General features: G+C 44.4%; 175 protein-coding genes, 4 tRNA genes, 1 other RNA gene and 2 pseudogenes (1 of these 182 only partly in view). 61 read left to right on the top strand and 121 right to left on the bottom strand.

All coding sequences use genetic code 11. The annotated features are described in order from the left end of the window. The first annotated feature begins 259 nt into the window (after positions 1-259). From AOC33_RS09035 to AOC33_RS09015, 5 genes are all read left to right on the top strand, one after another. On the top strand, positions 260-1,639 hold the full coding sequence (locus AOC33_RS09035; protein ID WP_089516677.1) for a hypothetical protein: 1,380 nt from the start codon (positions 260-262) through the stop codon (positions 1,637-1,639). A 7-nt stretch (positions 1,640-1,646) separates the two neighbouring features. Then, positions 1,647-2,270, top strand: coding sequence for an energy transducer TonB (locus AOC33_RS09030; protein WP_089516676.1), 624 nt, complete (start codon positions 1,647-1,649; stop codon positions 2,268-2,270). Position 2,271: 1 nt separating this feature from the next. Beyond that, positions 2,272-2,910, top strand: coding sequence for a MotA/TolQ/ExbB proton channel family protein (locus tag AOC33_RS09025; protein ID WP_089516675.1), 639 nt, complete (start codon positions 2,272-2,274; stop codon positions 2,908-2,910). A gap of 12 nt (positions 2,911-2,922) precedes the next feature. Then, complete coding sequence (locus AOC33_RS09020; RefSeq protein WP_219349925.1) at positions 2,923-3,339, top strand: ExbD/TolR family protein; 417 nt, start codon at positions 2,923-2,925, stop codon at positions 3,337-3,339. 198 nt (positions 3,340-3,537) lie between these two features. Then, the gene (locus AOC33_RS09015; protein WP_089516674.1) at positions 3,538-3,957 is read left to right on the top strand and encodes a bactofilin family protein; all 420 of its coding nucleotides are present in this window, start codon (positions 3,538-3,540) and stop codon (positions 3,955-3,957) included. A gap of 297 nt (positions 3,958-4,254) precedes the next feature. On the opposite strand, the gene AOC33_RS09005 is transcribed toward AOC33_RS09015, so the two are convergent. The 6 genes from AOC33_RS09005 to AOC33_RS08980 all read right to left on the bottom strand — a co-directional run bounded on the left by AOC33_RS09005 (position 4,255) and on the right by AOC33_RS08980 (position 9,331). Continuing rightward, positions 4,255-5,592 carry an NAD(P)H-dependent oxidoreductase gene (locus AOC33_RS09005; protein ID WP_089516672.1) on the bottom strand — a complete coding sequence of 446 codons (1,338 nt, stop codon included), beginning with the start codon at positions 5,590-5,592 and terminating at the stop codon, positions 4,255-4,257. A 107-nt stretch (positions 5,593-5,699) separates the two neighbouring features. Continuing rightward, on the bottom strand, positions 5,700-6,506 hold the full coding sequence (locus AOC33_RS09000; protein ID WP_089516701.1) for a peptidylprolyl isomerase: 807 nt from the start codon (positions 6,504-6,506) through the stop codon (positions 5,700-5,702). A gap of 51 nt (positions 6,507-6,557) precedes the next feature. Then, positions 6,558-6,821, bottom strand: a complete 264-nt coding sequence (locus AOC33_RS08995; RefSeq protein ID WP_089516671.1) for a BolA family protein — start codon at positions 6,819-6,821, stop codon at positions 6,558-6,560. A 4-nt stretch (positions 6,822-6,825) separates the two neighbouring features. Continuing rightward, entirely contained in the window at positions 6,826-7,374 is a 549-nt protein-coding gene (locus AOC33_RS08990; protein ID WP_089516670.1) for a septation protein A, read from the bottom strand. 66 nt (positions 7,375-7,440) lie between these two features. Further along, positions 7,441-7,827 (bottom strand): peptide-methionine (R)-S-oxide reductase MsrB, encoded by a 387-nt coding sequence (gene msrB / locus AOC33_RS08985; protein ID WP_089516669.1) that lies wholly within the window; start codon positions 7,825-7,827, stop codon positions 7,441-7,443. A gap of 58 nt (positions 7,828-7,885) precedes the next feature. Continuing rightward, positions 7,886-9,331, bottom strand: coding sequence for a protein adenylyltransferase SelO (locus AOC33_RS08980; RefSeq protein ID WP_089516668.1), 1,446 nt, complete (start codon positions 9,329-9,331; stop codon positions 7,886-7,888). 90 nt (positions 9,332-9,421) lie between these two features. On the opposite strand from AOC33_RS08980, the gene AOC33_RS08975 reads away from it, so the two are divergent. From AOC33_RS08975 to AOC33_RS08965, 3 genes are read left to right on the top strand one after another with little or no spacing between them, the layout of a single operon-like run. After that, complete coding sequence (locus AOC33_RS08975; RefSeq protein ID WP_245835652.1) at positions 9,422-9,865, top strand: PaaI family thioesterase; 444 nt, start codon at positions 9,422-9,424, stop codon at positions 9,863-9,865. Beyond that, a complete protein-coding gene (locus AOC33_RS08970; protein ID WP_089516667.1) occupies positions 9,865-11,685 on the top strand; it encodes a sensor histidine kinase in 1,821 nt (606 codons plus the stop codon). Before AOC33_RS08975 ends, AOC33_RS08970 begins: the two co-directional genes overlap by 1 nt. Continuing rightward, positions 11,670-12,356 (top strand): response regulator transcription factor, encoded by a 687-nt coding sequence (locus tag AOC33_RS08965; protein ID WP_089516666.1) that lies wholly within the window; start codon positions 11,670-11,672, stop codon positions 12,354-12,356. Before AOC33_RS08970 ends, AOC33_RS08965 begins: the two co-directional genes overlap by 16 nt. Before the next feature lie 13 nt (positions 12,357-12,369). Here AOC33_RS08965 and AOC33_RS08960 read toward each other — a convergent pair whose 3' ends face one another. Both AOC33_RS08960 and ygfZ read right to left on the bottom strand, forming a co-directional pair. Continuing rightward, complete coding sequence (locus tag AOC33_RS08960; protein WP_089516665.1) at positions 12,370-13,218, bottom strand: NRDE family protein; 849 nt, start codon at positions 13,216-13,218, stop codon at positions 12,370-12,372. A gap of 14 nt (positions 13,219-13,232) precedes the next feature. Next, positions 13,233-14,243, bottom strand: a complete 1,011-nt coding sequence (gene ygfZ, locus AOC33_RS08955) for a CAF17-like 4Fe-4S cluster assembly/insertion protein YgfZ (RefSeq protein ID WP_089516664.1) — start codon at positions 14,241-14,243, stop codon at positions 13,233-13,235. A gap of 50 nt (positions 14,244-14,293) precedes the next feature. Here ygfZ and mltG point away from each other — a divergent pair, with 50 nt between their 5' ends. The 7 genes from mltG to gloA all read left to right on the top strand — a co-directional run bounded on the left by mltG (position 14,294) and on the right by gloA (position 19,724). Then, the gene (mltG, locus tag AOC33_RS08950) at positions 14,294-15,328 is read left to right on the top strand and encodes an endolytic transglycosylase MltG (RefSeq protein ID WP_089516663.1); all 1,035 of its coding nucleotides are present in this window, start codon (positions 14,294-14,296) and stop codon (positions 15,326-15,328) included. Between the two features lie 50 nt (positions 15,329-15,378). Next, complete coding sequence (gene tmk / locus AOC33_RS08945) at positions 15,379-16,050, top strand: dTMP kinase (RefSeq protein ID WP_089516662.1); 672 nt, start codon at positions 15,379-15,381, stop codon at positions 16,048-16,050. A 58-nt stretch (positions 16,051-16,108) separates the two neighbouring features. Beyond that, positions 16,109-17,215, top strand: coding sequence for a DNA polymerase III subunit delta' (holB, locus tag AOC33_RS08940; protein ID WP_089516661.1), 1,107 nt, complete (start codon positions 16,109-16,111; stop codon positions 17,213-17,215). A 29-nt stretch (positions 17,216-17,244) separates the two neighbouring features. Beyond that, a complete protein-coding gene (locus AOC33_RS08935; RefSeq protein ID WP_089516660.1) occupies positions 17,245-18,024 on the top strand; it encodes a TatD family hydrolase in 780 nt (259 codons plus the stop codon). A gap of 56 nt (positions 18,025-18,080) precedes the next feature. Further along, a complete protein-coding gene (locus AOC33_RS08930; protein ID WP_089516659.1) occupies positions 18,081-18,794 on the top strand; it encodes an ankyrin repeat domain-containing protein in 714 nt (237 codons plus the stop codon). Between the two features lie 73 nt (positions 18,795-18,867). Then, complete coding sequence (locus tag AOC33_RS08925; RefSeq protein WP_089516658.1) at positions 18,868-19,287, top strand: DUF3293 domain-containing protein; 420 nt, start codon at positions 18,868-18,870, stop codon at positions 19,285-19,287. Between the two features lie 50 nt (positions 19,288-19,337). Next, positions 19,338-19,724 (top strand): lactoylglutathione lyase, encoded by a 387-nt coding sequence (gene gloA, locus AOC33_RS08920; protein WP_089516657.1) that lies wholly within the window; start codon positions 19,338-19,340, stop codon positions 19,722-19,724. 17 nt (positions 19,725-19,741) lie between these two features. On the opposite strand, the gene AOC33_RS08915 is transcribed toward gloA, so the two are convergent. Then, complete coding sequence (locus AOC33_RS08915; RefSeq protein WP_089516656.1) at positions 19,742-20,404, bottom strand: SprT-like domain-containing protein; 663 nt, start codon at positions 20,402-20,404, stop codon at positions 19,742-19,744. Between AOC33_RS08915 and AOC33_RS08910 the strand changes: the two genes are divergently transcribed. Both AOC33_RS08910 and AOC33_RS08905 read left to right on the top strand, forming a co-directional pair. After that, positions 20,403-20,714, top strand: a complete 312-nt coding sequence (locus AOC33_RS08910) for a hypothetical protein (protein ID WP_089516655.1) — start codon at positions 20,403-20,405, stop codon at positions 20,712-20,714. The genes AOC33_RS08915 and AOC33_RS08910 overlap by 2 nt on opposite strands. A 25-nt stretch (positions 20,715-20,739) precedes the next feature. Continuing rightward, a complete protein-coding gene (locus AOC33_RS08905) occupies positions 20,740-20,979 on the top strand; it encodes a DUF1289 domain-containing protein (protein ID WP_089516654.1) in 240 nt (79 codons plus the stop codon). Positions 20,980-20,987: 8 nt separating this feature from the next. Here AOC33_RS08905 and AOC33_RS08900 read toward each other — a convergent pair whose 3' ends face one another. From AOC33_RS08900 to AOC33_RS08855, 10 genes are all read right to left on the bottom strand, one after another. Further along, on the bottom strand, positions 20,988-22,595 hold the full coding sequence (locus AOC33_RS08900; protein ID WP_089516653.1) for an ABC-F family ATPase: 1,608 nt from the start codon (positions 22,593-22,595) through the stop codon (positions 20,988-20,990). Between the two features lie 91 nt (positions 22,596-22,686). Beyond that, a complete protein-coding gene (locus AOC33_RS08895; protein WP_089516652.1) occupies positions 22,687-23,610 on the bottom strand; it encodes an LD-carboxypeptidase in 924 nt (307 codons plus the stop codon). 44 nt (positions 23,611-23,654) lie between these two features. Next, positions 23,655-24,119: a tRNA adenosine(34) deaminase TadA gene (tadA, locus tag AOC33_RS08890; RefSeq protein WP_089516699.1), complete on the bottom strand. Its 465-nt coding sequence runs from the start codon at positions 24,117-24,119 to the stop codon at positions 23,655-23,657. Beyond that, complete coding sequence (queD, locus tag AOC33_RS08885; protein ID WP_089516651.1) at positions 24,112-24,564, bottom strand: 6-carboxytetrahydropterin synthase QueD; 453 nt, start codon at positions 24,562-24,564, stop codon at positions 24,112-24,114. Before queD ends, tadA begins: the two co-directional genes overlap by 8 nt. Before the next feature lie 12 nt (positions 24,565-24,576). Next, entirely contained in the window at positions 24,577-25,230 is a 654-nt protein-coding gene (gene queE / locus AOC33_RS08880; protein ID WP_089516650.1) for a 7-carboxy-7-deazaguanine synthase, read from the bottom strand. A gap of 50 nt (positions 25,231-25,280) precedes the next feature. Continuing rightward, a complete protein-coding gene (locus tag AOC33_RS08875; protein WP_245835651.1) occupies positions 25,281-27,149 on the bottom strand; it encodes a B12-binding domain-containing radical SAM protein in 1,869 nt (622 codons plus the stop codon). Between the two features lie 53 nt (positions 27,150-27,202). Beyond that, entirely contained in the window at positions 27,203-28,810 is a 1,608-nt protein-coding gene (gene guaA / locus AOC33_RS08870; protein ID WP_089516648.1) for a glutamine-hydrolyzing GMP synthase, read from the bottom strand. A 19-nt stretch (positions 28,811-28,829) separates the two neighbouring features. Then, the gene (gene guaB, locus AOC33_RS08865) at positions 28,830-30,293 is read right to left on the bottom strand and encodes an IMP dehydrogenase (RefSeq protein ID WP_089516647.1); all 1,464 of its coding nucleotides are present in this window, start codon (positions 30,291-30,293) and stop codon (positions 28,830-28,832) included. 43 nt (positions 30,294-30,336) lie between these two features. Further along, positions 30,337-30,687 carry an RnfH family protein gene (locus tag AOC33_RS08860; protein WP_089516646.1) on the bottom strand — a complete coding sequence of 117 codons (351 nt, stop codon included), beginning with the start codon at positions 30,685-30,687 and terminating at the stop codon, positions 30,337-30,339. Then, positions 30,687-31,124, bottom strand: a complete 438-nt coding sequence (locus AOC33_RS08855) for a type II toxin-antitoxin system RatA family toxin (RefSeq protein ID WP_089516645.1) — start codon at positions 31,122-31,124, stop codon at positions 30,687-30,689. Before AOC33_RS08855 ends, AOC33_RS08860 begins: the two co-directional genes overlap by 1 nt. 27 nt (positions 31,125-31,151) lie before the next feature. Here AOC33_RS08855 and smpB point away from each other — a divergent pair, with 27 nt between their 5' ends. Continuing rightward, on the top strand, positions 31,152-31,610 hold the full coding sequence (gene smpB / locus AOC33_RS08850) for an SsrA-binding protein SmpB (protein ID WP_089516644.1): 459 nt from the start codon (positions 31,152-31,154) through the stop codon (positions 31,608-31,610). A 25-nt stretch (positions 31,611-31,635) separates the two neighbouring features. On the opposite strand, the gene ppsA is transcribed toward smpB, so the two are convergent. Continuing rightward, the gene (ppsA, locus tag AOC33_RS08845) at positions 31,636-34,017 is read right to left on the bottom strand and encodes a phosphoenolpyruvate synthase (RefSeq protein ID WP_089516643.1); all 2,382 of its coding nucleotides are present in this window, start codon (positions 34,015-34,017) and stop codon (positions 31,636-31,638) included. 118 nt (positions 34,018-34,135) lie between these two features. On the opposite strand from ppsA, the gene ppsR reads away from it, so the two are divergent. Beyond that, entirely contained in the window at positions 34,136-34,960 is an 825-nt protein-coding gene (gene ppsR / locus AOC33_RS08840) for a posphoenolpyruvate synthetase regulatory kinase/phosphorylase PpsR (protein ID WP_089516698.1), read from the top strand. Positions 34,961-34,974: 14 nt separating this feature from the next. Here the strand turns inward: ppsR and AOC33_RS08835 are convergent, their stop codons facing one another. The 16 genes from AOC33_RS08835 to rpsB form a co-directional block, all read right to left on the bottom strand. Further along, on the bottom strand, positions 34,975-35,793 hold the full coding sequence (locus AOC33_RS08835; protein ID WP_089516642.1) for a TrmH family RNA methyltransferase: 819 nt from the start codon (positions 35,791-35,793) through the stop codon (positions 34,975-34,977). After that, a complete protein-coding gene (gene rnhB, locus AOC33_RS08830) occupies positions 35,790-36,428 on the bottom strand; it encodes a ribonuclease HII (RefSeq protein ID WP_089516641.1) in 639 nt (212 codons plus the stop codon). Before rnhB ends, AOC33_RS08835 begins: the two co-directional genes overlap by 4 nt. Continuing rightward, a complete protein-coding gene (gene lpxB / locus AOC33_RS08825) occupies positions 36,421-37,629 on the bottom strand; it encodes a lipid-A-disaccharide synthase (protein WP_089516640.1) in 1,209 nt (402 codons plus the stop codon). The genes rnhB and lpxB overlap by 8 nt, the downstream gene beginning before the upstream one ends. Next, a complete protein-coding gene (gene lpxA / locus AOC33_RS08820) occupies positions 37,589-38,389 on the bottom strand; it encodes an acyl-ACP--UDP-N-acetylglucosamine O-acyltransferase (protein WP_089516639.1) in 801 nt (266 codons plus the stop codon). The genes lpxB and lpxA overlap by 41 nt, the downstream gene beginning before the upstream one ends. A 1-nt stretch (position 38,390) precedes the next feature. Further along, positions 38,391-38,840 (bottom strand): 3-hydroxyacyl-ACP dehydratase FabZ, encoded by a 450-nt coding sequence (gene fabZ, locus AOC33_RS08815; RefSeq protein ID WP_089516638.1) that lies wholly within the window; start codon positions 38,838-38,840, stop codon positions 38,391-38,393. A gap of 24 nt (positions 38,841-38,864) precedes the next feature. Further along, on the bottom strand, positions 38,865-39,932 hold the full coding sequence (gene lpxD, locus AOC33_RS08810) for a UDP-3-O-(3-hydroxymyristoyl)glucosamine N-acyltransferase (protein ID WP_089516637.1): 1,068 nt from the start codon (positions 39,930-39,932) through the stop codon (positions 38,865-38,867). A gap of 16 nt (positions 39,933-39,948) precedes the next feature. Next, positions 39,949-40,485 (bottom strand): OmpH/Skp family outer membrane protein, encoded by a 537-nt coding sequence (locus AOC33_RS08805; protein ID WP_089516636.1) that lies wholly within the window; start codon positions 40,483-40,485, stop codon positions 39,949-39,951. 18 nt (positions 40,486-40,503) lie between these two features. Beyond that, positions 40,504-42,756, bottom strand: a complete 2,253-nt coding sequence (gene bamA, locus AOC33_RS08800; RefSeq protein WP_089516697.1) for an outer membrane protein assembly factor BamA — start codon at positions 42,754-42,756, stop codon at positions 40,504-40,506. 68 nt (positions 42,757-42,824) lie between these two features. Beyond that, a complete protein-coding gene (locus AOC33_RS08795) occupies positions 42,825-43,895 on the bottom strand; it encodes a M50 family metallopeptidase (RefSeq protein WP_089516635.1) in 1,071 nt (356 codons plus the stop codon). After that, on the bottom strand, positions 43,892-45,091 hold the full coding sequence (ispC, locus tag AOC33_RS08790; RefSeq protein ID WP_089516634.1) for a 1-deoxy-D-xylulose-5-phosphate reductoisomerase: 1,200 nt from the start codon (positions 45,089-45,091) through the stop codon (positions 43,892-43,894). The genes AOC33_RS08795 and ispC overlap by 4 nt, the downstream gene beginning before the upstream one ends. Before the next feature lie 3 nt (positions 45,092-45,094). After that, on the bottom strand, positions 45,095-45,937 hold the full coding sequence (locus AOC33_RS08785) for a phosphatidate cytidylyltransferase (protein WP_089516633.1): 843 nt from the start codon (positions 45,935-45,937) through the stop codon (positions 45,095-45,097). 6 nt (positions 45,938-45,943) lie between these two features. After that, positions 45,944-46,720 (bottom strand): undecaprenyl pyrophosphate synthase, encoded by a 777-nt coding sequence (locus tag AOC33_RS08780; protein ID WP_089516632.1) that lies wholly within the window; start codon positions 46,718-46,720, stop codon positions 45,944-45,946. A 22-nt stretch (positions 46,721-46,742) separates the two neighbouring features. After that, the gene (gene frr / locus AOC33_RS08775; protein WP_089516631.1) at positions 46,743-47,303 is read right to left on the bottom strand and encodes a ribosome recycling factor; all 561 of its coding nucleotides are present in this window, start codon (positions 47,301-47,303) and stop codon (positions 46,743-46,745) included. 11 nt (positions 47,304-47,314) lie between these two features. Next, the gene (gene pyrH / locus AOC33_RS08770; protein ID WP_089516630.1) at positions 47,315-48,025 is read right to left on the bottom strand and encodes a UMP kinase; all 711 of its coding nucleotides are present in this window, start codon (positions 48,023-48,025) and stop codon (positions 47,315-47,317) included. 96 nt (positions 48,026-48,121) lie between these two features. Continuing rightward, complete coding sequence (tsf, locus tag AOC33_RS08765; RefSeq protein WP_089516629.1) at positions 48,122-49,003, bottom strand: translation elongation factor Ts; 882 nt, start codon at positions 49,001-49,003, stop codon at positions 48,122-48,124. After that, complete coding sequence (rpsB, locus tag AOC33_RS08760) at positions 49,003-49,752, bottom strand: 30S ribosomal protein S2 (RefSeq protein ID WP_089516628.1); 750 nt, start codon at positions 49,750-49,752, stop codon at positions 49,003-49,005. The genes tsf and rpsB overlap by 1 nt, the downstream gene beginning before the upstream one ends. A 156-nt stretch (positions 49,753-49,908) precedes the next feature. Here rpsB and map point away from each other — a divergent pair, with 156 nt between their 5' ends. The 3 genes from map (at position 49,909) to AOC33_RS08745 (ending at position 54,103) form a co-directional block, all read left to right on the top strand. Beyond that, positions 49,909-50,757, top strand: a complete 849-nt coding sequence (gene map / locus AOC33_RS08755; RefSeq protein ID WP_245835650.1) for a type I methionyl aminopeptidase — start codon at positions 49,909-49,911, stop codon at positions 50,755-50,757. A gap of 12 nt (positions 50,758-50,769) precedes the next feature. After that, a complete protein-coding gene (locus AOC33_RS08750; protein ID WP_089516627.1) occupies positions 50,770-53,334 on the top strand; it encodes a [protein-PII] uridylyltransferase in 2,565 nt (854 codons plus the stop codon). A gap of 160 nt (positions 53,335-53,494) precedes the next feature. Further along, on the top strand, positions 53,495-54,103 hold the full coding sequence (locus tag AOC33_RS08745; protein ID WP_089516626.1) for an alternative oxidase: 609 nt from the start codon (positions 53,495-53,497) through the stop codon (positions 54,101-54,103). Here the strand turns inward: AOC33_RS08745 and ligA are convergent. The 3 genes from ligA to smc are packed head-to-tail and all read right to left on the bottom strand — an operon-like array spanning position 54,100 to position 60,689. Next, positions 54,100-56,103 carry an NAD-dependent DNA ligase LigA gene (ligA, locus tag AOC33_RS08740; protein ID WP_089516625.1) on the bottom strand — a complete coding sequence of 668 codons (2,004 nt, stop codon included), beginning with the start codon at positions 56,101-56,103 and terminating at the stop codon, positions 54,100-54,102. The genes AOC33_RS08745 and ligA overlap by 4 nt on opposite strands. Before the next feature lie 6 nt (positions 56,104-56,109). After that, on the bottom strand, positions 56,110-57,174 hold the full coding sequence (locus tag AOC33_RS08735) for a cell division protein ZipA C-terminal FtsZ-binding domain-containing protein (protein WP_089516624.1): 1,065 nt from the start codon (positions 57,172-57,174) through the stop codon (positions 56,110-56,112). After that, positions 57,174-60,689 (bottom strand): chromosome segregation protein SMC, encoded by a 3,516-nt coding sequence (gene smc / locus AOC33_RS08730; RefSeq protein ID WP_089516623.1) that lies wholly within the window; start codon positions 60,687-60,689, stop codon positions 57,174-57,176. The genes AOC33_RS08735 and smc overlap by 1 nt, the downstream gene beginning before the upstream one ends. 122 nt (positions 60,690-60,811) lie before the next feature. On the opposite strand from smc, the gene dapD reads away from it, so the two are divergent. From dapD to prmB, 3 genes are read left to right on the top strand one after another with little or no spacing between them, the layout of a single operon-like run. Continuing rightward, positions 60,812-61,645 (top strand): 2,3,4,5-tetrahydropyridine-2,6-dicarboxylate N-succinyltransferase, encoded by an 834-nt coding sequence (dapD, locus tag AOC33_RS08725; protein WP_089516622.1) that lies wholly within the window; start codon positions 60,812-60,814, stop codon positions 61,643-61,645. Between the two features lie 22 nt (positions 61,646-61,667). Next, positions 61,668-62,825 (top strand): succinyl-diaminopimelate desuccinylase, encoded by a 1,158-nt coding sequence (gene dapE, locus AOC33_RS08720; protein WP_089516621.1) that lies wholly within the window; start codon positions 61,668-61,670, stop codon positions 62,823-62,825. A 23-nt stretch (positions 62,826-62,848) separates the two neighbouring features. Continuing rightward, positions 62,849-63,730: a 50S ribosomal protein L3 N(5)-glutamine methyltransferase gene (gene prmB, locus AOC33_RS08715; protein WP_089516620.1), complete on the top strand. Its 882-nt coding sequence runs from the start codon at positions 62,849-62,851 to the stop codon at positions 63,728-63,730. A 20-nt stretch (positions 63,731-63,750) separates the two neighbouring features. Here the strand turns inward: prmB and radA are convergent, their stop codons facing one another. The 4 genes from radA to AOC33_RS08695 all read right to left on the bottom strand — a co-directional run bounded on the left by radA (position 63,751) and on the right by AOC33_RS08695 (position 68,616). Further along, positions 63,751-65,115, bottom strand: coding sequence for a DNA repair protein RadA (gene radA / locus AOC33_RS08710; protein ID WP_089516619.1), 1,365 nt, complete (start codon positions 65,113-65,115; stop codon positions 63,751-63,753). Beyond that, positions 65,115-65,567, bottom strand: a complete 453-nt coding sequence (locus AOC33_RS08705) for a hypothetical protein (protein ID WP_143744037.1) — start codon at positions 65,565-65,567, stop codon at positions 65,115-65,117. Before AOC33_RS08705 ends, radA begins: the two co-directional genes overlap by 1 nt. Before the next feature lie 84 nt (positions 65,568-65,651). After that, positions 65,652-67,553 carry a potassium transporter Kup gene (locus tag AOC33_RS08700; protein ID WP_245835655.1) on the bottom strand — a complete coding sequence of 634 codons (1,902 nt, stop codon included), beginning with the start codon at positions 67,551-67,553 and terminating at the stop codon, positions 65,652-65,654. A 97-nt stretch (positions 67,554-67,650) separates the two neighbouring features. Further along, positions 67,651-68,616, bottom strand: a complete 966-nt coding sequence (locus tag AOC33_RS08695) for an MBL fold metallo-hydrolase (RefSeq protein ID WP_089516616.1) — start codon at positions 68,614-68,616, stop codon at positions 67,651-67,653. A gap of 139 nt (positions 68,617-68,755) precedes the next feature. Here AOC33_RS08695 and AOC33_RS08690 point away from each other — a divergent pair. The 8 genes from AOC33_RS08690 (at position 68,756) to AOC33_RS08655 (ending at position 75,250) form a co-directional block, all read left to right on the top strand. Further along, a tRNA-Met gene (locus AOC33_RS08690) sits at positions 68,756-68,832 on the top strand. Positions 68,833-68,928: 96 nt separating this feature from the next. Further along, a complete protein-coding gene (locus AOC33_RS08685) occupies positions 68,929-69,480 on the top strand; it encodes a peptidylprolyl isomerase (RefSeq protein ID WP_089516615.1) in 552 nt (183 codons plus the stop codon). A 3-nt stretch (positions 69,481-69,483) separates the two neighbouring features. After that, the gene (locus AOC33_RS08680; RefSeq protein ID WP_089516614.1) at positions 69,484-71,307 is read left to right on the top strand and encodes a bifunctional chorismate-binding protein/class IV aminotransferase; all 1,824 of its coding nucleotides are present in this window, start codon (positions 69,484-69,486) and stop codon (positions 71,305-71,307) included. Between the two features lie 14 nt (positions 71,308-71,321). Next, positions 71,322-71,894: an NUDIX hydrolase gene (locus AOC33_RS08675; protein ID WP_089516613.1), complete on the top strand. Its 573-nt coding sequence runs from the start codon at positions 71,322-71,324 to the stop codon at positions 71,892-71,894. Between the two features lie 5 nt (positions 71,895-71,899). Then, positions 71,900-72,640, top strand: coding sequence for a leucyl/phenylalanyl-tRNA--protein transferase (gene aat / locus AOC33_RS08670; RefSeq protein WP_089516695.1), 741 nt, complete (start codon positions 71,900-71,902; stop codon positions 72,638-72,640). After that, the gene (locus AOC33_RS08665; RefSeq protein ID WP_089516612.1) at positions 72,637-73,374 is read left to right on the top strand and encodes an arginyltransferase; all 738 of its coding nucleotides are present in this window, start codon (positions 72,637-72,639) and stop codon (positions 73,372-73,374) included. Before aat ends, AOC33_RS08665 begins: the two co-directional genes overlap by 4 nt. 21 nt (positions 73,375-73,395) lie before the next feature. Next, positions 73,396-74,430, top strand: a complete 1,035-nt coding sequence (locus AOC33_RS08660; RefSeq protein ID WP_089516611.1) for a quinone-dependent dihydroorotate dehydrogenase — start codon at positions 73,396-73,398, stop codon at positions 74,428-74,430. 52 nt (positions 74,431-74,482) lie between these two features. Next, positions 74,483-75,250, top strand: coding sequence for an IclR family transcriptional regulator (locus AOC33_RS08655; RefSeq protein WP_089516610.1), 768 nt, complete (start codon positions 74,483-74,485; stop codon positions 75,248-75,250). A gap of 34 nt (positions 75,251-75,284) precedes the next feature. On the opposite strand, the gene AOC33_RS08650 is transcribed toward AOC33_RS08655, so the two are convergent. The 3 genes from AOC33_RS08650 to AOC33_RS08640 are packed head-to-tail and all read right to left on the bottom strand — an operon-like array spanning position 75,285 to position 78,151. Continuing rightward, positions 75,285-76,304: a serine hydrolase gene (locus tag AOC33_RS08650; RefSeq protein WP_089516609.1), complete on the bottom strand. Its 1,020-nt coding sequence runs from the start codon at positions 76,302-76,304 to the stop codon at positions 75,285-75,287. Between the two features lie 59 nt (positions 76,305-76,363). Further along, positions 76,364-77,245, bottom strand: a complete 882-nt coding sequence (locus AOC33_RS08645; protein WP_089516608.1) for a DMT family transporter — start codon at positions 77,243-77,245, stop codon at positions 76,364-76,366. Further along, positions 77,246-78,151, bottom strand: a complete 906-nt coding sequence (locus AOC33_RS08640) for a histone deacetylase family protein (RefSeq protein ID WP_245835649.1) — start codon at positions 78,149-78,151, stop codon at positions 77,246-77,248. 116 nt (positions 78,152-78,267) lie between these two features. Between AOC33_RS08640 and AOC33_RS08635 the strand changes: the two genes are divergently transcribed. Beyond that, entirely contained in the window at positions 78,268-78,804 is a 537-nt protein-coding gene (locus AOC33_RS08635; protein ID WP_089516607.1) for a phasin family protein, read from the top strand. 184 nt (positions 78,805-78,988) lie between these two features. On the opposite strand, the gene lpdA is transcribed toward AOC33_RS08635, so the two are convergent. The 3 genes from lpdA to aceE are packed head-to-tail and all read right to left on the bottom strand — an operon-like array spanning position 78,989 to position 85,123. Continuing rightward, the gene (gene lpdA / locus AOC33_RS08630; protein ID WP_089516606.1) at positions 78,989-80,767 is read right to left on the bottom strand and encodes a dihydrolipoyl dehydrogenase; all 1,779 of its coding nucleotides are present in this window, start codon (positions 80,765-80,767) and stop codon (positions 78,989-78,991) included. A gap of 11 nt (positions 80,768-80,778) precedes the next feature. After that, entirely contained in the window at positions 80,779-82,416 is a 1,638-nt protein-coding gene (gene aceF / locus AOC33_RS08625; RefSeq protein WP_089516605.1) for a dihydrolipoyllysine-residue acetyltransferase, read from the bottom strand. A 10-nt stretch (positions 82,417-82,426) separates the two neighbouring features. Next, complete coding sequence (gene aceE, locus AOC33_RS08620; protein WP_089516604.1) at positions 82,427-85,123, bottom strand: pyruvate dehydrogenase (acetyl-transferring), homodimeric type; 2,697 nt, start codon at positions 85,121-85,123, stop codon at positions 82,427-82,429. Positions 85,124-85,359: 236 nt separating this feature from the next. Here aceE and AOC33_RS08615 point away from each other — a divergent pair, with 236 nt between their 5' ends. From AOC33_RS08615 to AOC33_RS08600, 4 genes are all read left to right on the top strand, one after another. Continuing rightward, positions 85,360-87,858, top strand: a complete 2,499-nt coding sequence (locus AOC33_RS08615) for a PAS domain-containing sensor histidine kinase (protein ID WP_089516603.1) — start codon at positions 85,360-85,362, stop codon at positions 87,856-87,858. Between the two features lie 4 nt (positions 87,859-87,862). Continuing rightward, the gene (locus AOC33_RS08610; protein ID WP_089516602.1) at positions 87,863-88,486 is read left to right on the top strand and encodes a response regulator transcription factor; all 624 of its coding nucleotides are present in this window, start codon (positions 87,863-87,865) and stop codon (positions 88,484-88,486) included. 1 nt (position 88,487) lies between these two features. Next, the gene (gene folD, locus AOC33_RS08605; RefSeq protein ID WP_089516601.1) at positions 88,488-89,339 is read left to right on the top strand and encodes a bifunctional methylenetetrahydrofolate dehydrogenase/methenyltetrahydrofolate cyclohydrolase FolD; all 852 of its coding nucleotides are present in this window, start codon (positions 88,488-88,490) and stop codon (positions 89,337-89,339) included. A 65-nt stretch (positions 89,340-89,404) separates the two neighbouring features. Further along, the gene (locus AOC33_RS08600) at positions 89,405-91,501 is read left to right on the top strand and encodes a M3 family metallopeptidase (protein ID WP_425439830.1); all 2,097 of its coding nucleotides are present in this window, start codon (positions 89,405-89,407) and stop codon (positions 91,499-91,501) included. Here AOC33_RS08600 and xth read toward each other — a convergent pair. The 4 genes from xth to glnA all read right to left on the bottom strand — a co-directional run bounded on the left by xth (position 91,493) and on the right by glnA (position 96,433). Then, positions 91,493-92,323, bottom strand: a complete 831-nt coding sequence (gene xth / locus AOC33_RS08595) for an exodeoxyribonuclease III (protein WP_089516693.1) — start codon at positions 92,321-92,323, stop codon at positions 91,493-91,495. The genes AOC33_RS08600 and xth overlap by 9 nt on opposite strands. 69 nt (positions 92,324-92,392) lie before the next feature. Continuing rightward, positions 92,393-93,838, bottom strand: coding sequence for a nitrogen regulation protein NR(I) (ntrC, locus tag AOC33_RS08590; RefSeq protein WP_089516599.1), 1,446 nt, complete (start codon positions 93,836-93,838; stop codon positions 92,393-92,395). A gap of 18 nt (positions 93,839-93,856) precedes the next feature. Continuing rightward, on the bottom strand, positions 93,857-94,984 hold the full coding sequence (gene glnL / locus AOC33_RS08585; RefSeq protein ID WP_089516598.1) for a nitrogen regulation protein NR(II): 1,128 nt from the start codon (positions 94,982-94,984) through the stop codon (positions 93,857-93,859). A 30-nt stretch (positions 94,985-95,014) separates the two neighbouring features. Further along, the gene (gene glnA, locus AOC33_RS08580) at positions 95,015-96,433 is read right to left on the bottom strand and encodes a type I glutamate--ammonia ligase (protein WP_089516692.1); all 1,419 of its coding nucleotides are present in this window, start codon (positions 96,431-96,433) and stop codon (positions 95,015-95,017) included. On the opposite strand from glnA, the gene AOC33_RS09135 reads away from it, so the two are divergent. Next, the gene (locus AOC33_RS09135) at positions 96,432-96,569 is read left to right on the top strand and encodes a hypothetical protein (protein ID WP_180738130.1); all 138 of its coding nucleotides are present in this window, start codon (positions 96,432-96,434) and stop codon (positions 96,567-96,569) included. The two genes, glnA and AOC33_RS09135, sit on opposite strands and share 2 nt — an antisense overlap. Before the next feature lie 68 nt (positions 96,570-96,637). Here AOC33_RS09135 and AOC33_RS08575 read toward each other — a convergent pair whose 3' ends face one another. The 7 genes from AOC33_RS08575 to hrpA form a co-directional block, all read right to left on the bottom strand. Next, on the bottom strand, positions 96,638-97,462 hold the full coding sequence (locus AOC33_RS08575; protein ID WP_089516597.1) for a competence/damage-inducible protein A: 825 nt from the start codon (positions 97,460-97,462) through the stop codon (positions 96,638-96,640). Next, complete coding sequence (locus AOC33_RS08570; protein ID WP_219349923.1) at positions 97,452-98,264, bottom strand: EI24 domain-containing protein; 813 nt, start codon at positions 98,262-98,264, stop codon at positions 97,452-97,454. Before AOC33_RS08570 ends, AOC33_RS08575 begins: the two co-directional genes overlap by 11 nt. A gap of 34 nt (positions 98,265-98,298) precedes the next feature. Next, complete coding sequence (locus AOC33_RS08565; protein WP_089516596.1) at positions 98,299-99,270, bottom strand: sterol desaturase family protein; 972 nt, start codon at positions 99,268-99,270, stop codon at positions 98,299-98,301. Further along, positions 99,267-100,064, bottom strand: a complete 798-nt coding sequence (locus AOC33_RS08560) for a polysaccharide deacetylase family protein (RefSeq protein WP_089516595.1) — start codon at positions 100,062-100,064, stop codon at positions 99,267-99,269. The genes AOC33_RS08565 and AOC33_RS08560 overlap by 4 nt, the downstream gene beginning before the upstream one ends. A 3-nt stretch (positions 100,065-100,067) precedes the next feature. Next, positions 100,068-101,069, bottom strand: a complete 1,002-nt coding sequence (locus AOC33_RS08555; protein ID WP_089516594.1) for a YVTN family beta-propeller repeat protein — start codon at positions 101,067-101,069, stop codon at positions 100,068-100,070. Positions 101,070-101,153: 84 nt separating this feature from the next. Next, a complete protein-coding gene (locus AOC33_RS08550; RefSeq protein WP_089516593.1) occupies positions 101,154-101,405 on the bottom strand; it encodes a CCDC90 family protein in 252 nt (83 codons plus the stop codon). A gap of 67 nt (positions 101,406-101,472) precedes the next feature. Beyond that, the gene (hrpA, locus tag AOC33_RS08545; RefSeq protein WP_245835647.1) at positions 101,473-105,396 is read right to left on the bottom strand and encodes an ATP-dependent RNA helicase HrpA; all 3,924 of its coding nucleotides are present in this window, start codon (positions 105,394-105,396) and stop codon (positions 101,473-101,475) included. A 16-nt stretch (positions 105,397-105,412) separates the two neighbouring features. Here hrpA and argA point away from each other — a divergent pair, with 16 nt between their 5' ends. Continuing rightward, a complete protein-coding gene (argA, locus tag AOC33_RS08540; RefSeq protein WP_089516591.1) occupies positions 105,413-106,750 on the top strand; it encodes an amino-acid N-acetyltransferase in 1,338 nt (445 codons plus the stop codon). A 32-nt stretch (positions 106,751-106,782) separates the two neighbouring features. Beyond that, positions 106,783-107,055 carry an oxidative damage protection protein gene (locus tag AOC33_RS08535; protein WP_089516590.1) on the top strand — a complete coding sequence of 91 codons (273 nt, stop codon included), beginning with the start codon at positions 106,783-106,785 and terminating at the stop codon, positions 107,053-107,055. A gap of 86 nt (positions 107,056-107,141) precedes the next feature. Here AOC33_RS08535 and rpiA read toward each other — a convergent pair whose 3' ends face one another. Beyond that, positions 107,142-107,834, bottom strand: coding sequence for a ribose-5-phosphate isomerase RpiA (gene rpiA / locus AOC33_RS08530; protein WP_089516589.1), 693 nt, complete (start codon positions 107,832-107,834; stop codon positions 107,142-107,144). A 70-nt stretch (positions 107,835-107,904) separates the two neighbouring features. Between rpiA and tal the strand changes: the two genes are divergently transcribed. Then, entirely contained in the window at positions 107,905-108,864 is a 960-nt protein-coding gene (gene tal / locus AOC33_RS08525; protein WP_089516588.1) for a transaldolase, read from the top strand. Positions 108,865-108,965: 101 nt separating this feature from the next. Here the strand turns inward: tal and rlmB are convergent, their stop codons facing one another. The 15 genes from rlmB to ndk all read right to left on the bottom strand — a co-directional run bounded on the left by rlmB (position 108,966) and on the right by ndk (position 126,122). Beyond that, positions 108,966-109,697: a 23S rRNA (guanosine(2251)-2'-O)-methyltransferase RlmB gene (gene rlmB, locus AOC33_RS08520; RefSeq protein WP_425439829.1), complete on the bottom strand. Its 732-nt coding sequence runs from the start codon at positions 109,695-109,697 to the stop codon at positions 108,966-108,968. Between the two features lie 62 nt (positions 109,698-109,759). Continuing rightward, on the bottom strand, positions 109,760-112,234 hold the full coding sequence (gene rnr / locus AOC33_RS08515) for a ribonuclease R (RefSeq protein WP_089516586.1): 2,475 nt from the start codon (positions 112,232-112,234) through the stop codon (positions 109,760-109,762). A gap of 124 nt (positions 112,235-112,358) precedes the next feature. Then, positions 112,359-113,705 (bottom strand): adenylosuccinate synthase, encoded by a 1,347-nt coding sequence (locus AOC33_RS08510; protein ID WP_089516585.1) that lies wholly within the window; start codon positions 113,703-113,705, stop codon positions 112,359-112,361. 43 nt (positions 113,706-113,748) lie between these two features. After that, the gene (locus AOC33_RS08505; protein ID WP_089516584.1) at positions 113,749-114,915 is read right to left on the bottom strand and encodes an ATP phosphoribosyltransferase regulatory subunit; all 1,167 of its coding nucleotides are present in this window, start codon (positions 114,913-114,915) and stop codon (positions 113,749-113,751) included. Next, complete coding sequence (hflC, locus tag AOC33_RS08500; protein ID WP_089516690.1) at positions 114,915-115,814, bottom strand: protease modulator HflC; 900 nt, start codon at positions 115,812-115,814, stop codon at positions 114,915-114,917. Before hflC ends, AOC33_RS08505 begins: the two co-directional genes overlap by 1 nt. 15 nt (positions 115,815-115,829) lie before the next feature. Next, positions 115,830-117,167 (bottom strand): FtsH protease activity modulator HflK, encoded by a 1,338-nt coding sequence (gene hflK, locus AOC33_RS08495; protein ID WP_089516583.1) that lies wholly within the window; start codon positions 117,165-117,167, stop codon positions 115,830-115,832. Continuing rightward, the gene (hflX, locus tag AOC33_RS08490; protein WP_089516582.1) at positions 117,160-118,383 is read right to left on the bottom strand and encodes a GTPase HflX; all 1,224 of its coding nucleotides are present in this window, start codon (positions 118,381-118,383) and stop codon (positions 117,160-117,162) included. Before hflX ends, hflK begins: the two co-directional genes overlap by 8 nt. 6 nt (positions 118,384-118,389) lie before the next feature. After that, on the bottom strand, positions 118,390-118,635 hold the full coding sequence (gene hfq, locus AOC33_RS08485) for an RNA chaperone Hfq (RefSeq protein WP_089516581.1): 246 nt from the start codon (positions 118,633-118,635) through the stop codon (positions 118,390-118,392). 118 nt (positions 118,636-118,753) lie between these two features. Continuing rightward, positions 118,754-120,106, bottom strand: coding sequence for a ribosome biogenesis GTPase Der (gene der, locus AOC33_RS08480; RefSeq protein WP_089516580.1), 1,353 nt, complete (start codon positions 120,104-120,106; stop codon positions 118,754-118,756). 64 nt (positions 120,107-120,170) lie between these two features. Beyond that, positions 120,171-121,307, bottom strand: coding sequence for an outer membrane protein assembly factor BamB (gene bamB / locus AOC33_RS08475; RefSeq protein ID WP_089516579.1), 1,137 nt, complete (start codon positions 121,305-121,307; stop codon positions 120,171-120,173). Continuing rightward, complete coding sequence (locus tag AOC33_RS08470; RefSeq protein ID WP_089516578.1) at positions 121,307-121,951, bottom strand: YfgM family protein; 645 nt, start codon at positions 121,949-121,951, stop codon at positions 121,307-121,309. The genes bamB and AOC33_RS08470 overlap by 1 nt, the downstream gene beginning before the upstream one ends. Positions 121,952-121,961: 10 nt before the next feature. After that, positions 121,962-123,269 carry a histidine--tRNA ligase gene (hisS, locus tag AOC33_RS08465; RefSeq protein ID WP_089516577.1) on the bottom strand — a complete coding sequence of 436 codons (1,308 nt, stop codon included), beginning with the start codon at positions 123,267-123,269 and terminating at the stop codon, positions 121,962-121,964. A gap of 4 nt (positions 123,270-123,273) precedes the next feature. Beyond that, complete coding sequence (gene ispG, locus AOC33_RS08460; protein ID WP_089516576.1) at positions 123,274-124,530, bottom strand: flavodoxin-dependent (E)-4-hydroxy-3-methylbut-2-enyl-diphosphate synthase; 1,257 nt, start codon at positions 124,528-124,530, stop codon at positions 123,274-123,276. Beyond that, entirely contained in the window at positions 124,527-125,684 is a 1,158-nt protein-coding gene (gene rlmN, locus AOC33_RS08455; RefSeq protein WP_089516689.1) for a dual-specificity RNA methyltransferase RlmN, read from the bottom strand. Before rlmN ends, ispG begins: the two co-directional genes overlap by 4 nt. 12 nt (positions 125,685-125,696) lie before the next feature. Then, positions 125,697-126,122, bottom strand: a complete 426-nt coding sequence (ndk, locus tag AOC33_RS08450; protein ID WP_089516575.1) for a nucleoside-diphosphate kinase — start codon at positions 126,120-126,122, stop codon at positions 125,697-125,699. Between the two features lie 272 nt (positions 126,123-126,394). On the opposite strand from ndk, the gene AOC33_RS08445 reads away from it, so the two are divergent. Then, positions 126,395-127,096: a Bax inhibitor-1 family protein gene (locus tag AOC33_RS08445; RefSeq protein WP_089516574.1), complete on the top strand. Its 702-nt coding sequence runs from the start codon at positions 126,395-126,397 to the stop codon at positions 127,094-127,096. Between the two features lie 71 nt (positions 127,097-127,167). Here AOC33_RS08445 and rlmD read toward each other — a convergent pair whose 3' ends face one another. From rlmD to dnaX, 9 genes and pseudogenes are all read right to left on the bottom strand, one after another. Then, complete coding sequence (rlmD, locus tag AOC33_RS08440; RefSeq protein ID WP_089516573.1) at positions 127,168-128,526, bottom strand: 23S rRNA (uracil(1939)-C(5))-methyltransferase RlmD; 1,359 nt, start codon at positions 128,524-128,526, stop codon at positions 127,168-127,170. Then, entirely contained in the window at positions 128,523-129,356 is an 834-nt protein-coding gene (locus AOC33_RS08435) for a 3'-5' exonuclease (protein WP_089516572.1), read from the bottom strand. Before AOC33_RS08435 ends, rlmD begins: the two co-directional genes overlap by 4 nt. Before the next feature lie 37 nt (positions 129,357-129,393). Then, positions 129,394-130,353: an RNA polymerase sigma factor RpoS gene (gene rpoS / locus AOC33_RS08430; RefSeq protein WP_089516571.1), complete on the bottom strand. Its 960-nt coding sequence runs from the start codon at positions 130,351-130,353 to the stop codon at positions 129,394-129,396. Positions 130,354-130,355: 2 nt separating this feature from the next. Then, positions 130,356-131,159, bottom strand: coding sequence for a peptidoglycan DD-metalloendopeptidase family protein (locus AOC33_RS08425; RefSeq protein WP_089516570.1), 804 nt, complete (start codon positions 131,157-131,159; stop codon positions 130,356-130,358). A 41-nt stretch (positions 131,160-131,200) separates the two neighbouring features. Further along, positions 131,201-131,833 (bottom strand): annotated as a pseudogene (locus tag AOC33_RS08420) (protein-L-isoaspartate(D-aspartate) O-methyltransferase); the annotation flags it as partial. A 39-nt stretch (positions 131,834-131,872) separates the two neighbouring features. Further along, a complete protein-coding gene (surE, locus tag AOC33_RS08415; protein ID WP_089516568.1) occupies positions 131,873-132,655 on the bottom strand; it encodes a 5'/3'-nucleotidase SurE in 783 nt (260 codons plus the stop codon). Positions 132,656-132,668: 13 nt separating this feature from the next. Further along, a complete protein-coding gene (gene recR, locus AOC33_RS08410) occupies positions 132,669-133,295 on the bottom strand; it encodes a recombination mediator RecR (protein WP_089516567.1) in 627 nt (208 codons plus the stop codon). A gap of 21 nt (positions 133,296-133,316) precedes the next feature. Next, positions 133,317-133,640: a YbaB/EbfC family nucleoid-associated protein gene (locus AOC33_RS08405; protein WP_089516566.1), complete on the bottom strand. Its 324-nt coding sequence runs from the start codon at positions 133,638-133,640 to the stop codon at positions 133,317-133,319. A gap of 39 nt (positions 133,641-133,679) precedes the next feature. Beyond that, complete coding sequence (gene dnaX / locus AOC33_RS08400) at positions 133,680-135,338, bottom strand: DNA polymerase III subunit gamma/tau (protein WP_089516565.1); 1,659 nt, start codon at positions 135,336-135,338, stop codon at positions 133,680-133,682. Positions 135,339-135,377: 39 nt separating this feature from the next. On the opposite strand from dnaX, the gene ffs reads away from it, so the two are divergent. After that, positions 135,378-135,475: signal recognition particle sRNA small type (gene ffs / locus AOC33_RS08395), an RNA gene on the top strand. 43 nt (positions 135,476-135,518) lie between these two features. Here the strand turns inward: ffs and AOC33_RS08390 are convergent. Both AOC33_RS08390 and AOC33_RS08385 read right to left on the bottom strand, forming a co-directional pair. Then, entirely contained in the window at positions 135,519-138,914 is a 3,396-nt protein-coding gene (locus AOC33_RS08390; protein ID WP_089516564.1) for a UvrD-helicase domain-containing protein, read from the bottom strand. Beyond that, positions 138,911-141,739 (bottom strand): PD-(D/E)XK nuclease family protein, encoded by a 2,829-nt coding sequence (locus AOC33_RS08385; protein ID WP_143744036.1) that lies wholly within the window; start codon positions 141,737-141,739, stop codon positions 138,911-138,913. Before AOC33_RS08385 ends, AOC33_RS08390 begins: the two co-directional genes overlap by 4 nt. A 103-nt stretch (positions 141,740-141,842) precedes the next feature. On the opposite strand from AOC33_RS08385, the gene trxA reads away from it, so the two are divergent. From trxA to AOC33_RS08360, 5 genes are all read left to right on the top strand, one after another. Further along, entirely contained in the window at positions 141,843-142,169 is a 327-nt protein-coding gene (gene trxA, locus AOC33_RS08380; RefSeq protein ID WP_089516562.1) for a thioredoxin TrxA, read from the top strand. A 176-nt stretch (positions 142,170-142,345) separates the two neighbouring features. Further along, the gene (gene rho / locus AOC33_RS08375; protein WP_089516561.1) at positions 142,346-143,608 is read left to right on the top strand and encodes a transcription termination factor Rho; all 1,263 of its coding nucleotides are present in this window, start codon (positions 142,346-142,348) and stop codon (positions 143,606-143,608) included. A gap of 151 nt (positions 143,609-143,759) precedes the next feature. Beyond that, positions 143,760-144,026 carry a type B 50S ribosomal protein L31 gene (locus AOC33_RS08370; protein ID WP_089516560.1) on the top strand — a complete coding sequence of 89 codons (267 nt, stop codon included), beginning with the start codon at positions 143,760-143,762 and terminating at the stop codon, positions 144,024-144,026. Positions 144,027-144,127: 101 nt separating this feature from the next. Then, complete coding sequence (locus tag AOC33_RS08365; RefSeq protein ID WP_089516559.1) at positions 144,128-145,864, top strand: ArnT family glycosyltransferase; 1,737 nt, start codon at positions 144,128-144,130, stop codon at positions 145,862-145,864. Further along, on the top strand, positions 145,854-147,233 hold the full coding sequence (locus tag AOC33_RS08360) for an MATE family efflux transporter (protein WP_089516558.1): 1,380 nt from the start codon (positions 145,854-145,856) through the stop codon (positions 147,231-147,233). The genes AOC33_RS08365 and AOC33_RS08360 overlap by 11 nt, the downstream gene beginning before the upstream one ends. A 53-nt stretch (positions 147,234-147,286) precedes the next feature. Here AOC33_RS08360 and AOC33_RS08355 read toward each other — a convergent pair whose 3' ends face one another. Continuing rightward, positions 147,287-147,754, bottom strand: coding sequence for a hypothetical protein (locus AOC33_RS08355; protein ID WP_089516557.1), 468 nt, complete (start codon positions 147,752-147,754; stop codon positions 147,287-147,289). Positions 147,755-147,915: 161 nt separating this feature from the next. Between AOC33_RS08355 and AOC33_RS08350 the strand changes: the two genes are divergently transcribed. Beyond that, positions 147,916-148,788, top strand: a complete 873-nt coding sequence (locus AOC33_RS08350) for a transporter (RefSeq protein WP_089516556.1) — start codon at positions 147,916-147,918, stop codon at positions 148,786-148,788. Between the two features lie 2 nt (positions 148,789-148,790). Here the strand turns inward: AOC33_RS08350 and AOC33_RS08345 are convergent, their stop codons facing one another. Continuing rightward, positions 148,791-150,794 carry an ABC-F family ATP-binding cassette domain-containing protein gene (locus AOC33_RS08345; protein WP_089516555.1) on the bottom strand — a complete coding sequence of 668 codons (2,004 nt, stop codon included), beginning with the start codon at positions 150,792-150,794 and terminating at the stop codon, positions 148,791-148,793. 270 nt (positions 150,795-151,064) lie between these two features. Between AOC33_RS08345 and AOC33_RS08340 the strand changes: the two genes are divergently transcribed. Next, a complete protein-coding gene (locus AOC33_RS08340) occupies positions 151,065-152,429 on the top strand; it encodes a DEAD/DEAH box helicase (protein ID WP_089516554.1) in 1,365 nt (454 codons plus the stop codon). Between the two features lie 92 nt (positions 152,430-152,521). Continuing rightward, positions 152,522-152,620 carry a DUF5670 family protein gene (locus tag AOC33_RS09250; protein ID WP_425439828.1) on the top strand — a complete coding sequence of 33 codons (99 nt, stop codon included), beginning with the start codon at positions 152,522-152,524 and terminating at the stop codon, positions 152,618-152,620. 148 nt (positions 152,621-152,768) lie between these two features. Here the strand turns inward: AOC33_RS09250 and AOC33_RS08335 are convergent. The 5 genes from AOC33_RS08335 to AOC33_RS08315 form a co-directional block, all read right to left on the bottom strand. Beyond that, positions 152,769-152,845: transfer RNA gene (locus tag AOC33_RS08335), tRNA-Asp, on the bottom strand. 7 nt (positions 152,846-152,852) lie between these two features. Further along, positions 152,853-152,928 (bottom strand) — tRNA-Glu (locus AOC33_RS08330). 56 nt (positions 152,929-152,984) lie between these two features. After that, positions 152,985-153,060 (bottom strand) — tRNA-Ala (locus AOC33_RS08325). A gap of 50 nt (positions 153,061-153,110) precedes the next feature. Then, positions 153,111-154,520: a glutamate--tRNA ligase gene (gene gltX / locus AOC33_RS08320; RefSeq protein WP_089516553.1), complete on the bottom strand. Its 1,410-nt coding sequence runs from the start codon at positions 154,518-154,520 to the stop codon at positions 153,111-153,113. A 27-nt stretch (positions 154,521-154,547) separates the two neighbouring features. After that, positions 154,548-155,768 (bottom strand): YbfB/YjiJ family MFS transporter, encoded by a 1,221-nt coding sequence (locus tag AOC33_RS08315; RefSeq protein ID WP_089516552.1) that lies wholly within the window; start codon positions 155,766-155,768, stop codon positions 154,548-154,550. A gap of 36 nt (positions 155,769-155,804) precedes the next feature. On the opposite strand from AOC33_RS08315, the gene hslO reads away from it, so the two are divergent. After that, positions 155,805-156,785 (top strand): Hsp33 family molecular chaperone HslO, encoded by a 981-nt coding sequence (gene hslO / locus AOC33_RS08310; RefSeq protein ID WP_089516551.1) that lies wholly within the window; start codon positions 155,805-155,807, stop codon positions 156,783-156,785. 6 nt (positions 156,786-156,791) lie between these two features. On the opposite strand, the gene ftsB is transcribed toward hslO, so the two are convergent. The 11 genes and pseudogenes from ftsB to AOC33_RS08255 form a co-directional block, all read right to left on the bottom strand. Beyond that, the gene (gene ftsB, locus AOC33_RS08305) at positions 156,792-157,112 is read right to left on the bottom strand and encodes a cell division protein FtsB (protein WP_089516550.1); all 321 of its coding nucleotides are present in this window, start codon (positions 157,110-157,112) and stop codon (positions 156,792-156,794) included. A gap of 33 nt (positions 157,113-157,145) precedes the next feature. Beyond that, positions 157,146-158,432, bottom strand: a complete 1,287-nt coding sequence (gene eno / locus AOC33_RS08300) for a phosphopyruvate hydratase (RefSeq protein ID WP_089516549.1) — start codon at positions 158,430-158,432, stop codon at positions 157,146-157,148. Between the two features lie 18 nt (positions 158,433-158,450). Beyond that, the gene (gene kdsA / locus AOC33_RS08295; RefSeq protein WP_089516548.1) at positions 158,451-159,308 is read right to left on the bottom strand and encodes a 3-deoxy-8-phosphooctulonate synthase; all 858 of its coding nucleotides are present in this window, start codon (positions 159,306-159,308) and stop codon (positions 158,451-158,453) included. A 33-nt stretch (positions 159,309-159,341) separates the two neighbouring features. Next, positions 159,342-160,991, bottom strand: coding sequence for a CTP synthase (locus tag AOC33_RS08290; RefSeq protein WP_089516547.1), 1,650 nt, complete (start codon positions 160,989-160,991; stop codon positions 159,342-159,344). A 97-nt stretch (positions 160,992-161,088) separates the two neighbouring features. Continuing rightward, positions 161,089-161,805 (bottom strand): annotated as a pseudogene (locus AOC33_RS08285) (proteasome-type protease); the annotation flags it as partial. Positions 161,806-161,857: 52 nt separating this feature from the next. After that, positions 161,858-162,817 (bottom strand): alpha-E domain-containing protein, encoded by a 960-nt coding sequence (locus tag AOC33_RS08280; protein WP_089516545.1) that lies wholly within the window; start codon positions 162,815-162,817, stop codon positions 161,858-161,860. Between the two features lie 20 nt (positions 162,818-162,837). After that, complete coding sequence (locus AOC33_RS08275) at positions 162,838-164,265, bottom strand: circularly permuted type 2 ATP-grasp protein (protein WP_245835653.1); 1,428 nt, start codon at positions 164,263-164,265, stop codon at positions 162,838-162,840. Between the two features lie 69 nt (positions 164,266-164,334). After that, positions 164,335-166,731: a DNA internalization-related competence protein ComEC/Rec2 gene (locus tag AOC33_RS08270; RefSeq protein WP_143744035.1), complete on the bottom strand. Its 2,397-nt coding sequence runs from the start codon at positions 166,729-166,731 to the stop codon at positions 164,335-164,337. 86 nt (positions 166,732-166,817) lie between these two features. Next, a complete protein-coding gene (locus AOC33_RS08265; RefSeq protein ID WP_089516688.1) occupies positions 166,818-167,648 on the bottom strand; it encodes a TatD family hydrolase in 831 nt (276 codons plus the stop codon). Positions 167,649-167,655: 7 nt separating this feature from the next. After that, complete coding sequence (gene lolD, locus AOC33_RS08260; protein ID WP_245835646.1) at positions 167,656-168,333, bottom strand: lipoprotein-releasing ABC transporter ATP-binding protein LolD; 678 nt, start codon at positions 168,331-168,333, stop codon at positions 167,656-167,658. A gap of 10 nt (positions 168,334-168,343) precedes the next feature. Continuing rightward, positions 168,344-169,615, bottom strand: a complete 1,272-nt coding sequence (locus AOC33_RS08255) for a lipoprotein-releasing ABC transporter permease subunit (RefSeq protein ID WP_089516541.1) — start codon at positions 169,613-169,615, stop codon at positions 168,344-168,346. A gap of 59 nt (positions 169,616-169,674) precedes the next feature. Between AOC33_RS08255 and AOC33_RS08250 the strand changes: the two genes are divergently transcribed. The 4 genes from AOC33_RS08250 to lysS all read left to right on the top strand — a co-directional run bounded on the left by AOC33_RS08250 (position 169,675) and on the right by lysS (position 175,017). Beyond that, positions 169,675-170,586, top strand: coding sequence for a hypothetical protein (locus AOC33_RS08250; RefSeq protein ID WP_143744034.1), 912 nt, complete (start codon positions 169,675-169,677; stop codon positions 170,584-170,586). After that, complete coding sequence (gene recJ / locus AOC33_RS08245; protein ID WP_089516539.1) at positions 170,583-172,328, top strand: single-stranded-DNA-specific exonuclease RecJ; 1,746 nt, start codon at positions 170,583-170,585, stop codon at positions 172,326-172,328. The genes AOC33_RS08250 and recJ overlap by 4 nt, the downstream gene beginning before the upstream one ends. Before the next feature lie 9 nt (positions 172,329-172,337). After that, a protein-coding gene (gene prfB, locus AOC33_RS08240) for a peptide chain release factor 2 (RefSeq protein WP_143744033.1) occupies positions 172,338-173,442 on the top strand; the annotation gives its coding sequence in 2 pieces (ribosomal slippage) (positions 172,338-172,418 and positions 172,420-173,442; 1,104 coding nt in all). A gap of 45 nt (positions 173,443-173,487) precedes the next feature. Next, positions 173,488-175,017 (top strand): lysine--tRNA ligase, encoded by a 1,530-nt coding sequence (gene lysS / locus AOC33_RS08235; RefSeq protein WP_089516538.1) that lies wholly within the window; start codon positions 173,488-173,490, stop codon positions 175,015-175,017. Positions 175,018-175,126: 109 nt separating this feature from the next. On the opposite strand, the gene fdx is transcribed toward lysS, so the two are convergent. The 9 genes from fdx to uvrB all read right to left on the bottom strand — a co-directional run bounded on the left by fdx (position 175,127) and on the right by uvrB (position 184,798). Continuing rightward, the gene (fdx, locus tag AOC33_RS08230) at positions 175,127-175,465 is read right to left on the bottom strand and encodes an ISC system 2Fe-2S type ferredoxin (RefSeq protein ID WP_089516537.1); all 339 of its coding nucleotides are present in this window, start codon (positions 175,463-175,465) and stop codon (positions 175,127-175,129) included. 12 nt (positions 175,466-175,477) lie between these two features. After that, a complete protein-coding gene (gene hscA / locus AOC33_RS08225) occupies positions 175,478-177,343 on the bottom strand; it encodes a Fe-S protein assembly chaperone HscA (RefSeq protein WP_089516536.1) in 1,866 nt (621 codons plus the stop codon). A gap of 25 nt (positions 177,344-177,368) precedes the next feature. Then, on the bottom strand, positions 177,369-177,902 hold the full coding sequence (hscB, locus tag AOC33_RS08220) for a Fe-S protein assembly co-chaperone HscB (RefSeq protein WP_089516535.1): 534 nt from the start codon (positions 177,900-177,902) through the stop codon (positions 177,369-177,371). Further along, positions 177,868-178,191 (bottom strand): iron-sulfur cluster assembly protein IscA, encoded by a 324-nt coding sequence (gene iscA / locus AOC33_RS08215; protein WP_089516534.1) that lies wholly within the window; start codon positions 178,189-178,191, stop codon positions 177,868-177,870. Before iscA ends, hscB begins: the two co-directional genes overlap by 35 nt. Before the next feature lie 2 nt (positions 178,192-178,193). Beyond that, positions 178,194-178,577, bottom strand: a complete 384-nt coding sequence (gene iscU, locus AOC33_RS08210) for a Fe-S cluster assembly scaffold IscU (RefSeq protein WP_089516533.1) — start codon at positions 178,575-178,577, stop codon at positions 178,194-178,196. Positions 178,578-178,637: 60 nt separating this feature from the next. Continuing rightward, on the bottom strand, positions 178,638-179,858 hold the full coding sequence (locus tag AOC33_RS08205) for an IscS subfamily cysteine desulfurase (RefSeq protein WP_180738133.1): 1,221 nt from the start codon (positions 179,856-179,858) through the stop codon (positions 178,638-178,640). Positions 179,859-179,942: 84 nt separating this feature from the next. Beyond that, positions 179,943-180,512 (bottom strand): Fe-S cluster assembly transcription factor, encoded by a 570-nt coding sequence (locus tag AOC33_RS08200; protein WP_089516531.1) that lies wholly within the window; start codon positions 180,510-180,512, stop codon positions 179,943-179,945. A gap of 135 nt (positions 180,513-180,647) precedes the next feature. Then, on the bottom strand, positions 180,648-182,693 hold the full coding sequence (locus AOC33_RS08195; protein ID WP_089516530.1) for a hypothetical protein: 2,046 nt from the start codon (positions 182,691-182,693) through the stop codon (positions 180,648-180,650). Positions 182,694-182,695: 2 nt separating this feature from the next. Beyond that, positions 182,696-184,798 (bottom strand): excinuclease ABC subunit UvrB, encoded by a 2,103-nt coding sequence (uvrB, locus tag AOC33_RS08190; RefSeq protein WP_089516529.1) that lies wholly within the window; start codon positions 184,796-184,798, stop codon positions 182,696-182,698. A 49-nt stretch (positions 184,799-184,847) separates the two neighbouring features. Here uvrB and AOC33_RS08185 point away from each other — a divergent pair, with 49 nt between their 5' ends. From AOC33_RS08185 to rsxB, 3 genes are all read left to right on the top strand, one after another. Beyond that, positions 184,848-186,044 carry an amino acid aminotransferase gene (locus tag AOC33_RS08185; protein WP_089516687.1) on the top strand — a complete coding sequence of 399 codons (1,197 nt, stop codon included), beginning with the start codon at positions 184,848-184,850 and terminating at the stop codon, positions 186,042-186,044. A 168-nt stretch (positions 186,045-186,212) separates the two neighbouring features. Next, complete coding sequence (locus tag AOC33_RS08180) at positions 186,213-187,544, top strand: polyhydroxyalkanoate depolymerase (RefSeq protein ID WP_089516528.1); 1,332 nt, start codon at positions 186,213-186,215, stop codon at positions 187,542-187,544. Then, on the top strand, positions 187,537-188,223 hold the full coding sequence (gene rsxB / locus AOC33_RS08175) for an electron transport complex subunit RsxB (RefSeq protein ID WP_089516527.1): 687 nt from the start codon (positions 187,537-187,539) through the stop codon (positions 188,221-188,223). The genes AOC33_RS08180 and rsxB overlap by 8 nt, the downstream gene beginning before the upstream one ends. Before the next feature lie 26 nt (positions 188,224-188,249). On the opposite strand, the gene AOC33_RS08170 is transcribed toward rsxB, so the two are convergent. Genes AOC33_RS08170 through AOC33_RS08160 form a run of 3 tightly spaced genes read right to left on the bottom strand, consistent with a single transcriptional unit; the run spans position 188,250 to position 189,768 of the window. After that, positions 188,250-188,675, bottom strand: a complete 426-nt coding sequence (locus AOC33_RS08170; protein ID WP_089516686.1) for a DUF1841 family protein — start codon at positions 188,673-188,675, stop codon at positions 188,250-188,252. Positions 188,676-188,677: 2 nt separating this feature from the next. Further along, a complete protein-coding gene (gene nth, locus AOC33_RS08165; RefSeq protein WP_089516526.1) occupies positions 188,678-189,316 on the bottom strand; it encodes an endonuclease III in 639 nt (212 codons plus the stop codon). A 23-nt stretch (positions 189,317-189,339) separates the two neighbouring features. After that, a complete protein-coding gene (locus tag AOC33_RS08160) occupies positions 189,340-189,768 on the bottom strand; it encodes an HIT family protein (protein WP_089516525.1) in 429 nt (142 codons plus the stop codon). 88 nt (positions 189,769-189,856) lie between these two features. Here AOC33_RS08160 and maiA point away from each other — a divergent pair, with 88 nt between their 5' ends. Further along, a complete protein-coding gene (gene maiA / locus AOC33_RS08155) occupies positions 189,857-190,510 on the top strand; it encodes a maleylacetoacetate isomerase (protein ID WP_089516685.1) in 654 nt (217 codons plus the stop codon). Positions 190,511-190,588: 78 nt separating this feature from the next. Here the strand turns inward: maiA and aceA are convergent, their stop codons facing one another. From aceA to clpB, 4 genes are all read right to left on the bottom strand, one after another. Then, positions 190,589-191,887: an isocitrate lyase gene (gene aceA / locus AOC33_RS08150; protein WP_089516524.1), complete on the bottom strand. Its 1,299-nt coding sequence runs from the start codon at positions 191,885-191,887 to the stop codon at positions 190,589-190,591. Between the two features lie 242 nt (positions 191,888-192,129). Then, positions 192,130-192,624, bottom strand: a complete 495-nt coding sequence (gene rraA / locus AOC33_RS08145) for a ribonuclease E activity regulator RraA (protein ID WP_089516523.1) — start codon at positions 192,622-192,624, stop codon at positions 192,130-192,132. A gap of 21 nt (positions 192,625-192,645) precedes the next feature. Continuing rightward, positions 192,646-193,857 (bottom strand): MFS transporter, encoded by a 1,212-nt coding sequence (locus AOC33_RS08140; protein WP_089516522.1) that lies wholly within the window; start codon positions 193,855-193,857, stop codon positions 192,646-192,648. A 61-nt stretch (positions 193,858-193,918) separates the two neighbouring features. Continuing rightward, a protein-coding gene (gene clpB / locus AOC33_RS08135; protein ID WP_089516521.1) for an ATP-dependent chaperone ClpB crosses the window boundary here: on the bottom strand, positions 193,919-196,361 show its 3' portion. It continues 152 nt past the right edge of the window; 2,443 of the gene's 2,595 nt are visible here — the last part of the coding sequence; its start codon lies off the right edge, out of view; it ends in the stop codon at positions 193,919-193,921.

The following is a 196,361-nucleotide window of genomic DNA, read 5'->3' as shown; positions in this document are numbered from 1 at the left end:
TTTAACCGTATCGACAGGTTCGGGCAATATCAGACTCAATGCAGTTGGAACACCAATATCTTATGTCGGCGACCTTTCGCTTAATAGCTCTGGTGTTATAACGCTTGATGGTGAAATTTATGCAGCAAGTATTAGAGCAAATTCAACTGGTGATGTAGTTGTTAATAGTGGAATATTAGCTACTACTGGGTCACAAACGTATCAAGATCAAGTAACTTTGACAATAAACACCATAATTAATGCAAGCTCACTAAATGTTATGCAGGAATTAATTGCTCAAGGTAACTTAGTTCTCAATACAGGATCTAATGGAACAGATCAAGCCGATCCTATTCTAGGTAACATAAATATTAGTGGAACATTAACGCTTAACGGCACCTTGAACGCCAACACAATTTCCGTGATTGGTGATGTGATGCTGAACGGAACAATCAGAACTACTGGCAACCAAACATGGACTGGTCCAAATTCAATCATCCTCACAGGTAATAGTTCTTTAATAGCCGGTCAGAATTCAAACGGTGTTGACGTTCCAGGTGGTGATTTAGATATTGGTAGAAAAATTTATAGTTATATTGAGACTACCGCTGTGAATGGTGTTGTTACAGTTATTCCTACTGGAACCAGAAGAGGTATTTATGTTGGCACTAAAGAAGGTAGTGCTCAGCACGATTTAAGTCTGCAGGCATCCAATGATGTGACTATTGCAAATGATATTGGTTTGGCACCGGGTGTTAATCGCACTATTAATTCGAATCTTGATGCACATGGCTTAATTTATGATTTAAATGTTGTAGCTGGTAGAGATATAAATATCTACGCAGATATATCAACACAATTTGAGCAACAGTATCAGGCGGGACTAGGGCGCAGCATTAACATCGGAAGTATTCCTGCTACATCTATTCATAATCAGGTGAACTGGAACTTGTCTGGCGCAACTGGTTATAGCGCTTTCGATCCTGCTTATGTAAAAGAAAATAATGCTAGCTTGGTCAGAACTTTGATCTCTGTGGACCCAAAGATTCAATTTAATAGCCCAGTTAATGACCAAGTTGAGGGTACTCACTCATTGGTAACAATTGCCATCGCAAGAGACAGGGCCCAGAATGCAGAAGTTATATTTAGCTCAACAGTTGGTGCCCAACGCAAACTTTACTCAGTCAGCGCGAGAACTCTTGAGTATCTAGAGGGTGAGCAGGCTCCTAGCGTCAGAGGTACGGTTTCATTAGGTGGTAGTGTCAACACAGTAGCCAATCAAACCTATGAATCTAAGATTTTTGAGATTTTAGGTAATGCGGGCATTGCCTTGTCATCTGATAGCGGTAAGATCAGAGTATTGGCTGCTTCTTATCAGATGACTGTTGGTATGAGTTTGAGTTACTCATTCTCAAACCCACCAGAAATTTCTACTGGTCCAGGCTTAATTAGATTAGCAGATGTTCTTCGTGATGTGCCATCAACAGATGTTTCAGCTGGCGTACTCTCTGGTAAATTGATGCGCATGGCAGTATTCTCAGATGAATCCAATAATTCAGCAGTCGAAGCTCAAGTGAGCGTTGGAGAAATTGAGGACGGTAAATCTGCTAATTGTGCGCCAAATTCAACTGCAGATGAATGCCAAGTTACCTGGCAATAATTAGCTTATGAGTCAATTACTCATCTCATTTAACTATGCCAATGACTTTAAAAAAGTCATTAAATGGGTTGTTGGGATTCATGTGCTGATTGCTTTGATTGGTATCTTTGGGTTACCTAACTTTCGATTAAAGAAAATCCCCGATTTGACTATTGAGCTATCTGTTCTAGCTCCTTCCTCTGGCGGCGAGCAAAGAAGCATTGCGCAGCCGCCCACACCTCAAAAGGTGGAAAAAAAAGAGCAAGTGTTGCCCAAAGATAAAGATGGCACGCAGACCAAACAAACACCTCAAACACTGTCTACCAGTTCTGCTAGCTCTGCCTTGGGGCCAGCAGCAGCACCTACGACCGATGCTGATTACAAAGCATCTTATTTAAAAAATCCAAAACCTCCTTATCCACCCTTGGCTGTCAAAATGCGCCTAGAGGGTAAAGTTTCTTTACTGGTAGAAGTATTGGCTAATGGTCGTGCTGGTAAAGTAGCCATTGAATCATCCAGTGGTCACGACCTCTTAGATCAATCAGCTTTGCAAACTGTTAAACAATGGCAATTTACACCTGCCAGAAAAGATGGCGTTATAGTCACTCAAGTTGTTCGTATACCTATCAATTTCAACCTCAAGAGCCGATAACATGAACTCTTTTATCATCAATGCTGTATTAGTAGTTTTGATTGCTTTGTCTATTTTTACTTGGACCATCGCCGTAGTAAAAATGAAGCAATTCAAAAGACTTGCCATTAACAATCAATCTTTCCAAGATCAATTTTGGGCCGCCAAGAGTTGGGAAGAGGGTATCTCTGTGGCGCAAGGCAACTCTTCTGAGTTGGCGCAAATTGCCAATGCTGGCATTCTTGAATACAAGGAATGCCAACAAAGCCCTGACTCACTCAAATACAGTGGTGAGATACACGACATCCTAGAAAGACCGATGCGCCAAGAGATTCAGAAAATCTTGCGCATACAAGAAAAAGGCTTGGCTGAACTTGCATCGATTGGTTCAACAGCGCCATTCATTGGTCTTTTTGGAACAGTCTGGGGCATCATGGTAGCTCTTCAGGAAATCAGTGCCAGCGGACAAGCCAGTATTGATATTGTTGCTGGCCCTATAGGTGAGGCCTTGATTGCAACTGCGATTGGTATTGCAGCGGCTATGCCAGCAGTGCTTTTTTATAACTTCTTTTTACGCAAAATGAAGGTCTGGATCACAGAAGTGGATGGGTTCTCAGAATCATTCTTGCGCTTGGCTTCAAAACAAGCTTCAAAAAAGTAAGGGGAGCTCATCATGGCCATGACATCGCAAAAAAGTGAAGACAGCTTGATGGCTGAACTGAACGTCACACCATTGGTGGACGTGATGTTGGTACTGCTCGTGATTTTTATTGTTACAGCCCCATTGATTGTTCCTCAATCGATGAAAGTTAACTTGCCAAAAACACAAGCTGTGGCGCAACAAGACAATGCTAAAAATGCTCAGCTCATCGTTGAATCTAATGGCCAGGCTACTTTTGAGGGGCAGCAGGTATCCGATAAGGACCTGGGACAGCTTTTAAAGGATAAGTCTTCTACGCCACAATTTCAGCTTCAAGTCAGCGCTGATAAAGCAGTTCCTTATGGGCGAGTGGCTGAAATCATGGCCATTGCCCAAGCCAATGGTGTTACTAAGATGTCTTTTGTGAGTGTTCCCGTCACAAAGAAGTAGCTTTTTCACTCTTATCGCTCACTGATCAGCTAACTAGTTCTAATAACTATAATCTTGCTGCATAGCATCATAAGCTATTGATTTAATTGACTCTATAGCTAATTGCTAAAAAACCTACATAGCCCTACATTGTCTGTACTTCATTAAATATGATGGTATCGAGGACAGATTTTGGGGCTTTTCAATAAAACAAAAAAAATGCATTCATCGGACTCACAAGAGTCCTTTGATACATTGATTGGCTCTGCCACCAGAATAGAAGGTCGCATGGTGGTGAATAAAAGCATCCGCCTGGATGGAACCATTGAGGGTTCAATCGAATCATCTAATGAAAATCAGGTAACAGTGGCCATCGGTCACACCGGTTTAGTTCATGGTGATGTCAGGGCCCATCGAGTACTTGTTAACGGACAAGTTGACGGCAATATCTACGCACGCGAAAAATGTGAACTCCATGAAACATCAAAAGTTAAAGGAGATATCCACTATGGTTTATTAGGTATTGAACATGGGGCCGAAATCTTAGGACTCATGGTCAAGAAAATCGAAGCCACTGGTGCGGTGGAAAGTGTCACTGAGGCAAGAAATCTGATTGATAAGATCAGCAGGCCAGACTAATCAGCTAGCAAGACTATCCTAAAAACCACTCCAAGCCATATGCTAACCAAAACCTTGCTCAACGAACCCTCCATCAATGGGGATAAGCTAAAACAGGCAAGAATAGATAAAAATTTATCAGAAGCGGAACTGGCTCACGCGTGTGTCTTAGCACCCAAACACATTATTCAATTAGAGAATGGCGAAACCTCTAACTTCTTTTCAGCGCACCATAAAGTACAAGTATCAAGAAAAGTAGGGCGTTATCTTGGTCTCCAAGAACACGATTATCTAGACTCAAGTTCCCAATAAAAAGTCTTACTTGAACTTCGTCTCTAACTCTTGTCTGATCTTATAAGCGTGGGTGTTCTTATCCACCGCGACATCATTCCAACAAAGTGATTGACCTTTTTTAACTGGACGAACCACCTTGATGTCATGAGCCAATCCTAAAGGAAGGCCGCCCATGGCTAGAGATTTATTGGCAGGCAAGAGCTTGCCCCAAACCGTATAACCACCTTCACCATCCAATAGCTCACCAGCTTTGAGATCACGTTTAGCGGTGGCGACTACATCGGCATTCCAACAATGAGCAACACCAGTCGCTTCTTTACGCAACGCAACGCTGGCCACTGACATACCGACTTCTAAACCGATCAAGTGCCAACGTTTATAGAGCGTAAAGTACCTCCCACTTGGATCAGTGTGAGCGTTGTACTCTTCAAAACAATTCTTGATGTAATCAGTTTCTGCTTCAACAGTCACCCAAACACCCATGCGGATGTCATACGGAATTTTTCTGCCATTAGCTTCTAATGAAGAGATCACCTCCACCATACCTTTTTTCTCGAGCACGCCACCTTCAGCAATTGGACGCGTCACAAATGGAATATCTTCGACGCTTGCAGGTGGGTAGAGCAGACCATTACTAGGCACTGATAGTCCTGTGGCATTTGCCACAGCCGTGCTCTCAATCGATGGCTTAGAGCCATCCAAAAAACTATTGAACATCTTTGGATTAAGGCCACCACGACTGGCTTGTTCAGGTGTTAAACCATAATTGCCCCAAACAGTCTCTGGGGTCGATTCTGAAAAATGAGGCAACCATTTATGACCACGACCAGCAGCCACCACCGGAAAGCCACAGGTTCTGGCCCAATCGACCAAGTCACAGATCAAAGCGGGTTGATCACCAAATGCCAATGAATACACAACCCCAGCTTCTTTGGCTTTCTGAGCCAATAAAGGACCACAAAAGGCATCAGCTTCAACGGTCACGTTCACAACATGCTTACCGTTGGCAAAGGCTAATAAGCAATGATCAACTGCAGCAATCGGATGACCTGTGCATTCCACAATCACATCAATGGCTGGGTGAGAAACCAAGGCTTGCCAGTCTTCAGAAATATGAGTTTGACCAGTTTTGATCGCATCATCCAAAGACTTTGCATTGGATTGTTCATTCGTCCAGCCTACACGCTCGAGATTCCTCTTAACACCCGCAGGAGATAAATCTGCAATACCCACCAATTGAACACCGGGGGTTGTGGGTATTTGAGACAAATACATCGAACCGAATTTACCCGCACCAATCAAACCCACCTTGATACTCTGATGGTTGGCAGCTAATTGTTGTAATTGATGATGCAAGCTCATGACAAATCTCTTTCAAATGAAACAAACAAAAAAGCCATCTTATTTTAAAAAGATGGCTTTGTACTTTTTTATTACGGTAGTGGGACTTTAACTAAACAGCTCAGAGCTTATTGAATTTTTGCCTTGGCTTTCAGATTTTTGAGCATTTCTTCAAATTTAGCTCGTTGCCAGTTTTGATCTTGGCTCATCATCTGAATTAATTGAGGCTTGAGCTCAGCCAAATCAGGAACCTTGGCTTGACGCATATCATCAACGCGAATCACATGGAAACCAAACTGTGATTTCACAGGTTTCTCAGTCATTTGACCTTTTTGCAAGGCCACCATCACTTTAGAGAACTCTGGGACCAGCGCCTGCGGCGTCATCCAATCCAAGTCACCACCATTGGCAGCAGAACCTGGATCTTTAGAATTGGCTTTGGCCAAATCTTCAAATTTTTCACCGGCTTTGATTTTTGCGATCAATGCTTTGGCATCGGCTTCTTTTTCAACCAAAATATGGCGAACTTTGTATTCAGTGCCTTCAAATTGAGTCTTGATCTGCTCGTAAGATGCCTTTAACTCTGCATCAGATACGCCGCCACGCGCAATGTAATCTTCAAATACAGCACCTACCAAGATATTCAAGCGAGCTTGCTCAAGTTGTTCTTGAATATCGTCATTGGTCAGCAAACCGCGTTTGATAGCCTCTTGATTGATCAACTCACGGGTGATCAACATATCGCGAGCACGCTCACGCAACTCAGGATTACTGCCTTGACCAGAATTAGCGATTAATTTATCTAATTTTGCTTTTGGAATGGCTTTGCCGTTCACAACCGCTGCATTTTGTGCCAAAGCAGGGGTGCTCAAAGCACCCGTGATGGTCATGGTGGCTGCAACAGAAAGGGCCAAAGTCGGGAGTAATTTCTTCATGATGTTTAGATATTTTGAATAAGTTAATAAAGCCAATTAGTTACTGCATAACTACTGGATCACAATCGCTAAAGCATGGATTTCATGGGGCATCCAAGCTGATAGAGCATCATACACCAGACGGTGTTGCTGTACCCTAGATAGGCCATTGAAGGCATTGGATTTGATATTTATGCGGTAATGTCCTGCACCACCCTGGGCACCGGCATGACCTGCATGTAAATGACTTTCATCATCAATCTTCAATGCGTCAATCGGTAATGCTTGTTTTAAGGCAAGCTCGTATTTCTCGATACGGGGATTTGGAGTGCTCATCGAGTCAAACTTCCTCGTGATCAATGAATTTATTCAACCAAAAGCCTTGGGCCACCACAAAGGCAAATAACAAACCCATACCGCCGAATAACTTAAAGTTCACCCAAGTGTCTTCATCAAATTGATAAGCCACATATAAGTTCAGTAAACCCATGAACAAAAAGAACAAACTCCATGCCAAGTTCAATTGAGGCCAAAGTTGTTTTTCAGCCTCTGGCTTGAAACGTATTTGTTTGCCCATGGCCATCTGAATCAGATTCTTATTCCAGAAAGTGACGCTGGCCCAAAGACCCACTGCAAACAACCAATACAAAATGGTTGGCTTCCACTGAATAAAGGTCTTATCTTGCAAACCGATGGTTAAACCGCCGAAGACCACGATCAGACCTAAGCTGGCCCATTGCATCGGTTCAACTTTGCGGTATTTCAAACCTAGCCAGCCAATTTGAGCAATCGTGGCAATGATGGCCACAGCAGTAGCGACATAAATGTCCGCCATCTTGAATGCAACGAAAAATAAAATAACCGGCAGTAAATCAAATAAAAATTTCATAAATCACTTTTTAATCATTAATTCTAAGAATTATTTCTAAAGATATGACAAGTCAGAAAACGCTGATCAAGCCTTATCCTTGAATTTTAACGAAGCTGAGTTGATGCAGTACCTCAAACCAGTTGGGGCAGGACCGTCCTCAAACACATGGCCTAAATGAGCGTCACAGTTTTTACAACGTACTTCCATACGGATCATGCCATGTGCCATGTCCTTGTGTTCAGCAATCACATCCGCTTCTAAAGGCTGAAAATAACTTGGCCAACCACAACCAGCATCAAACTTTGTATCTGAGGCAAACAAAGGGGTGCCACAGCAAACACATTCATACTTTCCAGCTTCCCAATGATCCCAGTAACGGCCACTGAAAGGATGTTCTGTGGCTGCTTGGCGTGTGACGCGGTACTCAATGTCACTGAGTGTGGCTTGGTACTCTTGATCAGTTTTCTTCATGGCTTGATTGTACGAGTGATTGTCAGATAAGTAGTGTGCGGAAAACAGTCGCAAGATCCTAAGAAGAGCAACTGATGGACACATGGGCTAATTCGGGAGGAGGACCCATGGCATAGTCTTCAGAAACTGCTTGAGATTCATAGGGATTTTCTAGAATCTTCAATAAACGTGCAACTTCAGAGAAATCCTTCTTTTGTGCTAATTCAATCGCGTTTTGTGCCAAATGATTACGCAAAACATACTTGGGATTGATTTGTCGCATTTGTTCCAAACGCTGATCTTTAGAGTGCTTTTCAAGACTTAAGCGTTCTTGGTATTTCTTTGCCCATGCATCTAATGACTTTGGTACATCTTGACCTTCAGAAAGGTTTCTAAAAAACAAGGTGTAATCAAGTTGATTGTGATGCAGTCCTTGCAAGAGTTCTTCGAGTAAAGCCACGTCTTCTTGATATTGGATGCTTAAACCTAATTTTTGTCTGAATAAACTTTGCCAATGGTTGGCGTACTCGCGGTTGTAATGATCCAAGGTGTCTTTGATTTTTTGAATCGACGCTTCTTGTTCTAAGCCTAATACTGCCTGCAATTCTTCTTGTAAAGCCTCTAGCATGGCGCTGGCCAAACAATATAGATTCCAATGCAAGACTTCAGCTTGGCGGTGATAAGCATATCGACCACCGTGATCAGAATGATTGCAAATGTGATCTATCTGAAAAGTATCTAAAAATCCAAACGGACCATAGTCCAAGGTCAGCCCCAACAAACTGGTGTTATCCGTATTTAGAACTCCATGACAAAAGCCCAAAGATTGCCATTGGGCAACCATGCGAGCAGTCCGGAAAGCTATCTGTTCTAGAAGACTCAAATAGGGCGTGGGGCTATTAGCGCATTCAGGGTAGTAATGCTCAATCAAATGATTGAGGGTCAGGCGCAATTCTTCATGCATGTGATTTTGGCCGTAGTGCTCAATGTGGCCAATGCGCAAAAAGCTAGGGGCTACTCGTGCACATACAGCTGCCGTTTCTCTGGTTTCACGAAATACGGGCATATCTGAACCAACCACGGCTAAAGCACGTGATGTGGGCACGCCCAAAGCGTGCATGGCTTCACTGCATAAAAACTCTCGGATTGATGAGCGCAAAACAGCTCGCCCATCGCCCATTCTTGAATAAGCTGTTTTGCCAGCCCCTTTTAATTGAAGCTCTTGTCCATTCACATCGCCCAAGTGGATCGCGCGACCATCACCCAATTGACCTGCCCAAACTCCAAACTGATGACCGCTGTAGGCAGTGGCATAGGGAATAAAGTTATGCTCGCCAACATGTGTTTGGTTGCCAGCCAAGACTTGGAGCCAAGCGGAATCATTTGGCAATCCATCTTGGGTGGGTATGGCAAGAGATTTGGCAAGACTTTCAGAGAAACCAACCCAATATGGGTCAGGAATAGGGGTCGGCTGGAGGTTTTGAGCCAGGGCTAGAGAGTCGCTGGCAGGTAATTGAAAGGGCATAAGTGTTCTTTTTTCTAATGCCTCATTCTAGGTAGCTTTTGAAATATTTGCAGAAAAGTTCTTTAAGGCCTGGATAACCCCGATTAATATATGGCTATGGATCAAAAACAACTGAAAGAACTGGGTGTGGAACTGGATGTTCCCTTTTTAAAACTGCTGGGTGTGCGCTGTTTGCGTGCTGAATTGGGCGAAGGCGAAGTCGTTTTATCTCTTAAGCCTGAGCACAATAACAGTTGGGAAGTGGCCCATGGTGGGGTTTTATTGACCTTGATGGATGTGGGCATGGCTGTTGCTGCAAGGGCTTCTGATGAGGCCGGACGTGGTGTGGTCACGATTGAATTAAAAGCTAATTTCATGCAAGCCGCTCAGGGCATTATTAGGGTGGCTGCAAAAACAGTCCACGCAACACCGACCATGGCGTTTGTAGAGGCCAAACTCTACGATGAACGCGATCGCATCTGCTGTATGGGTAGTGCCACCTTCAAGTACTTTAAAGAATTGCCTTCAAAACGAGCTTCCAAAGAAGAAAAATAATGCGTTTGAGTAAATTCATTGCCCTGGTATGGCTTGGCTTGATCAGTTATCAAGCATCAGCTAATCAGGGTATCAATTTAATCCAGAACCAAGCTCATTGGATTGATCACTCAGGTCAGGCAGTGATCGAGCAGGTCACGCAATCACCTTTTGAACCATTTCAGCATTTATTGGCCAAAGGGTATTCTAAGCATCCCATTTGGCTCAAGGTATCTTATAAGAAAGAAGCCAAAGAAAGTTTGGTCTTACGCATCTTGCCAACGTATTTGGATGATGTCACTTTGTACCAGCGAGTGGAACAGCGTTGGGTGAGCTCAAGCACGGGCGATCGCTATCCTTTTGCTGATCGCGACAATCAACACACGGCACTGAGCTTTAATCTTCATCCACAGGCTGAGAATGTCATTTACTTAAGACTTCAAACCACCAGCACCAGTTTGATGAGTTTGGAAGTTGTGTCACAGAAGCATTTTTCTCAACTTGAGGGTCAACGCGACACCTTACTGGGAATCTATTTCGGCTCATTGATTATTTTGATGTTGATTTCAACCACGATTGGTTGGCTTAGCAAGCAAACCCATTGGCGCCTATTTGCTTTGTTTGAATTTTTCGAATTGCTCTACGCCAGTGCGTTCACAGGTTATATGCCGCGCTTCATTTTACCGGGTCACCCTTTATTGATGGACTTATTATTCGGTCTTTTTGTGATCAGTCATATTTTCACAGGCGTTTTGTTTCACCGCAGTCTACTCAAGAACTTGTTTAATAATCGCATCATCAACTGGACGTTTAATCTAGTGACATTGCTTTATTTAGGCCTGTACGCTATCTATCTGTTCTATGACCGTCAGATCGCTTTGTCTTTATCTTTGTTATTGATGATGCCAGCCACTTTGATATTTGCTTATTTGGCTCTCTTTATTTTTATTAAAAAGCCAAAAGTCCCAAACAAATATCCAATTGCTTTTGTTTACTCTGCCTTGGTGGGAAGTATTTTATTTGCAGTGGCACCACCATTGGGTTTGATTGACGGAGTGGCAGTCAGCTTGTACGCCAGCCTCCTGAATGGTTTTGTATTTTCGATTTTGATGTTCATCTTATTGCTATCTGATTTGCGCTATCAAGAAAAGCAATTGCTTGAGTTGGAAAAGACAGCTTTGGTTTCAAATCAAGAGATTGCTTTCCAGAGGGCTGAGAATGAGCGTCAGTCAAAGTTCATGGCGATGTTGTCCCACGAATTAAAAACGCCTCTTGCGGTCATCAAGTTGGCTGTTGACTCGGGGTTGAAAAATAACCGCTATGAGTCCCACGCGAATAAAGCCATCACCGATTTGAATCAAATCATTGATCGCTCGGTACAAATGAGTCGTTTGGACCAAGGATCTTATCCAATACAAAAAACTGAATTAGATGTGAGTGAGTTACTTCAATCATTGCTGGGCACTCAGATCCATCGCTTTGAAATAGACATGCCTTCAAACTTGAAGATTCAGTCTGATTCATTTTTAGTTCAGATTATTTTGGGTAATTTGATTGAAAACGCTTTGAAGTACTCAAAAGAAGAAAGCATCATTTCGATTGAATGCAAAGAAAGTGATGAACAAGTCATCATGACCATCAGTAATTTACCCAATATTGCTGGTATGCCTGCCAGCGATGTGGTCTTTGATAAGTTTTATCGCAGCTCGAACGCCCACCACATCAGCGGCTCTGGCTTAGGCCTTTATTTAGTCAAAGCCTTGGCAGAGATGCTCAAGGGTTCAATCACCTATCAACCCAAGAGCGGTTGGGTAAAATTCATCTTATGCCTTCCAAAATAAATATCGCCGTGGTTGAAGACCACGATGTACTCCGCGAAATGTTACTCGACGCCCTCTTAGAGAAGGGGTATTTAGCGCAAGGATTTCGTGACGCATATGAACTCGATGCAGCATCACCAAAGACTATTTTTGAATTATTGATTTTGGATTTAAATCTTCCTGGCGAGGATGGTCTCAGTATTGCTAAGAGAATCAAAGAAAGTTATCCAGACACCTTCATCATCATGATCACTGCCAGATCCTCTGAGCTGGATAAGATACAAGGGTATGAAGCTGGCGCTGATATTTATCTGCCTAAACCGATTGCGATTACTGAATTTCAGGCGGCAGTTTCAAGCTTGTCTAAGCGCATTTTGAGGTACAAAGATCTGGGTGGCAACTTGATCTTGAATGAAAAGAATGTCACTTTGAAGGGTACTCAAACAGTTTCTTTGAGTAAGATCGATTTGGATATTTTATTGGCCTTGCTTCAAGCAGATCAGCAGCGTTTGGATTTTGAATCTTTGCTTCAACAAGTCAGCAGCAATACATCTAATACGCCTAAAGCTACTTTAGAAGTTCAGATTGTGCGTTTGCGTAAAAAGATGGCTGAAGCGGGTGCTGAAGGTGTGACCATCAAGGCACTCTACAAATACGGCTATCAGTTGGTGCAGGGCATTGATTTAGCCTAGAGCATTAAGAGTATTAAACCCGGGTGCTTAGGAAATTTTCAAGGCGCCCCTCAAAGGATTGAGTGCCAATTTCTTTGTCAGCATCAAAACGCTTTTCTATCACTTCAAAATGACCATCTTTGCGCACCCGAATCAATGAACTTGATCGCGTGCCGTAGTTCGGGGTTCTGATGAAGGCTGAAGACAGAACTTTTTCCCATTCATAAGAAACCCCGGTTTGAGGCAAGTATTCATCCTGAGCTTGGGTCATGTCTTCCATCATGCGCAAATAGTGTTCAGCGCGTTTAAATTGCCCGGTGTCCATCGCTAATAATTGAGCAAAAGCACCCACGCGATGCTGAACTTTTGGCCAAGGTGTATCAAGCATGCCATTGGATAAACCATAAATGCCAGGCTTCAGTGCTTGAGGATTCATGGTTTTTCTTGGGCGCAAAGATTGACCCATTTGCACTCGGTTACTGAACCAAACCAAGGAGGGCGTTTCTTTTGATAAGTCCGTTGCAAGTAAATTGAAGCCGTTGTATCGCCCAAAGCTTGAACCTTGGGAGGTGATGAACTGTGCGGGTGCCTGATCACTTTTCAAAAAGCTGGCGGTGATTTCTCCTCGGGTTGGAGTGTCAGGATTTTTTTCACTGGGGGCTCGAACATTAGTAAGAGCTGCAAATCGACCCGTTTTACTGAAGCCCATCCATGTACCAGCTTCCCCTTTGACATCAGCAAGGTCGCGCCCGGCTAATATATGAGGATGATCTCGCCACCAATGCATGGCATCTGTGGCCCGCTCATAAAACTCATCGCGATTTGCCAAAACCACCAAAGGGTAGTCTGGGTGTGATTGCCATGAGGTCAGAACTAAACACATCCTATTGCTTTAACTTATATTTCAATCAAAGGATAGGGCAATGCTGCGAAGCTCAATGCAGGACCAGTGGCTGAACCTAAATGCACTGATCCAGATTGAAGTGCTTCTAATTTGCATTCCACCTGGATATCCATGCGGTCATTGATCGAAGGATGAGAAGCGGCCAAAACAACCATACCGCAGGGTTGAGATGGATCATCACTATGGAAAATTTCAGCGCCTGGCAAGATCTCTTCACAATGAATCAGATGAGCCACCTGCAAGCGGCGCTTGATCGTGCCCCGGTACTGGCTTCTTGCCACAACTTCTTGACCTGGGTAACAGCCTTTCTGAAAATCAATGCCTTTCAAAGATTCCATATTGATCATTTGTGGCACAAATTGCTCAAAGGTTGCTTGGGTGATGCGTGGAATGGCACTTTGGATCTCCAGCCAATTCCAAGCTTGCAGAGCCCCATCTTGAACATTGCTCATGGCTTGATTTTTTGGAACCGCTAAAAGATATCGTTTGGTTTGCATTTGGTTGATGGTAACGGCTGGTAGTTCAGCGGTGATGACACCTGAGATGGCCACCATTTTTGCTAGCTCATCCCGTGACTCGCTCGCTTCTAAAGCGTAACCGTAGATATCAATGGATTCGGTTAAATCAAGTACCTTCACCTTGGAGCGCAAGACAAACATGCTCAAGCGCTTGGCTAAAGTAGCTGCCAAGTCTTTTGATATAAATAAATAAAAAGCGGGCTGTGATTCTGTAGCTTCAACATTCGCGCCTCCCACAGAAGTGTCTTGGCGAGCAATCCAAAAGCTCGCCATCAAACGACCCTTGGCAGAGCAATAACCCGCAAAGCGATTCTGTTGATGAGGGCTTGCAATTGAAGCTGCTGGAGTATTAGTGATGGATTTCACACTGTTGGTGAGTTGATTTTGTAAAAAATCCACAGCGTCTGGACCAATCACACTGATACAAGACCAGTCTTTGAGTGGTGTGAAGCAGGTATTTGAGTTGTTATTACTGGTGTGCGCCATATTATGGTTTTTTAGTTGTCTTCATCAATAAGCTTTTATCATATAGCTCTATGAACTTTGTTTATATACCTAATTTTATTAAGTTTTTACTCAAGCTAACCCTGATAGGTGGATTGGCCGTTGCACTCATGATTTCTTATGTGGCTTTCATGGCGCTTGCCGTTCCTAATGATGCCCCGCAAGCCAGTGCTCAAAATGTTGTCAGAGTCAAAATCAATCCAAAATCGAACGTGACCAGTGTTGCCAATCAAATGGCTGCTCAAGGTCTTGAGGTGTCTGTTTGGCGAGTTCAATTGGTAGCCAGGTCATTTTTCTTGGCAAAAAACTTGAAGGCTGGCGTTTATGACTTCCCCAAGGGTGCTAGTTTGGCCTCTGTCCTTGCTCAAATGGCTAGAGGGGACAGCGTCAAACTTGGCGTAACATTGGTTGAAGGGTGGACCTTTGCGCAATTCAAGGCAGCCATTGATGCTCAGCCTGAGTTAAAGAAAGAGACCAAAGGATTGTCGAGTAAACAGTTACTGGCTAAGTTGGAAGCCAAAGAAGCTCATCCTGAGGGTTTGTTTTTCCCCAATACATATGTGTATGAGCCCGGTGATACCGATACATCAATCTACCAAAAGGCATACCGAGCCATGCAGGATCATTTGAATGATGCTTGGAGCAAGCGCCATGAGGGCTCACCCTTAAAGTCACCTTACGATCTTTTGAAGTTGGCCTCCATCATTGAGAAGGAAACGGGCCACCCGGATGATCGCGGTTTGGTGTCAGCCGTATTCAATAACCGCATGAAAATAGGCATGAAGCTGCAAACCGATCCCACCATCATTTATGGCATGGGTGCATCGTTTGATGGCAACCTCAGGAAAAAAGACCTCTTAAAAGACGGCCCTTACAATTCTTATACGCGCTATGGTTTGCCGCCCACCCCGATCGCAATGCCAGGTAAAAACTCTTTAATAGTCGCAGCTCAGCCAAGCAGCTCAAAAGCCATTTATTTTGTTTCCAAGGGTGATGGCAGAAGCGCTTTTTCAGAGACCCTGGTAGCGCATAATGAAGCTGTTAGAAAGTATCAGTTAAAAAAGTAATCACCCAAAATACCTATATTCACGCTTAAACGCTCAGACCTTATTTGCCCATGTCTCTTTTCACTCAATCCAACAATGCGCCAGGCTTATTCATTTCCTTTGAGGGCATTGATGGGGCTGGAAAAAGCACGCACATTCAGGCATTTGCCGCTGAGTTAGCTAAAAAATACCCCAAGCAAGAGATTGTTCTAACGCGTGAGCCGGGCGGTACTGCTTTGGGTGAGAAGCTTCGCGAGATTCTCTTGCATCACCCTATGCACCTTGAAACAGAGGCCTTGTTGATGTTTGCAGCCCGCAGGGAGCATTTGGCCACAGTGATTGAACCTGCATTGGCGGCTGGCAAGATTGTTATTTCTGATCGTTTTACCGATGCTAGTTTTGCCTACCAAGGCGGTGGGCGTGGTTTGGATTTGGCTAAGTTGTATGAACTTGAGGTGTGGGTTCAGATGCGTTTATCTCAGGATGGGGCAGGGAAGCGTTATGTTCTGCAACCAGACCTGACTTTCTTATTCGATCTACCTAGCCAAACTGCAGAATCTCGTCGCAGTGCTGCTCGTGATCCAGACAAGTTTGAACAACTGAACACTGATTTTTTTGAAAAGGTCAGACTTGAATATCTGCGTCGTGCTCAAGATGATGCAACAAGATTTCATTTGATTGATGCCAGTAAGAGTAAAGAAGTTATCTGGAAGATACTTCAAGAAGCTATTTCAAATATATGATTTATATAGATATATTGATCATTAATTTTAACTATAACACCCTATATAAACATTGCCTATGAAGCAATCCCTTCATCCCTGGTTCGAGCAAGCATGGTCTGAGTTGAATCTGACCAACATGCCGCATGCCATCCTGTTGCATGGACAGACCGGGATTGGAAAGATGGACTTTGCTCTTCATTTGGCAAAAGCTTTGATCTGCGAAACCAGCCAAGCGACAAAACCTTGCTGTCAGTGTGAAGCTTGTCATTGGTTTGATACAGGCAATCACCCTGACTTTTTGGGGATTGTTCCAGAGAGCCAAGCCCATTTATTGCCCCATGAAGAGATGGCAGGGGACGATGGTCTGGATGAAAAGCCCAAAAAAGGCAGGAAAAAGGTAGAAGACGATTCCGAAAAAGCGGATAAGAAAGCCAGCTCAGTGATCAAAGTGGAGCAAATCAGAGAGGCTTTGGACGGCATTACAACCTCACCGCATCGGGGCATTCAAAGAGTGGTTCTGATCAATCCAGTTGAAACACTGAATCCAGTTTCAGCCAATACTTTATTAAAGACTCTCGAAGAACCCCCAGAAAGCACTTTATTTATTTTGGTCAGCGATCGATTGGATCGCATCATGCCAACGATTCGCTCTCGTTGTCGATTGCTTGCTTTAGGTAGACCTTCAGCTGACCTGTCTTTGCCGTGGCTGGCAACAGAATTGGCATCTGCAGGCATCAAAACCAGTCAAGCAGAGATTGAAAAAGTTTTGAATGAAGCGGGTGGAGCGGTCATGGATGCCAGAGATCGCTTATTGGGTCTATCTGGAGCAGGGGAATCAGCTCAAGACATTGCTGAACCACTCCTCAAAGCGTTGGGTGAGGGATCTCAAATCAATTGGCTTCAAACGGCAGAAGTCATTCATAAAGCCCCCATGTCGGAGCTCTTGGTCACCTTGGAGCGTTGGACGGCTGATCTAATGAGTCAGCAAAATGCTGGGCAGATTCGTTATTACCCATCGAGAAGATCATCCTTAGAACAATGCTCTAAGAGCGCTAGAAGTCATAAGCTATCGGATTATTGGAAGATCTTGTTGAATGCCAGACGCCATGAGCTGCACGCTTTGGCGAATCGAGTTCAAATAGAAGCACTCTTGATTCGTTATCAAGAAATATTTAAAGATTGATTTAAAGATTAACTGGAAGTTCTCACTATATGTTCGTTGATTCTCATTGCCATTTAGACTTCCCGGAGTTCACTGAAAACTTGCCGGGTATTTTGGCGCGCATGAAAGAAGCCAAAGTACAAAACGCTTTGTGCATCTCAGTGGATATGCCTGATTTTCCGAATGTCTTGGCTTTGGCCCAAGCGCATGATCATCTGTTTGCCACGGTTGGTACTCATCCTGATTACGAAGACACTCCAGAGCCCACAGTAGAACAATTGGTTGAATTGGCTCAGCACCCGAAGATCTTGGCCATTGGTGAAACTGGTCTTGATTACTATCGCATGGGCGACAAAACCTATGAAGAGATGGAATGGCAAAGAGAGCGCTTTCGCACGCATATACGCGCTGCTTTGAAGGTCAATAAGCCTTTGATCATTCACACACGCTCTGCCTCTGAGGACACCATCAAGATTCTGAAAGAAGAGGGTGCTAGCAAAGTAGCAGGGGTGATGCATTGTTTTACTGAGAGTTGGGAGGTTGCACAAGCAGCCATGGAGCTTGGGTTTTACATCTCTTTTTCAGGCATTGTGACTTTTAAGAGTGCCAAAGATCTTCAAGAAACGTGCAAACGTGTTCCTTTAGAGAGAATCTTGATTGAAACAGATTCCCCATATTTGGCACCTATCCCGCACAGAGGTAAAACCAATGAACCTGCCTGGGTATCTCATGTAGGTCAATTTGTGGCAGATTTGAAGGGCGTCAGTGTTGAGGAGCTTGCCAAAGCCACCACCCATAACTTCAAAACACTCTTTAAAGCTCCGATTTAAAGCTTTTTTGAAGCCCCTATTTATCCTATTTGCACTTAACTTAAAGTTAAACCTGAATGTATAAAAATATTGTAACTTACTGTTTTATTTCGGTAATTTCATTTACTACTTTATCAACTAATGCTCAAACACCTGGGGCTACATTGCCGCAAGCTCAGCAATACCAAGTGGATAGTTTTTTGCGTGACGTGAAGTTCAATGATGCTAAAGCCGTTAAAAAAGCCTTGGCCAGTGGCATGAGCCCTAATGCCATGGACGACAAAGGCAATTCAGCTTTGACCATTGCGATCACTGAAAAGTCCCTTGATGTTGCCAAATTACTGATTGATACGCCTTCAATTGACCTAGAAAGACCCAATTTAGCTGGTGAAACACCTGTGATGTTGGCTGCATTTACAGGTTCAGAGGTATTGGTCCGCTATTTGGTCGAGAATCGCCAGGTAGAAATCAATAAACCTGGTTGGTCAGCGTTGCATTACGCAGCCACCAATGGTCATTTAAAGATCGTGGCTTATTTGCTCGATAAGAATGCTTATGTGGATCCAGAAAGCCCAAATCGAACAACCGCATTGATGATGGCTGCTCGTGGGGGTCATATTGAAGTTGTGAAGTTATTGCTTGATCATGATGCTGATTTATCTAAGATGAATAACGTGAAGATGACAGCGATTGATTTTGCAGAACAACATAACCAGACTGAGATTGCCGAGGGGCTTAAATCAAGATGGCTAAAGCTCTATAAGAAGCCATTCAAGTCTCAAATTAAGTGATCGGGTAGATTGATCATTTATTCGCATAATCATTATTATGTTAAATAAGATATTTTGGCCTAAGTAAAAGAAGATGAATTTCCAAAGAATCTACCAAAAAGCCCACTACTCAGTCCTGGTACCGAGTGTGTCAGGCCAGGATATTGAGCTGGGTTTTAGGATCGATGAATCCAATCAACAAATAGAAGAACTATTGACCAAGCATCAAAGATCAACTGCATGTTTCATCACGGCGAGTAATCCAAACGGGCAGCGCATTGATGAGCAAAAGAATGAGGCACGGATGAAGGAGCTAGAAACTTTCATCCAGGAAAAGCAACTACCCTATTACTTTGGTCAAGGTGGAGATCCAAAGGGCGCTTGGATAGAAAAGAGCCTATTAGTGGTGGGCATTGAGCTTGGTGATGCAGATCAATTGGCTCGTCATTTTGAGCAAAATGCCATTGTTTGGCTCCAAAGAGGATTGGCACCTGCCTTGCGCTGGTATATTTAATTACGACTTTTGAAATAAAAGAAATAAGAATCAAAAAAGAAAGATTAACCATGCAATTACTACACACCATGCTTCGAGTTGGCGATCTACAGAGATCAATCAAGTTCTACACAGAAGTGATGGGCATGAACTTGTTAAGAACAACAGAGCGCCCTGGCATGGATTATTCATTGGCTTTTGTAGGCTACGAACAAGGCAATATCTCAGGACAGGCTGAAATAGAACTCACCTATAACCATGGCGTTAGCAATTATGAGATGGGTAGTGCTTATGGCCATATTGCCATTGGCGTGAAAGATATCTATAAAACCTGTGAAGACATCAAAGTGGCTGGTGGCAATGTCACTCGTGAAGCTGGACCTGTCAAAGGAGGCAATACACTGATCGCCTTTATTCAAGATCCTGATGGCTACAAGATTGAATTGATCCAGCGCTAATCACCAGCTCGTTTGCACTAGCAAACAGCGCGCTTGATCTCTTTTTCTTTCTCTTTGCGAGCAAACTCTTCTTCTGGAGTTTCAGAGATCAAATCTGTGACAACTTCTTCCATTCGAATATTGTCTTTAGGGCATATTGGCGCACCCATGCTGGCCCACTTCTTGAGCAAACTCACCTCATAACCACACTGCCCGCATTTGGCTTTGGCCTTCTGTGTATTGTTGGCTCTTGGCGGCGGGAAGACGATTGCTTTGTGTGGGTACTGCCCTAGTCTTTCTGCAATCATCATCAAGCGCACTGTCAATTCTTCAGTAGCATGCGCACTTCTTGCTGGACCTTCGAGACCAACGCAATGAGCGATTTCTTTAAAGTCTTCACCGTGACCACTGTGACAATCATCCACCGCATGACAAAGCTCATGAACCAAGGTATCTAAAACTTCGACAGGATCCTCTAGCTTTGGAGAAACAAAAATCTCATTGACCATATCACCTGAGCGCTCTTTTGGCCAACACTGACCAAGCGTTGTTCTTGGGCTGCTGGAAGCTGGCCAACCACAAGACACCTTGACTGGTGGAATCGCAAAACCAGCCTTTGAAAAAATCGGCTCTAGGGAATGAACGGCAGATTGCAGCCAAGATTCACGGGTTGTATGAGATTGAGCTATATTCGTGGACATGTTTTTAAAAAAATTACCTATTTATCTGCTTGTATCACTGGCCATCACAGCCTGCGATAGAAATGATTATGTTACTTGGCACTGCAAAAAAGACCCGAGTAATGCAGATGAAAAACCACTCACGATGATTTTAGAAGGCTCATCGATGAAGCTGAATCAACTGAACTACAACTTCTGTGGCAGTTTAGGTCCAATCAGTTATTTTGATCTAAACTGCTCAGGTAAGGCCGAACTATCTGCTATCAGTTTTATTCCTAAAACTGGTGCTTGGACAAGAGGAAATGAAACTCTTCAATGCCTAGCGTTATAAATACGGCAGCTAAATGTAAAACCCAATGACAAACTCAAACAATCCTGATTCAAGCCCTGCTGTGCCCTTAGCCATTAATTCAGATAATCTGGACTCTCCTTGCATTGGCATTTGCTCAACTTTGTTTGACGAAGTCTGCCAAGGATGCGGTAGAACAGCTCTTGAAGTTTGCAACTGGGTTTTCATGACTCCAGAAGAAAAGCAGGCCACTTGGACCCGCATCACTCATGAAGCCACTGCTATGCGCTTCGTTAGAAAAAATTAACTTAGTTATTAACCTTCGATTGATTGGCTCGCCAAGTACTCTTCATAAGAGCCCTCAAAGTCTGCCACCGTTCCATCTGTTCTGATTTCTAAAATTCTTGTTGCCAAACCTGTGATGAATTCACGGTCATGAGAAACAAAGATCACTGTGCCATCATATTTTTCTAATGATGTTTGCAAGCTTTCAATAGATTCCATGTCCATGTGGTTGGTTGGCTCATCCATCGCTAAGATGTTGTGCTTCTGAAGCATGAGCTTACCCCAAATCATGCGCCCTTTTTCACCACCAGAAATCACACGAACTGACTTACCAATATCATTTCCAGAGAACAGCAAACGGCCCAAAGTACCCCTGATAATTTGATCGTCATCACCTGGCTTACCCCACTGCCCCATCCACTCTAGAAGCGTCATGTCTTCTGGGAAACATTCGCTGGTGTCTTGAGGCATGTAACCCACATCAGCATTCTCAGACCACTTCACCGTGCCTGAATCAACTGCGATACCGCCAAACTTTTCACTCAAAATTGATTTCAATAATGTTGTTTTACCAGCACCGTTTTCACCAATGATGGCCACTTTTTCACCAGGGCGAATCATCAACTTGAAGTTCTTGAAAATATGGCGTTCATACGTTTTGCTCAAAGCATCACACTCAACCACGATGTTGTGTAATTTCTTTTCAAACTCAAAACGAATGAATGGATTCTGTCTTGAAGATGGTTTGATTTCAGCCACTTCAATTTTCTCTAACTGACGTTGACGAGATGTTGCTTGACGTGCTTTAGAAGCATTCGCAGAGAATCGGCGCACAAAGGCCTGAAGCTCTTCAATCTTTTCTTTGGCCTTGGCATTGTTTGCCAACTGTTGGCTTCTAGCTTGCATCGAAGCCAACATGTATGAATCGTAGTTACCTGGATAGACAGTCAATGTACCAAAGTCCATGTCGGCCATGTGCGAACAAACAGCATTCAAAAAGTGGCGATCGTGAGAAATGATGATCATCGTGCTGTTTCTGGCATTCAGAATATCTTCTAACCAATGAATCGAGTGAATGTCCAAGTTGTTGGTTGGCTCATCAAGCAACAAAACATCTGGATCAGAGAACAAGGCTTGGGCCAAAAGTACACGCAACTTCCAGCCAGGAGCCACTTCACTCATCGGGCCATTGTGTTGCTCAGTCGGAATACCAATACCTAAAAGTAACTCCCCTGCTCTGGCTTCTGCTGTGTAACCACCGTACTCAGCAAACTTAGTTTCTAGTTCTGCAGCACGCATGTAATCTTCATCTGTGGCATCTGGGTTGGCATAAAGCGCATCACGCTCAGCAGCTGCATTCCACATATCTTCATGGCCCATCATCACCACATCCAAGACACGCTTATCTTCATAGGCGAATTGATCCTGGCGCAACTTACCCAAACGAATGTTTGGCTCTAAGGAAACGTTACCGGCTGAAGGCTCTAAATCTGAACCGAGGATCTTCATGAATGTGGACTTGCCACAACCATTCGCACCGATCAAACCATAGCGATTACCGCCACCAAATTTGACTGAAATGTTTTCAAATAAGGGCTTCGCCCCGAACTGCATGGTGATATTTGCTGCTGAAAGCACGTTATTAGCCTGTAAAAGTGTGAGAGGACCAAAGTCGTCTATTTTAACCAATCCATGGGGGTAAAACCGAGAATCTACTGCAAGCGCTGAATCAGGCGCAATTTGCCTTCAAAATGAAAGCTTCTGATGAGGCCGAGAGGCTGGCATATCGACCTAATGGCAGAGTCAGCTTGTCAGGACAATGTCCGAAGGCCAAGCCAGTCAGTATGGGAGTTTGTTTGCCCAATCGCTGTCTGATCGAGTCAATGGCTGCATTGAGGTCATAGCCACGATCCACATCACTTAAGCGATAGGATGAAACATCACCCATCAACACAGCTTTTTGTTGCCCTAAATAACCAGCATCCATCAGTTGATGGAGCATGCGCTCAATTCTGTAAGGATGTTCATTCACGTCTTCGATGAACAGAATGCCGCCTTTGACTTGATCTTTGGAAGGAAAGAACTCTGTGCCCAAGAGTGAGGTCAGCATCGTGAGATTGCCCCCCCATAGAACAGCTTTGTCATCAGCGGTAATGCCAATAGATGAAGACATGACTTGCGGACCAACCACTTCAATCTCAATTGAAGACTGTGTCATCGCTTCTTGAAAATGTTTCCAGGTCAGATCAGACACATCACCACAAAAATCATAGCTGAACATCGGACCAGCAAAACTAGGAGCCCCAGTTTTGGCAAACAAGCCTAAATTAAAAGCTGTGAAGTCACTATGGCCAACAATTTTCAAACCTTGTTTGACTTGCTTAGCAATCCCCTGCCAATCGATTCGATCTAGCAAGCGGCTTAATCCATAGCCGCCACGCAAAGACATCGCAACATGATCGGGCGAAAGATTCGACAACTGATTGATCTCATCCAAACGCTCTTGATCAGTACCTGCAAATCGTTGAAATTGTCTTTTGCCGCAAGCAAGATTTTTAACCTCAATGCCCTGCTTTTTGAACCAAGCATCACCATTGGCCAAAACCTGAGGGTCTGGCAATGAACCTGAAGGAGCAATAAGGTGAAGTTTCATAAAACGTATTTATCTGTCTAAATTTACTTATTGAATTTTTTTAATCAAGCTTTAGTTCTACGTTCTTTAAAAAAGTCTTTTAATACTTGGGCGCATTCGTCTGCCAACACGCCACCTTCAACCATTGTATGGTGATTTAGCTGGGTATTGTCAAAGAGCTTCATGACGCTGTGCACACAACCTGTTTTAGCATCAGATGCTCCATAAACTAATCGAGACACCCTGGCGTGCATGATGGCACCACAACACATCATGCAGGGCTCTAAGGTAACGTAAAGGGTTGTTTCAGGCAATCTGTAATTGCTTAAGGCCGCACCAGCAGCTTTCAAAGTCACAATCTCAGCGTGGGCGCTGGGGTCATGTTGACCGATGGGCTGATTATGGCCAGTGGCAATGACTTGCTGGTTTGCCACAAGAACAGCACCGACTGGAACCTCGCCAGCATCGCGACCAAGATGAGCTTGCATCAGAGCCATCTTCATGAACTCTGCATCTTGCTCATTAGGCATGAACATCTGCCCAGCAATTAGGAGTTTCGTATAGGCGCAAACGACTGAGATTCAAGCGACCGCCAAATTTGTCTTTAAAAATCGGATCTAAAGTGGCAAATGCTTCTTGGGCCAAATTTTCAACGGTAGGAATGGAGTTCAAAACAATGGTTTTATGTCCCGGGATGGTGGCCAAGAAATTAACCAAGGTCACATCCTCTTTAGCAACTAAAAATGCATGGTCCCACTGCTGAACAATGGCTTCATTGGTGATTTTTTTGATATCGCCAAAATCCAAAACCATGCCATCATCACCGTGACCTTGATGATTCAACACATTGCCCATCAAAGTGACTTCAATCACATAGCGATGCCCATGAATATGACGGCAATGACCGTCATGATGCGGTATACGATGACCGGCGTCGAACTCTAATTTGCGGGTGATTTCAATTTTCTTATTCATGATCGCGCTTGCCTAGCGAATACCTAACAACTTGTGTGTTTGAGTGCTTAAACGCCATAAGGGGCGTGACTGACAGATTTTAATGGCTAAATCAGTATTGGCTTCTTTATTTGGGCCATCCAGAGCTTGTAAAAAATGATGCTTAAAAGACATCTTTTCAAAACGTGCCAATAATTGAGGCAACTGCCCTGCATGTCCAGCTTGAGGGATGACCAATTTAAGTTCATCGCCTTGCACCTGAACCAAGTCTGCGCCATGCTTGGGGCTCACGCAAATCCAATCTATGCCGGCCGGCACTCGGATCGTGCCGTTGGTTTCGATGGCAATCTTAAAACCATGTGAATGAAGAGCTTCGATCAAAACGTCATCTAGTTGCAGCAATGGCTCGCCACCTGTGAAAACAACATACTTGTGATGTGGATCACCCAAACCCCACATTTGATCGATGGCCCAAGCTAAGAGCTCTGCCGATTCAAATTTGCCACCACCCTCACCATCAGTACCAACGAAATCGGTATCGCAAAATTGACAAACAGCCGAAGCGCGTTCTTCTTCACGACCAGACCAGAGATTACATCCGCTAAAACGGCAAAATACTGCCGCACGACCAGCGTGAGCACCTTCGCCCTGAAGCGTCAAAAAGATCTCTTTAACACTGTAAGTCATTCAATCCTAAAGGTTTTGCAATATTGCTTATTGTAAAGAATATCTGGGGGTCACAGTTGTAAAGCTTTGGCAATAAATTGCCTTGAAACTGTGCTCTTAGGTACAGGCTCTTGCAAATCAAACCAGCTTCTGATGTCGGCTTCAAAGCCAACACCATGCATGTAGTTATAAATAGCCTTTTTTAAGCCCTGACCTAAAGCATCATGATCAGTGCCGGTTGGATCTATGAAGCCAATGTCGTTTTTGGCAAAAGTAATCTCTGGCAGTGGAATTAGCTTAATGCCATAGGCCTCGGGATTTTTGCCTACCGGTGAATGTACCGTGCAAGTGAATCGATGAAAGAAGCCACTCTGGATGCAGCCATTTTCAAATAACTGACGCACATACTCCAATGAATCAACGGTCTCTTGAACAGTTTGAGTTGGAAAGCCATACATCAAATAGGCATGAACCAAGATACCAACATCCGAGAAGCTCTTGGTGACCCTTGCCACCTGTTCAACAGTCACACCTTTTTCCATCAAAGCCAATAAGCGATCAGATGCAACTTCCAAGCCACCTGACATCGCAATACAGCCACTTTCAGCCAACAACTCAGCTAGCTCTGGCGTGAAGGTTTTTTCAAAACGAATATTGCCCCACCAAGAAATCACCACCTTGCGTCGAATCAACTCTTCTGCCAAAGCTTTCAGTATCTTTGGTGGTGCCGCCTCATCCACAAAATGAAAACCTGTTTGCCCTGTTTCAGCCACAATTTTTTCAATTCGATCTACCAGCAATGATGCTGAGGCAGTTTCATAGCGGGAGATGTAATCCAAGGTGACATCACAAAAGCTGCATTTTTTCCAATAGCAACCATGGGCTACGGTTAACTTATTCCATCGGCCATCACTCCATAAACGATGCATGGGATTGAGCATGTCCAAGAGTGATAGATATGATCCCAAAGGTAAGCCATCCCAAGTGGCTGTACCAACCTCTTCAAAAGGCACGTCAGGTTCAGCCCACTGTATGTATTGAACCTGTCCTGTCTCATGACGGATAAAAGTTCTAACCAAACGATTGATGCCACGCTTGCCATTCAAGTGCTCGATCAAAGCCAATAACGGGCGCTCACCAGAATCTAATGTGATGAAATCAACATAATCAAATACTCTAGCTTCAGTTAACTCTCGTAATTCAGTGTTGACGTAGCCACCCCCTAAAGCAATTTTGATCGATGGGTATTTCTCTTTGATCACTTGAGCAATTCTCAAGGCTGCATAAACCGATCCGGGGAAAGGTACTGAAAGCAACACCAGATTAGGCGTGTGCTTTTCAATTTGCTCGATGGTCAAAGATCGCAAATGCTCATCCATCAAGGTTGGCTTTGCTTCCAAAGCATTTGCTAATGGGTCAAAACTTGGTTGACTACCCGCCAAAGATTCAGCATATCGGACAAACTCAAAGCGATCATCAACGGCATCACGCAAGACATCTGATAAATCATTCAAATAAAGCGTGGCTAAATGGCGCGCTCGATCTTCAGCACCTAAGGCACCGAATGCCCAAGAAAGAGAATCTCCAGAACCATCATCCTCATAAGAATCCAAAGCTTGAAATCTTGGACCCTCTGGCAAGAATGAACGACTGTTGATGCGATGACTCAGCGTGCTGTCACCACCTTGCAAATATTTGATGGTGGGTTCAATGCTGCTTTGATAATTTTCAAAATAATCTAGGAAGAAGTTAATCGTCGCACTGCGATTTTCTTCAGGAATTGAAAGAGCTGCTTCATGAACTTCAGCCAAACCTTCTTTGGAGAAGAAGCTTAAGACCAAAGACAAAGCCAAGTCATCTTGATGAGCGTCAATACCACGTGAACGAAGAAAACCAGTGATGTACGCCGTTGAAGGATACGGCGTATTTAATTGCGTCATGGGTGGAATGAGACTGAGAACCCTCATGCCAAAATCAGGGAAATGATTCCCTGTTATTCCCACTCGATTGTTGCTGGTGGCTTGCCGCTGATGTCGTACACCACGCGATTGATGCCGCGTACTTCATTGATGATTCGATTAGATACGCGTCCTAATAAATCATGAGGTAAGTGTGCCCAATGAGCAGTCATGAAGTCTTGAGTTTGAACAGCACGCAATGCAACAACATACTCATACGTTCTACCATCTCCCATCACACCGACTGACTTCACTGGCAAGAACACTGCAAAAGCTTGGCTGGTTAAGTCGTACCAAGACTTGCCGCTGGTTTCATCAATGGTTGAGCGCAGCTCTTCAATAAAGATGGCGTCCGCTCTACGCAATAAATCAGCAAAGTCTTTTTTAACTTCGCCCAAAATACGCACACCCAAACCAGGACCTGGGAAAGGATGACGATAGACCATTTCTGGAGGAAGGCCTAATTCAACACCTAAGGCACGAACCTCATCTTTGAATAGTTCACGCAAAGGTTCTAGCAATGAAAGCTTCATGTCATCAGGTAAGCCGCCCACGTTGTGGTGACTCTTAATGGTATGAGCGCCCTTCTTGCCTTTGCCTGCAGACTCAATCACGTCTGGATAAATGGTGCCTTGAGCCAACCATTTAGCATTCTTAATCTTGCCTGATTCAACTTGGAAAACTTCAACAAATTCTTTACCGATGATCTTGCGCTTGGCTTCGGGATCAGAAACACCAGCCAACTCGCCCATGAACTGAGCAGTCGCATCCACATGGATCACCTTCACACCCAAGTTCTTGGCAAACATCTCCATGACCATCTTGCCTTCGTTCAAACGAAGCAAACCATGATCAACAAACACGCAGGTCAATTGCTGGCCAATGGCACGATGAATCAAAGCTGCAGCAACACTTGAATCAACGCCACCAGATAAACCTAGAATCACTTCATCACTACCAACCTGTTTGCGAATACTCTCAACAGCTTCAGCGATGTAATCACCCATCACCCAATCAGTACCGCAGGCACAAATCTGATGCACAAAGCGCTCAATGATCGCTGTACCTAAAATGGTGTGAGTTACTTCTGGGTGGAATTGAACGGCATAAAAGTGACGGGTCTCATCAGCCATGCCTGCAATAGGACATGAGCCTGTGGATGCCATCAATTTAAAGCCTACTGGTAACTCAGTCACAGAGTCACCATGACTCATCCATACTTTCAACATGCCATGACCTTCTGGCGTTGTGAAGTCTTGAATATTTTCTAATAACTTGGTGTGGCCACGGGCACGCACTTCAGCATAACCAAACTCTCGAGACTTACCCAAAGATTCTGCAGTAGCAACCTTGCCGCCCAATTGAGCAGCCATGGTTTGCATGCCATAACAAATCCCTAAGACTGGAACACCAAGATTGAACACGATATCTGGAGCACGAGGTGTATCACCTTCTGTCACAGAATTTGGGCCACCAGACAAAATAATGCCTTTGCAACCCTGCTCTTTGACAAATTTTTCAATGAAGCTTGGATCAACATCATACGGATGGATTTCAGAGTAAACGCGTGAATCACGCACCCGTCTTGCAATCAATTGGGTCACTTGGGACCCAAAGTCCAAAATTAAAATCTTGTCGTGCACAGTAATCCTAAGTGGCTAATTAGTCGATGTGGTAGTTGGGAGCTTCTTTGGTGATTTGCACGTCATGAACGTGAGACTCACGCATACCGGCTGAAGTGATCTCAACGAATCCTGCTTTTTCATGCAATTCAGCAATCGTCTTGCAACCACAGTACCCCATAGAAGAACGAATGCCACCGGTTAACTGATGAACAATCGCTAACACGCTACCTTTATAAGGCACACGACCTTCAATACCTTCAGGAACGAGTTTATCGACGTTGGCACTGTTATCTTCTTGGAAATAACGATCCGCTGCACCATCTTTCATAGCGCCCACAGAACCCATGCCGCGATAGCTCTTATATGAACGACCTTGGTACAAGAAAACCTCACCGGGTGCTTCTTCAGTACCAGCAAACATGCCGCCCATCATTACGCAATGAGCGCCTGCCGCCAAAGCTTTAGAAATATCACCAGAGTAACGAACACCACCGTCAGCGATCAAGGGAACGCCTGTCCCTTTTAAGGCTTCTGAAACATTCACAACCGCAGTGATCTGAGGAACTCCAACACCCGCAACAATACGAGTCGTACAAATTGATCCAGGGCCAATACCTACTTTGACGCCATCAGCACCGTGAGCAACCAATGCTTTAGCTGCTTCACCAGTTGCAATATTGCCGCCAATCACTTGGATTTGAGGGTAGTTCTTTTTAACCCACTTAACACGGTCTAAAACACCCTGACTGTGGCCATGAGCGGTATCAACCACGATCACATCCACACCAGCCTTAGCCAGAAGCTCAATACGCTCATCATTGTCTGGACCAACACCTACAGCGGCACCAGCAATCAATTGACCACGACCATCTTTACTCGCCAATGGATGCTCTTTGGCTTTCAGAATATCTTTGACAGTGACCAAACCACGCAATTCAAAATTATCGTCAACCACCAAGACTCGCTCTAAACGATGTTTGTTCATCAAACGCTTGGCTTCCTCCGGAGGGGAACCTTCTTTGATGGTGACCAAACGATCTTTAGGCGTCATTTTTTCGCTGACTTTAGCGTCCAAGTCTTCTTCGAAGCGCAAGTCACGGTTAGTGATGATGCCAACAACTTTCTTGCCTTGCAAAACCGGGAAACCTGAAAAACCATGTTCTTTGGATAGATGAATCACATCACGAACCGTCATATCGGGTGAAATCGTGATCGGATCTCTTAAAACACCTGATTCATAACGTTTGACCTTGGCAACTTCACGCGCTTGCTCAGCAGGCGTTAAGTTTTTGTGGATGATGCCAATACCGCCCTCTTGGGCCATCACAATGGCTAAACGGCCCTCTGTGACTGTGTCCATGGCAGCTGATACCAAAGGAATATTGATCGAAATATCGCGTGTCAGTTGAGTACCCAACTGAGTATCACGTGGAAGAACCGCTGAATAAGCGGGAACGAGAAGCACGTCGTCAAATGTGAGTGCTTTTTGGATGAGCCTCATGCAAAACCCCTATGCGCAAAAGCGAATTATAGAGGTTTTATGATTATTTGCCCAAAAAACGGCCTTTTCGGTCAGCAGCTTTGGCTTGTAATTTGGCATCTTGGTTCTGATGAGCCTTTTTTCGCCTTGCTGCCATTGGGTCAATCAACAGCGGACTGTAAAGTTCCAAGCGATCCCCCTCGTAAATAGGACTGTCCCAATCCTTGCGCTTGCCAAATACCCCAAAACACCCTTTTCTGGCAATTTCAGGATCTTTTGGAGAGGATGCGATACCTAGCTGAATCAGGGCCTGTCCAACAGTCACGGGCTGATCAGGGGGAAAAGTAACCTGAACCTCCCTTAAGACAGGTTGTCCTGAGCGACTATCGCAAAGCAATAATCCGAGACTCGGCATCAGGGAGCTCCGTAGACTTGATCAGCACGCTTTACAAAGCCATCCACAAAGGTGCCGGCAATAATGCCAAAAACAGGCCCAATGATCTTTTCGAGTAAAAGGCTCTCAAACTCATAATGTAGTTGGAACTCAATCTTGCAAGCATTCTCTTTTAAGGGGGTGAAGCGCCAATTGCCATGAAACTTCTTGAAAGGCCCATCCACAAAGCTCATATCAATGGAGCTTGGTCGAATATTGGTGTTTCTGGTGTGAAAGAATTGATCCAAACCCTTAAATTTGATGTGTATTTTTGCATCCATAATTTCTTCGGTTTGCTCAAAAATCTCAACACCACCGCACCACGGAAGAAACTCTTGATACTTGGCCACATCAATCACCAAGTTATACATTCTCTCTGCGGAGTGCCCAATGAGTACTGTCTTAAATACGTCTGCCATAATCTCGTATTCTAACGATATAAATATATGAGCATCATAGACAACAAAAAAGCTTTCTTCGATTATTTCATTGAAGAACGATTTGAAGCAGGCATGGTCTTACAAGGATGGGAAGTAAAAGCCATCCGGGAAGGTCGCGCCCAAATCAAAGAGGCTTATGTTGTGATCCGTAATGCTGAAATCTATCTGATTGGCTGCCACATCAGCCCTTTAATTTCAGCTTCAACTCATGTTTTAGCTGACCCAGGCAGAACTCGTAAGCTCTTGCTCAATGCCATTGAAATTAAAAAGCTCATCGGTAAAGTGGAGCAAAAAGGTTATACCTTGGTACCTATCAACCTTCACTTCTCAAAAGGTCGAGTGAAATGTGAAATTGGTCTTGGCCGAGGTAAAAAGCAACACGATAAACGTGACGCAACGAAAGATCGGGATTGGCAAATAGAAAAAGCCCGAATCATGCGTTCGGGCTCCAAAATCGCGGACTGATCACAGTCCGCTTTTTTCTACTCAATTATTTCTTAGCAAGCATAGTCCAAGTATCAACCACGCTGTCAGGGTTCAATGAAATTGAGGTAATACCCTTATTCATTAACCACTCTGCAAAGTCTGGATGATCAGAAGGTCCTTGACCGCAGATGCCGATGTATTTGCCTTTTGCAAGGCAAGTTTCAATAGCTCTGGCAACCAAGAATTCAACTGCAGGATCTCGCTCATCAAAGTCAATCGCTAGCAACTCCATACCAGAGTCACGATCCAAGCCCAAGGTCAATTGAGTCAAATCGTTTGAACCAATTGAGAAGCCATCAAAATGCTCCAAGAACTCTTCGGCCAAGATAGCATTGGACGGAATCTCGCACATCATGATGACGCGCAAACCATTCTCGCCACGCTTCAAACCATGCTGACCTAAAAGACCAATCACCTTTTCAGCTTGGTTCACTGTTCTAACGAATGGAATCATGATTTCAACGTTGGTTAAACCCATGTCATTGCGAACACGCTTCATAGCTTCGCATTCCATCGCAAACGCTTCAGCGAAATCTTCTGAGATATAGCGTGAAGCGCCGCGGAAACCAAGCATCGGATTTTCTTCATCTGGCTCGTAACGTGATCCACCAATCAACTTCTTGTACTCGTTTGACTTAAAGTCAGACATTCGAACAATCACTGGCTTTGGATAGAAAGCAGCAGCAATTGTGGCAATACCTTCAGCTAACTTATCAACATAGAATGCTTTAGGGCTCGCATGACCACGAGCAACACTCTCAACAGCCTTCTTCAAATCCAAATCAATGTTCGGGTATTCCAAAATGGCTTTTGGATGCACGCCAATGTTGTTATTGATGATGAACTCTAAACGGGCCAAGCCCACACCACCGTTAGGAATCTGGCAGAAATCGAAAGCCAATTGTGGATTACCCACGTTCATCATGATTTTCACTGGAATCTCAGGCAAGGCGCCACGACTCACTTCAGTGACTTCAGTTTCAATCGGACCGTCATAAATTCGACCTTCATCACCCTCAGCACATGACACTGTGACCACCGCACCATCTTTTAAAACCATCGTGGCATCAGTACAACCCACAACAGCAGGCACACCTAACTCACGAGCAATGATCGCAGCGTGACAAGTGCGACCGCCACGATTTGTCACAATCGCAGCAGCCCTTTTCATGACTGGCTCCCAGTTAGGGTCTGTCATATCAGCAACCAATACATCACCTGGTTGAACGCGATCCATTTCACTGGCGTCTTTCACAACACGCACGGTACCTGTACCAATCTTCTGACCAATTGCACGACCAGTTGTTAAAACTGTTGAGTGACCTTTGAGCTTGTAACGCATTTCAACTTTGCCTTGAGCCTGGCTCTTGACCGTCTCAGGACGCGCTTGCAAGATATAGATCTTGCCGTCAATACCATCTTTGCCCCACTCAATATCCATTGGACGCTCATAGTGCTTCTCAATGATCATGGCGTATTTGGCCAACTCGGCCACATCATCATCGGTGATCGAATAGCGGTTGCGCTGCTCAAGTGGAACGTCGATTGTTTTCACACGACCAGGTTCACCTGGAGCCGTGAATTGCATCTGAATTAATTTGGAACCCAAACTGCGGCGAATGATCGCGTATTTCCCTGCAGCCAAAGTAGGTTTGAATACATAGAACTCATCTGGATTCACTGCACCCTGAACCACTGTCTCACCCAAACCATAACTGGACGTGATGAATACAGCATCTTGGAAACCTGACTCAGTATCCAAAGTGAACATCACTCCAGACGATGCCTTATCAGAACGAACCATGCGCTGAATACCTGCTGACAAAGCAACCTCAGCGTGAGCAAAGCCTTTGTGAACACGATAAGAAATCGCACGGTCGTTGTACAAAGATGCAAATACCTCACGAATACGATGCAACACATCTTCAATACCAACAACGTTTAAAAATGACTCTTGCTGTCCAGCAAATGAAGCATCTGGTAAATCTTCAGCAGTTGCTGAAGAACGAACCGCAAAAGAACCTTTACCATCAGCATCCAAAGTTTTGAATGCCTGACGAATTTCTTGTTCTAGGCGATCTTGAAAAGGAGCCTCTTCGACCCATGAGCGAATCTCGGCGCCAGCAATCGCCAACTCTTTCACATTATCAACGTTCAATCGATCTAAACGATCATTGATACGTTCAGTTAGTTTGTTGTGGACAAGAAAATCTCTGAATGCCAAAGCAGTTGTAGCAAAACCTGTTGGCACTCGAACGCCAGAGGCGTTAAGCTGAGAAATCATCTCGCCTAATGAGGCATTCTTACCGCCGACTGACTCAACATCAGACATGCGCAGGTCCTCAAAGGGTAAAACGTATGCATTTGCATGGTTTGGATTGGACATAACTACTCTCTAAGTAATGGAAAACTGGTCATGCAAGCGACTGATGGCAAAGGCCAAAACCTGCCGCAAGTTCAATGGTTCTATTGTATCCTTTGCACATTACTTTCTTCAAAAAATTATGAGCTCAAAACCACGCATTGTTTTCATTGTTTCTGACGGCACTGGCATCACGGCCGAGACTTTTAGCCAATCCATCTTGGCTCAATTTGAACTTCCATTTAGACAAATCAGGATGCCTTTTATCAACACCGTGGATAAAGCGCATCAAGCAGTTCGAGAAATCAATGAATACGCCAAATCATCGGGTCTTGAACCAATCGTTTTTACCACTTTGGTTGACTCAGAAGTTAATGCGATTGTCTCTGAAGCCAATTGTGTGATGATGGACATGTTCCAAACCTTTATTGTGCCTCTCGAGCAAGCTCTTGGAGTTAAATCGACCCACGCGATTGGCCGCTTTCACAATAACGCTGACACTGAATCTTATAAAAATAGGATTGAAGCGATTAACTTTTCGCTCGCACATGATGACGGTCAATCCAATCAAAACTTGGCGGATGCTGATGTTATTTTGGTGGGTGTTTCTCGCAGTGGAAAAACGCCGACCAGTCTTTACTTGGCCATGCAGTACGGCCTTAAATCGGCAAACTACCCATTGATTCCTGATGACTTTGAAAGAAATCAAATGCCATCTGATTTAATGCCATTTCGTAAAAAGTTGTTTGGCTTGACGATTGATCCGATGCGCCTATCTGAAATTAGAAATGAACGAAGACCAGGAAGTAATTACGCTAAGATTGAAAATTGTCGTTATGAGGTCAGTGCTGCTGAAGCAATGATGCGCAAGCAAGCGATTCCTTGGCTATCTACCACTAATAAATCCATTGAAGAAATTGCCACGACCATCTTGCAAGAGATTAATCCTGATCGCAGTAATTACTGAAGAAACACCGATTTTTATTTAAGGTCTCTGCGAACCCTGCGCATTTCAAATAAACAAACTGCGGCAGCAGCTCCAACATTCAGCGACTCAATGCAGGGATCTTGAGGAATTAACACAGATCTTGAAATAGCTAAAAGTTCTGGGTGAATCCCCCCTCCCTCATTACCAAAGACCCAAGCATGGGGTTCAAGTAACTCATCACCTAAGTCATAAAGATCATGATCAGCCATCAAGCTGGTTGCAATCAAGGGTAATTTGATTTTTTCTCGGATATTGTTGAGAGTCCACGCTTCAAATATTTTCAAATGACGATGAGCTCCCATGGCAGCCCTTAAAACTTTGGGCGACCAAGCTTGTGCAGTACCTTTTAAACACACCACATAACTTAAGCCCGCTGCAGCTGCAGTTCTCATCATTGAGCCAACATTACCAGCGTCCTGAATGCCGTCCAAAATCAAAATATCCTCACTTTGATTCATAGGAAAGTCATATTTTGGAATCCTGACGCATGCCATGAGTGGCGGACCATTTTCTAAATCAGAAATCTTCTTCCATAAAGCATCGTCTAGGATGTATAGATCAGTGTTCGGCACTACTGCCAATTGCATATCAATGACAGCAGCAATTTCTGCTTGCTGAAGACCTGATTCGGTCGTGAATAACTCCACCAAATCCTCAGATCCCAACCAAGCTTGCGCTAAATGTACCCCTTCCAAGACGGCCAGACCAAGTTCTTGTCTGGTTTTATTGGCTTTAGCTCCCCCTTCTAGCAAGACTTTAAGTCTCTTGATCAAGGGGTTATCGGCAGAACTTAAATGTTTGGCGTCTTTCATAGGAGCTTAGTTTCCCCTAAGTTGCCTTTGGTTTCAATCACCAGCCTTACTGGGCCGAATGTTTTACGATGCTCTGGACATGGACCGTGAAGTTTTAAAGACTCAAGATGAATAGGTGTTGGATACCCCATGTGTTGATTAAAACCATAAACAGGATAAGCATCATGCAAAGCTTGCATATCTCGATCTCTGGTGACCTTGGCCAAAATCGATGCGGCTGAAATAGCAACCACTTTGCTATCGCCCTTAACAATCGCTTCCATGGAAATATTAACTTTGGGACAACGATTACCATCAATCAATGCCCTATCAGGCAAGCGACCCAAGGTTTTCTCTAATCCTTCTATAGCGCGCTTCATGGCCAGCATCGTGGCTTGCAAAATATTGATTGAATCAATTTCTATAGCACTCGCTTCTGCGATGCACCAGGCTTTTGAATCTCTGATGATGATGTCATATAACTCTTCACGAACTTTGGCTGTGAGCTTTTTTGAATCTTTTAATCCAGTAATGGGTTTTGCTGGATCAAGCACCACTGCTGCAGCAACGACAGAGCCAGCTAAGGGGCCTCGACCTGCTTCATCCACACCACAGGTCCACTGATAAAGCGGGTTGGGTGCATTCCAATCAGTCATTGATGATTTCCGCTATGACCTTGGCTACCAAGGCCCCTGTTGGCATGAGCAATGATTGATGCATTTCAGTAAAACGCTCTTTCAAACGAGCCGCTTCTTGTGGCTTATCGAGCCAATTCAAGGTGGCTGTTGCTAAAGCTTGAGGTGTGGCGGCTTCTTGCAACAGCTCTGGAACAATGAACTCTTGTGCCAAGATATTCGGCAATCCCACATAAGGTAAATAAGCCTGACGCTTCATGATCCAAGCAGTAATAGCTGGGACCTTATAAGAGATCACCATGGGTTTTTTCCATAGAGCTGCTTCCAGGGTCGCGGTACCACTAGCAATTAAAACCACATCAGCAGCTTCTAACGCCAAGCTTGCTTGGCCATCTAACAAGTGCAAAATAATGCCGGGATGTTGCTCTAAAAGTTTCTTGGCCATGGCTTGAATGGCTGGCTTTAAAGCAGGAGTTGCCACCGGCACCACAAATTCAATGCCCTGCTTGTATTGAATGAACATCTGCGCAATGGCATCAAAGAATCCAGGTCCAATCAAATTAATTTCTGATTGACGACTACCTGGTAAAACTGCCACCAAAGCATTTCCTGTTTGAATATTTAACTTTGCCTTAGCCCCTGATGAATCGGGCACCATCGGAATACTCGACGCCAAAGGATGACCAACATAAGTCGCTTTGATACCAGCCTTTTCATAAATAGCTGTTTCAAATGGAAAGATGCAAAGCATATGGTCTACAGACTCTTTGATGCCTTTGATGCGACCACCACGCCAAGCCCAAATAGATGGGCTGATGAAATGAATCGTTGGAATACCTGCAGCCTTGAGTTTCTTTTCAACACCTAAATTAAAGTCTGGTGCATCAATACCCAAAAATGCTTTGGGTGGATGCAAGCTTAACTCTTTGATCAAAGCATTTCTGACTGAAAGAATTGCTGGTAATTGCTTGATGGCTTCAACGTAACCACGCACAGCCAAAGTTTCCATCGGCCACATTGCTTCAAAACCAGTGGCCACCATTTTGGGGCCACCAATACCGCGAGTCTTAAGCCCTGCTAATTCTGAAGATTCTTGAATTGCTTGCAGAACACTGGCAGCGAGCATATCCCCCGATGGCTCTCCAGCCACACATGCAAGATATGCGTTTTCTGTCAAATGATTAGCGGGCAATGCCGCGCTGTGAAGCGGCGATAAAGTCATGGAATATGTTTAGTTTCTCTGCCGTCTCAGCTTCTGTTGATTGTTTTTCTGCAGCCAAGTCTGCAATGGCTTTTTTAGCATCTTCAAAACTCAGATTTTGCTTGTATAACAATTTATAAGCTTGTCTTAAAGCAGTGATCGACTCATGGCTAAAACCTCGGCGCTTTAAGCCTTCAGCATTCAAACCATGAGGCTCTGCAACTGCACCAGATGCAATCACATAAGGCGGAAGATCCTGTACTAATTTGGATGCGCCACCAATCATTGAATGCTCACCAATTCGCACAAACTGGTGCACGCCACACATACCCCCCAAAATAGCCCAATCACCGACATGAACGTGACCAGCAATTTGTGCATTATTGGAGAAGATTGTGTTGTTACCAACCACGCAATCATGGGCAATATGAACATAAGCCATGATCCAATTGTCATTACCAATCTTGGTGATGCCTTGATCTTGGATGGTGCCAGTGTGTAAAGTTGTGAATTCACGAATTAAATTACGATCACCAATCACTAACTTGGTTGGCTCGCCTCGGTATTTCATATCCTGAGGTGCGCCACCCACAGATGCGAAGTGACCAATTCTGTTTTCAGAACCAATGCTTGTATGGCCCTCAACCACTGTGTGAGCACCAATTTGAGTTTTACGCCCAATAACGACGTTTGGACCAATCACTGCATAAGGACCAATCTCTACATCTTCAGCAATTTCTGCTTTTGGGTCGATGATTGCGCTAGGGTGAATCAAAGCCATCTTAGGCTTCCTTTTTACGAATTGTGCACATCAAATCTGCCTCAGTCACAACCACATCATTGACTGTGGCAAATGTCTTGAATTTCCAAATGCCGCCCTTGAATCTTTCAATCGATGCATTCAAAATCAATTGATCACCTGGTGTCACTGGTCTTTTAAAGCGGGCGTTATCAATACCGACAAAGAAATAAACTGAATCATCGACTGAATCTTGACCAAATGTGAGCAATGCAGCTGTTTGGGCCAAAGCTTCCAGAATCAAAACACCTGGCATCACTGGAAATTCTGGGAAGTGACCTGTGAAATGAGGTTCGTTCATGGTCACATTTTTCAGTGCCTTCACACGTTGGCCAGCCTCTAATTCAAGCACACGATCAACCAATAGAAATGGGTAGCGATGCGGAAGCATCTTCAAGATTTGGTTGATATCAAAATTTACTAGCTCGCTCATGAATGGCCTTTTCTCTTTTTACGTTTATTTCTTATCAGCAGTGATACTTTGAATCTGCTTTTCTAAATCTTTGATCTTTTGCCGCATTTTATCCAAGCCGCGCAAAATAGCAGCATTCTTTTCCCAATCTGCATGAGGCAACATGGGGAAAATGCTGGTGAAATGCTGACCTGGGGTATCAATCGAACGAATGATAGTTGTGCCCCCTGAAATAGTGCTTCGATCAGCGATGTTCAAATGCCCAGCGATACTGCTTGACCCACCGATCATGCACATCTTGCCAATGGTCACACTGCCTGCCACCGCAGTATTACCTGCGATCACTGATAAAGCACCCACATGAACGTTGTGCGCAATCTGAACCAGGTTATCAATCTTGCAACCATCATCAATTTTTGTATCAGCCATGGCACCACGGTCGACCGATGTATTCGATCCAATTTCTACATCGTGACCAATGACCACGCGACCAGTTTGTGGCACTTTGACCCACTCACCGGCAGCAAGATCTGGCGCAAAACCAAAACCATCCGAGCCAATCACTGTGCCACTGTGGATGACATTACGATCACCCAATTGGCAATTTTCATAAATTGAAACGTTGGGGTAAATCAAGGCATCAGTGCCTATAGAGACATTGGCGCCAATATGAACTTGTGACACAAGCACTGATCTTTCACCAATCGTAGCGCCTTTGACCACATGACACAGAGGTCCAATATGGGCTGAAGGAGCCACTGTTGCACCAGCCTCAATCACTGCGCTTGGGTGGATGCCAGGTAAATAGCTGGGGGCTGTAGATTTTGCAAATTCTTGGGCAATCCGCGCAAACAAGGCGTATGGATTCTTTGTGACCAAATAAGTTCTATTTTTATCTGCTGAGTGTTCTTGCAAGAATGCATGATCAACTTCTGAAACAATCAACCCGGCGGCTTGACTGATAAGCGCGTCGTTGCGATACAGAGGGTTTGCAAGAAAAGCCAGTTGAGAGTCATTGGCTTGAGTGAGAGGCGCTAAGCCAGAGACAAGCCGATCTCCCTTGCCCGCTAAGCGAGCCGAATAGCGTTCGGCTAACTCAGCAATCGATGGCATATGAATCTCTTAATAATTAACGTAAGTTATTAAGCGCTTTGATCACGTCTTCTGTGACATCAATCTTTGGATTCACATAAGCAGCTTCTTGAACAATCAAATCAAGCTTTCTTTGCTCTGCAACGGCTTTAAGAGCTTGATTGGCTTTTTGTGCAATCTTTGAGCGCTCTTCAAAACTTCTCTGGTTCACATCTTCCGTGAACTCTCTTTGTTTGCGTTGAAGCTCGCGATCAGAATCAGCTAATTCACGCTGACGACGGACACGATCCGTATCTGACATCACTGCCGCATCTTTATCTAAGCGCTCTGCCGCTGTTTTAATCTTCTGAGCCTCATCACGCAAATCTTTTTCACGCTTTGCAAACTCACTTTGCAATTTTGTTTGACTGGCTTTTGCTAGGTTAGAGTCTTTAAAAATTCTTTCAGAATTGATAACACCAATGCGGCCACTGAAATCTTTATCATCGGCAGCAGCTACTTGGGTTGAAAAAGCGCCCAATGCCAAGCCTGAAATGACAGATAGTTGAAAAAACTTTGTAGTAAGACAATTCATAAATACATCCTTCAAGTATTAAAAAGCGGTACCAATTTGGAACTGAAATCTTTGCAACCTATCTTCAGGCTTACTGTTGAGCGGTAATGCATAGCTAAATTTTAGCGGTCCTAGTGGAGAGATCCAAGATAGACCAAATCCGTAAGACTTTCTTAACTGAGACAACTCAATTGTGCCATCGAATACGTTACCGGCATCAACAAACCCAAATAAACGTAAAGTTTTATCAACGCCAGAACCAGGAACAGGGAATGTGTATTCGCCGTTGAGAACTAACTTAGATGAACCTCCAGTTGGACTAGTCACACCAGTTGGTATGCTTGTTCCTGGATAAACTTGAGAGGTTTGAGGTCCAAGTGATCCTGGTTCATAACCCCTTACAGAACCGATACCACCCACATAATAATTTTTCGTGATTGGGAAGGTTTTATTGTTATAAGTGTCACCATATCCAACCTCACCGTTCAATGCAATCACGTTGCCCTTAAAGACCGGGAAAAAGTATTGATGTTGGTAGAAAGCTCTGTAAAACTGTAAGTCTCCTAAGCTTGTACCTAACTCCACACTCACTTGTTGGTATGTTCCGCGACTTGGTATTAAGGCACTGTCACGACCGTCTCTGGCCCATCCAAGCGTTAATGGAACGTTAAGACTTGTTTCGCCGTACTCTCTTAGATACTCCTGATATGCAAGTGGAGTATTGACAGAGGATGTCATTTTTAATTGTTCAACACCTATGCCAAAGAAAACACGGTCCACTTCTGAATAGGGAACGCCTAGCTTGAAGTTGGTACCGGTTGATTGAACTTTATATTGAGTATCACCTGCGTAATAAAGTGGCATGCTACTTCTGGTATAGATATCAGTAAATCGACTAATACCATCTTCAGTAAAATATGGGTCATAGCTAGAAATTGCTAAAGTTCTAGCTGTTTTGCCGGTATTTAAATTAAGTCCAAGACTGGTGCCGGTACCAAAAACGTTTTCTTGAGAGATACCTGCGCTCAAAATTAACTTGTCTGTGGATGAAAATCCAGCGCCCAGACTCAAAGATCCAGTCGGTTTCTCTGCAACTTTGACATTGACATCAATTTGATCTGTTGAATTTGAAATTTCCTCGTTACTGATATCAACTTCTGTGAAGTGACCAGTTCTATTAATACGGTCTTTTGATAGCTTTAATTTCTCACTGTCATACCATGAGCTTTCTAACTGTCGAATTTCTCTTCTGATAACTTCATCACGTGTTTTGTTGTTACCTGTGACATTGATTTTTCTAACGTAGATTCTTTTTCCAGGATCCACAGTTAGAGTTAAGTCGACAAGCTGAGCTTCTTTATTTAGATCTGTACTTGGAGTCATCGCAGCAAACGCGTAACCATAGGCACCTAATTTATCAGCCATGGCAATGGTAGAGGCTGTTAATTTACTCGAGGAGAATATATCGCCAGGCTTTAACTGTAAGAGTTTATTGAGATCATCTTCTTTACCGAGTAACTCGCCCGCCAGCTTGATACTTGAAACCTTGTATTGAACACCTTCTTTTACGTTGATGCTCAGATAGATACCAGTTTTATCGGGGGAAATAGATACTTGAGTTGACTCTATGCTGAACTCCAAGTAACCCCTGGTCAAATAGAAAGATCTAATTGATTCTAGATCGGCCACCAACTTTTGTTTTGAATACAAATTGTTCTTTGTGTACCAAGACAGCCAATTACCTTGGGACAATTGCATTTCATCAAGCAATGCAGATTCTTTAAAGTTTTGAAGTCCATTAATGCTGATAGATTTAATCTTAGAGATTTCATCTTCCTCGACATTAAATACTACTGCCACTCTATTTCTATCAACGGGAGTAACTGTTGTTTTAATTTCGGCTTTATAAAAACCTCTTGAAACATATTGTTTCTTTAATTCCTGTTCTGCTTTTTCAATAATGGACTTGTCAAAATAACGTCCATCAGCAACGCCTGCTGCTCTCAGCGATTTTTTTAGAGCATCTTTGTCAAACTCTTTAAGACCAGTAAAGTCAACTGAAGCTAAGGTTGGTCTTTCCTCAACCCTAACAACCAAAACTTGGCCATCAGATTCAACTTTCACATCTTTAAAAAAGCCGGTGTTATAAAGAGCACGAATTGCATCAGCACCCTTGTCATCAGTAAAAGTTTCGCCAACTCTCACCGGTAAATAACTAAAAATTGTGCCTGGTTCTACGCGCTGCAAACCTTCAACGCGGATATCTTTCACCACAAATGGATCAGCCGCCATTAAAGGAGCAGAAAGCAAACTGACAGCGATAGCAGCCAATGGCGTCTTAATAAATTTATTATGTATTTTCAACGTAAAAACAATCTAGAAATATCGTTAAACAAAGCCAATATAGTCAAAAATAGAAGGCTACCCATACCAACTCTTTGCAATACATTTTGAACGCCATCTGAAACACGCTTACCAGACAGCAATTCCCATGCATCATACAGTAGCTGACCACCATCTAGCATGGGTAATGGAATCAAATTCAAGATACCAAGGCTGATACTGATCATCGCCAAAAAGCCCAAATAAGACTGCCAGCCAACTTGAGCTGTTTTACCTGCCATATCTGCAATGCTCAGAGGGCCCCCAATCTGCTTGATCGAGGATTCACCGGTGAATATTCCCACCAACATCCGCACTGAAATAGTGCTGATATCCCAAACCCGCTCACTTGCGACGCCAATCGCCTCAAAAATATCTAATTTGAGCTCAAAAATGCCTATTGGCTCACTAACGTCAGGTTTGATACCCAATTTTGCTAATGGATCAGTATCTGGGGTCAGAATTGGCATTTTTTCTGTTTTAAAAACAACATCTTGCGTAATACCTTGGGAAGTTTTTACCTTAAGAATAAAGCCTTCAGAGCTGGTCACAGCGTCCATCAAGCGCCATCTGAGCTGATTCCAGCTAGCAATAGACCGAAATGAGTCATCTCCCTCCGATTTCCAGCCAACCACCGTATCTCCACCAAAAACACCCGCTTCATAGGCAACGGTGGCTTTGTCAGGCTCCACCAATTTAGAAGGTATTTGAGGAACGCCAGAGGCAAACAAGATGGTCAAAAAGATGATCGCAAGAATAAAGTTGGCCAACGGACCAGCAGCCACGATGAAAGACCTCTTCCACAGTTTTTGGCTTCTAAATGAATCTTCATCCATTTTGACGTAACCACCCAAAGGCAAACTACTCAATGCCCACTCTGTGGAATCTGGTGTTTTTTGATAAGTCCAAATGGTTTTGCCAAACCCAACAGAAAATCTCAATACTTTGACGCCGCAGATTCTGGCGGCACTGTAATGGCCATACTCATGAAAGCTCACCAATAAGCCCAAAGCCACCAAAAATGCTAATAAACTCCAAATCACGGTCATATGTTCAACCCTTTGACCATCAATTGCGCATGCTGACGAGCCGTTTTATCAGCTTCAAGAATCCCCTCAAGGCTCATTGCGCCAATCACCTGTGTTTGATCTAAAACTCGCTCAACCAATTCAGCAATCTGTGTGAACCGAATCCGATGGTTCAAGAAAGCATCAACCGCAACCTCATTGGCAGCATTCAATATGGTTGGTGACAAGCCACCAACAGCTAAAGCTTGGTAACTCAGAGACAGGCAAGGAAAACGCTGCAAATCCACAGGCTCAAAACTCAAGTCATGAGCCGTTGCAAAATCTAATTCTTTGACACCAGCATCGATTCTTAAAGGCCAACCCAAACCATAAGCGATGGGTGTTTTCATATCGGGTTGACCAAGTTGTGCAATCACCGATCCATCGATGTATCTGACCATCGAATGAACCACGCTTTGCGGATGAATTAAGACCTTGATCTGTTCAGAAGGTAACCCAAATAGATGATGTGCTTCAATCACCTCTAAACCTTTGTTCATCATGGTGGCTGAATCAACAGAAATTTTTCGTCCCATGACCCAGTTTGGATGGGCGCAAGCCTGATCAGGCGTCACTTCTTTCAATTGATCCAAAGAATGATTTCTGAATGGGCCACCTGAGGCGGTCAACAAAATCTCTTTAACGCCCAAGGATGCGTATTTACCTCGAGAGCCACCATTAGAAGTGTTTGCATCAGGCAAACATTGATAAATTGCATTGTGCTCACTGTCTATTGGCAAGAGCTCAGCACCGCTGCTAGCTACTGCCGACATGAAGATATCGCCGGCCATCACCAAAGCTTCTTTATTCGCCAATAAAATTCGCTTACCTAATTTGGCCGCTTCAATGGTTGGTAGCAAACCTGCTGCTCCAACAATCGCCGCCATCACCGTATCAACGGAGGTCAGTGTTGAGGCAGTGACCAAGGCCTCTGCTCCATGTTCAACCGAGATATTGAGGCCCATGGTCTTCAATAGAGCATTCAAACGATTAGCAACATCTGCCGAACCAAGCACCACCATTTTGGGTTTGAATTCTTCGCATTGCTTTGCGAGTAATTCGATATTTGAATGGGCTGTTAAAGATTCAACTTTGAACAAATGAGGGTGAGCTCGGATCACATCCAGTGTGCTGACCCCAATCGATCCTGTTGAACCAAGAACGCAAATATGTCTCATGGTTTAGCTCGCCATCAAAATAATCAAGCCTGCCAAAGGCAACACTGGCAAAAGAGCATCAATTCGATCTAAAAAACCACCATGACCGGGCAACAACGCGCTGCTATCTTTGACTCCGGCGACACGTTTCATTTGTGACTCAAACAAGTCGCCCTGAATACTCATGGCAACACACAGAGCCGTCACAAGAATCATCCCTGGCCAACCCCAAGAGGATTGAATCAAAGCAAAGAAATTACCTTGGGTGTAAGGATGATCAGCAAATAAAGTAGCGCCCAGAATACCGAGGACCATCACCAATAAATAACCGCCCACAGCACCTTCAATCGATTTTCCAGGGCTTAAATTCTTGGCCAGTTTGTGTTTACCAAATGCTTTCCCAGCAAAATAAGCGCCAATATCAGCAGCCCAAACCAAAACAAGTACTGATAAAAATAATGCCATGCTCACAGCACGCAAATGCATCAGTGCAAACCAACATGCTGGCAGAATAAATAAGCCAATCGCGGCCAAAGGCCAGCGCCAAGAAACAAGATTCAATTGAAGTGATTGTTTCATGATGAATGGCACAACGAGCAACCAAAACGCCAAGGTCAAGCAAAGAAGAACTTTGACAGCTTCAATGTCGGCATACATCAACCAAGCCAATAAATTGAGCAAACACAATCCCGCATATGAAAATGCTCTGCGATGATTATCTGGGAACAGTAATCTCCACCACTCCCATGCTGCCAAGGTAATCACAAGTGCAATCAAAGCACCTAAATAAATCAATGGAGCAAACCAGAGAACCGGTAAAAAAATACCTAAAAGGACAATGGCGGTGATGACTCTGGTTTTTAACATGCTCTTCTATTTTTCCGCATCAATCACTTGAGCACTGGTGCGGCCAAAACGTCGCTCACGCTCTCGGTACCAAGCAAAGGAAGCTTGAAGCGCCTTGACATCAAAGTCAGGCCACAGCAAGTCGGTGAAGTAAAGCTCTGTATAAGCCAACTGCCAAAGTAAAAAGTTGCTGATTCTTTGTTCGCCACCCGTTCTGATGAACAGATCAGGTTCTGGTGCATACGACATGGATAAATGAGGTGTTAATAAAGCTTCCGTCACACCATCAGGGGTGATGTTCGGATTTGCCTTTAAACAAGCCGATACAGCTTGTAACATGTCCCAACGCCCACCGTAGTTGGCAGCGATGGTGAGATTAAGACCTGTGTTGTGCGCAGTCTTTTCTTCTGCCTGAACCACTCGCTCCTGGATCTGTTGATCAAACTTGGTGAGATCACCCACCACTCTTAAGCGCACATTATTTTTATCAAGACGAGAAACTTCTTTTTCTAATGCAGTTAAGAATAACTTCATTAAAAAACCAACTTCTTCGGCGGGTCTACGCCAGTTTTCAGAACTAAAGGCGAAAAGAGTCAAATACTCAACGCCTAGATCTCCACATTCTTTGACGATCTCTCTGACTGTGTTGAGCCCCTGTGAATGCCCTGCAACTCTTGGTAAAAAACGCTTGGTCGCCCATCGACCATTGCCATCCATGATGATGGCAAGGTGTTTGGGAATACTCGCCACATCAGGCACAGCCAAAGTTGTGCTGATGTGTGAGGGATTGGTTTTTTTGACCATATAGAGACTATTTAAGCTTGGCTTAAACGGTCATGATCTCTTTTTCTTTATCAGAAATGATCTTATCAATTTCCGCAACAAAACGATCTGTCATTTTTTGAACTTCATCTTGTGAACGACGCTCATCATCTTCTGAGATCTCTTTATCTTTTGCTAACTTTTTCAAAGATTCATTCGCATCACGTCTTAGATTACGGACAGCAATTTTTGAATCTTCGCCTTCACCCTTGACCACTTTGGTCAATTCTTTGCGGCGCTCTTCAGTCAATGCCGGCATTGGCACACGAATGATATTGCCTTGAGTGGCAGGATTAAGCCCTAAATCAGATTCACGAATGGCTTTTTCAACTGCGCCCATCATGTTTTTCTCCCAAGGCTGAACGGTCAACGTTCTAGCATCCGCCAAACCTAAGTTGGCTACTTGAGCTAATGGTGTTGGATTGCCATAGTAATCAACGTTGATCTGCTCCAAGATACCTGGGTGAGCACGACCAGTTCTGATTTTTTGCAAATTCGATTTCAATGACTCAATCGATTTGGTCATCTTTTGTTCTGTATTTTTTTTAATTTCATTAGCAGACATGATGTTTCCTTTTAAACGTGTACCAAAGTACCTTCACTATCACCCATCACAACGCGTTTCAGTGCGCCAGGCTTGAGGATTGAAAAAACTTTGATGGGTAATTTTCTATCGCGACACAAGGCAAATGCTGTGGCATCCATGACCTGTAGATTTTTGATGATGGCTTCATCAAAAGTGATGGTGTCGTAACGAGTGGCTGTTGGATCTTTCTTAGGATCACTGGTGTAAATACCATCTACCTTGGTTGCTTTCAAAACAACTTCAACGCCCATTTCTGCACCACGCAAAGCAGCGGCAGTGTCCGTGGTGAAGAAAGGGTTACCAGTTCCAGCAGCAAAAATCACCACTTTGCCCTCTTCCATATGACGGATGGCTTTGGGGCGAATGTAGGGCTCTACAACTTGATCCATTCTTAAAGCTGATTGAACACGGGCTTCAACACCCTTTTGGCGCAGTGCATCTTGCAATGCCAGTGCATTCATCATTGTTGCCAACATGCCCATGTAGTCAGCGGTTGCGCGATCCATACCGGCCGCACCGCCAGCCACACCTCTAAAGATATTGCCGCCACCAATCACGATGGCTAACTGAATACCGGTTTGCACCACCTCAGCGACATCAGCGACCATGGCATCAATGGTGCCTGGGTTGATACCGTAAGAGTCATCGCCCATTAAGGCTTCACCTGATAGTTTGAGCAAAACTTTTTTATAAGCTGGCATGGTCAGTCTCTCTCTTTATTTAGCATTCATCAAGTTACAAAAGTATAAAAGGCACGAAGGTTTTAGCCCCGTGCCTTTTTGAACTACAAGAACTACTTAGGCCGTGGCTTTTGCAGCAGCTACCTGAGCAGCAACTTCAGCAGCAAAGTCATCTTGACGCTTTTCAATACCTTCACCTACAACATACATCGTAAAGCTCTTGATGGTTGTGTTAGCAGCCTTCAACATTTGCTCTACAGTTTGTTTGTCGTTTTTAACAAAAGTTTGATTTAACAAAGAAACTTCTTTCAAGTACTTCTGAACTGAGCCTTCAACCATCTTAGCGATGATTTCTGCTGGCTTACCTGATTCAGCAGCCTTTAGTTCAGCAACACTCTTCTCTGTAGCGATCTTGTCAGCAGGTACATCTGCAGCAGACAAAGCAATCGGCTTCATCGCAGCAATGTGCATAGCAACGTCTTTAGCAGCTGTATCGTCACCAGTGTATTCAACCATCACACCAATACGTGTACCGTGCAAGTAAGACACCAACTTGTTCTCACCTGAAAAACGTGTGAAACGGCGCAATGACATGTTTTCACCGATACGGCCGATCAATTCAGCACGAACTTCTTCAACTGTCTTGCCAGAGTATGGCAAAGCAGACAAGGCAGTCACATCGGCTGGGTTCTTTTCAGCAACCAATTGAGCGCAAGCATTGCTCAATGCTAGGAAGTCATCATTCTTAGAAACAAAGTCTGTTTCACAGTTAACTTCTAGCAATGCGCCAGTTGTACCATTGATGAAAGCAGTGATCACGCCTTCAGCTGTAACACGTGAAGCAGCTTTACCAGCTTTGCTACCAAGTTTTACACGCAGAATTTCTTCTGCTTTAGCCATGTCGCCATTAGCTTCGGTTAGAGCTTTTTTGCACTCCATCATTGGAGCATCTGTTTTGGCGCGTAGTTCGCCAACCATTGCAGCAGAAATTGCAGCCATTACTCGCCCTTTCCTTCTTCAACGAACTCATCAGCATCGCCTTTAACAGCTTCTAACACTTGGTTCACTGCGTTTGCTTTGCCTTCCAAAATAGCATCAGCCATTGCACGAACATACAAAGCAACCGCTTTGCTTGAGTCGTCATTACCTGGGATGATGTAATCAACACCTTCAGGTGAGTGGTTTGTATCAACCACTGCAATCACTGGAATACCTAATTTCTTGGCTTCTGTTAAAGCAATCTTGTGGTAACCAACGTCCACCACGAAAATCGCATCAGGTGTACCAGCCATATCTTGAATACCGCCCAATGATTTCTCTAATTTTTCGATATCACGGCTGGTTGTCAAAGCTTCCTTCTTAGACAAACGCTCCCAATCGCCATTTTCGCGAGCAGCAGTCATGTCTTTAAGACGCTTGATGGAACCTTTAACAGTTTTGAAGTTAGTCAATGTACCGCCCAACCAGCGAGCATCTACGTAAGGCATACCAGCACGAGTTGCTTCTTCAGCAATGATCTCTTTTGATTGACGCTTTGTACCAACGAACAAAATGGTGCCGCGGTTAGAAGCTACTTGACGCACGAACTTTTGCGCATCCAAGAACATAGGAAGCGTTTTTTCGAGGTTAATAATATGAATTTTGTTGCGATGACCGAAAATATAAGGGGCCATCTTTGGTGACCAGAAGCGAGTTTGGTGCCCAAAATGGCAACCGGCTTCTAGCATTTGACGCATAGTCACTGACATGTAAATCTCCTAAGGGTTGTGTCTAGAACCAAGTCCTGACTGCACTAAAAAGTGCCACCCTGGACGGCTTGGTTCGTGATTCTGCTCCAGACCATCTGAAACAGTGTGAGTATTCTACCCTAAAAAACGTATTAAAGCCATGAAAACAATGAATTTATGCTGGATAATCAGGGTATGTTGACTGAAACTAAAAAACCCACTTCTCAAGAATTCATCGCCGGTATGCGTGAAGCTGGCCGCTTGGCCAGCGAGGTACTGGACCATGTGACCCCATTTATCAAGGCCGGCATTACCACCGGGGAATTGGACCAGATTTGCCATGATTACATGGTGAATGTCCAAAAAACCGTCCCAGCGCCCCTTAATTACCAACCACCAGGCTATCCACCCTTCCCTAAGTCCATTTGTACCTCGGTCAATGATGTGATTTGCCATGGTATTCCAGGCGACCGAATTTTGAAGGATGGCGATGTCGTCAATCTAGACATCACCGTGATCACTCAAACAGGCTACTTCGGCGATACCAGCCGGATGTTCGCAATTGGTGAACCGTCGATTTTGGCTAAAAGGCTGTCGCAAATCACTTATGAGTGCATGTGGCTGGGTATTGCACAGGTCAAACCAGGCTGTACTTTGGGTGATATTGGCCATGCGATCCAAGCTCATGCTGAAAATGCAGGCTATTCGGTGGTGAGAGAGTATTGCGGTCATGGCATTGGACAAGTGTTCCATGATGAACCTCAAATCGTGCATTACGGCAAACCAGGTCTGGGTGAGCAACTGCATGAGGGTATGACCTTTACGATTGAACCCATGATCAATGCCGGCAAACGAGATATCAGAACCATGCCAGATCAATGGACTGTTAAGACCAAAGATCGTAGCCTCTCAGCTCAGTGGGAACATACCTGCTTGGTGACTCCAACCGGTGTTGAAGTATTGACCTATTCAGCAGGCAGCCCACCGCCACCGGCGTGCGTCAGTAATCTCAAGTTCAGACCGTAAATCCAGCAAGACATGGACACCCTTGCAACTCTAAAAACTCGTCGCGAGGCTCGCTTTGAAGAGTTCAAAAAAGATTTAAACGTCCACAAGTTAACCAAAGATATCTGTCACCTAATAGATCAACAATTGTTGTTGGCTTGGCAAGAAAATGGTTTGAATGAGTACGCAGCCCTTGTGGCCGTGGGTGGATTTGGTCGCGCCGAGCAATATCCTTATTCAGATGTTGATATCTTGGTGCTACTTTCTGAAAAGCTCAGTGCTGATCAACTGGCCATAGCTACTCCAAAAGTAGAAAGCTTCATTACTCGCTGCTGGGATCTTGGCATTGAGATTGGTTCATCAGTTCGCAATATCGAGGAATGTTTGCAAGAAGCTGCGGCTGACATCACCGTTAGAACTGCTCTTCTAGAATCTCGTTTGGTTGGCGGAGATAAAAAACTCTACCGACGATTCTTGCTGCAATTTGATGCGGCCATGGATGCAAAGGCCTTTTATCAAGCGAAGTTACTAGAACTTCGTCAGCGACATCACAAATACAACGACACACCCTATTCCTTAGAACCCAACTGCAAAGAGAGTCCAGGTGGCTTGAGAGATTTACAAGTGATTCTATGGATGACCAAAGCGGCTAAGTTAGGAAATAGCTTTTCTGATCTACATAAAAAAGGTCTTTTGACCAAGCGTGAATCTTTAGAGATCAACAGGAATCTAAAACTATTGCAAACCTTGCGCACTCAATTGCACTTGGTTGCTAAGAGACGTCAAGATGTCTTGGTGTTTGATCTACAGACTCAGTTGGCTGAATCATTTGGTCTGACTTCAGAAAATGGCACACGTGCCAGTGAAAAAATCATGAAGCAGTATTACTGGGCCGCTAAAGCTGTGACTCAGCTCAATGAAATTCTTCTGCAAAATATTGAAGCGATTCTTTTTCCCAAAGAATCCAGAATCACCAGACCAGTCTCGGAGCATTTTGTTGAGAGGCAAGGTTTACTGGATATTGTTGACCCTAATTTGTTTGAAAAGCATCCCAATCAGATATTGCGGGCTTTTTTGCTTTACACAAAAACACCTGGCGTCAAAGGATTTTCAGCTCAAATACTCAGAGGTTTGTATAACGCCAGAAATCTCATGAATGCCGAATGGCGCAAGCAAGCAGAAAACCGAGAGTATTTCATGGAGATTGTGCGCCAACCTCACGGCGTCACAAATGCATTCCGCATGATGAACCAAACCAGTGTTTTGGGTCGTTACTTGCCAGCCTTTAGGCGGATTGTGGGGCAGATGCAACACGATTTATTCCATGTGTATACGGTTGATCAACACATCCTGATGGTGCTCAGGAATGTTCGACGTTTCTGGATTGTCGAGCACACGCATGAGTTCCCATTCTGCAGTCAACTGGCTGCGAACTATGACAAGCCATGGCTTTTGATTCTGGCGGCCTTATTCCATGACATAGCCAAAGGACGTGGTGGCGACCACTCAGATCTTGGTAAAAAAGATGCTCGTTTATTTTCTAAACAGCATGGCTTAAATAAGGAAGATACTGATCTATTGGTGTGGTTGGTTGCTGAACACTTGACGATGAGCCAAGTAGCGCAAAAACAAGATATCAGTGATCCAGATGTGATCAAGGCATTTGCCAAAAAAGTGAAAACTGAAAGACGCTTAACGGCACTTTATTTATTGACCGTAGCTGACGTCAGAGGAACAAGCCCCAAAGTATGGAATGCCTGGAAAGGCAAACTATTGGAAGATTTGTACAAGCTTACCTTGAGAATTTTAGGTGGCGAACAACACGATCTTAGCTCTGAGTTAGAACAAAATCAGTCAGAAGCAAAACAAATGCTTCGTCTATTTGGTCTTCAAACAGATGCTCATGAGAATCTTTGGAAACAATTGGACATCTCTTTCTTTTTAAGGCACGAGCCCAGTGATATTGCTTGGCTCACCAAACATTTGCATGGCCGCGTGAACCACCCCGAAGCAATCGTTCGGGCTCGCTTATCTCAAATTGGTGAAGGTTTGCAGGTTGGAGTTTATGTGAAGGATCAAGTGGATCTGTTTGCAAGGATTTGCGCCTACTTTGATCAACAAGGGTTTTCAATTTTAGATGCCAAGATTCATACAACACAGCATGGCTATGCTTTAGATACATTCCAAATTTCTGGTACGAATTTATTGCGTGAAGGCGGTCACTATCGCGACATCATTCAACTGGTTGAGCATGACTTGGCTGCCATGCTTCAACAAAGCGCGCCACTACCAAATCCTAGCAAGGGTCGCTTATCTAGACAATCAAGAAGCTTTCCCATTCAACCTCGTGTCAGTCTCAGGGCTGATGAGCGCGGTCAATACTATGTCTTATCAGTATCTGCCAACGACAGAACAGGACTTCTCTACGCCATAGCCAAGATCTTGGCTGAGCACCAAATATCGCTTCATACTGCAAGAATCAATACCTTGGGCGAACGCATCGAGGACGTATTTTTGTTGGATGGCCACAATCTATCAAAAGATTCAAAAATACAAGTTCAATTGGAAAAAGAAATCTTGGACGCTTTAGCGGTTTAGCCGACTCAGCAATTGCTTGTTTTATATGCTACAGTGGTTTAGCTCCATTCTTAAGCACAGCGCTGTTTGTCGCATTTTTTCACTAGTTTGATTTGTCAGTGTTTGGTTAACGGCTTGAATCATGCAAGCCTTTCTTAAATACCTTATTAGGAAGCAAGCAATGAGACACACCCCTTCAAATATGAGCGATCAAGTGGCAAAAAGATTTACCTTGCTACTGAGATGGACTGCAGATACATTTTTCAGCGGCAGATATGGTCATAGAGCTGTGGTTCTTGAAACAGTTGCAGCCGTTCCAGGCATGGTTGCGGGTATGTGGACACATCTTAAAAGTCTGCGCCAAATGAAAACAGGTTACGGCCCAAAGATTCGTACATTATTGGCTGAAGCCGAAAATGAACGCATGCACCTCATGACATTTTTAGAAGTCGCCAAGCCAAACTGGCTTGAGCGGATGATTGTCCTAATAGCCCAAGCAGTGTTTTGGCATTTGTTTTTCTTTATCTACGTATTTTTTCCAAGAACAGCCCACCGTATCGTGGGTTACTTTGAAGAAGAAGCCGTGATCAGTTACACAGATTACCTTGCGCAAATTGATGCCAATCCTGAACTAAACATCCCTGCGCCAGCCATTGCAATCGAATATTGGAATTTGCCTGCTAATGCCATGCTACGTGATGTTGTGATTGCGGTGAGAGCTGATGAACAAGGCCACAGTGATGTCAATCACGCTTTTGCGGATGATTACGATAAGGGTATTGCTGGCTAATTAGATTGAAGTAAAGCTAACATCTGAGCCTCATCAATCACAGCGACACCCAACTCTTGAGCTTTCTCAAGCTTGCTTCCAGCATCTGCGCCAGCAACCACATAATGTGTTTTGGCAGACACAGATCCTGCCACCTTGGCTCCTGCTTTTTCTAACAGAGCCTTTGCTTCATCACGCGACATGGTGGGCAATGTTCCAGTCAAAACAAATGTTTTACCAAGTAACTCTGGATTGATTGTTGAGGTTTCTACCTCAAGCTCAATACCTGATGCTAACAATTGCTCTACAACTTCTCTGTTGTGAGCTTCACTGAAGAAACTGAGCAAGGATTTAGCCACCACAGGACCAACATCATTGACTTGAAGCAAGTCTTCTTCATTGGCCACCATGAGCTTATCAATCTGCCCAAAGTGTTTAGCTAAATCCTTAGCTGTGCTCTCGCCGACGTGACGTATACCTAGAGCAAAAATAAATCTGGCCAAAGTATTTTTTCTGGACTTCTCTATGGCCTGAAGTAAGTTCTCAGCGGATTTTTCACCCATTCGGTCTAGATTGGATAAAGCCATCAATCCTAGGCGATACAAATCAGCTGGCGTTCTTACAATGGATTGATCTACTAACTGATCAACGATTTTTTCACCAAGGCCATCAATGTCCATGGCTCTGCGATGAGCAAAGTGCAAAAGCGCTTGCTTGCGCTGTGCTGGGCAAAATAAACCACCACTGCATCTTGCAACAGCCTCTTCCTCTGGCTTCTCAATATGAGAGCCGCAAATCGGGCAGGATGTCGGCATCACAAAAGCAATCGCTGAAGATGGCCGTTTCTCTTTGATGGATGAAACAACTTCAGGGATCACATCCCCTGCGCGACGAACCACCACGGTGTCACCAATATGCACATCTTTGCGACGAACCTCATCTTCATTGTGCAAAGTGGCATTGGTGACAGTCACACCTCCGACCACCACTGGTGAAAGTCTGGCAACAGGAGTAATGGCACCTGTGCGACCTACTTGGACGTCAATACCAAGAACAGTGGTCAGAGCCTCTTGGGCTGGATATTTATGGGCAACCGCAAATCGTGGGGCTCTTGAGACAAATCCCAAATCTTCTTGCAGTTCTCTTGAATTAACTTTGTAAACCACTCCGTCAATGTCATAGGGCAATTGATCCCGCAAGGCACCAATAGATTCGTAAAACCCCATCAAGCCGTTGATTGATTGAACCACGGCACGGTGTTCACAAACTGGCAAACCCCAAGATGCATAAAGATCTAATAATTCAGAATGTGTTTTAGGAACAAAGTTTGATGGTTCACATTGACCGATGCCATAGGCATAAAAAGACAAGGTGCGTTGTGCGGTGATTTTGGGGTCTAGTTGACGCAGACTTCCGGCGGCAGCATTTCTGGGATTGGCAAAAGTTTTTTCAGATTTACTGATGGCTGCTTGATTCAAACTCTCAAAGTCTTTATGACTCATGAAGACTTCGCCTCGCACATCTAAAACTTTGGGATGTGATGCACCCTTCAATCTCAAAGGAATCGCTTTGATTGTTCTGATGTTGGCCGTGACATCTTCACCACTATAACCATCACCACGCGTGGCAGCTTGTGTCAAAAGACCGTTTTCATAACGCAAGGATATCGCTAAACCATCAAACTTAAGTTCAGCGGCATATTCAACAGAACTTAAATTCAATCCCTCACGACAACGCTTATCAAAAGCCTCAGCCTCTTTGTCTTCCAATGCATTATTCAATGAAAGCATCGGAACCACATGTTTGACTTCAGAAAAAAGATCGCCGGCTTGTCCACTCACTCGCTGTGATGGCGAATCAGAAGTGATCCAATCAGGATGTTCCTGCTCGATCGCCAATAACTCTCGGTAGAGCTTATCGTATTCAATATCTGGGAGTTTGGGGTCATCAAGAACGTAGTAGGCATGATCTAAGCTTGCCAACTCGTCTTTCAGCCAGGCATATCGGGCCGAATCAGCCATAAGAACCTAGGAATAGAGTCTGCTTGCAGCAGCAGATCCTGCAGGAATACCCTGAACCGTCATCGCTTGATAAATCTCTTCAAGCTGACCCTTGATGGCAGTGATAGCTTCATCAACCAATGGTCTTCCTGCATCATCCACCAAATGACCGTTGAGTGCTTCAGCCAATAGTTTTGCATCATCGAGCATCAATTGAAATGGTGTCATCTCATAAGAAACGTGAGGTAGGTTCAACAGCAATGTTACATATTGAACATTTGATTGGCTCAAATCGTCGCGCAAGAAATTGGCTTGATCAGCGATCAATTTGTAGATAGTCGTATCTGCAGCAACGCGCTGATACTCACGACCATCACGTGATAACAAGAATCCTGCCTTGTTTGCAACATTCTGAATAGTCATCAGGTTCCACAAACCATCTTTTGGAACAACGGTGATGCCCAACTGAATATCACACTTTGCTGCAAAATCATCCAAGCTCTTAGCGGATTCAATGATGTCATTGTGAGGGGCTAAATCCAACTCAGCATCTAAGGCATTAGATAGCAACTGCACTTTTGAGACAAAGTCTGATAAATCAACCATGCCAATCGGGCCAGATCTGTTGGCTAACTGAATAGCCAGTTGAAGTTCTGTGAAGCTTTGCTCTGGCGTGATTGATTGCCAAACAGAATCCGTAGTCAAGCCTTCATGCATCCAAGTAAATTGGGTATTTTTTGGCCAATCAGACAACTGACTCAAAATTTCTTGGCCAGTGATGGGTTCAGGCAAGCGCAAGGTTGCAACACAATCAATCAAGGGATCGATCTTTGCTAAAACGGGATGAGCATGCGTTGAGCTTGTAATACCGCCAAAGCTTGGTTCAGATTTGTTGAGAGCTGCATCGACTGCAGAAAAGCTTGGTTCTGATGACTCGCTGGAATCATCCATCGATTCATTCTTATCAAGCTTGCGTATACGCATGGCGTTATAAATCATGACAAGGACTAACAAGCTAAAACCAATTAGTCCAAGAGATAACTGAAGATCCGACAACCCTAAGGATGTAGCAAGTTCAGTGAACCAAATCATTAAGCAGCCTCCACCATCGTTGCCGCAGCCTCTAAGTCAACAGCAACAATTCTAGAAACACCCTGTTCTTGCATCGTGACACCAATCAATTGGCTAGCGATTTCCATGGTGATCTTATTGTGTGAAATAAAGACAAATTGAGTGTTTTTAGACATTCTAGAAACCATGTCTGCATAACGACCCGTATTCGCATCGTCCAATGGAGCATCAACCTCGTCTAGCAAACAGAACGGTGCTGGGTTCAATTGGAATAATGAGAAGACCAAAGCAATCGCTGTCAAAGCTTTTTCACCACCTGATAACAAGTGAATGGTTGAATTTTTCTTGCCTGGCGGTTGAGCCATCACTTGAACACCAGAATCCAAAATCTCTTCACCAGTCATCACCAACTTGGCGTTACCACCACCGAAAAGATCTGGGAATAATTTTGCAAAGTGTTCGTTGACCTGATCAAAGGTGCCTTGTAACAATTCACGAGTTTCAGCGTCAATTTTTGAAATAGCATCCGTCAATGTATTGATCGCTTCATTCAAGTCAGCTGATTGAGCATCCAAGAACGTCTTACGCTCTTGCGCGCTGGCCAACTCTTCAAGAGCTGCCATGTTCACAGGACCTAAACCTTGAATTTCTTGATTGAGCTTATTCACTTCAGATTGCAAAGTGCTGACCTTCATATCAGGCGTTAAGCGTGCTTGCAATTCTTCCACATTGGCTTCCGCATCCATCAACATGGTTGCAAATTGCTCAACGTTCAAGCGGGCTGCTTGCTCTTTGAGCTGAAGCTCCATGGCTTTGTCACGCAAAGGTTGCAAACTGCGCTCAATCGTCAAGCGACCCTCATCACCCTCGCGCAAACGATGGGAGATGGCATCCATTTCTGTTCTGGCATTCGCCAAAGCAGCTTCGCGAGCACTTCTTTGAATCAATAAGTTTTGTAAAGCATCTTGGGCAGCTTCATCAGACAAACCATGCAACTCTTCTTGAGAATTACCCAAGCTCACCTGGATATCACCCACCTGTTGTTGTGCAGATTGTTGATCACGAGTCAGATCACTGATTCTTTGGACCAAGGTTCTTGTATTAAAGGATGCTTCACTAGCTTCACGCTCAGACAAACGCAACGCTTCACGAGCTTGCTCAAGAGCATGTTGTGCTGATTGATAAGCATCTTGTGCAGTCGTCAAACTATCTCCGTGCACACCTTTTTCATCTTGAACACGATCTAGTTCGCCCTGACCTTCGTCTCTGATCGATTGAAGTTCAGCAGATTGCTGAGTGAGCTCATTAAGTTCAAAATTGATTTGGTCTGCTCTGCTTCTGTATTTCTCATCAGCCTGCGCAAGTTGCAAACGCTCAACTTCTAGGTTGTGTGCTTCTCTCACAGCTTGTTCAGCTGTTTGACGAGCTTGCTGGGCCAATTGATGCGCTTGATGATAAGCAGACTGAGCTCTGTTGGCCTCACTCTGAGCTTCATCAAGAATTAATTGCTGAGCTTTTAACTGTAAATCTAAGTTTTCAATTTCTTGGCCACGCGCCAATAAACCAGCTTGTTCAGAATCCTCTGCATATAGTTGCAAACTCACGCGACTGACAATATGGCCTTCTTTGACCAAGAGAACACCACCTTGAGGCAGTTGTTCACGACGACGCATCGCATCATCTAAGCTATCTGCAATGTAAACATTGCCCAACCACTCTTGGATCACAGCTTTGATGCCAGAGTCTTTGACCTGAACACGGCTCATCAAGCTGGTCAAACCATTGACGCTTGAGTCAGAATTAGAAACACCGTTACCAGAATAGAAAGCCAAACGAGACGGCGGCGCATCTTGAGCAAGACGAACGGCCTCGTTCAAATCACTTGCTTGTAAAGCAGTGACACGTTCACGCAACACTGCTTCAAGTGCGGTTTCCCATCCCTTTTCAACTTGTAAATCTTGCCACAAACGTTGTTTTTTATTGAGACCCTTTTGCTCTAACCATGGACCAACCTTGGCTTGAGCTTGAACTTTTTCTTGTAAAGCTTGCAAAGCACTCAAGCGAGCCTGAGTTTGACTCAATGCTGTAGAAGATTCTTGCAAGGTTTGTTGGGCTTTTTGTCTTGTCGCATCAGCTTCTGGAACACTCACATTGGCTACTTCAGAAACCTCTTGCGCTTCATCAGCCTTGCGCTGAGCCATGGTTTGGCGATCAGTCGCCAGGCTAAGAGCTTCAGCATCAGGCTTCACCAAGCTTGATAAATCGGCCTGTAAGCGTTCTTGACGTTGATGCAACTGATCTAATTGACGACCTGCAGCCAATACTCTTTCAGCCAAACTTGCTAAGCGCTGATCAGTTGAAGACACAGCTTCACGCGCTTGATCTAAAGCTTTTTGTGTTTCTAAATAAGTTACTTCATGCGCTGGCAACTTCTCTTGTACCTGATGAAGAGCCTCCAAGAAACGCTCTTCGTTTTCGCGAGCAGACTCTAAATCAATATTGGTTTGACGTAAGGCATCAGCAGCAGCGACTTCTTGTGAAGACCAACGGGATAACTGCGCTTGTAAATCTGAAATCTGTTGCTGTAGGCGTGCGCGTGATTCTTGAACATAACGAATCTCATTCTCAAGCTTGCCTACTTCAGCATTCACTTCATACAGCTCACCTTGAGCTGTTGATACCAAATCTTGCGATGCGTAATGAGAGCTTCTTAATTCTTCTAATTCAGCTTCTGCATGGCGTAATTTGGCAGTTTGCTCTTCAAGCTGAACTTGAGCATCTCTGATCGCATTCGCATGACGCTCTTGCTCTTTGCCTGCTTCAGTCTGACGTACCAACCACAACAACTGTTGTTGCTGTGTCATCTGAGTATTCAGGTCTTTGTATTTTTCAGCAACTTGAGCTTGACCTTCTAGCTTGGTGAGATTCTGCGTTAACTCACGCAAGATATCTTCTACACGCGTTAAGTTCTCTCTGGTGTCTTCCAAACGAGATTCAGTTTCTTTGCGGCGCTCTTTGTACTTAGATACACCCGCAGCCTCTTCCAAGAAAATACGTAACTCTTCTGGCTTGGCTTCAATGATTCTAGAAATCATTCCCTGGCCGATGATCGCATAAGCACGAGGACCTAAACCAGTGCCCATGAACATATCATGAATGTCTTTGCGTCTGACTGTTTGATTATTGATGTAGTAGCTAGAAGCTCCATCACGAGTCAACACGCGTTTGACTGACAATTCAGCAAAAGTGCTCCATTGGCCAGCGGCACGACCATCGGTGTTATCAAAAATCAGCTCAACACTTGAGCGCCCAGCCGGTTTTCTTTGCCCAGAGCCATTAAAAATAACGTCCTGCATGGATTCGCCACGCAGCTCACTGGCCCTAGATTCACCCAAAACCCAGCGAACAGCGTCAATGATGTTGGATTTACCGCAACCGTTGGGGCCCACAACACCAATTAATTGGCCTGGAAGCTCGAAATGAGTGGGGTCTACGAAGGATTTGAACCCTGAAAGTTTGATAGATTTAAGTCGCACGGCTAACTTCTTTTAATGGAATCATTGTGATGATACCAAGGTAGGAATAGAAAGAGCACTTCCTGAAGTCGACAGATATAATCTAGGCTTATTACTTGTTATTTTTAAAGGAAAAAGAGTTTATGGCAACGCTACAGAACATCATTGATCAAGCCTGGGAAGATCGTGCCAGCCTATCACCTTCAGCAGCCCCAAAAGAGGTTCGCGAGGCAGTGGCTACGGTATTAGCGGGCTTAAATGACGGCTCTATTCGCGTTGCTGAACGTCACTCAGTGGGCAAGTGGAATGTGAATCAATGGGTTAAAAAGGCTGTTTTGATCTCTTTCCGCCTAGAAGACAATCAGGTGATGTCAGCCAATGGCACCAATGGCTTTCCGCAGTTTTACGACAAAGTTCCAACTAAATTTGCCAATTACACGGCTGAGGACTTTGCCAAAGGCGGTTTCCGCGTAGTTCCGCCTGCAACGGCTCGTCGTGGTTCATTTATTGGCAAAAATGTGGTTTTAATGCCCTCATACGTCAATATCGGTGCTTATGTTGATGAAGGCTCAATGGTTGATACCTGGGCCACAGTTGGTTCATGTGCCCAAATTGGTAAAAATGTTCACCTCTCAGGCGGTGTTGGTATTGGTGGTGTTCTAGAACCAGTTCAAGCCGGTCCTGTGATCATTGAAGATAACTGTTTCATTGGCGCACGTTCAGAAGTGGTTGAAGGTGTTGTGATTGAAGAAAATGCTGTTTTATCAATGGGCGTTTACATTGGTCAAAGCACCAAGATTTATGACCGTGAAACTGGTGAAATTCACTATGGCCGCGTACCAGCTGGTTCAGTGGTTGTTCCTGGCTCATTACCATCAGCCTGCGGCAAATACAGTCTCTATGCAGCAATCATCGTTAAAAAGGTAGACGCTCAAACCAGAGCTAAAACAGCCATTAACGATCTATTACGAGACTAAGCTAACTCATTAAAGATTATCTGTGACTACAAACTCAACCTTAGCCCTAACAGAACAACTGATTTCTCAGAACTCGGTAACGCCTGCTGATGGTGGTTGCCAAGATCTGATAGCTGATCGACTCAAAGCAATCGGTTTTGAATGCGAAACAATGATGAGTGGTCCTGATCACTTCAGAGTGACAAATCTATGGGCCGTTAAAAGAGGCGCTCTAGGTAAAACAGGTTCTCTGTTGAGTTTTGCTGGACATACGGATGTGGTGCCAACCGGTCCACTCGATAAATGGTCTTCGAATCCATTTCAACCGACACACCAAGATGGTTTTTTATATGGTCGTGGTGCCGCGGATATGAAAACCTCATTGGCTGCTTTTGTGGTGGCCACTGAAGAGTTTGTAGCTCAGAATCCTGATCACAAAGGCTCGATTGCCTTTTTGTTGACCAGCGATGAAGAAGGTCCGGCGCATGATGGCACTGTGATTGTTTGTAATGAATTAAAAAAACGTGGCGAACGTCTTGATTACTGTGTGGTTGGTGAGCCAACCTCAGTTGATCAATTAGGAGACACGATTAAAAATGGTCGCCGGGGATCTTTATCTGGCAAATTAAAAGTGATTGGTGTTCAAGGTCACATTGCTTATCCTCATTTATCAAAAAATCCGATTCACCTCATGGCCCCTGCTCTTGCTGAACTTGCTGGAGTGACATGGGATCAAGGTAATACTTATTTCCAACCAACCGCATGGCAAGTTTCTAATATTCACTCTGGAACAGGTGCCACCAATGTGATTCCTGGTGAGGTGGTCATTGATTTTAATTTCCGTTTCTCAACCGAAAATACAGCTGACAAACTAAAAGAGAAACTTGAAACAATCCTGAAGAAACATCAACTGAATTTCACGATTGAATGGAATCTCAGTGGGGAACCATTTTTGACGCAACCAGGTAACTTATCCGAAGCCATGCAAGCGTCGATCAAAGCAGAAACAAATGTAACTGCAGAGCTTTCGACAACTGGCGGCACCAGTGATGCTCGCTTTATTGCAAAGATCTGTCCTCAAGTGGTTGAATTTGGACCGCGCAATGCAACCATTCATCAAATCAACGAACGTGTTGAGCTTGCAGACATAGAGCCGCTTAAAAATATTTACAAAGGTGTTTTAGAAAAGTTAATTGCTTAAGCGTTAACTCTTTCAACACATTTATGAACACTGATTTAACTTTAGAAGTTTGTTGGCAAGAACTGACCGAAAAATTAGATCTTGCAGGACTGAGTTATGGCCATGGCGCCATTGATGCGCAAAGCGAAGCACTTTGGATCATAGCTACAGCCTTGGGTTTTCCGCCTGAAGATGCTGCAGAAGCTCTCGACACAACAATCACGCCTGAATTACTCACCCAAATCAACGCTTGGGCACTTGAGCGCATCACTACTCGCAAACCTTTGGCCTACATCTTGGGCGAAGCCTGGTTAATGGGCATTCCGTTTTATTGCGATGAGCGCAGTATCGTGCCTCGCTCATTCATCGCAGAATTAATTGTGGATGGTCATTTAGAGCCTTGGTTGCCTCCGAGCGCCAAAGTCTTAGACCTCTGCACAGGTAATGGCTCATTGGCGATTTTGATGGCTCTATCTTGCCCAGATGTAGAAGTGTCCGGATCAGATATCAGCATGCAAGCATTGTCTTTAGCAGCCAAGAACATTGATCGCCACAATCTGAGTGAACAAATTGAGATTCACCAAGGTGATTTATTTGAATCATTGCCCTCACCCAATGAAGAAAATTTATTTGATTTGATCATTTGCAATCCGCCATATGTGAATGCAACATCCATGGCTACTCTTCCACCTGAATATCACGCTGAACCAGAAATATCTTTAGCTGGTGGAATTGATGGCATGGACATCGTTCGAAAAATCATTGCAAACGCTAAAGATTATTTAAAACCTGAGGGTGCTTTGGTGCTTGAGATTGGCAATGAAGCTAAAAACTTTTCAGATGCATTTCCAGAAATACCAGTCACATGGCTAGAAGTTTCTGCTGGCGACGATCAGGTCTTACTGATTCAAGCAGAAGACCTTTAATCTATAAAATTATAGATTTGTCACTCTAGATTTCTGGCTGCTTGAATCGCTTGATCAATCCTATCAACAGCAAAAATAGTTAAGCCAGGAATGTTTGTTTTAGGGGCATTGGCCTTTGGAACAATGGCCTGCTTAAAGCCCAGCTTAGCAGCTTCTTTGAGGCGTTCTTGGCCCCTTGGACATGGTCTGATTTCTCCTGCCAAACCAACCTCGCCAAAGACAATCAAGTTCTTGGGCAATGCTTTATTTTTCATCGACGACTGAATCGCTAATAAGACAGCCAAGTCCGCTGCAGGCTCAGTGATTTTGACGCCGCCCACCGCATTCAAGAAAACATCTTGATCAAAACAAGCAATGCCTGCATGACGATGAAGTACGGCTAAGAGCATGGCCAAACGGTGTTGCTCTAGACCCAAAGCCAATCTGCGTGGATTGGGCACATGTGCAGCATCCACCAATGCCTGAATCTCAACCAACAATGGTCGACTGCCTTCTTGCGTGACCAACACACAAGAACCGGGAACGATTTGATCGTGCTGTGACAAGAATAAAGCTGATGGATTAGCCACGCCTTTGAGACCCTTATCAGTCATGGCAAAGACACCTAATTCATTCACAGCCCCGAAACGATTTTTAAAGGCTCGAACCAATCTGAACGATGAGTGCGTATCACCCTCAAAATACAAAACTGTGTCAACGATATGTTCTAAAACCCTTGGCCCTGCCAAGTTACCTTCTTTGGTGACATGACCCACCATGATCATACAAACACCAGTCGTTTTAGCCAAACGAGTCAGTTGAGCTGCGCATTCTTTCACCTGCGCCACTGAACCAGGCGCCGAACTCAAAGCTTCTGAGTAAACCGTTTGTATCGAATCAACGACCACCACAGTGGGTCTTGCTGATTCAATGGTGGCTAATAATTTCTCTAACTGGATTTCTGCTAATACTTCTAAATCCGGAGCTTGTATTCCCAAACGTTTTGCTCTCAAGGCAATTTGCGCACCCGATTCCTCACCACTGATATAAAGAACCGAGTCACCTCGAGCACTCATTGCTGCCAGTGCTTGCAAAAGCAAAGTAGATTTACCGATACCGGGGTCGCCGCCAATCAATGCAACTCCACCGGTGACCAAGCCACCACCCAATACTCGATCAAACTCATCAACACCGGTGCTAATACGAGGTAAATCTTCGGCTTCTATAACGGATAGTTTTTGTTTAGGAGCAGCTTTAGCCAAGCTTTGAAAGCGATTAGTTGAAGGCTTGTCTTCCACGGTTTCTTCCATGGAATTCCAAGCCTCACAGTTAGGGCATTGACCCTGCCACTTTGCTGATAAGCCACCACATGCTTGGCAAACATAAACAGATTTAATTTTTGCCATTAGAGCGGATTGGCCTTTTTATTTTCCTGAGCGCGCTTTTCTGAGTCAGCGCGTTTTTTTACAAGGTCTTGTTCACGTTTAGCTTGATCCAATTGCTTTTGCTCATAATCTTTGACATTATCAGCGCGCTGTTTTGCCTTAGCTGGATCGTTGCGCTCTTTGATTCTTTGTTCATCTTGCTCATCTTTGATGATAGCTTTGAGAACGCGCTCCCTCTCTCGCATAGGTATTTCTTGAGCACGCACTTCTTTGATTTCTTGACGATGTTCTAAACGAGCTTTATCAAGACAACGGGTCGTGAAAAATTGATCATAACAATCGTGCTGTTTTTTTTCTAAGCGGTATTTAGCCCAATCTTTTTGTAGATTGAGATTATTTTGACTCTTTTCGATTTCCGCGAGCTCTGCCATCTCCGCTGGACCAGCAAGAACCACCGTTGTCAGCAAAGACAACGAGGTGAAAATGACTCCTAGTGAAATTCTGTAATAACTCATAACCTTAAGCATAAAGCCATTAGTGTTTTATGCCTAAAAAACTTAAATTTCTATCTTGGCGCCAAGCTCCACCACCCTATTTGTAGGGATTTGGAAGAAATCTGATGGTTTTGCAGCATTTTGGAACATCCAAGCAAATAGCCTTTCACGCCACAAAGCCATACCAGGTAATTTTGAGGACACCACGGTGTCACGCGCCAAAAAGAAGGATGTATCCATCAGATCAAACTTCAATTGGTATTGAGCTTCAATTTGCGCCAACACTTTATTGATATCTGGTGTCTCTTTAAAACCATGCACCGAGCGAACCAAATACACTTGGCCACCCATGTCTTTGAGTGTGAGACGCTCCTCATCATTCACATAAGGCACATCCCAGATACTCAACTTCAAAAAGAATACGCGTTCATGTAACACGCGATTGTGTTTGAGGTTATGCAGCATCGCAACAGGAACGTAATCGATGTGAGCAGTTAAAAAGATACCCGTGCCTTCAACTCGATGTGGGGGATGGGCTAAGAGTCCAGCTACAAATGGCTCCAAAGGAATGGATTCATTAATAATGCGATCGCGCAGTAATTTTCTACCCTTGTACCAAGTCATGAGACAAGTAAAACAAATAACGCCAATCAATAATGGGTACCAACCACCATCTTTTAGTTTAATTAATGTTGCAGTCCAAAATGCCAAGTCAATGATCAAGAAAGCTGTGATCAAACAAACAATGACAATTGGATTCAAGCGCCACTCACGACGCATCACAATGGCCAAAAGAATGGTGGTGATCAGCATCGTCGTCGTGACTGATATACCGTAAGCCGCCGCCAAATTACCGGATTCCCTGAATTCAATCACCGTGAAAAGTACCATGATCAAGAGTGACCAGTTCACCACAGGGATATAAATTTGACCTCTTTCATTATCTGAGGTGTGACGAATACCCATGCGGGGTAAGAAACCCAACAAAATAGCTTGGTTTGCTAAGGAGAATGCGCCTGAAATAACCGCCTGAGAAGCAATCACTGTGGCAGCGGTGGCCAAACCAACCATGGGCCACAGAGCCCATTCAGGCACCATCAAGTAAAAAGGATTTTTAATGGCTTCAGGGTTTGATAGCAACAAAGCACCTTGACCAAAATAATTCAAAAGCAAACTTGGCAACACTAAAAACAACCAAGCATAGCGAATCGGTTTACGACCGAAGTGTCCCATATCTAGATAGAGAGCCTCAACACCAGTCACCACAAGAACCACAGAGCCCATCACGATATAGGCCATCAAAGTATGTTCGGAAATGAAATTTATCGCGTAAATGGGATTGATCGCGTTAAAAATTTCAGGTGCTTTGATGACGTTATAGAGCCCCAAAGCAGCCAATGAAATAAACCATGTAATTGTGATGGGGCCAAATAGTTTGCCAACAGCAGCTGTGCCATATTTTTGAATCACAAACAGAGCGACTAAGATAGTGATTGTGATTGGAATCACAAAGCGCTTCATTTCTGGTGTGGCAATTTCTAGACCTTCCACCGCTGATAGAACAGAGATGGCTGGGGTAATGACTGATTCACCATAGAGCATGCAAGCTCCAAACATACCCAACATCATCACCGTTAAATAGGATTGGCTTCCAGATTGAAGTGATCGAAGTGCCAATGCCATCAAAGACAGCACACCACCCTCACCCTTATTGTCAGCTCGCATCACAAAGAGAACATATTTAAATGTCACAACCAGCAAGATTGTCCAAAACATCATTGAAATGATGCCAAAGACAGCCATTTGACTGAATGGAATACCGTGACTTGGACTGAAGGATTCTTTTAATGCGTATAGAGGGCTTGTGCCGATATCACCAAAAACAACACCAATGGCTGCAATCGCCAAAGTGACCGTACTTGCTTTCTGATGACCATCTTGACCATGAAGCTCAACTGGCTTCAGTAAAGATGATTGTGAATTTTCCGGATTACTGATGGACACCGGTTACTCCCTAATAAATGATGTTTTTATTATATGCCGACCATATTGCAACGCAACATTAATTAAGCCCAGGTTCTAATTTATCGAGCCAATGGCAAATTCCCAATGCATTGAGCTCCAAATCAATCTGAAGAAAAGTGATAATTTCAGCAGTAGATAGTTTGCACTTCATTGTTTTTAAATGATTTATATGAATCTTAGCCATTCCGTCTTTCAGTAGAGCATGTCGATTTGAATCATTTTTTAATTGTTTCGCTAAAACAACAATTTCATCTAATTGTTCTAAGAAAAGACGTTTTAAGCGCTCAACACCATTAATTCGGCTGAAATGAGTCGGAAACAAGCACTCAGGATTGAGCGCTGCAATACGTAATACTGAGTCCTTCAGAGCATCAGGGTCAAACTGAATCGGTGTGGTGGTCGGCATGATGTATGCACCCTCTTCAGTATCAAACTCACGGTATGAGAGGCCAAAGGTATCACCCGTGAAAGCACCACGACTGATAGGATCCCAAATAGCGATATGGTGCTTGGCATGACCAGGCGTATCTAAACAATGGAGTATTCTGCTACCCAAAAGGATTTGATGACCTTCGCCAACTTCCACAACTCTTGCAGCATCGATTGGCAACAATTGGCCATAGGATTGCTCAACAATGTCTTCGCCATAAACGCCCACGGCTCCAGCTCGAAGAGCACTCGGGTCAATCATGTGGCGAGCGCCTCGGGTATGAACCAGTAATTGGGCTTGTTCGCATATCCGCATCATCTCGCCTGCACCACCTGCATGGTCTAAGTGAACGTGTGTCAAAACAATGTATTTGACCTGTTGAGAACTTAAGCCAAGTTCATCAAGGGTGGTTAAAAATCTGGGAATCGAGTAGTTGGTGCCAACGTCGATGAAAGCAACTTCATCGCCATCAACCACCATATAACTGGCATCAAACTGCTCTCTTACAAATCCGGTATCAACACAGTAAATGCCAGGAGCGACTAATTGGGCATAAGTCAGATGTTTTTGCATGTGCGGATTTTCACATAACCAATATGAGAAATAAGCTACTTAGTCTAATTTTTTCTTTAAAAGACATGGCATTACTGGATAGAAAGACAGGTTGTCCTTGCTATTTAGGGTTTAACCTGATATAGTTTCATTCTTCAGACGCGGGGTGGAGCAGTCTGGCAGCTCGTCGGGCTCATAACCCGAAGGTCATAGGTTCAAATCCTATCCCCGCAACCAAATATTAGACTAAAGCCCTTCATGTACTTGAGGGGCTTTTTTATTACCCCAATATCTTTGGCATACTTAGGGTTTCCAACAATGAGCATCCATCCCATGAAAAAATTATTAGCTGCCCTTCTCGTGACCTTATCCACGCTGAGCTTTGCAGGTCCGAAAGTTGAATTCAAAACAACCATGGGCGACTTCGTTGTTGAACTCAACCCTGAAAAAGCCCCAAAAACTGTTGAGAACTTCTTAGGCTATGTGAATAGTGGTTTTTATAACGGCACTATTTTTCATCGAGTGATCAACAATTTCATGGTGCAAGGTGGTGGTTTTACCCCGGACATGCAACAGAAAGCAACCAAAGCGCCGATTTCACTTGAATCTAATAATGGCTTGAATAATGTTGTGTACTCCATCGCTATGGCAAGAACCAATGTGCCTGATTCAGCAACAGCACAGTTTTTTGTGAACGTGGTGAATAACAAGAACTTGGATTACCCTCGTCCCGATGGTCATGGTTATGCTGTTTTTGGCATGGTGATCAAAGGCACAGAAACAATCGACAAAATCAAAGCCGTGAGCACCACTAGCAAGCGTCCTTTTGCTGATGTACCAAGCACAACGATTGTGATCAATAGCGCAAAAGTTATTGGCCAGTAATCGATGAGTGACTTTGAGCATCTCACTTGCACCATCCTGCTTGATGATGCTCAAAGTTCCAGTGACAAGCCAAGTAGCAGACTCTATCAGTCTCCATTAAAAACAATACAAGCCAGCAAAGCTGATGAACTTGAGGCTGCTCTTGAAGAAATTGAACAAGCAATCCATGACCAACAATATGTTGTCACTTGTCTTAGCTATGAGCTTGGCGAATACCTTGTAGGCTTAAAGCCAAAAAAATCTGAAACACCTTGGGTACAAGCTTGGGTTTTTAAAGATGTTCAAAAACTCAGTAAAGAACAAGTCAATCAATGGATTCAAACTCAACTCACTCAATCAGTCAAACAAACAACAGATGCGCCAGCTATCACGAACACAAGTAATAGCGTCACTCAACAACAATTTGAAGAAGATATTTCTAAGATTCAAGAATGGATCAAGGCTGGCGACACATACCAAGTCAATCACACGTATCGCATCGCCGGTAAATTAAGCGGATCACCTTTAGCTGCCTACGAGATACTCAGACAAAAACAACCAGGTCCTTACGGTGCCTATATAGATCATCCGAATGGCTGGGTCTTATCATGCTCCCCCGAATGGTTTTTGCAAAAGACAAGCGATACCTTGATGACCAAACCCATGAAAGGCACCGCCAAGGTTGGTGAGAGTAGTTCTGAAGAACTTCACGGTGATGCAAAAAATCGTGCCGAAAATGTCATGATTGTTGATTTACTGCGCAATGATTTAAGCAAAATATCGATGCCAGGCTCAGTCAAAGTGCCACATTTATTTGAAGTTCAGCAGCATGGTGATGTTTTACAAATGACATCAACCATCAGCTCAATATCAAAAGAAAATTTAAGGCTCAAAGAATTGCTGCAAGCGATTTTTCCTTGTGGCTCAGTTACTGGCGCACCCAAGAAAAGAACCATGGAGTTGATTCAGGGGTTAGAGTCAGAACCAAGGAATCTTTACTGTGGCGCTATTGCCTGGTTTGATCCAAGCTCAAAAACTGGACTGGGTGATCTTGGGATGAGCGTTGTGATCAGAACCTTGGGGCTTGCAAAAGATCAAAGTTTTCAAATGGGCGTTGGCGGTGGCATCACCATTGATTCCGAGAGTGTTGATGAGTGGCATGAGTGCCAAACCAAAGCTGGATTTTTATACGCTTTACAAGATCAATCAGAACCCATTGGATTGTTTGAAACGATTCGCATAGAACAAGGACAAGCTTGCCACGTTGACATTCACATTGAACGAATCTCTAAATCTGCCAGTGAATTAAAAATTGAATTTGATTCAGACAGAGCTAGAAGCTTGATTCAAGTTGCTTGTTCACAACTTGATGCGAAATTAATTTACAGACTTCGTTTAGACCTGTCAGCAGAAGGACTGCTCAGCATTAAAACTGCCTTGATACAAGATCTTCAACCAGGCCCCATCCTATGGGCCAGTGATCTTTTGCTAACTGATGTAACGATGTCCTCGACTGATCAATTATTGGGTCATAAAGTGACACGTCGCAAACTGTATGACCAAGCATGGTTGGCCGCTGAAAAATTGGGTGCATTCGATGCTTTATTTATTAATGAACAGGGATTTGTTACAGAAGGTGGCAGATCAAACGTCTTTATTAAAAAAGATGGTCGATGGCTAACCCCACCACTTGCATCTGGATGCTTACCTGGCGTGATGAGATCAATCATTTTGAAAGATTCAAAATATCAAGCGATTGAACAAAATATCACGCGCGCCGACGTCTTGAGTGCGGAAGAAGTGATTTTCACCAACGCCTTGCGCGGCGTCGTGAAAACCACAAATTAAACGATAATGACGAAATGAAATATTGCCCAACATGCGGTTCAACCGTGATCTTACAAACTCCTGAGGACGATACCCGGGAGAGGCATGTTTGTTCCGGCTGCAAAACGATTCATTATGAAAATCCTCGCAATGTCGTTGGGACTATCCCTGTTTGGCAAGATAAAGTTCTTTTGTGTAAACGAGCCATACATCCTCGCCTTGGATACTGGACATTGCCGGCAGGATTTTTGGAGATCGGGGAAAGTACCGAGGATGGCGCTAAACGAGAAACGCTTGAAGAAGCAGGTGCAAGTGTTGAGATCGGCCCTTTGTTTTCTTTATTGAATGTCACACACGTAGAGCAAGTTCATTTGTTTTATTTGGCCAAACTCATTGAGCCTAATTATCAGGCAGGCGTTGAGAGTTTAGAAGTTGAGTTGTTTTCTGAAAAAGATATTCCTTGGAATGAGTTGGCATTTCCGACGGTTCGAAAAACGCTTGAATGGTATTTTCAGGATAAAAAATTGGGTCGACTCAATGAGACAGATAAGATCGTGACTCATCTTGATGATGTTGGCTACGATGAACGCATTGATCGGAAACATTGATCAACATGGGTCTGTCTTGGCTTCAACCGCATGATCCTTTTCCATCGCCTTGGAATGATGCCGATCCTGATCCAGAAGTTCCTGGCTTATTAGCCATCAGCGAGGACATCAGCGCTGAACAATTGTTGCGCGCTTATCACCAAGGTATTTTTCCATGGTATTCCGATGGACAACCCATTTTGTGGTGGTCCCCCAACCCCAGGATGGTGCTTAGACCCAAAAACTTCAAAGTAAGTAAAAACTTCAAAAAAGAAATTAAAAATGTCTTGATGGACCAAGATTGGGAAGTAAAGGTCGACGAAGATTTTCATGCAACCATTCTGTCCTGTGCAACACAAGCAAGACCAGACCAAGATGGGACTTGGATCACGCATGCAATCATGCATGCTTACAGTCAAATACACGAGCAAGGACATGCGCACAGTATTGAAGTTTTTCATCAAGGCCAACGGGTTGGCGGTTTATATTGCGTTAATTTAGGGAAAATGGTTTTTGGTGAATCGATGTTTTCCAAAAAAACAGGCGCCTCTAAAATTGCCTTGGCAAGCCTGTGTGCCTGGGCTATTGCCCAAGACATCGAGATGATTGACTGCCAGCAGGAAACAGCGCATTTAAGTTCAATGGGTGGATATCCCATTCCACGGGATGAATTTTTAAACCATGTGCGCGAGAAAACTACTGCAATTAATCCCATTTGGCGTTTTAATAAGAGTGTTTTGCAACATTGGCTAAGCCAACCGACATGAGTAAATTAAAAGAACTCCCATTCACCACCCTTCAGTTCTATGCAACTGCTCCCTATGAGTGCAGTTACTTGGCGCATCATCAAGCTCGCTCGCAAGTTGCAACGCCAACACATTTGATTCATGCGGATGTTTATGGCGAATTGGTTGCCAGTGGTTTTCGTCGCAGTGGTTTGTACACCTATAGACCTTACTGTGATGGCTGTAAGGCGTGTATTGCTTGTCGCGTTGATATTGAACGCTTTAAGCCGAAACGCTATCAACAGCGAGCGCTTAAAAAGCACCAAGATTTAGAAGTGAAAATTGGTCATCTGGAATTTTTTCAAGAACACTACGATCTTTATATGTCATACCAACACGATCGCCATCTTCACGGCGGCATGGATGGTGATGATCAAGATCAATACAAACAATTTTTACTGCAAAGCAAGGTGAATACTCGTTTGATTGAGTTCAGGGATGGTCCCGATAGCGAAGAACCAGGCAAGTTGAGAATTGTGAGCATCATTGACGTGGTTCAAAGTGGCTTGTCGTCTGTTTACACCTTCTTTGATACCAGCAATCAAAGTGCCAGTTATGGAACTTTCTCCATCATGTGGCAGATAGAACAAACTAGGAAACTTCAGCTGCCTTACTTGTACTTGGGCTACTACATTGAAGAAAGCCCTAAAATGTCTTACAAAGCACAGTTCGAACCATTAGAGGTTTTGGTCGATGATGTGTGGCAACGCTATTAATAATTTAAAGATCCAACACTGATGAATCTCTACCCTCTCGTCAAGCCTTGTTTATTTGCCATGGATGCAGAACGTGCGCATAACTTGACTTTGAGCACCCTCGATAAAGTTCATGCCATGGGCTTGGGGTTTTTAACGCAAGAAAAGATTGCTCGCGATGAGCGAATTTTTTGTGGCTTGAAAATACCGAATCCGGTTGGTTTAGCCGCAGGGTTAGATAAAGACGGTAAACACATTGATGCTTTGGCTGATTTAGGTTTTGGTTTTATTGAGATTGGCACGGTGACACCCAAAGCACAAGCCGGCAATCCTTTACCAAGAATGTTTCGACTGCCAGAAGTATCAGGCCTGATCAATCGCATGGGTTTTAACAATGATGGGGTTGATGCATGCGTGGCACGAGTCAAACAATCTGATTTTTGGCAAAACGGCGGCATCCTCGGATTGAATATTGGTAAAAATGCCACGACCCCGATTGAATCAGCTGCTGATGACTATTTGATTTGTATGAAAAAGGTGTATGACATCGCTTCGTACATCACTGTCAATATCTCCTCACCCAACACCAAGAATTTAAGACAGTTGCAAGGTGCTGATGAATTAAGTTCATTGCTAAGCGCTATTGCCGAAGAAAAAAAGGTGCTGAGTGATTTGCACAAAAAAGAAGTGCCACTGTTCCTAAAAATTGCCCCTGATTTAGATTTAGAGCAAATTCAGACCATTGCAGAATTGCTGATCAAATACAAGATTGATGCGGTCATCGCCACGAACACCACAATTGCTCGTGATTCAGTTGCCCACTTACCGTTTGGTCATGAAGCTGGCGGCCTTTCTGGTTCACCAGTGAAACAATCATCAGACCGCGTAATCCAGGAGCTGCGCCGTACTCTTCATGGTCAGCTGCCAATCATTGGTGTTGGCGGGATCATGTCTGGCCAGGATGCCAAAGACAAGATCAATGCTGGCGCCAGCTTGGTTCAGCTCTATAGTGGCTTGATTTATAAAGGCCCTAAGCTGGTTTCTGACTGTGCAAAGGCCTTAAAAGGTGGTTTTTAAGCTTCTCTTTTCATAATGTGCAATTTGGCATTTTTAGAGCTAAAATGACAACATGACAAGCAGAACAGCTATCCAGGTTTTGGACCGCATGATGAGTCTTCTGGATGCCCTCGCAGATAGTGATGAAGCCCAGAGTCTTAAAAGACTGTCTGAGCTGACTGATTTGCACCCATCAACTGCTCACCGAATTTTGAATGATATGGTTGCCTGTCGCTTAGTTGAGCGAGCAGACAGTGGCACTTATCGCTTAGGCTTAAAACTCCTTGAATTAGGTAATTTAGTGAAAGCACGACTTTCAGTCAGAGATGCTGCTCAATTGCCAATGAGAGCTTTACATAAGCTCACCGGCCAAACAGTTAATTTATCTGTGCGCCAAGGCGATGAAATTGTTTACATTGATCGTGCTTATAGCGAAAGATCAGGGATGCAAGTGGTTCGCGCCATTGGAGGCAGAGCCCCACTTCATTTAACTTCAGTAGGTAAACTATTTTTGGCTGATGATGACTCAGTGAAGTTGAAAAATTATGTGAGCAAAACTGGCTTGAATGGCCATACACAAAATAGCATCAGTGATTTGGCTCAACTTGAAAAAGAATTGGATTTAGTGAAAAGCCTTGGTCATGCCAGGGACGATGAAGAATTAGAGTTGGGTGTGAGTTGCATGGCTGCAGCTATTTTGGATGACACCGGCAAGTTAGTTGCTGGACTATCTTTATCAGCACCTACTGAGCGCATGCAAGATGAGTGGCTCAAATCGCTCAAAGATACTGCAATGCAGATCTCGAAAAGCTTGGGATACAAACCAAGCCTTAAGCCTTAAGTTTTCTTAATTTAATCTGCTTAATTAAATCTACTTATAGCTTTCTGATTGACTCAGGGTTTGGGTTGGCTTCCAACCATTCTCTGACACGCACTGCATCAGCAAAACGAGATTGAGTGCCAACAGAATCAAGGAATACCATCACCACATCACGACCAACGACTTTGGCCTGCATGACCAAACAACGGCCAGCAGCAGAAATATAGCCAGTCTTCTGCAAACCAATATCCATATCACTGGCTCTAACCAAACGATTGGTATTAACAAACTTTTGCTCACGCTTACCAATCATGATGCTGTAGTCAGGTCTTGTTGAGAACTCTCTAATCACTTGATATTGATATGCGGCCTCAACCAAACGAGTTAGATCTTCTGGACTAGAAACATTGTCACTGGATAGACCCGTGGGATCTGCAAATTTAGATTGACTCATGCCGAGTAACTTTGCCTTGGCATTCATCGCATCCACAAAGGCTGGTATACCACCTGGAAAATTTCTACCCAAGGCCTGTGATGCTCGGTTCTCAGAAGACATCAAAGATAAAAGCATCGCTTGCTCGCGCGTCATCTTAGCTCCTTGGGTCACTCTAGAGCGAGTACGGCCAGGATACGCATTGACATCTGATTGCTCAATCACGATTGTTTCTTCCAATGGAAGTTGAGCTTCAAGAATAACCAATGAAGTCATCAATTTTGTGATGGATGCGATCGGCAAGGCAGCATGCGCATTTTTCTCAAACAACACTTCATGTGTTTGACGATCAACAATCAACGCCACACTTGATTTTAGATTGAGATCATCTTGATTACCGCGCAGACCCATCGCTGCGGCAAATGATGGGCGCTTTTCATCAGGAGCTTTTGATGACTTAGCTCGAGTAGTTGATGTTCTAACTTGTTTTTGAGTTTTGGGGGCTACTTTTTTCTTGGCCGCCTGCTGGGTTGTTTGTTTATTGCTGGTACTTTGAGCAAAAGACACTTGTGCTCCAAGCAACAAAGAACTGCTCAATATACCCACAATCATTTTGCGCAACAAATTACTTCTCAATATCATCAGTCTCTTCTAAGCTATTTAATTAGTTAGTTTTAGTGAATAAATGACATGATAAGGTATTACTTGCCTGATGAGGCTTTATTGACCATTAAAACTGCCCCCATGGTCAGAGCTATCCCAAGGCCAATTGCCCATGTGATGGGCTCATTGAATAAGAACCAGGCCATCAAGGCAGTGGTGGGTGGTGTCAAGTACATCAAACTGGTGACCTTGGTAGCTGCTCCATGACGGATCATCACAAATAACAGAGAGCTGGCCCCGATCGACAAGGCGAATATCGACCATAATAAAGAAAATATCAATTCTGGAACCCAAGCAACCTCTCTGGTTTCGAACATCATCATGAGTGGCACACAAACAATGGCTGAAGCAGCAAATTGAATCACCGAGCCCGTGCGTAAGTCAAACTGAGGGCAATACTTCTTTTGATAAAGAGTACCTGCTGTGATTGATAGCAAAGCAATGATGATGAAGATAAAACTTAAATCACTGAAACCAATCATGACAATCTTGGCCCAAACAACCAATCCAACACCCAATAGACCAATCACCAAGCCAAGCCATTGAACAGGTCGTACCTTTTCAGCTACCCAAGATGCTAATAAAGCGGTCAGAATTGGTTGAAGACCCACAATCAAGGCTGTTAGTCCTGCAGACATTCCTTCACGAACGGCAGCCCATACGCCACCTAAATAACCAGCTTGCAGAAGTATGCCGGCAATCGCAATGTGGATGATTTGTGACTGTCTTGGCCAAGGAGCTTTCCAAAGTAAAACGATTGGGATCATGCAAATCAGCACACCCAAAAAGCGCATACTCAGAAATGTCATGGGCTCAGCATGAGGCATACCGTAACGAGCAATGATGAAACCCGTGCTCCAGATGATCACAAAAATTGGCGCAATCCATGGCGTTAAATATCGAATCCATGAATTGCTCATTTATTGTTTGACCTTTAATTCTTTGAATAGTTGAAGGGCTAATTGTACGGTTTGAGCATGCACTTCAACCGTAGTTTCAATATTGATGCCATACCCTCCTGCCATCGCTATGGCGATTGGTAGATCATGTGTTTTGGCAAAGTCCAAAACCATTTGATCTCGCAGGCATAAACCTTTGAGGCTTAATTTCAAACGTCCCAATCGATCACCCTCATGAGGGTCAGCCCCAGCCAAATAAATCAGCATATCTGGCTTGAACTCAGACTCCATCTGATTCAAAGCATGAGCAAGATGAAGCAAATATTCATCATCGGAACATCCGTCACTCAATCCCACATCTAAATGACTTGATTCTTTTCTAAAGGGAAAATTCTTCTCTCCGTGAAGTGACAATGTGTAACAGCTGGGGTCTTTGCCCAAAATCGCTGCTGTGCCATTGCCTTGATGAACATCCAAATCAATGATGGCAACGTTCATGTTTCTTAAGTTCTGAAGATACTTTGAGGCCACTGCTGCATCATTGAAGACACAAAAACCACTCCCTTTATTAGCATATGCGTGATGGGTACCACCCGCCAGATTCACTGAAACCCCATCTTCTAAGGCGCTGATACATGCTGAAATGGTTGCCCCCGCAGACCTTTTGGATCTTTCAACCATGAGTTCACTCCATGGAAAACCGATTTCTCTGATTTCTGCAGTACTTAACTTCCCCTGAGTCACCCGTTTGACGTACTCCTGATCATGTACTCGGATCAAATCCTCATCACTGGCAGCTGGTGGTTCTTTGAGCTCCAAACCATCCAATAAGGCCACTTGATCCCTCAATTGACGGTATTTTTGCATCGGAAATCGATGCCCATCAGGTAATGGGAGGACAAAATGATCGGTATAAAAGGCTTTCACCTCCTGATTTTGCCTTTTTTTCACATTGTGGTCTTGACTTAGTCTATTTAAGACCTATACTTATATTTGTGCAGTGCAACATTTATTGTTCACCCTTTAATTTACTTGGAGAAATCATGACATTAACCCCAGAACAAATCGCAGCAGCAAACAAAGCTAACTTGGAAACATTGTTGAATTTAACGAACAAAGCCTTTGAAGGTGTAGAAAAGCTTGTTGAATTGAACATGGCAGTAGCAAAAACTGCAATGACTGAGAACGTACAAAATGCTAAGCAAGCACTTTCAGTGCGTGATGCTCAGCAATTAATGGCTATGCAAGCAGGTATGGTTCAGCCTTTAGCTGAAAAGATCATGTCTTACAGCCGTCATCTTTACAACATTGCAAACGAAACTCAAACAACTTTCACTTCAGTTGCTGAGTCACAGTTAAAGAAAAGCACTGGCAACGTGAACGGCATGGTTGAAGAGCTTTCAAAGAATGCTCCAGCTGGTTCAGAAGCTACTATCCAGGCGATCAAACAAGCCATGGCTGCAGCAAACAATGCATATGAAACAACACAAAAATCTATCAAGCAAGCGGTAGATTTAGCTCAAAATAACTTCAATGCTGCAGCTAACACAGCAGTTAAAGCTGCTCGCGGCAAGAAGTAAGCAAGATGCAAGCCATTTGAATCATCATAATGGCATGAAAGAATTGAAGTAGTAACAGTTGTCTCCTCGGTACCCAGTTAGATCTAATCTACAAGTACCTTTTAACCCCCGCCTCGTGCGGGGGTTTTTTTATGTCTGGAGACCTGAAGGCTTTGAGGCTTTAAGACACAGAGCTAATAGCTAACTATTTTTTCTTGGTTGGAGGTAAGTCAGTACAAGTGCCATGCGCCACTTCAGCAGCCATACCAACAGATTCACCAAGGGTTGGATGTGGATGAATTGTCTTACCAATATCAACAGCGTCAGCACCCATCTCGATGGCCAAACAAACTTCACCAATCAAATCACCCGCATGGGTACCAACAATGCCGCCACCAATGATGCGATGAGTTTCTTTATCAAATAACAACTTTGTAAATCCTTCATCACGACCATTCGCAATTGCGCGACCACTGGCTGCCCATGGGAACAAACCTTTTTCATAAGCAATGCCTTGAGCTTTACATTGCTCTTCTGTAAGACCCGCCCATGCAACTTCAGGATCTGTATAAGCAACAGAAGGAATTTGCTTGGCGTCAAAGAAAGCCTTGTGCCCTGCTGCAACTTCTGCGGCGACGTGTGCTTCATGAACAGCTTTGTGAGCCAACATAGGTTGACCGACCAAATCGCCAATTGCAAAAATATGACTCACATTCGTACGCAATTGTTTATCAACCGGAATAAAGCCGCGCTCATCAACCGCCACCCCAGCTTTATCAGCATCCAACTTCTTACCATTCGGAGTACGGCCAACGGCAACTAAAACAAGGTCATATACCTGAGGAGTTGCTGGAGCCTTTTCACCTTCAAAGGTCACATGGATACCATCTGGTTTTGCCTCAGCTTTACTAGCACGTGTCTTCAACATGATGTTGTCAAAACGTGGAGCGTTAACCTTCTCCCATACCTTTTCCAAATCACGGTCTGCACCAGCCATCAAACCATCTAACATTTCAGCAATATCAATTTTGCTGCCCAAGGTGCTGTAGACAGTCGCCATCTCTAAACCGATGATGCCGCCACCAATCACCAACATTCTCTTAGGCACCTTCTCAAGCTTTAATGCGCCAGTACTATCAACGATTCTTGGATCCTTGGGCAAGAAAGGCAACATCACAGCTTGGCTGCCGGCAGCAATGATCGCCTTTTGAAAACGAATCACTTCCTTTTGACCATTGGTTTTCTTAGAATCACCTTCAGTGACTTCCACCTCAACGTGATAAGCATCTAAGAATCGACCAATACCACGCACTGTTTTAACCTTACGAGCTTTGGCCATACCAGCAAGACCGCCCGTTAACTTACCAATCACGGTTTCTTTATGAGCCCGTAATTTATCAATTTCAATCTTTGGTGCACCGTATGAAATACCATGTGCTACCATGGCTTTAACTTCATCCATGATGGCAGCTGTGTGCAACAAAGCTTTTGATGGAATACAACCCACGTTCAAGCAAACACCACCCAGGGTTGCGTAACGCTCAACGATGATGGTGTTCATCCCCAAGTCAGCGCTTCTGAAAGCGGCGCTGTAACCTCCAGGACCTGCGCCCAAGACCAACATGTCGCATTCATGGTCAACTTTTCCAGCGTATGAACCTGGTGTAGGAGCACTTAATTTCGGAGCTTCAGTTTTTGGAGCTGCCTCTTTGATTGGTGCTGATGCTGCTAGTTTAGCAGCATCGGTAGCCACATCGAGAGTAGCAATGACCATGCCTTGATTGATCTTGTCACCAACCTTGACGCTGATAGAAACAATTTTGCCAGCTTGCTCACTCGGCACTTCCATGGTGGCCTTGTCAGATTCCAACACCAATAGTGCTTGCTCTTTTTCAACCTGATCACCTGGTTTGACCAAAACTTCAATCACAGGCACATCATGAAAATCACCAATATCAGGAACTTTGATTTCTACTGTAGGCATATCAATATTCCTTAAAGAACAACACGACGGAAATCAGCCAATAACTCAGCCAAATACACGTTGAATCTTGTCGCTAAGGCACCATCAATCACGCGATGATCTGCAGTGAGTGACAATGGGCAAATTAATTTTGGTACAAACTGTTTCCCATCCCAAACAGGCTTCATGCTGGCTTTATTGACACCCAAAATAGCCACCTCTGGTGCGTTGATGATTGGCGCAAAGTAAGTTCCACCAATACCACCCAAAGATGAAATCGTGAAAGAAGCGCCCTGCATTTGATCAGGCTTCAATTTACCCTCTCGTGCAAGTTTGGCCAACTCACCAGTTTCTTTTGCGATTTCAAAAATACCTTTTTTGTCAGCATTTTTTACGACCGGCACCACCAAACCGTTTGGTGTATCTGCGGCAAAGGCAATGTGGAAGTATTTTTTCATCACCAAGTTATCACCATCCAAGGAACTATTAAATTCTGGATACTTCTTCAAAGCATTCACCGCCGCCTTGATCAAGAAAGCCAACATCGTGACTTTGATACCTTGTTTTTCATTGTCCTTATTGGTCATCACGCGGAACGCTTCTAGGTCTGTGATATCAGCATCTTCGTGATAAGTCACGGCTGGAATCATGACCCAATTGCGAGAGAGATTGGCAGCAGATAATTTCTGAATGCGAGATAAGGGCTTGGTTTCTGTTTCACCAAATTTGCTGAAATCAATTTTTGGCCACGGCAAGAGATTCAAGCCACCAGAGGCTGCTACTGGAGCACCCGCTGGAGATGCTGCCTGTCCAGTCATGATGTTTTTCACATAGGCCTGAACGTCTTCTTGAGAAATTCTGCCTTTAGGTGCAGTACCAATCACCCTCGTCACATCAACGCCAAGTTCTCTGGCGTACTTACGAACAGATGGACTTGCATGACTGATTCCACCCGCTGATGGAATAGATTCATTGCGCGTTGCTGATGCTTGAGGCGCACTCTGAACTGGTGCTGGAGTACTGACTTGAGGGACTGCTGCAGGAGCCGCAGTTGGAGCTTTACTTGCTGCTGCAGTTGGTGAAGCACCTGCTGATGAAGATTCTAGAATCACCACCAAATCACCTTCAGAGATACTTTCCCCTACTTTTACTTTGACTTCCTTCACAACGCCAGCGTGTGAAGAAGGCACATCCATGGTTGCTTTGTCTGATTCCAAGGTCACCAAAGATTGCTCTTTTTCAACCACATCACCAGGCTTCACATGGACCTCGATCACAGGAACGCCTTTGTAATCACCAATATCAGGAACAGTCACATTCACCAAACCACCAGCAGCTTGAGCGGCTGCTGGTACTACTGTTTTTTGTGGAGCTACTGAAGCAGTCGCTGCAGGTGCAGCTACTGGGGCTGCCTGAGCTGATGCGGAACCTGATTCTTCCAAAAGAATCACCACATGACCTTCAGAAATGTTGTCGCCTACTTTAACTTTGACTTCTTTGACCACTCCAGAATGAGACGAAGGTACATCCATGGTGGCTTTGTCTGATTCCAAGGTCACCAAAGATTGCTCTTTTTCAACGACATCACCAGGCTTCACATGGACCTCGATCACAGGAACGCCGTCATAATCTCCAATATCAGGAACTTTGATTTCTATCACTTGGCTCATCTTAGTTTCCTCACACAGTCATTGGGTTTGGTTTTTTAGGATCAAGACCGTATTTCTTGATAGCTTCTGCAACCTTCTTGTGGTCAATTTGACCTTCATCAGCCAAAGTCTTGAGCGCAGCAACAGTTACCCAGCGACGATCCACCTCAAAGAAATGACGAAGCTTTTCACGCGTATCAGAGCGACCATAACCATCTGTGCCTAATACGGTGTATCGCTTACCGATATTCTGAATAGCAGGTCTGATTTGTTCTGGGAACAAACGTACATAGTCAGTAGCAACAATCACTGGACCTGAGGTGTCTTTCAACATTTTCTCAACATGAGATAGAGCAGGTTTGTCAGTAGGGTTCAACATATTTTGACGTGATACGGCATTCCAATCACGACCCAACTCTGTGAAGCTTGGGCAACCCCAAATATCAGAAGCGACACCCCAATCATCACGCAACATATTGGCAGCTTCAATTACCTCACGGAAAATTGTGCCGCTACCAAGAAGCTGAACTTTTAGTTTGGCTTTGGCATCGCCAACACTTGTTAAGCGATACATGCCCTTCAAGATGTCACTCTCAGCACCCTTAGGCATCGCTGGGTGAGCATAGTTCTCATTCATCAAGGTGATGTAGTAATAAACATCATCTTGATTCGTCATCATGCGACGCATACCGTCTTGAATAATCACAGCCAATTCAAAAGCAAAGGTTGGGTCATAGCTGATGCAGTTTGGAATTGCACCACTCCACAAATGACTGTGACCATCTTCGTGCTGCAAACCTTCACCGTTCAGTGTGGTTCTACCAGCAGTACCACCCAATAAGAAACCACGACTGCGCATATCTCCAGCAGCCCAAGCCAAGTCGCCGATACGCTGGAAACCAAACATTGAGTAGAAAATGTAGAACGGCAACATTGGTACGCCATGTGTTGAATAGGAAGTAGCTGCAGCGATCCAATCACACATCGCACCAGCTTCATTGATACCCTCTTGCAAAATTTGACCGTGCTTGTCTTCTTTATAGAACATCAACTGATCATGATCTTGCGGGGTGTAAAGTTGACCCAACTGGTTCCAAATACCCAATTGACGGAACATGCCTTCCATACCAAATGTTCTAGATTCATCAGGAACAATCGGCACCACACGCTTACCAATGGTCTTGTCTTTCACAACCATGTTCAACATACGAACGAAAGCCATGGTGGTTGAAATTTCACGACCCTCAACAGTGGCCTCAAGCAATGGGGTAAATACTTCAAGCTTTGGCACTTCCAAGCTTTCTGCTTTGGCTCTGCGTTGAGGAAGATAACCACCCAACTCCATGCGACGTTCACGCATGTAATTCAACTCAGGACTACCCTCTTCAAATTTGACCAAAGGTAATTCCTCTAGCTTGTCATCTGTTACAGGAATCTTGAATTGATCTCTGAAGGCTTTGATGTCTTCAATGTTCATTTTCTTGGCTTGGTGAGCGATATTCATGCCCTGACCCGAGCCACCCATGCCGTAACCCTTGATGGTCTTAGCCAAAATAACGGTTGGTTGGTTTTTATGATTAGCTGCTGCATGGAAAGCTGCATAGACTTTATGTGGATCATGACCACCACGATTCAGATTCCAAACATCTTCATCGCTCCAGTCTGCAACCAAAGCTTCTAATTCTGGTGTATTGAATACAATCTTTCTGACATATGCACCACTCTTGGCTTTCATGGTCTGGTACTCACCATCCACGATCTCGCCAAGACGCTTCATTAAAATACCCTTTTTGTCTCGGGCAAATAAAGCATCCCAATGAGTACCCCAGATGAGTTTGATCACATTCCAACCAGCGCCTCTGAATTCAGATTCAAGTTCCTGAATGATTTTTCCGTTACCGCGAACTGGACCATCTAAACGCTGCAAATTACAGTTGATCACGAAACACAAGTTATCTAAGTTTTCTCTTCCGGCCATACCAATAGCACCCAATGATTCAGGTTCATCGGTCTCACCATCACCCAAGAAAGCCCAAACTTTTCTTCCCTCGGTTTGCGCCATGCCACGGTCTTGCAAATATTTCATGAAGCGGGCTTGGTAAATAGCCATGATTGGACCCAAGCCCATTGATACAGTTGGGAACTGCCAAAAATCTGGCATCAACCAAGGATGCGGATAGCTTGAAATACCCTTGCCATCAACTTCTTGACGGAAGTTGTTTAAATTTTCTTCGGTTAAACGACCCAACATATAAGCTCGGGCATACACACCGGTAGCGACGTGACCCTGCACAAACACCAAATCACCACCGTGATTATCAGAAGGAGCATGCCAAAAGTGGTTAAAGCCGACATCGTAAAGAGTGGCTGCTGATTGAAATGATGAGATGTGTCCGCCAACGTTTGTATCTTTGTTGGCCTTTAAAACCATCGCCATTGCATTCCAACGAGTGTAAGAGCGAATCTTATGCTCAATCTCTTGATCACCAGGAAGCTTGGCTTGCTGTTCTACAGGAATCGTATTGATATAAGGAGTCTCTGCATGAAACGGCTGCACCACACCACTCACGCGGGCATGTGATATCTGCTCATCGATCAAGAATGCAGCGCGATCAACACCCTCTTGTTGAATGACACCATTGAGGGCATCAATCCATTCTTTGGTTTCAATTGGATCAATATCCTGAGAGCCATTAGCTCCCTTTTGTTGATTTGGTAGATCAGCCATACTTATCTCCTGATAACTTCGCTTTATAAGGGCTTGGCCCTTTTTGTCTTGTTGAAATTCTAAAAACGCCAGGTTCCCTGAGCAAGCAATATTTCATATAACGAAGTTATTTATCACTATATGGAATTATGTTGCGTGGCAATAAACTGGAAAAATAGAAAAAAATCAGTGATTCAGTATCCTCCCGAATTACACTCTAGGATTGCATGGTTTTCCCTAAGTAAATAAGTATTCATTTGAAAAAAGTTATTCATCAATATCTTGGTCAAGCCATCAAGAAATACCGATCAAAAGCCCTCAAGCAAAGGGCAAGGTCTTATACATTCTTGTACACACCAATATTGGCCATTGTGCTATTCACATGCGCAATGGGATTAATTCTGTGGACCCTGAATTACCAAGATAAAAATCAGCAGCAATACACACTCTATCGAGAAAGTGCTTTTGCCAAACAAAGAATCTTGCTGCGATTCGCAGCCAATGAAGATGCGATCCTAGAGTTAAGTCGTGAAATCAGTAATTCTGCAAGCAAAGCCCAATACCCAGAGTCATTCTTAAAGCTTTCAACTAAATTAATACAAGACAGCCCAGAAATTTTGCAACTTCGTTGGTTAGATAGTAGACAAAATCGCATCGCTACTCTGCCGAATAACCCCAGCTATTCAAAGTGGTCAGATAGAACATCGATTAAATCTGTGCTCGACACAGAGTTAAACGTTATTTTTTCTGAGGCGGCCGAGTCCAATAAAGCAACATACGGAAGAATGCTGGGCTTTCATCCAGCAGAAAATGAAACTTCCAATACAGACAGACAATATGTTTTTTGGCATGTAACCCCCATCATTCAGAATGGTGCAGTGACTGGTGGTATTGCCACTCTTTACTCAGGAAAAAGAATTTTGCAGCACATGGTTCCTAGTGAATTGAATGGGCTCTACCGTTTTGCCCTAGTAGATAGCTCAGGCAAAGAGTTGGTCAGCTCTAATCCGAAACGATCCAGCTCAAGATCTTTGGAGCACAACGTTACTTTGGATAAAACACCGATTCCACTGACTTTGCATGTCAGCACATACCCGCCACCCACAAACCTAACCTATCGAACATTGCTTTGGCTAGTGATTGGCTTGAGTAGCTTCGTTCTATGGAGCTTGTGGTCTGTTTGGAAGCAAACCTCTAAACGTTATTCGATACAGAAAGATTTGCAAACTGAAACTAATTTCAGACGTGCCATGGAAGAATCAATCACGATTGGTTTAAGAGCGCATGACATGCAGGGGAAAATCACTTATGTGAATCCAGCTTTTTGCGAAATGACAGGCTGGACACGACATGAACTGGTTGGTATGTCGCCACCATTTCCTTACTGGTCCTCTGAGTTGGTACCTGATCTGACCCAAAAAATGGCTGTTGCTTTAAAAGGTAACTCTCCAAAAGCGGGCTTTGAGGCAATTTTGCAGAAAAAAAATGGCGTCAAAATCAATTCCAGAACGTTTGTTTCACCCTTGATTGATGAAAAAGGTGAGCAATCTGGCTGGATCAGTTCGATTGTTGACATAACGGAGCCTATCAAAGCACGACAAGAATTAGCATTGGCTCAAGAACGGTTCACCACAGTATTGGAAAGTCTTGATGCTGCAGTGTCAGTTATTTCGTTGCAAAGTGGGGAACTCTTGTTTGCCAACAAGTATTACCGAGAAACTTTTGGTAACACCACAAAAGCTCACCTTGACTTGGCGGGCCATGAAATCAATCCGGAGGATGTGGGGGCATTGGATATTGACAGCGTAGACGGCTTTGCTGGGCTTCCAGCGTCCGCTCTAACACCAACTCAGTCTGATTTCAGAGAGATTCAAATCAATCAAACCAAACTTTGGTATGAAGTAAGACGTCGTTACATCTCTTGGGTCGATGGTCACTTAGCTCAACTGATGATTGCAACAGACATTACTGCCAGAAAAAAAGTTGAAGATCAAACAAGAGAGCAAGAGGAAAAGCTTCAGTTTTCCAGTCGCTTGACAACCATGGGTGAAATGGCCTCCTCTTTGGCACATGAATTGAATCAGCCGCTTGCAGCGATCTCAAACTATTGCACAGGTATAGCCAATCGATTGAAATCGCAACAAAACATAGACATTGAAAAAGATATCTTGCCTGCAATTGAAAAGGCAACGAAACAAGCTCATCGCGCTGGCACAATCATTCAACGTATCAGGGGCTTCGTGAAAAGAAGTCAACCTCAGAGTGTGCTGGTCAATGTAGCCACAATCATTGAAGACTCAGTTGGATTGGCTGAAATTGAAGCACAAAGATATGGTGTTCAAATCAGCATCTCTTTTGCAGATAATTTGCCCAAAGTCTTTTTAGATCCAATTTTGATCCAGCAGGTTCTGGTGAATCTATTGAAAAATGCGATTGACGCCATTAAAAATATCCCTGTCAAAGTTAACTCTTCAAAGTTAATCAAGCTGGGAGTTGATATTGATAACTCCGTTTCACCAGCCATGCTGCGGATACGTGTCATGGATCAGGGACCAGGCATCCCTGAAGATGCCCTAGAAAGACTCTATGAGCCCTTCTTTAGCACCAAACATGATGGTATGGGCATGGGTTTGAACATCTGCCGCTCCATCATTGAGTCTCATCATGGCCGCCTATGGGCAGAAAACAATGCCCCAGAAAAAGATCAGCCTGGTATTGGCTGCACCTTTACAATACTACTTCCCTTGGATAAATAAGCATATGAACAATAAAACTGAAATCGTTTATGTCGTTGATGACGACGAAGCTGTGAGAGATTCATTGACATGGCTCTTAGAAAGCAATGGCTACACTGTTAAGTGCCAGCCAAGCGCGGAAAGGTTTCTGCAAGCTCTTCAGGGCGATCACAAGGAAACAGTTTCTTGTCTGATTCTTGATGTGCGCATGCCAGGCATGTCAGGTCTTGAACTTCAAGAGCGTCTTTTAGCCGAAGGCATTCCTATGCCAATCTCTTTTATTACTGGACACGGCGATGTTTCAATGGCTGTTTCAACCATGAAAAAAGGAGCGATAGATTTCATTGAAAAACCTTTCAAAGAGTCTGAATTAAAAGTATTGGTTGAAAAGATGCTGACCAGAGCAAGAGTCGACTATGCGAAAGCTGATACACAAAAGAACACGCAAAATCTTTTGAGCAAGTTAACTGGTAGAGAAAAGCAAGTTTTAGAAAGAATTGTCGCGGGTCGACTCAATAAACAAATTGCAGATGACTTGAATATTTCTATCAAAACAGTTGAAGCACATCGTGCCAATATCATGGAAAAGCTCAACGTCAACACTGTTGCAGACCTCCTAAGACTCGCTTTATCTGAATCAAATAAATAATATGCCTGCACAAATCATTGACGGCAACGCGCTTGCCAAAAAAATCAGACTAGAGATTGCTGCTAAAACAGCCATTTTGACTGCCAAAGGCGTTAAGCCTGGCCTAGCTGTTTTGTTAGTCGGTGAAGATCCAGCCAGCCAGGTTTATGTTAGAAATAAAGTGAAGGCCTGTGAGGATGTTGGAATGTATTCCATTCTAGAAAGACATCCTGCTGATTTGAGCGAAAAAGCCCTGCTTGCCCGAATCAATGAATTGAACCATGATAAAAACATCCATGGCATCTTGGTTCAACTGCCATTACCAAAGCACATTGACAGCCACCGCGTGATTGAAGCCATTGCCCCTGAAAAAGATGTGGATGGTTTTCATGTGGCGAATGCTGGCGCTTTGATGATTGGTGCACCTTTATTCAGACCATGCACCCCTTATGGTTGTATGAAAATGCTAGAGAGCATTGACTATCCCATCCGAGGTGCCAGGGCCGTCGTGATTGGCGCCTCTAATATTGTTGGCAAACCCATGGCGATGCTGCTCTTGCAAGCTGGGGCAACTGTCACAATTTGCAACAGCAAAACCAAAGACTTAACAGCTCACACCAAAGAAGCAGATATCTTGGTCGTGGCCACTGGTAAACCAAAAATGATCACTGCCAGTATGGTTAAAAGTGGCGCTGTGGTCATCGACGTTGGTATCAATCGTTTGCCAGATGGCAAGCTTTGTGGCGACGTAGACTTTGATGAAGTGAAGTATGTTGCCAGCGCTATTACGCCTGTACCAGGTGGCGTTGGCCCTATGACGATCACAATGCTTTTGTTGAATACGCTTGAGGCTGCTGAAAGAGTCAAAGCTTAAAGACCCTTTTGGCGTAAGCCTTTTTACTCCTGAACTTATTTCAATTTCAGGACATAATAATGAGTATGAATAATCCAATACTCAATCCATTACTTTCCTTTGGCAAAAGCCTTCCAGAATACAGCTCTATTAAGGCTGTTGATATCAAACCCGCTATTGAGCAACTACTCTCTGAAGCTCAAAAAGCGGTTGATCTCTCTTTAAAATCAACCACTCCTGCCACTTGGCTCGACTTAGTAGAGCCACTTGAAGATGCTACTGAAAATCTTGGGCGCGCTTGGGGGGTGATCAGTCATTTGAATAGTGTTGCTGATACCCCAGAGTTCAGAAAAGCTCATGCTGAAATGCTGCCAGAGGTCACTGCCTTTTGGACAAATCTTGGCCAAAATTTAGAGTTGTACAAAAAATACAAGGCCTTGAGCCAATCAGCCGAGTTCTCCTCACTCGATCGTGCTCAACGCAAGGTCATTGATAACTCTCTAAGAGATTTTCGTTTGGGTGGTGCCGAGTTATCAGATGATCAGAAAATCCGCTTTGCCGAGATTCAAGATCAACAAGCTCAGTTATCCAAGGAATTCTCCGATCATGTTTTAGATGCAACAGACCATTTTGTGCATGTGATCACTGATGAAAAAGAATTAGCTGGCTTGCCAGAAGATGCTATTGCTGCTGCGAAGCAAACAGCTGAGTCCAAAGAACTATCTGGTTGGGCTTTCACCTTGCACTTCCCTTCATATTTTCCAGTTATGCAATTTTCTGAAAATAGAACTCTCAGAAAGAAACTTTACGAAGCCTACGTTACGAGAGCCTCAGAGTTATCTGAAAAATTTGGCAGCGGCAAAACAGAATGGGACAACACAAACAATATGCTGTCTCAGCTTCGTCTAAAAGATGAAGAAGCCAAGATGCTTGGTTTTGCAAACTTTGCCGCCCTGAGCCTTGCTCCAAAAATGGCAAAAACAGTTGTAGAGGTGGACCAATTTTTAACTGACTTTGCCAAGAAAGCTCAGGCTCATGGTCAAAAAGATTGGCAAGAGCTACAGCTTTTCGCTAAAGATCATTTAGATTTATCAAGCCTTGAGCCATGGGACATGGCCTATGCCTCAGAAAAGCTCAAACAAGTCCGTTACGCTTTTTCTGAAAACGAAGTCAAACAATACTTCCCTTTGCCAAAGGTTCTTGATGGTTTATTTGCTCTTGTGCAAACCTTGTTTGGCGTAAAAATTGAAAAAGATTCTTTGCCAGTTTGGCATGCAGATGTCCAATCATTCAAGGTATTGAGCAAGAATGGAAAACTACTGGCTAATTTTTACCTAGATCCTTATGCAAGACCTGGCAAACGCGGTGGAGCATGGATGGACGATGCCAGAGGTAGAAGAAACCTCCCTAACGGAAAAATCCAAACCCCTGTGGCCTATTTGGTTTGTAATTTTCCAGCGCCTGTGACGGTCAATGGTGTTACCAAGCAACCAACCATCAGCCATGATGATGTGATCACCATGTTCCATGAATGTGGCCATGGCTTGCATCACATGTTGACTCAGGTTGGATCATTGGGCGTTTCAGGTATCAATGGTGTTGAATGGGATGCTGTAGAACTACCAAGTCAGTTCATGGAAAACTTTTGCTGGGAATGGGAAGTTTTAGAAAAGATGACGTCTCATGTAGAGACTGGCGAGACATTGCCGAAATCTCTTTATGAAAAAATGATTGCCGCGAAGAACTTCCAAAACGGCATGAGCACCTTAAGACAGTTGGTGTTTTCTTTGACTGACTGGCGCCTACATTCAAACTTTGACCCACACTCAGCGAAACCTGTGGATATCTTGCAATTATCAAGACAAATCAATGATCAAGTTCACGTGATCAAGCAGTCTGATTTATCAAGATGGCCCAATACATTCAGCCATATATTTGCCGGTGGCTATTCAGCTGGATACTATAGTTATAAATGGGCTGAAGTACTGTCTGCAGATGCATACGCAGCATTTGAAGAAGCCGCCAAGAAAACTGGCAGTATTTTGGATGAGGCCACGGGCGAACGCTATCGACAAGAAATCCTTGAAGTTGGCGGCAGCCGCTCAGCTGCAGAATCATTCAAAGCATTCAGGGGCAGAGAACCTGAGATTGATGCCCTTTTAAGGCATGGTGGTTTAGCTTAAGGTCGTAATCACAGGAGCGTGATCAGATGGCTGCTCCCAAGCTCTAGGAGTTTTATCAATAGAGCTTGCGATGCAGTCATTTTTCAATGCCTCACTCAGAAGAATGTGGTCAATGCGAACACCCGCATTTCTTCTAAAGCCCATCATCCGATAGTCCCACCAACTAAAGCTTTTGGGGGCCTGCTCAAAGAGTCTGTAACTGTCATAAAAACCCATCTCAATCAATCCTGAGAAAGCATCACGCTCATCTTGGGAAACCAAATTCTGCCCTTCCCATGCTTTTGGATCATGCACGTCTTGATCTTCAGGGGCAATGTTGTAGTCACCCAGCAATGCAATTCTTGAATGCTCTTCCATTTCTTCGCTGAGCCAATCATGCAATCCAGCTAACCAATCAAGCTTATAGGCAAATTTCTCAGTGCCTGGGGCTTGCCCATTCGGGAAATAAGCCGAAATGATTCTGATTGGGGCCCTGCCATTAAAAGCAACCGTTGCAGCCAGCAAACGTTGTTGCTCATCGGCAAATTTAGGATTATTTTTAATAGGCGATAGAAATGCGGTATTGACATCTTGAGCAATTGCAGCAAGAGATGCTTTGCGCAAAAGAATCGCAACACCGTTATAAGTTTTTTGTCCTGCAACCAGTGAGTAATAGCCTGCGGCTTCTAACTCTGCAAACGGAAATTTATCTTCTGTGAGTTTTAGCTCTTGAAGGCAGAGAGCATCAATGGGAGCCTTCATGGCATCTTGTGCAGCTAACCACTGCAAAAGATGAGGTAGGCGAACTTTGATGGAATTGACATTCCAGGTAGCAAGACGAATAGCAGACATAAATAGATTTAATTCAAAATAATCGTTCTATTATGAACGTACTCAATATGGCTTAATAATTTAAGTATCAATACCTAGTTCTTGAAGTTTTCTGGTGATTGTGTTTCTACCAATACCTAAACGCTCTGCAGCTTCAACGCGACGACCCCTCGTGACTTCCAATGCCGCTGTTAGAACAGCTTTTTCAAATTTGGTTTCCAGAATATTAAAGACATCTCGGCTACCGTCTTGTAAAAGTTGTTTAGCCAATAAAGCAAGACCAGACTCCCAATCTGCAGGACTTGATGTTTTAATTTTTGCCAAGATTTCAGTGGCAACACCTTCTGGCAAATCAGCTCCGATCTCAATGGCATCTGGTGGCAGATCTTGAGCACCAATTACCTGAGCCGGCGCCATGACAGTTAACCAGTGACATAAATTTTCTAGCTGTCTAACGTTGCCAGGGAATGGTAATTGAGCAATTGCTAGTAAAGCATCGTCAGATAGGCGTTTAGGCTCCATGCTCAATGACTTTGCAGAGGTCTGCATAAAGTGACGAGCCAACAAAGGAATGTCCTCCTTGCGTTCTCTTAAGGATGGCAAGCGCAAACGAATCACGTTCAAGCGATGGAACAAGTCTTCTCTGAATAAACCTTCAGCAACGCGAGCCTCTAAATTTTGATGAGTGGCAGCAATCACGCGCACATTGGATTTAAGAGAATCATGGCCGCCAACCCTGTAGAAATGGCCATCCGACAAAACACGCAGTAAACGTGTTTGTAGATCAAACGGCATGTCACCGATTTCATCCAAAAATAAGGTTCCACCCTCAGCCTGTTCAAAACGACCACGTCTCATGGTTTGAGCACCAGTGAAGGCGCCTCGTTCATGACCGAATAATTCAGACTCGAGTAAATCTTTTGGAATAGCTGCTGTATTTAATGCAATGAAAGGTCCACCCGCTCTTGGACTGTGTTTATGCAAAGCTCTGGCCACAAGCTCTTTACCAGTGCCAGATTCTCCTGTAATGAGAACAGTCACATTGGATTGCGACAAGCGACCAATGACCCTAAAAACATCCTGCATCGCTGGAGCCTGACCAAGAATCTCCGTGGTTTCTTGCATCCGGACTGCGCCCTCTTGCGTTTGATTTTGCAATCTCAAACTTTCATCAACCGCACGACGGATTAACTCAATGGATTTGGCAATATCAAAAGGTTTTGTAATGTACTCAAATGCACCACCTTGAAAAGATGAAACCGCTGAATCAAGATCTGAATAAGCTGTCATGATGATCACAGGCACATGTGGGTGCTCTGCTTTGACCTGCTGCAGCAAATCAATACCATTGCCTCGCGGCATACGAATATCAGAAATTAAAACCTGTGGCTCTTCTTTATTATCAAAAGCATCTAAAACATCTTGAGGATTTGTGAAGCTTCGATAAGGCATGTTCTCGCGCTGCAATGCTTTCTCCAACACCCAACGTATTGATTGGTCATCATCCACAATCCAAACAGGCTTCATATCGATATCCGATTCTTATTATTTTCCTTCCGTTTTTAAGCGGAAAGGTAATTGCATTTGAAAGTCGGTTGTTCCAGGTTTGCTGGTACAACCGATAAAACCATAATTCTGTTGCACATAGGTTTGCGCCAAAGTCAGCCCCAAACCACTGCCACCCTCTTTACCCGAGACCAAAGGAAAAAAGATTTTGTCCTTGATTTCATCAGGTATGCCAGGCCCGTTATCAATCACATGCAAATCTAATGCCAGTTTGTAACGTTGCTTGTTGATAGTGACATTGCGAACCACTCTGGTGGTCAGTTCTATCTCAGCATCACCCTGCTCGATCCTGCTTCTGAGGGCCTGAGCGGCGTTATGAACGACGTTGAGTACGGCTTGGATCAACGCTTCTTTATCACCCAAAAGATCAGGCAGACTGATGTCGTAATTTCTCTTAATTTTTAGACCGCTTGGGAATTCAGCCAGCACCAAGCTCCTAACTCGCTCCAGCACTTCATGAATATTGAGGAAATCATCAATATGAGCCTTCCTGTGAGGCGCCAGCAAGCGATCAACCAAACTTTGAAGTCGATCAGACTCTTTGATAATCACCTGCGTGTACTCATGCAATGCCTTATCAGGCAGTTCATACTCTAAAAGCTGTGCAGCGCCTCTGATCCCCCCCAAAGGATTTTTAATCTCATGGGCCAAATTGCGCATCAACGTTTTATTGGCTTCTACCTGTTGCACTAAGCGATCATCCCGCTCACTGCGTAACTGCTGCTCTAAGGGAAACCATTCAATCAGAAGTAAATCAGGATGATTGAGTGCCCCAACCACCACATGGGCGTTGATGGGGTCATGATCGGCTCGAGCCGGCCCTGAGTTCAAAATTAAATCTTGACGCTGGGATGCAACCTCTTCAGTCTTGATTGCATCAAGCATTTGAAAAAGCTCCGGGTTATGCCCAAACAAATCATGCAAACTCATTCCTTCTAGCAATTTACTAGAAAGATCAAGACTCACTTCTGCAACTGGGTTTGCATAAACCACCATCTGATGGCTGTAATCAACAATCAGAATTGCGTTTGGAAACTCATCCCAAACGCTGTGTGGAGAAAAAAGGGCAGCTACTGCTGCCCCTTCTTTGCTTGGTTTGCGCAACATACCTGCGCTCTACCTTCTCTAGTCTCTCGATTAGAGTGAGTAGTACATATCGAACTCGACTGGGTGAGCAGCCATACGGAAGCGAGTAACTTCTTCCATCTTCAAGTCAATGTACGCATCTAACATTGAGTTTGTGAATACACCACCACGAGTCAAGAACTCACGGTCAGCATTCAATGCATCCAATGCCTGATCCAAGCTGTTACATACTGTTGGGATCTTTGCATCTTCTTCTGGTGGCAAGTCGTACAAGTTCTTGTCAGCAGCTTCACCTGGATGAATCTTGTTCTGGATACCATCTAAACCAGCCATCATCAATGCTGAGAAGCACAAGTATGGGTTAGCCAATGGGTCTGGGAAACGAGTTTCGATACGACGACCTTTTGGATTTGCCACGTGTGGAATACGGATTGAAGCAGAACGGTTACGTGCTGAGTAAGCCAACTTAACTGGAGCTTCGAAACCTGGAACCAAACGCTTGTATGAGTTTGTACCTGGGTTGGTGATCGCGTTCAATGCACGTGCGTGCTTGATGATACCGCCGATGTAGTACAAAGCTAAATCTGACAAGCCTGCATAGCCATTGCCTGCGAACAAGTTTTGACCATCTTTCCAGATAGATTGGTGAACGTGCATACCTGAACCGTTGTCACCAACGATTGGCTTAGGCATGAATGTCGCTGTTTTGCCGTAAGCGTGAGCAACGTTTTGAATCACATACTTTTGTAAGATTGTCCAATCAGCACGTTGAACCAATGTGCTAAATCTTGTGCCTAGTTCGTTTTGACCTTGACCAGCCACTTCGTGGTGGTGAACTTCGACAGGGATACCTAGAGATTCCAAAATCAAACACATTTCAGAACGCATGTCTTGGAATGTATCTACAGGAGCTACTGGGAAGTAACCACCCTTTTTACCTGGACGGTGGCCTGTGTTACCGTGCTCAAATGTTGTTGCTGATGACCATGGTGCTTCTTCAGATTCAACTTTGAAGAAACAACCTTGCATGTCGTTACCCCAAGTCACGCTGTCAAAAACGAAGAACTCTGGCTCTGGACCAAAGAAAGCTGTATCACCAATGCCAGTACTCTTTAAATAAGCTTCTGCGCGTTTAGCGATAGAACGTGGATCACGGTCGTAGCCTTTGCCATCTGATGGCTCGATCACGTCACATGAAAGAACCAATGTTGGCTCTTCATAGAATGGGTCGATATAAGCTGTTACTGGATCTGGCATCAACAACATGTCTGATGCTTCAATACCTTTCCAACCAGCAATTGAAGAGCCGTCAAATGCATGACCACTCTCAAATTTATCTTCATCAAAGTGAGACACTGGCACTGAAACGTGCTGCTCTTTACCTTTGGTATCTGTAAAACGGAAGTCAACAAAAGTAACTTCTTTCTCTTTCGCAAGCTTCATTACATCAGCGACGGTCTTCGTTGTCATGCAAATCTCCTGTTGGTACGATCTCAAATCAGTCACATCACCCTTCATGGAAGATGCAACCCGCTTATTACAAAACTATGCACAAAGCATGCCAAAAGACATGCCTCATTTACTTATCAGCATTTTAGGTCAATAAACCCTCTGCAGATTACTCAAATGCCCTTTTTTGGTGCATAAATGCACTAATTTCAGGCAAATGCCCCATTAATCACCAGCTTGGGGCAATTCATGAATTTCGAAGCCTAATTTTAAAACACCTTGCTTCAGAAAGGGAAAAGCTTTCTCAACTTCAGACAAGGATCCCTTGATCCCCAGCTCAATATGACGTTTAGCAAAGACCCCGCCCTTGCGAGGATCCCCCACTGAGGGAAGGCTAAAGACCTTGACGCCTGCGTGCGTGGCCTCAATCTGCTCCATCAAGGTGGTCAAGCTGGCCTCCATACCCAATGGAATGATGAAGCTCTTCTCTACAAAATCAATCAAATGAAACAAGTCTGCATAAAGTTCATCCAATACCCAGGCCATCATTGGCGCAGCCATGACTGGAAAGCCAGGCAAAAAATGATGTTCTTTGATCCTGAACCCAGGAATCAAATTGTATGAATTTGGGATGATTTCACTGCCGACGGGAAACTCACCCATCTTCATGCGTAAAACATTGTCTGGATTGGATAGCTTGGCTTTCTCAGCATCACCCTCAGCCATGGTATTGATGCGTTGTGTGATCAATTCTTTAGCCTCAGGATGCAAAGCCAAAGGTACATTCAAAGCTGCTGCCGCGCACTGCCTGGTGTGATCGTCTGGAGTGGATCCGATACCGCCGGTACTAAAAACCACATCATCGGTTGCAAAACTCTTTTTCAATACGGACGTGATTGCCTCGCGATCATCACCCACATATTCAACTTGATGAAGCGATAGACCTCTTTCATTGAGCAGCTCAATCATTTTTGACATGTGCTTATCTTGCCTCTTACCAGAGAGTATTTCATCTCCAACAACGATGAGCCGGAACTTTTTATGCGTCATTTAATACAACCCCATTAACCATTCGATATTCACGCAATGCATTTAATAAATAGTGAGCGAACCATAATGCTGAAAAAATAAAAACCAAAGAATAAATCCACAAAGCAAAGAATGAAACAATCGGAAAAAATATAAAAGCTATAGCGGATGTTGCCCAAAAGAATGTGGGTACAGCCCCTACCAGGCCAGAAATAATGCCCATTGCTAATAAGCGCCAACGATGCTCAGCAATCAATGCATCTCTCTCTTCTGCGCTTGCATGAAGGGCTAGAACGTCATAGCTCATCAGTCTCATGGTCAACCAACCCCAAAGCAATGGGGGCAGAATGGCAACCATGGGTGGAATCCACCAAATGGGTAGTGTGATTAATAAAAAGAAAAAGCAAATGAAGATCGAGATCAATGCATAAACAATGCTTCCCCAAACACCACCTGCGTTGGCCTGATGAAGAGATTGATATTGAGTCTGCTTTGAAAGATGTTTGATAACAGCAGGAATGGATGTAAAGGCAACAAAGACTAAAAGAGAAATTGTGATCAATGGAATCAAAACCATGACCAATAACAAAGGTGCCATCACTGCTCTGATTTCGTCCCATCCAGTTGCTGACATCACATCAGCAATCCATGCAGTGAGAAATGAGGTGGTGATAAAAACTCTGATGATTTCTAGCGTGGGCTCCCAAATAAAGAAAAATAAAATGCCCCACGCAATGCTGACAAACAAAAAAGGACGCAAGCTTAACCAAAGCATCTTTGGATGCACTAAGCCAATCATTGATAAACCAAAAGCTCTGAACACAAAAACCTTTATTCTTTTATTTGCTGATGAATGATCAAAAAATCTTCTTGAGCTCTCGCCATGAATGCTTTAAGCCTTGCCACTGGTGAGTCAATAGATTTTCAGACACCTCTAGATTTTTTACGCCAGTTGGATGAATTTCTTTCGAAAAGATGGCTGTTTTGAATAACATGTCCCACCAAGGAAATAGAACACCAAAATTACAGCCGCCTAAAACGCCAGGTTTACCAGGCGCCTCATGACCCAAAACAATCGCATGGTGATAGCGATGGAATTGAGGAGAAATCAATATATATTTGAACCAACCGTGATCAAATTTTAAATTGCCATGTTGCCAACTTTGAATCAACTGACTGGTGGCCACTAGCCACAAGAACTGAATGGGTTCAACACCTATCAATAAAGCCATAAAAGCAAACACTGCTGAATGCATTAAATCATCTATGACATGATTGCGGTTATCACTCCAGACCGTCATGTTTTTCTGACTATGATGTAAAGCATGTAATTGCCACCACCATGAGAACCGATGCGATGAGCGGTGATAGACGTACTCAGCAAAATCTAAAATAATCAAATAAATAATGAAGCTGACCCAAGGAATCGATGTGATCTGTGGGATCCATGTCTCAACATTGAGTTGAATAAAGCGAAGATCATGTAACTGCGCATCAAACCAAAAAAATAAGCCCGAGAAAAGTAAAAACAAGGCCAATTTAAAAATACCTAGGCGATGTATCAATGTGTAAACAACATCTGACCAAATAGCTCCAGATTTTGGTTTAGTAGCATGAGATGCCATGACTTCAGCTGGCCAAAAACTTTCAAGCGGACGAAGCACCAAGGCAATCAATAGAACTTGAATCATTCCCAACATGAACCAATCGAGGCCACCAATGGCGTCATCAGCAAAGCCCATGCCGCCAAATGCATAAAGAATGGGTAAAACCAACTCTTGCATTAACCACTCTTGGATGCTGGCATACCAGGTAAATAAGGTGTTCATGGCTTCATTATTCTAGAAATTTGACGGTGCTGCTGAATTCCTAAAATAGTGTCAAAGCAATACCCTTTTTTCTTCAAGCCGACGATGAGAGGCTCTAAAACTACTGGGGCCCAGGGGTCTTTCCTGGACCATATCCCTAGATGAGCCATGGCAACATCCCCTGGCCTGAGGGATTTCAGGGCCTTATCTAAAAGATGCTGATTTGAAAATTTCTCAGAACTTAATTCATCACCCAAAAAACCAGCTTCTGACCACCCAACATGGGTATAACCACAACTATGGCCCATTTCAATGTAATTTGGAGATACTTTTCCGCCAGAAGCTCGCCAAATTTTATTCAATGGAGAGCCCGTCATTTTTTGAAAACGATCATTCACCAACTGCAATTCACTGCATAAAGCGCTTTGGCTGGTGGTGATGGTTTTACCTGCGTGAGGACCAAATTGAGGTCTTATCTTGGCAGAGTTATTTTCTGCATCTTTCACAAAATAAGTATGGTGATAAGTGTGATTGCCAAAAGCATGACCATCTTTTTTCAGTGATTTCCAGAACTCAGACCATGAGTCATCTAAAGAATAATCACCACGCTTGGTTTTTTCGTTGGCCAAAAAAAATGTGGCTTTGACATCATGTTTTTTTAATACCCCAGCAACATATTCAGCGACATCCATATTGCCAGTATCAAAAGTCAGGTAAATGGGTTTTTCACAAGTCGATGCATGAGCACTGGTTGAAAATAACAATACAAGTGCTATCTTTTTCAACTGAGTGCGATGACTGGTGATCAAGCTCAAGCCCTACTCCCAAGCAGCATTTGAGTGAAAGAAAATACCGTGAGGACTTTTCCCTACAGGAATCGTTGTGACCAGTTTGCGGCTAGCGATATCGATGATGCCAACTTTCTTGGCAAATCTAAATGTTACCCACAGTTCTTTGCCATCAGCTGTGACATCCATACAGTCTGGGCCAGATGGCAGACCTTTGATGTCAGCAACCTTCTCCAATTTTTCCATGTCAATGATGCTGATGGTTGAGTCAACACGGTTTGTTAAAAAGATATGGCGCTTATCACCCAAAGGTCTAAAGTTGTGCGCACCTTTGCCAGTTTTAATTTCTTTGACAATCTTCTGCTGCTTCCAATCAACCACTTGCACTAAGTCAGAGCCAGTTAAACCAATTAACAGATGCTTGTCCCCAGGAGTCATCCAAACCCCAGCCGGCATTTTTCCAATTGGCATTCTCCAAACAATCTCATGTGAAGCCAAATCAATCGCGATCAGTTCATTAGAGTCTTGCAAGGTCACAAAGGTTAGTTTGCTGTCATTTGTAAAAGCGATGTGACTTGGCGTCTTAGCTGCTTTTACAATTTTCACCAATTTCAACTCTTGGTTTTGAGCCGCATAAATATCCACCCTGTCTAATCGGTTGCCAGCAGCAATAAACCACTTTTTATTCGGTGAATAGCCAATGTGATACGGATCAACGATATTAGGCAGGCGTGATTGAATATCCCCATTTTTGGGATCTAAAAAAACCACATCATCACCAGCAGCATTGGCTACCAATACTGATTTTTGATCCGGAGTGATCATCAAATGATGAGGCTCCTTTCCAATCGGAAAGGTTTTATAAACAGCCCTTTTATCCATGTCAATCAGACTGACACTGGCCTCACCTGAGTTGAGTACGATCGCAGTTCGCTTGACAGGATCAGCAGCCTGAACCGTTAACCCAGGCAATAAAAATGCCAAAGCTAAAAAATAAGGAAAAATGGGGTTTAAATTGAATGATTTAGACATTAGGGGATTTTAAGACCCAAATCGCCATAAATCCTAAAACCACAACGGTTTTATTGATTTCCCACAAAATCTAATCAGATTTACTCAATGTATAAAGTTGTGCTGAATCAATGAGGCAACAATAGCAGCCATGACAAATCCAATCATCCACCGTAATAAGTAAATTTCACCCTTTAGCTCCATCTTCACTTCTCGTATATCGCTCTTAGTTGCTAAATGGTCTGAATTTTGACTAAATATTTCTTGAAGCTCTTTAGATATGGTGATGGCCTGCTTTTCTTCCATTCCAGCATTAGACATTTCTTTGTAAAACTTTAAGGTATCAAAAGTAACCATGCGCCTCATCCTTATTAGTTATTATTTTTATAAGTATACAGAAGAGTAAACCCTCGAAAAAAGAGGATCACTTCTTGAGACTGTCTAGAATTTTCTGCAGGCGTTTTGAGGACATTGGAGTTGGCGTCTTGAGCTCTTGGGCATACAAAGCCACCCTCAACTCCTCTAACTGCCACCTGAAATCATTCAAACGCGGATCAACGGAAGATCCATACGCCTTTTGTGCAGCAAGAAGCTTCATCCAAGGTTGCTGCAATGATTGCCACTCTTGTTGAAGCTGAGCATCTCTTGATGGATTGAGTCTGATCTTATCAATGCGCATCGAAGCTGCTTTGAGATAGCGCGGCAAATGAACCAAGTATTCATAAGGGGTTTGACTGACAAACTTGAGGTGAATTAATTGTTGAATTTGATTTGTGACATCAGCATGAGCATTTGCAGACAAAGCCTTTAATTGAGCCATTCGTTTTTGTAAATCAGCGTGAGCCTGAAGTGCGCTCAAAGCATGACGACCAATTTCTTGAGCAATCAATGCTAACTTTGGTTTACCCAGATCAAGTCGTTGCTTAAATTCATCGGCATTTGTTGGCAATGGCTCCATCAAACAAGATCTCTCAATAGCCAAGTCAATCACCTGCGTGATCAAGTCTTCAGCATTGCCAATGTTCATGAAGAGAAGACCTAAATCTCTTGCCCCAGGTAACTGCTTATGCAAAGCCTTGATAGTTTCTCGCATGGGAAGTGCGAACAATCTACGCAGTCCCTGGAGGTGGGCTTTTCTTGCCACCTCCGGATCATCAAAAACTTCGATGTCACAATGGGTTTGCTGATCAACCAATGCTGGGTAACCATATAAATTCTGTTTACCGCGTTTAATTTCTAGCATCTCTGGCAGAGCACCAAAAGACCAGTCTTTGATATTGTCTGTTTGAGAGATCGCAGCTTTGGTTTTTTCCTCCTTGACGCCCTGAGTAGGCGAAGATGGTATTTCAGAACCTGTATTCTTTGCAGCAGTTACCAACTGGTCAACAGCACTCGCAGCAACCTCTTGAAAGACCTCTCTGGCTGCCTGAGAATGTTCTGCCCTCAATTTACCCAGATTGCGCTCTAAATCAATCTGACGCCCATACTCATCGACCAAGCGGAAGTTCATAAAACAATGCAAGGGTAAGTTCTCAGGTCTGAAATCAGCCCTCTGAACTTGAACTTGAGTTTGCTCACGAATATCAGCAATCAAGGCATCCAAATAATCACCATCACCAAAAGTGTTTTTCTCTGAGGCGCGCTCTACAAATTTCTTGGCATAGTCAGGTAAAGGTACACAGTAACGGCGTAATTTTTGCGGCAATGATTTGAGGTAGAGCTGAGTTTTTTCTGTGGCCAAACCAGGCACCAGCCATTCGCAGCGACGTTGATCAATTTGATTGAGCAAGGTCAAAGGAATCACCATCGTCACACCATCTTTAGGGCTGCCAGGTTCAAAGTGATAACTCAGTTGCAACTCAGTACCTGCCATTTTCATGGTTTTTGGGTAACGATCCAAAGTAACGCCTGCAGCTTCATGCCTCATCAAGTCTGATTTATCTAGCTTGAGAGATATGCCATTCTTAGCGTCTTCTTTGAGCCATGCTTCAAGAGTCGCTTTGCAAAAAACAGTCTTAGGCAACTGCTGATCGTAAAAGGCAAATAACAACTGATCATCTACCAAGACATCCTGTCGACGAGAGCGGTGCTCGAGTGCTTCGATTTGTTTAATAAGGCTCAAGTTATGCCAAAAGAAAGCTCCAATAGCTCCACCTTGCTTTTGCGCCTGAGCAACTTCAGCCTGACCAAACAAGTCAGCCTCTACCAAAGCTCTTTGGATAAAGATGTGACGAGCTTCTAAAGGGTCTTTTGGTGAGAAACGTATTTTTCTGCCGTGATAAATAGGCAAGCCATAAAGAGTTCCGCGCTCATGTGCCATGACCTCCCCCTGGCGAGCGTCCCAAAATGGATCACTCCAAGATCTCTGAATGCGATGGCTCGCGACTTTTTCTACCCACTGTGGCTCAATCTTCGCAATGGTTCTAGCAAAGAGTCGACTGGTCTCAACCAACTCTGAAGCCAGGATCCATGCGCCTGCTTTTTTACCAATCGTTGATCCTGGCCAAATATTTAACTTGATACCACGAGCACCCTCATAAATACCTGGCCCATGTTTTTCATCGTCGGCTTTTTTAGCAATATTGCCAAGTAAGCCAGTCAATAAAGAAAGATGGATTTGCTCAAACGTCGCTGGTGTTTGATTTTCTTTCCAACCCTGTTCAATCAATAAGCGGTGTAACTGTCCATGAATGTCACGCCACTCTCGCATTCTTCTGGGCGAGATGAAATGACTCTTGCACAGGTTTTCTAATTGTCGATTGCTTTGTTTGTTAACGAGTGCTTGCTGATACCAATCCCACAACTTAACAAATGATAAGAATTCAGATCTTTCGTCGGCAAAGACCTTGTGAGCGGTATCAGCTGCTTGGGCATACTCCATCGGACGATCTCTTGGATCTTGTGTGGCCATGGCCGTAGCAATGATCAAAACTTCTCTGAGCGCTTGGTGCTCTTTTGCAGCCAAAAGCATACGACCCACTCTTGGATCTAAAGGTAAAGCCGCTAATTGTTTACCAATCGGTGTCAATGCACCCTGCCTTGGGCCATCAGACTCCATGGCACCCAACTCTTCCAATAGCTGAACACCATCGGCAATGGCTCGACCCAAAGGAGCCTCAAGAAATGGAAACTCTTGGATTTTTGGAAGTTTTAAGGCGCGCATTCGAAGAATCACGGCAGCCAAAGAGCTTCTTAAAATTTCAGGATCGGTGAATTTTGGGCGAGCATTGAAATCAACCTCGTCATACAAACGAACACAAATACCATCAGAAACACGTCCGCATCGACCGGCCCGTTGGTTGGCTGCCGCTTGAGAAATTGGCTCTACTTGGAGTTGCTCAACCTTGTTGCGATAAGAATAGCGCTTGACCCTTGCCAAGCCCACATCAATCACAAAGCGAATACCTGGCACGGTCAATGATGTTTCAGCGACGTTGGTGGCTAAGACAATGCGACGGCCACCCTCACCTTGGAAAACTCTCTCTTGCTCAGCGACTGACTGTCTAGCGAATAAGCTAAGAACATCAGGGCGAAAGCGCTGGTTCAGGACGTGGTCTTTACGGATAGCTTCAGCGCAATCTCGGATTTCGCGTTCACCTGGAAGGAACACCAAAATATCGCCTGCGGAATGAGGTCCGTCGCGCCACAGCTCTGAGATGGCATCCAACACTGCTTCTGGGATTTCTTTGGGGTCTTTTTTACCTGCCTCCAGCAATGGTCTGTAGCGAAGTTCCACCGGGAACAAACGGCCACTGACTTCAATCACTGGTGCTGGGCGCTCTTTTGAGCCGAAATGCTCAGCAAAACGCTGGGCATCGATCGTTGCCGATGTAACAATCACCTTCAAGTCTGGACGCTTAGGCAATAATTGCCTTAAATAGCCTAAAAGAAAATCAATATTTAGACTCCGCTCATGAGCCTCATCGATGATGATGGTGTCGTAAGCCTTTAAAAGTGGGTCGCGCTGAGTTTCCGCCAATAAAATACCGTCTGTCATCAGCTTGACTGAGGCGGTTGCGGAGGTTTTATCTGCAAACCGCACCTGGTAACCGACATCTTCTCCGATGGGGCTTCCAAGCTCCTGAGCAATCCGTTTGGCTGTAGATGTGGCTGCAATGCGCCGTGGCTGGGTATGCCCAATCAACTGACCAGTACCATTCGCTCGTCCGCGCCCCATGGCCAAACAGATCTTTGGCAACTGCGTGGTCTTGCCAGAACCGGTTTCTCCGCACACAATGATGACTTGGTTCTGCTCTAAAGCATGAGTGATTTTTTCCCTCTGCCCAGAGACAGGTAAGCTTTCGGGAAACTCAATTTTTAAAAGTTTGGTTATTTTTTCTGGTTGCACCCTATAATTTTCCACTATGCCTACAAATCAAGTACAAAATAATTTTCCCTTCGTTGCGTGGCTACGTGATGTGGCTCCCTACATCCATAGTTTTCGTGGCAAAACCTTCGTTATCGGGTTTGCGGGTGAATTGGTTCAAAAAGGTGGATTAGAGGCCTTGATCCAGGATGTGGCCATGCTTCATGCCATGGGCATGAGGATTGTTTTAGTCCACGGCTCACGTCCACAGGTCCAAGAACAGCTTGATTTAAGAAAAGTGACCAGTCGTTATGGCACAGGTGCCATGAGTGGTTACAGGATCACTGATCCAGCAGCCCTAGAATGCGCCAAAGAAGCTTCAGGTGAACTGCGCCTAGACATTGAGGCAGCATTTAGCCAAGGTCTCCCTAATACTCCTATGGCTGGCTCACGTATTTCTGTGATTTCTGGCAACTTCATCATTGCTAGACCCGTGGGCATTGTTGATGGCGTAGATTTCATGCACACAGGATTGGTGCGCAAAGTCGATTCTGAGTCCATTGCCCACTCTTTGGTGAATAACAAAATTGTCTTGATGTCACCTCTGGGATTCTCTCCAACAGGCCAAGCATTCAATATTGCCTACGAGGATGTGGCCACGGCTACTGCCATGGCAGTTAAAGCTGATAAGTTGATTTTCTTGACTGAATACAACGGCATCACTGATCTTGATGGTGAACTCATCAAAGAGTTCTCATTGCGTCAGCTAGAAGATCACATCAGCGGCCTAACTCTGGCCGATGCAGATTTGAAGGTGTTATTACAAAACGCCATTCGTGCGATCAAGTCTGGCGTGAGCCGTGTGCACCTATTGCCTCATGATCGTGATGGCGCTCTCCTCGAAGAGTTATTCACGCACGATGGTATTAGCACCATGATTGCAGCATCTGATATTGAGCATTTGCGCGAAGCTAATTTGGATGATGTCGGCGGCATTTTGCAATTGATTGAACCATTAGAAGATGAAGGTATTTTGGTTGCTCGTGGTCGTGACACAATTGAACGCGACATCACTCACTTCTCAGTGATTGAGCATGACCGCGTTTTATTCGGTTGCGCAGCCCTCTTCCCTTACCCAAATGGTTTGGGCGAGCTCTCCTGCTTAGCGGTCGACCCTCAAGCCCAAGAATCAGGTGACGGAGAAAGATTGCTTAAACGCATTGAGGCGAGAGCCAAGGCTGCTGGATTGAAAAAACTATTTGTTTTAACGACCAGAACTGAGCATTGGTTCTTAAAACGTGGCTTTGTCAGAGCCAGCGTGGATGATCTCCCAGCAGAGCGTAAAGAACTCTATAACTGGGAACGTAAATCAATGGTCCTCACCAAAAACATTTGAACTAAATAATTTATTGATTAAAGAGGTAAAAGATGGCTCGCATGATTCATTGCATTAAGTTAAACAAAGAAGCTGAAGGTTTAGATTTCGCACCAATGCCAGGCGATTTAGGTAAGAAGTTATGGCAAGAGGTTTCTAAAGAAGCTTGGGCTGGTTGGTTAAAGCATCAAACCATGTTAATCAATGAGAACCGCCTCAATATGGCAGACACTCGTGCTCGTCAATATTTACTCAAGCAAGTTGAGAAATATTTTTATGGTGATGGCGCGGATGGTGTTCAAGGTTTCGTACCAGAAAATAAGTAAAAATTACCAAGCATCTGCTTAGTAAAAAGGACGCTCATGTAGCGTCCTTTTTTAATATTGCATTACAAAGATCAATGCCTCGAAAATCAATATGTTTGACGGCGCACCCCAGCAGCCTCACCAATCAAAAGAACATTGGCTTTTCTTCTGGCAAACAGCCCATTACACACAACACCAGGTATTTGATTAATTTGTGACTCAAGACCTACAGGGTCCTTGATTGATAAACCAGCAACATCCAGAATCCAACCTTGGTTATCAGTGACATAAACTGAGTCAGTCCCCTTCACTTTTCTGAGTGTTACCACCCCACCTAATTTTTCTAATTCACGCGCTACTTGAGCATGAGCCATTGGAATAATCTCTACAGGCAATGGAAACTTACCCATCACATCCACTTGCTTACTGCCGTCACAAATACAAATGAATGATTGAGCCAGGTGAGCCACGATTTTTTCACGGGTCAAAGCGCCGCCACCACCTTTGAGCATATGACCATGAGGATCAATCTCATCAGCACCATCAACGTACATCGGTAGACTTTGAACAGAATTGCTATCCAAGACCTTAAAGCCGTGCTTCTGTAAACGATCCGTACTGGCTTGTGAGCTGGAGACAACACCCGCGAAATGAGACTGATGTGGCGCAATGGCATCAATAAACAAATTAGCAGTGGATCCCGTACCAACTCCCAAAATACCGCCTGGGGCCATATTTTTCAGGACTTCATCCTTGGCGGCTTCCGCTACCATAGCTTTGAGTTGATCTTGGGTATACATGTAAACCTGTTTATATGATTAATTAGGGTTAATTTACAGCATTATTCGAGAAGCATTCTAAAATAAGCCCATGAGCACATTACTTGAACAATTAAAACAATACACGACCGTGGTTGCAGATACGGGTGACTTTGAGCGCATGCAAGCTTTTTTACCTCAAGACGCCACCACCAACCCATCGCTGATTCTAAAAGCAGCCCAACTTCCAAGCTATCAATCTTTGATCGCTGATGTCAAAGCTAAAAATAAAGGCAAACCAGTTGATCAACTGATCGATGCCTTGCTAGTAGCTTTTGGTATGGAAATATTAAAAATCGTTCCGGGCCGCGTCTCCACTGAAGTGGACGCACGTTTGTCGTTTGATACAGCAGGTACGGTTAAAAAGGCCCGAGAAATCATCGCCATATATGAAGCGAACGGTATTTCTAAAAAGCGTGTCCTGATCAAAATAGCCAGTACTTGGGAAGGTATACAAGCAGCGAAAACTCTTCAGGCTGAAGGTATCGCTTGTAACATGACCCTCTTGTTCAGCTTGATTCAGGCAGTTGCCTGCGCCGATGCAAAAGCTCAGTTGATCTCCCCCTTTGTTGGTCGCATCACTGATTGGCACAAAAAGTCTTTAGGTGCACAGTGGCAGGATGAAGTTCATGGAGGCGCCAATGATCCAGGCGTTGTGTCTGTGAAGAGCATCTACAACTACTACAAGAGCTTTGATATTCAAACCGAGGTGATGGGCGCCAGCTTTAGAAATATTGGCCAAATCACTCATTTAGCCGGATGTGATTTATTGACCATCAGCCCAGAACTGCTCGCTGAGTTGCAAGCTAACTCAACAGCGTTAACTCCTGCATTGACGCTTCAAAGCGCAAAAGAAACTGCAAAAGCACTTCAATTGAATGTCATCAAGGCTGATGAAGCATCATTCCGCTATCAGTTGAATCAAGATGCCATGGCCACAGAAAAACTCTCTGAAGGCATTCGTTTGTTCTGTGCTGATATTGAAAAATTAGAAAAGGTACTCGCCAGTTAAAGTTTCAGCCCATGGCTATTGATGAATATCAATAGCCTTAGGATCAATAAAAAAAGGTGCTTAAAAGCACCTTTTTTTAATATGGGTTTAGCCTTACGTTTTTAAGCTTTTAGCATTCTTTGTCGGCGCGCCTCATACAGGGCAACACCACTGGCAACAGAAACGTTCAAGCTTTCTACGCCACCCATCATCGGTATTTTGACAAGTGCATCACAAGTTTCTCTGGTCAGCCTTCGCATGCCTTCACCTTCAGCCCCCATCACCAAAGCTACTGGACCTGTGAAATCAATGTCGTAAAGCGTTTTTTCAGTCTGATCATCTGTTCCAATCAGCCATACGCCCGCCTCTTGAAGCTCGCGCATGGTTCTGGCCAAATTGGTCACAGCGATCAAAGGCATGGTCTCAGCAGCACCACTGGCCACTTTACTCACGGTAGCATTCAAATGTGCTGAGCGATCTTTAGGCACGATCACAGCATCAACACCTGCACCATCCGCCACTCGAAGACATGCTCCAAGATTATGAGGATCAGTCACACCATCCAAAATCAATAAAAGTGCTGGACCACTCAGAGCGTCCAATAGCTCATCCAAAGTTTGAACTTTAGAAATCGTGTCTGCAAAAGCCACCACACCTTGATGACGATCATTACCGGCCAGGGTTCTTAAACGTTCTGTATCAGCTTGGTGCAAGCGTCTTCCTAAAATCGGTTCAGCCGATTTAATGAAATCTTGCATCCTGCGATCACGTCTTGCAGGATCAACATAAACTGTTCTCAATGACTCAGGGTCTTGACGCAGTCTTGCTATCACGGCATGAAAACCTAAAATCATTTGCTTACCATCGCCACCTTGCTGCCTTGGCGATTGGTCTTTTTTTGAATCTCTATCTGACATTAACGACGGCCTTTACGAATACTTAGCTCATGCCCTTTTGATTTGGCATTACTGGCTTTTTTTGGTTTTTTACCAGCCTTGGCTGCTGTGGTTTTCTTTTTGGCTGCACCTGCTGACTTAGCGGGTGGCGATGATAGTCCAGAGCCTTCTCCAGCTACTCCGCGAGATCCCCTCACACCTGCCTGAGTTGCGCTCGAATTCGGATTAGCCCTTGAACTGGAGTGTGATCTTGATGAAGATTTCTTGGCGCCAGGATGTCGATTGGATTTATTGCCTCGACCTTGATCAACTTGCGAGAAACGATCACTGGCTCCAACGCCTGCAACACCATTTCTGTCACTGTTTGGCTTGACCAAACTGAATTCGATTCTGCGAGCATCCAAGTCAACTCGGCTGACCAAAACATGAACGCGATCAGTTAGTCTGTAACGAATACCCGTGCGCTCCCCACGAAGCTCTTGTCTGGCTTCATCGTATTGATAGTAATCGCCGCCAAGTTCGCTGATGTGAATCATGCCTTCAACAAAGAGGCTTTCTAATTGAACAAATAAACCAAACGTTGCAACACCCGTGATCGTGCCAGCATATTCTTGACCGAGATGGTCACGCATGTAATAGCACTTCAACCATGCCTCAACGTCTCGCGAGGCTTCATCAGCACGACGCTCATTGGAAGAGCAATGAACTCCCAATTGAGCCCAAGCAGCCATGGCTGTCGATGCCTCTTGTTTTGCTTTAGAACCTCGGGCTGTTTTTGCAGCAGGTTTTAATTTACCTTCTTCATGAGACTTCTTGGCATTGGCGGCATTGACTCGACCAGGGCCGCTCTTGGGCATCGCCAAATTCAACACCACGTCTACAGGAATGCTAGGTGAATAAGTTTTCTTCGCCAAAATCGCTTTGATAGCGCGATGCACCAACAGGTCTGGATAACGGCGAATTGGGCTCGTGAAATGAGCGTAAGCCGGGTACGCCAAACCAAAGTGACCATAATTATCAGGTTGATACACCGCTTGCTGCATTGATCTCAGCACCACTGACTGAAGCATGCTCGCATCAGGCCTTGGTTTGATTTCTTCAATCAACTTGGCAAAGTCTTTGGGTCTTGGTTTATCCGAGCCACCTAAATTTAATCCAGCCGTTCTCAATACTTGCTTGAGCGTTAATAATTTTTCAACGGATGGCTCAGCGTGGACTCGGAATAAAGACGAATGTCCATTTTTATCTAAGAAGTCTGCAGCACAGACGTTGGCTGACAACATGCACTCTTCAATGATTCGATGAGCTTCATTGCGAACCCTTGGCTCGATGCGTTCAATCTTGCCCAAAGCATTGCTGATGATTTGCGTCTCAGTCGTTTCGAAATCAATCGCACCACGCTTGTCGCGTGCAGCACGCAAAACTTTATAAAGACTGTAAAGACGATCAAGATTCTTTTTGAGGTGTTTGAATCGCGCTGCCTCTGGACCATTCGAGTTACTTAAAATTTCCCAAACGGTGTTGTAAGTGAAGCGCTGTGCCGAATGCATCACCGCTGGATAGAACTGATAAGCCTGTACCTCACCATGAACATCAATCACCGCATCACAAACCATGCACAAGCGATCAACCTCAGGTTTTAGTGAGCACAGACCATTGGATATTTTTTCCGGCAGCATTGGTATGACTCTGCGCGGAAAGTAAACAGATGTGGCACGGCTGATGGCGTCGGTGTCTAGTGGGTGACCAGGTTTGACATAGTGAGATACATCAGCAATGGCAACAATCAAGCGCCATGCTTTTTCTTTACCCCAAGTGACTGGCTCGCAGTAAACAGCATCATCAAAGTCACGGGCATCTTCACCGTCAATCGTCACCAGAGGAATATCGCGCAAATCAATGCGACCCTCGAGATCCTCATCTCTTATTTCATCAGGTAATGCTTCGGCCTCTTTGGCAGCAGCAGGAGAAAATAAATGTGGCACACCGTACTTGCGCACAGCGATTTCGATTTCCATACCAGGGTCATCAATCTCACCGAGGACCTCAACCACTCGACCCACTGCTTGGCGATAACTATCTGGGTAATCGATGATCTCAACAGAAACCACTTGACCTAATTTGGCGTTACCCTGGCCTTTGGGTGGAATCAGAATATCGTGACCAATTCTTTTATCTTCAGGTGCGCAAATTAAAACACCGTTTTCATTCAATAAACGGCCAATCACAAATTGATTGGCATGCATGAGCACTTCGCTGATTTGACCCTCAGGGCGACCACGTCGATCTAGCCCAGAAACTCTGACGATCACTTTGTCGTGATGCATCACGCGCGACATCTCGCGCTCATTTAAAAAGATATCTTCACCGCCATCATCAGGAATAACAAATCCAAATCCATCTCGGTGACCTTGCACCGTGCCTTGCTTTTCTGGGAGATTTTTTGCTTTTGACTCAGATAGAGCCAATGTCCCTTTAGTACTTTTTTTAGTCATACCCCATTGTCTTATAAGAATGTGTCAATTCATAATAATTTATCAAAACTTGCCAAGAAATTCTTTTATCAGTAAAGAAAAACGGCGCCTTGAGCGCCGTTTTGTCTGGTTACCAATTTGTTGATCAAGCCTCAAATGGGTGCTGAAGCAAGATCGTTTCATTGCGGTCTGGACCTGTTGAAACCATCGCAATAGGAACGCAAGCCACTTCTTCAACTCGTTTTAGGTAGGTTTGAGCAGCTTTTGGTAACTCATCCCACTTTTGAATGCCCACTGTGGTCTCAGACCACCCAGGGAAAATCTCATAAATTGGCTCACATCTAGCAACCGCATCAGAGCCACGAGGCAGAACGTCCAAAGTCTTGCCATCTAGCTTGTAACCCACGCACAGGCGCAACTCTTTCAGACCGTCTAAAACATCTAGCTTGGTCATGCAAAGCCCTGTCACACCACTGATTTGAATAGAACGCTTCAATGCTGCCGCATCTAACCAGCCAGTTCTGCGAGGACGACCAGTGACTGAGCCAAACTCTTTACCAACTTCAGCCAAACGCAGACCAATCGGGTCTTGAGCCTTAGGATTAGCGTGATCATATAGTTCGCTTGGGAAAGGACCTGAACCTACGCGGGTGCAATACGCTTTGGTGATACCAAGCACATAGTGCAAGCTACCTGGGCCAACACCTGAACCAGCAGCGGCATTACCAGCCACACAGTTTGAAGATGTCACAAATGGGTAAGTACCATGATCGATATCCAGCAATGCGCCCTGCGCACCTTCGAATAACAAGTTTTTTCCGGCTTTTTGAACCGCATCCAAGTCACTTGAAACATCAGCCACCAATGGGCGCAACTGGTCAGCGTAACTCAACATGCTGTCTCTAACTTCAGCAAAGTCCAAGGCAGGCGCCTTGAAATACTGAGTCAATACGAAATTATGATATTCGAGGTTTTCTTTTAGTTTCTCAGCAAAAGACTCAGGGAAGAACAAGTCTTGGACCCTGAGAGCGCGACGCGCCACTTTATCTTCGTAAGCTGGGCCAATACCACGGCCCGTAGTACCAATCTTTGCATTACCGCGCTTAGCTTCACGTGCATGATCAATCGCCACGTGGTACGGCAAAATCAAGGTCGTTGCTTCAGAAATTTTCAAGCGTGAGCGCACATCAACACCAGCAGCTTCAAGCTCACCAATTTCTTTAAACAGAGCTTCAGGTGACAAAACCACACCGTTACCAATGTAACAAGTCACGCCTGGACGCATGATTCCAGATGGAATTAAACGCAAAATGGTCTTTTGACCATTGATGATCAAGGTGTGACCAGCATTGTGACCACCTTGGAAGCGAACCACACCTTCAGCGTGGTCGGTTAACCAGTCAACAATCTTACCTTTACCCTCATCACCCCATTGGGTGCCAATCACAACAACGTTACGACCAGATTTACCGCTAGATTTCTGTGCAGACATAGGAACCAAGAAAAATTAATTAGAAATTGTGCAAACGAACATTTTACGCTCTTGTCTTAACGACCCATGCACCTTTTTGATTCACTAACTCGCGATCGCAATGAAACTCATCCCCGTCTTGTTCATGACCAGGTAGTAACTGGATCACAACTTGACCTTGTGAGCGTAATTGAGCGATCTCTTGGCTCAATGTTTGATCATTCGACCAAGGAGCTAAAATCGCAGTTTTTCTAGAATCTTTCTTAGAAATACGGGCTAAAGTCATGATATCTAATGAAAAACCTGTGGCTGGTCGTGATCGACCAAATGCCTTGCCCACCATGTCATAACGACCGCCACGTGCAATCGCGACTGGTAAACCTTCAACATAGGCAGCAAACATCACCCCGCTGTGATACTGGTAACCCTTCAAATCCGAGAGGTCCAAGCTCAATTCTGGGCTATTTGGCAAATCCGCAACAGCTGCGCAAAGTCGCTCTAACTCATCCAAAGCTGCTTTAACAGCAGCAGTTTTAGGTAAATTTTGACGGGCTTGATCTAACACCTGTTTCGGTGAACCACACAAATTAGCCAAAGCCAAAACAGCCGACTTAACCTCAGATGGCCAATCTTGAAGAACTAGATTCAAACCAGCTACATCTTTGGTCTGCAATGCTGAGTAAAGCTCCTCTAGAGATTCTGACTTCGGTTGAAAATCGCCCAAAATAGCCGTCAAAATACCGGCATGCGACATGTCCAAAGTGATTTCTCCGACTTGGCTCAAATTAAGAACGTCATTCAATAATGCTTGAATCTCTAAATCTGCTTCCCAACCAGCATGGCCATAAATCTCAGCACCTAACTGCAATTGCTCTCTTGAGCTAGAGCCGGCTGCTGCACGGGTATGAAGAATTGATCCAGCGTAGCAAAGGCGTGTGACGCCTTGACGATTTAGTAGGTGTGCATCAATCCTGGCAACCTGTGGCGTCATATCTGCACGCAAACCTAAGGTTCTGCCTGAAATTTGATCCACCAATTTAAAGGTTTTAAGATTTAAATCCTGACCTGAACCAGTTAACAAAGAATCCAAGTATTCCAACATCGGTGGCATGACCAATTCATAGCCGTAAGCCTGGAAACGGTCTAAAAGAATGCGACGTAAATCCTCAATCTTTCTTGCCTCGGAAGGCAAGATATCGGCGATGTTTTCAGGTAATAACCAGCGATTCATTACTTGGCCGCCGCGTTCGAATTTGAAGACTGCGGTCTGCTGCTCTTCATGAATTTCAAAAATTCAGAGCTTGGATCCATGACCATTAAGTCCTGCTTGGTTTTAAAGCTGCTGCGATAGGCCTCAAGACTTCTGTAAAACTGAGCAAATTGAGGATCACGATTAAATGCCTCACCATAGAATGCAGTGGCTCGTGCGTCGCCTTGACCCTTGATTTTTTGAGCATCACGGTAAGCTTTGGACAAAATAATGTCACGTTGACGCTCTGCATCAGCTCTGATTTTTTCAGACTCAGCAGAACCAGTTGAACGCAATTCATTAGCAACACGCTTGCGCTCTGCTTCCATTCGGCGGAAAACTGACTCACTGATCTCTGCCAGTAAATCGATTCTCTTTAAACGTACATCCACAATTTCAATACCAATATCAGCAGCCTCTTCAGCTACTTTCTTACGAATGTTCTGCATCACTTGCTCGCGCTGCTCAGAAATCAATTCACGAACAGTGCGTTTGGTGAATTCTTCGTTCAAAGCCGACTTGACCAACTGATTCAAACGATCTTGAGCCATACGCTCATCACCTCTGAAACTGATAAAGAATTTACGCGGTTCAACAATGCGCCACTTCACAAAAGAATCGACCAATAAGTTTTTCTTTTCAGCTGTGATGAAACGCTCAGCATCGGGAGTGTCAATGGTCAAAATACGGCGCTCAAAAAATTGCACGCTCTGGAATGGCGGCGGCAATTTAAATTGCAAACCAGGCTCTTCAACCACTCGCTTTAGTTCACCAAAAGCAAACACTGCAGCGTATTGACGTTGATCAACAACAAAAATGGTGGATGATAAAAGGCCGATCAAAATAAAGAGACCAGCAATAATTGGGAAAATTCGGTTCATCATTTTATTGATCTCCTATCGTTCACGACTGCGCAAACCAGAGGTGTCTCTTCTTTCAGCTGGGACCGCTGGAGGATTCACAATTGGTGAGTTGGGGTTAGGAGATGAAGTATTGGCAGGTGTATTTGCCATTGTGTTTGAAGTCTGCAACGGTAACTGTGTAGGATTCGATCCCACTTGCTGAATCAACTTATCTAGCGGCAAGTACAGCAAGCTTCCATTGCTTGAACGCTGATCCACCATGACCTTGGTCACGTTGGTATAAATTTCTTGCATCGCGTCGATGTACATACGTTCACGGGTCACTTGAGGAGCCTTAGCGTATTCAACTTGAATTAACTTGAAACGCGTCGCATCACCCTCTGCCGTTGCAGTCACTTTGGCTTTGTAGCCCTCAGCTTCTTGCATCAAACGATCAGCAGCACCACGAGCCTTCGGAATGATGTCATTGGCGTATGCTTGACCTTCATTTTTCAAACGCTCACGGTCTTGACCAGCTTTCACAGCATCATCAAATGCTGCTTGAACTTGCTCAGGCGGCTGTACGTTTTGTACAGTCACACTGGTAATAAAAATACCGGCCTTATAACCATCTAAAATTTTCTGAATAGAAGCATTCAAATCAATCGCGAGCTTTTCACGGTTCTCATACAAAACATTGTCCATCTTGCTCTTGCCAACAATTTCACGAACCGCTGTTTCAGCCGATTGAACAACTGCTCCATCTGGATCTTTGTTATTGAACAAATACTCAGAAGCATCTTTTAAGCGATATTGAACAGCAAATTTCACATCAATGATGTTTTCGTCCTCAGTCAACATTGAAGAGTCTTTGAGATTTGATGCTTTGATTAAATTTGCTCTACCCACTTCAACGGAACGAATAGATGACAGATTCACCACTTCATGCGTTTGCACTGGCCATGGCATGCGCCAGTTGATACCAGGGCGCGTGGTGTGACTGTATTTACCAAAATGTAAAACCACTCCGGTTTGACCTTCTTGGATCATGAAAAAGCCGCTGAATACCCAAACCACCACAGCAACCAACACGACCACTCCAGCGCCAATGCCTGACTTCATACCGTCACCGCCAGTACCTTTGGATGATGGTGGCTGATTATTACCGCCGCCTTGACCCTTACCTTTGAATAAATTATTCAAACGATTATTAAAGTCTGTCCACAACTGATCTAAATCTGGTGGGCCATCTTGTTTTTGAGGTTGACGAGGTCTCTCCTCCTGACGAGGAGGTGTCGCGTCCTTTTCATCACGGCCACGATCTGGGCCTGATTGATGGTTATTGCCCCAACCGGGATCATTAACAGAGAATATTTGTAGTAATTTACGCATCGAAGGGAGAATACATTCCTGTACGAGTATGAAAAACATCTAACGATTCCCAGCGTTTAACTGGGGCCTGTGAACTTAATTCAGCTACTGAAGGAACCTCGTCTACAGGAGCCTTCATTCTATCAGTGTTCCTGGCGAAATCAGCCAATGTTTGACGCATCAAATCTAGGCCAATACCCTCTTTAGCCGATATATATATGGCTGCCACCTTGCCACTTCTGTCATAACGAACAACAGGGCCTCGCTCCATTAAAGCAGGGACTTGGTCAATTTTATTAACCACAACCAGCTGAGGGGTTTCGTTGGCACCAATTTCAGTCAAAACCTTATCCACTTCAATCATTTGTTGTTCGCGATCAAAGCTCGATGCATCGACCACGTGGAGCAATAAATCAGCCCTGACGGTTTCATCCAGAGTTGCTCTAAAAGCTTCCACCAACTGGTGAGGAAGGTCTCGTATAAATCCAACCGTATCAGAAATGACCGCATTTCCAATCTCCGGCAAATAGACTCTTCTTGAGGTGGTATCCAAGGTTGCGAACAATTGATCTGCGGCATAGGTACCCGCTTTGGTCAAAGCATTGAACAAAGTTGATTTACCAGCATTGGTATACCCAACCAAAGAAACTGAGAAAACACCGCCCTTTTCACGGGAACGTCGCTGAGTAGCCTGTTGCTTCTGTAACTTTTCCAATTCAGCTTGCAAGCGCTTAGCTTTGTTCTCAAGCATCCTTCGGTCCAATTCCATCTGCGTCTCACCAGGGCCGCCGCGCATACCAATACCGCCCTTTTGCCGCTCCAAGTGACTCCAAGCCTTGACCAGTCTTGAAACTTGATATCGAACATTGGCCAGTTGCACCTGTGTTTTACCCACATGGCTCTTAGCTCTTTGCGCAAAAATATCTAAGATCAAACCAGTGCGATCAATCACATGACATTGCAAATGACGCTCTAAGTTACGTTGCTGAACGGGAGAAAGAGCGTGATTGAAAATCGCCAACTCAACCTCATTGGCCTCCATCTGCTCTCTTAATTCTGTGGCCTTACCTGAGCCCATATAAAGTGCTGGGTCTGGTTTTGCACGCTTTGCGATCATGGTCATCACAGGCTGTGATCCTGCGCTGGATGCAAGAAGACCCAACTCCGCCATACTGTCTGCGAAGTCAGGTTTACCGCCTGGATCTATCCCAATAAGGGCAGCTTTAACTGCTTGCATAAGAAGTTAAGCTTCTGGAGTTCCCTCATCCGCACGGAACTCCACAGCTCTAGCAGGAACCACTGTTGAAATGGCATGCTTGTATACCATTTGAGTCACAGTGTTACGCAAAAGAATCACGTACTGATCAAATGATTCAACATTTCCCTGCAATTTAATACCATTTACCAAGTAAATGGAGACGGGAATGTGCTCTTTGCGCAGCGCATTTAAAAATGGATCTTGTAAAAGTTGGCCTTTATTATTGTTCATGCCTGCTCCTTCTTTCTTATTGGTTGTTTGGAGTCTTACTCTAGAAATCTAGTCTCAGTTAATCGTTGTTATGTGTTTATTAGCCCTTAGTTTAACTAAGCTATATAAAAAGTGTTTTTCACTTCTTTTTCTTGCCTTTATCCGAGTCAACAAAAGGGTTTTGACCGGTTCTGAACTCAAGCCTCAAGGGAGTGCCACGCAACTTAAACGCCTCTCTGAAGCGACCCTCAAGATATCGGCGATAGCTGTCAGTCACACCACTCAAAGCGTTTCCGTGGATCACAACAATCGGCGGATTTGAACCGCCTTGGTGCGCATAGCGCATCTTCGGACGTGACATACCAACACGCTTAGGTTGCTGAAATTCAACCGCTTCTTCCAAAATACGGGTCAACTTCGGAGTCGGCAATTTTGACATCGCAGCCCCATAAGCGGCATCCACATCTTTGAACAATTCTTTGATACCGAAACCTTTGATGGCTGAAATTGGGTGAACATTGGCAAAGTCTAAGAAACGTAGTTTTCTAGCAATGTCTGTTCTGGCACGTTCTTTTTGGTAATCATCCATGCCATCCCACTTATTCACCGCTAACACCAATGCTCGACCTGCATCAACAATAAAGCCTGCAATGTGAGCATCTTGCTCAGAAATATCTTGCTGAGCATCCAACATTAAAATCACGACATTGGCATCGGCAATCGCTTGCAAGGTTTTAACGACTGAGAATTTTTCGATGGCTTCAAATACCTTGCCGCGTTTACGAAGACCAGCCGTATCAATCATCACATACGGTTTACCGTTACGGGTAAATGGAACATCAATCGCATCTCGGGTTGTACCAGGCATATCAAATGCAATCACTCGCTCTTCACCAATCAAGGTATTGATGAATGTGGATTTACCAACGTTTGGTCGACCCACCACGGCAATTCGCATCGGCTTATCTGTTCGGTCATCCTCTTCAGGCTCATCAGGCAAACCCAATGCATCCAGTGCATCGTCAATCATGTAGCGAACACCATCACCATGCGCTGATGAAATAGCTACAGGCTCTCCCAAACCTAATTCATAGAAATCTGCTGTGACTGTGGCGTGAGCCATGCCCTCAGCTTTATTGACCGCCAAAATGACTGGGCGACCCGTCTTGCGTAAAAAGTCTGCAATCACGCGGTCTTGAGGCGCCATGCCCAAGCGAGCATCCACCAAGAAAATAACAACATCGGCTTCAACCACTGCTTGTTTGGTTTGCTTGGCCATTTCTGCCAAGATACCTGTCTTAGCAACTGGTTCGAAACCACCGGTATCAATACAAATGAACTCACGCTCACCCACACGACCATTGCCGTAATGTCGATCACGCGTCAAGCCAGAAAAATCAGCCACCAACGCATCACGCGAACGCGTCAAGCGATTGAATAGCGTTGATTTACCAACGTTTGGTCTGCCAACAATGGCAATAACTGGTTTCATAAGTTCTTTAAGTTTCTATCTGATTAGACTTTTTAATCAAAGCCAAACTCAGATAGATGTGTATTTAATTAGGTCGGTAGGCAGATAAAGTGCCGCCACGAGTTTGAATGATCAACAATCCGTTGGCAACAATTGGAGCTGCACTGATACCACTGCTATCCACTCTTACTCTAGAAATCGCCTGACCACTGTTTTGATCCAAGAAATGGAGGTAACCTTGCTTATCACCCATCACAACCATACGACCCACCGCTAAAGGTTCACCAACATCACGCCAAGTCATGGTCTCATTACGCCAAATTTCAACACCATCAGCGGCTCTGTATGCAACAACATGAGATTTTTCATCTGCAGCAAATACGAAATCTTGTGATTGAGTAGTCCCCGTATGACTTGAGAAATCTTTAGTCCATGTTAAGTTGCCACTACTCACATCTCCACAAGCAATTCTTCCCTGGAAAGCAACAGCACATAAACGACGACCCAACAAAGTTGGTCTAGCAGAAACATCCGTCATTCGTTCAATCTCCGAGTAGCCTTTTGGATAAGACAAAGACGTTTCCCATAGAAGACTACCTGAGGATAATCCGATCACACCGATCTTGCCGCCAGAAAAACCTGTCACAAATGCATCAGCTGCAACTGGGACCATCGGAAAGCTGTTTCTGAGAGCCAGCGCTATTTGAGGGCGCACATAAGACCAGCGACGCTTGCCTGTTTTGGCATCTAAGCCGATAAAGCGATTATCAATGGTACGAATAACTGCGACACCACCCAACACAAGTGGTTCAGTTAAAACTTCGCTACCAACCTTTTCTTCCCAAATTTTTTGACCGGTTGAATCGTAGGCAAAAACAAGGCCCTTGGTTGATCCAACAACAACAACATTGCCATCACTCCCAGGACCCGATGAAATATCTGAAGGAGCTTTTACTTGCCATACCGCTTTACCAGTCAGGACTTCAATTTTTGAAACAGTGCCATTACCTGATGAAGTGTATAAGTAATCGCCAGCCAAGACCGGTCGCATCACAAACGTCTCAGATTTACCAACGCTTGAAGACCAAACAGAAGCCACAGAAATAGTTTTGTCATCAACTTTGGTCAATGAAGCAGGCTCACGCTTTTTAGCACTGGAGCATGAGGCTAAAAAACTGATAACCAAAAAAGCGCAGGCAAGTTTAGGTAGAGATTTTGTCATTAACGACCTCCAACAGCATCTAATTTAACTTTCAATAAACGTTTTGCTTCATCTGCAGCATCAGGATTCTTTGCCAATTTATCCCAAGCTTGTTGATAAAACTGTCGCGCTTCAACTGTTTTCTGTTGAGCCAACTGAACATCACCACGTCTCTCAAGCAGCAATGGCTCAAAAGCTGTTGATACCGAAGCACTGGCCACTTTTTCAGCATCAGCAAAATCAGGCTTATCAATCAACAAAGAAACCAAGCGCGCCCTAGCAACATCACGGTGTGCATCTGAAGAAGCCTTAGACATGGTCCAACGCAACTGTTGCTCAGCAGCACCCATATCACCTGAGCTGTTAGCCGCTTGAGCTGCAACCAATCCAGCCATTCCAGCATAACTGGTTGAAGAATATTGATCTTGTAAATCCTTGGTAGCTCTCAGAACTCCTGGCACATCTTGCTTTTGAGCAGAGACCAATAAAGTGTCATACAGCTTGCTTGCAGCAAGAGAGGACCGGTTTTGCCACCAATTCCAAGCAGTGAATGAAATATAAGAAAGCAAAATCAGGATGAGTATTGCAATTAACCATTTGCCGTATTGCTTCCACCAAGCCTTAAACTCGGCTAACTGTTCTTGTTCTTCTAAATTGAAATGCATAGTTACTCTCTTATTCTGAAGTGCTTACTAATTGATTGATGACTTCATCAACCAAATTATCCATTGAGACAGTGATTTGCTGACCATCACGACGCAAATCTTTTAACTGAACTTGATTAGCGGCCAGCTCATCAGGACCAATAATAATCGCATATGCAGCACCGCTGGCATCTGCTTTTTTCATTTGTGATTTAAAGCTCGCAGCCTCACCATCTGAGGAGCAGTGCAAGATGACCTCTAGGCCAGCGCTGCGCAGACGTTCAGCCAAGATAAAAGCTGGCTCCAAAGTTTCACCAGCCTGGTGCAATACATAGATATCGCACCCTGCTTCTAAATCGCTGGTCAAGCCTTGCTCTTTCATTAATTCAATCACGCGCTCCATACCCATGGCCCAACCACATGCTGGAGCAGCTTTACCGCCCATTTGAGCAATCAACGGATCATAGCGACCGCCACCTGCCACAGTTCCTTGAGAACCCAACTCAGTGGTGACCCACTCAAAAACGGTCAAGTTGTAGTAATCCAAGCCTCTGACCAAGCGAGGATTGATCTTGAAAGGTAAATTATTGGCTTTTAGTAGCTTTTGCACACCCTCAAAATGCTTGAGGGATTCTTCACCCAAATAGTTCAAGATTTGCGGAGCCGACTCAATGATTGCTTTCATTGCAGGATTCTTGCTATCAAGAATGCGCAAAGGGTTTGACCCCAAGCGTCGCTTTGAATCTTCATCGAGCTCAGATTCATGCTTTTTAAAATGCTCAACCAAAGCATCGCGATGCGCTGCACGCTCACTGGCTTGACCAAGTGAATTCAACTCTAGCTTAATGCCTGATAAACCCAAGTCATCCCATAAACGCTGGCACATCAAAATAATTTCAGCATCAATATCAGGACCCGCAAAACCAAGGGCTTCGATGCCCAACTGGTGGAACTGTCTGTAGCGCCCACGCTGTGGACGCTCATGCCTGAACATCGGGCCCGTGTACCAAAGACGCTTTGGGCCTTCATAAAGCATGTTGTGCTCAATCACAGCTCGCACAGCAGCCGCGGTTCCTTCAGGTCGAAGGGTTAACTGCTCACCATTCAGCCCATCTTCAAAGGAGTACATTTCTTTTTCAACAATGTCAGTGACTTCACCAATACCGCGTTTAAAGAGAGCTGTTTGCTCAACAATCGGCGTACGAATTTGTTGATAACCATAAGCTCTCACTAAACTCTGAATGGACTGTTCTAAATGAGCCCAGAGCGGCGCTTCTGCAGGAAGCATGTCATTCATGCCACGCACACCAGTGATTTTGTTTTGTTTACTTTGGCTCATATGCTTACCCGCTCACTTTGTTCTGATATGTGTTTTTCACATATTCATCAACAATCAATTGAAACTCTTCCGCAATCTTGTCACCACGCAAAGTTTTAACCTTGACCCCATCAACAAACACAGGAGCTGCTGGAGACTCTCCAGTGCCCGGCAATGAAATGCCAATATTGGCATGTTTGCTCTCACCTGGGCCATTAACAATACAACCCATCACCGCAACGTTCATCGACTCAACACCTGGATGATTTTTTTTCCAGATGGGCATTTGATGGCGCAAATACGACTGAATGCGTGATGCCAACTCTTGGAAATAGGTGCTGGTGGTTCGACCACAACCTGGGCAAGCAATCACCATCGGCGTGAAATGACGCAAGCCCATTGTTTGCAAAATCTCTTGAGCCACGATCACTTCATTCTCTCTGGGCGCTCCTGGCTCAGGTGTCAAAGAAATACGAATGGTGTCGCCAATGCCTTCTTGTAACAATACTGAAAGAGCAGCAGTCGAAGCCACGATTCCTTTGCTTCCGATACCTGCCTCGGTAAGACCTAAATGCAATGGATAGTCACAGCGCACAGCGAGGTCTCTGTAAACAGAAATTAAATCTTGAACATTGCTCACCTTGCAAGACAAAGTGATTTGATTGCTTGGCAAACCTAACTCTTGCGCTCTTTGAGCAGATTGCAAAGCAGATTGAATCAAAGCCTCAGCCATCACTTGATTCAACTCTTTAGGAGTTGCGCTGACTGCATTTTGATCCAATAGTTTTGCCAGTAAGTCTTGATCAAGACTGCCCCAGTTCACTCCAATGCGAATCGGCTTTTTGTACCGACAAGCCATTTCAATCATTTGCGAGAACTGCATATCACGCTTGGCACCCTGACCCACATTACCTGGATTGATTCGGTACTTTGACAAAGCTTGCGCACAGTCAGGGTAATCATTTAAAAGAGTATGGCCGTTGTAATGAAAGTCACCCACCAATGGAACATAAACATCCATTTTGTCGAGTTGCTCACGAATAGCAGGAACAGCTGCAGCCGCTGCAGGGTTGTCCACAGTGATACGGACAATTTCTGAGCCGGCTTTGGCTAACTCTTTCACCTGTATAGCTGTGGCAATGGCGTCGGCTGTGTCGGTGTTCGTCATGGACTGCACACGAACAGGAGCATCACCACCCACGGTGACAACTTGACCAGCCCATTCAATGATGGACTGCTGACTAACTCTTCTTTTTATTGGAGATGTCGGATTCGAACTCATGAGCGAGTGATTCCTTTATCAAACTTAACCACCTGGATTCTTTGTTTTACGTTGGTACGGTCTTTGACATCACCGGCCAATTGACCACAAGCCGCCGCAATATCGTCACCACGTGTTTTCCGCACGGTGGTGATGATTCCAGCATCCATGAGGCGCTTCGCAAAATCTTGCACGCGCGCAGGGTTGGATTTCTTTAAGCCAGAATCAGGGAAAGGATTGAATGGAATCAAATTTAATTTGCATGGTATTTTCTTGAGCAAATCAACCAACTCTTTTGCATGTTGATCAGAATCATTAACACCATCCAACATGCAATATTCAAATGTTAAAAAATCTCGCGGAGCAAATGGCAAATAACGCATGCAAGCTGCCATCAACTCTTTCAGCGGATATTTTTTATTGATCGGTACTAACTCATCACGCAACGCATCATTGGGGGCATGCAATGAAACAGCCAATGCCACCGGTAAGTCATTCGCCAAACGATCCATCATGGGAACAACACCTGAAGTTGATAAAGTCACACGGCGGCGAGATAAGCCATAAGCGTTATCACTTAACATCAATCGCATCGCACCGACCACGGGCTCATAGTTGAGCAAAGGTTCACCCATGCCCATCATCACAACATTGGAGATAACACGGCCCTCATGCTCATCAAGCGGCGTACCGTCGTAACTATCAATCCGTTTGATCGCGCCAGGCTCTTTGCGCAAAGTGTGCTCGGCCATCCACAACTGACCAATGATTTCACCGAGCGTGAGATTTCTTGAGAAGCCCTGCTTGCCTGTAGAACAAAAACTACAGTTCACGGCACAACCTGCCTGAGAAGAGATACACAAAGTACCTCGATCATCCTCAGGGATATAAACCATTTCTACTGCATTGCCATCAGCAACGTCTAACAACCATTTACGGGTGCCATCTGCCGCCTGCTGATCGCTGATAACCGGTAGAGCTGATACGCAAGCTTTTTCAGCGAGCGTGGCTCTGAAGGTTTTAGCCAAGTCGCTCATTTGAGCGATATCAGCCTCACCGCGCTGATGAACCCAACGCATCAACTGTTGAGCACGAAACGGTTTCTCCTGGAGGGATGCGATGTACTCGCTCATTCCCTCAGGATCAAAGTTCAGTAAGTTGATGCGTGAGTCAATCAATGGGATGAATTAACGTGAGAAAACTTGCATGCCTGGGAAGAAAAATGCAATTTCAACCGCAGCTGTTTCAGGAGCGTCTGAGCCGTGTACTGCGTTAGCATCAATGCTGTCAGCAAAGTCAGCACGAATCGTGCCTTTGTCAGCCTTCTTAGGATCTGTTGCACCCATCAATTCACGGTTCTTAGCAATCGCGTTCTCGCCTTGCAAAGCTTGAATCATCACTGGGCCTGAAATCATGAAGTCAACCAAGTCTTTGAAGAAAGGACGCTCTTTGTGAACGCCGTAGAACTGCTCAGCTTCTTGACGTGAAAGGTGGGCCATCTTGGCAGCAACAACTTTCAAACCAGCAGACTCAAAACGAGCATAAATTTGACCAATAACGTTCTTCGCTACTGCATCAGGTTTGATAATAGATAGGGTGCGCTCAATTGCCATGAATAAACTCCATTGATAGATAGATTAAAAACCCCAAATTATACAGTGTTCATGAGGGATTTCCCGAGTATGAAATAGCTAAAAGCGTTGATTTTTAAGGAAAAGTCTTGAAATCAAGCGGCTTAAATAGGGCGAAAACAGCAAAAAAGCACAAAAACACCCCTATTCCTCTATCAACAATCGAAATCCCCCTTGAATTTCATGGGAAATGGCTATACTTATTACACGAGTCCAGTGGTGGACGAGTCATGTTTATACATAAAGGAGTATCAATGAGCGATTTAAACACTTATGGTTTTGGAAATAGCGGCGCTACATCCAGCGTTCAGGTCCGCAACCGGGTGTTACGTAACACCTACGCACTTTTAGCGTTATCAATGGTGCCTACAGTTTTAGGCGCATGGATTGGTGTTGCGACAGGATTTTCACTCTTTGCTGGAAGCCCTTTCATTGGCTTGATCGCGTTTTTTGCGATCGCATTCGGTTTTTTCTGGGCAATTGAAAAGAACAAAGACTCTGGTCTAGGCGTTGTTCTATTGCTTGGCTTCACATTCTTCATGGGTCTGATGCTTTCACGCTTGATTGGCTCAATCCTCGGGTTTAGCAATGGCGCAAACTTGATCATGACAGCCTTTGGTGGCACTGCCGTGATTTTTGCTGGTATGGCGAGCTTGGCTGGCACCGTTAAGAAAGACTTGTCACAAGGTCTTGGCAAATGGTTGTTCATTGGCGTGATTTTGTTGATTCTTGCTTCAGTGGCTAACATCTGGCTTCAAATGCCTGCTTTGATGCTCACAATCAGCGTAGTAGCGATTGCGATCTTCTCAGCATTCATCTTGGTGGATGTTCAGCGCGTGATCAACGGTGGGGAGACAAACTATGTGGTGGCAACTTTGAGTATCTACCTAAGTGTTTACAACGTATTTAGCAACTTGCTAGCGTTGTTAGGCATTTTTGGTGGTGACCGCGAATAAACCCACCCGACCAAATGAAAAGGCCAGCAATGCTGGCCTTTTTTTATAACTTGTTATTTGTAACAAACAAGTTAACGCTCAAAAACAGCGATCGATTCAATGTGAGAAGTATGCGGGAACATATTGATCACACCAGCCGCTTTCAATCGATAACCTGCCTGCCCGACCAAAATGCCGACATCTCTGGCCAAAGTGGCAGGATTACAAGAAACGTAAACAATCCTCTTAGGCAAATAATCTTTTACTTCAGCATTTTTTGAATTAGCCATCATGGCCAGTGCTGTAGCCAAAGCCATTGCGCCGTCTCGCGGTGGATCAATCAACCATTTATCAGCCTTACCCCATGACTCAATAACTTCCGGAGTCACCTCAAATAAATTACTACAAGCAAAGTTAACTCGCTCACCTAAATGATTGTGGATGGCATTTTCTTTGGCTCGTTTTGTTAACTCATCACTACCTTCAATACCAAAAACTTCAGCCGCTCTTCTGGCGAGGGGTAATGTGAAATTACCAATGCCACAAAATAAATCAATCACTCTCTCTTGTGCTTGAGGGTCGAGCAATTGAATTGCTTTACTGACCAGCACCCTGTTCACTTGATGATTCACCTGCGTGAAGTCAGTTGGCTTGAAGGGCATTTCAATATCAAACTCTGGAAGCCTATAGCAAAGATGACTATCTGCAGGATGCAGTGGATGAGCACTGTCAAGGCCGGCTGGTTGCAACCACATATCAATGTCGTGGATTTGCGCAAAAGTAATTAGCATTTGCTGATCTTCAGCACTCAATGGTTCTAGGTGCCTCAGAACAAAAGCGGTTGTTAAAGAACCAGGTGTCTTGCCTTCACCAATCGCAAACTCAAGTTGCGCTAACTCTCCAGGAATTGATAGCTGAGAAATCAGCTCTCGCCAACGAGGCAATAAATTAGACACATGGATCGGCAAAATGTCGCAAGACAACATGTCAGTGATACGACTGCCCTTTTTTTGATGAAAACCCACCAGCACTCGGCCTTTAGGAATCTTGAATATCGACAACCGGCCACGATAGCGATACTCCCAAGTTGGGCCGGATATTGGTCGCAGAATAACTTCTGGGCGTACACGACCCAAATACTTCAAGTTATCCTCTAGAACTCTTTGCTTCATCGCCAGTTGCGCTCGAGCATCTAAATGCTGCATCGAGCAACCACCGCACTCATTAAAAGAGGGGCACTTTGGTGTGACGCGACTTGATGAAGTTTTATAAATATGGGTCAGCTTGGCTAACTCAAATTTACTTTTTACTTTGTAAGACTGAAATTCAACATCTTCTCTAGGCAAGGCTCCATCAATGAACACGACCTTACCAGGCGCGCCATTTTCATCCAACGGTCTAGCGACACCTTGTGCTTCAAGGTTCAGAGATTCAACAATGACTCTGGTCACAGGCTGTCTTTTAAATCTGTAGAAAAGTTGTTCAAGTACTCTTGCCAAAAAGCACCATTGGGAGTTTTAGATTCTTTGAGTAATTCGTTTTTAACAAACTGAATTTCTTCGTCGTATTCCTCAGGAGAAACACCGCCACGCATTCTTTGAAAACGACAATAGACCAAATAAGTATTCACAACATCAGTTTCACAGTAATCTCGGATTTCTTTGATCTTGCCGTCTAAAAAGCCTTGCCAGACCTGACCACCATCCATGCCCATTTTTCCAGGGAAGCCACATAACTTGGCCAAAGCATCAAGTGGAGCATTGGCACGACCTGAGAACTTTGCGAGTAAATCCATCAAATCAATATGGCGCATGTGATAGCGACTGATGTAGTTGTTCCATTTGAAGTCTCTGCTATCGCTATCGCCGCTCTCGCCCATCTCCCAATACCTAGAAGAAACCACGCCATTCAATAGTGCTCGGTAATGCAATACAGGTAAGTCAAAGCCACTCCCGTTCCAAGATACGAGTTGAGGTGTGTATTTTTCAATCAAATCAAAGAAGGCTTGAATGATTTCTTTTTCAGAGCTGCCGGCATCGCCAAGGCTGCCTACTTTGAATTGAGGTGCACCATCTTTGGTGGTACGGCGAATGACGCAAGAAATCGCCACCACTTTATGCAAGTGCAATGGCATGAATTCACTGCCGGTCTTTTCTTTCCGAAGCGCCAGCGCCTGATTCACCACTTCTTCATCTGAGACGGAATCAGGAATATTCTCCAAGCGACGGATGCCAGCAGCATCTGGAATGGTTTCAATATCAAAAACTAATACGCCTGCCATGAAAAATATCTTTCTTTTTATTGGTTAGATAGATGAATCAATCATCAAGCACTGAACCCTTGTCCAAGCCATGACTCGATAAATGTTTTTTGAGTTTAATCAAAGATTCTTGCTGAATTTGACGAATACGCTCTTTGGATAAACCCAATTCTTTTGCAAGGCCTTCCAAGGTCGCTGGCTCTTGATTATCAAGCCCATAACGCCTGATGATCACCATGCGTTGATCGTCCTTTAAATTCTTTAACCAGTTTCTCAACATTTCTTCCAATTGAGATCTTTCCACCTCTTCATCTGGTGCAGCACTGCGATCATCAGAAATAAAATCAAGCAAACTAGATCCTGGATCTAAATCTCGGGGAGCGTCCAAAGATGTGGTGTGCTCAGCCAATGCCAGAGCATCCGCAACATCTTCCACTGATTTACCCGTCAAACTGGCAATGTCTTCAAGGTCTGGTGCTCTGCCTTCGGCCCCCAAAGCTTGCTCTAAAAAACGAGTGGCTCTTAGGACTTGATTGATTTCTCGAATGACATGAACAGGCAGACGAACAGTCCTAACCTGATTCATCAGAGCTTTTTCGACACTTTGTCTGATCCACCAGGTGGCATATGTTGAAAATCTAAACCCTCGTTCAGGCTCAAACTTATCTAAAGCGTGCATCAAGCCTAAATTACCCTCCTCAATCAAATCAGGTAAAGGTAAACCGCGGTGCATATACGTTTTGGCAATGCTCACTACCAAACGCAAGTTGTGCTCAATCATGGCTTGTCTGGCTAAAAAATCACCGGCTTTGGCCTGAGTAGCCACCTTGAGCTCTTCTTCGGGAGTAAATAAAGGCTTACTGGAGATTTGCTGCAAATAGCGCTGCACGAGGTCCGCAGACAATTCGGCGGCTAAAACTTCTTTTAATTCGTCTGCATCCAGCTCTTGACTGTTTAAATCAGTTAGCTCAGAAAAGTCATTGAATGAGCTGTTATCTGAGTCTGTTGATTTAGTCATACTTAAGGAAGATAAGACATTGGATCAACAGGTTTACCGTGCTTACGAACTTCAAAATGTAATTTCACTTGATCAGCATCGGTATTACCCATCTCAGCAATTTTTTGAGCTTTCTTGACGGTATCGCCCTCTTTTACAAGAAGAGTTTTATTGTGAGCATAGGCAGTTAAATAAGTATTGTCATGTTTCACAATCAATAAATTGCCATAGCCTCTCAAGCTGTTACCGGCATAAACTACTTTGCCATCTGCTGCAGCCTGAATCGAGTCGCCTGACTTGCCTGCAATGCCAATACCTTTGTTTTTGCCTTCATCAAAGCGATCGATGACATTACCTTTTGATGGCCAAGAAAGCTTGATGCCGGCATCAGCTGCAGGCTCGTTGTTTGACTTATCAACCTTGACTTCGTTCTTAGCAAGCTTTTCATCTTTCATTTTGTCTGATGGCTTGACAACATCTTTAGCCGCACTTGGCTTTTCTTGCTTTACTTCTACTTTAGAAGTCATGGCTTTGGCAGATCTTGGTGGCGCCACACGAATAACTTGATCTACTTCAATTTGATTCATGTCAGCAATGTTGTTCCACTCTGCAATATCACGGTGTGATTGACCATGATCTAAAGCAATCCTCAATAAAGTATCGCCACGTTTGATGCGATAAAACCCTGCTTGGACTGGTTCGAGGCTAGCACCCTTACCACCCGAACGATCAACAACTGGTGCAGGTGTCGAACGCGTGGCACAACCTGACTGAAATACAACAGTCGAAATTGCCAAAGAAACAATCAATAAACGAGGAAAATTCATAAGCTCACAGCAGTCAATGACGCAATTAAATAGCGATTAAATTACACAATACCTGATTGTAAAGGCACAAAAAATACTTCTTCAAGAACCGTTCTTTGGTAACGCTGTGAACTGACTCGTTCAACCACTACCAATTGCTGTTCTTCTTCATTTTTAGCCACAGGCGCCACCAATCGACCACCAATGGCGAGTTGATCCAACAATGGATCTGGGATACCTAAACCAGCCGCAGCCAAGATGATTCCATCAAATGGAGCGGCTTGCGGTAAGCCTCGGATGCCATCACCGTACACCAAGCGTAAATTAGGAATTCTGAAAGGTCTTAGTTTTGCTCTGGCCTGTTCATGCAAAGGCTTGATTCGCTCAATTGAATAAACCTCTTGAGCCACCAAACTTAAAATTGCCGCCTGGTAGCCACAACCTGTGCCAATTTCCAGGACTTTACCAAGGTCTTTTTTGGGGCGCATCAATAACTCAACCATGCGCGCCACCACTGATGGCTTTGAGATTGTTTGTTGATGCCCAATCGGCAATGCTGAATCTTCATAAGCTCTTGCATCAAGAGCGTGATCAATGAATGCATGACGCGGTACAGTCGCAATTGCTTCCAATACCTGACGATTACGCACACCACTAGCAGCAACCTTTTCTGCTAATTGAAGGCGTGCCTTGTCGAACATGGGATCTTTTTTAACCACTAACAACCTATTAAATTAATTTTTATGCCACTGAGACTGAATCATTTTTTCACGTGTTTGCACATGAGATAAATCCAACTGCAAAGGAGTGATAGACACCTGCCCTTGATTGATTGCATGGAAATCGGTTCCCTCGGTTGCATCTCTTGCATCACCAGGAGGCCCGATCCAATAAATAGGTTCACCACGTGGATTATTTTGCATGATGACATTTTGCGAATGATGCCTGTTACCCAATCTAGTAACTCTCCATGACTTAAGAGCTTCATATGGAAGATTCGGGATATTGACGTTCAGCAATGTGGGTTTTTCACCAGCATTCAAAACTCCATCCACTGGAGCGCTGATCTGTTGCATCACAATGTCTCTGGCAATTTGAGCAGCATCATCAAGCCTTGCCCAACCCTTGGCTACTTGAGAAAACGCAATTGCTGGGATTCCAAACATCACCCCTTCAATCGCAGCAGCCACGGTGCCTGAATAAAGAACGTCTTCACCCATGTTCTCACCTTGATTGATGCCTGAAACCACTAAATCAGGTTTTGAATCCAATAAACCAGTCAGCGCAATGTGGACGCAATCAGTGGGCGTACCGTTCACATACAAAAAGTTATCTCTATCGCCGCCAGCCATCCGATTAACCGTGAGTGGTCGAGACAATGTCAATGAATTAGATGCTCCACTGTGATTTTGCTCGGGGGCAATCACCGTGATCTTGCCTAAAGGGCGAAGAGCATTCACCAATGCCAATAAGCCAGGAGCCAGATAACCATCATCGTTTGCGATCAGAATGTGCATGAAATCCTAAAAATTAACTGACTGAGCGACGATCCATCATCGCTCTTGCTAAGGTGCTGGCATCAACATACTCAAGCTCACCACCCACTGGAACACCTCTGGCAATTCTTGATACTTTGATATCGCGTACCTTCATGATTTCACCAATGTAGTGGGCAGTCGCCTCACCTTCGCTGGTGAAGTTAGTAGCCAAAACAACTTCTTTGACGGGTATCGGACTTTTCTCAACACGCTCAATCAATCGATCCAAATGAATTTCATTCGGGCCTAAGCCGTCCAACGGAGAAAGTCTTCCCATCAAAACAAAGTACAAACCTTTATAAGTCAGGGTTTGTTCAACCATCAATTGATCTGCCGGGGTTTCAACCACACACAAAATGCTTGGGTCACGTCGATCATCAGAGCAAGTAGTGCAAATATTTAATTCGGAAAAAGTGTTACACGATGAACAATGCTGAATATGGTTCACTGCATCAAGCAAACTTTGGCCCAACACTGCCGCTCCATTGCGATCATGCTGCAACAGATGAAAGGCCATTCGTTGCGCAGACTTAGGGCCCACGCCTGGCAAAGCTCTCAAAGCCTGCACCATCCGTTGCAGAGCATCTTGAGCTTGATCAGGGGATCTATTTTCTGACATCGTGACTATTCGCTAACAATCTCAAAATGGCAATTTAAAACCTGGTGGCATTGGCATACCTGCCGTCGCACCAGACATTTTTTGACTAGATATCTGCTCAATTTGACGATAAGCGTCTGCATAAGCAGTCACCAATAAGTCTTCAAGCATCTCTTTGTCATCCATGGCACTGTCAGCAATCTCAACACGCTTCAATGCATGCTTACCTGTCATTGTTACTTTGACAGAACCACCAGCGGCCTGACCAATCACCTCAAGAGCCTCAAGCTCAGCTTGAGCGCGCTTCATGTTTTCTTGCATCTGCTGAGCTTGTTTCATCAAGCCAGCAATATTACCTTTCATCATGCTTTATTTCTCCGAATGAATATTTGGTTTTATGAGTAATTATTGAATGGGGCGAATGCTGCCAGGGACAACCGTGGCACCGAATTCAGCTTGAATCGTTTTCACAAAGTCATCGTTGGCAATCGACTCTTCTGCCCCTTCTTGTTTTTCTTGCTTGATTTTTGCTTCTACGGCTGCAATCGAGTGACTGGCTTTGCCTGTTTCAATCAAAATCGTGACTGATTTTCCGATGTGATTCGATAATGCTTCTTGTAAACGCGAGACATTTTCTTTGCTGGCCAGTTGAGGCATTCCTACAATCACGGTTGCTTTGACAGAATCACCTTGCTCATTCCACTTTTGAAGTTCTGTTTGGAATGCCAACTGTTGTAACAAGCCTCTGACTGGCAAAGCTTTCATCCATGACTGCCAATCTGGATCTTCAGAGTTGTAAGTCACTGGAGATGATTTTGGAGCTGTTGGTTGAGGTGCTGAGGGCGCTGGTGTGGCTGGCGCAGTTGCTGCAGCCACTTTAGGGGCTGCGGCTGCTTTAGCAGCAGAACTGATTGAAGTGCCACCTGCTCTAGGCGTTTGACTAGATTTAACTGAACCAGAACCATCACCTGGTTTAAAGGCCAACATGCGCAAAAGCGCCATCGTGAAACCAGTCTGCTCATCCGGCGCCAAAGAAAGATCTGGGCGGCTGGTAATAGCAATTTGGTAATACAACTGAATATCTTCTTTATTAAATTGTGATGCCAAGCGACGAACTTCAGTCGCTTCTGGCCAGTCATCCAAGACTGCTGATGGAACTGTTTGACCCACGGCAATTTTCTGCAATAAAGAAGCAAGATCTTGAAGAGCAAGAGAAAAGGATGAGCTTCTAGCAGCCATTTCATCTGAAATAGCAATCAGAGCTCCACCGTCACCGGTTCTCAAGGCATCTAAAATCTGAATTAAATATGTTTCATCCAAGGTACCTAACATGGCACGAACGGCAGACTCACTCACAGGTCCGGCTGCATAGGCAATCGCTTGATCAGTCAAAGATAGAGCATCCCGCATCGATCCTTGAGCAGCTTTGGCCAAAATACGCAATGCACCGATTTCTGACTTCACCTGCTCAGACTCAAGAATTTTTTCCAAATGCTCAACAATTGAAGGCACTGGCATTTGTTTTAAATTGAACTGTAAGCAACGTGATAAAACTGTCACAGGAATCTTTTGTGGGTCCGTCGTTGCCAAAATAAACTTCACGTGAGGCGGCGGCTCTTCTAATGTCTTTAACATTGCATTAAATGCATGACCGGTCAGCATGTGGACTTCGTCAATCATGTAGACCTTGAAGCGCGCACTGCTTGGTGCATACATGGCCTTCTCAAGCAATTGAGCCATATCATCCACACCACGATTACTCGCTGCGTCCATTTCTATGTAATCAACATAACGTCCAGCATCAATTTCTGTACAAGCTGGGCACTTGCCACAAGGCTGAGAAGTCATTTGACCTTGACCATCCGCACCCGTGCAATTAAGAGCCTTGGCCAAAATACGAGAAATGGTTGTTTTACCAACCCCCCTTGTACCTGTGAATAACCAGGCGTGGTGTAAACGCTGCTGATCAAGCGCGTGGGTCAAAGCTTTGACCACATGTTCCTGGCCAACTAAGGTTGAGAAATCTCTTGGGCGCCACTTTCGGGCTAAAGCTAATGCAGTCATATTGTCATTCTACAAGTAGAAGGCAGTAGAATGTCAGAGGACGGGCCTCCTCGCATGGTGGCTTGGTAACCTGGTCAGGTCGGGAACGGAGCAGCCAAAGCCAAGTACTGCCAGTGCCGAGGGTCAGGCTCGTCCACCTACTAACTTGTTTAATCAGGGGTTTTTCAGTCAAAAATTGGATCATTGAGTAGCACCCAACTCTAAAACATCCCCGTTTGCACCTAATAAATAACTTTTTACCGGTTTATCTGGCCGCAATTGAGCCACACATTCTCTGTAAGTACTCATTTGAGCATCGTATTTCGCAAACAACTCGCTTGTTGGCTCCGGAATTGATAACTTGTAGTCCAAGATAATCAATTCGCTTGGCAACTCAATCAAGCGGTCAATTCTGAGTAATCTTCCATTTGAGTCAGCAACATCCAACTCTTCCCATGAAGCTTGAATCGCTGAATCAAAGAAAAAATGTTTGGTTTTTACTGAATTCAACACATTCAAAGCGCAATGTCTTGCATCAGCGGCTACCTCAGGACTGAGGTTGAGCCAGGCAACCATTTCTTCTGCGCTTGGCATAGCTGATGAATCTCTAATGCCAGCTCGCATCACATGTTCCATCACAGCATGGAAAGCCACACCCAAATCAATCATGCCTTGCTGTTCAATACTCACCAATTCCTCATCAAAGCGGATATTGGTATTTGGCTTACCACGCCACAAAACATTGAAATCAGCAAATGAGGGCTCGATATCAGTTTTTGCATATATAAGATTTTGATCAACCACTTTAACGGGCAACTCTGATGCTTCAGTTAACAGTTCAACGTCCGCTCTAGCTAATCGGTCATACCAACTATTTTTGGCAATCGCAGTCTCACTCTTAGAATCACCTTTATTGGCAGAACCCGATATATAAACAGCCTCTTTTGCCCTGGTCAAAGCAACATAAAGAAGATTCCAATTTTCAATTTGAGAAATTTGCTCTTCTTGCTCACGCAAAGTCTCTCGTGCTGGATCCTTTGGCTTGGCTGAAAATGTTGGAGAGATATGATCAGGAGCATCGTTACCAGGCAACCAACTCATCAAGACACCCACGTTATCTCTGGCAGACTTATTTGTGTTGGTGTTCATCAAGAACACAAAGCGAGATTCGAGACCCTTGGCAGCATGAATGGTCAAAATTCTGACACGCTTCTCAGATGTTTCGGAACCCTCATCAATATCATCCTCACCTGATGACTCACCCTCATCCGGGCTTTCTTCTTCAGCACCACGTTTGATCTTTTTAAGCTCATTAATGAACCTAGACAAGCTTGGATAACGTCCACCATCTAAATTAAGTGCCAGAGATAAGAATGCATCCAAATTTGATAGCACCTGATCTCGCTGCAATATAGGTGCTGAGCGCGCATATTTCAGACGAATTTGGCCTTGACTATAGATATGGTCCAGCAAATCATGAACCGGTAATTTTTTAGCCAACTCCGCCCAGGCAGCTATATCTGAATAAATATGATGGTGTGGATGCTCAGGCGATGAAATTAATTGCCAAAGAGAATGAATCTCTTGAGATTGTTTGGCAACCATCAAAACCAGTAAGTCTGAATCAGACATGCCATAAATGGGTGAACGCAATACCTGGGCCAACGATAGGTCATCACTCGGCGTTATCAAAACTGATAACAAGGCCACCATGTCTTCGGCCTCAAGGGTTTTGAGCAAACCCCCTTGCCTTGGGCTGTCACAAGGGATGCCAGTAACTCTGAAAGCCTTTTCAATTTGAGCCAAATGAGTTCTCGATCTCAACAAAATCAAGAAGTCTCCCCAGCCAGCATTTTTTTCTTGTTTGATTTTATGAATCAACTGAGCAACCTGTAATGCTTCTTCAAAACTTTGCTGAACTTTTGTTTGCTTGGTGACATCAATGAAAGGATGCTCAAGTGCATTTCTTGAATGCTCTTGCTTGATCTCGGGCGAACCTATCAAAGGCAAACGCCAAACCTCACCTGGGCCATAACTATTTTTAGCACTTGGGTTTCGCTCTTGAGATTGAAATGGATAATTCTTTGGCACATCCGGCAAAGCAAAAACAGCATTCACTGCTTTAATCACTGCCGGACTATTGCGCCTGGTCTTGTTAAAGGAGTGAACTTTGGCCTTGAACTGTTTGTTTAGATAGTTTTTAGCTTCGCCAAACAAACGGACGTCTGCTCGCCTAAATCGATAAATTGATTGCTTGGGATCACCAACTAAAAATACAGAAGGTCTGCTCTCTTCTTCACCATAAGCATTCAACCAAGATAGAAGGATTTGCCATTGCAAGGGGTTGGTGTCTTGAAACTCATCAACGAGTAAATGTTTGTACTTGGCGTCGAGTCTGGCCTGCAAATAATTGGCCACGTCTGATGAGAGCATTAATTTTGCAGTGTAGGCTTCTAAATCTGAAAAGTCTTGCGCGCGCATGACTTCTTTTTTTGCCTGATAGTGCTTCAACATATCCACGCCAATCTTGATCCAGGCCTGATGAATTCGGTGAGCTCGATGATCAGCCTCCCAGCAGTAATGGTCATACAGAGCTTGAGCCCAGGTCTGCCGGGTGTTATTGATTTGTTGCTCTATGTTTTGAGCATCAGTCAATTGCTTGAGAGATTTCTTAACCGCATCAGAAGCCAATAACCTTGACAGCGGTGCATAGTCAGCGGTAAGGAAGGCCGGCCTTAAAGCTGCAGCCACATCCTCTGCCGAAAAACCATGAGCTTGTTTCTTCAGAGCATCATCAATAGCGATTGCGTATTTTTGATCATTCGATCCACCATTTTTTAAATGATTGACCAAACTCATCAAATTCATCAAAGCTTGTGAATCATCCAACATGACTTTGAGCGGATCTTGGATTGCCAACCAATCAGAGCGATCACTGATGGCTTGCATTGGATTGGTGCCCTGCTTTTTGCAGCGCTCTAAATAACTCCACCACTCTGCTTTAACCGTTAAAAATCCTTTCGAGCCAATTAATAGATCATTCGCATTATTGGCTTTTAGCTCTTTGACAAGGAGTTCATAAGCAGCTCGCACAGCTGTGTTGCTGCTCGATGGCAAATTTGTCCACCAATCCTCTAAGCACTCGTCTTGCAATCTTTTAAAATCATCTCGCAGTTTCAGCCCCTGAGGAACGCCTGAACCCAGCGGTGAGCCACGCAAAAGACTGCTGAACCAACCATGGAATGTTTCAACGTTCAAAGGACGAGGATCTGATAAAACATCTTCGAACAAGGATCTTGCTTTGGGCAATGCTAATCTGGCTTTTTCTGGCGACAAACCGCGCGCTATCAGCTCATCTATTAGGTCTTCCTCTGAACAATTGGCAAATTGCAAAAGCACTTGATCCAAACGACCACGCATTTCTTGCGCCGCTTTGCGAGTGAAAGTGATGGCAAGAATTTCACTGGGCTTTGCGCCGGCCAGTAATAATCGAATGATGCGCGACACCAGCAGCCATGTTTTACCACTGCCAGCGCAAGCTTCCACAACCACCGATTGATCAGGGTCACATGAATCAAGGATCAATTGATCGATCATGACCACATTCCTTTGCGACAAATGCCCCGCGCCTGGCAATACTGACAAATGCTGTCGGGTGCGCTTGCCGCCATTGGAGAACCTCCCCAAAGGGATTCAATATCAGCAATCATTTGCGCTGGAAGTTCTTTCATTTCGCTTTGCAAATCATCAACCTCAACACGCGAATCATCTTCCTTCACAGAAATCCATGAGGCAGTGGTTGTAGGTTGACGATTCACCATGTCATGTTCATTCACAGCTTTGGCATAAATGACTAATTGAGGATCATCCTGTAGATTGTTTTTCTTTTTGGTGATTGAATTCTTGCTACTGAATTTGTAATCAATTACCTCAACGCCCTCTTGAGGATGAATATCTAAACGATCAACAAATCCAGAAACACGAATATCACCAAAACGCGTTTGTAAATCAAAGCTCACCTGCTTTTCACCGTCATGGAACACCCATCCAGATTGCTCACGTTGAATATGCCAATCAATCCATGATGGAATCAAAGTTTCCCACTCGATCCAAGCGGCCAACCATCGTCCATCCACCTCAAGCAAAGGTTTGAAATGTTTATGAGAAATGGCATACAAACGTTTCTTTAATAATTTGGTGCGCTCGTAAATATTGTCATTCTCTAGCGCTTGGGTTTTTAGTCCATGATAAAAATCATACAAAGCAGCGTGAAGCGTCTTTCCAACCAGGCTCAAATCAACCTCTGCTTCCAATCCACTTCGCTCTTTGAGACCCAATAATCTGGTCACGTAATATCGGTAAGGACATTCTCTTAAAGCTCGATAAGCACTTGGACTAATGCTTGTTGGTTTGACAAAATCTTCAGGCAAACTTGGCTTTGGCTGACTGATAGGCATCGCTTCATAGGATGTGGTTGGCACTTCAAGCTTGTCTTTTAATAGTTCTGGATGACGAACGTAGAGTCTTTGCAACCACGGTGATGGCTGCCTTGGTTCACCAGTGGTGCCCACTGACTGCCAAATCATTCGCCAGTGTTGATGAGATCTCATTAACTGAGATAAATCCATGGCTTGCTGAATGAATTCAGCCTCCTGAGTTTTACAGCCTAATAATTTTTTAAGTTGTGCCGATAAAAACATCGGGCTGTCTGACAGTGATGGTAGCTGGGTGTCATCACACCCCACCATGACCCAAGCATCAAATCGTCTCAAACGTGTGGCACTCAAAGGCAGAATGGTGACGCTGGCACTTTGTCTTGGATTACTCTCGATGTAACTGGCATCTTCAAGCATCGAACTTAACAAAGACAGCCATTCCACCTGTTTCATCGGATGGTGGCGCAACAGTCTCATTGGAGATAGCGATGCCAGTAACTGCTGACCAGCAATGTCTTGAGACAGTGAGGAAGACATGCCTAAATCAATCAAGTCTTGTTCAAGGAGGTCTAGCCAAGCAAGGCAAGAATTAGATGCAGCTTGCCAGCGGTTGCTCTGGTTTTTAAGCTTCCGAATAATGCTGACCAAAGTATTTGTTTCATCGTTATCAGAATCTAGAGCCAAGATGAACCCAGACCATGTTCCTCTGACATCCCCCTCAATCAAGCGTTGCTCAAGGAAGGTCAAGCAATCAGAAGCTTGATCATGAGTAATCCCAAAAGTTGACCAATCGATATACGGATTTTTTAGAAAATCGATTAACTCCACAGAAGACGGACCGGCTGGATGATGGACCACATCCATCCAGGACATCACTGATGCAGCCGCTCTGGTGGTTGATAGTTTCCAACCAGTTTCATCATGAACTGATAAACCATCACCAAATCTTGCTAGTAATGCTCTCATACGACGAGCAACTAGCCGGTCCTGGGCAATCAATGCGATATGCTGATGTCCATCTTGCAATAATTTTTCGATCGCCCCGGCGCCCTGCCAAGCGGCATCCTCAAAGTCTTGGGCTTTGAGGATGCGACGGTCACTTTGAGATAAATGCTTACCCGACTCAAAAAAATGATCTCGATTCTTTTGAATCATTGGTTTTGAATCATCAACCTCGCTCAAGCATTCAGGCCAAAGCGCAACATTTGAGTAATTCAAGGAACAATGATGAAACGCAGTGACTGATGCATGAGCCTGCCAAACTTGCTCAAGCGCTTTTTCAAATCCAGGGCTGGCTTGTGCGGTTTGAATAAAGATAATTGGAAAATGGGTGTTGGTGTGCTGAACATCAGCATTTGCATTTTTCAATTCAGCAATTCTCAAACCCATGGCTCGTCGTTGTCTGACTATAGGATCTTGAGCACTGCTCAGATTCTCCCAAAATGCCAACACGATGCGCGCCTCAACTTCAACAATCTGTTTTGATGCTCCTTGATAGACTTCTGCAATAGCATCACTCAAAGCAGATTCAAGCACCTCATCAAAAACACCCAAGGTGGCATCCGATAGCAAATCACACACCTCGATGATTTTCTTGGCCAATGACCATTTAGAGGCGTCGGAACTATCCATTAACAAAGAACTGAGTTGCGGTCTATCGCTTAAAGCTCGGTACACCTCATACCAGCGCTCTAAATCAGTTTTCTGAATACCTTCTGCTCTTAAACCAGGCGTTTCCTTTAACCATTGAGCCAGACCCAGGACTCTGGGTAAAAACATCAAATTTGAAGGCAACCCAGGTGGTCGATGCTTTTCAAGGGCCTGTCTTAAGCTATATGCAGGGCCTGATGTACTCAAAATCACCAATGGACTGCGTTGTTCTTCCTTGGTCACGGTCCAAACGAGATCAGCCAGGGTATCCAATACCTGCTCATCTGGGGTTAAAAGGTGGTGTTTGAAATATGGCATTGAAGTAGAAGTATGCACAAAGAAGCACTTATTGATAATATATTGCTTGTTATTGGTGAATTATCAAAAAATGAGATTTACAACCAATCATAATTAAAACAATTAATACCAAAGGACTCTTATGAGTGACGCAATTAAATACGTGAGTGATGCATCTTTTGATCAAGATGTGATGAAGTCTGATAAACCAGTGTTGCTCGACTTCTGGGCAGAATGGTGCGGTCCTTGCAAAATGATTGGCCCAATCCTTGAGGAAGTTGCCAAAGAGTATGGCGACAAGGTTCAAATTGCAAAAATGAACGTTGATGAGAACCAAGGCATTCCAGCTCAGTTTGGTATCCGCGGCATCCCAACTTTGATTTTGTTCAAAAATGGCACAGTGGCCGCCCAAAAGGTGGGTGCTTTGTCTAAGTCTCAGTTGACTGCATTTTTGGATAGCCATATCTAAATATTGATATTTGAGGAGCTCACCTAAAGAGCTCCTCATCCTCCTTAAACACTTTATTTGCTCTTTTTATAATTTAGGGTGTAGAATTCTCCCAACAGCTGATAGGACGTTCTGTTCTAATCAAACATTCCAAAAATCTTGTTCTTTCTTTGAGGCCTTAGCCTAACTCCACACACATGCATCTCACCGAACTTAAAGCACTACACGTATCTGCCCTTCTTGAAATGGCCACTGGCCTAGAAATTGAAAACACCCAACGCATGCGCAAGCAAGAGTTGATGTTTGCAATTCTTAAAAAACGTGCCAAAGGTGGTGAGACCATCTTCGGTGATGGCGTTTTAGAGGTTCTGCCTGATGGATTTGGCTTTCTAAGATCGCCTGAAGCCTCTTACATGGCTTCTACAGACGACATTTACATCTCTCCAGCACAGATCCGCCGCTTTAACTTACACACCGGTGATGCTGTAGAGGGTGAAGTTAGAACACCTAAGGAAGGTGAACGCTACTTTGCTTTGGTCAAAGTAGACAAGATCAATGGCATTGTTCCTGAGGCGCTTAAAAACCGCATCATGTTCGAAAACTTAACACCTCTTCACCCAGATCGCCCGATGTTACTTGAGCGCGATATCAAAGCTGAAGAGAATCTAACTGGTCGAATCATTGACATGATTGCACCGATTGGCTTTGGTCAACGTGCTTTATTGGTTGCCTCACCTAAGTCTGGCAAGACAGTGATGATGCAGCACATTGCTCATGCTATTTCAGCCAACCACCCTGATGCTGTTTTAATCGTTTTATTGGTCGACGAGCGTCCAGAGGAAGTGACTGAGATGCAACGCTCTGTTAAAGGTGAGGTTGTTGCCTCAACCTTTGATGAACCTGCTGTGCGCCACGTACAAGTAGCAGAAATGGTGATTGAAAAAGCCAAGCGTTTGGTTGAAATGAAGCGTGATGTGATCATCTTATTAGACTCAATCACTCGTTTAGCCCGCGCTTACAACACCGTTGTGCCTTCATCAGGCAAAGTTTTATCCGGTGGTGTGGATGCGAATGCTCTACAAAGACCGAAGCGTTTCTTTGGTGCAGCCAGAAATATTGAAGAAGGCGGCTCTTTGACCATCATTGCAACAGCCTTGATTGAAACAGGCAGCCGCATGGACGATTTGATTTATGAAGAGTTCAAAGGCACCGGCAATATGGAAGTTCATTTGGAACGCCGTCTTGCAGAGCGCCGCGTTTACCCAGCGATCAACTTAAACAAGTCAGGTACTCGTCGCGAAGAACTCTTGATCAAGCCTGAAATTCTCCAGAAGATCTGGGTTTTACGTAAGTTGATTTCTGACATGGATGATATTGAAGCGATGAACTTCATCGTGGATAAGTTGAAATCCACCAAAAATAACGCTGAATTCTTTGAATTGATGCGTCGCGGGGGCTAAATTGAGGTAAAAGCTGGCTGAAAACGTGGTTTTCCAGTCAGTTTTACCCAAAATGAGCCCGTATCTAGTATTTTTTGCTACAATTCTCGTTTTAATTCAGGCAAGTACCCGTTATTCCGATGGGCGGCTACCAGGCTAAAGGACTATTTAAATGAAACAAGGCATTCACCCAGATTACAAAGAAGTTGTTTTCCTAGACGTATCAAACAACTTCAGCTTCAAAACACGCTCTACTATTAACACCAAAGAAACAATCAAGTGGGAAGATGGTAAGGAGTATCCATTGGCTAAGATTGAGACTTCTTCAGAGTCACACCCTTTCTACACTGGCACTCAGAAGATCATGGACACAGCTGGTCGTGTTGAGAAGTTCCGTCAGAAATTTGGTACAAAAGCTACAGGCAAAACAACTGCCTAAGAATTTCAGCTTTACCAATGAAATCATAAAAGGCAGCTCACGCTGCCTTTTTTACATATAAGCTTTTCATTCTCGTCTAATCAGGTCAAAATTTAAGCCTCATGAGATCCATTCGATTAACTGCTGCTGCCACATCGACATTGCCTCGCTTTGTTTTGGTGTTGATCACGGCTATTTACGGACTCTTAGGGATCTTTGGTCGTGACCCTTGGAAAAATGATGATGCCGCGGGCTTTGGGGCCATGTGGACCTTGGCCAATGGCTCATGGCTAGACTGGTTACTACCTCACATTGATGGCAGAACTGAGATCCTGGCAGGCCCACTTCCGTATTGGTTAGGTGCCAGTTTGATTGGCTTATTTGGCCAGGTGATGGGACCTACAAACGCTGCAGGACTTTATTCAGCCGGGTGTTTTTTCTTGAGCTGCATGGCTATCTGGAACGCTTCTTATTTATTGGGACGTCGTCCTGAGGTTCAACCAACCGCATTTGCCCTAGGTGGACAACCAGAACCAAGAGACTATGGCAGAACATTGGCTGATAGTGCTCTCATGATTTTCTTAGCCTGCGTTGGTTTGGCACTGCGCGCTCACGAAACCACTCCTGCACTTGCTCAATTATTAGGTGTATCAACCGTTATTTACGGCATGGTCCGAGGCTTAGATAAACCCCTTCAAGGTGGCGCATGGACTGGTCTTGGCTTAGCTGTCATTGCCCTATCAGCATCACTTTGGTTGTTTGTGTTGATTTTTATTGGTCTGATTGTTTCCTTGATCATTTGTGAGGTCAAGCCTCACCCCAAATGGTTGGCAAGCACTTGGCTAATTGCATTGTTAGGCATCAGTGTTTGGCCATTTTTATGGTGGATCTCAGGCTTGACCACAGGTCAAATGCAAACTGCTTGGCAAGCTTGGTGGAGCAATGACGCCATGCAGTTGGTTATTTCAGCTAAGTCCTCGGGCTTTTTAGCTAGAAACTTACCTCTGTATGCCTGGCCTGTTTGGCCTTTGGCTCTGTGGAGTATTTGGTTTTGGCGCAAAGGTGCCAATAATCCATTGGGCGGCATTCGCAACCCTAATATGGCATTACCACTGGGCATTGTGATCGCAGTATTGGTTTATCAAACTCATCTACAAGCTCTCAGTGAACAATCTTTACTATTGATCATTCCACCATTGGTTATCTGGGCATGCTTCAGCCTTCCTATTATTAAGCGCAGTGTGATCAGTTTTATTGATTGGTTTGCACTGCTCACCTTCACTTTACTTGGCGCTTTTATTTGGGTCATGTGGTTTGCGATGACAACCAACTTACCTGCTGGCCTTGCAAGAAACGTTGCCAAAAAAGTTCCTGGCTTTGTTCCAGAATTTAGCTGGTTAGCATTGATTGCAGCCATAGCAGTGACCATTTTGTGGGTGAGCGTTGTTAAGTGGAGAACATCCAGAGCTCCCAAAGTGATTTGGCGTGCAGTCGTGATTTCTGCTGCTGGCACAACTTTAACTTGGGTGTTACTGATGACACTTTGGCTACCAACCATCAATTATGCAAAAACATACCGTGATGTGGCGCAGCGCTTGGTGCAAGTGGTTCCATCTCAATCTATCTGTATCAACTCAATGCATTTGGGTGATGGTCAATTAGCTTCATTTATTTACTTCACAAAGTTAAAGTTCAAGGATGATGTTCATTGCGACCTATGGATCAGCAATAAACCTGGTGAAGCACGTAAGACTGCCCAGCGACTGAACAAGAATCTTGAACTCATTTGGGAAGATCGTCGTGTGAGTGATCGTTCTGAACGATTAAGACTGTACAAAGTACTGAGTCATGCTCAGTAATCTAAAGCGAGATATCCCCCGCCTACTTTCATTAGCTGGTCCACTACTGGTTGGCCAATTGGCTGTGATTGCCTTTGGCGTGATGGACACGGCCATGGTGGCAAGATACTCCACCGATGACCTTGCAGCTCTGGCGATGGCAGGCTCTATTTTTATCAGCATTTATGTTGGCCTGACTGGGGTTATTTCAGCATTAGCTCCGATTGCTGGTCAGTTATTTGGTGCAAAACGCTTTTCAGAAATTGGCGAGGAAGTTCGTCAAGGCTGGTGGCTATCACTTGGCCTGAGTATTTTTGGCATGTTGATCTTGATGAACCCAGGCGTATTTTTATCAATCGCGAATGCCAGTCCAGAAGTAGAAGCAAAAGCCATTTTGTATTTACAAATTGTTGCTTGGGGTTTACCAGCCAGTTTAGCGATGAGAGTCTTGGTGGCGTATCACAATGCCATTTCCAAACCAGCCGTGGTCACTTGGTTACAAATAGGTGGCTTATTTTTAAAGATACCCCTCAATGCTTGGCTGATTTATGGAGGCTTTGGTGTTGATGCCATGGGTGGTCCAGGATGCGCTCTGGCGACTGTGATCATCAATTGGCTTTGGTTCTTAACAATGTTAATCATTGTTTATCAAGGCAAGTTTTATAAAATTTTTAGCGTTTATGAAAAGTTCAGCCGACCAGATACTCATAAGATTGGCACCCTTTTAAAACTGGGCTTACCAATCGGTTTGAGTTATCTCATTGAAGTGACATCATTCGCTTTTATGGCGCTGTTCATTGCTAAATTGGGTACCGTGCCTTTAGCCGGTCATCAAATTGTTGCAAACTTGGGTACGGTTTTATATATGCTACCTTTGTCATTATCGATTGCCACCTCAACCTTAGTGGCGCAATCACTCGGTGCAGATAAACCAATCTTAGCAAAAGAGATTGGTTGGTCATCTTTGGTCTTTACAACGACTTTGTGCGTTTTGGTTGGCTTCTTGGTCTGGATTTTTAGATATCCTCTGCTTGATTTGTATGCTCCATCAGCAGATGTTCGATCAATGGCAATACCTTTATTTTTATTCATTGCCTTCTATCAAATTTTTGATGCCCTACAAGTAACATCGGCATTTATTTTGAGGGGCTATCGCGTGGCTTTTTGGCCGATGTGGATTTACGCAATCTCACTCTGGGGTGTTGGACTTGGCGGCGGATATATTTTAGGATTTAATTTGACTGGCAACATCCCTGAGATACTTCAGGGCGCTCAAGGATTTTGGTTTGCCAACAGTTTAAGTTTGGCTATTGCTGCAACCTTCTTGATCAATTTGTTCAAGAGAACTGCCAGGAGATTTGAGAGAGAGCATCCTCCAGTAGAGGTTTAACACTCTCTCAATTTTTTTGCTTGAGTTTCAAATCATCAGCAATCAGATGCTAATTATTTTGGTGCAGCCTCAACCGGCTTTTGAATAGAGTAACCTGGCACTTGATGACCTTTTGAGTACATGCACTGCTGGTAAGCAATGTCATAACGACGTTGTACTTCTTTGGCAGAATCATTGCCACCAGTAGCACCCATTGCTGCACCACCCAATAAACCAATAGCAGCACCAGTACCCACATTTCGAGAGCTACCGCCATCAGCCATGGCCCCAGCTACAGCACCAACTGCGGCGCCAATGATGGCCGTTTTTGCCGTATTTTTAGCGGCGATCTCATCCGCTGTTGTATTCAGTGAATTTTGGGCATATGTACGGCATTCCTGATCATCTTTTTGGAAGACTTCAAATGGCTTACCTGGTGCAGGCATGATGACCAAGCTTGGACCCACTGGGGTCGATGCACAACCAACCAATGTCGCAGCAATCAAAGCAAACAAGCTAATTTTTTTAAAATTACGATGCATATCAATCCTTTATTAAACCAATGGCGCACACATAGGCGCTAACAGTGTCATCATAAACGATGCCCCTCTTCCTTTAACGATTCATTAGCAAATAGGATGACACCCTCCTTGTTACTTATAAAAAAGTATAAAATGACTCATCTCCATGATTTATAGCCAAGATGCGTCGATTAGCCATAAAACCAAAAGTTAGTTCCCTTACCACACTGATCATGGCAGTGGGTTTTTCTATCCCTGCTTGGGCAATCGATCTTCAACCTGGCGATGCCACCGCTCCACCCCCTGGTTTGCGCAGCGTTCAACTTTCTTATTTAAGTGCGGAGAGAGTTGGTGCGAGGAATGCAAAAATTGATCAAACTCAAGTTCAGTTTCGTTATGTCCAAGCTTTTGAGGTGAATCAGCAACCTGCATTGTTTTATCTTCACACTGGCACAGGTAAAAATGATCCATCTGGGGCGCTTGCTCCTTATGCTGCTGATAATGGCATGATTGATACCACGCTGGTATTTGCATACTGGCCTTACGTTGATAAAACTTCTAATACTTTTGTGGCTGTTGCTGGCTATTTGATCAGCCCTACTGGAAGCTACTCAAGCGATAGAGCCATCAATATGGGTGAAAATCGCTATCGATGGGCGGGTCAAATTGCCTACCAAACCAGAATTGCTCCCAATTTAAATTGGATGGCTGCATTTGATACTTTATGGTTTGGAAAAAATGATGAGAGTCGCTCTCTAACTAATAGATTAGGTACCTTAGAACAAAAAGCCCTTTACAGCGCTCAAACAGGTCTTCTTTATAAATTGAATAACACATACAGTTTCGCAGCGGCATATTTCTATACAGAAGGTGGCGAAACTATTTTTAGTGGAAGAGCTAATAACGATTCAATTAAGTCACATCGCTATCAATTGAGCGGGATTGGGAATTATTCCTTTGGTCGTCTGACCTTGCAGTATGGTCAAGACATCGACAATAACGCTGCACTTGAAGATAAACAGCGCATCTTTTTAAGATATACCAAGTTTTTTTAAATTTAAGATACTTGAGATTCAATGGCTTCTATCTCAGAAGTCCATCCTAGCCACTTCTCTTCAAGAGCCGTTAATTCATCGTTGATCACTTTGAGCTTCTTACCAATATCCGCGATTTCTTGCGGAGAAACTGGGTCTAATAATTTTGACTCTAATTGAGTTTTCTCTGTTTGAAGCTGCGCCATTGATTTTTCAGCTTGCTCAATTTGCTTTTTTAAAGGCTTGGTCCGAGCATTGATCTCTTGGCGCTTGGCAGATTCTAATTTGCGTTGCTCACTGGTTTGAACTACTGGCTTTTTCTCAGGCTCTACGGCAATACTGACAGTCGGCTTAGCAACTTCAGAAACACTCACAGAAACACTTTTGGCCTCTTCCATCTTGGCTTCTTCTCTCAGTCTCTTAGATTCTTCAAGCAAGTAGCGTTGGTAGTCATCCAAGTCACCATCAAATGGCTTAATTTCTCCGCGACCCACCAGCCAAAATTCATCACAAACGGCTCTTAGTAAAGCGCGATCGTGGCTGACCAACATCACGGTGCCTTCAAACTCATTCAAAGCCATTGATAAAGCTTCACGGGTTGCAAGATCCAAGTGATTGGTTGGTTCGTCTAGTAAAAGTAAATTAGGTCGCTGCCAAACAATCATTGCTAAGACCAAGCGAGCCTTCTCACCACCGCTCATAGTACCAACCGCTTGCTTGACCATATCACCCGCAAAGTTAAAAGTACCCAAGAAGTTACGCAAGTCTTGCTCACGACCTGATTCGGCCGCATTAGGGCCCAAATCTTTTGCTAAGCGAATCATGTGCTCCAAAGGATTGTCATCAGATCTTAAAACATCCAACTCTTGCTGAGCAAAGTAACCAATGTTCAAACCCTTACCTTCAGTCACAGTGCCTGCAAGCTGAGGCATGGTTCTGGCAATGGTTTTAACCAAGGTAGATTTACCCTGACCGTTTGCTCCCAAGATACCAATTCTTTGCCCTGCCAAAACTGATTTGTTGACATCTTTGATGATGACTTTATTGACGCCATCCACTTTGTAACCAAAACTTGCATCGCTGATGGCCAACATGGGGTTCGGTAGATTTTGTGGTTCTTTAAATTCAAAAGTGAACTCTGCATCAGCCAACACCGGTGCAATTTTTTCCATGCGCTCAAGAGCTTTAACCCTACTTTGAGCTTGCTTGGCTTTACTCGCTTTGGCTTTGAAGCGTGTGATGAACTTTTGTAGATGAGCAATTTTTTCTTGTTGCTTTGAGAAGGATGCTTGCTGCAACTCTAATTGTTGAGCGCGCATGAGCTCGAACGAACTGTAGTTACCACCATAACGGTTCAGTTTGGCATGCTCAATATGCAAAGTAACGTTGGTCACTGCATCCAAAAACTCTCGATCATGAGAAATCACGATCATGGTGCCTGCATAACGCTTCAACCATGCTTCCAACCATACCAAGGCATCTAAGTCCAAGTGATTGGTTGGTTCATCAAGTAACAATAAGTCAGATGGGCACATCAAGGCACGCGCTAACTGTAAACGCATGCGCCAACCACCTGAAAAACTATTAACGGGTTGATCAAGCTCACTGACCTTAAAACCCAAACCAAGAATCAGCGCCTGCGCTCTGGATGTTGCGTCATGCTCACCAGCATCTGCCAAGTCAACGTGAGCATGCGCCATGGCCATGCCATCTTCTGCTAATTCGGCCGCCTCTAGCGCTTGTCTTAATTCGATCAAGCGAGTGTCGCCAGCAATCACGAACTCAGTGGCCGACTCTTCAGTTTCTGGCATGTTTTGAGCCACTTGGGCCATGCGCCATACTTTAGGAATAGAAAAGTCACCGCCATCTTCATGAAGAGTGCCATTTAATAATGCAAATAAAGTTGATTTACCAGCGCCGTTGCGCCCGACCAAACCAACCTTCTCCCCCGGATTGAGCGTGACCGTTGCTTTATCAAGCAATAATTTGGCGCCGCGACGCAGGGATACATTGTTTAAGGTGATCATTTTTCAGCAGTCATACCAGCTACTGCTGGGTTATTAATTGATAATTTCATGGTTCACCAGAAATAATCGGTGAATATCCCATGAATTCATTATTTTAACTGATGACATCAGCCCAAAGTGAAGATAAATAGGACATTCAAGCCGCAATGAACTAAAATAGCAACAGTAAGCATTCATAACTGCGCTCTACATTTCTTCTTAAGCAGTTCATTCATTGACCTTCCAAAAATTACTTTTTGCTGAGCACAGGTCATCACTCTATTGGTACCTATGCAATTCAAAGATCTTGGTTTATCTGAACTTATCCTTAAAGCAATTAACGAACATGGCTATACAACGCCAACCCCTATTCAAGCTCAATCAATCCCAGCCATTCTGAATGGCGGAGATTTATTAGCTGCTGCTCAAACTGGCACGGGAAAAACTGCAGGCTTCACGCTACCAGTATTACAGCGCCTATTAACCTCTCCGGTGAATCAAACCAGCCGTCGACGTCAAGTGCGCGGCTTGATACTCACACCAACTCGTGAACTCGCTGCACAAGTGCATGCGTCCGTTCAAACCTATGGCAAATACACGCAACTCAAATCTGCTGTTATTTTTGGTGGTGTTGGAGCAAATCCACAGATCAAATCTATTCAAGCTGGCTTAGATATTTTGGTGGCAACGCCAGGACGTCTTTTAGACCTGATGGGTCAAGGCGCGATTTCTTTACAGCATGTGGAGATATTGATTCTTGATGAAGCCGACAGAATGTTGGATATGGGATTTTTACGAGACATCAAGAAAATTCTTGCTGCACTTCCAAAACAACGCCAAAACTTATTGTTTTCTGCCACCTTCTCTACAGAGATCAAAGCGCTGGCCAATGATTTACTGAACTCGCCTTCATTGATTGAAGTAGCAAGAAGCAACAGTACCAATGATGCCATCACACAATTGATGCACCCTGTAGATCGTGGCAATAAGCACCCTTTACTTGCTCATCTAATTAAGTCAAACGACTGGAAGCAAGTTTTGGTTTTCACGCGCACCAAGCATGGGGCCAATAAATTAGTCTTGCAATTAGAAAATAATGGCATCAGCGCCATGGCCATCCACGGCAATAAGAGTCAAACGGCAAGAACCAAAGCATTGGCAGACTTCAAAGCTGGGAAGATCATTACTTTGGTGGCAACCGATATTGCTGCCCGAGGTATTGATATTGACCAATTGCCGCACGTCGTTAATTACGACCTACCCAATGTGCCTGAGGATTATGTTCACCGCATTGGTCGAACTGGCAGAGCTGGTTCTAATGGTGTTGCTGTATCGCTGGTCTGCGTTGATGAGCACGATATGCTCAAAGATATTGAGCGCTTAATCAAACAAAGTTTGCCAAGAGAAGTCGTGCCTGGTTTTGAACCGGACCCTAACGCAGTGGCTCAACCTATCCAACTGAGAAGTCAGCAAGCGCCGCAAAGACATGGTCAGGCAAGACACAATGCCGCCTCTCCAAGAGGTACCAATCAAACCAAGCGCAGTGGTCAAGTCAAACCATCAGACTCAACCATCACCGCCCCGAAGAAAACTCATCGCAAGATGAATACACAAAAACCAAGTCAATTTGCTAGAAGAAGTAGCAGTAGCAAGTAATTGGTTTGAATTGATGTTGCTGCTAGGTGCAGCAACGCACATAAGATTTTCTTTGAATCAGCTAGAGTAGCTCTTATGAAAAGAGGGCTTATATGATTCAAACAATTGCTGCACTACTTCTAATTCTTTGGCTTGCTGGAATTGTCTCCTCCACTACATTAGGAGGATTTATTCAGGGGCGTAGCTTATAGTTTTATCGACTAAGTAAAATGAAAACTCAAATCCCAGGTCAATTTGCCAAAAGAAGTTGCAGTGGCAAGTAGTCAGCTTGAGCAGTACAAGAAGTAATTCTTGGAAGAAATAAAAAAAGCCCTTGTTTAAAAACAAGGGCTTTTTTGTTGGCGGAGCGGACGGGACTCGAACCCGCGACCCCCGGCGTGACAGGCCGGTATTCTAACCAACTGAACTACCGCTCCAAAAACTTGGCGTCCCCACGGGGATTCGAACCCCGGTACCCACCGTGAAAGGGTGGTGTCCTAGGCCTCTAGACGATGGGGACCCTGGACTTACGGTACTGCAATTTCACTACTTGACTACATTTCGATCTAAGCTTACTGGTGGAGCTAAGCGGGATCGAACCGCTGACCTCTTGCATGCCATGCAAGCGCTCTCCCAGCTGAGCTATAGCCCCTTAATTAGATGATCTTAAAAAAGTAAGCTCAAGCAATCAAGACCGTAATTCTAGCCTATTTTTATCCCGCTTTGCAAGCGATGTTTTGTTTCTTCTATACCAATCAAAGAGATAACTGCATCAATGGCTGGGGTTTGAGTCGTCGCAAACATGGCGTAACGGACTGGCATGGCCAAAGCTGGCATTTTTAGGCCATGTTTGGCCAAAACGGCTTTAAATGCTCCAGAAACGGCTGCTTTTGAGCCATCCCCTGCTTCTAGCTCAGCAATCAGATCACTGATGACTGGATGGACAGATTCAGGGATATTGGCTTGTCGATCGGCTGCGGAATGGTTAGGCCTATCCATATAGAATAATCTGGCACCTTCAGCCAACTCAATCAGCGTATTGGCTCGATCTTTGAGGATATTGACCACCCCCACAAAATCAGGACCTGAGTCGGTTTTAATGCCTAATTTCTCAACAAATGGCAATGCTCGCTTGGCTAAATCAGCTGCATCCGCTTGCTGGATGTATTGATGATTTAACCAAAGTAATTTTTCAGGATTGTGTTGGGCTGGTGATTTACCTAAATGGTCCAAATCAAACCATTCAACGAACTGTTCTTTGGTAAACACCTCCGCATCACCATGAGACCAACCAAGGCGCGCCAAATAATTAAGGACAGCTTCAGGCATATAACCATCACGCTCATAATCACGCACGCTCATAGCGCCATTGCGCTTGCTCATTTTTTCACCTTGGTCGTTTAGCACGGTTGGCAAGTGAGCATAAATTGGTAAAGATCCACCAAGCGCTTGAAGGATGTTAATTTGTCTTGGGGTGTTATTGACGTGATCATCACCACGAATCACGTGAGTGATTTTCATATCTAAGTCATCAACAACCACGCAGAAGTTATAGGTTGGAGTGCCATCAGGACGAGCAATGACCAAATCATCTAACTCATCATTACTGATTTCAATCCGACCCTTCACCGCATCCTCCCATACAACGCTGCCACCGATGGGGTTTTTAAAACGAATCACTGGCTTGATATCTGCTGGCGGTGTTGGCAATTGCTTATCAGCATCAGGACGCCAAAATCCGTTGTAACGCGGCTTTTCTTTATTGGCCATTTGCTGCTCACGTAAGGCATTGAGTTCTTCCTCACTCATATAGCAAGGGTAAGCCAAACCATCTTTGAGCATTTGTGCAATGACTTCGCGATAGCGATCCATGCGTTGCATTTGATAGATGGGGCCTTCATCAATATCAAGACCCAACCAACTCATGCCCTCGATGATCACATCAACAGCCTCTTGGCTCGAGCGCTCTTGATCTGTATCTTCAATACGTAAAATGAAGTCGCCTTTCATCTTGCGAGCAAAAGCCCACGGATACAAAGCGCTTCGAAGGTTGCCTAGGTGAATAAAGCCCGTTGGACTTGGTGCAAATCGTGTTCTAACTGTCATAAACATGATTATCTCATTGGCGAGATAAAAAGCTTATTTTTCAGAGTAATTGCTCAATGGCTTCTGCCTTGTTGCGATCAAGCCTCCAAGAAGCAAAGCCAATCCCGAGAAAAGCAATCCTCGCGCCAACCCACCCTGCCCATCAGAAATCCAGCCTGCGATGGTTGGGCCAATGATTTGGCCAGCGGCAAAGATGCTGGTGAAGGCGGTGATACCTCCAACCCAATCAGAGGACGGCATATTGTGTTTCACAAAGGCTGTGGTGGATGCAACCGCTGAGAGAAAAACTGCCCCGAACAAAACACCTGATCCAAAGATGCTCAATAAAATCAGATTACTCAAAGGGATGTCATAGATCGCAATCAAGGCAGGAATCAAGCTAGCTACACCAAGAAGCGTATTCAAGATAGCCAAAGATTGGCCGCCTTTGAAGCGATCTAACATCTGAGCCCATAAACGAGAAGATGCCATGACAGAAAATCCCAAGATGGCATAAAAGATATTGAGCGTTGAGTTACTCAAACCCAATTGCTTGAGCAATGCGACCACAAACGTCATGTAACCAATATAGCCCACACCAAACATAAAATAGCCCATCAATGCCGGGACATATGATTTAAGAGGCGTACCAGAATCTCCGCTGGGTTTTGGCGGAATCGCAGGGATCGAGCTGATTGGTTTAACCAATATCAAAGTAAAAATCAAACACAAGATACCCAAGGCATACCAAGACAACTGCCAAGAATGATCCCAGGATATTTTTACGCCCCAATCATTAAAAAATGGGAGGATCACACTTGATAAGACAATGCCAAGACCAGGCCCTGCGTAAAAAATGCCCAACATCAAACCTGATTTATGAGCGTGAATCATGCCAAGCTGAGAAATCAACACACCACCTGCGACAAAGATCCAGGCGCTGGCAATGCCAGCAATCACGCGATAGATAAAAAGCAAGCTGGTTTGATCTGTGCAGCCAGAAAGAAATAAAAAGACACCAGTGATGATTGCAGAGGATATGAAGAAATGATGCACGGACATGCGCCTCATCATGGCTGGAGAACTCAGAGCGCCAATAAAGTAACCCAGAGCATTGGCTGTGTTCATGGTCCCAGCCACCAGGTAAGACCAGTCCAAATCCTCTCTCATCACAGGCAATAGAAGCCCATAAGAGAAGCGCGCTAAACCCAAGGCAATGGCTGAGCCCAAAGCAAGCGATAAAGCGGTCAAAAATGGATGTTTATTTGAAAACACAAGCTGTCATTTCATAAAGTTTCTACAATATACGTTATGACAGATAAATACTCCCCAGATTCTCTCCAAGTCTTTGTTTTTGATGGTGCGCCTGTTCGTGGTGAAATCGTCAATATCAGAGATTCTTGGCAAGCCATTTTGGCCCGCAAAGACTATCCGCCTGCCGTCAAAAAGCTTCTAGGTGACCTGGTGGCTGCAGGCGTTCTTTTGTGCGGAACTCTCAAATTCAATGGCAGCATGATCATTCAGGCCCAGGGGAATGGCGCAGTCCGTTTATTGGTTTTAGAGTGCAATGAACATTTGGTGATTCGAGCAACTGCGAAGTTAAATGACGATATTGATCTATCCACCCTTCCTGATGATGCCGATTTGTCAGACTTGATTAATCCCGATGGACAAGGTCGATTGGTCATCACCCTAGACCCAGCCGATCGAAAACCAGGTCAAAACCCCTACCAGGGCATCGTGGCTTTGAGTGACGATGGAGAACCTGTCAAAAACATTGCCCAAGCAATCACTTTATACATGCGAGATTCTGAGCAGTTAGAGACCCGTTTGTGGCTAGCCAGCGATGAAGATTCTTGTGGGGGCTTATTGCTCCAGAGATTGCCCAATATGGGGGGGCAACTTAAAATGGATGACGAGATAGCAGCTGAGGGCTGGTCCAGACTTCAGATGCTCTCAGACACGGTCACCAATGAAGAACTCTTGAATCTTGAACCCAAGGTATTGATGAATCGCCTGTACCTTGATGAATCAGCACATCATGGAGTGAGAAGTTTTGATGAAAGACCAATTAAGTTTGGATGCCGCTGCTCTCGCATCAAGGTCGCCGATATGCTCAAAATGCTTGGTGAAGAAGAAGTGAACAGTATTCTGTTAGAGAAAGATGCTGTTGAAACCAATTGTGATTTCTGTGGCCAGATTTATATTTTTGACGCTGTTGATTGCAAACAGATATTTGCCAGCCCTACGATTGTTGATGCAGTTAAACAAGCCCCAAGTTCAAAGCATTAACAAAAATTACTTAGCTTTTGCAGCCTCATCCTTAGCAGAGTCATTAGCAGGTTTTTTACCAGGCACCACCTGCACAAAGATCTCGCCCTCTTTGCTCATGCCATGCTCTGCGCGAGCACGCTCTTCAATCGCTTTGGTACCGTCTTTGAGATCTTTGACTTCACCTGATAGCTTGGCATTACGTGCCGCAAGTGCATCATTTTTTTCGAATTGTTTAGATACTTGGCGGTCAAGCTCATAGACTCTTAGCCAACCACCTTTACCCAACCACAATGGATACTGAATAATCACCAAGAGAGCCAACATGCCGTAAACAACGATGCGCATTTGGGCTCTCTTTTCTGAAGTGAGTTTCTAAAATTACTTGCGCAAGTTATAGAAAGTTGACTTACCAGGGTATGTTGCAATATCCCCCAAGTCTTCTTCAATACGAATCAACTGGTTGTACTTGGCAATACGGTCAGAACGTGACAATGAACCAGTTTTGATTTGACCTGCATTTGTACCAACCGCGATATCAGCAATCGTGCTGTCTTCTGTCTCACCTGAGCGATGAGAGATCACAGCCGTGTAACCAGCGCGCTTAGCCATTTCAATGGCTGCAAAAGTTTCTGTCAAAGTACCAATTTGGTTTACTTTGATCAAAATTGAGTTGGCAATGTTCTTCTCAATACCCTCTTTAAGAATCTTGGTGTTGGTTACAAATAAATCGTCACCCACTAATTGGATCTTCTTGCCTAATTTCTCAGTCAAGATTGCCCAACCTTCCCAGTCGCCTTCGTGCATACCGTCTTCAATCGAAACGATAGGATATTTATCAACCAAGTTGGCAAGGTAGTTAGCAAACTCTACTGAAGTCAACTGCAGACCTTCACCAGACAAGTCATATTTACCGTCTTTATAAAATTCGCTAGCCGCACAATCCAAGGCCAATAAAACATCTTCGCCTGGCTTGTAACCCGCTTTTTCAATCGCTTGAAGAATGGTGTTCAGGCACTCTTCATTACTCTTGAAATTAGGTGCAAAACCACCCTCATCACCAACAGATGTAGACATTCCTTGGTCATGAATGATTTTCTTTAAAGCATGGAAAACTTCTGCGCCACAACGCACAGCTTCACGAAAGCTCGTCATGCTCACTGGCACGATCATGAACTCTTGAATATCCAAACTGTTGTTGGCGTGTGAACCACCGTTCACAATGTTCATCATTGGCACTGGCAATTGCATAGCGCCTGAACCACCAAAATATCTGTACAAAGGCAAACCTGCTTCTTCAGCAGCTGCACGGGCAACAGCCATAGAAACAGCCAAAGTGGCATTAGCACCTAAACGTGATTTATTATCAGTGCCATCCAAATCAATCAAAGTGCGATCAAGGAAGGCCTGCTCACTGGCATCAAGACCCATCACTGCTTCAGCGATTTCAGTATTGATGTTTTCAACAGCTTTTAGAACACCTTTTCCAAGGTAGCGGCCTGGCTCATCATCACGCAACTCAACAGCCTCACGCGAACCAGTTGATGCACCTGAAGGCACCGCAGCACGGCCCATAACCCCAGACTCAAGCAATACATCACACTCAACAGTAGGATTACCTCTTGAATCTAATATTTCACGTCCAATGATGTCAACGATTGCACTCATGACTTTTCCCTTAACAAATTATTTGAAATCTTTTTCTAAGTAAACGTTGCCATTTTTAACAACGTCATCCAAAGCCACCAAAGTGGCGAGTAATTCTTTCATGCGGTTCAATGGCACTGCATTCGGTCCATCTGATAAGGCTTTCGCAGGATTTGGGTGAGTTTCCATGAACAAACCACTCACGCCGACTGCTACAGCAGCTCTCGCCAAAACAGGAACCATCTCACGTTGACCACCACTGCTGGTACCTTGACCACCTGGTAGCTGCACAGAGTGCGTGGCATCAAACACAATCGGCGCATTGGTTTCACGCATGATGGCAAGACTGCGCATATCAGACACCAGATTGTTATAACCAAAAGATGCGCCGCGCTCGCATGCCATGAACATATCTTCTGATAAACCAACTTCTTTAGCAGCAGCTCTGGCTTTATCAATCACGTTCTTCATATCACCTGGGGCCAAGAATTGGCCTTTCTTGATGTTGACTGGTTTGCCGCTTTGAGCGCAAGCACGAATGAAATCAGTCTGACGACACAAAAACGCTGGTGTTTGTAATACATCAACAACTGCAGCCACAGGCTTGATCTCATCAACTTCATGAATATCAGTCAAAATGTTCACGCCAATTTCTTTTTTAACTTTGGCCAGAATCTCAAGGCCTTTTTCCATGCCAAGACCACGGAATGAAGTTCCTGAAGAGCGATTGGCTTTATCAAAAGATGATTTGTAAATGAATGGAATGCCCAAAGCACTCGTGATTTCTTTTAACTGACCAGCTGTGTCCATGGCCATTTGCTCAGATTCAATCACGCAAGTGCCAGCGATTAAAAAGAAACGCTTATCAAGACCAATTTCAAAATCGCATAGTTTCATGGCTAACTCCTTAATTCCTTAATACTGTGCAGATCAAACTGCAATACCCTTTTGGGTTAAGGCTGCTTTAATGAATGCAGAGAACAATGGGTGACCATCTCTTGGAGTCGACGTGAACTCCGGATGGAACTGCACACCAAAGAACCATGGGTGCATACTGCTTGGCAATTCCATCATTTCTGGCAAAGACTCATTAGGAGTTCTTGCAGAAATAATCATGCCGGCAGCCTCTAATTTAGGCACGTACACATTATTCACTTCAAAACGATGGCGATGACGCTCATTCACTTCTGCGCCATAAATCTTTTCAGCCAAAGTATTTGGCTTAACTGGACAACGTTGAGATCCTAAACGCATCGTGCCGCCAAGATCAGAAGCCTCATCACGCTTTTCAACACGACCTTCACGATCCATCCACTCAGTGATCAATGCCACGACTGGATGAGGACCATTTGGCTCAAATTCTGTACTATTAGCGCCCTTCAAGCCAGCCACATGACGTGCAAACTCAATCACCGCCAACTGCATACCTAAACAGATACCAAGGTAAGGGATTTTATTCTCACGAGCATGCTTGATAGCCGCAATCTTTCCTTCAGTACCCCTCTTACCAAAACCACCAGGGACCAAAATGGCATCTAAACCAGCAAGACTTGAAACATCGCCGCCATCTAAATTCTCAGAGTCGATATAACGAATACCGACCTTGGTTTCATTGTGGATGCCAGCGTGACGCAAGGCTTCAATCAATGACTTATAAGACTCTGTTAAGTCCACATACTTGCCAACCATACCAATCGTTACTTCATGCTTCGGATTTTCGAGGCTGTGGACCAAACCATTCCAAACAGATAAATTGGCTGGCTTAGGATTGATGCGTAATTCATGGCAAATCAACTCATCCAAACCCTGCTCATGCAACATTTGTGGAATCTTGTAAATCGTATCAACATCCCAAACTGAGATCACTGCTTGTTCGCGCATATTTGCAAACAAAGAAATCTTGGCTCTCTCATCTTCAGGAATCGGGCGATCAGCACGGCATAACAATGCTGTTGGCATGATGCCGATTTCTCTTAATTTTTGAACTGAGTGCTGGGTTGGCTTGGTTTTTAACTCACCTGCACTTGCAATATAAGGTACCAAGGTCAAATGCACAAAGGCGGTATCACCCTGAGGTAATCTCAAGCTCATTTGGCGAGCAGCCTCTAAAAACGGTAAAGATTCAATGTCACCAACCGTGCCGCCAATTTCACAAATGGCCACATCTGCATGACCATCATGGCTGGCTTTAGCGCCACGCTCAACAAAACTTTGAATTTCATTGGTGATATGCGGAATCACCTGAACAGTCTTACCTAAATATTCACCGCGGCGCTCTTTACGGATCACAGATTCGTAAATTTGACCCGTTGTAAAGTTATTGCTCTTACGCATCTTGGCAGAGACAAATCTCTCATAGTGGCCCAAATCAAGGTCTGTCTCAGCGCCATCTTCCGTCACGAACACCTCTCCGTGTTGGAAAGGGCTCATCGTACCGGGGTCGACGTTGATATAGGGGTCTAATTTTAAGAGGGTGACTTTTAGGCCGCGCGATTCAAGAATGGCGGCTAACGAGGCGGCTGCGATACCCTTCCCGAGGGAAGAAACCACACCACCAGTAACAAAGATGAATTTAGTCATCGAATATGCTTAGTGGGTAATACGCAATTATAGCGATACCCAGCAAGAATGCTCAAAATTTCATCCTGAAGGTTATTTTTATGCCAAAAAGCCTTTACCAGACTGGATCTTCAATTTCTGAGAAGATTTGACGAAGTCTTTTTCCCCAAGTTTCGTGGATCATTTTGAAATACTCATTTTTTTCATCAATGATCAACAGGTGATTGGTCTTTAAGTCATCTTTTGGATAAACCAACAAATCCAAAGGCAATCCAACTGATATATTGGACTTGATGGTTGAGTCCATAGAAATCAATGCGCACTTTGCAGCCTCCTTCAAAGGTGTTTCTTGAGTGATCACACGGTCCAAGATTGGTTTGCCGTACTTCGCTTCGCCAATTTGGAAATATGGTGTCTCAACCGTTGCTTCGATAAAGTTTCCCGCGGCATAAACCTGATAAATTGAATGTGGCTGCCCCTTGATTTGGCCCCCAAAAATCAAATGGATATTGAATTCAATGCCTGATTTTTGCAACTCTTCAGCATCCCTGTCCCGCACTTTGCGAACAATGTCACCCAAGACCTGCGCTGCTTCAAACATCGTCGAGGCATTCCAAATGCTGGGACCATCATCTTCGGGGTGATTCAGATAATGTCTGACTGCTTGAGTAATGGCCAAATTGCCCGCAGACATCAAGACCATCACGCGATCGCCATCTTTTTTAAAGATGGCCATTTTTCTAAAACTAGAAACCGCATCAACACCGGCGTTTGTCCTGCTGTCAGATAAAAAAACAAGACCTTCATCCAATCTAATCGCAATGCAATACGTCATAAAACCTTTTTGTTATTAATTTATTAAATCAAAGAGCAGAATTGCACAATCATTAAGCTGCCAACTCTTCCATTGGCAATAAAAAGTCTCGACTGATGCCACTTCCAACAGCATTGACACGCTCTAGGAAGTTCGTCAAAAATGAATGCAAGCCTTGGTCCAAAATTTCATCAATCCGAGAGTCTCTTAACTCCGCCATCAAGTTTCTGGCTTGAGTAATTGTCTTGCTCGATTGTGAATTCTTGAGCTTGGTCAATAAATCAACGACTTCACCCATGCAGGCTGATAAAGATCTTGGCATATCAGAGCGCAGCACCAATAACTCAGCAACACGATCAGGCGTGATGACATCTCTATAAACTTTTCGATAAATTTCAAATGCCGAGACTGATCTCAATATCGCAGCCCAATAGTAGAAGTCATCGACAGAGTCATGACCCTGATCGCGCATGTTTTCAGCAGTCAGAGATTTCACATCAAGTAAACGAGCGGTGTTGTCTGCTCTCTCAAGGAATGTGCCCAAACGAATGAAGTGAAATACCTCATCACGAATCATCGTGCCGTGCTGCACTCCCCTGGTTTGATGAGAGCGAAACTTCACCCACTCAAAGAACTCTGACGGGGCTTTATCTAAAATACCTTCGCGCATCATCTTTTGCGCATCCAACCAGGTGGTGTTGATTGTTTCCCATAATTCAGTGGTCATTGACCCTCTGACCACTCTTGCATTTTCACGGGCAGCTTGCAAGCAACGCATGATGGAGGATGGATTATTCATATCACTCACCATGAAGCGAATCACATCACTGGGTGACATCAATACATAATTGGCATCAAAGGATGCGGTCAATTCTGAAATCTCTAACAAAGATCTCCAGGCTTGCTCTGCAACCTCGGCTGATTGAGGCAATAGAGACATCTGGTAGTTGACGTCCAACATCCGAGCAGTGTTTTCCGCTCTTTCTGTGTAACGTGACATCCAATAAAGATGATCGGCTGTTCTAGATAACATGGCGTATCTCCTTTGTATTTTTAATGTTCCAAGACCCAGGTATCTTTGGTGCCGCCACCTTGCGATGAGTTCACGACCAATGAACCTTCTTTAAGAGCCACCCTGGTCAACCCACCTGGAGCCATGCGCACCTCTTTTCCAGAGAGCACAAAAGGTCTTAAATCAATATGGCGAGGTGCTATGCCTGAGTCAACATAAGTGGGACATGTCGACAGCGCCAAGGTTGGCTGTGCGATATAGCCTTCAGGGTTGGCCTTCACTTTTTCTTTAAAGTCAGCAATTTCAGCTTTTGTTGAAGCAGGCCCAACCAACATCCCATAACCACCTGCCCCATGAACCTCCTTCACAACCAGATCGGCCATGTTCTCCAGAACATGGCTCAGCTCAGATGGCTTACGACACATGTAAGTTGGGACATTTGAAAGCAACGGTTCTTCGTCCAAGTAAAAGCGAATCATGTCGGGCACATAAGGGTAGATAGATTTATCGTCAGCAACCCCCGTGCCAATCGCATTACAAATAGCAACGTTGCCCGCCTTATAGGCTCTCAATAGACCATAGACACCCAAAGAAGAATCGGCTCTGAAGATTTCAGGATCCAAAAAGTCGTCATCGACCCGACGATAGATCACATCTATTTTTTTAGGCCCTTGGGTGGTTCTCATGTAGAGGATTTCTTTTTGCACAAAAAGATCTTTACCTTCAACCAATTCAACGCCCATTTGCTGAGCCAAAAATGCATGCTCAAAATATGCTGAGTTGTACATGCCTGGAGTCAGCACTACCACGGTTGGGTTGATGTTTTGATCTGGAGCTGCCTGACGCAAGGTATCTAGCAGTAAATCTGGATAGTGAGCGACTGGTGCTACTCGATGCTTGGCAAATAACTCAGGAAATAAACGCATCATCATCTTGCGGTTTTCTAACATATAAGAAACACCGGAAGGAACGCGCAAGTTATCTTCTAAAACAAAAAACTCGCCAACGTTTGCTCCATGCGTGGCTCTCACAATATCAATACCCGCAATATGCGCGTAAATGTTCATTGGAACATTCACACCCAACATCTCTGGTCTGAATTGAACATTATTCAATACCTGCTCTTTGGGTATCACCCCTGCTTTTAAAATATGTTGCTCATGGTAAACATCATGCAAAAACATATTCAGGGCAGTCACACGTTGACGTAAACCAGCTTCCATGCGACTCCACTCTGAAGCCGGGAAGATTCTGGGAACAATGTCAAAAGGGATGGTTCTTTCAGTACCAGCACTTTCGCCATAGACTGCAAAAGTGATGCCAACTCGGCGAAACATCAAATCTGCTTCTTCACGTCTGGCTTGCAGATATTGATCGCCCTGCCCACTCAACCACTGTGAAAATTGCTGGTAATGAGTCCTAGAGAATTGAGCATCCTTAAAATTTCTTTGAACACCATCCAACGACATTTCATCAAAAGGTAATTTATATTCTTTTTCTATCATCATGGTGCTTTACTCCAACTTCTCAATGAATCACTATTGATGCCATGATCTACGTTGCACTTCACGCCAATCTTTTCTAGACCAGTGTCCCCCCTTAAATTCCCAGATTTGAGCTCCTGTGTGAACAGTTTCAAGAATCGGAATTTCACGCTCAACGTATCTCTCCACCACTTTCTTGTTGGGATGACGGTATCGATTCCGATAGCCCGCTTGTGCAACCGCCCATTGAGGCTTGATTGCATCAAGAAAGATCGGAGATGAAGAAGTAGCACTACCATGGTGCGGTATAAGCAAAATAGATGCCAGTTCACCAGAAGGCTTATATTCATTAGCAATGATTGCCTCACCCCCACGCTCAACATCACCCGTTAGCCAAAATGAGTAATGCCCATTTGTCACTTCTATGACACAACTTAGTGCATTGGGCTTCCCAGAGTGGTGCACGCTGGCAAAGGTCATTTCGGGGCCAGGATGCCAAACCTTGAATAAGACTCCATCCCAACGCCAACTTTGACCCGCTTGGCATGGCAAGGCTGGCAATTTAGATTCTTTGGCTTTATCAACCAAAAAATGCCATTCAGGCAAAGTACCCAATAAATCCCCAAAGCTGACACCTTTCATCAAGCTCAAAGCTCCGCCGACATGATCCGTATCTTTGTGACTGATGACCAGGCGATCAATGAATGAAATGCCCTCACCTCTTAAAAATGGCAGAACGTTTCTTTCGCCAGCATCTGATTGAGGGAATGTTTTTGGACCCGTGTCATATAGCAAACGTTTGCTGTGTGTTTCAACTAAAACAGCAGTGCCTTGCCCAATGTCTAAAACAGTTATCTTAAAGTCGCCATGAGCCACATCAGGAATCTTTGGCCACAGCAAAGGCAAACAACAGCAAATTCCCAGTAGTCTGCTTTTATAACTTTGAGCTAGTGGACCGGGCCTGATCGCGTAAATGATTCCGACAGTGGAAATCACAAAAAATATAAGGTTTGGTTGCGGCAAGTAAGCAACAGACCAAAACCATGATGACATTGGTTTTAAAAACCAAGCCACCAACTCCATGCATGAATGCGCGATCCACAAGCAGCCATCACTGATGGGCGAAGGCAATACAGCACCCAACATGGCAAACGGGGTAACAATAAAACTCACTAATGGAATCGCGAAGGCATTGGCCAAAGGAGAAACCACCGAAAACTGCGAAAACCAATAAAGAGTTAAAGGTAATAAAGCAATCGTCACAACTGCTTGCACGCGAGTGGCTTCCTTGAATGACTGCCACCATTTTTGAGATCGGCTGTAACCATATTCAGAAAAACCATCTTGACCAGGCATGGCAAACAAGATGGCTGCTACTGCACCAAATGAAAGCCAGAAGCCAGGTGTATAGGCGGCCCAGGGATCCAAGAAGAGCACAACAAATAAAGCCCACCACCAAATATCAAATGCTCGCGTGATACGACCAGTCCATAAAGCCACAGCAACAACACCCACCATGTACATGGTTCTTTGCGCCGGAATCTGAAAACCTGCCAGCCAGGTGTAAATCAATGCCACAAGAAAACCGCTCAATGCTGATACCTTTTGAGTCGCGCACAACATGGGAAGTGAACGACGGCGCCATAAGCGATTGGCCAAGGCAGCCCCCATACCAGCCAACATCGTGACGTGTAGTCCAGAAATAGAAATCAAGTGACCAATGCCAGTTGCATTGAAGACACGCCAATCATCTTGAGGAATTGCATTTTGTTCACCCATCACCAATGCAATCAAAACTCCAACATAAGGAGCTTCTTCAGGGGCTGATCGCTTTATGCGTTCACGCAAATGCCAACGAGTTAACTCAACAAATGTTGTAAAGCTCAAATGGAAGTCATCTAAGAGACTTGGTTTCCAGGATCTTGGTAAACCTTTTGCATTGGCTTTGATTGAACCAGTAGCCCCAAGATTTTGTTGAAACATCCAACGCTCAAAATCAAATCCATGTGGATTCATAAGACCATGAGCTCTTTTAAGGACGACCGGCAAACGCCAGCGCTGTCCAGGCTGAATATCTGGCAAGACTCCCTCACCACGCCAACCTGGATACCACCCCAATGAAAGTCGATTGGGGAATTCTTTTAGATCAATCTTGATTGATTCATCTTCATGAATCGCCTCTTCCACTTTTAATGAAAATCTCAATGATTGATCACCTTGATGAGGCAAGCCATCAATCACCCCCGTCACCAGCAATGGGACACCCTCTAACTCTGGAGATAAATCATTGATCAGGCGTGTATGGGTCAGATAAGCAGACCAAGAAAAACCCAATAAAAATAGAACCATCATCCACAAGGAAATTTTTATCTTTGGCAAGGCTGGAGTTTTAAAAAATTTGAGAAGATAAATCGTTAGTAGCAAACTTCCCATCAATAGACTGAGCTTCATCCACACATCGCTTTTGGGCAACTGCGGCAAAAAAAGTAAAAGAGATTCCCCGGCAATGAATGCCGTTAATAAAAAGCGCAAGTTATCTAGTCTTTAGAGAGAGGTAGCTGAGCAAGCAATGTTGCCCAGCGAGGAATCACGCGCAATGCGTTATTGGCACAGATAGATTGAGTTTTACTGATGGATGAAGAACGAATCTCTGCAAGAACCCCTGAAATTTGTGGCAACTCTGCAGGCTCATTGCGATGAGATGCTTGTTGGGCTAACCAAGCAGGAGGAATGTCTGGCGCATCCGTTTCAAGAACCAGACTATCGAAAGGTAACTCCTTGGCCAAGCGTCGAATTTGTAAAGCTCTGGGGAAAGTCATCGCGCCACCAAAACCCATCACAAAATTTAACTTGATGAACTGCTCTGCCTGCTGAAAGCTGCCATTGAATGCGTGGGCAATACCACCGATGATCTTTCTCGGTCTCAAAGCTTTTAAAATGGCATCTTGAGAGCGGCGCACATGCAAAATCACTGGCAGATTAAATTCTTCAGCAAGATCGAGTTGCTTATCAAAAAAGAATGCTTGATGGTTGGCGTCTAGATCAGGCAAAAAATAATCCAAACCAATTTCTCCGATTCCAACAAACCGAGGATCGTCCAACGCTTCAATCACTGAGTGTCTTAAAACTTCTAAATCTGATTCTTTTGCCTCAGGTGTGAAGATTGGATGAATGCCTAATGTATAACAACTCGCCGGCATCAGTTGAGCAGCTTGATGAGTCAGATTTTTTACAGACAAATGATCTTTTGTGCGCACGGCTGGCAAAAGAATGCCACTGACACCTGACTGAGCAGCACGCGCAATCACGGCAGCACGATCAAGACCAAACTCATCGGCATCGAGATGGCAATGGGTATCTAAACACAAAGCCACGTTAATGAGCTTTCAATACGCCATGGTCTAAACGTAAAACACGATCACATCTTGCTGCACGCAATGGATCATGGGTCACAATCACAAATGCAGTACCCTGACTTTTTGCAACATCTAACATCAAATCAAAAACAGTGTCAGCTGTTTCAGCATCTAAGTTTCCCGTAGGTTCATCTGCCAAAACACAGCTTGGCTTGGTCACCAAAGCTCTAGCAACAGCTACGCGCTGACGCTCACCACCCGACAGTGCAGCTGGACGATGATCCATTCGATGAGACAAACCTACTTTTGTGAGCATCTCTTTGGCCACAGCTCTGGCTTCATTGTTATCGATACCTCTGATACGCAAGGGCATGGCCACGTTATCCAAAGCACTGAACTCAGCCAAAAGATGATGGAATTGGTAAATGAATCCCAAATGTTGATTGCGTAACTTATTTAGCTCAGCCTCAGAAAGACGACTCAAGGACTGTCCCACCAAGATGACTTCGCCTTGACTGGCATGATCTAAACCGCCCAAAAGATGCAACAAGGTACTCTTACCTGAACCCGAGGCTCCAACAATGGCTAACTTTTCACCAACCGCAAGCTCCAAACTGATGTCATGGAGGACTTGGACAGCCAATTCACCTTCTCCATAAGTTTTGGAAATGTTTTTCGCTACCAATGCCATGTTCATATTCAATCCCTCACTCATAACGCAAGGCCTGAGCCGGTTGAATTTTGGCCGCTCTCCAACTTGGATAAAGCGTTGCCAAAAGAGAAAGAATGAATGCCATTAAACCCACGGTGATCACGTCACTGCTTCGTACATCGGAGGGTAAGCTTGAGATAAAGTAAATGTCGCGGGGCAAGAATTGAACACGAAAAATAGCTTCCAAACTTGGCACAATCACATCAATGTTCAACGAAATGAGTAAGCCCAAGATAATTCCACCCATAGTGCCGATGGCACCAATCATGAAGCCTTGCGCAAAGAAAATTCTTTGAATCATTCCAGCACTAGCACCCATGGTGCGAAGAATGGCGATGTCACCTCGCTTATCAGTGACAGTCATCACCAGCGTAGAGACCAAGTTAAACGCGGCCACTGCAATGATCAAGGTAAGAATGATGAACATCATGCGTTTTTCAGTTTGCACAGCTGCAAACCAATTTTTGTTTTGTCTTGTCCAATCTTTGACCCATAAGCCAGGTAGTTGCATTGAAAGTTGGTCTGCCACTTTTGCGGCCTGCTGCATATCATCTAATTTCAGACGCAAACCCGATGGACCATCCAATCGCAATAATGCCGCCGCATCTTTCCAATGAACCACAGCCAAAGTGCTATCAAACTCATAATGGCCGCTATCGATGATGCCAATCAACTTAAAAGCTCTCATCCGTGGTGTCATGCCTGCAGGATTGATATCGCCTTCAGGAACCATGATGGTGATGCGGTCACCCAATTGCACGCCTAGGATTCCAGCTAACTCTGCTCCTAAGGCCAAACCAAACTCACCTGACTTAAGACTGCTGACCTGCCCTTGGATAAAGTGTTTAGGAATATCAGACACTTTGGCTTCTAATTCAGGGTCTATACCCCGAAGTGCCACACCTCGCATCACGTCACTTCGGCTGATCAATGCTTGAGACATGATCATCGGTGCTGCACCTGTCACACGCTTATTTTCTTGAACTTTAGCCAATAGAGGCTGCCACTCTCCCAATCCTGTCGGAGCATGGATCTCGACATGAGACAAAACGGACAGCATCCGATCACGAACTTCTTTTTGGAAGCCATTCATGACTGATAAAACCACGATCAGAGCAGCGACGCCTAAGGCAATCCCCAACATTGATACAGATGATATAAATGACAAAAACCCGTCTTTAGACCCTGTTTCCTTGTTTTTCCCGCCTTTTCTCCTGGCGTTGGTATAGCGCCATGCGATTTCGAGTTCAATCGGCCAAATATTCATATGAAAGAGTTTAGCTTGCTCTTGGACAGAAGGTCTAAATGCCCCCTAAAATCAAGGTTATGAAATACGCCCTCGTTATTGCCGACAGCCAAGATCAAGAATCTTTTGACCGTGGCCTGCCCTATGAAAAGTTTTTACTGGGCAGCCAGAATGCCAGCGCCCCATTAGATCTCCAATCGCATGGTGTTACTGTTAAGCCAAATACTTGTGTGGCAAGAATTGAGCCAGTACACATCCATGCAGCCAGAGACCACTTGGTTTTAACGAGCACTGAAATTTTAGACATTCAAGCATCGGAAGCTGATGCCCTATTTGAATCAGTGAAAGATATTTTTGCGGAAATGAGTGATATCACTCATCGAAGCAAGCCTCATAAATGGTTCATTGAATCTTCAGCACTTCAAACCCTATCAACCGTTAGCACTGCTCAAGCAGAAAGTCGTAACATTGATCATTGGATGCCATCTGATACAAGCCAAGAAGGTGTGGCTCGACAATGGCGCAAATGGCAAAACGAGATTCAGATGATTTGGTTCAATCACCCAGTCAATGAAGCAAGACAAGCTGAAGGCATGCTCAGCATCAACTCTGTGTGGATCAGCGGCAATGGCACGCTGAATGACATCAAACCCAACGAGAGGCTCTTAGACGCCAAGCACTGGCACAGTTCAGATGGATGCCTGAACTTGCTCGCATCTCACCTGAACAAACCTCACGCCACTTCGCTGAATGAATTGAGTTTGGCTGGCACGATCTCATTACTATCAGCCTCTGATCCAGAGCTGAGTACTATTTGGCAAAAAGCAAATGAAGCCTTGATCAATCATCAAATCAAAGAAATAGAATTGATTGACTTTCCAGAAGGCCAAGAAAGATCTCGAACAATCACCATAGAACAGCTACCTAAAAAAGGCTTTGCTCTTTGGAAAAAACCAGTCGTCGGCTCACTTCAGGATATGCTTCGCTCATGACCATTCAATTCAAAGAGCGCGATTATTCGGAAAAAAGTGCCGCTTGGCTTGAGCAAAGTGGCACTCACCCAGTATTGGCAAAATTGTTTGCTGCTCGAGGTGTTGAAAAACCAGAAGAACTTTTACTCGAACTCAAGAACCTGATCCCACCTGCACAACTTAAAAATTGCGAGTCAGCCGCGAAATACTTGGCTGATGCAATAGAAGCAGGTAAAAAATTACTGATTGTTGCTGACTATGATTGCGATGGCGCCACTGCCTGCGCTGTCGGCCTCAAAGGTTTAAGAGCTTTGGGCGCACCCTGGAACATCAATATTGATTACTTTGTTCCTAATCGTTTCACCTTGGGGTATGGCTTGACACCAGAGGTCGTCGATTTGGTTTCCGGTCTTCCTGATAAACCAGATATTTTAATCACCGTTGATAATGGCATCGCCAGCGTTGCTGGCGTTGAAAGAGCCCAGCAATTGGGCATTGAAGTATTGGTCACAGATCACCACTTACCGGCAGATCAACTCCCGAAAGCTGCCTGGATTGTGAATCCCAATCAACCTGATTGCACTTTCCCAAGCAAAGCACTGGCCGGTGTTGGCGTGATGTTTTATCTGTTGATTGCACTGCGCGCCGAGTTTCGTGCTCGAGGCGCTTTCACTGCAGAAACTCAACCACGCCTAGAAAACCTCTTAGATTTAGTGGCGCTTGGCACTGTTGCAGATGTTGCCTCTCTAGATAGAAATAATCGTATTTTGGTTTCAAACGGCATCAAGAGAATTAAAAGTGGGCAAATGCAAGCGGGTATTCGGGCTCTTTACATCGCTGCCGGAAAAGATCCCAATCGTGCGAGCTCATTTGACCTTGGATTCACCTTGGGTCCTCGCCTGAATGCTGCCGGCCGATTGGCTGACATGTCATTGGGTATCCAATGTTTGATTTCAGATTCACCAGAGGATGCATTGAGATTGGCTCACGAACTTGATCGCATGAATCGTGAACGTCGAACGATTGAGGCGGGTATGCAAGAAACTGCTTTGGCTAGCTTAGTAGATATCCAAGTTGGTGACCAGGCTACTTTGTGCATGGCCAATGAAACATGGCATCAAGGCGTGATTGGCATCGTTGCATCAAGGTTAAAAGAAAAATTCCACCGCCCCACCTTGATTTTTGCTCCAGGTGAAGAATCTGGACAAGCCGTTCTCAAGGGCTCAGGCAGATCCATACAAGGATTTCATCTAAGAGATGCTTTGGATTTGGTTTCTAAAAAGCATCCAGATCTTATTTTGAAGTTTGGCGGTCATGCCATGGCTGCGGGATTGACGATTGAAGAAGATTCATTTGAGGAATTCAAAGCTTGCTTTGAAGAAGTGGCTCAAAGATTGATGACACCAGAAGTACTCCAACGACAACTGGCTCACGATGGCAGACTAGATCCAGTATTCATTGACCCAGAACTTGGCACCATGCTTGCCAATGAAGTTTGGGGCCAAGGATTCCCTGCCCCAGTATTTGTAGGTGAGTTTGAAGTGCTAACTCAAACCCTGATTCAAGAAAAACACCTCCGAGTTCAATTAAAAGCCATTAATTCCAATGGTTCAAGCCATCCAAAATCCTTCAACGGCATTTGGTTTTCCAGAAATGCAACCCTTCCAAACCCAGCCAGATTGGCATATCGGGTCGTTACAGACCATTATCAGGGGGTTGCCAGAGCTCAATTACACATAGAAGCTCTCGATGACCCTTTATAATTGCCGACCATGGAAGCCGAACAATTAAATCTCATCAGTAACACCCTCGAAGACCTGCGTACTCGTACGATTGAGCTTCGGAGGTATCTTTGACGTCGACAACAAAGCAGAACGTTTAGTCGAAGTTAATCAAACCCTTGAAGATCCCAAAATTTGGGATGATCCTAAGCAGGCCCAAGCCCTGGGTAAAGAAAAAAAGCTTTTAGATGGTGTCGTAGGAACTATTAATTTTCTGACGGACAACATCACCTCAAGCCAAGAACTATTTGAAATGGCCAAAGAGGAAGGTGACTTCGAAACAATTCTCTCGATTCAAACCGATACCGATGGCATGCGCCAACAAGTCGAGGGCCTTGAATTCCGACGCATGTTCAGCAATCCAATGGATCCCAGCTCATGCTTCATTGATATTCAATCTGGCGCTGGTGGAACTGAGGCTTGCGACTGGGCCAGCATGTTGTTACGCCAATACCTTCGTTACTGTGAGCGCAAAGGCTTTAAAGCTGAAGTACTGGAAGTTTCCGACGGCGATGTGGCTGGCATTAAAAGCGCCACAATCAAAATTGATGGTGAATACGCATACGGCCATTTAAGAACAGAGACTGGTGTGCATCGCCTGGTGCGCAAATCACCTTTTGACTCAGCCAATGGACGTCACACCTCATTCACGAGTGTGTTCGTTTACCCTGAGGTTGATGACTCTATTGAGATCGACATCAATCCCGCTGATATTCGTACGGATACCTACCGCGCCTCTGGCGCTGGTGGACAGCACATCAACAAAACAGACTCAGCGGTTCGCTTGACTCACGTACCAACCGGCATTGTGGTGCAGTGTCAAAACGATCGAAGCCAACATAAAAATCGTGCTGAAGCCATGTCCATGTTGAAGTCTCGCCTTTACGAACATGAGTTACGTAAACGCCAAGCAGAACAAGACAAACTAGAGGCCACAAAGAGCGATGTGGGCTGGGGTCATCAGATCAGATCGTATGTTCTAGATCAAAGCCGCATCAAAGATCTTCGAACCAACGTAGAAATATCGAATACGCAAAAAGTTTTAGACGGCGACTTAGATCCATTCATTGAAGCCAGCTTAAAGCAAGGCGTTTAACCATCACTATTACTTAATCACCATTCAATTGTTAGCGAAAACATCATGAGTCAAGAAGAACAAACGCCCATCGTCGATGAAAATCACATCATTGCAGAACGTCGCGAAAAATTAGCTCAATTACGCAAAAATGGTGTGGCATTCCCCAATGATTTTGTCCCTACACATCATGCTGCCGACTTACATGAGCACTATGGTGAAATCAGCAAAGAGCAACTGGCTGAAAAAAATATCACGGTCAAAGTAGCTGGTCGAATGATGCTCAAGCGCGTGATGGGGAAAGCCAGCTTTGCGACTGTCCAAGATCGTACGGGTCAAATTCAGTTTTACATCAATGATGCTGATGCAAATGCTGACGCTCACAATGCCTTTAAACATTGGGACATGGGTGACTTCATCGCTGCTGAAGGTGTGGTGTTTAAAACCAACAAAGGCGAACTATCGATCCTAGTAAAAGATTTACGTCTTTTATCAAAATCATTGCGCCCTCTTCCTGATAAATTCCACGGTCTTTCAGACCAAGAGATGAAATACCGTCAACGCTATGTTGACTTGATTGTTTCTCCAGAAACACGTCAAACCTTCTTGGCGCGCAGCAAAGCAATGTCTTCAATACGTCATCACATGCAAGACGCGGGATTCATGGAAGTTGAAACGCCGATGCTTCACCCAATTCCAGGTGGTGCTGCAGCAAAACCTTTCATCACCCATCACAATGCCTTAGACATGGAAATGTATCTGCGCATAGCTCCAGAGCTTTATTTGAAGCGCTTGGTGGTTGGTGGTTTCGAAAGAGTCTTTGAAGTTAACAGAAACTTCCGCAACGAGGGTGTCAGCCCAAGACATAATCCAGAATTCACCATGATGGAGTTTTATGCAGCCTACACTGATTACAAATGGCTCATGACCTTCACAGAAGAACTCATCAGAGCAGCAGCTATCGATGCACAGGGCACTGCGAATTTGACTTACCAAGGTAAAGCCTTGGATTTATCAAAGCCATTCCAGCGCTTAACCATTGCTGAGGCAATTCTTAAGTACGCTCCTTTATCGAAAAAACAGTACACCGCGGCTCAATTAGAAGATAAAGAATTTGTTCGTCAAGAACTTAAAAAGTCTGGCGAAGACATCAATGGACCAACTCTTAAAAATGCTGGTCTTGGAGCCCTTCAATTAGCTTTGTTTGAAGCAACGGCTGAAGAACATCTATGGGAACCAACGTACATCATTGACTACCCTATTGAAGTCAGCCCATTGGCAAGAGAATCTGACACAAGACCAGGCATCACCGAGCGCTTTGAGCTATTCATCACAGGCCGTGAGATTGCCAACGGCTTCTCTGAGTTAAATGATGCAGAAGATCAAGCTGCACGCTTTCAAGCTCAAGTTGCTCAAAAAGAAGCTGGTGACGAAGAAGCGATGTACTTTGATGCAGATTTCATTCGCGCCTTAGAGTACGGTATGCCTCCAACTGGTGGCTGTGGCATTGGTATCGATCGCTTGATGATGTTGATCACCGACTCACCAAACATCAGAGATGTGATTCTTTTCCCGCACTTAAGAAAAGAAGATTAAAAAGATTTAGTAGAAAAATCTTCAATGGAAGAAGCGACATTAAAAAGGGACCCAAGGGTCCCTTTTTAATATCTGCCATTTCAATTAATTCATTTTCACACACCAAAGATCAATGATTTTCCTTGGCATGATTGATTGAATACTTAGGTATCTCAATGACCAAATTTTGCTGAGCAACCACTGCTTGGCAAGATAAGCGTGATTGAGGACATAAACCCCAGGCGCGATCAAGCAAATCATCTTCAGCCTCATCGGATGGATTCAAGCTGGACATGCCTTCACGCACAATCACATGACAAGTTGTACAAGCACATGACATCTCACATGCATGCTCGATTTCAATATCATTTTCTAATAATGCTTCACAAATAGTGGAGCCTGCAGAAGCTTCTAAAACAGCCCCTTCAGGGCAATAATCAGCATGAGGAAGGACAACAATTTGTGGCATTTTTAATTCCTATTAAATTTCTTCTATCTTTTTACCAGACAAAGCTTTTTTGATACTTTCATTCATTCTGCGAGCAGCAAAATCATCGGTTGCTTTTGACAATGACTCAATTGAACGTCTCAATACCTGGGCATCCTTTGCTGACTCAATCAAGTCCTTAAGCGCTGTCAACTTACGATTGATAACATCCAGCTCATCTTGGTCTAGCAATTGTTGATCTTCGGCCAAAGCAGCATCCACGGCTTCAATCAAACGCTTTGCATCCACTAACTCTTCTCTCAACGCTCTATCTTGAACATCATCAGCGGCGTGACTAAAGCCATCTTGAAGCATGGTGGTGATATCGACATCAGAAAGACCGTATGAAGGCTTCACATTGATATTAGCCTCAACGCCTGAATGCTGCTCTCTAGCAATGACAGATAACAAGCCATCTGCATCTACCTGATAGGTGACTCGAATTCTGGCTGCACCTGCGGCCATCGGAGGGATATCTCTTAGTTCGAACTTAGCCAGTGATCGACAGTGATCAACGACCTCGCGCTCACCCTGTAAAACGTGGACAGCCAATGCTGTCTGACCATCTCTGAAGGTTGTGAAATCCTGAGCTCTTGCAACTGGAATCGGGGTATTGCGTGGAATGATTTTTTCAACCAAACCACCCATGGTTTCAACACCTAGGGAAAGAGGAATCACATCCAACAGCAACCACTCATCGCCCTTTTGCTGATTACCTACCAATAAATCAGCTTGCATGGCAGCACCCATTGCTACCACTTGATCCGGGTCTAAATTTGTTAATGGTGTCTGACCGAATAATTCACCAACAACTCTTTGAACATGAGGCATGCGAGTAGCACCACCAACCATGACCACGCCCTTGATTTCTTCTGCAGTCAAACCAGCATCTCTCAGAGCTTTTTTGGCCGCTAGTAAAGTTTTGTTCACTAAATGCTGCGTCAACTCAAAGAACTGAGCTTGACTGATACCAACGTTGATCACTGTGCCATCACTCAACGTTGCATGCACCCGAGCCAAAGGATTTTTACTGAGCTGCTCTTTAACTTCTTTCGATGCAGTGAGTAATAAACGAGTGTCTTTATCAGACAACAACTGTAACTTTGCCTGCTCTAAAACCCAGCAATACAAACGATGATCGAAGTCATCACCACCCAAAGCAGAGTCTCCGCCAGTAGATAGAACCTCAAAAACACCTTTGCTTAAACGCAAAATAGAAATATCAAATGTGCCGCCACCCAAGTCATATACAGCGTACAAGCCTTCGGAAGCATTATCCAAGCCATATGCTATGGCTGCAGCAGTTGGCTCGTTTAAAAGCCGCAAAACCTCAATGCCAGCTAATTTAGCGGCGTCTTTAGTGGCTTGTCGTTGCGCGTCATCAAAGTAAGCAGGTACCGTGATCACTGCCCCAACGATCTCATCATCGAAAGAGTCTTCTGCACGCTGACGTAGTCTGGCTAAAATTTCTGCAGAAACTTCAACGGGACTCTTTTCGCCAGAAACTGTTTTAATTTTGAGCATGCCAGGAGCATCGACAAATTCATAGGGCATTGTTTGAGCATGCTGGATATCATTAAGACCCCTCCCCATGAAACGCTTCACAGAAATGATGGTGTTTTTTGGGTCGCCATTGGCATTTTGTAACGCTTGGTATCCCGCCTGGGTTGTGCCACCTGGCAGGTAACGAATCACTGACGGCAATAACTTTCTTCCTTGCTCATCACCTAAGACTTCAGGCAAAGCATTTTTCATAGCAGCAACCAATGAATTGGTTGTGCCTAAATCTATACCAACAGCAATGCGACGCTGATGAGGAGCAAGTGATTGACCAGGTTCGGCAATTTGTAATAAGGCCATATTTTTATTTGTTATTAATTATTTTTTATGCTGATATTGCGTCTTCAAGTTCTACACTGAATTTATCAATGAACAATAAAGCTCGTAATTGCTTTGCTGCCAACTCAAAATCATTAGCTTCATCAATCGCAAGCTCAACTTCTTTCAATAAATTCGCTCTTGTTTGCTCTACTTCTTTGTACAACTGATCTAATTCAGAAGGTTGATCTCTGACATCATCCAAAGTCTCCCGCCATTTCATCTGCTGCATCAAAAATTGAGCAGGCATCGCCGTATTAGTTTCTAACTGAGGATCTACGCCATTCCTTGCACACATGTATAACCCCCTTTGAATAGGGTTCATGAGTGTTCGGTAGGCTGAATTAGCCAAAGCTGATAACTGCATGGAGACACGCTTATCAGAATCACTGGCCTGAGCGTGCATATCAGGATGAACTTTCTGTTGCACAGTCAAATAAGCAGACTCCAAAGCCTGCCTATCAATCTTAAATTGTGGCTTTAACTGAAATAAGGCAAAGTAATCATCAAATCCTGAAAGATTCGCCACAACCACACTCATCTTTTACATTAGGATTTTGGAACTTAAATCCTTCATTCAGACCTTCGCGCACATAATCTAGTTCAGTGCCATCCAAATAAGCCAAACTCTTAGGGTCGACATAAACCTTAACTCCCAAGGACTCAAACATGGTGTCCTCAGGCAAGATTTCATCAACGTATTCCAATTGATAAGCGAGCCCCGAACAACCGGTTGTTCTAACCCCAAGACGCAAGCCAACGCCTTTGCCACGACGCTCGATGTAACGCGTGATGTGCTTAGCTGCTTTCTCTGTCAGAGTGATGGCCATGATTATTTAGCGTGCTTTTCTTTGTAGTCAGCCACTGCTGCTTTGATGGCATCTTCAGCCAAGATAGAGCAGTGAATTTTTACTGGTGGCAATGCTAATTCTTCAGCAATCGCAGCGTTTTTAATTTCAAGCGCTTGATCCAAAGTCTTACCTTTGACCCACTCTGTTACCAAAGAAGATGAGGCAATCGCTGAACCACAACCATAAGTCTTAAACTTAGCATCTTCAATAATGCCTTGATCATTCACGCGGATTTGTAATTTCATCACGTCGCCGCAAGCTGGCGCACCAACCATACCTGTACCAACGTGATCATCACTTTTTTCAAATGATCCAACGTTGCGTGGGTTTTCATAATGCTCAATTACTTTTTCACTGTATGCCATTTTATTTCCTCAGTTACTTTCTCAGTTATCTTTTAAATACTATTAATTAATCAATAAAAATTAATGTGCAGCCCATTGGATCGTGTTTAGATCAATGCCATCTTTGTACATTTCCCATAACGGTGACAAATCTCTTAATTTTGCGATTTTGCTCTTGACCAACTCAATGGTGAAATCAACATCTTCTACCGTTGTAAAGCGACCGATGGTGAAGCGGATTGAGCTGTGCGCCAATTCATCATTGCGACCCAATGATCTCAATACATAAGATGGCTCTAATGACGCTGAAGTACATGCAGAACCAGATGACACAGCGATGTCTTTCAATGCCATGATCATTGACTCACCTTCAACATAGTTAAAGCTGATGTTCAAGTTATGAGGAATGCGCTGATCCATGTCACCGTTGAGGTAAACCTCTTCGATTTGATTCAAGCCATTCCATAAACGATCTCGTAACATACGAATGCGCTCGTTTTCAGTCGCCATTTCTTCACGAGCAATGCGGAAGCACTCACCCATACCAACCAATTGATGAGTTGGTAAAGTGCCTGAACGCATCCCGCGCTCATGACCACCACCGTGCATTTGAGCCTCGATACGAATACGTGGTTTACGGCGCACAAATAAAGCACCCACACCCTTTGGACCGTATGTCTTGTGAGCACAAAAGCTCATCAAGTCAACTTTGAGAGTTTGTAAATCAATGGCAACCTTGCCTGTGGCTTGTGCTGCATCTACGTGAAACACAATGCCTTTTTCGCGACAGAATTCACCGATTTTTGCAATATCTTGAATCACGCCAATCTCGTTGTTCACAAACATCACAGAAACAACAATCGTATCTGGGCGAACGGCGGTTTTGAATTTATCAAAATCAATCAATCCGTTTGGCAACACATCAAGATATGTCACCTCATAGCCTTCACGCTCTAACTCACGACAAGTGTCTAAAACTGCCTTGTGCTCTGTTTTTACTGTGATGATGTGCTTGCCTTTTTCTTTGTAGAAGTGAGCCGCACCTTTGATAGCCAAGTTGTTGCTTTCAGTAGCGCCACTCGTCCAGACGATTTCTCTCGGATCTGCGCCTACCAATTTTGCAACTTCCACTCGAGCATTCTCAACAGCCTCTTCAGCACTCCAACCATAAGCATGACTGCGTGAGGCTGGGTTACCAAATTGCTCACGAAGATATGGAATCATCACATCGACCACTCTTGGGTCGATTGGTGTTGTGGCTGAATAGTCCATGTAAATCGGGAAGTGCTCTGGACTAAACATAGGGACTGGTTTAGGTGATGACATATTTGCTTCCTTTAATCTCAATATTTTTTATCTATTCTGTGACCACATCAATGATTGGTATCAATTAATTTGCTGAGCAAAAGTGAACACTGAATTTGCCAATGGTTTTTTCTTGGCTTCAACTTCTTTTTTTGTGTTGGCCGTTGAAGCTTTAGCGGATTTTGGAGCTTCAATTTTTATCTTGCTCTCGCGCACGCCATGAACATGGGCTCTGCCTTCTTGTTGTTTGACTAAATCAGCCAATGAAACTGAGCTGAGATACTCGACCATCTTTTGGTTCAAACTGGTCCATAAATCATGGGTCATACAACGGCCATGACCAGCATCTTCACCGCTGCAATTGCCCTTGCCACCGCATTGGGTTGCATCTAATGGCTCATCAACAGCAATGATGATGTCAGCCACAGTGACTTGATCAGCTCTGCGCGCCAAGGTGTAACCGCCACCAGGTCCGCGAGTACTTTCGACAATATCAAAGCGGCGTAATTTACCAAACAACTGCTCTAAATATGACAATGAAATATGTTGCCTTTGGCTAATGCCGGCAAGTGTTACTGGTCCATGAGATTCGCGCAGGGCTAAATCAATCATTGCAGTGACAGCGAAACGTCCTTTGGTTGTTAGTCTCATCTCTTACCTCATCAATATTGGGTTGTTGAAACGTTTAATACCTGACTCTTGTGCTCAAGTTTATCAGATACCCCATTAAACTGCTCAAGTACTCAGCAAAGCCATACCCCATGGTAAATAAACCATAAAAATCAATTACTTAGGTGGTAGCAATAATGACTTGAAGTCAGACTTGATTCGACGTCTAACAGCCACATAGAGGCGTCTTCTATCCAAAGTAGGCAAATCCCTTGATCTCAACGCCATATTAAAAGCCAAAGAGAAGCTGACCAGCACATTGAAAAGGCCAATCAATAAGACGCCAAAAATACCCAACCAAAAGCCTGACATCAAGAATGTTTTCCAGCCAAGAGCTGTTGCAGCTGCAGCAAACTGACCAGCGGAAAGTGTGATGTGTCGGATCTCCATACCAATGCCTAGGAAGCCCAAAAAGGTTGGTCCGTAGATCAACAAGAAACCCAAAGAAACGTTAGCAGCAACGATAGAGATATTGTCTCTCCACCACTGCCCCCATCTTGCAGCTCTGATATCGCCGAATACCATGGTGATTCTGCGGTTGTAACGAATCACATCTTGAATACGATGCAAGACAAACCAGTTATCAATCAAGCCAGCAATCACACTAGAGAGCCATAGAAGCACGCCTGTGAAAGCGGCAAACAAAAATGCTGCGCTGAATGGCGATACAGTGTGGAAAACATAAGCTGCTTTGCTTGGATTCATGGTGGGATGACCCAACAACAAAATAATGCCTATCTGTATGGCGATCACCACAGGAACAACCATTGCCAAGTTACCAAAGATAGATGCTGCTTGAGACCTCATCAAGGCCATGGCACGATCGACAAAACGATCCAAGCCCTCTTTGGTTTTAACGTCGTCCAATAACTGCGCTAAGGCTGGGGCAGTCATAGCGGGCTGCTTTGTTGCCAATGTGAAATTAGCAAATTGAATCAATAAGAAACTAATAGCGTAGTTAGCAGTCAAAAGAATATTTTCGAAGAAACGGACCAAGCCAAGATTGGTGATCAAAAACTTCAAATAGACCGTGCCAGAAATAATCGCACCACCGCCTAGAGATTTTTTGAGCATTGAAAAATACTCTTTACGACTACCTGCGATGTAATGATCACCAGTTTCCGCACTGCGTTCCACCATTTTTCTTGAGAGCAAAGCAAATGTTTGTTCAGCAAGACGCTTGATACTGCGATGACCTTGAACAGTCAGAATCAAATCAGCTGTTAACTTCGCCAACAATTGCGTTTGATCACGATGAAGCCAAGCCTCCAGCAATTTTTCAACTCTTGATAGGCGCAAACGCATGGTCTCAACTTGAAAAACTGTTTCCACTGAAACGCCATTTTCATCAAGGTGAGCATAAACATCATCGCAAGCAATGTAACAAGCATTCAATACATCTTGAAACTCTTTTAACTTGGCTTGATAACCAGAATCATTTAAGCGAGGCTCAGCCTTGAGAATATCCTCGGCCAATTTACCCAAACGATAAAAAGGTGAATCCTGACCACTGACCCCTCGCAATCTTGATCTAACGGAATAACTCAAGCCCGCAGAACTGATATAGCTGATCAAAATCATGATGGCTTCAGCCATGTCTTTGAACATGGTATCTGTGCCAGAGTTATCTTCTTGATAATGAGTCAAATCATGGAGTGAGCGCAACAAATCATCATCTAGATCATGAACCCAAGAGGCATCGTGCGGTCCAACAAAGCCAAGAGCAAATAAAACTGTCAGCTCTGGTTTATTAAGTGGCGGCGAAATCAAATGATTGCGCAAACGCTCCGTCATCTCTCCCCAAAAACTAGGCTTTGTTGCAACCCCTGTGTCACAAAGCAATGAGAGCGCATCGTTATCTCGCAAAACACTCCGTATCAACTTCGCAATCTTTAATTTGACGTCTGGTCGTTGATCCAGAATTTTTAAAAATGATCTTAAGCGTGCATGTTCTGGGTGACCCTCCACAGTTGTGGCTGGCTTATTTTTTGATGATTTTTCTGTACGGCGCAGCCAGTAAGCCAATTCAATGATCCAGCGATTGCGATCCGCCAAGTCAGCAGTGTCATTCGGTACAAGCAATAGAGTATCCAATGCTTGCGAGGCATCTCTTGATTCTTTCCAACGCGCCCACAAACGGCGAAAATCTTTAAAACCAAACATGCCTAATTTCCATTTAATTGAATTGTGTCGTGTAACTCAGCACCAAAAACCATCGCCTTTAATTTTAGAAGTTGATCTCTTGTTTGCGCTGCTTTCTCAAACTCAAGATTTTTAGCATGATCAACCATCAGCTTTTCCAGCTGTTTAATCTCTTTGGCCAATTGTTTTTCGCTCATATCTTCATAGTGAGCTTTTTCTTGTTCGTATTTTAGCTCTTGGCGTTTCTCATCAACGTCATAAACACCATCAATAATATCTTTAATGCGTTTCACAACGCCCTTAGGAGTAATGTCGTGAAGTTTGTTGAACTCGGTTTGTTTGGTTCTGCGACGGTCGGTCTCGCCAATGGCCTTCTTCATTGAATCAGTCATTTTGTCAGCATACAAAATGGCTTTACCGTTAACGTTTCTGGCAGCGCGACCAATCGTCTGAATCAAACTTCTCTCTGAGCGCAAGAAACCTTCTTTGTCAGCATCCAAAATGGCCACCAAAGAAACTTCTGGAATATCCAAACCCTCGCGCAAGAGATTGATACCAATCAATACGTCAAAAACACCCAAGCGCAAGTCTCTTAATATTTCTACACGCTCAACGGTATCAATATCAGAGTGCAAGTAGCGGACCTTGATACCGTTGTCAGACATGAAATCAGTTAACTGCTCTGACATGCGCTTCGTCAAAGTCGTGATCAACACACGCTCACCCACTTTGATACGGGCATGTATCTCACTGAGCACATCATCCACTTGAGTGGATGCCGGTCTAACATCAATCAAAGGATCCACCAGGCCAGTCGGTCTTACGACCTGCTCGACCACTTTGTCGGCATGCTGTTCTTCGTAAGCGGCTGGAGTGGCTGAGACAAAAATAACTTGCCTCATTTTCTTTTCAAATTCTTCAAACTTCAGCGGCCGGTTGTCCATCGCTGATGGCAAGCGAAAGCCGTAATCAACCAAGGTTGATTTACGAGCTTTGTCACCGTTGTACATACCGTTCAATTGACCTATCAGAACGTGACTTTCGTCTAAGAACATCAACGCATCTGGCGGTAAGTAATCCACCAATGTCGGCGGCGCTTCGCCTGGTTTGGCGCCCGACAAATGTCTTGAATAGTTTTCAATGCCTTTACAGAAACCTAACTCGGACAACATTTCAAGATCAAAGCGTGTGCGTTGCTCTAAGCGCTGCGCTTCGACCAACTTACCTTCTTTGACGTAGAAATCTAATCGTTCACGCAATTCTGCTTTGATAGTTTCAATCGCACGCAAGACAGTTTCACGAGGGGTCACATAGTGCGAACCTGGATAAATTGTGAAACGTGGAATGCGTTGACGAATCCTGCCGGTCAATGGATCAAAAAATTGAAGACTATCCACCGTGTCATCAAATAAATCAATGCGAACAGCTAGCTCATTGTGTTCAGCCGGAAACACGTCGATGGTATCGCCTCGAACTCGGAAGGTACCCCTTGAAAAATCTACGTCATTGCGCTCGTACTGCATCGCAATCAAACGTGTCACGATGTCGCGCTGAGTTAATTTGTCGCCCTGTCGAACCGTCAAAACCATTTGATGGTAATCGCCAGGATTACCAATACCGTAGATTGCAGAAACCGTTGAAACAATGATCGTGTCGCGTCTTTCTAAAAGGCTCTTGGTAGCTGACAATCTCATTTGCTCAATGTGCTCATTGATCGAAGAGTCTTTTTCAATGAAAAGATCCCTGGTTGGCACATACGCTTCCGGCTGGTAATAGTCGTAGTAACTCACAAAATACTCAACGGCATTTTGCGGAAAGAATTCTCTGAACTCACTATATAACTGAGCTGCAAGTGTTTTATTGGGAGCAAAAATAATGGCAGGACGACCTAAACGTGCGATCGTATTGGCCATGGTGTAGGTCTTCCCTGAACCGGTGACGCCCAAAAGAGTTTGATAAATCAAGCCGTCTTCAATCCCCTCCACCAACTGAGCAATGGCCTCAGGCTGATCTCCAGCGGGTTGAAATGGCTGATGTAGCAGGAACGGAGAGCCCGGAAAACGAATAATGTTTTCAGCTGGGCTCAAAGCGTCAATTTCTGATTTTTTTTCTGTCTTTTTTGGCATCTCGGCTATCATTCTAGGCTTGCTTGAACTTTCTGACATATTTCATACTATGAGCCTCTTTTCAAACGTCGAACTTGCCCCCCGTGACCCCATTCTTGGCCTCAATGAAGCCTATAACTCTGACAGCCGCGCAACCAAGGTAAATCTTGGGGTTGGCGTGTATTTCACCGATGATGGAAAGATTCCATTATTGCGTGCTGTACAAGCTGCAGAAAAGATCATGATGGAAAAATCTGCTGCCCGCGGCTATCTGGCCATTGAAGGTATTGCGGCCTACAACCAAGGGGTACAAAACCTTTTATTTGGTAAAGATTCTGCGATTTTGACTTCTGGCCGTGTTGTGACAGCCCAAGCAGTTGGCGGTACAGGTGCCCTAAAGATTGGTGCTGACTTTATCAAGCGCTTAGAGCCTAATGCGGTGGTAGCTATTAGCGACCCTAGCTGGGAAAACCATCGCGGTATCTTTGAAAATGCTGGTTTCCCAGTGCAAAGCTATACCTATTACGACTCTGAGACACGTGGCGTGAACTTTACAGGCATGGTCAAGTCTCTAGAGGCTCTTCCAGCCAAGTCAGTGGTTTTGTTGCACGCCTGCTGCCACAACCCAACCGGTGCTGACATGTCTATGGATCAATGGAAGCAAGTTGTACAAATTTGCAAAGCCAAACAATTGATTCCTTTCTTGGACATGGCTTATCAAGGTTTTGCAGACAATATTGATCAAGACGGTGCTGCAGTTCGCCTATTTGCCGACTCAGGTCTATGTTTCTTTGTTTCTAGCTCATTCTCAAAATCTTTCTCTTTGTACGGGGAGCGCGTTGGCGCCCTATCCATTGTCACTGAGAGCAAAGATGAATCCACACGCGTGATGTCACAGTTAAAGCGTGTGATTCGCACTAACTACTCCAACCCAGCTATTCATGGTGGTACGGTGGTTGCAACCGTCCTTAACACCCCAGAATTACGCGCCATGTGGGAGCAAGAATTAGCAGAAATGCGCGATCGCATCAAATTAATGCGCAATTCTTTGGTCACCAAATTGGCCCAAGCTGGTGCGAAACGTGATTTTGGCTTCGTGAATGCCCAAAGAGGCATGTTCTCCTACTCTGGTCTGACATCGGATCAGGTGGATCGTCTTCGTGAGGAATATGGCATTTATGCTGTTTCTACGGGTCGTATCTGCGTTGCGGCCCTCAATAGCAAGAATATTGATGGTGTAGCCAAAGCAATCGCCTCAGTTTTATAAGCTTTTAAAATCAATGTCTTAGACAACATTTTGGTGCTCACAGCACCAAAATGTTGCATTGCACAAATCGATATTTTTAGGGATAATCTAGTTAATGTAAAAAGTGTCTAAAGGCACATTAGTCCTTAACTCCGTTTTGGACATTTTTAGATTTCGGGAGATTAACTAATGCTGTATCAATATCAAGAATTCCAAAAAGCCTTGCTTCAACCTTTGACAGCATGGGCTCAGGCAACAGCAAAGACCTTTGTAAATCCCAGCAACCCACTTTCACTCCTTCCCTCAGCCACCAGAATTGCTGCTGGTTATGAGCTTCTATACCGCTTAGGTAAAGAATATGAGAAGCCAGAGTTCAAAATTAAAACGGTGATGGCTCACGGTAAGAATGTTGCCATCAACGAATTCACCGTTGTTGATAAGCCATTTTGCAAATTAGTTCGTTTTAAGCGCTTTTCTGATGACGTCAATGTCATCAAAAAACTCAAAGAAGATCCAGCGATCTTGATCGTGGCTCCTTTATCAGGTCACCACTCCACCCTGTTGCGCGACACAGTTCGCACATTGCTACAAGATCACAAGGTCTACATCACCGATTGGGTTGATGCCCGATTGGTTCCTCTTGAAGACGGTACTTTCTCTTTGGATGACTATGTTCATTACATCCAAGACTTTATTCGCGCCATCGGTGCAAAAGATTTGAACGTTCTGTCTGTTTGTCAGCCGACGGTCCCTGTATTAGGTGCAATTTCATTGATGGCCTCTAATGGTGAAGTAACCCCAAGAACCATGACCATGATGGGTGGCCCTATTGATGCTCGTAAGAGCCCGACCATGGTGAACTCAACTGCCACCAACAAATCATACGAATGGTTTGAAAACAATGTGGTCTTCACTGTCCCTCCTCCACATCCTGGCGCAGGACGTCGTGTTTACCCAGGCTTCCTTCAGCACACCGGCTTTGTTGCCATGAACCCTGATCGTCACGTTCAATCTCATTGGGATTATTTCCAAGACTTGGTCAAGGGCGATAAACAAGATGCTCAAGCTCATATTGAGTTCTATGATGAATACAACGCTGTGTTGGACATGGATGCAGCCTACTATTTAGAAACGATCAAAACTGTTTTCCAAGACCACGCTTTACCAACTGGTAAATGGGTTGTCGGTGGTAAGTTAGTCAAGCCACAAGACATCAAAGGTACAGCCCTTTTGACCATTGAAGGTGAGTTGGATGATATTTCTGGTAGTGGTCAAACAAAAGCTGCTCACGGCTTATGTAAAAATATTCCTGATAGTAAAAAACAGCACTACGAAGTCAAAGGTGCTGGTCACTACGGTATTTTCTCTGGTCGTCGTTGGCGCGAAATGGTCTACCCAGAAGTTGGGCAATTCATTCGCAAACATGCGATCAAGGGAAGTAAAGCTGTTGTACAAAGAGCAGTCAAAAAACCTGCTGTTAAAAAAGTAGCCACCAAAAAATCAGCCTCAAAGAATGCATAAAGCCATAGACGGTCTTGATGACCTATCGGATCGTCTATTAGCCGCACTTCCTCAAACTCAATGCACCAAATGTGGCTACCCTGACTGCAGGGCTTATGCAAAAGCCATGGCAACTGGTGAAGCTTCTCATAACCAGTGCCCTCCTGGCGGACAAGAAGGCATTACCCGTTTAGCAAAAATACTCAACAAAGAAGTTTTAGAACTCAACCCTCTGAATGGCGAAGAACGCCCTCGATCAGTCGCTCTAATTGAATCAAAGGCATGCATTGGTTGTACGCTTTGCATTCAGGCCTGCCCAGTTGATGCGATCGTCGGAGCATCAAAGCAAATGCATGTGGTGATTGATGAATGGTGTACAGGATGTGATCTGTGCATTCCACCCTGCCCAGTTGATTGCATCACCATGGTTCCTGTCACTGGAAAAGCAACTGGCTGGGATGCCTGGAGTCAACAATTGGCTGATCTAGCCAGAAATCGATACGAATCTCGTGAAAAGAGATTGGAGCGCGAAGAATTAGACAATGTACGCCGTCTGGCTCTCAAGGCTAAAAATAAAGCCAAGGCTCTTGATCTTGAAAGTGCCAAAACCGAAGATGAGAAATCAGAGATTGAACGCAAGCGCGCCATCATTGCAGCCGCCATGGCCAGAGCTCAAGAGAAGCTTCAGTCATCTAGCTAAATACCTGGCTTACTAGACAGGCAACACTAAACTAATTTTTTAATGGCTTCAACATAAGCCACCATATCTGGCGGAGTTCCATCTCTTTGCGCATTCCAAAGAACTTGCCCCAAACATTCCATGATTTTGTGCTGAGCCTCATGCTCAGAATCTAACTTGATCGACAATTGCTTACTGGCTTCACGAATACCAGGTGGTTGATCAATTTGCACCTGCTCAGTGATGGACATGTGCATGGATAGATGCAAGAAAGGATTGGTTTGTCCTTTTTCAGGGGTGTACTCAGCCTCTTTGGCAGATTCAAGATCACTTAAGATGCCGTGATACTCAGGATGCTCCACCATCCATCTAGCCGCGATTGATTCCATGGGAGTGAGGATGCCAGAGCGCTCTTGCTTGGCCCAGGCCTCACAAAAAAATTGCCTGACTTCCTCTTTGCTGGGATTAAACAAACTCATATGGAGAAATTCTTTTCTTTGAATGAGCATAATGGCTCAACAATGCATTTTGCACAATCGGGGCTTCTGGCCTTACAGGTATATCTACCATGCAAAATCAACCAATGATGAGCATCAATCAAATAATCCTTGGGGACTCTCTTAAGCAGCGCCATCTCAACGGCTAAAACATCTTTACCCGGTGCCAATCCAGTTCTATTTGATACCCTGAAAATGTGTGTATCAACCGCCATGGTTGGATGACCAAAGGCTGTGTTCAAAATCACGTTCGCTGTTTTTCTACCAACCCCTGGCAATGCTTCTAGAGCGTCTCTGTCCTCAGGAACTACTCCACCATGGCGCTCGATCAACAGACGACAAGTTTCTATCAAATGTTTTGCTTTGGTTTTAAATAAGCCAATGTGCTGAATGTAAGGTATCAAGCCATCAACACCAAGCGCATGAATTGCTTCAGGAGTATTGGCTACTGGAAATAGAACTCTGGTCCCTTTATTGACCGAGACATCTGTTGCTTGCGCTGACAATAAAACAGCCGCTAACAATTCAAAAGGCGTGGTGTACTCAAGTTCCGTGGTCGGCTTGGGATTATTGCTTTTCAGAGCCTCAAAAAAAGCCAATCGTTTTTGTGGATTCATCTAAGTCAGTAACTCACAATTTTTTAAACGTGACCCAAGACATCTTGTATGCGCTTGACCATCACGGGGACTTTGACTGACTGCTTTTGAAGATGAGCGGCATTGCTTTCTCTTTGTTTCTCGGACCAAGCAGATCCTGGAAAGAACACATCCTCTTTGAATCTAGGGATGATGTGCCAATGAAGATGAGGCACCATATTGCCTAAAGCGGCGAGGTTCACTTTGTCAGGTTGCATGACTTCTCGCATGATTTTTTCAATCAAGAACACGATGTGTAATAAACGACCACGCTGATCCAGACTCAAATCACTCATCTCAGCCACGTGTTCATTCCAAATCACTCGACAAAAGCCAGGTAACTCTGGCTCATTGGCCAAAATGACGCGTAACTCGTGATTTTTCCAAATCAACTCACCACCATCCGAGGTGCACAAAGGACAATTTGTATTCATGGTGGTATTTTCGCTTAATTCAGAAAAAGACGAAAACCTTTTCTAGATATAAACTGGGTAAAACTTAAATAATGAATGACTCATGGACATCAAATTATTCAGCTATTGGCGAAGCTCAGCGGCTTTTAGAGTCAGAATTGCACTCAATCTCAAAAACCTCACACATGAGGTCATTCCTGTTGATCTTTTAAAGCAAGGCGGTGAACAGCACCTGCCAAGCTACTCAGCCAAAAACCCTCAGGATCTGGTCCCTGTTTTAGAGCATGGCTCTCATGTTCTGCGCCAATCACTAGCCATCATTGAGTTCTTAGAGGAAGCTCATCCAACACCCGCCTTGTTACCAAAGAATATTGAGGAGCGAGCCTGGGTCAGAGCCTTGAGCATGGACATCGCTTGTGACATTCATCCTTTGAATAATTTGCGGGTAATGAAATATCTACACAAAAAATTAAAGCTCAGTGACGATCAGAAAAGCTCATGGGCCAAACACTGGCTTGAACTTGGACTTGCTGGCGTAGAAAAAACATTATCAACACAAGCACGCCAAGGAAAGTTCTGCCTTGGCGATGAAGTCAGCATGGCTGATGTGTGCTTGATTCCGCAGATCATGAACGCCAAAGCAAGCAATTGCGATCTAAGTAAATTCACAAAGATTCAACAAGTATTCGATGAATGCATGAAGTTACCAGCATTCATTCAAGCATCTTGGGAAGCTCAAATAGACTATCCCAATAAATCATAAAAAATTTAAGAAATAAAAAAGCCCGGCTTTTGGCCGGGCTATCAACTCAGGCGGGATACGCCCAAATCAATGACTTGCTTAGTGGAACTGCTCTTCTTCTGTAGAACCAGTTAAGGCTGTTACAGATGATGCGCCACCTTGAATCACTGTTGTTACTTCGTCGAAGTAACCAGTACCAACTTCTTGTTGGTGTGATACGAATGTGTAACCACGATCACGAGCTGCGAACTCAGGCTCTTGAACTTTCTCAACATAAGCAGACATACCGCGTGCAACATAGTCTTGAGCCAAGTCGAACATGTTGTACCACATAGAGTGAATACCAGCCAATGTGATGAATTGATATTTGTAACCCATCGCACCAAGCTCACGTTGGAACTTAGCAATGGTTGCGTCGTCCAAGTTTTTCTTCCAGTTAAATGATGGTGAGCAGTTGTATGCCAACATCTTGCCTGGGTGCATAGCATGAACTGCTTCAGCAAACTTGCGAGCAAATTCAAGATCAGGTGTACCAGTCTCACACCATACCAAGTCAGCGTATTCAGCATAAGCAATCGCACGTGAAATCGCTTGATCGATACCCTTCTTAGTTTTATAGAAACCTTCTGCAGTGCGCTCACCAGTCAAGAATGGCTTATCGTTTTCATCGTAGTCTGATGTCAACAAGTCAGCAGCTTCAGCATCTGTTCGAGCGATCACCAATGTTGGTACGCCACAAACGTCCGCAGCCATACGAGCAGCGATCAACTTTTGACAAGCTTCTTGTGTTGGAACCAACACTTTACCGCCCATGTGGCCACACTTCTTCACTGAAGCTAATTGGTCTTCCCAGTGAACACCAGCAGCACCAGCCTTGATCATGGCTTTCATTAATTCAAAGGCATTCAATACACCACCGAAACCTGCTTCAGCATCAGCCACGATTGGCGCGAAACAATCAATGTGACCCTTGTCACCTTTTTCAATACCTTTTGAATACTGAATTTCATCAGCACGGCGGAAAGTGTTATTGATACGCTCAACAACTTTAGGTACTGAATCAACTGGGTACAAAGATTGATCAGGGTACATAGATGAGTAGGTGTTGTTATCAGCAGCAACTTGCCAGCCTGACAAATAAATGGCCTTCACGCCCGCTTTAACCTGTTGCATCGCTTGACCACCAGTCAAAGCACCTAAACAGTTAACGTATGGCTCGTTATTAACCAAGCTCCATAGTTTTTCAGCACCACGACGAGCCAATGTGTGCTCGATTTGAAATGAACCGCGTAGACGAACTACATCAGCTGCTGTGTAACCGCGCTTGATACCTTTCCAACGTGGGTTTGTATCCCAATCTTTTTGCAATGCATCGATTTCTTGTTGACGTGTTGACATGCTTCTCTCCCGTTAAATAACAAAAATGTGTGCCCATAAGACATATGGCTATCAATTTATGTGTCTTATGTCTTATATAAGAGTTTATGTATTTGTGAACGAGATTGCAAGGATTAATTTGACTAGGGCAAAGAATATATATCCTAATTAAATTAATGACTTAGGGAGTTATTTTTATATTATGGAATGCTAAATCATCAGTTGCAACGATATGCAACACTTAGAAAATTTACATAAATCAGTTAATCAAGGAGTCGATCTGCAACCAACACCCCATCCTGATCCACGTAAATCATGTCACCAGGCTTGACCGTCGTGCCCGCCATGTCAATGATCAAATCACGCTCACCCACATTGCGTTTGACGCTTTTTTGCGGATGAACTGCCAACGCATTGATACCTACTTTGGCTTGAGCAAGCTCTAGGGTGTCGCGCACACAGCCATTGACCAGAATACCTGCCCAGTTATTTTTCTCAGCCAAAACGCCCAAATTACCCCCAACCAAAGCACAGCGCATTGAGCCACCACCATCGATGACCAACACCCTGCCCTGACCAGGTTCATCAAGGATGGTTCTGACCCAAGTATTGTCTTCGAACACCTTGAGAGTGACTGCTGGACCCTTGAACTTTGACAAACCACCATATGCTCGAAAACCCGGTGCACAAACACGCAGAACTCCAGTTGCAATTAAGTCTTCATTAGCATCACATAGATCGGTGGTGGCAAAGCTCATAGCTCTCTCCAAAAAATATCTTTAAGCATTTTTTAATTGGGTTGAACGATTGTTTCCACCAACTCGATAAGCAGTGAGCAAAGTCAACATTAAAAAAACCGCAATTAAAATAAAGACTCCAGGAACCATCTTCCAGTCCATTAATAAACCAAAAATTAATGGCCCAATAGCCAAGCCTGAGTCAAGTCCTGAATAAACTGTGCCAAAAACACGGCCAGAAGCCTCTTTGGGTGTTGCTGAACGAATCATCAAATCTCTAGAAGGACCAGAAATACCTACACAGAAACCCATCACAGTAAACAAACTCATCATGGTTGATCCAGAAACGACAGTCATCGCAATTAACATCGAAATTAAACTGCCCAAAGTAAAAGCAATGGCGATGACTCTTTCTGGAAAACGTGCTCGGGATGCAATAAAACCACCTAAGAATATCCCCACTGCACTGGCCAACATGTATGAAGAAGACGCAGCAGTTGTCAAAGCAATTGGCAAGTCATAAAGCAACTGCATGGCAGTTGGTGCAAAACTTTGAACCCCACTTAAAGCCAAAGCACTCAAAAAGAAGAACCCCCAACACATCCACACCATTGGTAACTTCAAATAATCAAAAGAGAATGCCGATGAATTTTTTCTGGCACTTTCTTCAAGATCACGCTCTTCCTGAGAGCCCATCAAAACGTGACGTCTCCAGTAAAAAATAGCTAATATGGTCCATGCAATGGCTGATGCAACTAACAAAGCTTCTCGCCAACCTGCAAAAGTGGTAACAGTTACCAGCACGGCTGGAGAAACTGCCCAACCAAGAGCTCCCGAGACGCCATGCATTGAATAAGCATGAGCTAAACGCTTGGGAGAAACTCGGCGATTAATCAAGGTGTAATCAGCCGGATGAAATACACCGTTTCCAAGGCCTGCCAAGCAGGCCCCAAATAACAAACTCCAATAGCCTGTTGAAAACGACAGAACCAGGGCTGAAATCGCCAGAGTTGCAACACCAAAGAAAAGGACTTTTAGAGGGCCAGAATGATCAACCCAAAAACCAGCAGCAGCTTGCATGATGGTTGAGACAACAAAGAACATCGTCATCAAGAACCCGAGCTCAGCATAACTGAGCCCAAATTCAATTTTTAGCCATGGGAATAGTGGCGCTAAGATTAAATGATAAAAATGAGAGGTTCCATGGGCCACACTGACAAGGCCAATAACCTCCGCGTCTGTACGAATAGTCATTGGCCTATGTTACTACTGATTGAATGAGGCTCCTAGTTTTACTAAAAGTCTCTGGACTTGCTTAGTGAACCACCCGATCAAACATGAATGCCCCATTCTTATCAACGTCTACTGGAACAATCGCTTTAGGCCCAAACTTACCTTCTAGAATTAGTCGAGCCACTGGGTTTTCAATGTATTGTTGAATCGCCCTCTTCAATGGTCTTGCTCCAAAGACAGGGTCATAACCAGCCTCTGAGACTCTTGCAAGAGCTGCGTCACTGACCTCCAGCAACATATCCATCTTTGCCAAACGATCACGCAAACGTTGCAACTGAATCTTGGCAATCGCAGCAATGTTCTTTTGGTCTAAGCCATGGAACACGACCATCTCATCAATGCGATTTAAAAATTCAGGACGGAAGTGATCTTTGACATCACCCATCACAGCTTCTTTGAGCTTTTCTTGTGGTTGACCACTCATCGACTGAATCATTTGCGAACCCAAATTGCTGGTCATCACGATCACGGTGTTTTTAAAGTCCACAGTGCGACCCTGTCCATCAGTCATGCGACCGTCATCCAAGACTTGTAACAAGACGTTGAATACATCAGGATGAGCTTTTTCAACCTCATCCAATAAGATGACGCTATAAGGCTTGCGACGAACGAGTTCAGTTAAATAACCACCTTCTTCGTAACCAACATACCCAGGAGGCGCTCCAATCAAGCGAGCCACACTGTGCTTTTCCATGAATTCACTCATATCAATGCGAATCAAGTGCTCATCACTGTCAAATAAGAACTCAGCCAGAGCCTTGCAAAGCTCTGTTTTACCAACGCCAGTTGGACCGAGGAACAAGAATGAACCGTAAGGCTTGCCTTCATCAGATAGACCAGCGCGTGAGCGGCGAATAGCATCAGAAACAGCTGAAATAGCCTCTTCTTGACCAATCACTCGATTGTGCAAGTAATCTTCCATTTGCAATAACTTATCGCGTTCTCCTTGCATCATTTTTGATACAGGAATACCTGTGGCTCTTGAGACCACCTCAGCGATTTCCTCTGCACCCACTTGGGTGCGCAATAGTTTGTGTTTAGAAGTAGAACCTTTGGCCTCTGCAACAGCGGCTGATTTCAATTTACCTTCTAGTTCCGGCAACTTTCCATACTGCAATTCAGCAACTTTTTCTAATTTGCCATCACGCTGTAATTTGACGATTTCAGATTTAACTTTATCAATCTCTTCCTTGATCGAAGCTGTTCCTTGAGCAGCACCCTTTTCTGCTTTCCAAATCTCCTCAAGGTCTGCATACTCTTTGCCCAAACGCTTGATCTCTTCTTCAATCAGCGCTAGACGCTTTTGCGAAGCTTCGTCTTTTTCTTTCTTGACAGCTTCACGTTCAATCTTCAATTGAATCAAACGGCGATCTAACTTATCCATGACTTCTGGCTTTGAATCAATTTCCATTCTGATGCGAGATGCGGCTTCATCGATCAAATCAATCGCTTTATCTGGCAAGAAGCGATCTGTGATGTAACGATGAGATAACTCTGCGGCAGCCACAATCGCAGGATCCGTGATTTCTACACCGTGATGCAGTTCGTATTTTTCTTGTAAGCCACGCAAAATAGCAATCGTGTCTTCAACACTGGGCTCACCAACCATGACTTTCTGAAAGCGACGCTCCAAAGCAGCATCTTTTTCAATGTATTTACGGTACTCATCCAATGTTGTGGCACCGATGCAGTGCAATTCTCCACGTGCCAAAGCAGGCTTGAGCATATTGCCTGCATCCATGGCACCTTCTGATTTACCTGCGCCGACCATGGTGTGTATTTCATCGATGAAAACAATCGTCTGGCCTTCATCTTTTGCTACATCACTCAAAACAGCCTTAAGGCGCTCTTCAAATTCTCCGCGGTACTTGGCTCCAGCCAATAGCAAGGCCATGTCTAAAACTAGAACGCGTTTGTTTTTTAAGGTTTCAGGAACTTCGCCATCAATGATTCTTTGGGCCAAGCCTTCAACAATCGCTGTCTTACCAACACCTGGTTCACCAATCAATACGGGATTGTTCTTGGTACGGCGTTGCAAAATCTGAATCGCACGACGAATTTCATCATCGCGACCAATGACAGGATCTAGCTTTCCTAAGCGAGCACGCTCGGTTAAATCGAGGGTGTATTTTTTTAAAGCTTCACGTTGATTTTCAGCATCAGCACTATTCACAGACTGTCCTCCACGAACTGCCTCAATGGCAGCTTCTAATGTTTTACGGGTAATACCAGCGGCCTTGATTGCTTTACCAAGATCACCTTTATCGTCACTTAACACCAATAAGAAAAGTTCACCTGCGATGAAATCATCACCTCGCTTGGTGGCTTCCTTTTCAGTTAGATTCAAATGAGCAGCCAAAGAACGACCAATTTGCACATCACCACCCGTGCCCTGCACTTGAGGTAATTTAGCAAGCAAGGCTTGGCATGCCTTTTCTAAAGCCAGCGCATTACCACCGGTTCGA

This window comes from Polynucleobacter cosmopolitanus (assembly GCF_002224225.1).
Classification (GTDB): Bacteria; Pseudomonadota; Gammaproteobacteria; order Burkholderiales; family Burkholderiaceae; genus Polynucleobacter; species Polynucleobacter cosmopolitanus.
This window is presented reverse-complemented; position numbering and strand designations above follow the sequence as displayed.

Coding starts and splice junctions, on each gene's coding strand:
- AOC33_RS09035 (WP_089516677.1), top strand. CDS start 260: ATGCAGGAATTAATTGCTCAAGGTAACTTAGTTCTCAATACAGGATCT.
- AOC33_RS09030 (WP_089516676.1), top strand. CDS start 1,647: ATGAGTCAATTACTCATCTCATTTAACTATGCCAATGACTTTAAAAAA.
- AOC33_RS09025 (WP_089516675.1), top strand. CDS start 2,272: ATGAACTCTTTTATCATCAATGCTGTATTAGTAGTTTTGATTGCTTTG.
- AOC33_RS09020 (WP_219349925.1), top strand. CDS start 2,923: ATGGCCATGACATCGCAAAAAAGTGAAGACAGCTTGATGGCTGAACTG.
- AOC33_RS09015 (WP_089516674.1), top strand. CDS start 3,538: ATGCATTCATCGGACTCACAAGAGTCCTTTGATACATTGATTGGCTCT.
- AOC33_RS09005 (WP_089516672.1), bottom strand. CDS start 5,592: ATGAGCTTGCATCATCAATTACAACAATTAGCTGCCAACCATCAGAGT.
- AOC33_RS09000 (WP_089516701.1), bottom strand. CDS start 6,506: ATGAAGAAATTACTCCCGACTTTGGCCCTTTCTGTTGCAGCCACCATG.
- AOC33_RS08995 (WP_089516671.1), bottom strand. CDS start 6,821: ATGAGCACTCCAAATCCCCGTATCGAGAAATACGAGCTTGCCTTAAAA.
- AOC33_RS08990 (WP_089516670.1), bottom strand. CDS start 7,374: ATGAAATTTTTATTTGATTTACTGCCGGTTATTTTATTTTTCGTTGCA.
- msrB (WP_089516669.1), bottom strand. CDS start 7,827: ATGAAGAAAACTGATCAAGAGTACCAAGCCACACTCAGTGACATTGAG.
- AOC33_RS08980 (WP_089516668.1), bottom strand. CDS start 9,331: ATGCCCTTTCAATTACCTGCCAGCGACTCTCTAGCCCTGGCTCAAAAC.
- AOC33_RS08975 (WP_245835652.1), top strand. CDS start 9,422: ATGGCTATGGATCAAAAACAACTGAAAGAACTGGGTGTGGAACTGGAT.
- AOC33_RS08970 (WP_089516667.1), top strand. CDS start 9,865: ATGCGTTTGAGTAAATTCATTGCCCTGGTATGGCTTGGCTTGATCAGT.
- AOC33_RS08965 (WP_089516666.1), top strand. CDS start 11,670: ATGCCTTCCAAAATAAATATCGCCGTGGTTGAAGACCACGATGTACTC.
- AOC33_RS08960 (WP_089516665.1), bottom strand. CDS start 13,218: ATGTGTTTAGTTCTGACCTCATGGCAATCACACCCAGACTACCCTTTG.
- ygfZ (WP_089516664.1), bottom strand. CDS start 14,243: ATGGCGCACACCAGTAATAACAACTCAAATACCTGCTTCACACCACTC.
- mltG (WP_089516663.1), top strand. CDS start 14,294: ATGAACTTTGTTTATATACCTAATTTTATTAAGTTTTTACTCAAGCTA.
- tmk (WP_089516662.1), top strand. CDS start 15,379: ATGTCTCTTTTCACTCAATCCAACAATGCGCCAGGCTTATTCATTTCC.
- holB (WP_089516661.1), top strand. CDS start 16,109: ATGAAGCAATCCCTTCATCCCTGGTTCGAGCAAGCATGGTCTGAGTTG.
- AOC33_RS08935 (WP_089516660.1), top strand. CDS start 17,245: ATGTTCGTTGATTCTCATTGCCATTTAGACTTCCCGGAGTTCACTGAA.
- AOC33_RS08930 (WP_089516659.1), top strand. CDS start 18,081: ATGTATAAAAATATTGTAACTTACTGTTTTATTTCGGTAATTTCATTT.
- AOC33_RS08925 (WP_089516658.1), top strand. CDS start 18,868: ATGAATTTCCAAAGAATCTACCAAAAAGCCCACTACTCAGTCCTGGTA.
- gloA (WP_089516657.1), top strand. CDS start 19,338: ATGCAATTACTACACACCATGCTTCGAGTTGGCGATCTACAGAGATCA.
- AOC33_RS08910 (WP_089516655.1), top strand. CDS start 20,403: ATGTTTTTAAAAAAATTACCTATTTATCTGCTTGTATCACTGGCCATC.
- AOC33_RS08915 (WP_089516656.1), bottom strand. CDS start 20,404: ATGTCCACGAATATAGCTCAATCTCATACAACCCGTGAATCTTGGCTG.
- AOC33_RS08905 (WP_089516654.1), top strand. CDS start 20,740: ATGACAAACTCAAACAATCCTGATTCAAGCCCTGCTGTGCCCTTAGCC.
- AOC33_RS08895 (WP_089516652.1), bottom strand. CDS start 23,610: ATGAAACTTCACCTTATTGCTCCTTCAGGTTCATTGCCAGACCCTCAG.
- tadA (WP_089516699.1), bottom strand. CDS start 24,119: ATGCCTAATGAGCAAGATGCAGAGTTCATGAAGATGGCTCTGATGCAA.
- queD (WP_089516651.1), bottom strand. CDS start 24,564: ATGAATAAGAAAATTGAAATCACCCGCAAATTAGAGTTCGACGCCGGT.
- queE (WP_089516650.1), bottom strand. CDS start 25,230: ATGACTTACAGTGTTAAAGAGATCTTTTTGACGCTTCAGGGCGAAGGT.
- AOC33_RS08875 (WP_245835651.1), bottom strand. CDS start 27,149: ATGACGCAATTAAATACGCCGTATCCTTCAACGGCGTACATCACTGGT.
- guaB (WP_089516647.1), bottom strand. CDS start 30,293: ATGAGGCTCATCCAAAAAGCACTCACATTTGACGACGTGCTTCTCGTT.
- AOC33_RS08860 (WP_089516646.1), bottom strand. CDS start 30,687: ATGCCGAGTCTCGGATTATTGCTTTGCGATAGTCGCTCAGGACAACCT.
- AOC33_RS08855 (WP_089516645.1), bottom strand. CDS start 31,124: ATGGCAGACGTATTTAAGACAGTACTCATTGGGCACTCCGCAGAGAGA.
- smpB (WP_089516644.1), top strand. CDS start 31,152: ATGAGCATCATAGACAACAAAAAAGCTTTCTTCGATTATTTCATTGAA.
- ppsA (WP_089516643.1), bottom strand. CDS start 34,017: ATGTCCAATCCAAACCATGCAAATGCATACGTTTTACCCTTTGAGGAC.
- ppsR (WP_089516698.1), top strand. CDS start 34,136: ATGAGCTCAAAACCACGCATTGTTTTCATTGTTTCTGACGGCACTGGC.
- AOC33_RS08835 (WP_089516642.1), bottom strand. CDS start 35,793: ATGAAAGACGCCAAACATTTAAGTTCTGCCGATAACCCCTTGATCAAG.
- rnhB (WP_089516641.1), bottom strand. CDS start 36,428: ATGACTGATTGGAATGCACCCAACCCGCTTTATCAGTGGACCTGTGGT.
- lpxB (WP_089516640.1), bottom strand. CDS start 37,629: ATGACTTTATCGCCGCTTCACAGCGCGGCATTGCCCGCTAATCATTTG.
- lpxA (WP_089516639.1), bottom strand. CDS start 38,389: ATGGCTTTGATTCACCCTAGCGCAATCATCGACCCAAAAGCAGAAATT.
- fabZ (WP_089516638.1), bottom strand. CDS start 38,840: ATGAGCGAGCTAGTAAATTTTGATATCAACCAAATCTTGAAGATGCTT.
- lpxD (WP_089516637.1), bottom strand. CDS start 39,932: ATGCCATCGATTGCTGAGTTAGCCGAACGCTATTCGGCTCGCTTAGCG.
- AOC33_RS08805 (WP_089516636.1), bottom strand. CDS start 40,485: ATGAATTGTCTTACTACAAAGTTTTTTCAACTATCTGTCATTTCAGGC.
- bamA (WP_089516697.1), bottom strand. CDS start 42,756: ATGGCGGCTGATCCATTTGTGGTGAAAGATATCCGCGTTGAAGGTTTG.
- AOC33_RS08795 (WP_089516635.1), bottom strand. CDS start 43,895: ATGACCGTGATTTGGAGTTTATTAGCATTTTTGGTGGCTTTGGGCTTA.
- ispC (WP_089516634.1), bottom strand. CDS start 45,091: ATGAGACATATTTGCGTTCTTGGTTCAACAGGATCGATTGGGGTCAGC.
- AOC33_RS08785 (WP_089516633.1), bottom strand. CDS start 45,937: ATGTTAAAAACCAGAGTCATCACCGCCATTGTCCTTTTAGGTATTTTT.
- AOC33_RS08780 (WP_089516632.1), bottom strand. CDS start 46,720: ATGGTCAAAAAAACCAATCCCTCACACATCAGCACAACTTTGGCTGTG.
- frr (WP_089516631.1), bottom strand. CDS start 47,303: ATGTCTGCTAATGAAATTAAAAAAAATACAGAACAAAAGATGACCAAA.
- pyrH (WP_089516630.1), bottom strand. CDS start 48,025: ATGCCAGCTTATAAAAAAGTTTTGCTCAAACTATCAGGTGAAGCCTTA.
- tsf (WP_089516629.1), bottom strand. CDS start 49,003: ATGGCTGCAATTTCTGCTGCAATGGTTGGCGAACTACGCGCCAAAACA.
- rpsB (WP_089516628.1), bottom strand. CDS start 49,752: ATGTCAGTGACTATGCGTCAAATGCTAGAAGCCGGTTGCCATTTTGGG.
- map (WP_245835650.1), top strand. CDS start 49,909: ATGCTGGATAATCAGGGTATGTTGACTGAAACTAAAAAACCCACTTCT.
- AOC33_RS08750 (WP_089516627.1), top strand. CDS start 50,770: ATGGACACCCTTGCAACTCTAAAAACTCGTCGCGAGGCTCGCTTTGAA.
- AOC33_RS08745 (WP_089516626.1), top strand. CDS start 53,495: ATGAGACACACCCCTTCAAATATGAGCGATCAAGTGGCAAAAAGATTT.
- ligA (WP_089516625.1), bottom strand. CDS start 56,103: ATGGCTGATTCGGCCCGATATGCCTGGCTGAAAGACGAGTTGGCAAGC.
- AOC33_RS08735 (WP_089516624.1), bottom strand. CDS start 57,174: ATGATTTGGTTCACTGAACTTGCTACATCCTTAGGGTTGTCGGATCTT.
- dapD (WP_089516622.1), top strand. CDS start 60,812: ATGGCAACGCTACAGAACATCATTGATCAAGCCTGGGAAGATCGTGCC.
- prmB (WP_089516620.1), top strand. CDS start 62,849: ATGAACACTGATTTAACTTTAGAAGTTTGTTGGCAAGAACTGACCGAA.
- radA (WP_089516619.1), bottom strand. CDS start 65,115: ATGGCAAAAATTAAATCTGTTTATGTTTGCCAAGCATGTGGTGGCTTA.
- AOC33_RS08695 (WP_089516616.1), bottom strand. CDS start 68,616: ATGCAAAAACATCTGACTTATGCCCAATTAGTCGCTCCTGGCATTTAC.
- AOC33_RS08685 (WP_089516615.1), top strand. CDS start 68,929: ATGAAAAAATTATTAGCTGCCCTTCTCGTGACCTTATCCACGCTGAGC.
- AOC33_RS08680 (WP_089516614.1), top strand. CDS start 69,484: ATGAGTGACTTTGAGCATCTCACTTGCACCATCCTGCTTGATGATGCT.
- AOC33_RS08675 (WP_089516613.1), top strand. CDS start 71,322: ATGAAATATTGCCCAACATGCGGTTCAACCGTGATCTTACAAACTCCT.
- aat (WP_089516695.1), top strand. CDS start 71,900: ATGGGTCTGTCTTGGCTTCAACCGCATGATCCTTTTCCATCGCCTTGG.
- AOC33_RS08665 (WP_089516612.1), top strand. CDS start 72,637: ATGAGTAAATTAAAAGAACTCCCATTCACCACCCTTCAGTTCTATGCA.
- AOC33_RS08660 (WP_089516611.1), top strand. CDS start 73,396: ATGAATCTCTACCCTCTCGTCAAGCCTTGTTTATTTGCCATGGATGCA.
- AOC33_RS08655 (WP_089516610.1), top strand. CDS start 74,483: ATGACAAGCAGAACAGCTATCCAGGTTTTGGACCGCATGATGAGTCTT.
- AOC33_RS08650 (WP_089516609.1), bottom strand. CDS start 76,304: ATGATATTGAGAAGTAATTTGTTGCGCAAAATGATTGTGGGTATATTG.
- AOC33_RS08645 (WP_089516608.1), bottom strand. CDS start 77,245: ATGAGCAATTCATGGATTCGATATTTAACGCCATGGATTGCGCCAATT.
- AOC33_RS08635 (WP_089516607.1), top strand. CDS start 78,268: ATGACATTAACCCCAGAACAAATCGCAGCAGCAAACAAAGCTAACTTG.
- lpdA (WP_089516606.1), bottom strand. CDS start 80,767: ATGCCTACAGTAGAAATCAAAGTTCCTGATATTGGTGATTTTCATGAT.
- aceF (WP_089516605.1), bottom strand. CDS start 82,416: ATGAGCCAAGTGATAGAAATCAAAGTTCCTGATATTGGAGATTATGAC.
- aceE (WP_089516604.1), bottom strand. CDS start 85,123: ATGGCTGATCTACCAAATCAACAAAAGGGAGCTAATGGCTCTCAGGAT.
- AOC33_RS08610 (WP_089516602.1), top strand. CDS start 87,863: ATGAACAATAAAACTGAAATCGTTTATGTCGTTGATGACGACGAAGCT.
- folD (WP_089516601.1), top strand. CDS start 88,488: ATGCCTGCACAAATCATTGACGGCAACGCGCTTGCCAAAAAAATCAGA.
- AOC33_RS08600 (WP_425439830.1), top strand. CDS start 89,405: ATGAATAATCCAATACTCAATCCATTACTTTCCTTTGGCAAAAGCCTT.
- ntrC (WP_089516599.1), bottom strand. CDS start 93,838: ATGAAGCCTGTTTGGATTGTGGATGATGACCAATCAATACGTTGGGTG.
- glnL (WP_089516598.1), bottom strand. CDS start 94,984: ATGTTGCGCAAACCAAGCAAAGAAGGGGCAGCAGTAGCTGCCCTTTTT.
- AOC33_RS09135 (WP_180738130.1), top strand. CDS start 96,432: ATGCAAATCTCCTGTTGGTACGATCTCAAATCAGTCACATCACCCTTC.
- glnA (WP_089516692.1), bottom strand. CDS start 96,433: ATGACAACGAAGACCGTCGCTGATGTAATGAAGCTTGCGAAAGAGAAA.
- AOC33_RS08575 (WP_089516597.1), bottom strand. CDS start 97,462: ATGACGCATAAAAAGTTCCGGCTCATCGTTGTTGGAGATGAAATACTC.
- AOC33_RS08565 (WP_089516596.1), bottom strand. CDS start 99,270: ATGAACACCTTATTTACCTGGTATGCCAGCATCCAAGAGTGGTTAATG.
- AOC33_RS08555 (WP_089516594.1), bottom strand. CDS start 101,069: ATGTCTAAATCATTCAATTTAAACCCCATTTTTCCTTATTTTTTAGCT.
- AOC33_RS08550 (WP_089516593.1), bottom strand. CDS start 101,405: ATGGTTACTTTTGATACCTTAAAGTTTTACAAAGAAATGTCTAATGCT.
- argA (WP_089516591.1), top strand. CDS start 105,413: ATGCCTACAAATCAAGTACAAAATAATTTTCCCTTCGTTGCGTGGCTA.
- AOC33_RS08535 (WP_089516590.1), top strand. CDS start 106,783: ATGGCTCGCATGATTCATTGCATTAAGTTAAACAAAGAAGCTGAAGGT.
- rpiA (WP_089516589.1), bottom strand. CDS start 107,834: ATGTATACCCAAGATCAACTCAAAGCTATGGTAGCGGAAGCCGCCAAG.
- tal (WP_089516588.1), top strand. CDS start 107,905: ATGAGCACATTACTTGAACAATTAAAACAATACACGACCGTGGTTGCA.
- rlmB (WP_425439829.1), bottom strand. CDS start 109,697: ATGATTTTAGGTTTTCATGCCGTGATAGCAAGACTGCGTCAAGACCCT.
- rnr (WP_089516586.1), bottom strand. CDS start 112,234: ATGACTAAAAAAAGTACTAAAGGGACATTGGCTCTATCTGAGTCAAAA.
- AOC33_RS08510 (WP_089516585.1), bottom strand. CDS start 113,705: ATGTCTGCACAGAAATCTAGCGGTAAATCTGGTCGTAACGTTGTTGTG.
- AOC33_RS08505 (WP_089516584.1), bottom strand. CDS start 114,915: ATGAATCGCTGGTTATTACCTGAAAACATCGCCGATATCTTGCCTTCC.
- hflC (WP_089516690.1), bottom strand. CDS start 115,814: ATGAACCGAATTTTCCCAATTATTGCTGGTCTCTTTATTTTGATCGGC.
- hflK (WP_089516583.1), bottom strand. CDS start 117,167: ATGCGTAAATTACTACAAATATTCTCTGTTAATGATCCCGGTTGGGGC.
- hflX (WP_089516582.1), bottom strand. CDS start 118,383: ATGCAAGCAGTTAAAGCTGCCCTTATTGGGATAGATCCAGGCGGTAAA.
- hfq (WP_089516581.1), bottom strand. CDS start 118,635: ATGAACAATAATAAAGGCCAACTTTTACAAGATCCATTTTTAAATGCG.
- der (WP_089516580.1), bottom strand. CDS start 120,106: ATGAAACCAGTTATTGCCATTGTTGGCAGACCAAACGTTGGTAAATCA.
- bamB (WP_089516579.1), bottom strand. CDS start 121,307: ATGACAAAATCTCTACCTAAACTTGCCTGCGCTTTTTTGGTTATCAGT.
- AOC33_RS08470 (WP_089516578.1), bottom strand. CDS start 121,951: ATGCATTTCAATTTAGAAGAACAAGAACAGTTAGCCGAGTTTAAGGCT.
- hisS (WP_089516577.1), bottom strand. CDS start 123,269: ATGAGCCAAAGTAAACAAAACAAAATCACTGGTGTGCGTGGCATGAAT.
- ispG (WP_089516576.1), bottom strand. CDS start 124,530: ATGAGTTCGAATCCGACATCTCCAATAAAAAGAAGAGTTAGTCAGCAG.
- ndk (WP_089516575.1), bottom strand. CDS start 126,122: ATGGCAATTGAGCGCACCCTATCTATTATCAAACCTGATGCAGTAGCG.
- AOC33_RS08445 (WP_089516574.1), top strand. CDS start 126,395: ATGAGCGATTTAAACACTTATGGTTTTGGAAATAGCGGCGCTACATCC.
- AOC33_RS08435 (WP_089516572.1), bottom strand. CDS start 129,356: ATGGCAGGCGTATTAGTTTTTGATATTGAAACCATTCCAGATGCTGCT.
- rpoS (WP_089516571.1), bottom strand. CDS start 130,353: ATGACTAAATCAACAGACTCAGATAACAGCTCATTCAATGACTTTTCT.
- AOC33_RS08425 (WP_089516570.1), bottom strand. CDS start 131,159: ATGAATTTTCCTCGTTTATTGATTGTTTCTTTGGCAATTTCGACTGTT.
- surE (WP_089516568.1), bottom strand. CDS start 132,655: ATGCACATTCTGATCGCAAACGATGATGGTTATCTGGCTCCTGGCTTA.
- recR (WP_089516567.1), bottom strand. CDS start 133,295: ATGTCAGAAAATAGATCCCCTGATCAAGCTCAAGATGCTCTGCAACGG.
- AOC33_RS08405 (WP_089516566.1), bottom strand. CDS start 133,640: ATGATGAAAGGTAATATTGCTGGCTTGATGAAACAAGCTCAGCAGATG.
- dnaX (WP_089516565.1), bottom strand. CDS start 135,338: ATGACTGCATTAGCTTTAGCCCGAAAGTGGCGCCCAAGAGATTTCTCA.
- AOC33_RS08390 (WP_089516564.1), bottom strand. CDS start 138,914: ATGATCGATCAATTGATCCTTGATTCATGTGACCCTGATCAATCGGTG.
- trxA (WP_089516562.1), top strand. CDS start 141,843: ATGAGTGACGCAATTAAATACGTGAGTGATGCATCTTTTGATCAAGAT.
- rho (WP_089516561.1), top strand. CDS start 142,346: ATGCATCTCACCGAACTTAAAGCACTACACGTATCTGCCCTTCTTGAA.
- AOC33_RS08370 (WP_089516560.1), top strand. CDS start 143,760: ATGAAACAAGGCATTCACCCAGATTACAAAGAAGTTGTTTTCCTAGAC.
- AOC33_RS08365 (WP_089516559.1), top strand. CDS start 144,128: ATGAGATCCATTCGATTAACTGCTGCTGCCACATCGACATTGCCTCGC.
- AOC33_RS08360 (WP_089516558.1), top strand. CDS start 145,854: ATGCTCAGTAATCTAAAGCGAGATATCCCCCGCCTACTTTCATTAGCT.
- AOC33_RS08355 (WP_089516557.1), bottom strand. CDS start 147,754: ATGCATCGTAATTTTAAAAAAATTAGCTTGTTTGCTTTGATTGCTGCG.
- AOC33_RS08350 (WP_089516556.1), top strand. CDS start 147,916: ATGCGTCGATTAGCCATAAAACCAAAAGTTAGTTCCCTTACCACACTG.
- AOC33_RS08345 (WP_089516555.1), bottom strand. CDS start 150,794: ATGATCACCTTAAACAATGTATCCCTGCGTCGCGGCGCCAAATTATTG.
- AOC33_RS08340 (WP_089516554.1), top strand. CDS start 151,065: ATGCAATTCAAAGATCTTGGTTTATCTGAACTTATCCTTAAAGCAATT.
- AOC33_RS09250 (WP_425439828.1), top strand. CDS start 152,522: ATGATTCAAACAATTGCTGCACTACTTCTAATTCTTTGGCTTGCTGGA.
- gltX (WP_089516553.1), bottom strand. CDS start 154,520: ATGTTTATGACAGTTAGAACACGATTTGCACCAAGTCCAACGGGCTTT.
- hslO (WP_089516551.1), top strand. CDS start 155,805: ATGACAGATAAATACTCCCCAGATTCTCTCCAAGTCTTTGTTTTTGAT.
- ftsB (WP_089516550.1), bottom strand. CDS start 157,112: ATGCGCATCGTTGTTTACGGCATGTTGGCTCTCTTGGTGATTATTCAG.
- eno (WP_089516549.1), bottom strand. CDS start 158,432: ATGAGTGCAATCGTTGACATCATTGGACGTGAAATATTAGATTCAAGA.
- kdsA (WP_089516548.1), bottom strand. CDS start 159,308: ATGAAACTATGCGATTTTGAAATTGGTCTTGATAAGCGTTTCTTTTTA.
- AOC33_RS08290 (WP_089516547.1), bottom strand. CDS start 160,991: ATGACTAAATTCATCTTTGTTACTGGTGGTGTGGTTTCTTCCCTCGGG.
- AOC33_RS08280 (WP_089516545.1), bottom strand. CDS start 162,817: ATGTTATCTAGAACAGCCGATCATCTTTATTGGATGTCACGTTACACA.
- AOC33_RS08275 (WP_245835653.1), bottom strand. CDS start 164,265: ATGTCGTTGGATGGTGTTCAAAGAAATTTTAAGGATGCTCAATTCTCT.
- AOC33_RS08270 (WP_143744035.1), bottom strand. CDS start 166,731: ATGAAGCTCAGTCTATTGATGGGAAGTTTGCTACTAACGATTTATCTT.
- lolD (WP_245835646.1), bottom strand. CDS start 168,333: ATGAACATGGCATTGGTAGCGAAAAACATTTCCAAAACTTATGGAGAA.
- AOC33_RS08255 (WP_089516541.1), bottom strand. CDS start 169,615: ATGAATATTTGGCCGATTGAACTCGAAATCGCATGGCGCTATACCAAC.
- AOC33_RS08250 (WP_143744034.1), top strand. CDS start 169,675: ATGAAATACGCCCTCGTTATTGCCGACAGCCAAGATCAAGAATCTTTT.
- recJ (WP_089516539.1), top strand. CDS start 170,583: ATGACCATTCAATTCAAAGAGCGCGATTATTCGGAAAAAAGTGCCGCT.
- lysS (WP_089516538.1), top strand. CDS start 173,488: ATGAGTCAAGAAGAACAAACGCCCATCGTCGATGAAAATCACATCATT.
- fdx (WP_089516537.1), bottom strand. CDS start 175,465: ATGCCACAAATTGTTGTCCTTCCTCATGCTGATTATTGCCCTGAAGGG.
- hscA (WP_089516536.1), bottom strand. CDS start 177,343: ATGGCCTTATTACAAATTGCCGAACCTGGTCAATCACTTGCTCCTCAT.
- hscB (WP_089516535.1), bottom strand. CDS start 177,902: ATGAGTGTGGTTGTGGCGAATCTTTCAGGATTTGATGATTACTTTGCC.
- iscA (WP_089516534.1), bottom strand. CDS start 178,191: ATGGCCATCACTCTGACAGAGAAAGCAGCTAAGCACATCACGCGTTAC.
- iscU (WP_089516533.1), bottom strand. CDS start 178,577: ATGGCATACAGTGAAAAAGTAATTGAGCATTATGAAAACCCACGCAAC.
- AOC33_RS08205 (WP_180738133.1), bottom strand. CDS start 179,858: ATGTTTAGTCCAGAGCACTTCCCGATTTACATGGACTATTCAGCCACA.
- AOC33_RS08200 (WP_089516531.1), bottom strand. CDS start 180,512: ATGAGACTAACAACCAAAGGACGTTTCGCTGTCACTGCAATGATTGAT.
- AOC33_RS08195 (WP_089516530.1), bottom strand. CDS start 182,693: ATGTTTGGTTTTAAAGATTTTCGCCGTTTGTGGGCGCGTTGGAAAGAA.
- uvrB (WP_089516529.1), bottom strand. CDS start 184,798: ATGCCAAAAAAGACAGAAAAAAAATCAGAAATTGACGCTTTGAGCCCA.
- AOC33_RS08185 (WP_089516687.1), top strand. CDS start 184,848: ATGAGCCTCTTTTCAAACGTCGAACTTGCCCCCCGTGACCCCATTCTT.
- AOC33_RS08180 (WP_089516528.1), top strand. CDS start 186,213: ATGCTGTATCAATATCAAGAATTCCAAAAAGCCTTGCTTCAACCTTTG.
- rsxB (WP_089516527.1), top strand. CDS start 187,537: ATGCATAAAGCCATAGACGGTCTTGATGACCTATCGGATCGTCTATTA.
- nth (WP_089516526.1), bottom strand. CDS start 189,316: ATGAATCCACAAAAACGATTGGCTTTTTTTGAGGCTCTGAAAAGCAAT.
- AOC33_RS08160 (WP_089516525.1), bottom strand. CDS start 189,768: ATGAATACAAATTGTCCTTTGTGCACCTCGGATGGTGGTGAGTTGATT.
- aceA (WP_089516524.1), bottom strand. CDS start 191,887: ATGTCAACACGTCAACAAGAAATCGATGCATTGCAAAAAGATTGGGAT.
- rraA (WP_089516523.1), bottom strand. CDS start 192,624: ATGAGCTTTGCCACCACCGATCTATGTGATGCTAATGAAGACTTAATT.
- AOC33_RS08140 (WP_089516522.1), bottom strand. CDS start 193,857: ATGACTATTCGTACAGACGCGGAGGTTATTGGCCTTGTCAGTGTGGCC.